This window comes from Rufibacter glacialis, assembly GCF_008271745.1.
GTDB classification, from domain to species: Bacteria; Bacteroidota; Bacteroidia; order Cytophagales; family Hymenobacteraceae; genus Nibribacter; species Nibribacter glacialis.
Genome location: NZ_VKKZ01000019.1, coordinates 173015 through 403700, shown reverse-complemented (window position 1 = coordinate 403700; position 230686 = coordinate 173015). Strand labels below are relative to the sequence as shown.

General features: G+C 53.5%; 169 protein-coding genes, 3 tRNA genes and 2 pseudogenes (1 of these 174 only partly in view). 96 read left to right on the top strand and 78 right to left on the bottom strand.

Annotated elements, in window-relative coordinates:
• Positions 1-302: 302 nt before the first annotated feature.
• Positions 303-1646 carry an MFS transporter gene (locus FOE74_RS06375; protein ID WP_149097756.1) on the bottom strand — a complete coding sequence of 448 codons (1344 nt, stop codon included), beginning with the start codon at positions 1644-1646 and terminating at the stop codon, positions 303-305.
• 422 nt (positions 1647-2068) lie between these two features.
• Between FOE74_RS06375 and FOE74_RS06370 the strand changes: the two genes are divergently transcribed.
• Positions 2069-3292 (top strand): SDR family oxidoreductase, encoded by a 1224-nt coding sequence (locus FOE74_RS06370; RefSeq protein ID WP_149097755.1) that lies wholly within the window; start codon positions 2069-2071, stop codon positions 3290-3292.
• A 227-nt stretch (positions 3293-3519) separates the two neighbouring features.
• A complete protein-coding gene (locus FOE74_RS06365; RefSeq protein ID WP_149097754.1) occupies positions 3520-4416 on the top strand; it encodes a cyanophycinase in 897 nt (298 codons plus the stop codon).
• 54 nt (positions 4417-4470) lie between these two features.
• Here FOE74_RS06365 and FOE74_RS06360 read toward each other — a convergent pair whose 3' ends face one another.
• Positions 4471-4779, bottom strand: a complete 309-nt coding sequence (locus FOE74_RS06360; RefSeq protein ID WP_149097753.1) for a DUF3817 domain-containing protein — start codon at positions 4777-4779, stop codon at positions 4471-4473.
• Positions 4780-5106: 327 nt separating this feature from the next.
• On the opposite strand from FOE74_RS06360, the gene dnaE reads away from it, so the two are divergent.
• The 3 genes from dnaE (at position 5107) to trxA (ending at position 10655) form a co-directional block, all read left to right on the top strand.
• Positions 5107-8742 carry a DNA polymerase III subunit alpha gene (gene dnaE, locus FOE74_RS06355; protein ID WP_149097752.1) on the top strand — a complete coding sequence of 1212 codons (3636 nt, stop codon included), beginning with the start codon at positions 5107-5109 and terminating at the stop codon, positions 8740-8742.
• Between the two features lie 77 nt (positions 8743-8819).
• Positions 8820-9683: an REP-associated tyrosine transposase gene (locus FOE74_RS21445; RefSeq protein WP_225840710.1), complete on the top strand. Its 864-nt coding sequence runs from the start codon at positions 8820-8822 to the stop codon at positions 9681-9683.
• Positions 9684-10328: 645 nt separating this feature from the next.
• A complete protein-coding gene (trxA, locus tag FOE74_RS06345; RefSeq protein WP_149097751.1) occupies positions 10329-10655 on the top strand; it encodes a thioredoxin in 327 nt (108 codons plus the stop codon).
• 148 nt (positions 10656-10803) lie between these two features.
• Here trxA and FOE74_RS06340 read toward each other — a convergent pair whose 3' ends face one another.
• Positions 10804-12732, bottom strand: a complete 1929-nt coding sequence (locus FOE74_RS06340) for a hypothetical protein (protein ID WP_149097750.1) — start codon at positions 12730-12732, stop codon at positions 10804-10806.
• Between the two features lie 161 nt (positions 12733-12893).
• Between FOE74_RS06340 and FOE74_RS06335 the strand changes: the two genes are divergently transcribed.
• The gene (locus FOE74_RS06335) at positions 12894-14522 is read left to right on the top strand and encodes a hypothetical protein (RefSeq protein WP_149097749.1); all 1629 of its coding nucleotides are present in this window, start codon (positions 12894-12896) and stop codon (positions 14520-14522) included.
• 285 nt (positions 14523-14807) lie between these two features.
• On the opposite strand, the gene FOE74_RS06330 is transcribed toward FOE74_RS06335, so the two are convergent.
• A complete protein-coding gene (locus tag FOE74_RS06330) occupies positions 14808-15851 on the bottom strand; it encodes an isoaspartyl peptidase/L-asparaginase family protein (RefSeq protein WP_149097748.1) in 1044 nt (347 codons plus the stop codon).
• A gap of 250 nt (positions 15852-16101) precedes the next feature.
• Positions 16102-16668, bottom strand: coding sequence for a hypothetical protein (locus tag FOE74_RS06325; RefSeq protein WP_149097747.1), 567 nt, complete (start codon positions 16666-16668; stop codon positions 16102-16104).
• 77 nt (positions 16669-16745) lie between these two features.
• Between FOE74_RS06325 and FOE74_RS06320 the strand changes: the two genes are divergently transcribed.
• Positions 16746-17276 carry a DUF4385 domain-containing protein gene (locus tag FOE74_RS06320; RefSeq protein ID WP_149097746.1) on the top strand — a complete coding sequence of 177 codons (531 nt, stop codon included), beginning with the start codon at positions 16746-16748 and terminating at the stop codon, positions 17274-17276.
• A gap of 281 nt (positions 17277-17557) precedes the next feature.
• Here the strand turns inward: FOE74_RS06320 and FOE74_RS06315 are convergent, their stop codons facing one another.
• A complete protein-coding gene (locus tag FOE74_RS06315) occupies positions 17558-19786 on the bottom strand; it encodes a protein-disulfide reductase DsbD family protein (RefSeq protein ID WP_225840709.1) in 2229 nt (742 codons plus the stop codon).
• A 220-nt stretch (positions 19787-20006) separates the two neighbouring features.
• Here FOE74_RS06315 and FOE74_RS06310 point away from each other — a divergent pair, with 220 nt between their 5' ends.
• From FOE74_RS06310 to FOE74_RS06260, 11 genes are all read left to right on the top strand, one after another.
• The gene (locus FOE74_RS06310; protein ID WP_149097745.1) at positions 20007-21317 is read left to right on the top strand and encodes a hemolysin family protein; all 1311 of its coding nucleotides are present in this window, start codon (positions 20007-20009) and stop codon (positions 21315-21317) included.
• Positions 21318-22544: 1227 nt separating this feature from the next.
• Positions 22545-23258 (top strand): SDR family oxidoreductase, encoded by a 714-nt coding sequence (locus tag FOE74_RS06305; RefSeq protein ID WP_149097744.1) that lies wholly within the window; start codon positions 22545-22547, stop codon positions 23256-23258.
• Between the two features lie 27 nt (positions 23259-23285).
• Positions 23286-24404, top strand: coding sequence for an NAD-dependent epimerase/dehydratase family protein (locus tag FOE74_RS06300; RefSeq protein WP_149097743.1), 1119 nt, complete (start codon positions 23286-23288; stop codon positions 24402-24404).
• A gap of 45 nt (positions 24405-24449) precedes the next feature.
• A complete protein-coding gene (locus FOE74_RS06295) occupies positions 24450-26519 on the top strand; it encodes a GDP-mannose 4,6-dehydratase (RefSeq protein ID WP_149097742.1) in 2070 nt (689 codons plus the stop codon).
• Between the two features lie 2 nt (positions 26520-26521).
• The gene (locus tag FOE74_RS06290) at positions 26522-27526 is read left to right on the top strand and encodes an MDR/zinc-dependent alcohol dehydrogenase-like family protein (protein WP_225840708.1); all 1005 of its coding nucleotides are present in this window, start codon (positions 26522-26524) and stop codon (positions 27524-27526) included.
• A 242-nt stretch (positions 27527-27768) separates the two neighbouring features.
• Positions 27769-28806 (top strand): Gfo/Idh/MocA family protein, encoded by a 1038-nt coding sequence (locus tag FOE74_RS06285; protein WP_149097741.1) that lies wholly within the window; start codon positions 27769-27771, stop codon positions 28804-28806.
• The gene (locus FOE74_RS06280) at positions 28796-29920 is read left to right on the top strand and encodes a glycosyltransferase family 4 protein (RefSeq protein ID WP_225840707.1); all 1125 of its coding nucleotides are present in this window, start codon (positions 28796-28798) and stop codon (positions 29918-29920) included. The genes FOE74_RS06285 and FOE74_RS06280 overlap by 11 nt, the downstream gene beginning before the upstream one ends.
• Positions 29921-30261: 341 nt before the next feature.
• A complete protein-coding gene (locus FOE74_RS06275; RefSeq protein WP_149097740.1) occupies positions 30262-31401 on the top strand; it encodes a CgeB family protein in 1140 nt (379 codons plus the stop codon).
• Positions 31391-32521 carry a CgeB family protein gene (locus FOE74_RS06270; RefSeq protein ID WP_149097739.1) on the top strand — a complete coding sequence of 377 codons (1131 nt, stop codon included), beginning with the start codon at positions 31391-31393 and terminating at the stop codon, positions 32519-32521. Before FOE74_RS06275 ends, FOE74_RS06270 begins: the two co-directional genes overlap by 11 nt.
• Before the next feature lie 575 nt (positions 32522-33096).
• Positions 33097-34224, top strand: a complete 1128-nt coding sequence (locus FOE74_RS06265) for a CgeB family protein (protein WP_149097738.1) — start codon at positions 33097-33099, stop codon at positions 34222-34224.
• 158 nt (positions 34225-34382) lie between these two features.
• Positions 34383-35261, top strand: coding sequence for a 3-keto-disaccharide hydrolase (locus FOE74_RS06260; RefSeq protein ID WP_149097737.1), 879 nt, complete (start codon positions 34383-34385; stop codon positions 35259-35261).
• A gap of 113 nt (positions 35262-35374) precedes the next feature.
• On the opposite strand, the gene FOE74_RS06255 is transcribed toward FOE74_RS06260, so the two are convergent.
• Complete coding sequence (locus FOE74_RS06255) at positions 35375-36169, bottom strand: polysaccharide deacetylase family protein (protein ID WP_149097736.1); 795 nt, start codon at positions 36167-36169, stop codon at positions 35375-35377.
• Positions 36170-36375: 206 nt separating this feature from the next.
• Here FOE74_RS06255 and FOE74_RS06250 point away from each other — a divergent pair, with 206 nt between their 5' ends.
• The 4 genes from FOE74_RS06250 (at position 36376) to FOE74_RS06235 (ending at position 40408) form a co-directional block, all read left to right on the top strand.
• Positions 36376-37191, top strand: coding sequence for a TIGR04290 family methyltransferase (locus FOE74_RS06250; protein WP_149097735.1), 816 nt, complete (start codon positions 36376-36378; stop codon positions 37189-37191).
• Between the two features lie 96 nt (positions 37192-37287).
• Positions 37288-37848 carry an NUDIX hydrolase gene (locus FOE74_RS06245; RefSeq protein ID WP_149097734.1) on the top strand — a complete coding sequence of 187 codons (561 nt, stop codon included), beginning with the start codon at positions 37288-37290 and terminating at the stop codon, positions 37846-37848.
• A gap of 245 nt (positions 37849-38093) precedes the next feature.
• On the top strand, positions 38094-38678 hold the full coding sequence (locus tag FOE74_RS06240; protein ID WP_149097733.1) for a Pycsar system effector family protein: 585 nt from the start codon (positions 38094-38096) through the stop codon (positions 38676-38678).
• Between the two features lie 305 nt (positions 38679-38983).
• On the top strand, positions 38984-40408 hold the full coding sequence (locus FOE74_RS06235) for a glycoside hydrolase 5 family protein (protein ID WP_188686453.1): 1425 nt from the start codon (positions 38984-38986) through the stop codon (positions 40406-40408).
• A 25-nt stretch (positions 40409-40433) separates the two neighbouring features.
• Here FOE74_RS06235 and FOE74_RS06230 read toward each other — a convergent pair whose 3' ends face one another.
• The 6 genes from FOE74_RS06230 to FOE74_RS06205 form a co-directional block, all read right to left on the bottom strand.
• Positions 40434-40718, bottom strand: a complete 285-nt coding sequence (locus FOE74_RS06230; protein ID WP_149097732.1) for a hypothetical protein — start codon at positions 40716-40718, stop codon at positions 40434-40436.
• A 131-nt stretch (positions 40719-40849) separates the two neighbouring features.
• Positions 40850-41647 (bottom strand): alpha/beta hydrolase, encoded by a 798-nt coding sequence (locus FOE74_RS06225; RefSeq protein ID WP_149097731.1) that lies wholly within the window; start codon positions 41645-41647, stop codon positions 40850-40852.
• Positions 41648-41690: 43 nt separating this feature from the next.
• Positions 41691-42215 (bottom strand): gamma carbonic anhydrase family protein, encoded by a 525-nt coding sequence (locus FOE74_RS06220; RefSeq protein WP_149097730.1) that lies wholly within the window; start codon positions 42213-42215, stop codon positions 41691-41693.
• 241 nt (positions 42216-42456) lie between these two features.
• Positions 42457-43437, bottom strand: a complete 981-nt coding sequence (locus FOE74_RS06215; protein WP_149097729.1) for a radical SAM protein — start codon at positions 43435-43437, stop codon at positions 42457-42459.
• A 518-nt stretch (positions 43438-43955) separates the two neighbouring features.
• Positions 43956-46403 carry a TonB-dependent receptor gene (locus tag FOE74_RS06210; RefSeq protein ID WP_149097728.1) on the bottom strand — a complete coding sequence of 816 codons (2448 nt, stop codon included), beginning with the start codon at positions 46401-46403 and terminating at the stop codon, positions 43956-43958.
• A gap of 538 nt (positions 46404-46941) precedes the next feature.
• Positions 46942-47601: an endonuclease III domain-containing protein gene (locus FOE74_RS06205; protein WP_225840706.1), complete on the bottom strand. Its 660-nt coding sequence runs from the start codon at positions 47599-47601 to the stop codon at positions 46942-46944.
• A 166-nt stretch (positions 47602-47767) separates the two neighbouring features.
• On the opposite strand from FOE74_RS06205, the gene FOE74_RS06200 reads away from it, so the two are divergent.
• Entirely contained in the window at positions 47768-48490 is a 723-nt protein-coding gene (locus tag FOE74_RS06200) for an MBL fold metallo-hydrolase (RefSeq protein WP_149097726.1), read from the top strand.
• Positions 48491-48587: 97 nt separating this feature from the next.
• Entirely contained in the window at positions 48588-49262 is a 675-nt protein-coding gene (locus tag FOE74_RS06195) for a DUF2238 domain-containing protein (protein WP_149097725.1), read from the top strand.
• A 41-nt stretch (positions 49263-49303) separates the two neighbouring features.
• On the opposite strand, the gene FOE74_RS06190 is transcribed toward FOE74_RS06195, so the two are convergent.
• From FOE74_RS06190 to accD, 3 genes are all read right to left on the bottom strand, one after another.
• Complete coding sequence (locus FOE74_RS06190) at positions 49304-49960, bottom strand: hypothetical protein (protein ID WP_149097724.1); 657 nt, start codon at positions 49958-49960, stop codon at positions 49304-49306.
• A 185-nt stretch (positions 49961-50145) separates the two neighbouring features.
• Positions 50146-50865 carry an OmpA family protein gene (locus FOE74_RS06185; protein ID WP_225840705.1) on the bottom strand — a complete coding sequence of 240 codons (720 nt, stop codon included), beginning with the start codon at positions 50863-50865 and terminating at the stop codon, positions 50146-50148.
• Positions 50866-51076: 211 nt separating this feature from the next.
• Positions 51077-51973: an acetyl-CoA carboxylase, carboxyltransferase subunit beta gene (gene accD, locus FOE74_RS06180; RefSeq protein ID WP_149097723.1), complete on the bottom strand. Its 897-nt coding sequence runs from the start codon at positions 51971-51973 to the stop codon at positions 51077-51079.
• A 643-nt stretch (positions 51974-52616) separates the two neighbouring features.
• Between accD and FOE74_RS06175 the strand changes: the two genes are divergently transcribed.
• From FOE74_RS06175 to namA, 4 genes are all read left to right on the top strand, one after another.
• The gene (locus FOE74_RS06175; RefSeq protein WP_149097722.1) at positions 52617-53327 is read left to right on the top strand and encodes an OmpA/MotB family protein; all 711 of its coding nucleotides are present in this window, start codon (positions 52617-52619) and stop codon (positions 53325-53327) included.
• Positions 53328-53613: 286 nt separating this feature from the next.
• Positions 53614-54609, top strand: coding sequence for an OmpA family protein (locus FOE74_RS06170; RefSeq protein WP_225840704.1), 996 nt, complete (start codon positions 53614-53616; stop codon positions 54607-54609).
• A gap of 608 nt (positions 54610-55217) precedes the next feature.
• Positions 55218-55685 carry a MaoC family dehydratase gene (locus FOE74_RS06165; RefSeq protein WP_149097721.1) on the top strand — a complete coding sequence of 156 codons (468 nt, stop codon included), beginning with the start codon at positions 55218-55220 and terminating at the stop codon, positions 55683-55685.
• 237 nt (positions 55686-55922) lie between these two features.
• Complete coding sequence (namA, locus tag FOE74_RS06160; protein ID WP_149097720.1) at positions 55923-56990, top strand: NADPH dehydrogenase NamA; 1068 nt, start codon at positions 55923-55925, stop codon at positions 56988-56990.
• 294 nt (positions 56991-57284) lie between these two features.
• On the opposite strand, the gene FOE74_RS06155 is transcribed toward namA, so the two are convergent.
• Positions 57285-60182 carry a triple tyrosine motif-containing protein gene (locus FOE74_RS06155; RefSeq protein WP_149097719.1) on the bottom strand — a complete coding sequence of 966 codons (2898 nt, stop codon included), beginning with the start codon at positions 60180-60182 and terminating at the stop codon, positions 57285-57287.
• Positions 60183-60434: 252 nt separating this feature from the next.
• Here FOE74_RS06155 and FOE74_RS06150 point away from each other — a divergent pair, with 252 nt between their 5' ends.
• From FOE74_RS06150 to FOE74_RS06130, 5 genes are all read left to right on the top strand, one after another.
• Positions 60435-63521: a SusC/RagA family TonB-linked outer membrane protein gene (locus tag FOE74_RS06150; RefSeq protein WP_149097718.1), complete on the top strand. Its 3087-nt coding sequence runs from the start codon at positions 60435-60437 to the stop codon at positions 63519-63521.
• An 11-nt stretch (positions 63522-63532) separates the two neighbouring features.
• Positions 63533-65116 carry a RagB/SusD family nutrient uptake outer membrane protein gene (locus tag FOE74_RS06145; protein ID WP_149097717.1) on the top strand — a complete coding sequence of 528 codons (1584 nt, stop codon included), beginning with the start codon at positions 63533-63535 and terminating at the stop codon, positions 65114-65116.
• A gap of 25 nt (positions 65117-65141) precedes the next feature.
• Positions 65142-66557: a PKD domain-containing protein gene (locus tag FOE74_RS06140; RefSeq protein ID WP_188686450.1), complete on the top strand. Its 1416-nt coding sequence runs from the start codon at positions 65142-65144 to the stop codon at positions 66555-66557.
• Between the two features lie 70 nt (positions 66558-66627).
• Entirely contained in the window at positions 66628-68733 is a 2106-nt protein-coding gene (locus FOE74_RS06135; RefSeq protein WP_149097715.1) for a family 16 glycosylhydrolase, read from the top strand.
• Between the two features lie 86 nt (positions 68734-68819).
• A complete protein-coding gene (locus FOE74_RS06130; protein ID WP_149097714.1) occupies positions 68820-71075 on the top strand; it encodes a glycoside hydrolase family 3 N-terminal domain-containing protein in 2256 nt (751 codons plus the stop codon).
• A 126-nt stretch (positions 71076-71201) separates the two neighbouring features.
• On the opposite strand, the gene FOE74_RS06125 is transcribed toward FOE74_RS06130, so the two are convergent.
• Entirely contained in the window at positions 71202-71645 is a 444-nt protein-coding gene (locus tag FOE74_RS06125) for a nuclear transport factor 2 family protein (RefSeq protein ID WP_149097713.1), read from the bottom strand.
• 176 nt (positions 71646-71821) lie between these two features.
• On the opposite strand from FOE74_RS06125, the gene FOE74_RS06120 reads away from it, so the two are divergent.
• On the top strand, positions 71822-72565 hold the full coding sequence (locus tag FOE74_RS06120) for an SIMPL domain-containing protein (RefSeq protein WP_149097712.1): 744 nt from the start codon (positions 71822-71824) through the stop codon (positions 72563-72565).
• 115 nt (positions 72566-72680) lie between these two features.
• Here FOE74_RS06120 and FOE74_RS06115 read toward each other — a convergent pair whose 3' ends face one another.
• Together FOE74_RS06115 and FOE74_RS06110 are read right to left on the bottom strand one after the other, a co-directional pair.
• Positions 72681-73361 carry an RtcB family protein gene (locus FOE74_RS06115; protein ID WP_149097711.1) on the bottom strand — a complete coding sequence of 227 codons (681 nt, stop codon included), beginning with the start codon at positions 73359-73361 and terminating at the stop codon, positions 72681-72683.
• Positions 73362-74121: 760 nt separating this feature from the next.
• Complete coding sequence (locus tag FOE74_RS06110) at positions 74122-75261, bottom strand: cystathionine gamma-synthase (protein WP_149097710.1); 1140 nt, start codon at positions 75259-75261, stop codon at positions 74122-74124.
• Between the two features lie 125 nt (positions 75262-75386).
• Between FOE74_RS06110 and FOE74_RS06105 the strand changes: the two genes are divergently transcribed.
• The 6 genes from FOE74_RS06105 to FOE74_RS06080 all read left to right on the top strand — a co-directional run bounded on the left by FOE74_RS06105 (position 75387) and on the right by FOE74_RS06080 (position 82613).
• Positions 75387-76079, top strand: coding sequence for a TVP38/TMEM64 family protein (locus FOE74_RS06105; RefSeq protein WP_149097709.1), 693 nt, complete (start codon positions 75387-75389; stop codon positions 76077-76079).
• Positions 76080-76220: 141 nt separating this feature from the next.
• Positions 76221-76294: transfer RNA gene (locus tag FOE74_RS06100), tRNA-Arg, on the top strand.
• A gap of 222 nt (positions 76295-76516) precedes the next feature.
• A complete protein-coding gene (locus FOE74_RS06095; protein WP_149097708.1) occupies positions 76517-78505 on the top strand; it encodes a tetratricopeptide repeat protein in 1989 nt (662 codons plus the stop codon).
• On the top strand, positions 78498-78827 hold the full coding sequence (locus FOE74_RS06090; RefSeq protein WP_149097707.1) for a nucleotide pyrophosphohydrolase: 330 nt from the start codon (positions 78498-78500) through the stop codon (positions 78825-78827). The genes FOE74_RS06095 and FOE74_RS06090 overlap by 8 nt, the downstream gene beginning before the upstream one ends.
• A 325-nt stretch (positions 78828-79152) precedes the next feature.
• Complete coding sequence (locus FOE74_RS06085; protein WP_225840702.1) at positions 79153-80715, top strand: DUF2075 domain-containing protein; 1563 nt, start codon at positions 79153-79155, stop codon at positions 80713-80715.
• Positions 80716-80735: 20 nt separating this feature from the next.
• The gene (locus FOE74_RS06080) at positions 80736-82613 is read left to right on the top strand and encodes a DUF2075 domain-containing protein (protein ID WP_149097705.1); all 1878 of its coding nucleotides are present in this window, start codon (positions 80736-80738) and stop codon (positions 82611-82613) included.
• Between the two features lie 152 nt (positions 82614-82765).
• On the opposite strand, the gene FOE74_RS06075 is transcribed toward FOE74_RS06080, so the two are convergent.
• The 4 genes from FOE74_RS06075 to FOE74_RS06060 all read right to left on the bottom strand — a co-directional run bounded on the left by FOE74_RS06075 (position 82766) and on the right by FOE74_RS06060 (position 85968).
• Positions 82766-83635 (bottom strand): DNA/RNA non-specific endonuclease, encoded by an 870-nt coding sequence (locus FOE74_RS06075; protein ID WP_149097704.1) that lies wholly within the window; start codon positions 83633-83635, stop codon positions 82766-82768.
• Between the two features lie 101 nt (positions 83636-83736).
• Positions 83737-85005: a Y-family DNA polymerase gene (locus tag FOE74_RS06070; RefSeq protein ID WP_149097703.1), complete on the bottom strand. Its 1269-nt coding sequence runs from the start codon at positions 85003-85005 to the stop codon at positions 83737-83739.
• A gap of 4 nt (positions 85006-85009) precedes the next feature.
• Positions 85010-85462: a LexA family protein gene (locus FOE74_RS06065; protein WP_149097702.1), complete on the bottom strand. Its 453-nt coding sequence runs from the start codon at positions 85460-85462 to the stop codon at positions 85010-85012.
• Between the two features lie 278 nt (positions 85463-85740).
• A complete protein-coding gene (locus FOE74_RS06060) occupies positions 85741-85968 on the bottom strand; it encodes a helix-turn-helix domain-containing protein (protein WP_225840700.1) in 228 nt (75 codons plus the stop codon).
• A 151-nt stretch (positions 85969-86119) separates the two neighbouring features.
• On the opposite strand from FOE74_RS06060, the gene FOE74_RS06055 reads away from it, so the two are divergent.
• Genes FOE74_RS06055 through FOE74_RS06045 form a run of 3 tightly spaced genes read left to right on the top strand, consistent with a single transcriptional unit; the run spans position 86120 to position 87226 of the window.
• Positions 86120-86650 (top strand): hypothetical protein, encoded by a 531-nt coding sequence (locus tag FOE74_RS06055; RefSeq protein WP_149097700.1) that lies wholly within the window; start codon positions 86120-86122, stop codon positions 86648-86650.
• A gap of 21 nt (positions 86651-86671) precedes the next feature.
• Positions 86672-86926, top strand: a complete 255-nt coding sequence (locus FOE74_RS06050) for a hypothetical protein (RefSeq protein WP_149097699.1) — start codon at positions 86672-86674, stop codon at positions 86924-86926.
• A gap of 39 nt (positions 86927-86965) precedes the next feature.
• The gene (locus FOE74_RS06045) at positions 86966-87226 is read left to right on the top strand and encodes a hypothetical protein (RefSeq protein WP_149097698.1); all 261 of its coding nucleotides are present in this window, start codon (positions 86966-86968) and stop codon (positions 87224-87226) included.
• A gap of 32 nt (positions 87227-87258) precedes the next feature.
• Here FOE74_RS06045 and FOE74_RS06040 read toward each other — a convergent pair whose 3' ends face one another.
• Positions 87259-87654 (bottom strand): hypothetical protein, encoded by a 396-nt coding sequence (locus FOE74_RS06040; RefSeq protein WP_149097697.1) that lies wholly within the window; start codon positions 87652-87654, stop codon positions 87259-87261.
• Positions 87655-87880: 226 nt separating this feature from the next.
• On the opposite strand from FOE74_RS06040, the gene FOE74_RS06035 reads away from it, so the two are divergent.
• Together FOE74_RS06035 and FOE74_RS21685 are read left to right on the top strand one after the other, a co-directional pair.
• A complete protein-coding gene (locus FOE74_RS06035; protein WP_149097696.1) occupies positions 87881-88822 on the top strand; it encodes a hypothetical protein in 942 nt (313 codons plus the stop codon).
• 259 nt (positions 88823-89081) lie between these two features.
• Positions 89082-89375, top strand: a pseudogene (locus tag FOE74_RS21685) (recombinase family protein); the annotation flags it as partial.
• A gap of 128 nt (positions 89376-89503) precedes the next feature.
• On the opposite strand, the gene FOE74_RS21680 reads toward FOE74_RS21685, so the two are convergent.
• On the bottom strand, positions 89504-89590 hold the full coding sequence (locus FOE74_RS21680) for a hypothetical protein (protein WP_225840737.1): 87 nt from the start codon (positions 89588-89590) through the stop codon (positions 89504-89506).
• 547 nt (positions 89591-90137) lie between these two features.
• Here FOE74_RS21680 and FOE74_RS06025 point away from each other — a divergent pair.
• From FOE74_RS06025 to FOE74_RS06010, 4 genes are all read left to right on the top strand, one after another.
• A complete protein-coding gene (locus FOE74_RS06025) occupies positions 90138-90968 on the top strand; it encodes a PD-(D/E)XK nuclease domain-containing protein (protein ID WP_149097694.1) in 831 nt (276 codons plus the stop codon).
• Positions 90969-91037: 69 nt separating this feature from the next.
• Positions 91038-91982 carry a hypothetical protein gene (locus tag FOE74_RS06020; protein ID WP_149097693.1) on the top strand — a complete coding sequence of 315 codons (945 nt, stop codon included), beginning with the start codon at positions 91038-91040 and terminating at the stop codon, positions 91980-91982.
• A 55-nt stretch (positions 91983-92037) separates the two neighbouring features.
• Positions 92038-92958, top strand: coding sequence for a HamA C-terminal domain-containing protein (locus FOE74_RS06015; RefSeq protein WP_149097692.1), 921 nt, complete (start codon positions 92038-92040; stop codon positions 92956-92958).
• Between the two features lie 2 nt (positions 92959-92960).
• Entirely contained in the window at positions 92961-95063 is a 2103-nt protein-coding gene (locus tag FOE74_RS06010; protein WP_149097691.1) for a DEAD/DEAH box helicase, read from the top strand.
• A 317-nt stretch (positions 95064-95380) separates the two neighbouring features.
• Here FOE74_RS06010 and FOE74_RS06005 read toward each other — a convergent pair whose 3' ends face one another.
• From FOE74_RS06005 to FOE74_RS05985, 6 genes and pseudogenes are all read right to left on the bottom strand, one after another.
• A complete protein-coding gene (locus tag FOE74_RS06005) occupies positions 95381-96079 on the bottom strand; it encodes a DUF6371 domain-containing protein (protein ID WP_188686448.1) in 699 nt (232 codons plus the stop codon).
• 48 nt (positions 96080-96127) lie between these two features.
• Positions 96128-96316: pseudogene (locus FOE74_RS21675) on the bottom strand (PG0870-related protein); the annotation flags it as partial.
• 100 nt (positions 96317-96416) lie between these two features.
• A complete protein-coding gene (locus FOE74_RS06000) occupies positions 96417-97769 on the bottom strand; it encodes a DUF3987 domain-containing protein (RefSeq protein ID WP_149097689.1) in 1353 nt (450 codons plus the stop codon).
• On the bottom strand, positions 97762-98088 hold the full coding sequence (locus FOE74_RS05995) for a helix-turn-helix domain-containing protein (RefSeq protein WP_149097688.1): 327 nt from the start codon (positions 98086-98088) through the stop codon (positions 97762-97764). Before FOE74_RS05995 ends, FOE74_RS06000 begins: the two co-directional genes overlap by 8 nt.
• 78 nt (positions 98089-98166) lie before the next feature.
• Complete coding sequence (locus tag FOE74_RS05990) at positions 98167-99255, bottom strand: hypothetical protein (protein WP_149097687.1); 1089 nt, start codon at positions 99253-99255, stop codon at positions 98167-98169.
• Between the two features lie 54 nt (positions 99256-99309).
• A complete protein-coding gene (locus FOE74_RS05985) occupies positions 99310-100602 on the bottom strand; it encodes a site-specific integrase (RefSeq protein ID WP_149097686.1) in 1293 nt (430 codons plus the stop codon).
• Between the two features lie 1128 nt (positions 100603-101730).
• Here FOE74_RS05985 and FOE74_RS05980 point away from each other — a divergent pair.
• Complete coding sequence (locus FOE74_RS05980) at positions 101731-102663, top strand: hypothetical protein (protein ID WP_149097685.1); 933 nt, start codon at positions 101731-101733, stop codon at positions 102661-102663.
• Positions 102664-102800: 137 nt separating this feature from the next.
• Here the strand turns inward: FOE74_RS05980 and FOE74_RS05975 are convergent, their stop codons facing one another.
• From FOE74_RS05975 to FOE74_RS05950, 6 genes are all read right to left on the bottom strand, one after another.
• On the bottom strand, positions 102801-103127 hold the full coding sequence (locus tag FOE74_RS05975; protein ID WP_225840698.1) for a DUF2200 domain-containing protein: 327 nt from the start codon (positions 103125-103127) through the stop codon (positions 102801-102803).
• A gap of 623 nt (positions 103128-103750) precedes the next feature.
• Positions 103751-104209: a HEAT repeat domain-containing protein gene (locus FOE74_RS05970; protein ID WP_149097683.1), complete on the bottom strand. Its 459-nt coding sequence runs from the start codon at positions 104207-104209 to the stop codon at positions 103751-103753.
• A gap of 17 nt (positions 104210-104226) precedes the next feature.
• A complete protein-coding gene (locus tag FOE74_RS05965; RefSeq protein ID WP_225840696.1) occupies positions 104227-105726 on the bottom strand; it encodes a hypothetical protein in 1500 nt (499 codons plus the stop codon).
• A 424-nt stretch (positions 105727-106150) separates the two neighbouring features.
• Positions 106151-108091 carry a PAS domain-containing sensor histidine kinase gene (locus FOE74_RS05960; protein WP_149097681.1) on the bottom strand — a complete coding sequence of 647 codons (1941 nt, stop codon included), beginning with the start codon at positions 108089-108091 and terminating at the stop codon, positions 106151-106153.
• 440 nt (positions 108092-108531) lie between these two features.
• Positions 108532-110682: a PAS domain-containing sensor histidine kinase gene (locus FOE74_RS05955; protein WP_149097680.1), complete on the bottom strand. Its 2151-nt coding sequence runs from the start codon at positions 110680-110682 to the stop codon at positions 108532-108534.
• A 552-nt stretch (positions 110683-111234) separates the two neighbouring features.
• Positions 111235-111672, bottom strand: coding sequence for a hypothetical protein (locus FOE74_RS05950; protein ID WP_149097679.1), 438 nt, complete (start codon positions 111670-111672; stop codon positions 111235-111237).
• A 560-nt stretch (positions 111673-112232) separates the two neighbouring features.
• Between FOE74_RS05950 and FOE74_RS05945 the strand changes: the two genes are divergently transcribed.
• From FOE74_RS05945 to phoU, 6 genes are all read left to right on the top strand, one after another.
• Positions 112233-113447, top strand: coding sequence for a porin (locus tag FOE74_RS05945; RefSeq protein ID WP_225840694.1), 1215 nt, complete (start codon positions 112233-112235; stop codon positions 113445-113447).
• Between the two features lie 34 nt (positions 113448-113481).
• Positions 113482-114474 (top strand): PstS family phosphate ABC transporter substrate-binding protein, encoded by a 993-nt coding sequence (locus tag FOE74_RS05940; RefSeq protein WP_149097677.1) that lies wholly within the window; start codon positions 113482-113484, stop codon positions 114472-114474.
• A gap of 268 nt (positions 114475-114742) precedes the next feature.
• Positions 114743-115618 (top strand): phosphate ABC transporter permease subunit PstC, encoded by an 876-nt coding sequence (pstC, locus tag FOE74_RS05935; RefSeq protein WP_149097676.1) that lies wholly within the window; start codon positions 114743-114745, stop codon positions 115616-115618.
• Positions 115611-116468 carry a phosphate ABC transporter permease PstA gene (pstA, locus tag FOE74_RS05930; protein ID WP_149097675.1) on the top strand — a complete coding sequence of 286 codons (858 nt, stop codon included), beginning with the start codon at positions 115611-115613 and terminating at the stop codon, positions 116466-116468. The genes pstC and pstA overlap by 8 nt, the downstream gene beginning before the upstream one ends.
• 25 nt (positions 116469-116493) lie before the next feature.
• Positions 116494-117243, top strand: coding sequence for a phosphate ABC transporter ATP-binding protein PstB (pstB, locus tag FOE74_RS05925; RefSeq protein ID WP_225840736.1), 750 nt, complete (start codon positions 116494-116496; stop codon positions 117241-117243).
• Between the two features lie 164 nt (positions 117244-117407).
• Positions 117408-118091, top strand: coding sequence for a phosphate signaling complex protein PhoU (gene phoU, locus FOE74_RS05920; RefSeq protein WP_149097673.1), 684 nt, complete (start codon positions 117408-117410; stop codon positions 118089-118091).
• A 234-nt stretch (positions 118092-118325) separates the two neighbouring features.
• On the opposite strand, the gene FOE74_RS05915 is transcribed toward phoU, so the two are convergent.
• On the bottom strand, positions 118326-118511 hold the full coding sequence (locus tag FOE74_RS05915; RefSeq protein ID WP_149097672.1) for a hypothetical protein: 186 nt from the start codon (positions 118509-118511) through the stop codon (positions 118326-118328).
• Between the two features lie 241 nt (positions 118512-118752).
• On the opposite strand from FOE74_RS05915, the gene FOE74_RS05910 reads away from it, so the two are divergent.
• The 6 genes from FOE74_RS05910 to FOE74_RS05885 all read left to right on the top strand — a co-directional run bounded on the left by FOE74_RS05910 (position 118753) and on the right by FOE74_RS05885 (position 129364).
• Complete coding sequence (locus FOE74_RS05910) at positions 118753-119715, top strand: YheT family hydrolase (RefSeq protein WP_149097671.1); 963 nt, start codon at positions 118753-118755, stop codon at positions 119713-119715.
• Positions 119716-119994: 279 nt separating this feature from the next.
• Complete coding sequence (locus FOE74_RS05905; RefSeq protein ID WP_225840692.1) at positions 119995-120651, top strand: C40 family peptidase; 657 nt, start codon at positions 119995-119997, stop codon at positions 120649-120651.
• A 243-nt stretch (positions 120652-120894) separates the two neighbouring features.
• On the top strand, positions 120895-124149 hold the full coding sequence (locus tag FOE74_RS05900) for a TonB-dependent receptor (RefSeq protein WP_225840690.1): 3255 nt from the start codon (positions 120895-120897) through the stop codon (positions 124147-124149).
• Between the two features lie 552 nt (positions 124150-124701).
• Positions 124702-127836 (top strand): TonB-dependent receptor, encoded by a 3135-nt coding sequence (locus tag FOE74_RS05895; RefSeq protein WP_149097670.1) that lies wholly within the window; start codon positions 124702-124704, stop codon positions 127834-127836.
• A gap of 246 nt (positions 127837-128082) precedes the next feature.
• A tRNA-Ala gene (locus tag FOE74_RS05890) sits at positions 128083-128156 on the top strand.
• A gap of 347 nt (positions 128157-128503) precedes the next feature.
• Positions 128504-129364, top strand: a complete 861-nt coding sequence (locus FOE74_RS05885; protein ID WP_225840689.1) for a DUF3575 domain-containing protein — start codon at positions 128504-128506, stop codon at positions 129362-129364.
• Between the two features lie 97 nt (positions 129365-129461).
• Here the strand turns inward: FOE74_RS05885 and cysK are convergent, their stop codons facing one another.
• Together cysK and FOE74_RS05875 are read right to left on the bottom strand one after the other, a co-directional pair.
• Positions 129462-130376 carry a cysteine synthase A gene (gene cysK, locus FOE74_RS05880; protein WP_149097669.1) on the bottom strand — a complete coding sequence of 305 codons (915 nt, stop codon included), beginning with the start codon at positions 130374-130376 and terminating at the stop codon, positions 129462-129464.
• Positions 130377-130481: 105 nt separating this feature from the next.
• Positions 130482-131315: a serine O-acetyltransferase gene (locus FOE74_RS05875; RefSeq protein ID WP_149097668.1), complete on the bottom strand. Its 834-nt coding sequence runs from the start codon at positions 131313-131315 to the stop codon at positions 130482-130484.
• 279 nt (positions 131316-131594) lie between these two features.
• On the opposite strand from FOE74_RS05875, the gene FOE74_RS05870 reads away from it, so the two are divergent.
• Complete coding sequence (locus FOE74_RS05870) at positions 131595-133448, top strand: ABC transporter ATP-binding protein (protein ID WP_149097667.1); 1854 nt, start codon at positions 131595-131597, stop codon at positions 133446-133448.
• Positions 133449-133872: 424 nt separating this feature from the next.
• Here FOE74_RS05870 and FOE74_RS05865 read toward each other — a convergent pair whose 3' ends face one another.
• Positions 133873-135063 (bottom strand): MFS transporter, encoded by a 1191-nt coding sequence (locus FOE74_RS05865; RefSeq protein ID WP_149097666.1) that lies wholly within the window; start codon positions 135061-135063, stop codon positions 133873-133875.
• A 148-nt stretch (positions 135064-135211) separates the two neighbouring features.
• On the opposite strand from FOE74_RS05865, the gene FOE74_RS05860 reads away from it, so the two are divergent.
• On the top strand, positions 135212-137158 hold the full coding sequence (locus tag FOE74_RS05860) for a peptidylprolyl isomerase (RefSeq protein WP_149097665.1): 1947 nt from the start codon (positions 135212-135214) through the stop codon (positions 137156-137158).
• Positions 137159-137478: 320 nt separating this feature from the next.
• Here FOE74_RS05860 and rsmG read toward each other — a convergent pair whose 3' ends face one another.
• The 3 genes from rsmG to FOE74_RS05845 form a co-directional block, all read right to left on the bottom strand.
• Positions 137479-138120, bottom strand: a complete 642-nt coding sequence (gene rsmG / locus FOE74_RS05855) for a 16S rRNA (guanine(527)-N(7))-methyltransferase RsmG (RefSeq protein WP_149097664.1) — start codon at positions 138118-138120, stop codon at positions 137479-137481.
• Positions 138121-138410: 290 nt separating this feature from the next.
• On the bottom strand, positions 138411-139019 hold the full coding sequence (locus tag FOE74_RS05850) for an RNA polymerase sigma factor (protein ID WP_062542709.1): 609 nt from the start codon (positions 139017-139019) through the stop codon (positions 138411-138413).
• Positions 139010-140140 carry a glycosyltransferase gene (locus tag FOE74_RS05845; protein WP_188686445.1) on the bottom strand — a complete coding sequence of 377 codons (1131 nt, stop codon included), beginning with the start codon at positions 140138-140140 and terminating at the stop codon, positions 139010-139012. Before FOE74_RS05845 ends, FOE74_RS05850 begins: the two co-directional genes overlap by 10 nt.
• Before the next feature lie 172 nt (positions 140141-140312).
• Here FOE74_RS05845 and tgt point away from each other — a divergent pair, with 172 nt between their 5' ends.
• The 3 genes from tgt (at position 140313) to FOE74_RS05830 (ending at position 143852) form a co-directional block, all read left to right on the top strand.
• Positions 140313-141443, top strand: coding sequence for a tRNA guanosine(34) transglycosylase Tgt (tgt, locus tag FOE74_RS05840; protein WP_149097662.1), 1131 nt, complete (start codon positions 140313-140315; stop codon positions 141441-141443).
• A 113-nt stretch (positions 141444-141556) separates the two neighbouring features.
• On the top strand, positions 141557-142633 hold the full coding sequence (locus tag FOE74_RS05835; protein ID WP_149098105.1) for an LptF/LptG family permease: 1077 nt from the start codon (positions 141557-141559) through the stop codon (positions 142631-142633).
• A 295-nt stretch (positions 142634-142928) separates the two neighbouring features.
• On the top strand, positions 142929-143852 hold the full coding sequence (locus FOE74_RS05830) for a DMT family transporter (RefSeq protein ID WP_149097661.1): 924 nt from the start codon (positions 142929-142931) through the stop codon (positions 143850-143852).
• Here FOE74_RS05830 and ispE read toward each other — a convergent pair.
• Positions 143829-144641, bottom strand: coding sequence for a 4-(cytidine 5'-diphospho)-2-C-methyl-D-erythritol kinase (gene ispE / locus FOE74_RS05825; RefSeq protein WP_149097660.1), 813 nt, complete (start codon positions 144639-144641; stop codon positions 143829-143831). The two genes, FOE74_RS05830 and ispE, sit on opposite strands and share 24 nt — an antisense overlap.
• Before the next feature lie 120 nt (positions 144642-144761).
• On the opposite strand from ispE, the gene FOE74_RS05820 reads away from it, so the two are divergent.
• The 3 genes from FOE74_RS05820 to FOE74_RS05810 are packed head-to-tail and all read left to right on the top strand — an operon-like array spanning position 144762 to position 147174.
• Complete coding sequence (locus tag FOE74_RS05820) at positions 144762-145385, top strand: sugar transferase (protein WP_149097659.1); 624 nt, start codon at positions 144762-144764, stop codon at positions 145383-145385.
• Positions 145386-145387: 2 nt separating this feature from the next.
• Positions 145388-146041, top strand: a complete 654-nt coding sequence (locus FOE74_RS05815) for an acetyltransferase (RefSeq protein WP_188686442.1) — start codon at positions 145388-145390, stop codon at positions 146039-146041.
• The gene (locus FOE74_RS05810) at positions 146038-147174 is read left to right on the top strand and encodes an aminotransferase class I/II-fold pyridoxal phosphate-dependent enzyme (RefSeq protein WP_149097657.1); all 1137 of its coding nucleotides are present in this window, start codon (positions 146038-146040) and stop codon (positions 147172-147174) included. Before FOE74_RS05815 ends, FOE74_RS05810 begins: the two co-directional genes overlap by 4 nt.
• Before the next feature lie 409 nt (positions 147175-147583).
• On the opposite strand, the gene FOE74_RS05805 is transcribed toward FOE74_RS05810, so the two are convergent.
• From FOE74_RS05805 to purL, 4 genes are all read right to left on the bottom strand, one after another.
• The gene (locus FOE74_RS05805) at positions 147584-148168 is read right to left on the bottom strand and encodes a 50S ribosomal protein L25/general stress protein Ctc (RefSeq protein WP_149097656.1); all 585 of its coding nucleotides are present in this window, start codon (positions 148166-148168) and stop codon (positions 147584-147586) included.
• A 181-nt stretch (positions 148169-148349) separates the two neighbouring features.
• A complete protein-coding gene (locus FOE74_RS05800; RefSeq protein ID WP_149097655.1) occupies positions 148350-149282 on the bottom strand; it encodes a ribose-phosphate pyrophosphokinase in 933 nt (310 codons plus the stop codon).
• Between the two features lie 467 nt (positions 149283-149749).
• Positions 149750-149822, bottom strand: a tRNA-Gln gene (locus FOE74_RS05795).
• Positions 149823-149917: 95 nt separating this feature from the next.
• Positions 149918-152137 carry a phosphoribosylformylglycinamidine synthase subunit PurL gene (purL, locus tag FOE74_RS05790; protein ID WP_149097654.1) on the bottom strand — a complete coding sequence of 740 codons (2220 nt, stop codon included), beginning with the start codon at positions 152135-152137 and terminating at the stop codon, positions 149918-149920.
• Between the two features lie 247 nt (positions 152138-152384).
• Between purL and FOE74_RS05785 the strand changes: the two genes are divergently transcribed.
• The 13 genes from FOE74_RS05785 (at position 152385) to FOE74_RS05730 (ending at position 165024) form a co-directional block, all read left to right on the top strand.
• Entirely contained in the window at positions 152385-152792 is a 408-nt protein-coding gene (locus FOE74_RS05785; protein WP_149097653.1) for a hypothetical protein, read from the top strand.
• A gap of 5 nt (positions 152793-152797) precedes the next feature.
• A complete protein-coding gene (locus FOE74_RS05780; protein ID WP_149097652.1) occupies positions 152798-153037 on the top strand; it encodes an RNA-binding protein in 240 nt (79 codons plus the stop codon).
• Positions 153038-153608: 571 nt separating this feature from the next.
• Positions 153609-155114 (top strand): F0F1 ATP synthase subunit beta, encoded by a 1506-nt coding sequence (gene atpD / locus FOE74_RS05775; protein ID WP_149097651.1) that lies wholly within the window; start codon positions 153609-153611, stop codon positions 155112-155114.
• A gap of 92 nt (positions 155115-155206) precedes the next feature.
• A complete protein-coding gene (gene atpC / locus FOE74_RS05770) occupies positions 155207-155455 on the top strand; it encodes an ATP synthase F1 subunit epsilon (RefSeq protein WP_149097650.1) in 249 nt (82 codons plus the stop codon).
• A 200-nt stretch (positions 155456-155655) separates the two neighbouring features.
• Positions 155656-156249 (top strand): glycosyl-4,4'-diaponeurosporenoate acyltransferase CrtO family protein, encoded by a 594-nt coding sequence (locus FOE74_RS05765; protein ID WP_149097649.1) that lies wholly within the window; start codon positions 155656-155658, stop codon positions 156247-156249.
• 73 nt (positions 156250-156322) lie between these two features.
• Complete coding sequence (locus tag FOE74_RS05760; protein WP_149097648.1) at positions 156323-157450, top strand: trans-sulfuration enzyme family protein; 1128 nt, start codon at positions 156323-156325, stop codon at positions 157448-157450.
• A 917-nt stretch (positions 157451-158367) separates the two neighbouring features.
• Positions 158368-158928: an aminoacyl-tRNA hydrolase gene (pth, locus tag FOE74_RS05755; protein WP_149097647.1), complete on the top strand. Its 561-nt coding sequence runs from the start codon at positions 158368-158370 to the stop codon at positions 158926-158928.
• Between the two features lie 224 nt (positions 158929-159152).
• Positions 159153-159275 carry a hypothetical protein gene (locus FOE74_RS21550; protein WP_262713742.1) on the top strand — a complete coding sequence of 41 codons (123 nt, stop codon included), beginning with the start codon at positions 159153-159155 and terminating at the stop codon, positions 159273-159275.
• Positions 159276-159387: 112 nt separating this feature from the next.
• The gene (locus FOE74_RS05750; RefSeq protein ID WP_149097646.1) at positions 159388-160608 is read left to right on the top strand and encodes an MFS transporter; all 1221 of its coding nucleotides are present in this window, start codon (positions 159388-159390) and stop codon (positions 160606-160608) included.
• Between the two features lie 170 nt (positions 160609-160778).
• On the top strand, positions 160779-161942 hold the full coding sequence (locus FOE74_RS05745) for a lactonase family protein (RefSeq protein ID WP_225840687.1): 1164 nt from the start codon (positions 160779-160781) through the stop codon (positions 161940-161942).
• Positions 161943-162151: 209 nt separating this feature from the next.
• Positions 162152-163126, top strand: a complete 975-nt coding sequence (locus FOE74_RS05740) for an NAD(P)H-quinone oxidoreductase (protein ID WP_149097645.1) — start codon at positions 162152-162154, stop codon at positions 163124-163126.
• Positions 163127-163219: 93 nt separating this feature from the next.
• Complete coding sequence (locus tag FOE74_RS05735) at positions 163220-164095, top strand: hypothetical protein (protein ID WP_149097644.1); 876 nt, start codon at positions 163220-163222, stop codon at positions 164093-164095.
• A 95-nt stretch (positions 164096-164190) separates the two neighbouring features.
• Complete coding sequence (locus FOE74_RS05730) at positions 164191-165024, top strand: energy transducer TonB (protein ID WP_149097643.1); 834 nt, start codon at positions 164191-164193, stop codon at positions 165022-165024.
• Positions 165025-165143: 119 nt separating this feature from the next.
• Here the strand turns inward: FOE74_RS05730 and metG are convergent, their stop codons facing one another.
• The 4 genes from metG to FOE74_RS05710 form a co-directional block, all read right to left on the bottom strand.
• Entirely contained in the window at positions 165144-167189 is a 2046-nt protein-coding gene (gene metG / locus FOE74_RS05725) for a methionine--tRNA ligase (protein ID WP_149097642.1), read from the bottom strand.
• 216 nt (positions 167190-167405) lie between these two features.
• Entirely contained in the window at positions 167406-167762 is a 357-nt protein-coding gene (locus tag FOE74_RS05720) for a hypothetical protein (RefSeq protein ID WP_149097641.1), read from the bottom strand.
• A 10-nt stretch (positions 167763-167772) separates the two neighbouring features.
• Entirely contained in the window at positions 167773-168078 is a 306-nt protein-coding gene (locus FOE74_RS05715) for a hypothetical protein (protein WP_149097640.1), read from the bottom strand.
• A 63-nt stretch (positions 168079-168141) separates the two neighbouring features.
• On the bottom strand, positions 168142-168966 hold the full coding sequence (locus FOE74_RS05710; protein WP_149097639.1) for a DUF3050 domain-containing protein: 825 nt from the start codon (positions 168964-168966) through the stop codon (positions 168142-168144).
• Between the two features lie 957 nt (positions 168967-169923).
• On the opposite strand from FOE74_RS05710, the gene FOE74_RS05705 reads away from it, so the two are divergent.
• Both FOE74_RS05705 and FOE74_RS05700 read left to right on the top strand, forming a co-directional pair.
• Positions 169924-181398: a T9SS type B sorting domain-containing protein gene (locus tag FOE74_RS05705; RefSeq protein WP_149097638.1), complete on the top strand. Its 11475-nt coding sequence runs from the start codon at positions 169924-169926 to the stop codon at positions 181396-181398.
• 28 nt (positions 181399-181426) lie between these two features.
• Positions 181427-182380, top strand: a complete 954-nt coding sequence (locus FOE74_RS05700; RefSeq protein ID WP_149097637.1) for a PorP/SprF family type IX secretion system membrane protein — start codon at positions 181427-181429, stop codon at positions 182378-182380.
• 473 nt (positions 182381-182853) lie between these two features.
• Here FOE74_RS05700 and msrB read toward each other — a convergent pair whose 3' ends face one another.
• The gene (gene msrB, locus FOE74_RS05695; RefSeq protein WP_225840685.1) at positions 182854-183402 is read right to left on the bottom strand and encodes a peptide-methionine (R)-S-oxide reductase MsrB; all 549 of its coding nucleotides are present in this window, start codon (positions 183400-183402) and stop codon (positions 182854-182856) included.
• 241 nt (positions 183403-183643) lie between these two features.
• Here msrB and typA point away from each other — a divergent pair, with 241 nt between their 5' ends.
• Positions 183644-185443 (top strand): translational GTPase TypA, encoded by a 1800-nt coding sequence (gene typA / locus FOE74_RS05690; RefSeq protein WP_149097636.1) that lies wholly within the window; start codon positions 183644-183646, stop codon positions 185441-185443.
• Between the two features lie 877 nt (positions 185444-186320).
• On the top strand, positions 186321-187586 hold the full coding sequence (locus FOE74_RS05685) for a zinc dependent phospholipase C family protein (RefSeq protein WP_149097635.1): 1266 nt from the start codon (positions 186321-186323) through the stop codon (positions 187584-187586).
• 119 nt (positions 187587-187705) lie between these two features.
• Here the strand turns inward: FOE74_RS05685 and FOE74_RS05680 are convergent, their stop codons facing one another.
• From FOE74_RS05680 to FOE74_RS05670, 3 genes are all read right to left on the bottom strand, one after another.
• Positions 187706-188059: a hypothetical protein gene (locus FOE74_RS05680; RefSeq protein WP_149097634.1), complete on the bottom strand. Its 354-nt coding sequence runs from the start codon at positions 188057-188059 to the stop codon at positions 187706-187708.
• A gap of 95 nt (positions 188060-188154) precedes the next feature.
• Positions 188155-188592 carry a hypothetical protein gene (locus tag FOE74_RS05675; RefSeq protein WP_149097633.1) on the bottom strand — a complete coding sequence of 146 codons (438 nt, stop codon included), beginning with the start codon at positions 188590-188592 and terminating at the stop codon, positions 188155-188157.
• Positions 188593-188666: 74 nt separating this feature from the next.
• On the bottom strand, positions 188667-189743 hold the full coding sequence (locus FOE74_RS05670; protein WP_225840683.1) for an oxidoreductase: 1077 nt from the start codon (positions 189741-189743) through the stop codon (positions 188667-188669).
• A gap of 417 nt (positions 189744-190160) precedes the next feature.
• Here FOE74_RS05670 and FOE74_RS05665 point away from each other — a divergent pair, with 417 nt between their 5' ends.
• Both FOE74_RS05665 and FOE74_RS05660 read left to right on the top strand, forming a co-directional pair.
• Positions 190161-190352 carry a cold-shock protein gene (locus FOE74_RS05665; RefSeq protein ID WP_062542753.1) on the top strand — a complete coding sequence of 64 codons (192 nt, stop codon included), beginning with the start codon at positions 190161-190163 and terminating at the stop codon, positions 190350-190352.
• Positions 190353-190671: 319 nt separating this feature from the next.
• A complete protein-coding gene (locus FOE74_RS05660; protein WP_149097632.1) occupies positions 190672-191589 on the top strand; it encodes a polysaccharide deacetylase family protein in 918 nt (305 codons plus the stop codon).
• Positions 191590-192138: 549 nt separating this feature from the next.
• On the opposite strand, the gene FOE74_RS05655 is transcribed toward FOE74_RS05660, so the two are convergent.
• Positions 192139-193308 (bottom strand): trans-sulfuration enzyme family protein, encoded by a 1170-nt coding sequence (locus FOE74_RS05655; RefSeq protein ID WP_149097631.1) that lies wholly within the window; start codon positions 193306-193308, stop codon positions 192139-192141.
• Between the two features lie 404 nt (positions 193309-193712).
• The gene (locus tag FOE74_RS05650) at positions 193713-194135 is read right to left on the bottom strand and encodes an OsmC family protein (protein ID WP_149097630.1); all 423 of its coding nucleotides are present in this window, start codon (positions 194133-194135) and stop codon (positions 193713-193715) included.
• A 56-nt stretch (positions 194136-194191) separates the two neighbouring features.
• Between FOE74_RS05650 and metX the strand changes: the two genes are divergently transcribed.
• A complete protein-coding gene (gene metX, locus FOE74_RS05645; protein ID WP_149097629.1) occupies positions 194192-195235 on the top strand; it encodes a homoserine O-acetyltransferase MetX in 1044 nt (347 codons plus the stop codon).
• A gap of 195 nt (positions 195236-195430) precedes the next feature.
• On the opposite strand, the gene FOE74_RS21615 is transcribed toward metX, so the two are convergent.
• From FOE74_RS21615 to FOE74_RS05610, 7 genes are all read right to left on the bottom strand, one after another.
• Positions 195431-196948, bottom strand: coding sequence for a TSUP family transporter (locus tag FOE74_RS21615; protein ID WP_308422680.1), 1518 nt, complete (start codon positions 196946-196948; stop codon positions 195431-195433).
• 312 nt (positions 196949-197260) lie between these two features.
• Positions 197261-198940, bottom strand: coding sequence for an NADPH-dependent assimilatory sulfite reductase hemoprotein subunit (locus FOE74_RS05635; protein WP_149097628.1), 1680 nt, complete (start codon positions 198938-198940; stop codon positions 197261-197263).
• 289 nt (positions 198941-199229) lie between these two features.
• Positions 199230-200927 carry a diflavin oxidoreductase gene (locus tag FOE74_RS05630; protein WP_149097627.1) on the bottom strand — a complete coding sequence of 566 codons (1698 nt, stop codon included), beginning with the start codon at positions 200925-200927 and terminating at the stop codon, positions 199230-199232.
• A gap of 10 nt (positions 200928-200937) precedes the next feature.
• Positions 200938-201750, bottom strand: coding sequence for a uroporphyrinogen-III C-methyltransferase (gene cobA, locus FOE74_RS05625; RefSeq protein WP_149097626.1), 813 nt, complete (start codon positions 201748-201750; stop codon positions 200938-200940).
• Between the two features lie 279 nt (positions 201751-202029).
• Positions 202030-203307 (bottom strand): sulfate adenylyltransferase subunit 1, encoded by a 1278-nt coding sequence (locus FOE74_RS05620; RefSeq protein WP_149097625.1) that lies wholly within the window; start codon positions 203305-203307, stop codon positions 202030-202032.
• A gap of 295 nt (positions 203308-203602) precedes the next feature.
• Complete coding sequence (gene cysD / locus FOE74_RS05615) at positions 203603-204511, bottom strand: sulfate adenylyltransferase subunit CysD (protein WP_149097624.1); 909 nt, start codon at positions 204509-204511, stop codon at positions 203603-203605.
• A gap of 20 nt (positions 204512-204531) precedes the next feature.
• Complete coding sequence (locus tag FOE74_RS05610) at positions 204532-205281, bottom strand: phosphoadenylyl-sulfate reductase (RefSeq protein ID WP_149097623.1); 750 nt, start codon at positions 205279-205281, stop codon at positions 204532-204534.
• A 517-nt stretch (positions 205282-205798) separates the two neighbouring features.
• Here FOE74_RS05610 and FOE74_RS05605 point away from each other — a divergent pair.
• A complete protein-coding gene (locus tag FOE74_RS05605; protein WP_149097622.1) occupies positions 205799-207130 on the top strand; it encodes a leucine-rich repeat-containing protein kinase family protein in 1332 nt (443 codons plus the stop codon).
• Between the two features lie 646 nt (positions 207131-207776).
• A complete protein-coding gene (locus FOE74_RS05600; protein ID WP_149097621.1) occupies positions 207777-209561 on the top strand; it encodes a glycoside hydrolase family 15 protein in 1785 nt (594 codons plus the stop codon).
• Between the two features lie 565 nt (positions 209562-210126).
• Here FOE74_RS05600 and FOE74_RS05595 read toward each other — a convergent pair.
• A complete protein-coding gene (locus FOE74_RS05595) occupies positions 210127-212301 on the bottom strand; it encodes a bifunctional alpha,alpha-trehalose-phosphate synthase (UDP-forming)/trehalose-phosphatase (protein ID WP_149097620.1) in 2175 nt (724 codons plus the stop codon).
• 261 nt (positions 212302-212562) lie between these two features.
• On the opposite strand from FOE74_RS05595, the gene FOE74_RS05590 reads away from it, so the two are divergent.
• From FOE74_RS05590 to FOE74_RS05580, 3 genes are all read left to right on the top strand, one after another.
• On the top strand, positions 212563-213657 hold the full coding sequence (locus tag FOE74_RS05590; protein WP_225840681.1) for a mechanosensitive ion channel family protein: 1095 nt from the start codon (positions 212563-212565) through the stop codon (positions 213655-213657).
• 90 nt (positions 213658-213747) lie between these two features.
• A complete protein-coding gene (locus FOE74_RS05585) occupies positions 213748-216060 on the top strand; it encodes a TonB-dependent receptor (protein WP_149097619.1) in 2313 nt (770 codons plus the stop codon).
• Positions 216061-216119: 59 nt separating this feature from the next.
• Entirely contained in the window at positions 216120-217235 is a 1116-nt protein-coding gene (locus tag FOE74_RS05580) for a PepSY-associated TM helix domain-containing protein (RefSeq protein WP_149097618.1), read from the top strand.
• A 294-nt stretch (positions 217236-217529) separates the two neighbouring features.
• Here FOE74_RS05580 and FOE74_RS05575 read toward each other — a convergent pair whose 3' ends face one another.
• The 3 genes from FOE74_RS05575 to FOE74_RS05565 all read right to left on the bottom strand — a co-directional run bounded on the left by FOE74_RS05575 (position 217530) and on the right by FOE74_RS05565 (position 220682).
• Positions 217530-218810, bottom strand: a complete 1281-nt coding sequence (locus tag FOE74_RS05575) for an RtcB family protein (RefSeq protein ID WP_225840679.1) — start codon at positions 218808-218810, stop codon at positions 217530-217532.
• Positions 218811-219414: 604 nt separating this feature from the next.
• On the bottom strand, positions 219415-220008 hold the full coding sequence (locus FOE74_RS05570) for a thymidine kinase (protein WP_149097616.1): 594 nt from the start codon (positions 220006-220008) through the stop codon (positions 219415-219417).
• A gap of 356 nt (positions 220009-220364) precedes the next feature.
• Positions 220365-220682, bottom strand: coding sequence for a 2Fe-2S iron-sulfur cluster-binding protein (locus FOE74_RS05565; protein ID WP_149097615.1), 318 nt, complete (start codon positions 220680-220682; stop codon positions 220365-220367).
• 34 nt (positions 220683-220716) lie between these two features.
• Here FOE74_RS05565 and FOE74_RS05560 point away from each other — a divergent pair, with 34 nt between their 5' ends.
• Positions 220717-221766, top strand: a complete 1050-nt coding sequence (locus FOE74_RS05560; RefSeq protein WP_149097614.1) for a hypothetical protein — start codon at positions 220717-220719, stop codon at positions 221764-221766.
• Positions 221767-222458: 692 nt separating this feature from the next.
• Here the strand turns inward: FOE74_RS05560 and rodA are convergent.
• The 7 genes from rodA to purN all read right to left on the bottom strand — a co-directional run.
• A complete protein-coding gene (gene rodA / locus FOE74_RS05555) occupies positions 222459-223739 on the bottom strand; it encodes a rod shape-determining protein RodA (RefSeq protein ID WP_308422679.1) in 1281 nt (426 codons plus the stop codon).
• Positions 223740-223746: 7 nt separating this feature from the next.
• The gene (gene mrdA, locus FOE74_RS05550; protein ID WP_149097613.1) at positions 223747-225582 is read right to left on the bottom strand and encodes a penicillin-binding protein 2; all 1836 of its coding nucleotides are present in this window, start codon (positions 225580-225582) and stop codon (positions 223747-223749) included.
• Positions 225579-226103, bottom strand: a complete 525-nt coding sequence (locus FOE74_RS05545) for a hypothetical protein (RefSeq protein WP_149097612.1) — start codon at positions 226101-226103, stop codon at positions 225579-225581. Before FOE74_RS05545 ends, mrdA begins: the two co-directional genes overlap by 4 nt.
• Positions 226096-226962: a rod shape-determining protein MreC gene (mreC, locus tag FOE74_RS05540; RefSeq protein ID WP_149097611.1), complete on the bottom strand. Its 867-nt coding sequence runs from the start codon at positions 226960-226962 to the stop codon at positions 226096-226098. Before mreC ends, FOE74_RS05545 begins: the two co-directional genes overlap by 8 nt.
• Before the next feature lie 12 nt (positions 226963-226974).
• The gene (locus FOE74_RS05535; RefSeq protein ID WP_149097610.1) at positions 226975-228003 is read right to left on the bottom strand and encodes a rod shape-determining protein; all 1029 of its coding nucleotides are present in this window, start codon (positions 228001-228003) and stop codon (positions 226975-226977) included.
• A 656-nt stretch (positions 228004-228659) separates the two neighbouring features.
• Positions 228660-230189 carry a bifunctional phosphoribosylaminoimidazolecarboxamide formyltransferase/IMP cyclohydrolase gene (purH, locus tag FOE74_RS05530; protein ID WP_149097609.1) on the bottom strand — a complete coding sequence of 510 codons (1530 nt, stop codon included), beginning with the start codon at positions 230187-230189 and terminating at the stop codon, positions 228660-228662.
• Between the two features lie 227 nt (positions 230190-230416).
• Positions 230417-230686 carry the 3' portion of a phosphoribosylglycinamide formyltransferase gene (gene purN, locus FOE74_RS05525; protein ID WP_149097608.1) on the bottom strand. The gene runs 342 nt beyond the window's last position, so only the last 270 of its 612 coding nucleotides appear in the window; its start codon lies off the right edge, out of view; the stop codon is at positions 230417-230419.

Here is a 230686-nt window from a genome sequence, read left to right as displayed (position 1 = left end):
CGCTAAATGCACTCGCTACGCCAGCAAGGACCAAATGCATGCACATAAGCATACCTTAAATGCAAAAAGCCGAAAGAAGAGCAGACGAAAATGCTAAAGTGCACCCCAGCTATGACGGTTCATCCAGAGGAAAAGGTTTTCCTCTGCGAACGTGAGACAAGGCAGTGCCTGGTCTCTACAGAAGACCCTAAAGGAGAAAAACCCATAAATGGCAATATAGATCTTACAGAAAATTTCCCATTGGCTGAATGGGCCAATACCTATTCCAAAACAAGAAGGCAAAAATCTCTCACTTCTCTTTCTTACATCTTTCCTCCCTCCGGCGGAGAAGAAAGCGTGGAAGCCGTCTGTAGCCCTTGGGCAATCTCGGGCAGAATGCCCAGCCGCTGGTAAATAGGAACCACCAAGGGTCGGGTGTGGGGCAGGTTCAGCACGAAGGGGATGATGCTCAGGAGGCAGATAAAACCGCAACCCAGCAAAGTGTACGTCACCCCCACTTGCTCTGCCACCCAACCCGCCAACAAGCTCCCAATGGGCGCCATGCCCATAAACGCCATGGAATAGAAACTCATGACGCGGCCCCGTTTGTCATCGTCTACAATGGTCTGGAGCAAGGTATTGGTGGAGGCCATCCGCAGGATCATGCCCAGCCCCGCCACAAAAATGCCCAGCAAAGAGAACACCATGGTTTGGGAAAGGGCAAAAGCCATGAGCCCCAGGCCAAACAGTACCGAGGCCACCACGATCACGCGCCCCAGGCCCAGCACCGACTTGCGAGAGGCCAGGTACAAGGCACCCAGAAGCGCCCCTACCCCGGAAGCCCCCATCAACAAACCCAGGGTACCGGCGTCGCCCCCCAGCACGTCACGGGCGAAGACCGGCATGAGCACCGTAAAGGGCATCCCGAACAGACTGAGGGTGGCAATCAGCAGGAGCAGGTCGCGGATGGGCGCAAACCCGAAGGCGTAGGTGAAGCCTTCGCCCAATGATTTAAGGACCTGCGTATCTTGTTTCTGCCGCTCCTGGCGGGGCAGGCGCATGAGAAGCAGTGAGGCCAGCACGGCAAAATAGCTGAGTGCGTTAAGCAGGAAACACAGGCCTTCGCCCACCGTGGCAATGATGGCACCCGCTACGGAGGGGCCCACCAAACGGGCCATGTTGAACATAGAGGAATTCAAAGCGATGGCGTTGCTCAGGTCTTCCCGCTTTTCCACCAGTTGCACCACAAAAGATTGCCGGGCGCTCATGTCAAACGCGTTTACTACCCCCGCAAACACCCCCAGCGCCATGATGTAGGGAACGGTGACGGTATGGGTCAGCACCAGAGCTGCCAGGGTACCCGCTTGCAGTAGTAGCAGGAACTGCGTGAACAGCAACACACGGTGCCGGTTGAACCGGTCAGAGATCACGCCTGCAAACGGGGCCAGCAGAAAAGACGGAATCTGGTTCGCGAAACTGACCATGCCCAGAAAAAACACCGAGTCGGTGAGGCGGTACACGAGCCAGCTCATGGCAATCTGCTGCATCCAGGTGCCAATGAGCGAAACACCCTGCCCCATAAAAAACAGGCGGTAGTTGCGGTACTGTAGTGCGCGGAACATTCCGCCCAGGCGGGAAGTCTTTTGGGTAAGGGAGGATTCTTCCATGGACATCAGGCCCTTGGAGGCCGGTCCTATGTACGCACACAATGCCCTGCTATGTTCTGGCAATTGTTCTGCTGCCTCTTCCCCACCCTGCCGTTTTCAGGCGCTCTTTCCATAAACGGCTGCCAAAACAAGGCCCAGGCCTAATCTCTTTTCTTCACGCAGGTTTATTTCCAGCCTATTTTTCGGATACCAGAATCAATCTACCCTCGGTCTCTTATCCCGCCAAAGGCTTGAGGAAAAAGGGCTTCTACCTGGCAGAGGGGTTGCTTCCTGGTAGCCAAGGGCCGCCCTGGCGACTGGCATTAGGGAGGAAGGAAGAGTTTTAGGCCGAGGCCTTTACGCCCTTCCCGCATCTTCTAAAAATTACCTTCGTAAGAAATCACTGAGAACTTTTTGAGAACCAATAACCTACAAAAAAAGGCATGAACTATTCTTTGAAACCCCTCCAAGAGCAAGTGATCGTGATTACAGGCGCCTCCAGCGGCATAGGGCTAGCCACCGCCCTGGCCGCGGCCAAGAAAGGCGCTACCGTGGTGCTGGCCGCCCGTAACCGGGAAGCCTTGCTAGAGATAGAACAGGAAATCAGAAGTCAGGGCGGAAAAGCCTTCCACTGCGTGGCCGATGTAGGCCGGAAAGAGGAGGTGCAGTGGATAGCCCAAGTGGCCCTGCAGGAATGCGGGGGCTTTGACACCTGGATCAATGACGCCGGAGTCTCTATCTACGGGCGATTAGACGAGGTGAGCGATGAAGACAACCGTCGCCTGTTTGACACCAATTTCTGGGGCGTGGTGTATGGCTCGCAGATAGCGGCTCAGCATTTGAGAAGCAAAGGCGGCGCCATCATCAACGTGGGCAGCGAGGTTTCTGACATCGCCATCCCGCTGCAAGGCATGTATTCAGCCAGCAAGCACGCGGTGAAAGCCTATACAGACGCGCTGCGCATAGAGCTCATGGAAGACAAAGCCCCGGTGTCTGTCACGCTGATCAAGCCCGCCGGAATTGATACGCCTTACCCAGAACACGCCAAAAACTACACCGACAAAGCCCTCACCCTCCCGGCCCCGGTGTACACGCCAGAGGAAGTAGCGGCCGCCATCCTGCACGCGGCCGTGCATCCGCACCGCGACATCATGGTAGGCGGCGGCGCCAAAGCCATGAGCGCCCTGAACAAACGGTTCCCAGGCGCCATGGACTGGATCAGCTCCAAGATCATGAGCAAAGAGCAATTACTAGACGAGCCGCCGGTGAACAAAGCCGGCTCTCTGCACCAGCCTTCCACCGCCGGCAACGTGCGCGGCAACCACAAAGGCTACGTGATGAAAACCAGCCTGTACACCCGCGCCGTGATGCACCCGGTAGCCACCAGTGCCATTCTTGCGGCGGCAGGCGCCACCGTTTATGCCCTGTTTAACAGAAAAGCCCTGAAAAACCTCAGCTTCCCAAAGGGCAACACGCCTAAAAAAGAGGACAGCTATGCCAGCACAGACACCACCATCACCCAAACTACCCTGCTGGAAAGCGAGCGGTATCCTAACTATGACCGTGACTTAGGTGATGATACCTATACTGGTCAGGATACGCATTTAGGAACCGGCCGAAGCTCTGGCCTGGTAGGTGATGGTGATGCAGAGGATACCAGATGGTAAGGCACCCGCAATAGAAACATGACCCACAGCCAGTGAAAGGGTGTTCCCAAGTAGAATAGGTACTTCGGGAACACCCTTTTCTATGCTGAATGAGTATTTTTTCTGGAACCATAAACGGTGTGGCTTGGTAGCACCGCTTCTCCTCCACCAAAGTCCCTCCCTTGCGTATATGGAACAACTTCACAGTTCTTTCCCAGAAGACCCACCTCTTGCTTAACCCCTTGGCTATGACAAAGAAAAAGGTACAAACAGCTATTACCCCGGCTAAATTAAACCGCATTATCCCCAAAGGAAAACTGTTGGCCATTGGTGGCAAAGAAGACAAAGGCGAAGGACAACCTGACGAGAAGCCAGAGAACATCAATTTCATCAGTGAGCAGGTCCTGAAACGGTTTGTGGCCGAGCTGCGGGGAGACAACCCCATGGTGCTGGTAATCCCCACCGCCTCTGAGATCCCTGAAGAATCATCCCAGGATTACGTCACCCTCTTCAAGGAACTGGGCGTCACCAATGTGCAGGTAGCGGATATCAGGAACCGGCCAGACGCCAATCTGCCAGAATACCTGGAGATGATCAAAAACGCGGCGGGCATCATGTTCACCGGCGGCGACCAATTGCGCCTTACCGCCATCTTCGGCGGCTCTGATGCCCTCCAGGCCATGAAAGAACGCTACATTTATTCCAACATCATCATTGCCGGCACCAGCGCCGGCGCCGCAGCCATGTCTACCCCCATGATCTATGAAGGGGAATCGCAGGGCGGCTATATCAAAGGAGATGTAAGAATGACCACCGGGTTGGAGTTCCTGAAGAATGTGGCCATAGACACGCACTTTCTCACCCGGGGTCGTATTGTGCGCATGACCCAGGCCATCTGCACCAACCCAGAATGCATTGGTATAGGGTTAGAGGAAGACACCGCCATTCTGGTGACCGATGGCGGAAAAATGGAGGTGGTGGGCAGCGGTTTGGTAACCGTGGTAGACGGCATGGGCATCACCGAGTCCAACATCTACGAGATAGAGAACGGGCAACCGTTCACGGCCAAAGGCCTGCGGGTACATTTACTGGGCAATGAGGATACCTACCTGATTCCCGCCTATGAAAGGCTCCAGCTCCAATAAAACAAAGAAGTGTTTCAGGCCCGTTTAGGGGTAAACAGGCTTGAAACATAAACGTTAGCGGTTGGGCTGGTCCCGGGCGATTTGCTTGTCAAAGTAGAAAGTCCCAAACGGCACCAGTGACCAGAAGAAGGCGGCGGCCGCTTTCTTGAAAGACCACCGGTACTCAATCCAGACCTGCAGCAACAGGAAAGCGAAAAGCACAAACAGCACCCCGTGCACCATGCCTGGGTACTTCACCGCTGTTTCCATACCGCCCAGATACTTCATGGGCATGGCAATGAACAACAGAACCAGGTAAGAAATGCCTTCTACAATGGCTACCAGCCGAAAACGGCCCAAGGAGTTATTTAAGGAGAGATTCATAAGAACAGAAGAGCGTTGAAAGGCCAAAGGTACCGCCTCAAGCCCTGAAACCCAAGGCTTTTCCCCTTCTCTGAGCCTGAAAAGCTGCTCCTGCCGCTATTTTCCCGGCCAAGTACCAAGGGTTCCTGTTTTTGCACCGCTTCCTGAAAAACAGGCCTGAAACCCCAGTTGTTTATCTCCTCATTTTCAAAAAACAAGCCTTTTTCGCCCTCCCCGTAGCGCAACTTTTCGGCCGGCTTCCGGTGTTTATTTTGTAACTTCGTAGTCCGTTTCGGGTTTCTTTTCAACTCAGGACGCAAGACTCAGAACTCTAGACTCTTTACCGCTGTGCCAGATTTTTCCCACCTCCACACCCACACCCAATATTCGCTCCTGGACGGGGCCGCCAGCATCAGCGGACTCATGAAAAAGGCCTCTGCTGATGGCATGAAAGCCGTGGCCATGACCGACCACGGCAACATGTTTGGGGCGTTCAACTTCGTGGCCGAGGCCAACAAGTACAACGTGAAACCCATTGTGGGCTGCGAGTTCTACCTGGTGAATGACCGGCACCAGAAAACCTTCACCAAAGAGCAGAAAGACGTGCGCCACCACCAGCTCCTGCTAGCCAAAGACCAGGAAGGCTACCAGAACTTGGCCAAGCTCTGCTCCTACTCCTACATTGACGGCTTGTACAGCAAATGGCCGCGCATTGACAAGGAACTGTTGGTGAAATACCACAAAGGCCTCATTGCCACTTCCTGCTGTATTGGCGCCGAACTGCCCCAAGCCATTCTCTGGAAAGGCGAGGAAGAGGCCGAGAAACTTCTGCAGTGGTGGCTGGATTTGTTCGGCGAGGATTTCTACATTGAGATTCAGCGCCACGGGCTCATGAACATTGACGGCACTGGCCTGAGCCAGGAAGACGTAAACCAGGTGCTGCTCAAATTTGCCATCAAGTACAACGTCAAGGTTATCTGTACCAATGACTCGCACTACGTAGAGCAGACCGACTGGAACGCGCACGACATCCTGTTGTGCGTGAACACCGGTGAGCAGGAAAGCGTACCCGTGGGTGATTTCCAGACGCAGTATTTCCGGATGATGTCGGGCAGCGGCGAGGTGATTTACGACACGCTCACCAACATCCGGAACACCTATGGCAACGACGAGAACGTGCGGCGCATGCTCTACCGCATTGAGGAAGAACAGCAGAAACCGCGCCCGCAAGACCGTTTCGGGTTCCCGAATGATCAGTTCTACTTCAAGAGCCAGGCCGAGATGAACCAACTGTTCTCGGATGTGCCCTTTGCCGTGGACAACACCAACGAGATAGTAGACAAGATTACGCCGCCCAAGCTGCAGCGCGATATCCTGTTGCCCAACTTCCCGCTTCCTCCGGAGCACCCCACCGCCGACTTGTTTTTGCGGCACTTAACGTTTGAGGGCGCCAAGAAACGTTACCATGAGATTACCCAGGAGGTGGAGGAGCGCCTGAACTACGAGCTGGGCATCATTGAGACCATGGGTTTTGCGGGTTACTTCCTCATCACCCAGGACTTCATCAACAAAGGCCGCAGCATGGGCGTGGCCGTGGGTCCGGGCCGGGGTTCGGCGGCGGGTTCTGCCGTGGCCTACTGCGTGGGTATCACCAACATTGACCCCATTAAGTACGCCCTCCTGTTTGAGCGTTTCCTCAACCCGGAGCGGGTGTCCATGCCCGATATTGATATTGACTTCGATGACGTGAACCGCCAGCGCGTGATTGACTACGTGGTAGACAAGTACGGCAAAACGCAGGTGGCCCAGATTATTACCTTCGGTACCATGGCTGCCAAGTCTTCTATCAAAGACGTGGCCCGCGCGATGGACTTGCCCTTGTCTGAGGCCAATGAACTGGCCAAGATGGTTCCTGAGGTGCCCGGCACTACGCTGGCCAAAGCCTTCATAGAATCACCGGAGCTGGCTTCTATCAGAGATGGCAGTGACCTGCGGGCGAAGGTTTTGAAGCTGGCCGAAAAGCTGGAAGGCTCGGTGCGTAACACCGGTATCCACGCGGCGGGCGTGATTATCGCGCCAGATGACATCACCAACTACATTCCGGTCTCCACCTCCAAGGACTCTGACCTCTTGGTGACGCAGTTTGACGGCAAGGTGATTGAAAGTGCCGGTATGCTGAAGATGGACTTTTTGGGCCTGAAAACCCTGTCCATCCTGAAGGATGCTATGGCACTCATCAAGCGGAACCACGGCGTAGAGATTGATATTGACAACATTCCGCTGGACGACGAGAAAACCTACGCCCTCTACCAGCGCGGCGACACCATCGGTACGTTTCAGTTTGAGAGTGAGGGCATGCGCATGTACCTCAAAGACCTCAAACCCACCAACATCGAGGATTTGATTGCCATGAACGCCCTGTACCGTCCGGGCCCGATGCAGTTCATTCCGAACTTCATTAACCGGAAACAAGGCCGCGAAGAAGTGGAATACCCGCACATCCTGCTGGAACCGCTCTTGAAAAACACCTATGGCATCATGGTGTACCAGGAGCAGATTATGCAAACGGCGCAGGTACTGGCGGGCTACTCCCTAGGTGGTGCGGATTTGCTCCGCCGTGCAATGGGTAAGAAGGACATGAAGAAGATGGCCCAGGAGCGCGAGAAATTCGTGGCCGGCGCCAAGGAGATTCATAATATTCCGGCCAAGCACGCCTCTGAGGTGTTTGACGTGATGGAGAAATTTGCGCAGTACGGTTTCAACCGCTCGCACTCCGCCGCCTACTCCGTTGTCGCTTACCAAACCGGTTACCTCAAGGCGCATTACCCCGCCGAGTACATGGCCGCCGTGCTCACCCACAACATGAACGACATCAAAAAGGTGACGTTCTTTATTGAGGAGGCGCGCAAGCAGCAGATTCAGGTACTGGGCCCCGACGTGAACGAATCCATCCACCAGTTCAACGTGAACCAGCAGGGGCAAATCCGCTTTGGCATGGGCGCCGTGAAAGGCACCGGTGAGGCTGCCGTGGAAGCCATTATTGAGGAGCGCGAGAAAACCGGTCCCTACACCGATGTCTTTGACTTCGCGAAGCGCGTGAACCTGCGTGCCGTGAACAAGAAAACGTTTGAAAGCCTGGCCCAGGCCGGGGCGTTTGACTCGTTTGAACGCTACCACCGCGCCCAGTACATAGAAACCCCTCCTGGCGAAACCATTAACCTGCTGGAAAAGGCCGTCCGCTTCGGGAACCAGTTCCAGGCCGAGAAAAGCGCCGCCCAGCAGTCGTTGTTCGGCGGGGGCGGGGCCGTAGACATGCCGTTGCCCAAAGTGCCAGACGTACAGCCCTGGTCGCTGACCGAGATGCTCCGCCGCGAGAAAGAGGTGATTGGCTTCTACCTGTCAGGCCACCCGCTGGACCAGTTCAAGCTGGAGATTGACTCGTACTGCACCTGTAGCCTGGACCGCATTGAGGAGTTCAAAGGCCGTGACGTGAACGTGGCCGGCATCATCAGCAACGTCGTCATGCGCACCGGTAAAAACGGCAACCCGTTCCTGCTCTTCTCTCTGGAAGACTATGACAACACCATGGGCCTGGCCTTGTTTGGGGAAGACTTCGTGAAGTTCTCGCCCTACGTAAAAGAAGGCATGTACCTGTTCATCCGGGCCAAAGTAACCTTGCGCTATAAGTCAGAAGACCAGTGGGAACTGAAGCCACTCTCTATGCAGCTTTTAAGTGACGTAGCCGAGAAAATGGCCAAAGGCGTACGCATGGACATTGACATCCGCAACATCAACGCCCTGCTCATTGACCGCCTGGAAGAGGCCGCCATTGCCAGCCCCGGTCAGAAAAAGCTGGAACTGGTGTTGACCGAGCCCGGGGAACGATTGGCGGTGGAGTTGTTCTCTAGAAAATATAGAATTGACCCGAAGACTTTTTTGCAGAACGTGAAGGAGTTGGAGGTGGCGACGTGTCAGTTGATATAGCTTCGCGGTAGCACGTAGCGCTTAGCAAGAAGGGAAAGCCCAGTTAAGAAGATGTTCTTAACTGGGCTTTCCCATATTTGGGCTATTCCGATGAAAAGAGGATTAAAACGAACACGCCGTCTGCTCTATCCGCTCTTCCGGATTTACCAATCCGGAATTTCTCTGTCGGGGATTTATCAATCCCCGTGCCCACGCTTTTTTCAATGGGCGGGCAACGGGGATCTGGAGATCCCCGACAGAGTGGTTCGGGATTGGTAAATCCCGAACAGCAGCAACAGCAGCGATTGATAAATCCCGAACAGCAATTGCAGCAATTGAATAAAACTAAAAGCACCTTACAGCAACTACAGCGGTCTGGGTACAACAGATTAAGTGGCAGCACCGTAGGTTTCTGCATGGGCATCAAAAACAAAATCCATGAGGGCTATCTCTACTATTTAACTTTGACAGTGGTGGATTGGGTAGATGTTTTTACGCGCCCAGTTTATCGGCATATCATAATTGATTCCCTTAAATTCTGCCAGGAAAAGAAAGGCTTGGAGATTTATGCGTGGGTTCTGATGAGCAACCACCTACACCTGATTGCTTCAGCCAAAGAAGGATTTCACTTGTCTAACATTCTCCGGGACTTCAAGAAATTTACCAGCAGAAGTTTGGTAGAAGCCATTCAAAAGGAAAACGAGAGCAGAAAGGAATGGATGCTACACCGGTTTCAATTTCCGGCCAACGTGAAAAGCAAAGTGACCAACCATCAATTCTGGCAGGAGGGGAACGAAGCAAAAGAAATTCACTCTAATGAATTTCTGCAGCAAAAACTCAATTACATCCACCAAAACCCGGTGAGGGCAGAATGGGTACTGGAACCCGAGCATTACCTCTACAGTTCTGCCCAAGACTATGCGGGCATGCCCGGCTTGCTAAAAGTACTACTACCAGACTAAGTTATTTAGGGCCTCCTCCTCCCTCCTCTTTGCGATTCTACCTCAAAACTTTGCGCTTCCGGATTTACCAATCCGGAAGCCTTCTGTCGGGTATTTTCTAATCCCCGTGCACCCGCTTACCTAACTGGCCAGCACCGGGATTGGTAAATCTCCACAGGTAAGTCCGGGATTGTAAATCCAGAACAGCGGTTTGCTAAATCTCGAACGGCGGTTTCTCTGTTTTTAGGCTAATTTCAAGGCAACAGGCCAAAACGCGTTGTACCATCCATCTAAAATCCTTATCTTTGTCTCAACCTTCGGGTTCTTGGCTTTTCCGGTTTAAAGTTGGCTTCCACCTCTTTCTACTAGAAAAGCCTTGTTTTTTTATGGGCCAACTCATTTCAAAGAGACGCACAAGTATCTCACGGGCAAGGGCAAGCGGTCATTCTGTCACGCCTGTTTCTTTGGGGCGCTGTCCCAACCTTTTCCCTGAGAAACAGTAGATATACTTACTTTTGGCTTTTCCGGGAACAGTTCCCGTTCCACGGTTTCCTCCAGGATATTGACAAACCTGACACAAAAGCGGTAGATTTACTTTATCATTGGGTTTGGTTCTAAATTTGAACCACCTCTTTTAACAAAATTGATACTTAACAACAGATAACTATGGCACATAAAGCAATCGAGATCACCGATGCCAACTTCGAGGAGATCATCAATTCAGATAAACCAGTTCTAGTAGACTTTTGGGCAGAGTGGTGCGGTCCTTGCCGCATGGTAGGCCCGGTAGTGGAAGAACTAGCCGGCGACTATGAAGGCCGCGTGGTTATTGGAAAAGTAGACGTGGATGCTAACCCTCAAACGTCTGCTAAATTCGGAATCCGCAGCATTCCTACCCTGTTGGTTTTCAAAAACGGACAAGTGGTAGACAAACAAGTGGGTGCCGTTCCTAAAAATGTTCTAGCTCAAAAATTAGACAGCCAGTTAGCGTAAGTTATCCTGTCAATTCCTTTATAAAGAAAGCCGCTCCTGTTCCAGGGGCGGCTTTCTTGTTTTAGGGCTGTTTCAGAAAAAAGAAGGCTGAAAGGGTAAGCGCTGGTATCAGGCTGTAGATCCCTGACAAGCCCAAGACTGCTAGTAATCAGGAGCAGCCGCACAGGTTTTTCTCGGCGGCACAGATATCGGCGTAGCCCTGGTCTAGCCTCCGTATGAAGCCGGAAAGCCGATGGTTGTGTTCGCGCAGGTTATCCAGTTTCATCTCTTTGGGCGGCGACTTGTACAGTTGGTCAAACTCCGCCACGTGTTTCCGGAGCTCCAGCTTTTTCTCATACAGCCGCTGCACGTAATCAGGCAGGGACTCCGTGGGATATTGCGTTTTGAAGGCGTTTTCCATGCAATCGTCCTGTTTCAGGTAGGCGATGATCTTGCGCTCCACCTGGCCGTTCAGTTCCTGTAGGCGGCTTTTCTCTTTTTCCAGTTGCTGTTCTTCCAGGCGTTGGTTGAACTGGCGGGCGGCCTGCTTCACTTCCTCGCGGCAGCTGCGGCACTTGGTGGCGTTGGCTTTTTCCAGGAGCGTGTTCCGGAAGGTGATGTTTTCCTCAGTAGGAGCCAGTTCGCGCAGGCGGATGACCTCCTTGGCGTACAGGTCATTGTACTGCGCCGATTCCAGGCGGTTCAGGTGCCGCGAGATGCCTTCCCCTTCCAGCGTGCTGGCCAAGAATTCCGGGTTGGGCAACTCCACCGCGTATAGCTTGTTCAGGAACTGCTCGCGTTGGGCCACGGTATACGACCGGGTAGTTTCCTGCTCTAAGTCCAGCAGGGTGTTGACCATGTCCTTGCCGTTTTTGAGGTTAAAATCAGAATCCAGGTAAGAATCAGCGCTGGCCAGAATGGTGTTGTACTCGGCCTTGAAGATACGCTGGTACGAGTGGTTGCGCGAGAACTCGCGATCCCGCTGATTGGCCAGCGTCCTGAGGCGTTTATAGTCCTGCAGCACCGCGAACAGCGTTTTGGCGTTCGCCTCCGGGCTGTTGTTCTTGTAGTTGAGGCGGAAGTTGTTCAGGTTCTGTTTCAGGTCGCTGAAGTTGCGCAGGAACTCCACAAACAGCTTTTCCTGCTTGTAGGCATCCTCGGTGACCAAGCCCGCTGTGAAGGCCTGCTCAATGCGCACGCGCCGGCGCTCAATGGTTTCAGAGGTGATGTCACTGCCCGACAAGGCATCCATCTTATACAACGACTTGTAGTTGGCCACCACCAGCACCGGGTAATCTTTGTAGTTAAGAGCCGCCTCCAGTTTCTGCCGCTCGATGCCCTGCGGACTGTTGCTCAGCAGCTCGGTGAGGCGGGGTGTGCGTAAAGCGGGCAGTTTGGCAAAAGAAGGCACAAAAACATACACCCGCACCGAGTGCAGCCGGGTGTCAAAGTTCTGCCCCTCATACAGCCGTATGGTAGAACTGAACTTGTACTCTTTTCGCTGCGCCGAGTTCCTGATCAGGTTCCCGAACTCGCCTACCAGGGAGAGCATGGCGGCCTGCGGCGACATCTGCTTGGCAATGTTGGTGAGCTGGTTGGCGATGATGTTGAAGAACACCTCGCGGCTGTCTGAGGTGAAGAGCCGGGCCTGCACCGTGGCGTCTATGTTGCGCTCATCAGAAGCCAGGGGCAGCTTGTCAATAATCCTGATGGCGTCTATGTTGTCTGAGATGCGTGAGGCGTAGTTCTTCTTGTCGGTGGCCGGTTCAAAGGCGAAGTTGTACAGTGGGTACACCACCGGTTCCTGGCCAAACAGTTTCGCGTTCTTCAGCTGCGCCGAGATAAAAAGGGACTCCAGGTTGATGTAATCGCGACGGCGGGCCTTGGTGGTACCCTGTTCCAGCTCATTGATTACCTTGGAAAACTGGCCGGCGTTGAGCAGGTACATGTCCGTGGTAAGGTACTGCCACTCATCGGTAAACTCAAATTTATCCAAATAGTGGTAACCCAGGCGGGTTTGGATCATGTCCTGGGCTTGGCCGGTGAAGGCGCACAGCACCAGAAAAAGCAGGAGGGAGCGGGTAATGCTTTTCTTCATGAATGCACGTATTTTGGTATCTGTTCTTAAGTAACGCGGTAATTCTTACACGCGTGTGCCTTCCCGCAAAGTTCGTTCCTAAATTCCCCATTGCCAAAGGAATAGGCATTGCTTTGTGAGAACTTTCTCCCGACCTTTCTTCTTTCAACATTTTCTTTCAGGTGCCCCAAATTCTCCTATTCCTGCAGCGGTTTCTTTCCTTGCCCCTTTTCTGGTTTCTGGCGGTCAGTGCCTTTACGCTCACCTATTTTTTTGCCGAGCACGAGGGTTTCTATTTTAGTGACGACCACTCCTACAGCCTGTATGCCCACCAACTGCTGCACGGCGGTTTCCACTTTGACGACTACTCGTTCTGCCACCGGTTCCTGGTGTTTGTGCCCACGGCCTTTTTCTACTGGCTCTGGGGCATGAACGTGTACACCACCACGCTCTGGCCCCTGCTCTGCACCCTGGGCACCCTGCTCCTGCTGTACCGCACCTTCCGGAAAGAGCACCCGGTAGCCACCTGCTGGGTTCTGGTGCTGCTGGGCCTGTACTACTTCCAGCTCAACACCTCCAATTACCTGTACCCCGACAATGTGCTGCTGTTCTTCACCACGGCCTGCCTGTTGGTGCTGTACAAGGCCCGAAACCCCTTGCCCACGGCCAAGGCGGAAATCTACTTGGGGGCAGGCTTCGCGGTTTTGAACCTGTTGGCGTTTCTCACGAAGGAAACCATTGTCTACACCGTCCCTTTCTACCTGACGCTGTTCCTCTACCACCTGTTGCGGCGCCAAAACCTGCGCTTCTGGGCCATGGCTGCGGGCACGGGTATTTTGTTGCTGGCGGGCTATTTTCTTCTTTACAAGGTGTTTTCAGGCAATGCCCTGCAAAGGCTCTATGATATACAGGCCACCAATACCGTTGAAACGAAGCAAGCCTACCTCAACACTCGGTCGGCTACCCTGCTGCCGCGCCTCACGTATGAACCGTTCCTTTTCTTTGTTGAGTCTGGCCTGGCTATACCGCTGGCCTTTGCTGGATTAGCAGGTCTAGGGAGAAAAACGCGGGATTTCTTGTCCCTAAGCTCACCCTTGGCTTTCTGGCTTACCGCCCTGGGAGGCATGCTGCTGCCTATCTGGTTTGGTACCGCTACCGTTGATTTCTATAAGCCCATGCCGTTGGTGCCCCGCATGTTTCACCCTCTGCTTCCGGCGTTTTGCCTGGTGGCAGGGCTTACGGTGGAAAGGATTTGGCCGCAACGCCTCCCCCTGCTCCTATTGGCGCTTCTCTGGGGAATTTGTGCTTTGCTGGCCAGCCCTAACATGGTGGTGATGTACCTGCCCCTGGCGGTTTTCTTTCTGGGGCTGTTTCTCTGGAACCGCCCTTGGCCGCATTGGCTGGGTTTATTGGCGGTGGCTGCGGTGCTGTGCATCAGGCCGGTTTATTTTATCCTGAAGCCTACCGTGTCTTATTATTTTGAGCAAAAGGAGATGGTAGACCAACACCTGCGGCACGGCCACGGAAAATACGTGGTGCTTATGGATTCCACGCTGTTGGGCAAGTTCGATTACTTCTATGGCTTTGAGGTGCCCCAGAACTACTCGTTCCTGGAATACGCTTCCTACCCTGGGCTAGCGGCGCACTCCGTTGACTCTGTGTTCCTGCTCATCAACAACGGGGTATTGGAGAATCATGAACTCATGATCAAGCTTCGGGAGAAAGACATCTTGCCCCGGTTCCCTTCGCCTCGGTTGATTGACCAGAAGGGCAAAGTCAAGCTGTTCCTGGTACCCACCCCTTCCAACTAAAAGAGGCCGAAGTACATCCGGCCTCTTTTTTGGAAAATTTCGCTTTAACAGTACAACTAAGCTTCTAAGTAGATGGACGGAAATAACTATGTTTCCTTCTCTCCTTATCATCCTGGAAGGGCCTCGGAGGCGAACAGCAATGGCTTTGAGTCACAGCTTTCTAGTTTACCCACAAGCTTCTTTCAGGATGACAAAATAGAGAGTTTATTTTGTCCTGGCACTTAGAAATAGGAGAAGTTTGAGTGCAGAAACCTATTCCTTACCCTATTCTAACCCTTTTTAAGGTTAATCTTTGTAGATCAGTACTTCGCTTTTCTTGTTGTTGATGTAGCCGCGGTACATGCCTTCTGAGTTGAACGGCATGGCGAAGTTGCCGTTTCTGTCCAGCGCGATCACTCCGCCCTCGCCCCCAAACTTCACCAGCTTGTCCATCACCACCTCATCGGCGGCTTTTTTCACAGTGGCGTTTTTGTATTTCATGATGGCGGCAATGTCATAGGCTACCACGGCCCGGATGAAGAACTCGCCGTGGCCGGTAGCTGAAACGGCGCAGGTGCTATTATCGGCGTAGGTACCAGACCCAATGATGGGGGCATCACCCACGCGGCCGTAACGCTTGTTCGTCATGCCGCCGGTAGAGGTAGCGGCCGCCAGGTTGCCGTACGCATCCAGAGCCACGGCGCCCACGGTCCCGAATTTACGGCCTTCGGTGAAGATGTTCTCGCCGTTGTGGATGCTGCTGGTAGTGTCTGCGTGGTCAAGCTTTACCTTGTCCTGCTGCAGCGCTTTCTGCAACTGCTGGTACCGGGTGTCCGTGCGGAAGTACGAGGGGTCTACCAGGGTCTGGCCCTGCTCCTTGGCGAATTTCTCGGCGCCCGCCCCGATCATCATGACGTGTTCCGACTTCTCCATTACGGCCCGGGCCGTGGAAATGGGGTTCCGGATGGTGGTGACGCTGGCAATGGCCCCGGCCTTGCGCGTTTTGCCGTCCATGATGGCGGCATCCAGTTCGTTTTTGCCTTCATTCGTGAAAACAGCCCCTTTTCCGGCGTTGAACAGCGGCGAGTCTTCCATGACCCGTACGGTGGCCTCTACGGCATCAAGGCTGGAACCGCCTTTCTTGAGCACGGCATACCCGGTCTGCAAGGCCTGGTTCAAAACCTCCTGATAAGCTTTCTCCCTTTCGGGGGTCATGTTTTTGCGGGTAATGGTGCCGGCCCCGCCGTGGATCACGAGGGTAATCTTGCTGAAGTCTTGTTTGGCTTGCTGGGCCCATCCCGCCAAAGCGAATCCCAGGCAGAAAAAGGCAAAGAGAAGGAATTTTTTCATCGGTCTAACGTGCTAATGTGCAACAGACGAATGTAGCTATTTTCTTCCCTTTTTAAGATAAGACGGCAAAATTAGATGAGGCACCACAAGAAGGGTTCCCGCCGAAGTCTGCCTTCTGAGGGTAGGTGGTATCGTTTCCTTTCTGGCGTGATTTTCCTAAAACTGCCTTAAAACAGAACCAAGCCTTACCTGAGTGAATATCCGGCGGCTGCAACCGGCCCAACCTCTTCCCTATGGAAATGCCAAAGCCTTATTGCCCGGACTGCTCTTTCTTGATGCGCTGGTAATCTTTGAGGTCGGCGCGGTTCTCCAGGGCCAGGTACTCCGCTTGCAGGGCTTTTATTTTGGTGGCGTGCCGCAGGATGATGTCTCCGTGTAGGGCTTTTTCGCGCTCATTGAGCTGCCGGTAAATGCCGTTGGCGTAATCCCAGTCTTCCATGGTCCAGACATCTTTGCGGCCCCGCACCTGTTGCAGGAAATAGGTATAGGCATCGCGCAGGCTGTCGGCGGAGACTTGGGACAGGTTGCGGTAATCGCCTAGTAGTTCTTGCTCCATCTGCTGCTGTTTGCCGGCTACCGGGCCCCGGGCTTTCCTGATCTTTTCTTCGGCTTTGCGCCGGGCCAGGGCCTCTTTGGCTTCTTTGGCTTCTTCTTTGGTTTTGTTGGCCAGCTGATCGGCGCGTTCGTCCAGCTTGTCTATCTCGCGGTTCGCGATCTCTTTGCGTTCATTGGGCGTGGTATTGCACGAAACAAGGGCAAGCAATAGGCCGGTCAGTAGCGTATACAGGGTTATAGAAAACAGGGAGGATCTTTTCATAATAAAGGTTAGTCTGGTAACACCCTGCATACGCAAAGAGACGTTGGTAGGGTGCTGTTTGGTTTTAGAGGCGAAATATGGCGAAAAACGGCTTCAATTATGCATTGGACTTCAAGCAAGTCAACTTCCGGGAGCAGCCTGAACTGTACCGGGTGGGCGTGGGCGAACAAGGGGTACTGCTGGTAGAGCCCTATAAAAGCGAGATTCTGCCCCACTGGCGGTTCAGGAACGTGGAGGTAGCCACCTCCTCGGCCCACAAGATCTTCACCTTGTTTGAAGCCTACCTGCAGCAGCATGATTTCGTAGGAGCCGACATGGCCCGTAAGTTCCTGCAGATGGGCTTCACCCGCGCCCGCCGCTATGCCAATCACAAAGGGGGCCGCAAATACCAAGCCTCTCCGGAAGATAACAACCAAGACCTACCTTACCCCTATTCCTCGGGCAGCGCCCACAAGGGCAACCAGATACTGCCGCAGGAAGAAGATGCCCTCACCAGCGAGAAAGCCCAGGCGGCGGCCATCTTCAAAGAGTACTGGTTCAGGGCCAAGGACCATCCAGAGTATCTTCGGCAGAAGCAGGAGTTCAAAGACTGCTATTATGAGAAGTAGCGTTTTAGGCTTCAATTCTGGAAATGAAGCCTAAAATTGAGAAGACCAAGCCCCTTCTCCCTGTAGGGGAAGGTTAGGATGAGGGCAAAACTCCATTCCTTTACTGTTGACGACATAAAACGAATCAACTCTAATAAAAACCCCCTCACCCTAGCCCTCTCCCAGAGGGAGAGGGAACTCTACCTTTCCGTTATCTGGCTTATTTCAAGGGAAAAGCCCGAAAACGGAAAAGCCCCAGACGAAATCTGAGGCTTTTCCTTAAAATCAAATCCAGGGTTATCTTATTTCGCAGCTAGTCTGGCTTTATACGCAGCCACGCCGGCATCCAGGAACTGGATGAATTTCTGCACGTCTTTCTCATACGCCACTGGGGTCACCAGAGGATTCTCGTTCTCATCCATGAGCACGTAGTACGGCTGGGCATTCACGTTGAACTTGGTGATCTGGTAGTCGGCGTACTTCTTGCCCAGGGTGGTTTTCTGCTTCTGGTCATAGCTGCTGGTGTACCATTCGCTCTGCGGCAGCTCGCTTTTGTCATCTACGTACAGGGCCAGCACCACAAAGTTCTCGCGGAGGCGCTTCAACACCTGCGGGTCTGACCACACGTTGGCCTCCATCTCACGGCAGTTCACGCAGCCATGTCCGGTAAAGTCCACAAAGATAGGCTTGCCTTGCTCCTGGGCGCACTTTTTGGCTTGTTCCAGGTCAAAGTACCCTTGCAGGTTATGGGGTAGTTTCAGGAAATCAGCGTATTTAGGGGGCTCACAGATGGTGCTTTCGGCCACGCCGCCCGCGGCACCACCCGTCACGTTGAAGTCTTGGGTTGCCTGCGGCGGCAGGTAGCCGGCCAGGGCTTTCAAAGGCGCGCCAAACAAACCAGGCACCATGTATACCACAAACGCGAAGGTGAGGATAGCCAGCAACAGCCGGGGCACGCCCAAATAAGGCAAGGCCGAATCATGCGAAAATCTGAGTTTGCCCAGCAGATACAAGCCCATCAAAAAGAAGATCACGATCCACAGGGCCAAATACACCTCGCGGTCCAACAGGCGCCAGTGGTAGACCTGGTCGGCCATGCTCAGGAATTTGAGGGCCAGCGCCAACTCAATAAAGCCCAGGCAGACCTTCACGGAATTGAGCCAGCCACCTGATTTAGGAAGCGAACCCAACCAATGAGGGAAAATAGCGAACAGCGTAAAAGGCAAGGCAAATGCCATGGAATAAGCGAACATGCCCGCAATGGGCTTGATGGTCTCGCCCCCCGCTGACATCACCAAGATAGACCCCACAATGGGCCCGGTGCAGGAAAAGGAAACCAACACCAGGGTGATGGCCATGAAAAACACGCCGTAGTACCCGCCTTTGTCGGCTTGGGCATCTGCTTTGTTCACGAGCCAGTGTGGCAAGGTGATCTCAAACATGCCCAGGAAAGACATGGCAAAAAACAGGAACACAGCAAAGAACAGCAGGTTGGGGAGCCAGTGCGTGCTCAGGAAATTGGCCACCTCAGGCCCGGCCAGTTTAGCCACCAAAGTCCCAATCAGGGTGTAAAACGCAATAATGGATACCCCATACACCAAAGCTTTCATGATGCCTTTGAACCGGCTGGGGCTGCCGCCGGTAAAGAACGTGACCGTCATAGGAATCATGGGAAACACGCAGGGTGTGAGCAACGCCAACATACCCGACAAGAAAGCGCCTACCATGAATTCCCACAGGCCAAGGGGCGCGGCAGGACTTGAAATAGTAGCTCCGGCCAACGTGGCCTGCGGGGTTGGGGAAGCAGCCAAAGCGGCACGCCCGCTGTCGGGGGCCTCAGGGAAAGCCGCCGGAGGGGTTCCAGCCGCGAGCAGGGAAGTATCTGACGCGCCCGCCACCGTAGCCGAGGCCGATGGGGTAACGGCCGTGGTAGCCGGGGTAGTAGCGCCGGTGGTGCCTGCTGGGGCAACGGCTCCTGGGGCCGCACCGCCGCCGGTAGTTGTGCCAGCCCCCTCAGCGGGTGCCGGCGCCGGGGCAGCGGTGCCAGGCACTACTTTGATCTGGTTGAAATGGAAGTCGCCCTCGCCGGGAATACACTGGCCGTTCACCTCTGAGCATACCTGGAACTCGTAGCTTCCTTTGATCACCAGCGTGGGTTGCAAGACCTTTACGCGCTGCCTGAACTGGGCCGTTTTGGTGAAATACGTGTACTCGCCGCCCCACATCTGGTCAAACTTCTTCTTGGGGTTCACGGGCTTTATCTTGCCCACCAGCGTGTAAGAGGGGTGTTTCTGAAAGGTGAAGGTGGTGACTATGGGCCCCAGATCAGGGTCAAAGTCTGAAGAATAGAGGTACCACTCCGGAATGATCTTCACGTTGAAGATCAGCTCTACTTCCTCTCCTACCTTTGCTTCTGTGGCGGAGACATCATAGCTCCAGGAAGAAGGCTTGAGCACCTGGGCCTGCGCCGCCAGCGTTAAAAAGAGCAAAGGCAGCAACACGCCCCACATGCGTTTCCAGACTATTGTCATTTGGTTTATTTCTTTCTACTGATAATGAAGAGGTAAAAATACGATAAATACCCCGTAAACCCGAACCTACCCCCAAAAGGCTCCCCAATTGGAAGCGGGCGGCTTACTTTCTGGCAGCATTCACGTACAGGAAACGAGCCCAGACACTTTGATAGTGCTAATAAACCCTTAAATTTGAAGCAAACGTTCCTTTGCCACCCCTAAAGGAGCGCCCACACCTATGATCCTCAATATCTTTTTGACCCTGTTTCTGGTGGCACTCAATGGTTTCTTCGTAGCCGCTGAGTTTGCCTTGGTAAAGGTCCGTTCCTCGCAGATTGAGCTTCGCGCTCAGGCAGGAAATAAATTAGCTAAGATTGCCCACCACATGATCGGGCACCTGGACGCCTATCTCTCCGCTACTCAGTTGGGTATTACCCTGGCCTCCCTGGGGCTGGGCTGGATTGGCGAGGGCGTGGTCTCTGAGATCGTCATTGAGATCATGCACGCCATGGGCTTTGTCCCAGACCCGGTGCTGGCCCATAAGATTGCTCTGCCTATTTCCTTTGCGGTGATCACCGTGTTGCACATCGTGTTTGGGGAACTGGCCCCAAAATCGTTGGCTATCCAGCGCCCCGAAGCCACGACCTTGGCCGTGGCCGTCCCGCTGCGGATTGTGTACTACGTGCTGCTGCCTTTTATCTGGGTGCTGAACGGCTTCTCCAACTTCATTCTGAAACAGATTGGCATCACGCCCATGCACGGCTCAGAAGTGCATACCGCTGAGGAACTCCGCCTACTGTTTGAACAGAGCGCCGAGAGCGGCGAGATTGGCGGCAGCCAGCAAGAACTCATTGAGAACGTGTTCGAGTTCAATGAGCGCATGGTCAAGCAAATCATGGTGCCCCGTACCAAGCTCATCGCCCTGGACCTGAATGCCAGCGAGGAGGAGATCTTCAACGTGGTCTTCAACGAAGGCTACACCCGCATGCCCATCTACCGCGACACCATTGACAACATTGTGGGCATTCTTTATGTGAAAGACCTGCTGGTAGTGCTGCGCGCGGGCGAACAGGTGAGCTTGGAAAGACTTATGCGCCAGGCCTACTTTGTGCCGGAAACAAAGAAAATCAGCCGCCTGCTCAAAGACTTCCAGCGTAACCGCATGCACATTGCCGTGGTGTCTGATGAATTTGGCGGTACCTCGGGTATTGTCACCATTGAAGACATCATTGAGGAACTGGTAGGCGAAATCCAGGACGAGTACGACGAGGAAGTTCCGTTGATTGAGAAAATAGGTGATTTTGAATACAAGGTCAGCACCGCCGTCTCCATCACCGATGCCAATGATGACCTCCCCTACCCGCTGCCGGAAGGCGAGGACTATGAAACCGTGGGCGGCTACCTGAACATGATCTACGGCCGCATCCCAGAGATCGGGGAGACCGTGGTCCACGGGGTATATGAGCTGAAAGTGCTGGAGAAAACCGACCGTAATGTGGAATCGGTGCTGCTCACCGTCACTGAAGACAAACGAGACGATATATTGTAAGCGTGCCTTTTCAGGCTGTTTTCTGAAAACGCCTCTAAAACTGCTCTGCTGTTTTAGAGGCGTTTTTTTTTGATGTTGCTTTTTGTCTGAGGTAGGCAGTTGCTCAGGCTATTCTGCCATTATGGATGATTGTAGAGACAAGGCACTGCCTTGTCTCACGTTTGCAGATTAGAACCCTTTACTGATATGTACCGCTGTTGTGATGTTCACTTCAAACCCTTCTCCTGCCTCTTTTCCGCTCAAAACGGTTTTATGCACGCATTACGTTATTCTCTTCGCTGTTCCGTTTCCAGCGTTGATCCAGGTACAGCTCTTTCCATAGCTGCCGCTAAGCGCTCACGGCCGCGGGGCCCCGTCTTCCCCTCTCGCACTGCCCTTTCGGCCTGATGGGTTCTTCTTTCTTAGTATTAGCCTTTCTAGGGCCAAAAGCGAGGCGCTCGAAGGAAAGACTGGAACAGGCAATGCGTGAGCAGGTTGTAATAGACCTCACAGGTTTTCAAAACCTGTGAGGTCTTGGCTCCCGTCTCTATGGCGCGGGTTTATTACCGTGCCTTTATCTTTTTACATCGTTAGCCACGAAAGGTACTCCGTGCCATAACGAGTTCTAGCTGGTCATATACCTTCTTCCCAACACTACCCTGGTTCAAGTTTTCAACTTGGACCTACCTTGACGGGCAGTTTGTAACTGCCTTACCATGGCTTATGATGGTGTGGATTTACTTCCGCGGCTTTCTTTACCTAAAAGACACCTGATAGAAATGTCGCAAGTTTCAACAGACCTGACAGGATCTCCAAGATTTCTAAGGCCTGTGCCAATTTTGTTTCTGGCCTGCTACACCAGCCTTTCCTCTGGGCCGCCATTACTACGGGTACAGGAGCTTGAGTTTTAATCTTGTTTTCCTGAAAAAGCAGGGGAAAGCTTGGCTAGCCATGGGTCTTTTCCTTCAGCCTGGGTTCCATTGAGAAAGATCTCGCGTCTACCGGAAGAACTTGCCGCCGCCTACCGTACCTGGTTCCCAGGATCTTCCCTTCCCATAGCTTTTATAATCTGAAGGTGAGGGGAATAGCCACTTAATATGAGGTTCTAACGCCTGGCAAAATAAGCGCCATGGTTCTGCGGTTAATACCCATAAAGCTCTTTCACAACAACCCAAGGCCGCTTTCCCTCGTTTCCAAGAACACTCAAAAGTAAAATAACTATATATTATTCCGCCAGCATCTTCTTCCATGACAGCAGCCCACCCTTCTTCAAACCCTCCCATTGCCGTGATCAGCGGCGGAGCGTCTGGAATAGGCAAAGCCGTGGCAGAAACGTTAGCCGCTGAGGGAATGCATGTTGTGGTGGCAGACGTCTCTCCCGGGTCCGGAAGTGCTACCGTTGACCACGTCCTCTGTGATGTCACCAATCCGCAGCACATAGACGCCCTGTATGCCCACGTGACCCAAACCTACGGCCACCCAGACCTGTTGGTGTGCTGCGCGGGACGTGGCATCCATGAGAAATTAACCGAGGGCGACCCGGCCAAGTGGCAGGCCGTACTGGACCTGAACCTCATGGGCCCCTTGCGGCTGATCAGGGCTTTTACCCCCGGCATGCTGCAGAAAGGCGCCGGCGACGTGGTCATCCTGAGCTCGGTCTCGGCCGGGCAGACCTATGCGTATGGCGGCATCTATGCGGCCAGCAAAACCGCGCTGAACACCATTGCCGAGACCCTGCGGCAGGAGACCGTTCCGGTGCTGCGCGTGCTCACGGTGGCGCCGGGGGTTACCGACACCCACTTTTTTGAGAACACCATTTCAGGTTATAACACAGTTGAATCCATCGGGTACGGAGCTTTGTCGGCAGACGAGGTGGCCCAGACGGTGCTGTTCGCGCTGAAGCAGCCGCGGCATGTCTCCCTGAACCACCTGACCATCCGCCCAACCCCGCAACCCTTCTAATTCCCCTTTCATTTCCCCTTTACCATTATGAAAAAGAAAGTCTTGATTACCGGCGGTGCTGGCTTTATTGGATCGCACCTGGCAGATGAGCTACTGCAATTTGGGTACGAGGTACGCGCCCTGGATAATCTTTCTGAGCAGGTGCACGGCAAGAACTGCGAGCGCCCAGAATACCTGAACCCGGCGGTAGAGCTGCAGGTAGGCGACGTGCGCGACAAAGCCGCCGTACTCAAAGCCCTGGAAGGCGTAGACGCCGTGTTCCACTTTGCCGCCATGGTGGGCGTGGGCCAGAGCATGTATGAGATCAAGGAATATACAGATGTGAACAACATCGGCACGGCCGTGCTGTTAGAGTGCCTTATTGAGAAACCAGTGAGTAAACTGGTGGTGGCCTCCAGCATGAGCATTTACGGCGAAGGCTTGTACCAATCCACTTCCGGTGAGATGGTGATGGCCGCCGAGCGGGGCCTGGAGCAGCTCAAAGCCGGCAACTGGGAACTGAGCGACGCCAAAGGCGGAACCTTAACCCCCGTGGCCACGCCAGAGTCCAAGATTCCGTGCCTTTCCTCCGTTTACGCGCTGTCTAAGTATGACCAGGAGCGCCTTTGCCTCATGGTGGGCCGCGCCTACAACATTCCTACGGTGGCCATGCGTTTCTTTAACGTGTACGGCACGCGGCAGGCGCTTTCTAACCCCTATACCGGTGTGCTGGCTATCTTCGCCTCGCGCTTCCTGAACAACAACGCGCCCATGATTTTTGAAGACGGTAACCAGCAGCGTGATTTCGTGCACGTCCGTGACGTGGCCCTGGCCTGCCGCCTGGCCATGGAGAAAGAAGAAGCCAACGGGCAGGTCTTCAACGTGGGCAGCGGCAACAACTACACCATCAGGGAAATAGGCGAGCGCCTGGCCGAGGTCATGGGCAAGAGCGATTTAATGCCAGAGATCACCGGCAAATACCGCGTAGGCGACATCCGGCATTGCTACGCTGACATCAGCCTGGCCCAAGAAGTACTGGGCTTCTATCCGCAGGTAGAGTTCAACAGCGGTTTAACAGAACTGGCCGACTGGCTGGAGGGACAGATTGCCTATGACCGCGTGAGCGAAGCAAGCGCTGAGTTAGCCTCCCGGGGCTTGACGGTATAAAGCCGCGTTTGTAACCTGTTTTCCCCAAAGAAGCTTAAAAACGCTATGAACCAAACCGCAAATTCACAACCTATCCATACTCCCCTCGCCGCCCCTACCATTGGGGTGGTAGAATGGTTCCAGGTGGGCGAACATGCCCGCGTGGAGCAAGTACTCTCAGAACTCAAGGAATTGGGTGTGACTGAACTGCGCACCGGCATCTCCTGGGCCGACTACTACACGCCTACCGGCAAAGCCTGGTATGACTGGTTGATCCCCACGCTGGCCCAGCAGGTAAAGATCCTGCCCTGCTTCCTGTACACGCCTCCCTCCTTGGGCGAAGTGGCCAAAACCTCCTCTCCCCCCCGTGACCTCAAGGCGTACGCCGATTTCCTGGACGTGATCATCACGGACCTGGGCGCGCATTTTGAGTGGGTGGAACTCTGGAACGAGCCCAACAACAAAGTTGAATACGACTACACCCTGGACCACAGCTGGCACAAGTTCGCGGAGATGATCGGCAATGCCGCCCACTGGGCCCAGCATCGCGGCAAAAAAACCGTGCTGGGGGGCATGAGCCCCATTGACCCCAACTGGCTCCAGGTCATGTTTGAACGCGGCGTGATGCAGTACATTGACGCCGTGGGCATTCACGGGTTCCCCGATGTCTTTGACCAGATGTGGGAAGGCTGGGAAACCAACATCGCCCGCGTGCGCGAGGTGCTGGACCGTCATGGATCCACCGCCCAGCTCTGGATCACCGAGGCCGGCTTCTCCACCTGGCAGCATGATGAGTTCAAGCAGCTCCAGGAGTTCCGCAACGTATGCCAGACGCCCGTAGACAAAGTCTACTGGTACAGCCTGCATGACCTGGACCTGGACCGCTCCACCGTGGGCGGGTTTCACGTGGATGACCGCGAATATTTCTTCGGTCTGAAACACACCGACGGCACTCCCAAGCTGCTTTACCGCCTCTGGGCCGAAAACGGCCTGGAAAACCTGCACAAGTTCTCCTTCATCCGCCGCAAGACGGACTTCTCAGAAGAGGAGCGTTATTCCATTGTCACCGGCGGGGCCGGATTTGTGGGCACCAACCTGGCCAAGCGTCTTCTGGACCAGGGCAAGCGCGTCCTGATCTTTGACAACCTCTCCCGCACCGGCGTGGAACGCAACCTGCAGTGGCTCCATGAAACCTACGGCGACAAGCTGGAGGTCTACGTGGGTGACATCCGGGACCTGCAATCGGTGAAGCGGGTGATGAAGTACGCCGATGAAGTGTACCATTTCGCGGCGCAGGTAGCCGTGACCACCTCGTTGACCGGCCCTATCCAGGACTTTGAGATCAACGCGCGCGGCGTGGTGAACGTGCTGGAAGCCATCAGGGCGCAGAAAACGCCGCCCCCGCTGGTCTTCACCTCCACCAACAAAGTGTACGGCGGCCTGGAAGACCTCCAGTTCCTGCCAGACAAAACCCGCTACAACCCCTCAGATAAGAACATTCTGGCCAGAGGCATCTCTGAGACCCGTCCGTTGGACTTTCATAGCCCGTACGGCTGCTCTAAAGGCGCCGCCGACCAGTACGTGATCGACTACGCCCGGACCTACGGCCTTCCGGCGGTGGTGTTCAGGATGAGCTGCATCTACGGTCCACACCAGTACGGCAACGAAGACCAGGGCTGGGTGGCGCACTTCGCCATCAGGGCCATTGAGAACAAAGCCATCAGTATTTACGGCGACGGCAAGCAGGTGCGCGACATCCTCTTTGTGGAGGACTTAGTGGATGCCTTCCTGCTGGCCCAGGAGAACATCCAGGAGCTGTCTGGCCAGGCCTTCAACATTGGCGGCGGCGTGAAAAACACCACCAGCCTGCTGGAATTACTGGACCTGATTGGCACTTACCGCGGTAAAAAAGTAAACTTGAGCTTTGGTGACTGGCGGCCCGGTGACCAGCATTACTATGTCTCTGACATTCAGAAGTTCCATGAGGCCACCGGCTGGTACCCTAAGAACAACGTGCCCGAAGGCGTGGCCAAACTGTACCAATGGCTCTGCGAGACCAGAGGCCTGGAGGTCTCCCTGGAAGTACCTTCCTCCTCTGCCGTGGAGCAAGAAACCGATAACGTAGCTGTAGCTTAACCATGCAAACTTCTCTTTTCCAAGACACCCCAGACACCGCGGTGGCCACCACCATGCCCGCCGCGGTACTGACGGCACCCCAGCAAGTAGAAATCCAGGAGGTGGCGCTGCCAGAACCATCTGCCACCCAGGTACGCATCAAACTGGAAGGCTGCGGCCTGTGCGCCTCCAACATTCCCGTGTGGGAAGGCCGCGAGTGGTTTACCTACCCGGTGGCCGCGGGCAATCCCGGCCATGAAGGCTGGGGAGTTATTGACGCCGTAGGCGCCGAGGTGAAAGACTTTCAGGAAGGCGACCGCGTGGCCGCGCTCTCCTACAATTCTTACGCCGCCTATGACCTGGCAGAGGCCACCGCCGTGGTGAAACTGCCAGCGGCCCTGGCCGGCAAACCGTTCCCCGGCGAGCCCCTGGGCTGCGCCCTGAACATCTTCAAACGATCAGACATCAAAGCCGGACAGACCGTGGCCATTCTGGGCATCGGGTTTTTAGGGGCTTTGTTGGTTCAATTGGCCAAAGAGGCGGGAGCCAGGGTTATTGCCATCTCCCAGCGCCCGTTCTCTTTGGACATTGCCCAACAGTGCGGCGCCCATGAAACCATAACCATGGATGACCACTACAAGATCATTGAGCAGGTGAAAGAACTCACTGGTGGTGTTTTCTGCGACCGCGTGATTGAGTGCACCGGCAAAGAATGGCCCCTGAACCTGGCGGGAGAGCTGACCAAAGAACGCGGCCGCCTTATCATTGCCGGTTTCCACCAGGACGGTATGCGCCAGGTGAACATCCAGCTCTGGAACTGGCGCGGCCTGGACGTGATCAACGCCCACGAACGCGACCCGCAGATGTACCTGGAAGGCATGAAGGAAGCCGTGGAAGCCGTAGAAAGCGGCCGCCTGAACCCAGACCTGCTCTACACCCACACCTTCCCGCTGGAGAAAATGGACGAGGCCTTCGCCGCCTTGGTGGAAAGACCAGACGGCTTCATGAAGGCCATTGTGACCATGTAATCACAAATGCGATGCGATGGTAGTACGGACAGGTCGCGACCTGTCCTAAACGTTCCCCACGCCACAGCCCAACAATCTTGGCAATAAGCAACCTGTATTGCTTTGAACTACCGCAAGGACAGGTCGCGACCTGTCCGTACAACAACAGCAATCCAAATCCGTTTTCCGCCTGCTTTTCATAAAACAGGCGGAAAACTTTTGCTTTTACCAACCCTACCACTGACCCTAAAACAGATAACCTTATGTCTGAAGATACTTTACTAGAACCAAGCACCACCCAAATAGAGGCCCCTACCGATACGCTGAAACTCGGCTTTCTCGGCATTGGCTGGATTGGCCGCAACCGCATGGAAGCCATTGCCAAAGCCGGCGCGGCCGAAGTAACCGCTGTGGTGGACCCTGTGCCGCAGAATGTGGAGGAAGTCCTCAGAACTGCCCCTGACGCTCGCGTGAATCAATCCCTGGAAGAGTTAGTAGCTGAGGATATAGACGGCGTGGTCATTGCCACCCCCAGCGCATTCCATGCCGAGCAATCCATCAAGGCTTTAGAGCGAGGCAAAGCCGTTTTCTGCCAGAAGCCCCTGGGCCGGTTTGCCGAGGAAACCAGACGCGTGGTAGCAGCCGCCCGTAAAGCGGATACCTTGTTGGGCGTGGACCTCTCTTACCGCAGCACCGTAGCCATGCGCAAGGTGTATGACCTGGTGAAATCCGGTGAACTGGGTGAGATCTATGGCGTGGAGCTGGTCTTCCACAACGCCTATGGCCCCGACAAAGCCTGGTTCTATGACCCTAAATTGTCAGGAGGGGGCTGCGTGATTGACCTGGGCGTACACCTGGTGGACCTGGCCCTCTGGACCCTGGATTTCCCGGAGGTGGAAACCGTGACCAGCAGCCTCTTCTCCAAAGGCAAGCGCCTGGCTTCTGCGGCAGATACCGTGGAAGATTATGCCACCGCCAGCATTCAATTGGCCACCGGTCCGCACGTGCAATTAAGCTGCTCCTGGAATTTGCCCGCCGGGCAGGAAGCCATCATCAGCGCTACGTTCTACGGCACCAACGGCGGCGCGGCGTTCAAGAACGTGAACGGCTCTTTCTATGACTTCGTGGCCGAGCGGTTCTGGGGCACCAAAACCGAAACCCTGGTTACCCCCCCAGATGAATGGGGCGGACGGGCCGGCGTGGAATGGGCGCAGCGCGTCGCCAAAGGCGAGAAATTCAATGAAGAGGCTGAGCAGTTTGTGAAAGTAGCAGAAGTGTTAGACCGTATCTATGGCAGATAAACCGCACCGGCGCGTGCTCATGACCACGGATACCGTGGGCGGCGTCTGGACTTACAGCCTAGAGCTCATCCGGGCCATGGCGCCGCACAACGTGCACTTTTACCTGGCCACCATGGGCGCGGCCATTACTCTGCGGCAACGGCAGGAACTGGTGGCCCTCACCAATGTCACAGTCTATGAGAGCACCTACCAGCTGGAGTGGATGGATTACCCCTGGGCCGAGGTGGACAAGGCCGGCGAGTGGCTTCTGGAACTGAACGAGCAGCTAGACCCCGACCTCATCCACCTCAACAACTTCTGCCACGGCCAATTGCCCTGGAACAAGCCCGTGCTCATGGTCATCCATTCGTGCGTGCAGACCTGGTGGCGCGCCGTGAAAGGCGAACCCGCCCCTACCGGTAGGGATTATTACCTGTCGCGCGTACGCGAAGGCCTGCGCGCCGCAGACCTGGTAGTGGCGCCCACGCAAGCCATGCTGCAGGAGGCCGAGGCCGTTTACGGTACCTTTTCGGAAAAGAAGGTCATTAACAACGGCCGCGATCCGCACCACTTCCACTTCGGGAGAAAAGAGCCCTTCATCTTCAGCATGGGCCGCGTATGGGACGAGGCCAAGAACATTGCCCTGCTCACCCAGGTGGCCGACCAGGTTTCCTGGCCCATCTACATTGCCGGCGATAGCACCCATCCGGCCACGGGCCAGAACAAGCTTTTCAAGAACGTGCATTTCCTGGGCAAGCTGTCGCCGCGTGAGATCGCTGATTGGCTTTCCCGGGCTTCGGTGTACGTATTGCCCGCCAAGTACGAGCCCTTCGGGTTATCGGTGCTGGAAGCCGCTTTTTCGGGCTGCGCCCTGGTGCTGGGCAAAATCAACAGCCTCCAAGAAGTCTGGGACCGGTCAGCTGAGTTTGTGGGTACGGATGACGCGGAGGCTTTGGCCACCACCCTCCAGAAGCTGGTACATGATGAGTTCCTTCGCAACATCATGGCCTGTCGGGCGGTGAAAAAAGCCCATGACTATACCTCCCAACTCATGGCCCAGGAATACCTGCAAGCCTACGCGGCCTTGCCAAAAAGCGAGAAGGCCATAGCGTCTGGCCCGGTGGAGGTTTTGTGAAAGTATTTGAACAAGTAGATTCTCCCCTTGAGGATTGCCCAAACGAGAGTTTGAGGCAGCGAGCGGAGTTCATAAAGAGGGGTGTTTACATCCGCGGAGACTATTCTAGATGAACAAATAGAATTTAGCAATGCGTGACTCAACTTGTGTAAACATCCCCCTGCGCCCCCTTCAAAGGGGGAATATCAACCAATGTTGTTTGAGGCTTACACCCTTACGGCAGTTACAAACTGCCCCCATTGTAGGTCCAAGTTGAAAACTTGAACCAGAGAAACAGAGAACAATGAAAAACTAAAAAGGCTGGTCTCTAACGTAGTTACCCGCCTCCAACCCACATACCTATGAAATTAGTCTTATTCTACCACTCCCTCCTCTCTGACTGGAACCACGGCAACGCCCACTTCCTGCGGGGCATTGTGCAGGAGCTCAAAAGCCGCGGCCATGAGGTGCAGGTCTATGAACCCAAAGACGGCTGGAGCCTCAGCAACCTCACATCGCAGTACGGCGAGGAAAAACTGGACGAACTGCAACAGTATTACCCGGGCCTCCAAACCAATTTCTATGACCTTGAAAGCCTTGATTTAGACCAGGTTTTGGCCGGCGCGGATCTAGTGCTCATGCACGAGTGGAACGACCATGATCTGGTGCGCCTGGTGGGCGAGCACCGCCGCCAAAACAACTACCGCCTTTTGTTCCATGACACCCACCACCGGGCCGTGACCGAGCGCGACAGCATGGCCGCCTATGACCTCACCCACTATGACGGGGTGCTGGCTTTCGGGAATGTGATCAAAGAACTATACCTGCGAGAAGGCTGGACCCAGAACGCCTGGACCTGGCACGAAGCCGCCGATACCCGGGTGTTCTTCCCGCGCACCAAAACTGAGACCGAAGGCGACCTGGTCTGGATTGGCAACTGGGGCGACGAGGAGCGCACCGCCGAACTGCATGAGTTCCTGTTGAACCCCGTGAAAGAGTTGGGTCTGAAAGCCAAGGTCTACGGCGTACGCTACCCAGACCATGCCATCAAATCACTGGCCGAGGCCGGCATTGAATACGGTGAGTGGCTGCCCAACTACATGGCCCCGGAGGTCTTCGCTAAATACAAGGTGACGGTGCACGTGCCCCGCCGTCCATACGTAGAGGCGTTGCCGGGTATTCCTACCATCCGGCCGTTTGAGGCGCTGGCCTGCGGTATTCCCTTGATCACGGCCCCCTGGGAAGACGCTGAGAACCTCTTCACGCCCGGCGTAGATTTCCTGGTCGCCCAAAACGGCGGGGAAATGAAAAAACACCTGCAAAACGTCTTGCAGAACACGCGCCGCACCCAAGAGATGGTAGCCAACGGCTTACGCACCATCAACCGCCGGCACTCGTGCTCGCACCGCGTGAATGAACTGGAAATCATTTGCGAAGAACTGGGCATTGCCCCTGAGAAAATCAAATCATCGTCTAAATCCGCCGCCGCATATGCAGAATAAAAAGCTCAACATCGCCTTCTTCGGCTCTAGTCTGGTCTCAGCGTACTGGAACGGGGCCGCCACCTATTACCGCGGCATTGTGCGGGCCCTGCACGCGCGCGGCCACCAGGTCACCTTCTATGAGCCTGATGCCTACCAACGCCAGGAAAACCGCGACATCCCAGACCCCGAGTACGCCAAAGTAGTGGTGTACCCCGCCACGGAGGAAGCGGTGTATGATGTACTGGAAGACGCGGCCACGGCCGATGTAGTGGTGAAAGCCAGCGGGGTGGGCGTGTTTGACGAACTGCTGGAGGCTGAGGTACTCAAGCTGCAAAGCGAGAACCGGCTGGTGATCTTCTGGGACGTAGATGCGCCCGCCACCTTGGACCGCGTGGAAAGCGATCCCGCTGATCCGTTTAGAGCCTGTATTCCGCAATATGACCTCATTCTGACCTACGGCGGCGGCGACCCGGTCATCAACGCATACGCCAAATTGGGCGCCAGAAAATGCGTTCCCATCTACAACGCCCTGGACACCGCCACCCACTTCCCGGTGGCCTCTGAGGAGCGTTTCCACTGTGACCTCGCTTTCCTGGGCAACCGCCTGCCAGACCGCGAAGCCCGCGTAGAGCAGTTCTTCCTAAACGTAGCCGCTAAATTACCTGAGCAGCAATTCATCATCGGGGGCAGCGGCTGGGGGGACAAACCCATGAGCGCGAACGTCAACTACATCGGGCACGTGTACACCAAAGAGCATAATGCTTTCAACTGCACGCCCAAAGCAGTTTTGAACATCAGCCGCGAGAGCATGGCCCGCTACGGTTTCTCGCCGGCCACCCGCGTGTTTGAGGCCGCCGGCGCCGGCGCCTGCATCATCACCGACTATTGGGAAGGCATTGACTTCTTCTTCGAACCGGACACTGAGATTCTGGTGGCCAAAGACGGTGAAGAGGTAGCGAAACTCATGCAAGGTTTAACCCCGGAACGCGCCAAAGCTATTGGCGAAGCCGCATACAAAAAAGTACTGGCCCAGCACACCTACAGCCACCGCGCCGATGAACTGGAGCAGCTGCTCTTGACCACGCCCCGCACCAAAACCAATATTGCGGCTACCGATACGAAGGAAGTAGTTTCCTAACTGAATTCATTTAGGGGCTGTTCTCAGAAAAACAGCCCCTAAACGGAAATATCTGTTGGGTATCGCTGGCGCGAGCCTCCGGCCTTTGTCAACAAGCATTGCAGAGAATGCCCCCTTCACTCCCTCCTGTCATCTTGGAAAGATCTTGTGAGCGAACTAGAAAAGCATTGGAGAAACGCTATTACCGCTTGCTCACAAGATCCTTTCAGGATGACAAGAAGGTTATTAGGCCTCGCACTTTTATAAATTTCTTTGCTGTTTGGGACCTATTGGTGTTCGGTTCTTTTTTGCTGTTGGGATTTATAAATCCCGAACCCTTCTGTCGCGGATTTATCAATCGCGACAGAACCATGCGCAAGAGTACCAGGCACGGGGATTAGGAAATCCCCGACAGAGTGCTTTCGGATTGATAAATCCGAAAGAGCGAAAGAGGGAAACTTAATTCTTTGATATGCAGGCGGACCCGAGCCGGAGGTTCGCGCCAACGGAAGGGTCCGTTGGGGAGCTGCCTTTGAGAAAACCGCCTATAAACGAAAAGTCTTGTGTCTTGAATCTTGCTACTTGTGTCTAAAAATATGCCTCAAAAACCGTTGAACATCGTCATATTGGGTTTGTCCATTACCTCTAGCTGGGGAAACGGGCACGCCACTACCTTTAGAGGCTTAGTGCGCGAGTTGCGCAACCGCGGCCACCATATCCTGTTCCTGGAGCGCGACGTGCCGTGGTACGCCTCTAGCCGCGATCTGCCTAACCCTGGCTATTGCCAGACGGAACTGTACCAATCTCTGGAAGATCTCCAGTCCCGCTTCACGGAGCAGGTGCGCGCCGCCGATTTTATGATGGTAGGCTCTTACGTACCCGAGGGCGTGGCCGTGGGCGAATGGGCCATTCAGACCGCGCAGGGCGTGACGGGTTTCTACGACATTGATACGCCCGTGACCTTGGCCAAGCTGGCCCGGGAAGACTACGAATACCTGCATCCCCGCCTTATTCCGCAGTACGACATGTACCTCTCTTTTACCGGCGGGCCTACGCTGGAGAAACTGGAGAAAGAGTATGGTTCGCCTATGGCGCGTCCGCTGTACTGCTCGTTTGACCCGGAGCTTTATTATCAGGAGCCGCACGAGGAGAAAGTATGGAATCTGGGTTACCTGGGCACGTATTCAGATGACCGTCAGCCGCCGCTGGAGAAACTCATGCTGGATGCAGCCCGCCAGTGGCCATTGGGTTCGTTTGTGGTGGCCGGTCCGCAGTACCCAGAGACGGTGCAGTGGCCAGAGAACTGTGAACATATCCACCACTTGCCGCCCGCCGAGCACCGCCAGTTCTACAACCGCCAGCGCTTCACCCAGAACATCACCCGCGCCGACATGATCAAGGCCGGTTACTCGCCCAGCGTGCGCCTCTTTGAAGCCGCCGCCTGCGGCACCCCCATCATCTCCGATTATTGGGACGGGCTGGATGAGATCTTTGAGTTCGGGAAGGAGATTCTGGTTTCTTACTCCGCCGAAGACACCCTGGGCTTCCTGAAGGATTTACCGGAAGAGGAACGCCTGGCCATTGGCGAACGCGCCCGCCAGAAAGTCCTGGCCCACCACACCGCCGCCCACCGCGCGCAGGAACTGGAAAGCTACGTTTATGAAGTCCTGAGTTCTGAGTCAGGAGTCCTGAGTCGGGAAGAGGAAATGGAGTTGGGGAGTTGAACCTTAGTGGAGATTATGGGAATGTGATTTCGGCCTGTTTTGAGAAAAACGGGCCGAAATTGTTTACAGGGTTGAGGTTTCTTCCTGAGCCTTTCACCAAGGCATTCAGATTCTGCTATCTTCATGGTTCCATGCGTATTCCATCTTATTGACACCCTATGAAAGCGATCTCCTTTATGGTCTGTAGCCTCTTCTTCTTCGCCTGCCTTTCTTTCACCTCCTTCCTGCCCAAACCAGAATGGACGCCGTTGCTGGACAAGAATCTCTCGCAATGGGATACCTATTTGAGTTACCGGCACAAAGTGGGCTACAATGGCAAGGTGCCCACAGATGCGCAGGGGAAAGAGATAGCGCCTATTGGCTATAATTCTAAGGGCCAGCAGGTGTTCACGGTGGTAGAGGAAAAAGGCGAGCCCCTGCTGAAGGTGAGCGGCGAGGTGTACGGCTGCGTGTATACCAAACAGGAGTACGAGAACTATCACCTCAAGCTCAAATACAAATGGGGCGAGCAGAAGTTTGATCCCCGGAAAAACCTTTTGAAGGACTCTGGGGTGCTGTACCATTCCAAGGGCGAGGCCGGGAAAGATTACTGGCGGGCCTGGATGCTCTCCCAGGAGTTCCAGATCATGGAGGGCCACACCGGTGATTACTGGAACATCGCCAACTCTGCCATGGACATACGGGCCTTTCTACCCGAAGGCATGATGAATGCAGTGGCTGGGCATGGGCAGCCGTTCCTGGCCATAGGCACCGGCTCTGGCCGCGATGGGTTTTGCCTCCGCAGCGAAGACCGCGAAAGCAAAAACAATGACTGGACCGAGGTGGAACTCATCTGCTTCCAGGACAAAAGCCTGCACATTGTGAACGGTCAGGTAGTGATGGTGCTGCAAAACTCCCGCTACGTAGAAAACGGGCAAGCCCGCCCGCTCACCAAAGGGAAAATCCAGATCCAAAGCGAAGCCGCCGAGGTGTACTACAAAGACATCCTGATCAAACCCCTGACTCAGCTGCCAAAACAATATGCGGCCTATTTCTAGATTGAACTTCCACACCAGGTTTCAGAGGAAATTAACCAACACCCCACTGTCTTCAGGCTCTTTTCTCAAAAACAGACGAAAATCATAAAAGCTTACCTCCAAAAAGAACCCAGCTATTTCTTAGCGGCAGGAGCATTTGCTTTCAGGTGTTTGGCGGCTTCCAGAAAGGTGGTGGTCCAGATGTCTTTCTCGTTCTTTTTCAGGAACTGGAGCAGTTTCCGGTGCGCTTCCAGGGAAACGTTCAAGGAGTGTTCGCCACCTACGCCGTGGAACAGGAACACAATCATGCTGTTGGTGTCCATGGCCTTTTTCACCAGGGCAATCAGTTCGTCGCCGGTCTGGCCGTTGATCATGTAAGAACCTAGGGTGTAGAGGTTGGTGGCCTTGATGGGCACCAGTTCACTCTGCACGCCCCGGGCTGCCACCAATTCGGCTTTGAGGCCATCCAGATACGGGACACCGTTGAGGTGGGTGTCACCGCAGGGGTAGGCGAAGGTGCGTTCTTTCTTGCCGTCCAGGGCTTGCAGGGTGGCATTGGTCATCCTGATCTCATCGGTCATGCGGCGCACCGAGTAGGTGGCCAGGTTATAGTCTGGGGTCACAAAGTTGCGCCCGGGTTTGCTGCCGTCGCAGGGGTGGAACAGGGTGTGGTTGGCCAGTTCATGCTGGTTGCCGGCCACCTTCTTCCATTCAAGCAGGCGTTTGGTGAAGGCCGGTGCGGCAGCCGTCAAAAAGAAGGTCCCCTTCAGTTTGACCGAATCCAGGGCGGGCACCACCTGGTCCAGGTGCACGTTCAGGGCATCGTCATAGGTGAGCACCACGGCACTGCGCTTTTTGTTCCAGTCCTGGCCCACCACGGTAAGGCTGACCAAGAAGAAAAAGAAGGGGAAAACTCTTTTAAGCAACATGGGAAAAGGCGTTAAGTAAAGGTCTGGCTATTTGAAGGGAAAAACGGAGGAGTTGCGGTCCCTTCTTCCTTGTAAGATAGCGATTTACCCGTAAAAGACCCAGCTTCCTTTTCCAGCCCCCAAACAAGTCTTCGGCTACATATAACTTTTACTATCCTGTTTTCCGTAGAACCGCTTGAAACGACCCTTTAACCCAGCACCCCTTCATGGACCTTACTCAGGAAATCGCCAATCTTGGCCCCTGGTTTCACAACCTGCACTTACCAGACGGTACCCAAACCGCCCCCGACCATACCTTAGGAGACTTCCCGGCCTTTAAATGGCAGCAGATTGAATCTTTCATTCCGCAGGACCTGACCGGCTGGCGCGTGTTAGACGTGGGCTGTAACGCCGGGTTCTACACCATGGAACTGGCCAAACGCGGCGCCACGGTGCTGGGCATTGACGTAGACCCGCACTACCTGAAACAAGCCGCCTGGGTAGCCCGGCAATGCGGACTGGAAGACAAGGTGGAGTTCCGGCAGATGCAGGTGTATGACGTGGCCCGGCTAGAGGAGAAGTTTGACCTGATCTGGTACATGGGCGTGCTCTACCACCTGCGCTACCCGCTGCTCTCCTTAGACATCCTCTCGCAGAAAGTGACCCGCCTCATGGTGTTCCAGACCCTGACCATGCCTGGCGAGGAGGTGACGGAACTGCCTGAGGATATCCATTTCCACGGCCGCGAGATCATGCTGGAGAACGGCTACCCCAAAATGGCCTTCATAGAAAAGAAGCTGGCCGGCGATGTCACCAACTGGTGGGCACCCAACCATGCCTGCATTGAGGCCATGCTGCGCTCCTGCGGCCTCCAGGTCACCCAGCGCCCCGGCCATGAGGTGTACCTGTGCCAACCTGATGCCAGCAACCAGAACAGCAGCCATCTTTGGAACAACTCAGAGCTGCTTTCGGCCACCGGCCAGGCCTGGCAGGAAGCCGTAGCCGCCAAGGTAGGCGATAAGAACCGTACCTTGACCCAATAGACTCAGGTAATTTTTGCAACTTGCGCCCGTTTTGGGCCTGTTTTCTAGAAAGAAGCCCAGGAACGGCTTATTTTCATTCGCTTACCCATCAAAAAAATGTCAACTCCCCGCCCCTGGCGCTTAGTACGCTCCCATATTGCTTTCAAACATAAGTGGTACACCCTGCGCCGCGATGAGGTGGAACTGCCCAACGGGCATATGGTAGATGATTTCTTTGTGAGTGAGCGGCCAGACGGCGCGTACGTATTTCCGGTAACCGAGCAGCAGGAAGTGCTGTTCGTGCGCCAATACAAACACGCCGCCCGCAAAGTGTTCCTGGAGCTGCCCGCCGGCTCTTTTTTCCCTGACCAGGAGCAGGCCCAGGACGCCGCCACCCGTGAGTTGCTGGAAGAAACAGGCGCCGTACTCACTCAGCCTCTTATCCCGTTGGGCGTGTTGCATGACAACCCCGCCAAAGACACCAACCGGCTGCACCTGTTCCTGGCCCAGAACGTGCGCATTGAGCAGGCCCAGCTGTTAGACGTCACCGAAGACATTGAAGTGGTACGGGTACCCATAGACCAGGTACTGCCTAAGATCATGGACGGCGAGATCTGCGTGTCGGGGTCGGTGGCCATCAGTTTTCTGGCGTTGAAGCACCTGCAGGCCTTGAAATAGCCTTTTGCCAGAGGGTGGGGCGCAGATTCCGGCCTGGGAAAGCCACGCCTCCGGCGGAAAACCGAGAGGTGAAAAAGAGCTTTGCTTTCCTGGCTTCGGCGTCAAAGAAATATAAGTTTCTTTCTCAACCACAACGCCAAAATTAAGTATAGCAGAGGGAACCGCGGGTAGCCTATTTCACCTTGCCCGCCCCTGGCAACCCCTGTTGCCTTGCTTACCTTACCTACGTACTAATTAACAGCGCAATGGCTGAAGTGAAGGAGGGCATTGGCCCTGAACAAACTAAGAAAGAGGGGAAACCTGATAAATCAAGAAGGGGCGTGGAGACCATGTTCCGGATTACGGCCGCCAACCAGATGCGTCTAAGCGACATGGCCGACAACAAAGCCCATATTCTGCTGACCATCAATTCCATCATTGTCTCTATCCTGCTATCGGTGCTGTTCAGGAAACTGGACTCAGAGCCCAAATTACTGGTCCCCAGCATCCTGTTCCTGTTCACCTCCCTGAGCACCATGGTACTGGCCATTCTGGTCACCATGCCCCGCATCAAGCGAAACGCGCCGGCCCGGCAAGACCCGGCCGCCGAGAAGGTCAACCTCATGTTCTTCGGTGACTACCACAGCATGAGCCTGTTGGAATACGAGACAGGCATCCTGGACATGATGCGCAATTCCAAGACCCTCTATTCTTCCATGATCAAAGACAACTACCACTTAGGCCTGGTGCTCCAGAAGAAATACACCAGCCTCCGGTTTGCCTATTTCTTCTTCATGGTAGGCTTTATCATCTCGGTGCTTTCCTTTGTGGTGACCCAGCTATTTTTCTAAGCGCTAACAGACACTTCTTATAAACCGCCCTTTTCCTTTTCAGGCCCGTTTCTTTGGAAACAGGCCGAAAAGGAAAAGGGTTTGTGTTTGCCCCAGCCTTTTCAGCCTCGCTTTTCCTACTAATTAGACCCCGTAGCATTTAATAGTATTTATTCGCCATCCCTGGCCGGGCGCTTTACGTTCAAAGGCCTTACACCGCCAAGCCCCGGCCGCCGTTGAGCAAGCCGTTTCTTGGTCTGTAATCACCTAAATACCCTGACGCCCGCAGTCGTTCTATTGTCTACTACCTGAACTTCCGTTTTTTAATGCAGTCCCCTGTTCCCCACCCGTCGCTCCCCTGGATACAAGTCGCACCTGATGCCCCCTATTTTATCACCGAAGATGGCCAGCCCTGGACCCCCATTGGGCAGAACGATGCCATCACCTGGCCCGAACTGGAAGGGCTGTTCCGCCGGAAGAACCTGCCCGCGGTAGAGGAATACCTGGCGTACCTGTCGGCCCACGGGGTGACCTGCCTGCGCCTGATGCTGGAGTACGCCCAAGGCGAGAACCGGTATTTTGAGAAGCCGGTGGGTAAATTCGCGCCCAACATGGTCCGGCTCTGGGATGACCTGTTCGCGCTCTGCGCCAAGTATGGCCTGCGCATCCTGCTCACGCCCTTTGACACCTTCTGGATGTGGCTCAGGTGGAAACACCACCCCTACAACAAAAACCTGGGCGGGCCTTGCGCCGGGCGAGGCCAATGGCTGCTCTGCCCCAACACCCTGGAAGCCATCAAAGCCCGCCTGACGTTTGTGGTGGAACGCTGGGGCGGCAGCGGCGTCTTGTTTGCCTGGGACTTATGGAACGAGATGCACCCCGCCCACATGGGCAACAGCTCGGCCCAGTTCGCGCCGGTGGCTACCCAACTGAGCCAGCACGTACGCGATCTGGAAATGCGCCTCTACGGCCGCTCGCACCCGCAGACGGTTTCTATCTTTGGGCCCATCCTGCACACGCACCCAGACGTGGCCGACACCATTTTCCGGCACCCCTTGCTTGATTTCTCCAGCACCCATTTCTATGACTCCAAAACCATAGATTATCCCAAAAACACGGTAGATTCAGCCATCAAGGTAGGCGAACTGGTGCGCGAGGCGCTGGAGCACACTCCCCAGAACCGGCCGTTCTTTGACAGCGAGCACGGCCCCATTCACCTGTTCAAAGACCGCAAGCACACCCTGGCCCCCGAGTTTGACGATGAGTATTTCCGGCACATCCAGTGGGCGCACATGGCCTCCGGGGCGGCGGGTGGCGGCATGCGCTGGCCTAACCGGCACCCGCATACCCTCACGCCCGGCATGCGGGTGGCCCAGAAGCACATGGCCCGTTTTCTGGAATTGATTCAGTGGTCTACCTTCCGGAGGAGAAACCTGAACCAGGAGATAAAGGTCTCAGAACCTTCGTTCGCCGTTTTCGGCTGCGCCGATGACCGGCAGGCGGTGGTGTGGCTTCTGCGCACCAATGCCCTCTACCAACGCAAACGCCTCATGAACCCCGCGGCCCCGGCCCTCACCGTAGAGGTGCAGGTGCCGGGCCTGCCAGACGGGCGCTACCGCGTGACCACTTTCCACACCCTGGCGGGCACCACGCTGGAGCAACTGGAGGCCCAGGCCCAAGGAACGGTTTGCACCTTCACCTTGGCCAACGTGCGGACCGATGTAGCCGTGGCTATTGTAAAGGTCTCCTGAGAGAAGTAGCGGGAAAGGAATGTGGTTACAGGAAGGCCAGCACCAACTGCTGCCATTCTTCCTGCCAAGAGACAGACGGCCTTTTCTGGTTGGCCCGGCGGTACCAATAGTCGGCGTTCCAGAGATCGCCTTCTTTGCGGTGCAGGTAAGCGTGGACCCAGGCGGCTTTCTGGTCTGGCAGGTCCTGGATCAACGCATGGGCTTCCTCCCATTTTCCCTGGGCCTCCAGCCACATGGCCTGCAGGTACACAGAGGCCTGGGCCGGAGGAGCGGCTTGGGTTAAACTTTCCTGAAACTTGGCAAAATCCATGAGCCTTTTACGGCGCGGCCAGGCCCCGATGTTGTTTTTAAGGTGGTTTTTGAAAAAAGCCTTGAAAATGGCCTATACCCCATGACTGCCTAAAGTGATTGCCTCTCCACCCGCCCAAGGGTGAAGGTGGTTTACCTAAGCACCCGGCGCAGGGCTTCCAGATAGGCGGGGTTGCTGCTCATGCCGTTATGGCTCTGCCCCTTCAAGGTGAACAATAGGTCGGTTTCCTTGAGTACCTCCTTAAGTTTAAGCGAGGACGCATACGGGATGATTTCATCTTGTTCCCCGTGAAAAAGGACCACGGGCACCGGGCAGTTCCTGAGGTACCGGTGCGTTTCAAACCTATATTTCAGAAGGAAGGCGGGAATCACCGGAAAGTATTTCCGCATCAAGTCACCCAGGCTGTAGTAAGGCGCTTGCAGGATCAATAGCCGGGGTTGGTTCACGGAGGCCAGATGGGCAGCGGGGCCAGTCCCGATGGAATAGCCCAGGATAACGATGTCACTTTCGGGGTACTTGGTCTTCAAAGCATCATAAGCGGTCTGTACATCCTGGTAGAATTGGGTTTGGCTTGTGATTTTCCCCTCGCTTTTGCCGTAGCCTCGGTAATCCAGGATCAGCACATCATACCCCAGGCTGGTGTAGATAGGCGCCACCTCGCCCCAGGAGCGCAAAGAGCCGGCGTTGCCGTGCAGGTACAGGATTACGCCCTGGGGTTTTTCTGCCTTGAACAGCAGGGTGTGGAGCTGCGTGTTGTCTGGCGTTTTCAGCCGTATTTCCTCAAAAGGGGCCGGAAACCGGAAGGTAAAATCCGGGTTCAGTTTTTCCGGGAAGAAAATAAGCTTCTCCTGGAAAAAATACACCAGTACGCAGACCGCCAGATACAACAAAAGAACTGTTTTGAGAATGCTCCACACCACTTCTGCCATTGGTTAAGGGTTACCTACCAGGGTACTACGTAAGCAACAGAGGTTAGGCGCCCTCCCCCTCCTGGAACCAGCTGGCGTACAACACATAGTTGTCGGCGGTTTGGGCCATGCCGATGATCTGCTCCTGGGTTAATGCTTTTACTTTCTTGGCTGGCACCCCGGCATAGATAAAGCCGCTCTCGCAGAGGCTGTTCTCTAACACCACCGCCCCGGCCGCAATAATGCAATGCTCCTGCACCACCGCGTTATCCATGACAATGGCACCCATGCCCACCAACACATTGTCAGCGATGGTGCAGCCGTGCACGATGGCATTGTGCCCAATGCTCACGTTGTTACCAATCACGGTGCCCGTTTTCCGGTAGGTGCAGTGGATAACTGCCCCATCCTGGATGTTGGTCTTGTTGCCGATGCGGATCAGGTTCACATCGCCGCGCACCACGGCATTGAACCACACCGTGCACTGGTCGCCCAGCACCACGTCTCCTACAAGGGTGGCATTAGGGGCAATAAAACAGTTGGCCCCCAAGGTAGGGCGAATTCCTTTGACGGGTAGAAGAATGGGCATAGCGGGTATAGTAAAATTGGGGTATAGAAATCTGTACCAGACGTTACTCAAAGATAAAAAGGCAACCATTAACTTTTGCGCCACACCCGCGTTTTCCTATTCTTTTCAGGATTATAGCCCTGAAACCTTACCATACAAGAGAGGGCACTGGACCCTTTTGTTGGTTGGTGCCTTTTCTAAAATAGCCGGTAAATCCAGTAGACTGGCTCCCCTCCTCTAGGCCTTGTTTGCCAGATGCTCCTTAAGACAGCATCTTCTTCCAGGTTCCTTTGCGGAGGCTGTATTTGAGGGTGCTGGGCAGGGCTTTCCACCAGTAGCGGTTCATCTCCACGGCAAAGCTGGGTTGCATGTAGCAGTTGATGGTGCAGCCTTCACAGGCGGGCAGTTTCCCTTCCAGGGCGATGAGTTGCTTTACCTCTTTAGAAGCATAGAGCGCGTGCAGGTTGCCTGCGATGGGAAACTTCTGGGTGCCCAGATGGTAGCACGGCAGCACCAATTCATTTTCCGGGGAGATGACCAGGGTAGAACTGGCGGCTTTACACACGGGTTTGTTTATGTGGTTGCCCCCATCCTTGCGCAGTTGCACGAAGGCCTCATTCAGATACACCCACTTCTGCTTGCTGAACTTCACCAGGTAATCCAGTTCAACTTCCGACAGTTGTTCCCCGGTTTCTACCTGGTTGTATTCAAAGGCGGGGTTCAGGAGCAGCATGAGGTTGTTGGGCAGGCAGATCTCCTGGTACACCCGCTCTATCTGGTCCAGGTTGTGCTTGAAGACCGTGAACAGGATATCGGGGCGTTCGCCCAGGCTTTTGGCCACTTTTATAGATTCCAGCACGAAATCAAAGCAAGCCACGCCCCGGCCGGTATCGTGTTCGGTTTTGTCAGCGGAGTCCAGGGAGAAGTGCAGCATGTCTACCTTTCCCTTCAGCCGCTCGGCCCACTTAGGGTAGAGTAGTCCGTTGGTGGTGAGGGTGGTGATAAAGCCCAATTTCTGCGCCTCTTCCAGAAACTGATCTATCTGGCGGTGCAGCAAGGGCTCCCCGCCGGTAAAGTCAATCACGTTCACCCCCAGTTTTTTGAGGTCGCGCAGGTTCTTCCGCACATCTTCCAGCTGAATATAAGGAGACGGTTTTTCCCAGATATCGCAGAACGAGCACTTGGCGTTGCAGCGGTACGTCACATAGTAATTACAGAGGACTGGATGGGGAATTAAACGCATACGCTTGGGGTCACGGCGGCCTTGCCAGGTGCAAGGTACGCATTGCATACGGGATTAAGACGCCGCCGGTGGCAAGCCCATGACCTGGCCTCCCCTAATGTTGGGCTGTTTTCTGAAAATCGGGAAAAAACCGCTTATATCATTTCATATACCAGGAGCTCCTGCGTCCCCCTTTGAAGGGGGGTAGGGGATGACAAGGGCGTGAATAATAGCAACGACAATAGCAGTAGCATGAAAAAGGTGCTAGGGCTGTTCGGGATTTACCAATCCCGAAACACTCTGTCGGGGATTTATCAATCCCCATTACTCGAGATACACTAAAAAGGGGATTGATAAATCCCCGACAGGCGACATTCGGATTTATAAATCCAAATGAGCAAAACATATGAAAGATGATACTCAGGAGCGCTATGATCACCAAGATTAATCATCCCCCTACCCCCTTCAAAGGGGGGACGAAATGCGTGGGTTCATTGCAGATTTAGCCTTTTTTTCTGAAAACAGCCTAAATACCCAACCTAAAACTCCAGCACGAAACCTATGGTGGGTAGGAACGTCACATCGTCTTCGTCTAGCAGAAGCGGGATACCGTTGGAACCATCTGGGCGCAAGGGCTGGCCGTCTGTGGTGGCGAAACCGGTGTTCTCGGCGGTACGCTGGAAGGTGTACTGGGGCAGCGACGGGCCTTTGAAACGCAGCACGTTCTGCACATCCACGTACAGGTCAAGGGTGGTCCTCCGGAAATTCCATTTCTTGTCAAGGCGCACATCCAGTTGGTTGAACGAGCGTAACCGTTGCGTGTTGAGGCGGTCATAGTCCAGCAGGCCGGTGCCCAAAGAGGCGTAGTTCCGTTGCGAGGCTTCCAGGTCAAAGGGCGTGTACGGGGCACCGCCAGCAAACCGGTACTTGCCGCCCAGTTCCCAGTTCTTCCCGAACTGCCAACCCAGCAACCCCGACACCAGATGCCGGTTATCCCAGGCCGAGGCCACGTAGTTGTCCTGATCCAGCCCTGTGAACTCGCTGCGCACCAGGGTATAGGAAAACAGGCCGTAAAGCCCCCGCGTCAGCTTCTGCTGGAAAAAGAACTCGGCGCCGTAGGCCCGGCCTTTGCCCAGGCTCACCACGTCTTCGTTCCCGATGGCGCCAAACTCAATGCCCTGGTTGGCCAGGGAAACCCCATCGCGCACCGAGACCGGGTATTGGCTGTATTTTTTGTAAAACCCTTCCACCGTGATCCGATTCGCGGTGGTGGGCAGAAACTCCAGCCCCGCCACGTAATGGGTAGACCGTATGTACTCGCTGTCTTGGTTCGCGTACCGGCCCGCCGCATCTTTATACCCCAGCACCGTGTAAATGGGCAAGCGGTAATAGGTGCCCACTGAGGCGTTCAGTTTCCAGCGGTCCGTTAAGGAGTAGGAACCGGAGAGCCGGGGCGAAAGCGTTTCCAGAGGGTTGTTCCCGCGGGTGGTGAAGGAATTCATATCAGAACGCACGCCCAGGGAGAGGCTGAGTTTGTCTTCCAGGAAGCTGCGGGAAGCCTGCCCGTACAAGCCGTACCGCAGGAAAGAGAGGTCGGTGTCAAAGGCGATGGTTTCCCGGGGCTGCACCACGTTGCCGTTGGCGTCTTTCACTTCCTGCCGAAGCTGGCTGAAAAAGCGGTTGTCATAGCTCACGTACTGCCCCAAGGCTCCGTAAGAGAATTTCCAGCCGCCCAGAAACTGGTTCACGTCTACCCGCAGCTTGTTTTCCCGTTCCTGCGACCGGGACTTAAGCAACCGCCTGGACTCATCACCATACTGCGCGTCTTCAAAGCGATCCAGCCGGTTCTCAAACACGTTCCGGCTCAAGGATACCTGCACTACCCCGTTTTCCAAGGACCGTTTCAGGCTGAACCCTACCGTGTAGTTCCACTGGTTGATGAGCGGGTTTGACCGCAGCGCGTACTCTTTCTCCGGGGAACTCTCTTTAGGCGTGGCAAAGCTAAACTCATCAATGGCCCCAATACCAAGCGCGGTCAGCGTGGTTTTAGAATTCAACTGATGGGTGACCTTGTACTGGAAATCCCAGTAATTAGGACGAATGGGTAGGTCGATGGCTTTGAAGAGCAATCGCAGATAAGACCTTCGGGCCGAGGCCAGAAACGTGGTTCTAGGCGCCAACGGACCTTCCAGGGTGCCCGCCAGCTCGGTGGCGCTCAGGCGCAGGTTGCCCTGGAGGCGGTCTGGGTTGCCGTCGCGCTGCCGGAACTGGAACACGCTGGAGAGGGCATTGTCATAGCGGGCGTCAAAGGCGCTGGTGCTCAGGGTCACGTCTTCAATAAACGACACGTTCAAAATGCCCTGCGGCCCGCCGCTGCTGCCCTGCGTGGAAAAGTGGTTGATAACCGGGATCTCAATGCCATCCAGGAAAAAGACGTTCTCGCTCGGCCCGCCGCCCCGTATCACAATGTCATTCCGGAAACCGGCGCCGGTGCTGCCCGCCCCAGCCACCCCCGGCAGCGTCTGAATCACCCGCGAGATGTCAAAATTACCGCCCGGGTTGCTCTTGATCTCCTCGCTGCTCAGGCTTTGCACCGAAAGCGGGGTCTCCACGGTAGCCACCCGGATAGACCGGTCCACGGTAATGTTCACTTCCTCTAACCGGTTCTGGCCCGGTGTCAGGTCCAGGTTCAGGGTGAGGGCATTGCCTGAGGTCACGGGCACGTTGTAGCGCGTGACGGGTTCATACCCCAAGTAAGAGGCTTTCAGGTTGTAGCTGCCCGTAGGGATGTTGTCCAGGCGGTAGCGGCCCTGGGCATCAGTGGCGGCGGCCAGAGTAGTTTCCTCCAGGCTCACGGTGACGCCAATGATGGGTTCCTGCGTGTTTTTATCGCGCACCACCCCGGTGATCCGGCCTATGGTCTGGGCATGGGTTTGGAGCATGGTTCCGGAAAAAAGCACGAAAAACAGCACGTAAAGTATTCTCATGGGAGTAGAGGAAAGCAACAAAGAATCTATGCTTGGCAACCGGAAAATAGCCATTTTGTTTAGCGCCATCACTAAATTGGCTTGCTGCTATTGGTTTGTTTTAGGCGTTTAATCTCAAAAAAAGCCAGAAAACTACCATGCATATGTTAGCTCTCTAAGCTAGACTTCCCGCTGGTTTGAACAGAGGCGCAATTTCCTAAAAACAGCCCTGAAACCGGCTAGAGAATCTCTCAGCTCAGGTTTCGGCTCGCCCTCTAAGATCTTCCCCCTGGGTTGTTTTTAGGCTGCTTTTTGTCTTTCTCCTAAACCTTTTCATGCTCCCTTCTTGCGCCTAAACAGGGCACCGTCAGCTAACTCAGAAAAACCTGATGCCTGCTTTAGGCTTCTTTTCTGGAAACGCGTCTTAAAAGAGATGGTGGAACTATCTATTCGGTTTGGCACGCTTTCTTGATCCAGTGTTCTCAAGCACGAGATCCGTTTTCTGGCAGTTTCTCCTAAAACAAGCCTGAATTGATTTGCTATAAAGTAGGCACCCTTTTCAACCTTTGTAAGGCAAATCAATGCCTTTGCTCCGTACGTCTGCGTAATAGTTACAGAGGTTCTGGAGCACGCAAACCTCACATTTAGGACTGTGCCAGGTACAGATCTTCTGGCCGTGTTTGAGCAGGTGGCGGTGCAGGTTGTACAGTACCAGGGCGTCTTTGGGCAGCATGTCCAGCAGAATCTGGTGGGCTTTGTCATGGGTGACCTTGGCGCCAATGAGCCCCACCCGCTGGCTGATGCGGTGCACGTGCGTGTCTACGGGAAACACCGGCTTCTGGAAATTAAACAAAAGCACCAGGGTAGCGGTTTTCAACCCAACGCCGGGCAGGACCATGAGCCAGGCCATGGCCTGGGGAACGTCCAGGTCGTGCAGGAAATCGAGTGAGAAATCAGGGTGCTCGACCTGGATAAGGCGCAGGGCCTTCTGGATGTTGAGGGCCTTGGCCCCCGGGAATTCGGCCGGCGCCAGGGCCTGGGTGAGTTCTTCCACGGGGGCGTCCATGACGGCTTGCCAGATAGGGAATTTCTCCAGCATCTGGAAGTAGGCCTTCTCCTCATTGGTGTGCGTGGTGCGGTGCGAGAGCATGGTGGAGATCAACTCCCGCATGGGGTCTCGGCGCGGATGGCCCGAAAGATGGCCGAAAACCTCGTTCAACCGTATATGAACTTGCCATATCTTTTCTGGAGGGGAAAGATGCTGCTGTGCCTGCGCCATAGCCATGCTTTTCACCTCCTAAACGAGCCCCCGATGGTAAAGTTTGCGTAACGGCCCCTCCTCCCGTGAGGGAACCCAAAATGGTATTACGTTTTACCGGAAGACTATGAAATTCAGATTCTTAGGAACAGGCGGAGCTTTTGACATTGCCTATGGAAACTCTGCTGCATTAGTGGAATTCAAGGGGCAGACCCTGCTCCTTGACTGCGGCTTTACCGTTTACCCCACCCTGCGGCAATTCCAGCTCACCCGGGGCATCACTTACATTCTGCTGACCCACCTGCACAATGACCACACGGGCAGCCTGGCCAACGTGCTGCTGCATTGCCACTACTTCAATCCCAATTGCCGGCCCTCCATTCTCTACCCAGATGATGATTTCAGGGATGAGCTGTATGAGTTCCTGCGGCTCCAGTTGCAGAAGCCAGAGACGTACGTAGACTTTGTGCCCCTTTCTGAGGTGCCGGGCATCACCGCTCTGGACACTTATGGCCTCCACGCCGAGAAGCTGCAGACCTATGCCTACATCTTTGAGGAGCCCGATGGCGACCGGTTTGTGTTTTCAGGGGATATTGGCAAGCCAGAGCCGCTTTTCGCTTTTCTGCGCGGCATGCCCCCCAAAGCCACCACCGTGTTCCATGACCTCACCTTCTCACAGGAGAACACGGCCCATACCTATTACAAGAAGCTCATTCCCCTGGCGCAGGACTATGTGCTCTACGGCTACCACTGTGATCCTACCCAGAACCCCGAGGACAATCCTTTGCCCTTGGTGTACCACCAACCAGAGCTGATGATCACTTCTCAGCTGGAAGAGGCCCATCGGTAGCCGTCCCTTCCGCTTACCCCAAAAGAACCCGCCATGGGCTTACCGGCCTCTCTGGCGTTTCTGGCCCCTTTCTTTGAAACAAAGCCCTCACCCCTGCATGGCCTTCACCTTTACCACTGATCAAGAAACTACCCATTTCCGCAGCAACCCGCTTTTGATTGCTTATGTGGTCATTTTCACGGCCTTCTGGGCGTATACCGGCTTTACCACCTCAGATTCAAAGAATTGGTGGCTGGAAAACACCCTCACCTTCACGGCCATCATCTTTCTGGTGGCCTTCTACAAGCATTTCAGGTTCTCAGACTTCAGCTACACCTGCATCTTTCTGTTTTTGATGCTGCACGCGTACGGCGCCCAGCACACCTACGCTCAGAACCCCTTCGGCTTTTGGGTTCAGGACCAGCTGCAACTGGAACGCAACCATTATGACCGGCTGGTGCACTTCGGGTTTGGGTTCTTTCTGGCGTACCCCATGAACGAGGTGTTCTGGCGACTCACCTCCATGCGGCCGTTTTTCACCTATGCCTTGCCCGTTGATTTGACCGTGAGCCTGGGCGCTTTCTATGAGTTGATGGAATGGTCAGTGGCTGATATTTTCTTCCCCGCCCAGGGCATGGCTTATTTAGGCACCCAAGGCGATATCTGGGACGCCCAGAAGGACATTGCCGTGGCCTTGCTGGGGGCTTTGCTCACCATGCTGGCGGTGGCTCTTTCCCGCAAAAAGAAGCGCGGGAAGCCTGTTTCAAGGCCGGTTCGGGTAAAACAGGCGTAAAACAGGATTCCCGCGCTAGGCTGGGCGAAAGAGCAGGAAGGCTAGTCGTATTTCACTTTGATGTCACTCCCTTCAATCTTCACTTTTCCGCGCGGCGTTTCTATCTTGGTTTCTTCCGGGGAGATCTTGATCTTGGTGTCACCGGCCACGTACTTCACTTCTTTAGAGGCGCGGCGGTAATAATGTTGCCGGGTAAGCCAGTAATTCTTGAGCTGGGGCAGATCCAGGCGGTTAGACCGGCGGGCGTCTGCGGCCAATGACCGTTGCAACTGCGCCCTGGAAGGCCGCACGTATTTTTTCCTGGCCGGAGCGGTTCCAGTGCTTTTAGCCGTTTCAGCGCTTTTACCCGAAGCGGTTGCTCCGGAGGCTACCACTGGGGTAGTGCTTCCGGCGGAAGACTGGGAGGTTCTGGTTTCTGCTGAGGCGTTTCCGGCGGAAGCCGTGGCAGATTCACTACCTGCTGCCGGCTCGCGGTAGTTTTCTTCCCCGTAGCGGGCAGCCTGGTCTTCCTGGCCGGGGCCGAAGTCCGTTTCTGTGAGGGTAGTGTCTATCTCAAGGGTATCTGGGGCAAGCACCAGGGTATCTTCCACGGAGGTCTTGGGCAGGTCGGCTACGGCTTCTTTGTCTTTTACCCGGTCACAGGCCCCCAGCAAAGACAGCGAAAGTAATAGAAAGAGTGATTTTGTGAAGTTCTCCATTCTCTTTTCCCCATTGGTTTCCTCCCTAAACGCGAAGAACCGCCTTAGGTTAGCCTCTGCCCCAGGCCGCTTTCCCGGCGTTTTCCCGAAAACAGGCCTCAATCAGCTTACCCCCAGGCATAAAAAAGGCATAAAAAAAAGGCTAGCCAAACGGCTAGCCTTTCAAAAAAGCAGAAGGTGCTTTCTTATTTGATCTCACCACGCTCAGCGGCTTTCTTCAGTTCTTCGCTGGCAAAGATGGCTACCTCTACGCGGCGGTTCTGCTGACGGCCGGCAGCGGTGGAGTTGTCAGCCACGGGCTGGGTAGAACCGTACCCGCGGGTCTGCATGCGGTTGGGCTCTACTCCCAATGAAATGGCGTAGTTGGCTACTGACTGGGCTCTGCGCTCAGACAACGGCTGGTTGATGGCGTCATTACCGGTGTTGTCAGCGTGGCCTTCAATGAGCACGTTGGTACCTGGGTATTTCTTCAGGGTCTCGGCTAGTTTCTGGATGTCAGCCTTGGAAGATGCCTGCAGGGTGGCAGAGTTGGTAGGGAACAGAAGACCGGCGTCAAATGTCACTTTGATACCCTCGCCTACGCGTTCTACCTGGGCGTTTTTCATTTCACGCTCCAGTTCCTCGGCTTGTTTGTCCATACGACGGCCAATCACCGCACCGGTGGCTCCCCCTACGGCAGCGCCAATGATGGCTCCGCGGGCGGTGTTGCCTGTGGCCTTGCCAATGATACCACCTAGCACGGCACCTCCACCGGCGCCCAGAATACCCCCTTTGGCGGTTTTGTTCATGCCTTTTTTCTGCGTGGTACTGGTATCAGTGGTGCCAGCCGTTTGGCTTGATTTGCAGGAAGAGAAAAGCAAGCTTCCTACTAACATGGCGGTGAATGTTCCTTTCAAGATTTTCATAGTGTTTGGTTTTTGGGTGAAAATAAAGCTTAAAGTGATGTTAATGGGTTTAGATCAACAACGGAGATACATACTGATTTATTCATAAAATGTTCAGATATATCATCTCGCGTCTATGGGCATCTCTATAATAATCGTGCCAGACAAAAACAGAAAAACCCGCCTTGGTAAGAGACAGGTCTTTCTTTGTGGTTGTAGCCGGAGAGCAAGATTATTTAACCGTAGCATTCTTGGCCAGGGCCTCTTCAGGGGCGGCGGCCTCTTGGGGGCGCAGAAGCGTGATCAGGTCAGCAATGCGCTTTTTCAGTTCTTTGCGGTGCACAATGAAATCCAGGAAACCGTGCTCTAACACAAACTCAGCGCTCTGGAAGCCTTTGGGCAGGTCTTTGCCAATGGTCTCTTTGATCACCCTTGGTCCGGCAAAGCCGATGAGGGCCCCTGGTTCTGAGATATTGAAATCGCCCAGCATGGCAAACGAGGCGGTCACGCCCCCGGTGGTGGGGTCTGTGAGCAAGGAGATATAAGGTACCTTCTCTTCTGACAGCAGCGCCAGTTTGGCAGAGGTCTTGGCCATCTGCATCAAAGAATAGCCAGCCTCCATCATGCGCGCCCCGCCAGACTTGGAGATCATCAGGAACGGGATCTTGTGTTGGCGGCTGTAGTCAATGGCCCGGGAGATTTTCTCCCCTACCACTGAGCCCATCGAGCCCCCAATAAAGTTGAAGTCCATACAGGCCACCACCAGGTCCAGGTCATGGATGGTGCCGTGGGCGCAACGCACGGCGTCTTTCAGGTTGGTTTTGCGTTGGGTGGCAAGAATGCGGTCTGGGTACGGTTTGGTGTCTACGAAATTAAGCGGATCTGAGGAACTCAGGTGCGCATCTAACTCCTGGAACTGGTTCTCATCAAACAGGATCTCAAAATACTCCTGAGAGTTGACGCGGTCATGGAAATCACATTTGGGGCAGGTATACAGTTGTTGCCGGTGCTCAGCCGTGCTGATAACGGTCTTACACTCGGGGCACTTGTGCCACAGACCGTCAGGCGTTTCTTTTTTCTGCTCCGTTGGGGTGACGATCCCTTTTTCTACTCTTTTAAACCAAGACATATGATGCTCTAAAGGTTTTTTCAACAATGAAGCCTCCAGTGGGGAAACCGCAAGCAGTAACTAATAAACGTGCAAAGATAAAAAAGAAAAGATAGCTCCCTAACCCCTGCGTAAAACGCGCCTTTTCTTCTCCAGTGTGTGCGTACTCTATTTAAAGGTCATTTGTTTTCCCTGGCGGGTAAACGCCGTTGAAGCCCTACGCCGGAAACGCTGGTTAGCGGCACTTCCCCATCGGGCTTGCCACTCTTTACCTTTAGATATTTTACTGATTTAAAGCCTGTTACGTTTTATCAACCTGCTTCTTTTCCATAAGAACGGCAGGCCGTTCCTTTTCAATGAAAGCTTCTGCTCCCCTACCCGACCGTCCCTGCTCCAAGGTTCGGCCTTAAAACCCGGAAAAGACCGGTGAAACCTGGAAAAGAGGCACCGCCGGTGCCGTGGTAGCTTTCCAAAAGATACCTATTGAATTAACCGTCAACTGCATAGCCACTTACCTAATGTGCAAAGTAAATTGGCTTTATAGAGGCAATTATTATTTCTTTGTGTCCGTTTGCAAGGCAAGGTCTGGCGGGGAGTCCCGGTTTTCCCGCCAGACTGATCACCTTTGTCACCATTCCTTACACTTATATAATTAATGCCACCTATGAAGAAAACACGTTTCGCCTCTTCCGCCGCCGCCTTGGTTTTAGGAGCAGCTGTCCTTGGGTCTTGTGTCTCATCTAAGAAGTACAAAGAACTGGAAGCAAGTAAAAATGCGCTGGAACAAGAGAAAACTGCGGCCCAGCGCAGCCTAGAACAAGCCAACGCTGATCTGCGTGACCGTGACGCCAAACTGGCGCAGTACCAACAACAAATCGCCCAGAAAGAAAGAATCCTGAATGAACTGCGCGCCTCTGTGAACGAGGCCCTGGCCAGCTTCAAGGAGCAAGGGCTCACCGTAGCCGTAAGAGATGGCAAAGTGTACGTGACCATGCCAGAGAAACTCCTTTTCGCCTCTGGTTCTACCAAAGTGAACCCCAACGGGCAGTCGGCTTTGGGCAAGTTGGCCAGCGCCATCAAGTCACAGCGCGACACGGAGATCATGATTGAAGGCCACACCGATGACGTAGCGGTAGCCTCTGCCAACGTCACCTACAAAGACAACTGGGACCTGAGCGTACTCAGAGCCACCGAGATCACCCGCTTGCTCATCAACAACGGGGTTCCGCCGCAAATGGTGGTTCCGGCCGGCCGCGGACAGTACACCCCGGTGGCCATGACCCGCACCCCGGAAGCCCGCCAAAGCAACCGCCGCACAGAGATCATCTTGGCACCTAACTTTGAGAAGATCCTGAAACTGATCCAGACAAACTAGTTTCACTGGTATTGTCCAATACTTCCTTTACAAGAGAGCATCTTGAAAGGAAACATCATTCATCAAAGAAGCCGGGCCAAACGTCCGGCTTCTTTGTTTTGGGCCTGTTTTCGGTCAATCGGCTTAAAAACATGCCGTTACGCTTTGGGAGAGAACGTTTAGCTTCTATCTTTGAACTCAGAGCCCCCTTGAACCCAACACCAAACCCACTGCTTTTTTACCAGCCCATTGGTAAGAAACCACTAAACCCCAAACATCTGCCTTATACTTTTTACCAAGCCCTGTCATGTTGAAACACACCTTTTACCAGTACGCCAGCGTGGCCCTGCTGAGCACCTTTCTGCTGGGTTCCTGCACCACCACCAATAAATACAACGCCCTGCTGGCCCAGAAAGTAAAGCTGGAGCGCGAAAAAGCCGATGCCCAGAGCGCCCTTTCCAGAACTACCAAAGAGCGCTCAGAACTCTCCCGGCAAGTGACGGACCTTACCGAGGCCCGCGCCCAGTTGGCCGCCGACACCACCCTGTTGGGCAACACGCTCCGCAAAACCCAGTCGGTGTACTCAGACCTGAGCACCACGTATGACAAGCTCATCAAAAACCATGACCGCCTCATGTCCAACAGCGCGCTGGAGTCTTCCAAGCTGTCTAAAGACCTGGCCCGCCGTGAAGAGGAACTCAAGAAACTGAACGAGACCCTGACCAGGAACCGCTCCCAGTTAGACCAGTTGAGCTCAGACCTGAAATCGCGCGAAGACCGCCTGAACGAGCTGGAGCGCATCCTGGCTGAGAAAGACAAAGCCGTGAACGCCCTGCGCACCAAGGTGAGCAACGCTCTGTTGGGCTTTAACAGCAAAGACCTCTCCGTGGACGTTAGAAACGGGAAAGTGTACGTGTCGCTTTCTGAGCAGCTGCTGTTCAAATCCGGTAGTACCAAGGTAGATGCCAAAGGTCAGGACGCCTTGCGCAAACTGGCCACCGCCCTTAAAGACCAGCAAGACGTGAACGTGGTGGTGGAAGGCCACACCGATGACGTACCCGTGGCCCGCGGCACCGTGGGCATGCAGGACAACTGGGACCTGAGCGTGCTAAGAGCAACTGAAATCACCCGTATCCTGACCAACGCCGGATTGGCGGGCACCAAAATCACGCCGTCGGGCCGCGCCCAGAACGTGCCCCTTGATGCCGCCAAAACCGCTGAGGCCCGCCAGAAAAACCGCCGCACCGAGATCATCCTCACGCCCAAGCTAGACGAGCTGTTCCAGATTCTGGAAGCGAATTAACAGAACATAGCCTCGCGTTCAGTCCCCCTTTGAAGGGGGTAGGGGGATGAGGAGGACAGTAGAAGAACCATCTGCCGGCCCTGGGCGAAGAGCAGGTCGATTCTCAGAATTCCTTGAGCAGCAGGAGTAATGATCGCCATAGGAGGTTGAAATGCTTCTTGGGAATGCCTGATCTGCAAGAGCACTCATCCCCCTACCCCCTTCAAAGGGGGACGAAGGAGTACCTGATGCTGTGGGTAGTGGGAGTTTCAAGTTGGAAGGAATGCTTTGCAACTGCTATTCTGCCCGTTCCCCTCCGTTCCGTAGGGGAACGGGAGAAATGGCCTTCTTTTTTAGGGAGGTCTAAGATGGGAAATGCTGTTTTTAAGCAGTATTCCAGAAAACACCGCCAGAACGCCGGCCTTTAAAGCTGGCGTTCTGGTTTTCTTCTTCCTGTGGTTTGGCGGGTGTTTACCAATTGAATAATGTGGGAGGCGCTTAGGCTTATGCGTTACTGTGGGTGGCCCTGCGGTGCCTGCTATTTCACAAACTCAGAAAAGAAAGTACCTTTAGCGTGGCATTGCCCGTTTTTCACCTGTTTTCACGATTCAAGACCAGAAGATACCTTCATGAGCAAAATTATCATCCGCAGTTTCGCCGACTTACAGCAGTATGAAGGAACTGAGATAGGGGTTTCAGACTACCACACCATCACCCAGGAGCAGATCAACCTCTTCGCCGAGGCCACCCTGGACCACCAATGGATTCACCTGGACGCCGAACGGGCCAAGACCGAGTCGCCTTTTGGGGGCACCATCGCCCACGGCTACCTGACCGTTTCGCTCCTGCCCTACCTGTGGGGTCAGATCATTTCCATTGAGAACCTGAAAATGCAGGTGAACTATGAGATTGAGAGCCTGCGGTTCAACCAGGCCGTCAACGTGAACAGTGCGCTGCGCCTGCGCGTAAAACTGCTTTCGGCCAAAGACCTGAGGGGCGTGATCAAAGCGCGCCTGGAAGTGACCATGGAGATTGAGAACAGCAGAAAACCCGCCTACACCGGCGTAATCACGTTTCTGTACCATTTCAACTCCTAGTACCGGTCCCACGGTCCCTGCCTTTCTGGATTTCCTTTCCCTGCAAAGCCACTTACTTGCCGTGAGTGGCTTTGCCTTTTCCAGAGGGTTGCTGGCTGCCTCTGTTTCCAGGCCACTTTACTTAAAGCAGGCAGCAAACAGATGCTTTGCTTTTGGCTGGTTTCTGGCAGGATACCTTCAAAACGAACCCTTCCGCCGCCGGGCCAGTATGCATTACTTTGCCAAACAGCTACTTCCATGAGCACTCTCTTCACGCCTCTGCAGATAAAAAGTATCCAGCTGAAAAACCGGATCGTGGTCTCGCCCATGTGCCAGTACTCCAGCCAAGACGGTTACGCGAACGACTGGCACCTGGTGCACCTGGGCAGCCGTGCCATAGGAGGCGCCGGCCTGATTCTGCTGGAAGCCACCGCGGTTTCGCCCGAGGGCCGCATTACCCCAGATGACCTGGGCCTCTGGCAAGACGGACACGTGCCCGAACTGAAACGGATTACCTCTTTCCTGGAGGCGCACGGCTCGGTGCCCGGCATCCAGTTGGCGCACGCGGGTCGGAAGGCCAGCCACCGCGCTCCCTGGAAAGACGGTACCGCTCTGCACCCCGGCGAAGAAGGCGCCTGGACCACCGTAGCTCCCAGTGCTCTTCCCTTCCAGGAAGGCGGCATTACCCCGGTAGCGCTGGACGAAGCGGGCATCCAGAAGGTAGTGGCTGATTTCAAAGCGGCCACGGTGCGCGCGCTGGCCGCCGGGTTCAAGGTGGTGGAGATCCATGGGGCGCACGGGTACCTGCTGCACCAGTTCTACTCCCCTCTGAGCAACCACCGCACCGATGCCTACGGCGGCTCTTTTGAGAACCGCGTGCGGCTACTGCTGGAAGTGGTGGACAGCGTGCAGGAAGTATGGCCGACAGACTACCCACTCCTCGTTCGACTCTCCGCCACCGACTGGACTCCAGACGGCTGGAACGAAGAAGACTCCGTTGCCCTGGCCCGTTTGCTGAAGGAAAAAGGCGTGGACTTGATTGATACCTCTACCGGCGGCAACGTGCCCAAAGTACGCATTCCCGTGGGGCCCGGCTACCAGGTGCCTTTTGCCCAGAAAATCAAAAAAGAGGCCGGAATCATTACCGGGGCGGTAGGTATGATCACCACGCCCCAAGAAGCAGAAGCCATTGTCTCCTCGGGCCAGGCCGATGTGGTGTTGCTGGCCCGGGAATTGTTACGGGATCCCTACTTCCCGTTGCACGCCGCCAAAGCCCTGGGTGTGGACCTGGAATGGCCAGAACAGTACCAACGGGCAAAGATTTAGCATTATTTCCTTGCGTGATTAACCACCTAAAAGCTATATACTAAGTTGTTTACAGCCTGTTTATCTAAAAACGGGCCCTAAAGACCTCGTAGCGTCCAGAGGACCTGCGAGTGTCTCTGGTCAGTTGTGGCCGATCATGGAAATAGCAAATGGCTCCTATATCACAAAGTGCCACCATGGTCTACTTTATGGGTGACTTCCACGGGTAGCGGCATTTCTCTTAGCCATTTCCCTTTCGGGGCTTTTTTCCAAAAAATAAGCCCAAAACAACCTTTCTCTTCTTTTAAATCCTCGCTAAAACTTCAGCATGAAATCAGTTAGGTTCTCGCTGCGGTCTAGGCAGAGGCGTTTGCGGAGGCGGTAGCGGCTTATCTCTACCCCGCGCACAGATATGTTCAAGAGTTGGGCAATGTCTTTGGTGGTGAGGTTCAGGCGCAGGTAGGTGCTGAGCTTGATTTCCTGCGGGGTAAGGTTGGGGAACCGGTCTTGCAATCTATGGATGAAATCGCCGTGAACGTGGTTGAAATGCAGCTCAAACTGTTTCCAGTCTACATCACTGGTGATGTTGTGGTCAATACTCCGGATGATCTTCTTTAATTCTTCCTGCGGGGCCACGCTGCCGCCATTCTTCAGGATTTCCTGCAGCTCCAACTTCACGCAGCTCAGCAGCTCATTCTTGTTGATCAGATGGATGGTGGAATAGGTGAGCTCGCGGTTCTTGTGGTCAAGCTCAGCCTGGAATTTCTCGTTGCGCAGGCGGTCAATCTCCTGCTCACTTTGGTTGGTGATATGCTTGATCTCTAACTCCTTCTGCCCCAGCTTGCGCTCTTTGTCCAGCAGAATACGTCGTTTCTCATTTCTGAAGCGCTTTTCTGCTTGCCAGAAGGTGGCCCCCAAGAGCAGGAGCCCCAGCAAGGTGTACACAAAGTAGGCCCCGGTGCTGCGGTAAAAAGGAGGGCGCACCACAAAAGCAAAGCTTTCGGCCTCACTTAAAACGCCGTAGATGTTGCGGGCCCGCACCTGGAACACATAAGTCCCTTCCGGCAGGTTGGTGTATTCCTTTTCGGTTTTGGTAGTCCACTCAGACCAACGGGTGTCAAAGTTCTTCAGGAAATACTGGAACTGGGTTTTCTCGGGCTTTTCGTAAAAAGAGGCGGCATACGCAAAACGCAGCGAATTCAAGGCGAAAGGGAGCTCGGTGTTGGAAGCCTTGCCCAGGCGCCGGCCCGACAGGAGCAGGGAATCTGCCTCGTTGGAAATGGTGAACACTTTGGCCAGCCGCGTGTGGAAAGGCACCATTTTCTTGGTTTTGGCGGCGTTGTAGTGGATGAACCCTTCCTTGGCCCCAAACAGCACGTTGTTGATGTCCAGTACCTGAATAAAGCTGAGGTCATCATTGAGTTGCTCGCGCAGGTTCTGGAACAGTTGGTCTTGCAAGGTGGGTTTCCCGAAGGAGTCAAAGGTGATCTTGCCCACCCGTTGGTTTGAAATGAAATAAATGGTGCCCTGCACGTCTTCCTCCATCTCAATCACGTGCTCGTCTGGCAGGAACAAGGCAGAATACTGCTGGTCCTGCACAAAACGATCCTTGGCTTTGTCAAACCGGTACACGCCGTAGAGGGCCGGGAAAATGAGCTCGTTCCTGATCTTCTCCATGTTCACCAGTTGGTCAGAGGGCAGGCCATGTCTGGAGTTGTAGAATTTAACCCAGGTGATGTTCTCACCCTTCTGGTCAAACCTCACCCGGAACAGTCCTTTGTACCCATGGGCTATCCAGAGGTCGCCGTCCTTGTCAAATTCCAGCACCCGAGACGATTCTTCCAGGCCCTGGTACTTTTTCAGGTAATGCAGAGCTTTCTCGGTGGCAGAGAGCAGGCTGATGCCTTTGTAGGTACCCATGATCACTTTATTGGGCTGATTCGGCACCAGAACAAACTCCCAGGCACCAAATTCTGGACTGATCAACGTGGCCATTCCTTCGCCTACCAGGTACGGGCCGTTGTGGTGCCCCATGAGAATATGGTTACCTAACTGGTTCAGGTGGTATACCTGGCCCGTACTGTTGGGCACCCCGGTAAAGTTCTTGCTAAGTGAGGAAACGTCTGAGACAAAAAGCCCGCTGTTAGTGCCCAGGTACAACAGATTGCCTTTCTGCAGGGCAGCATACCCGGTGCCGGACAAGCCCATGGTGCCATCTAACCGGCTGAAAGGCGAACTCAGCTCTACCATGGAGAGCCCGTTGTTCATGCCCAACCATAAGTTGTCCTGGGTATCCTGATAAATGGTATGGACGGTATTGTCCAGAAGCCCTTCCTGCAGGGTGATGTTCAGCAACAGGCGGCCTTTGGTATCTAACAGAAGTAGGCCTTTGTTCTGGGTGGCTAAGGCAAAATTACCGTCTCTGAGCAGCAGGGCCTGGTTGATAAGCAGGCCAGAGGTGGCCAGTTTCTGGTCTATGGGGAAAGGCGTGACTCCGTGCCCGTCATACAGATAAGCACCTTCTTTGATGGTAAAGACAATGAGACGGTTCTTGTCAAAGGGCAACACAGAGGCAATCTGCTTGTCGCGGAAGAACTCTCCCCCGGGCAACAACTTCAGGGAGTTGTTTTCCAGCAGTGACAGGCCTTTGCTCCATACCAGCGAATAAATCTCCTTGTTTACCTGAAAAGAGAACTCCAGGGCGCTGGCCGGGACAATCACTTCCAGTTTCCTGCCTGGTGTGTAAACGTAGATATTCTTGAACGTGAAGAAATAGATACTCCCCTCCTGGGCATAGATCCGCCATACCTCGTCAAAATTCCTGAACTTCTCCGGGAGGCTGTCTGCCAGGGAAACATAGCGCAGCGTACCCTGGGCATTGGGCAGGAAATACCCAAAGTCGGCCTGGCTGCCTACATAGATCCGGTTGTCTGCGCCAACGTGCACTGACCGCACTTTGGTACCGGTTTTGGGGGAATACAGATTCCAGGTAGCCCCGTCAAACTCCAGCAACCCGAAGTTATTGGCGATGTACAGCAGTTCCCGGTCATCCTGCACAATCCCCCAACTCTGAATGCCTCCCTTGAACTCCTCCGGCTTGTAGTTCCGGATCATGGGGTTCCCGAAGAAGTAGTGCTGGGCCTGGCCCATAGCGGCGGTTACCACCAGAAGGCAGAGCTGGAAAACCAACGTGAAAAACCGGGTGGCCCGCATAGCAAATATGACTTTGGAATATTCTATCTTAAATATAGTGATGTATTTAAAAATAATTAAACCACACCTTCTTTATTTTATAAAAACCGCATAAACAGGCTGAAAACAGATTTTCACCCTGCTTGATGTAGTACTGATGTAGTGCCTGCCACCCCCCTGATGTAGTATTGATGTATTCCCTTTTTAGGAGAGGCTCTTCCCTGCCCCTACATTTATGATAGCGCAATCACCAGATCTAAACGCACCTAAACCATGAAGAAAAAACTACTCGTAATCCTGCTGTTCCACCTTTGTGGAATAGCCTTCGCCCAGACCTCCATCACTGGGCGGGTCACTTCGGCTGGGGGCGGGGAACCATTGCCCGGCGTAAGTGTGGTGGTGAAAGGCACCACCGTGGGCTCCTCCACTGATACGGATGGCCGGTTTCAGATACAGGCTCCTGCCACTGGCACCACCCTCGTCTTTTCTTACATCGGGTTCACCTCTAAAGAAGAGCCTATCAACGGCAGAACCACGGTCAACGTCACGTTGCAGGAAGACCTGAGGGCCCTGGAAGAAGTAGTGGTAGTAGGCTACGGCACGCAGCTCCGCAGAGAAGTGACCACGGCCATTTCCTCGGTCTCTTCAGAGGAGATCACCCAAACCCCAGTCACCAGAATTGAGCAGGCCTTGCAAGGCCGGGTAGCCGGTGTGCAGGTGACCAACATCTCAGGTCAGCCCGGTGACGCGCCCACGGTACGCATCAGGGGCATTGGCTCTACCGGCAACGCCAGCCCTATCTATATAGTAGACGGCTTTCCGGTGGGCGGCATTGATTACCTGAACCCCGGCGACATTGCCTCTATAGACGTGTTGAAAGATGCGGCATCGGCGGCCATTTACGGCGCCCGGGGCGGCAACGGGGTAGTCATCATCACCACCAAGCAAGGCAAGAGAGACGGCACCATGAATGTCTCTTATGACGGCTACATGGGCATCCAGAACCCCTGGCGTAAACTGGAACTGCTGAACGCCCGGGAATACGCCACGCTCATGAATGAAGGAGCCGCCAATGCCAACATGGCCCCGCCTTACGCAGACCCCAGCCAGTTCAGCGAAGGCACCAATTGGCAGGACGCCATTTTTGAGAAGAACGCCCCCATCCAGAACCACCAGGTCTCCATCAACGGCGGAAACGAGAAATCAGGTTATTCAGCCGCTCTTTCCTACTTTGACCAGGACGGGATCGTAGGCGGCGACAAATCTAACTTCCAGCGCTACACCGCCCGGGTCAACGCTGACAACCAGGTGAAGAGCTTCCTGAAATTTGGGACGAACCTGGCCTACACCCACCTCAAAAGGAGATCCTTTGACCCTAACCAGGAGTTTGGCGGGATTTTGAGCAACGCCCTGAACATGGACCCCCTGACCCCGGTGTATGAGACAGATCCCGCAAAACTCGCCCAATCCACCTACACCCAGAACCCGGTGGTACGGGGCGCAGACGGACGCATCTTCGCCATCTCGCCCTACGTGTCACAGGAAGTGGTGAACCCCCTGGCCCGCCTGCAGGTCATGAACGGCCTCACCAACGTAGACAAATTCGTAGGCAACATCTACGGCGAGGTGAAATTACTGGAGGGCCTCACGTTCCGGTCTACCCTGGGGATAGACCTGGCCTACGTGGTGAGCACCAACTACAACCCCGTATTTTACCTGAACGCGGCCCAGCAGAATGCCACCGCCCTGGTTTCCAGGGGCACAGACCGGTACTACACCTGGCAGACGGAGAACTATTTCAACTACAACAAAAGCTTGGGCGAGCATAGCCTGGGGCTTACCGCCGGTACCTCTGCCCTTAAAACCAGAAACGAGGGATTGTTCGGTTCCAATACCGGGCTTGTCACGGCAGACCCTAACATGGCCTACCTGAACAATGCCGTGGGGGCAGGCACCGCCCGTGCCACGGGCGGAATTGGCGAACGGTCTATCCTCTCCTTTTTTGGGCGGGCCAACTACGGGTATAAGGGCAAGTATTTACTTTCTGCCACGCTAAGACGGGACGGGTCTTCCAGGTTTGGCCGCAACAACCAGTTTGCCACCTTCCCTTCTTTCTCGGCGGGCTGGGTGCTTTCTGATGAGGGCTTCTTCCCGCAGGGGAACCTGATAAGCCTGGCCAAGATCAGAGCGTCCTGGGGGCAAAACGGGAACGAGGAAATAGGGGGTAACTTCTATCCCTGGGCAGCCCAGATTGGAGTAGGCAGAGGGTATACCTTCTTCCGGGCAGACGGCTCTAAAGGCTATACCAGCGGCGCCGCCCCTGTAGATGCCCCCAACCCTGAACTGCAATGGGAAACCTCAGAGCAAACGAACGTGGGCTTAGACCTTTCCTTCTTCAACAACGCCCTTTCGCTTACCGCTGACTACTACATCAAAACCACCAAAGGGCTTCTGGTTCGCCCCCCCATTTTGGCCAGCACCGGCTACAATTCGCCCTTCGTGAATGGCGGGTCTGTCCGGAACACCGGGGTTGAACTGGCTCTCTCTTACCAGGGAGACATCAGCAACTTGGGGTATAACGTGAGCCTCAACAGCAGCTTCAACAAAAATGAGGTGACCAGCATTGAAAACAAAGAAGGCATCTTAACGGGCGCCTCGTTCACCACCTATGGCCTGGCCTCGCAAAGCAAGGTAGGGTTCCCCATTGGCTACTTCTACGGCTACAAAACCGCAGGCATTTTCCAGAACCAGCGTGAGGTGGAGGCCCAGAAGCTACAAATGAATGCCGTACCCGGCGATGTCAGGTTCGTGGACATCAACAATGACGGCAAGCTGGACGGCGCAGACCGCACCATGATTGGGAATCCTACCCCTAAAGTGGTACTTGGCCTGAACCTTGGGGTTGATTTCAAAGGATTTGACCTGAGCGCTTTCTTCAACAGCGCGTTCGGCCACCATATCTTCAACGGCATCCGGCGGTATGACATCGTGCGGGCGAACCAGCAGTCAAAATTCCTGAACCGGTGGACTGGCGAAGGCAGCACGAACGAATACCCAAGGTTCACCTGGAACGACACCAACGGCAACTACACCCGGCTGTCTGACCTGTACGTGGAAGATGGGGACTATGTCCGCCTCAAAACGCTGCAGTTAGGCTATAACCTGCCCGCAGGCCTGCTTTCCAGGATCCACCTGCAGAAGTTGCGCATCTACGTGTCTGCTGACAACCTGATCACCCTCACTGATTATTCTGGTTTTGACCCAGAGATCGGGGCCAGAGGCAGCTTAGACATCGGCTTTGACCGCGGGGTTTATCCGCAGTCCAGAACATTCAGACTTGGGTTTAACGCCACTTTCTAAAGATTCTCCAAATGAAAAATATAGGTAAGAAAACTTCGTCCTTTTTGCTCCTGGGGCTTTTGCTGGCCGCTACGCCCAGCTGCGATAACTTTCTGGAAAACAATCCCCTTGACACCAGAACAGAAGACAACTTTTACAAAACCCAGGCAGATGCCACTGAGGCCCTTATAGGGGTGTATGATGTTCTGCAATGGAACACGTTAAGCGGTTTCCACCCTACCCCTATGGTAACGGATATTCTGTCTGATGACGCGTATTCCGCTGGGCAGCCCAGTTCAGAACCTAGCCTCTTGCAAATGGACCGCCACCAGATCCTGACCACCAATGGCGAGGTGTACGGCCTGTGGCGCAAGCATTATATTGGCATCTCCCGGGCCAATACCCTATTGCAGCGCATCGGGGGCATTGACGCCCCAGATGACTTCAAAAAAAGAGTCATTGCCGAAGCCAAGTTCCTCAGGGCCCACTTCTACCTAGACCTGGTGCGGCTGTTTGAAAACGTTCCCTTGATTTTAGCGCCCCAGACGCCAAGTGAATACAACCAACCCCAGGCCACCCCAAAGGCAGTATACGACCAGATTGCCCTTGATTTAACAGAGGCAATGCCAGACCTTCCCGCCTCTAACCTGCGTGCCAGCACCGGCCGCGCCACCCGGTGGGCCGCCAAGGCCCAGCTGGCCAAGGCTTACCTGTTCTACAAAGGCGTGTACAACCAGGAACTGCAGGCCGGAAGTACCACCGTGAATGCCCAGGTGGCCCTGCAACATGTGAATGACATCATCTCCACTAGCGGCCATACGCTTCTCCCCAATTACGCGGATAATTTCACCCGCGCCAATGAGTACAGCATAGAGGCGGTGTGGGAAATCTCTTACTCAGATGAAAACCCCTGGTTTGACTGGGGCTACGTGCAGGGCGGTGAAGGCAACATGCAACCGCAACAGCAGGGCCCCCGGATCAAGAATACGGCCACCGAAAAATACCTGGCCGGTTGGAGCACCGCTACCCCTACCCAGGAATTGTATGAAGCCTTCACCGCCAATGATCCCCGCCGTGATGCCACCATTCTGGCCGAGACTGAATTGGCGGGCGGCAAGGCCAACCTCAACATCGGGTACCAGCACACCGGGTATTTCAGCCAGAAATACACCACCGCCAAAGAGTACGCCCCTTCTGGCGGACAGCTGGAGTTGAACTGGGGAAACAACTACCGCGCCATCCGGTTTTCAGATGTGTTGCTGATGGCTTCTGAACTCATGGTCATGACCGGCACCGGAGATGCCCAGGCGCCTTTGACCAGGGTAAGGGCCCGCGTGGGGCTGCCCCCCATTCCGGCTACCCTTGACAACATCTACAGAGAGCGCCGGTTAGAACTGGCCCTGGAAGGCCACCGCTACTGGGACTTGCTGCGCCGCGGAACCTCTGCCGCCGCCGCCGCCATCACGGTGAACAGAACTACCTTGCCCTCTACCTATGAAGGTGTCCTGAGTGATTTCAACCTTCAGTTCAACGCGGCCAGAAAAGGCTTCCTGCCCATTCCGCAAAGCGAGATAGACTTATCTGCCGGGGTACTGAAGCCAAATGCGGGTTATTAATCTCACCTTCTAAACAGACATGATCATGAAGAACTATATCTCCTATATCTGCCTCCTGTTTCTGGCCGCTTTTTCGTGGACTGGCTGCGAAGTGGAAGACCCGGAACTTGCTCCCGCGCCTACCGCGGAACAGGTTACCTTCACCATGAAACCCACCTCTAACCCGAACATTATCACCTTTACCTCCACCGCCCCCGGCTTCAAGGCCCTTTGGGACTTTGGCGACGGGGCCACCGGGGAAGGCACCGAGGTAACCCATGCCTATCCGGTGAAAGGAGAGTATACCGTCAAACTCACCATCTACACGGCCGGGGGCTCCACGTCCAGCACCCAGAAGGTGACCATTGCCAATACCAACCCCACCATGCTCAACCGCGAAGACTACAATTTTCTTACCGGAGGGGCCAACCAACTGGAAGGCAAAACCTGGGTGATTGACAAGCAGGCCGGCGGGCATTTAGGCATTGGCCCCATCACCGGCACCACCCCGGAATGGTACCAGGCCGCCCCTAATGAGAAAGCCAGCGAAGGGTATTATGATGATGAGATGACCTTCAAGTTGAGCAATACCCTGTCTTACACCTATAAAAACAACGGCACCACGTTCACGAACGGGGCCAACGCGGCAGGTATTGGCGGGGTAGCCAGCGCCAGTGACTATACCGTCAACTACGTGCCCCCTGCCAACCTGACCTGGAGCATCTCTGAGGAAGGAACCAAGAAATTCCTAATTATCTCCAATGGCGGGTTCATTGGGTATTACACCGGGGTATCTAAATATGAGATCCTGTCTCTCACAGAAAATGAGATGTACCTCCGGAGTGGCAGCGGGGCCAATGCAGAGCATGCCTGGTACCAGAAACTGGTGCGTAAAGGCTATACGGCACCGGTAGTACAGAAACCGTTCAAGGTGGTAGACCTCAATGACAATTTTGACACGCCCGGCAACTTTACCTGGTCCATAGAAAAAGCCCTGTTCAACGAGAGCTATGACAACCCCGCCCCCGTAGGCATCAACACCTCTGCCAAAGTAGCCCGGTATACCAAAGCACCCGGCAAAGACAATGAGTTCGCCAACGTGTTCATTGACTTAGGGTACCGCATTGATCTGTCTAAGCGCCACGTGATCAAACTCAAAGTATTCGTGCCTTCCTACAACGACTACGTGAGCATGGCCGGGGCCGAGGACTGGGCCGTAAAAACGCTGCAGAAACAGGTGTCTGTGAAACTCCAGAACTCCCTGTTAGGTGGCAATGCCTTCACCACGCAGGCAGAAGTGATTCAAAAGGTGACGCAGATGGACCAGTGGGTAGAACTCACCTTTGACTTCAGCGGGGTAAGCCAGCGCACTGATTTTGACAAGATTCTCGTGCAGGTGGGTGGCGAAGGGCACTTCAACCCAGGCATCTTCTTCCTAGACGATTTCCAACTCATGCCCTAATGTTTCACCGGAAAACAGGCTGGCTACGATCTCTCGTTTTTGGCCTGTTTTCCCTGAATCACCCCTAAAAATGCAGAAACTAAAATACCTAGCACTCCTTCTCTGCCTCACCCTCGGGTTTCAGGCAGCCGCCCAGACCGCTGCCTTTCAGGAATTGGTCTGGAGTGATGAGTTTGAGACCGAAGGCGCCCTTAACCCTACCTGGTGGAGCTACGACCTGGGCAACGGGGACAACGGCTGGGGCAACCGTGAATTGCAGTCCTACACGAACCAGCCGGCCAACGTGCGCCAGACGGGCGGCCACCTGGTGATAGAAGCCATCAAGCAGAATGGCAACTGGACTTCAGCCAGAGTCAAAACCCAGGGCAAGTTCCGGTTTACCTACGGCCGGGTAGAATGGCGGGCCAAACTAGCCCCCGGCGTAGGAACCTGGCCTGCGCTCTGGATGCTGGGCGAAAGCGTCACCACCAAAGGCTGGCCCGCCTCTGGGGAGATTGACGTGATGGAGTACATTGACCGGCTGCCGGGAAAGGTACAGGCGGCCCTGCACTCCCCCTCCAGTTTCGGGAACACGCAGCACGTGGGGTCTACCCAGGTGCCAGATGCCACCACCGCGTTCCACGTGTACGCCGCGGAATGGTCTGAGAATGACATCAAATTCTACGTAGACAACACGCTGTACTATACCTATGCCCCGGCTACCAAAGATGCCCGCACCTGGCCGTTCAATGAAGACTTCTTCCTGATCATGAACATTGCCGTGGGCGGCAACATGGGCAGCGAGCCCCGGCTGGAAACCAATGGCCTGAAGAACGGGATTGACCCGGCGCTCACCAGCACCCGCATGGAAGTGGACTATGTACGTGTGTATCAGCAGTTCAAGGAGCTTTCGCTTACCGGCCCCGCCGTGGTGAGGCCGCTGGCGCAGAGCATTACCTTTAAAACCAGCCGGTTGGCCGGGGCTACCTATACCTGGTCGCTCCCCAGCGGGGCCACCGTGGTGAGCGGCCATAATTCGCCGGAGGTGGTGGTCAACTGGGGAAACAGCTCAGGGCAGGTGCGGGTGCAAGTCCAGCACAATGGGCAGACCTTTACCAAGGCCATGAACGTTAAAACCAAGACCATCCCCGCCGGAAGCTCCTTTTTACTCGAAGGATTCACGCCATTCCCGGGCAGCAGGCTTACTTCTGCGGGCGGTACGTTTCAGTTGAGCCACCACCAGGATGCCCTCAAAATCAACTACCAGATTACTGCGCCCGCCAATCTGCCCAATGTGGTCTATGAATTGGAAAGCCCCGTTGACCTGACGGGATACCCGGTGCTGGCCGCTGCGGTCAAGACCCAGAACAAAAGCCGGACGGTCGTGTTGCGGCTAGACCTCATAGATGCCGCCGGTAAAGTCACCGGCGGTAATCAGGTGTTCAGCTTATCGCCGCTGATTGATGACGGGGAATACTACACCTATTACTTCAATTACCAACCCACCTTCGGCAGTTCCGAGGGACAGGTGAACCCAGAGGAAATCAGCAAGATAAGGATGCTGGTCAACTACGGGCTGCTGGGCAGTCCGGGCCAGGATTCCCTCTGGGTTGACCACCTCAGTGTTTTGCCTTCCCTGCCGGCAACCCCTAACCGCGCCTCCCACCTAGCCGCCGCCCTGGCGGCTTCGGGCGTTAAAATAGACTGGCAAGACAACGCGCCCAACGAGCAAGGCTTTAAGGTATTCAAGGCCACCCAAAGCACCGGAACCTATTCTGAACTTGCCACCCTGCCCGCCAATACCAGAACCTTCACAGATGCTTCCGGCACGCGGGACGCCTTTTATAAAGTCCAGAGTTTCAATGCCGCCGGGGCCGGGACTTTCTCCAACCTGGCCACGGTGGCAGGCGTGCTGAGCGTAAGGCAAGACCAGGAACTGGCCCGGCACATCACCCTGTACCCCAATCCGGCGCCGCAGCGGTTCCTTCTCTCTTTTCCGGTGAGTCTGAAGGTAAAGGCCGTACGGGTTTTTACCGCCAACGGCCAGGAAATACCGGTACAGGTGACGCTGTCCCCGGGCGTGAAGTCCTCAGCGGAAGTGCGGCCAGTTTCTGCCTTGCCTGACGGCCTGTACCTCTGCCAGATTGAGACGGACACTTCTGTGCTCACCAAACGCCTTCTGATCCAGCACCTCTAGCTTACCCCGCGTTTTACGCCCGTTTTTTCATTTCTCCTGCCGGAGAGCGGGCAAGCTATTTCCTTTCACCACCTAAAACAGATCCCATGAAAAGGCTTACCTCCTCTATTTTACTCTTTAGCCTCACTTTCTTTACCTCATTTTCGAACCCGCCCAAAAAAGAGCCCATAGAAAAACGCATTGAAGACCTTCTGGCCAAAATGACCCTGGAAGAGAAAGTAGGTCAGCTCAATTTTGTGGTAGGCGATCTGTTCAATACCGGGCCCACTGTGAGAACCGCCCCCTCTGACAAATTCAACGAGGGCATCAGGCAAGGCAAGATCACGGGCATCTTCAACATACACGGCGCAGCGTACATAGGCAAGCTGCAGAAACTGGCCGTCAAGGAATCGCGCCTGGGCATTCCGCTGTTGATCGGGGCCGACATCATCCATGGGTTCAAAACCATCTTCCCTATTCCGCTGGGCGAAGCGGCCAGTTGGGATCTGGCCGCCATTGAGAACGGCGCCCGGGTGGCCGCGCTGGAGTCTACGGCGGGGGGCATCAACCTCACCTTCGCGCCCATGGTAGACATTTCCCGCGACTCGCGCTGGGGCCGTACCGCTGAGGGGGCGGGCGAAGACCCTTACCTGGGTTCTTTGATTGCCGCCGCCCGCGTGAAAGGTTTCCAGGGGAAAGACCTAGCCGACCCGCGCACCATGGCCGCCTGTGTGAAGCACTTTGTGGCCTACGGCGCCGCGGAGGCGGGCCGCGACTATAACACCACCGACATGTCTGAGCACCTGCTGCGCGAGGTATACCTGCCCCCGTTCAAAGCGGCGTTAGAGGCAGGTTCTGCCACGTTGATGTCGGCGTTCAATGAATTGAACGGGGTGCCGGCCACGGGCAATATGTTCACCATGCAGCAAATCCTGCGGAAAGAGTGGGGTTTCAAAGGCGCGGTGATCTCAGACTGGCAGAACATCACCGAAATGGTGAACCATGGCTATTCCAAAGACCATGCCCAGGCCGCCGCCCAAGCCCTGAAAGCCGGCACTGACGTGGACATGATGGGCGAAGCCTACCTGAACTTTGTTCCGCAACTAGTAAAAAGCGGGCAACTGGAGCAAAGCATCCTGGATGAATCGGTTCGCCGGGTGCTATGGCTCAAGTTCAAGCTGGGCCTGTTTGACAAACCCTACCAGTACTCAGACACCAGGCGCGAGAAAAACGAGATCCGCTCCAGAGAGAACCTGGCCGCCGCGTTTGACATGGCCCGCAAATCCATGGTGCTTTTGAAAAACCAGGGCAATTTGCTGCCGCTCACGGCCAACGTGAAAAGGATTGCGGTCATCGGGCCACTGGGCAACAACAAAGCAGACATGAACGGCACCTGGTCTTTTTTTGGGGAAGAGCAGCACGCCGTGAGTTTCCTGGAAGGCATCAGGAAATACGCCAAAGGCGCTGAGGTAACCTACGCCCAGGGCTGTGACCTGTACTCCAACTCTACCGCCCTGTTCACGGAAGCGGTGGCTGCCGCCCAGAAAGCAGATGTGGTGATCATGGCCCTGGGCGAGAGTGCGGTCATGAACGGGGAAGGCGCCTCTCGCGCCGACATCGGGTTACCCGGCAATCAACTGGACTTGGTGAAGGAAATCCATAAAACCGGCAAACCCATGGTGGCCCTGGTCAGCAGTGGCCGGGCCTTGGAACTGACGTGGCTAGACCAGAACGTTCCCGCCATCCTGGCTACCTGGTCTTTGGGTTCTGAGGCCGGAAACGCGGTGGCAAGTGTGCTATACGGGGAATACAACCCGGCTGGCAAGCTGCCCCTCTCCTTCCCCAGGGCCGTGGGTCAGTTGCCGCTGTATTACAATTATAAAAGCACTGGCCGCATGTACGAGGGCAACCATTCTGAACCGGGCAGCGAGCGCGTGTACAAATCCCGCTACCGCGATGTACCCAATACCCCGCTCTACCCGTTTGGCTACGGATTAAGCTACACCACCTTCAGCTACGGCGCGCCCAGGTTAAGCAAAAACAGCATCTCAGGTAATGAAAGCTTAACGGTGACCGTAGAGGTGACCAATACAGGCAAACTGACCGGCGAGGAGGTAGTACAGCTCTACCTCCGTGACCTGGTGGGCAGCACCACCCGCCCCGTGCAGCAACTGAAGAAGTTCCAGAAGCTTTCCTTCGCCCCTGGCGAAAAGAAAACCGTCACCTTCACCCTGACCACCGATGACCTTTCCTTCTGGCGCCAAGACATGACCTTTGGGCCCGAACCCGGCCAATTCAAGGTGATGGTAGGCGGCAACTCCCGAGACGTGCAGGAACTGCCTTTCACGTTAACGTCTATCTAAACTTTTTCCTGAACGGCCTGTTTTCAGGCTGTTTTCCCATAAATAGGCCCTAACGCCAACCTGATGCGGTTGGTGCTTAGGGCTTTCTTGTGTTTAAGAATTACTTGTTAAAAGCGGGATCCTGCTTTACAATTTATACGCCTGGCGGGCCAAAAGCTTCCATTTATCGCCTTCTTTTGCCCACACCAACAACACACCTAGTTTCACGGTGCCGGGTTTGCCGCCATCATTGGTTTGCCCCGATAGTTGATGCCGCACAAGGGCTGTTTTACCGGTTACCTGAATAGTTTGGTTTGCCAGGTCAATGCTGACAAAATCAGATTGGCCGCTGGCAATGGCTTGCACGAAGGCCGCTTGGTCTTCCAGTTTTCCGCTGGAGTGCCCGTAACTGAGGTTATGGGAGGTAACCGCTTCCAACTCCTTCCGCTCCCCGGAAATCATGGCTTGTTTCAGCTTTTCTACGGCAGCGGCCACTTTCTTTTCATCTTTAGACTGCGCCTGGGCGGCGGAAAGAAAGCTGATCAGGAAAATAGGTAACAGACTCAGCCATCTGCTCAGGACACGTTTCATTACTCAAGGGTTAGTGGAATACACTTAAATGTAACCATTCTTCTTTTAGCGCCTCGAGCGTAGCCTGGAAATTACCTTTAAGGGCCGCCCACTCTTACATTTTTTTTCTGTTCTTTATGGAAAACTCTGCTGGCCGGAATCATGACATCTGACGCAACCCTTTCTCTTCCTACTATATGAAAAACCTTCTTCTCCGTCCATCTGCCTCGCTCATGGGGTGGTCTCTTCTGATGTTGGTTCTGCTGGCTTCCTGTACTCCGCAGGCTACGGCTCCACCCCGCCAGGTAAAGGTGCTTGGGGTCGGCAGCCTGACTTCTTACCCAGACTTAGCTGAGATTACCGTGGAATCTTCTTTCACCAAACCCCGCATGAGAGACGCCGTGCAGGAGATGAAGATGGTGACCGAGGAGGTGCTGGCCCTGTCAAGGCAATTCACGTCCAAGCCCGAGGACATCAGAATCAGCAGTGTCTCGGCCAACAAAGAGTACCAATACCTGCAGAACCAGCATAAATTCATGGGCTACAACACCGCGCAGTCCATCACCATCAAACTCACCAACCTCAAGCAGCTGGAGTCTTTCATGGAAGGTCTGTTGAAAACCCGCATCAACCGTATCCAGCACATCAGGTACTCCCACACCCAAGCCGACAGTCTGCAGCGCGAAGCTGATGTGCTGGCCCTCCAAGAAGCCTCCAAAACCGCCGACCAGTTGTGCCGCACCTCAAAGGTGAGCAAGGGCAAACTCCTGGAAATGGCCAACTACAACTCAAGAGGAGGTTCTATCATTGCAGATGCCGTGATGGCGCAGGAAACCAGTATGCGGCTAGAGGCCAAGGGCATTGGAACCGCAGGGCTGCGCATGACCCCAGACCTTATTATTTTCAGCAGCACGTGTCACGCCACCTATCAGCTAGACTGAGGTAATAGCTGCGTTTCTGGCGGAGCAGATGATTGCCAATAAAATTTCACCCCCTATTTCAGGGCCTTTTTCCGGAAAACAGGTTCTAAACAGGCTTCCGCCCTAGGCCATTTCTTTAACTTATAGGTGGTTCTGCGTCTGGGTTCCAGACCTGGGAAGAAAGCTCATTCAAGGCCAGGCGGGCGTACCGGAAACCATCGGCGAGTTGGTGGTAGATCTGGGCCAGTTCTAACTGGGAGGCTAGTTTATGGTGGGCGGCGGTCTTGAAGCTGGTGCGCCCTATCTCCTCATAAAAGGAGAAATCCGGAGCCCCACGTTGTTGCCGGCGCTCAATCCAAGCCCGGAACATGCCCGACAAAAACAAGGCGTAATTGCCCATGTGCACCCGGATGAGAAAGGCCTCGGCGGCCGACGCGGTAGCCAGGGCCTCCAGCATCTCCACGATGTAATGGAACTGGTGGGGCAGCTTCTCATGCGGGGAGTGCATGCGTTGCACGGTAGAGAACTGCCAAAGCAGCGCGCCCACGTAATCGGCTAGTTCCCGGTCTTCAATGCCCTGCCGGCGCAAGGCCATTCTGGTGAGCACGTAGAAATACAGCTGCTGTGACACCGCCACCTGCCCCTGCCTGGAGTAAAGCGCCTTGGCCAGTGCCTCATCGTCAAGCATTTCATCCCGGCACTCAGGGTCGCTTAGTAGTTCCACCAGGCTCACCTGGCTTCCCTTCTTAGACAGCACCTTGGCCACAAACTCAAAATCAGAAGCCGTGAACTGCGCCCGGCAATTGGCTAGCACCATAGCATACGCTCCTTTCCGTTGGGTAAAACAACATGTGTTCCAATATTGGATTTTGATAAGGACCGGAAGCCTTACCAGTACACCCTTTAAAAACGAACTAGTATTTTAGATTGTTGCCCTTCCTACCAATCACCGGATAGCGTTTCAAGTCTGTTTCAAGAAAAACGGCTCTTAAAGGCACCTTCGTCATTCCCTCTCCCCCGGGGAGAGGGCTAGGGTGAGGGCGGCGGGAATCCCCTAACGCAGACGTCCGCCGCCCTTCCGGATACTCCGTGGTCTTTGGAGCAGGCGGCAGAGCTTTGACCGAAATGGTTCCTTCCCTGTCAAGGGCAACCACCAGGGATTGCCCCTACCAATCTGGCCTTGTTTCAGGGTCAAGCTCTTCCGGATTTGAAATCTGGGAGCACCTGCCATGGGGATTGCAATCCCCATGGCAGGTGCTCCCAGTCTCCGGCGGATTTGTAATCCGCTTTCCCAAAGTTCCGGATGGCAAATCCAGCACAGCAAGTGAGAGGGCAGCGGCGGTTCCTGGGCAAATGTTTATCCAGCCTGTGACTCCCTAAAATAGGTAGGCCGCTTTTTCACAGATACGGTTTAATTGACTTGAAACTAATTCCCCCTCCTCCTAGCCTTCTCCCTCAGGGAGAAGGGACTGCGCTATCCCGTTTCTGACCTGTTCCCCAAAAACACCCTATAAACAAAAAGCCCTGCCAGACATTTCCAGGCAGGGCTTTCAGGTTGTATGCTGGTTTTTCGGGACTTACCCGATGGCTTGCTCCAGATCCGCGATCAAATCTTCTACGTCTTCAATACCCACGCTCAGGCGGATGAGCGAGTCTGAGAGGCCGCCTTTGAGGCGCTCTACCTGCGGAATGCTGGCGTGCGTCATGGTGGCCGGGTGCCCGCAGAGTGATTCTACCCCGCCCAGTGATTCAGCCAACGCGAAAAACTTCAGTTTCTCCAGTACCTGGATGGCGTCTTCCTGCCGGTCACCTTTGAGCACGAAAGAGATCATGCCCCCGAAATCCCGCATCTGGTCGCGGGCGATCTGGTGGTTGGGGTGGTTCTCAAACCCGGGCCAGAACACTTTCTCCACCTTGGGGTGCTGGCGCAGGTACTCAGCAATGGCTTTCCCGTTCTCGCAGTGGCGCTGCATTCTGATGTGCAGGGTCTTGATGCCGCGCAGTACCAGGAAACAGTCCTGCGGTCCGGGCGTGCCGCCGCAGGCATTCTGCAGGAACGCCAGGCGCTCGGCCAGTTCATCCTCTTTGACCACAATAGCGCCCATGACCACGTCTGAGTGACCGGCCATGTATTTGGTGAGCGAGTGCATCACAATATCAGCGCCCAGGTCCAGCGGGGTCTGCAGGTACGGCGTGGAGAAGGTGTTGTCTACCACCAGCAGCAGGTTGCGCCTCTTACAGATCTCGGCGGCCCCCTTGATGTCAATGATGTTCAGGAGCGGGTTGGTAGGGGTTTCCACCCACACCATTTTGGTGTTCTCCGTCACGTACTGCTCTATGCTGCTGATTTCGGCCATAGACACAAACTGGAACTTGATGCCGTACTCCTGGAACACCTTGGTGAAGATGCGGTAGGTGCCGCCGTACAGGTCATTGGTGGCAATGACCTCGTCACCGGGCTTGAGCATTTTGATGATGCAGTCAGTGGCGGCCATGCCCGAGGCGAAGCACAGGCCATGTTTCCCGTTCTCCAGCGCCGCCAGCGAGTTCTGTAAGGCGGTGCGGGTGGGGTTGTGCGTACGCGAGTATTCATAGCCCTGGTGGTCGCCGGGGGAACGCTGCACGTAGGTTGACGTTTGGTAGATAGGCGTCATGATGGCGCCGGTGGTAGGGTCTGGCTCTACCCCGGCGTGTATGGTTTTGGTTCCGAATTTCATAGGTTCTTATACGGTGGTATGGGCGCAAGTTAGAAAATTGGGGCCAAGTTTCTAAGTCAGGCAGATTCAGCGGTTGGGGCGTTTTTCCCGTACTTTGACAGAAATACCCGATATTGGACGCGCTTATGTGGAAGAAACTCCTGCAACAAAATACTGGCACCTTACTTTACTCTTTGTTATTGGTGGTGGTTCCGGTGGTGGCCAGTTCTGGTCTGGCCCTCTGGCTGTACCACAACACCACCCTGCTGGAAGCCTTGTCGCCCTGGCAGCAGGTGCTGTATTTTCTGGTGGTTTCGCTCACCATGGCCTTTGCTATTACCCCCACCACCTTTGTGGCCCTGGCCACCGGGTTCCTCTTCGGGTGGGCCGCTTTTGTGGGGGTGGTCATCTCTTATGGTGCCGCCGCATTGATAGGGTACACCGTGGCCCGGCTTATTGACCACGGCAAGATGACGGCCTTTCTGCACCAGTTCCCCAAAGCCGAGGGCGTTATGGACGAACTTCGGGAACACAGCTGGAGCCTGATCATTCTCACGCGTATCTCGCCGGTGCTGCCTTTTGCCTTCATGACCTTCGTGCTCTCGCTGGTGCAGGTGCCCCGGGGCCGTTTTCTGCTCGCCAGCATGGCCGGCATGCTGCCCCGCACGCTCTTCTTCTTCTGGGTAGGCACCCAGGCCCAAGATTTGCTGGCCCTCCTGAAAGACCCGAATGCGGGTACCTCGGGCAAGCTTCTGCTTGGGGCCTTGGTGGTGATTTCGCTGGGCGGACTGTATTTCCTCTTCAACCGGGCTCTCAAAAAAGCGTTGGCCAAGAAGTAATTGGTGTGATCCCGCCAGGGGCCGAACTTTAAACTGGTTGATTTCCAATGGCTATTCTGTTTTCAGCAGTTTTTTCTTTAAAATCTTTGCTCAGAACTTGCGTATAACGAAAGCAGCACCTACCTTTGCATCATCAAATCAGGTCACGTAGCTCAACTGGATAGAGCATCTGACTACGAATCAGAAGGTTAGGGGTTCGACTCCCTTCGCGACCACTTGACACTCAGCCACTTACGAGATAAAACTTGTGAGTGGCTTTTTTTTGTGCACACATTTTGCACACAAAGGCCCAGTTTCACATAAACCCTTCAAGACATTCGGCCTTTTCGCATATAAAATTCGATTGTTTTCTATCTGGCTTAAACCAACCCTATTCGATTGTTCAACTTGGGGAGTTTATGTTAGGCTAATCATGTTAAAGATTACTATTTTTGACTATGATCATAATTCACCCCATTGACGATTTTCTTTTTGAGTTGTTCCCTTTTGCCAAAGGTGCTGTAAACGCATCTGAGGTACTGAAGGAAGAAATGAGCAGGTACTACACAGTTGGACCCTATTCCCCCAGAGTAAAAGTCAAAGGCAATTTCATAGAGGTTTCCATCAATACCGATCTTATCGCCAGCCAGCAGAAGGTGTTCCAAGAGGTGTTGAACCTGAGTGAGCAAGGCAAATATGAACAGTCTAAAAACAAGCTGGTTCCTCTTATAGAAAAAGCACCACAGGTATCAGAGTACCACCGTATCCTAGGCCAGATTCTGTCTGAACAAGGAGACCAGGAAGGGGCAATTGACGCCTTGATCGATGCCTTGCGGTGGGACCCCAAGAACGGGTGGGCCCTTCTGATGATGGGCAATATCTTTGCCCGCTCCAAAAATGACTTCGATACCGCCTTCAAGTACTATGAGCAGGCTGTAAAGGCGAACCCCGAGGATAACATCACGGTCAACAACATCGCCGGAATCCTCATGCAGCAGGGTAAACTCCCCGAGGCCAAGGAGTACTTCTATAAAGCGATGGAAATAGACCGAAACTACCCCAATACCCATCTAGGGCTAGGGATAATCGCCGAGATGGAGGGTGACCTAGACTCTGCCTTCTATAGTATCATAGAGTCCATCAAGACCAATAAAACCAAGGATGCTGTCTACCAGAACTCCTTAAGGAAGGCATTCGAGGTAGCCAGAAAGATAGTGGAACAGGGTGATGGAATGGATACTGTCAAGGCCTTCCTCTACAGGCTGGAGGAAGAAGGAGGCCATGAGATCGAGTTGGCCCCAGCCCCAGAGATTCTGACGGCCGCAAAGATAGAGTTCGCGGAAAACTACGGCAGGGAGACCCATATCATCCGCTACAAGCCTGGCTACCCAGCCGTGGAGCATCTGATGATGCACGAGGCGTTGCACCTGCAGTTAGTGATAGAGGCCAGGAAGGAGGACTTGAACCAACTCTTCGTCACCAGCCAGCAGCAGAAGGGCGTCTTCGCCAAGGACCAGGCGGATACCCTGAGAAAACTCAGGAAGATGGGGCTCTCTGAAGAGTCCCTGGCGGGTTACACCTCCAGCCTATTTGAAGGCATAAACCTCCAGGTCTACAATGCCCCTATTGACCTGTTCATAGAGGACATCATCTACAAGGAATACAGCAACCTCAGGGCATACCAGTTCCTCTCCCTATATGGTTTGCTCCAAGAGGGGATAAAGGCAGTGACCGATAAAAAGATACTGGAACTTTCCCCCAAGGACATCGTGTCGAAAAGCAGGATATACAACCTGGTCAGCGCCATGCAGTTCAAGGAGTTGTATGGGGTCGACCTGCTGAAGGACTACAATGCCTTCCCCTTTGAGGTGAAGCAGGCGGAGGACTTCTACAAGGAGTTCGAGGAGTACCGGAAAGACCGGCAACCAGGGGAAGAGTACGAGGTGGTCCAGCATTGGGCGGAGGACATGCGCCTGGAGAACTACTTTGAGCTGATCAGCGAAAAGGAGTACCGGGAGAAACGCACTGACCTAGAGGGTATACTGGAGTCCATCGAACAAGACCCATACGGGCTTGAGTCGCCCCTGGACCCGTTCCAGCAAAGGGAGATGGAAAAATTCCAGGCCTCCCACGGAGGCGAGGAGACCAACATGGCGGTGGTCATGTTCATGGTAGACGCCCTGCAGTTCTTCAAAGGCATGCCAAAGGACAAGGTGAAGCAGATCGCCTTCGAGATCGCCACCATGGGCATCGCGGGCATCCACCCGGACAAGCAGAACTACATTGTTCCTAGCATCAAGGGGAAATCCTTCAGCGGCTACCATCTCATGGCCTACTATTATGTGAGTTGGGCCTTGGCGTTACCGGAGATGCTGAAGGACCTGCAGCTTCCCTTCGATAATGAGTACGCCCTGGCGAAACAGCTTAGCGGAAAACCCAATGAGTGATATAAAGAGCCTGACAGATGCCCTGCTCCGGTTTAGGGATGAGCGGGATTGGCAGCAGTTCCATAACTCCAAAGACTTAGCCCTGGCCATCTCCATCGAGTCGGCGGAGTTGCTGGAACTGTTCCTGTGGAAGGGGAACGAGGAGGCCGACCGACAGAGGATAAAGGAGGAATTAGCGGATATCATGTCCTACTGCCTGCTGCTGGCAGAAAAGCAGGGCTTGGATGTGAAAGATATAATATTAGATAAGATAGAGCATAACAAATCAAAATACCCCGTCTCAAAGGCAAAGGGGTCAGCTAAGAAATACGACGAACTATAGACACGTGATAGTATACCAGGCAACGAAAGGGACTTTCCAGGAAGACATCCTCACCAACGACATCGAGAACATTATCCTGGACTCCTTCAGGGAAAAGCAACTAAAAACCAGCACGAGCAAGGGGGAGATCAGTTCCTGGAAAAACTCCCTCATGTACATGAACACCATCCTGGCGGACCCTGGCATCCCCGTGGACTGCGGGGTGGCCATCGAGTACCACATCCCTCAGACCAGCAAGCGGATCGACTTCATCCTGACCGGTAAGGATGACCACGAAGTCGAGCATGCGGTTTTGATCGAACTGAAACAGTGGTCGACCGCTGAGTTGACCGACAAGGACGCGGTGGTGAAATCCTACGTGGGCGGCGGGAACAGGGAGTTGACCCACCCCTCCTACCAGGCGTGGTCTTATGCCGCCCTGTTGGAGGGCTTCAATGAGACGGTTTACCAGGAGAATATCCAACTCAAGCCCTGCGCCTACCTACATAACTACGCGGAGGATGGGGTGATAAACCATGCCTTCTACTCCGGCTATATCGACAAGGCACCGCTGTTCCTGAAGAGCGATGCCCGAAAGCTGAGGGACTTCATCAAGCAGTTCGTGAAATACGGGGACAGCTCTGACATCATGTACCGCATCGACTGCGGCAGGATAAAGCCTTCCAAGATGCTGGCCGACAGTCTGGCCTCCATGCTAAAGGGCAACCAGGAGTTCGTGATGATCGATGACCAGAAGGTGGTCTACGAGACCGCCTTATCGCTTGCCAAAACCTCCAATGATACCAATAAGAACGTGCTGATCGTCGAGGGCGGCCCAGGCACTGGGAAGTCGGTGGTTGCGATCAACCTGCTGGTTACACTGACCCATTTGGGGCTTCTGACGCATTACGTTTCCAAGAACGCGGCACCGCGCACCGTCTACGCCAGCAAACTCACTGGCTCCATGAAGAAAACCCATATCTCCAACCTTTTCAAGGGTTCAGGCTCCTTCCTCAGTTTTGAGGATAACTCGTTCGATGCGCTGATCGTGGACGAGGCGCACAGGCTCAACGAAAAATCCGGTCTCTACAGCAACCTGGGCGAAAACCAGGTAAAGGAGATCATTTCGGCTTCCCGCTTCTCCGTCTTCTTCGTGGATGAGAACCAACGGGTGACCTTGAACGACATCGGGGAGAAGAGTGAGATCAGGAAGTGGGCTACATTGGCTGGAGCCACGGTGAGCGAGATGGAACTATCCTCCCAGTTCCGCTGCAACGGCTCTGACGGGTATCTGGCGTGGCTGGACGATGTGCTTCAGATACGGGAGACCGCAAACCGTCAGCTGGACGGTCTGGAGTACGAGTTCAAGGTATTCGATGATCCCAATGCCCTGCGGGAGTTGGTTTTTGAGAAGAACAAGGCAAACAACAAGGCCCGTATGGTGGCAGGGTATTGCTGGAAATGGCTTAGCAAGAACGACCCGAGCCAATTTGACGTGGTCATTTCCGAGTTCAGCTTCAAGATGCGCTGGAACCTGACCAAGGACGGTAGCCTGTGGATGGTCAATGAGGAATCGGTATCGGAGATCGGGTGCATCCATACCTGCCAGGGCTTGGAGGTAGACTATATCGGGGTGGTCATTGGGCCTGACCTCATCGTGCGGGACGGTGAGGTAGTGACAGTGCCATCCGCCAGGGCGAGTTCAGACGCCTCGATCAGGGGCTATAAGAGGCTTCTGCAGGACGACCCAGTAAATACGCCATCCACGTTGGATAACATCATCAAGAACACCTACAGGACCCTGATGACCCGGGGTATGAAAGGCTGCTATATATACTGCACTGATAAGGAGACCGCTGATTACTTCAAGTCCAGAATAGCCTTACCCTTACCTATGGAAGCGAGATAATCTAATTACCAGAAACGGATATGAGGTTATACCAAGGCTCCTCGTTGGAGTTTATTAGGGACAACGCGCAGAACAGCATCGTCTCCAAACTGAAGGATGCTTTCTTCAGGTACTACCGTCAGGAACCGCAGCCCAATGAGGTGCAAAGCTGGTACAATTCACTCAAATCAATCAGCGATGTCTTTGACAAAGCCAAACTCCACGACCACGGGGTTTTGGTAGAGTACCAGCTGCCCCTTACCTCCAAGCGTTTGGATTGCCTGATCTGCGGAAAGGATTATCTAGGGGTAGAAAATGCAGTGATTATTGAGTTGAAGCAATGGTCTTCCACTGAGCCAGCCGCTGGGGAGCATGAAGTAACCACCTGGCTGGCAGGTAAGCATCGTGAGGTTTTGCATCCCTCTGCCCAAGTGGGTCAGTACCGCACCTACCTCGCAGATGTACACTCCGCTTTCACGGATGAGAGCAATTCAGTCCGGTTGCACGCCTGCTCTTACCTCCACAACTATACCTATCAGAAGGAGGAGGCTATCCTAGACCCCAAGTTCTCCACCCTCCTTATCCAAAGCCCAATCTTCTCCAAAGAGGAAAGCCAGACTCTGGAGCAATACCTTTTGGATAAACTTTCCCGTGGAGACGGCCTCCCTACCTTGGAAAGAATTGCAAAGGGCAATTACAGCCCCTCCAAGAAGCTGATGCAGGAGGTGGGCGAGGTGCTCAGGTCTAAATCCCCCTATACCCTCCTGGATGATCAGTTGATTGTATTCGACAAGGTGAAGAGCCTTGTGGAGCAGGCGCAAGGTTCAGGGAAGAAAACCGCTGTGATTGTAAAAGGTGGCCCAGGGACCGGGAAGTCCGTGATCGCGCTCCACCTAATGACACAGATGGCGAAAATGGCTTTCGTGGCCCACTACGCCACAGGCTCCAAGGCCTTCACAGAGACCCTCCGCAAAATCTTCGGCCGTAAGTCTGAGAAGGTCTTCAAGTACTTCAACAACTATCAGGACGCGGAAAAGGACAGCATAGATGTCTTGATCTGCGATGAGGCCCACAGGATCAGGGAGAACAGCAAATCCCGTTACGACTCCCCCAAGAACTCGCAGTCCCTTCCCCAATTATATGAGATACTGAGAGCCGGCAAGGTGGTGGTGTTCTTCATCGATGACAACCAGATCGTGCGGCCGGGTGAGATCGGCTCCATCGACTATGTAAGGCAATATGCCCGCTCCAAGAATGTGGAGGTGGTGGAGTATGAGTTAGAATCCCAGTTCCGGTGCAATGGCTCTGACGGCTTTATCAACTGGCTGAACAATACTTTAGGCATCAAAAGGACGGCCAACGTCATCTGGACCGAGGCTGAGACGGAGACCTATGACTTCCGCATTTTCAGCAGCCCGGAGGAGTTAGACCAAGCCATCAGGGCAAAAGAGCAGGAGGGGCTTTCGGCTAGACTCACAGCCGGTTTCTGCTGGCCTTGGTCTGAGGCAGACTCCCATGGGAATCTTATACCGGATGTGCGGATAGGCGATTTTCAAAGGCCGTGGAATGCTAAACCTACGGCAAGACACCTTTCCAAAGACACCCCCTCGGCCTCTCTTTGGGCATATGATCCAAGGGGAAGCGGACAGATAGGGTGCGTCTACACTGCCCAGGGATTTGAGTTCGACTATGTGGGGGTCATCGTGGGTGAGGACTTGCGATACGACCTGAGCAACTCAAAATGGATCGGTGATCCATCCAAATCCCATGACCGCACCGTGAAAAGCGACCGGCAAAGGTTTATAGATTATATTAAAAACACCTACAAAGTTCTTATGACTAGGGGCATGAAAGGTTGCTATGTGCATTTTATAGATAAGGAGACCGAAAAGTTCTTTAGATCAAGAATGGAAAGATAATTCTCCAACGGGATATATTAAAGGCTCTAATGTGCGGACGTTACCCAATAATCCCTGATAAAAAAGGCAGTAGCCAGGCAGAAAGCCAATCTAGTTCGGCCAATATTCGCTTTCTGCCTTTTCCTCCATTTTGGAATTAATCTTATAGGTACCTATAACGAGGTGGGACCATTGTCCACCCGTGCCTCCAGCACTTTCTGCAACTCCTGGGGAAGGGCAGATAGCAAGTCATAATTTGTTGCCTGCTCAATGGCATCTACAGTGGTGCGGTAGCCACCCCAATCGGGCCTTACTGTATTGCTGTTAGGGGTGTCAACGGCGATTATCCTGGTGGAGGAAGTGATGCGATTAAGGTCACCCTCTCCCAGTGGTAGGACAACCAGCACCTTCCAGACACGGTTTGGGACAGTGACCCGGCCGTTGTCAATGGTCTTTAAAGTACCGTTCGAACCGGTGCCTCCCTCCCCATAGCTGCCCATCACCACATACACCTCCATTCCCTGGCTTACCAAGTCCCGCGTGTAGTCTTCCAGTCTTGCCCAAGTCTCCCGGTTGTGGTTGGGGGCCTGCGGGATCATGTTCGTCATGAGGAAGGTGGAGGAGTTATCCTCTATTGTTCTGGTTCGGTCTGCCGAGGGAATGTTGTGGCCCCGGTCGAAGCCGCTTCCTGAGTAGCTGGAGGCGGTCACCCGGTACCAGCCCTGCGGCAGGGCGGAGTCTGCCCGGAAATCATCCTGCCGGTCAGCCGTCCCTAACCATTCAGGGCCCACGTGCCAGCTCACCCAATTGGGCGTCCCCCTTTCCCGGCTGTAGGAGAGCGCGTACTGCGGGCGCATGATCAGGTAGTTGCCCGGATTGCCGATATCAGGGGTAGCCCCGCTGGGGTTGCCCAGCAGCAGCTGTTGCTCGGCCAGGGTAAGCGGTTTGCTAGGCTCTACCTCCGTTTCCTGGCAGCTGAAAGCCAGCAGGAAAAGGGACAGAAGCGAGAGGAGGCGTAGATTTCGGGGTAAAGGTAGGTGCATCTGGAGTATTTTAGTCTTCTATCTCAGAACGAGAGGACAATGTGAATGTTTTAAGGGGCCTAATTGAAGGGTTGAGTCCAATGGGGGGAAGGCTTTTGCCTTCACCTTGCCTTGATCAGGTCATCCAACCGGGTCGTGTAGCAGGGGGATAGTTTGCCGCTCTGCATCTCCCACTTCCCTGCCGTTCCCTGCACTCCGTACTTCACCACGCTGTGGCCGAACCTCTTCCTGAGGGTGTCAAGTGAATCCATTAGGCCACTGTCTCTCTTCCTGTTGTCCGGCTCAAAGAGGCTCTGCTGCACCTGTCCCGCCGGGCAGATGCCGGTGACGATGATCCCCGTCCTCTTATAGCGGAAGCCACTACGGAAAATGGCCCTCAATGCCCCCAGGGCCTGGGGCATGATCACCAACTCGCTTGCGCTGGGGCTCTCCAGCTGGACGGTCCTGCTGCTGAAATACACCTGCCCGGGGGCGGCGAAACGGCTGGTCTCCAGGAAAACCGTCAAGGCGGAGGCGCAGCTTCCCTGCTTGCGGAGTTTCGTGGCGCAGCGCACCGCATGCGTGGCCAGGGCCTCCTCGATGTCAGAGAGGTCAATCAGCGGCTGCCCGAAGGACCGTGAGGTGCAGATGTTCTGCTTCGAGGGCGGCACCATCTCCAAGTCAATGCAGGGTTCACCCCTAAGTTCCTTCACCGTCCGGAGGCCTACGATGGTCATATGCCTCTTCACGAAGCTGTCGGTCTGCCGGGTGAGGTCATAGGCCGTGCGCACCCCGTATAGGGCCAGCTTCCTGGCGTATTGCCTGCCCACACCCCATACGTCACCTATCTCCGTGGCTTTCAGGGCCGCCTCCACATGCACCGGGTCGGTGAGCACGAGCACCCCGTTGGCCTTCCTGGATTTCTTGGCCAGCCGGTTGGCCAGCTTGGCCAGGGTCTTGGTGGCGGCCACGCCTACGGCCACGGGTATCCCAGTCGCTATGGGGACTCGTTCCCAGATCGCCCTGGCGTGGGCCTGAATGTCCACGTGCAGGAAGTTGCCCAGGTCCAGGAAACTCTCGTCGATGGAGTAGACCTCCACGTTGGGGGAATACTCCGAGAGGGTCAGCACCACGCGCCTGCTCATGTCCCCGTAGAGTTCGTAGTTGGAACTGAACACATGCACCCCGTCCCTTGCCAGCAGGTCCTTTATCTCGAACAGTGGCGCACCCATTTTGATGCCTAGGGCCTTGGCCTCGTTGCTGCGGGCAATGACGCAGCCGTCGTTGTTGGAGAGCACCACGATGGGTTTGCCTATCAGGTCAGGGTTGAAGAGCCGCTCGCAGCTGGCGTAGAAGTTGTTGCAGTCAACCAGGGCGAAGAGGGAGGTCATGCGCCTAGAACTTGCGGTGGATGCCTACGACCACGCCCCAGATGAGGCCGCCCTCCGGTGAATCGATCCTGAGGGCCGGGTACTTGGGGTTCTCCGACACCAGGTAGGCCGCGTCCTTCCTCACTTCCAGCCTTTTGATGGTATAGCCGCCGTCCACGAAGGCCAGCACCACCATGCCGCTCGTGGCCCTGATGTCCCGGTTCACGATAGCCAGGTCTCCGGGCATGATGTGCGCCCCGACCATGGAGTCACCCTCCACCTTCACCAGGAACGTGGAGGCCGGGTGGTTGCTCGCGTAGGTGTTCAGGTCAATGGGCTCAGCGGAATAGTCCGTGGCGGGGCTGGGGAATCCGGCCTGCACCGTGGTGGTGTAAAGGGGCAGTGAATTGCCTTGGTCAATTATTACAAGGAACCGCTGTTCCTCCAAGGGGTGTAAGGGGATGATCGCTGCTTCCATTCTGCCTCTGTTATATTGCTGCGGTTTACGAACAAATTTAGCAAAGCAGATGCATAAAACTAAAATAATTAGTATTTATAAAAAATTCTAACCCCTTTCAGGTACTTAATTCAAAGGAAGAAAACTAGCGCAAGGCGCCATTTTGTAATGCCTAGGAGAAAAAGGCGGGAGAACCTGTCATGCGATTTGTAGATCATGCAAAGGGTTCCCAGAATCCTGGTCTAGGGAGGTTATCATGGTGCACCCACAGGAGGATAGGGTTGATCAGAGATGACACTCTATTCATGGGGAGGGAAGTCAATCAGTTCCCGCAACGGGATTTGGAGCGCCTCGCTGAGGGAGATGAGTACATCCAGGGAAACCGTGAATTTGGCGTTCTCTATCCGCTGTACCGTGGTCTTGGCTATATTGGCCGTGTCCGCTAGTTCCTGCTGGCTCCAGTTCTTCTCCATCCTCAGCCTGCGGAGATGGGCACCAAAGGATTTTATTCCGGCAGGGTTCTTCACCCCGCAAATCTCCCATCCCCCTTAAATTTTCTGGATGTCTATATGCATCCAAATCAATATTCTTTTTACCTTTGCCCCGTCCAGTAATGAAAAATGTTCAACCCGTGGTTAAGGAAGAAAATTGAATCATAACCTATAAACGCTCATTATCATGCAAGGACAAGAACTAGAATACCAAAGGACTGAGAGGAGAATCAACGGGGTTCACTTCTACCCGGTGCACCTCACCAACAGGGAGCTGCACCTCATCCTCATGGAGGCCTTCGCCGAGACCATCGCCGCCAACCACTCCACCCTCAAGCTGTGGGTTAGGGCTGACCGCGGGAACAAAGGTATTGACTTCCGGCTGGAGGAGACCCTCAGGAAACCCCACCAAGTGGTGAGGCAGCGGATGTTCACCTTCGGGCTGAACGCCAACTGGCAGGCGGTAGACTTCTTCGAGCACTACACCCATGGCGCCGGGGGCCAGACCAAGGAAGTGGCCGGGAAGAAGTACCACTACCCCCGCTATGTGGCCCAGGAGTACATAGGACACGCCCTGCAGGAGCCGGACGCCATCTATGCGCGCCGGCAGGCCAACCAGGTAAAGCCGGAGCGCAACCCCCTCTTCCAAACCGAGGGCTGGTCTTGCCTCTACGAGCAGGACTGCCACCTGGAAACCCTGGAGATTCTCTCCCGGTAACCACCACCCAACCCATCCTCTATGTGGAAGTATTTCTCGCTCCTGGCCGTGCTGGCCGCGCTCCGTCTCTGGCATATCGACCACGGCCTGCTGGCCGGTCTCTCATTGCTGTCGGGCGGGCTGGTCTTCTGGTCTGCCGGGGTGATCGATAACCTAGTGCTCACCCGCCGGTTCTTCTCGGCGAAGGGGCTTTGGGCCCTGTGCCTGTCGGTAAACTTGGTGGGGTCCTTGGGCGCTGCGGCGTTTGCCGCGCTCGGATACGTGCTGAAGCCGTAGCCAGGCCAATCCAGATGCTCACTTAAACTATATAAGCCTATGGCAAGAATAATCGCCCTCTTTTCCATCTTCACGGGCGCAAGCCTCTGGCATTCCGGCGACTCCACCCTCGCCTGGCTGGCGGTTCTGGCCGGGGTGCTGGTGTTCTGGTCGCACTATGCCATGGGCAGGATCGCCCAGGCGACCGGCAATTTCGCCGGGGAGGCGACCTCCAACCTGGAGACCCTCGCCATAGCGCTCAACTTCGTCGCCACCGTGATCTCGTTGGGCTTCGCTGTGTTTGCCTTCTTCTTTAAGTAAAAGAGTCCCCGTCCCAAACCGGGGCGGGGGCCTTACCACAGCCTTCCCTTCACAACACCCCCCAGTACTTTTTCCTGGGCCTCTGATAGGAGAAACATCCGCTCCGCCGTCCTCATCACGAGACACTTTCCCCCGTAGGTGAGTTCATAGGACTCGGGCCGGAAGGGCTTCCCCGGCACCACCACCCTCAGGTAGCCTTTCCCCAGCAGCACCTTGAGGGAGTCATAGAGGCAAGGGAGGAAGTAGGCCCCCTGCAGGAAGGCATCCACCTTGGCGGCGGTGAAGGGATAGCTGGCAAGGGAGAGCCGTTGGCAGGCGCACAGCACCTCCCAGTCCCGTTGCCGCAGCCCGGTCTTCTTCTTCAAGTCCTTCAGTACGCGGTGCTGGGCGGCCATAATGCCCGGTAGGTCAGAGAGGGGGATGTTCATGCGTTATATCGGGTGTAAAAGGAAGGGATGGGAAGGTACCTGGAACAGACACGTGCATGGCTCTCAGGATTTACAATTCCTGTGTACTTCTGCGCTGTCCATACTTGAATATACGAAATAAAGAGGAGACTTACGGCTGATACCCTGGGGCAGCAGGGCTATAGTAAGCTGGAACATACCCTGCCTCTACTCTTGGCAGACCATTAAAAATCACTAACTTAACGGTATGAGATATAGGCTGCTCTTCCTTCTCATTCTGGCAATCACCTTTGGCTGCTCAGACAAGGAGGAACAGGAGGACCCGGCGCCCACCCAGAAGCCCTTCCAACCCGTGCTGCCCAAGCTGGAGAGGCCGGAGGTCATCCTCAATGAGCTGGCCAAAGGCGAGTTCCACAACGGCACCATCTCCGCCATCCACCTGAGGATACCGGGCAGCCCACCCCGCCAGTGGGTCTTCGAGCCGGACGCGGACCGGTCCAAGATGAGGAAGGTGACCCGGATAAACCCCTACTACACCTGCGAGGAGACCCAATACACCTACAGATACCACCCAGGCGGCCTTATCGACGAGATCGTCTCGGTGAGGGATGACTGCAAGCAGTACACGGTCACGTGGGTCTACAAATACAACTACGAGCAGGGGCTGCTGGTCAGCATAACGGGCAAGTCCTTCTACAACAGCGCCACGGCCAAGGACGAGACCTACTACGTGGTTGATAATTTCTTCTCCTACTACCCCAACGGCAAGGTCAAGGACATCTACTCCAGCTTCCGGTCGGCGTACCACACGTGGGAGTACGGGTTCCAGAGGAGGACTTTCGCCTACGACGAAAGGGGCAACATCACGGAGGTCTGGGTACAGGAGCAGACCCAGGCCGACTACCACGACAAGTACACCCTGGAGTACGACGGGAACCCCAACCCGCTGAAGGGCTTCTTTATCGTCAGCAGCGTGCAGAGCGAGATTCCCGGGGTGGGCTTCGCTCCCGCCCTGGGGCCCAGGGCCCTGTCCAACAACTGCGTGGTCTCCATCAAGACCGAGAAGGTGAACAACTCCCGCCCGCCCTTCACCGAGTACCTGGAGCATAACGCCTCAGGGGGCAGGGTGGTGGACTTCGGCAACGCGGAGGATACCGCCCGCGGCTACCGCTACCTCATATTCTATTAAATGGCAATGGGTGCAATCCTTCCCGGGGATTACCTCTTCCCTTGGTAGGCACTTTGTTAATCCGTGGCACACTTCCGGGGTAGCGCCCTATCGGCTTTGCCTCACCTGAAGTGTGTCAAAAAAAGTACCGCCCAATCATACTGCCCTCAATAGCGCTAAAGACACATGGGAGTGACCTTTAGCAGTATCACGGTAAGCTATAGCTTTACATGACACAAATACTTTATTTGAACTGAAGCATCAAAAGCAACCATAGTTTATGAAAGCAGCACTATACCTACGCGTCTCAACTACCAAGCAGAACACTGACCCCCAGCTTAGTGAACTTTCGCGCTTAGGCAGGGACAGCATGGATGTAAGTAATATCATCTTAGAACTGGGTGAGCTAGGCGTCTGCACCCAGGTAGTGAATAAGAACCTGCGCTCTCTGAACAGGCAAAGGAGGAAGAACAGTGTCACCATGATGATTTTGGGCATCTTAGCGCACCTTGCGGAGATGGAGCAGGAAATTATCGTGGAGAGGATTATTTTGGGCCAGCAGGAGGCCCAGTGCCAAGGCAAGCATATATCAAGGCCTGAGGGGTCAGTGAAGGGCGTAGAACAATTCCTTAAAGAGAATAGGAAGGTGGTCGAGTTCTTGCGGCATGGAGGGTTCTCCATCAGGGAGATAGCAACCCTGTGCTACGTCTCCGCCAAAACGGTTATGAATGCTAAGCACGCCATAAGTGCAGAGAGTGCGGTAAGTGCAACAGCAGTGAGACCTGGAATAGGTTGAGCAAGCCCTTATCGCCCTTGCATGTGTAATAAAGATTTAGATCCTAGGCCATGGTTTCACTTTCCATTACCACAATCCACAGGGCAGGCCAACGTGTTCGCAAACAAAAAAATCCTCCGCAAAAATGAACCCACCCGGTCTGACCCAGGGCGTTCCAAACCATGAAACACCCCCCACCCCATCTGGATAAGGCACAGTTGACTGTTTACCTCGGCCTGTCACTCCTTTGCACTAATCTGTTAGAGCAGGGAACTAACTTACGCTACATCCAGACAATGCTGAGTCCCTGAAGCAGTAAGGCCACTTAGAAAAACACCAATCTCACCACAAACGCCCGGAGGACATCCCAAGCCTGCTTGACAGCCTTTAAAATATAGTTATATTAGAGGTAATTTATAATCAAGGAAGTAGGTAAATGCTATCTACTAAAGAAAAAGGCAATAAACAGGAGTGCGAACTGCTACCAAAGTACTAATAACTGTTTGTCTTTTTATAAAGTATTATCTAAATTTTAAATCAAACCCATTCACGTATTAACACATGCTCCTACCTGATGAAATTAAATATATAGAAAAAGAAATAAAGAAAACAATTTCTTCAATATCACACGAACACTTTCAATACATTATGAACAGTTCATTCTCAGGCTACGAGGAAGAGCATCAAGGTTGGACTAACTATCGGCTTCGTACAAGGTTAAGAGATTTATATTATTTAATATTAACTTACTTAGAAGCCAAAGGAATGCCACTGCTACTTCAAACCTACAGAGAGAAGTTTTCTAAAGTAATAGAGGATGACGGATTAATTTTAGAATCAGAAATGGCTCACCCTGAAGGAGATCATGAACTGAAATTAATTATAGGCTTTAAGCAATTCCTAGACCCATTTAAATATTTTGATTACAACCAATCCAAAGAAGATGAAACTAAAAAACTAATTTCTATTTTAAAAAATTCAGGTTTCATCATAAAAAATACAAAATCAAAAGTTGCTAATGAAGCAGATATATACAACGAAGTAAAGTGGGTAATAGGGTTGTATTACCCAACATGTAGGAGAAAAAACAAATCATCTTTCATTCAGGAGTTTAAAACATACAATCCTGACATCTTAATCCCTGAATTAAAAACTGCAATTGAATTTAAATATATCAAGAATAAAACAGACAATTTCGACAATTTCATTGACCAAATAAAAGTAGATTCTGCAAATTATACAGATGATTATAGATATGAAAAATTTATCGCTGTTTTCTATATTAGTGATATCGGATTAGCCACACCAGAAAGCATTGAAGTTGCTTGGAAAGCGAAAAAAATCCCAAATAATTGGGAACTCGTTATAACAGGTGATAATATCACAAAATAGAAACAGTATGCAATATTGAATTAATACGATGAAGTCATCTATACGAAACTGATATAAGCAAACAGAAAGATGAGAGAAATAGTCATAGATAAAATTCAATATTTCTACAAAGATAGGATTGATTATATAGAATCTTGTCTTAAAGAATTACTTTATATCGAATTTAATATTGGAATGATTGGTGTTTCTAAGACCTTGAACAAACCAGATGAAAATGGAGTAATTTTTCTTAATAAGTCTATCGGCTATAATTCAAGGTTAATCATTCTGGAAATATTTGAGGATTTAAACTGTTCTTTAGACTTATTGAAGTCGGCATATTTCAAACAATCAAAGCAAATTTTACGAAATACACTTGAGTTGACAACTCAATTGTTGTACACAGAATCACTCATTAAAGAAAGCCTAGAACTTAGCCCTTGGACAAATGGCAAAAGAGGCACGGACAAGTTATTTCAAATGACTGCATTTTTAAGAAAAAAGGTTGCTCATGAAATCAAACCTAAAATTAAAGAAATTGAAAAGTTCTATAATTTATTAAATCAATCTACTCATTCTCATAAGGCTCAACTAAATTCCAAGCAACTTGGGAAGTTTGATGGTATAGGTGTATTTGGATTTGAACACACCGAGTTTCAGAATGCATTTGTAATACTATTATGCTGCATAAATATTACCATTCATTTAATAAAACACTTTTATGAGAAACTACCAAAAGAACCTCTAAAAGATGAACTAATAAATAAATTAATAAGTATTGACCAAAAATTAGAAATCTTTTCAAGTGAAGTGAAGAATTACAAAAAAGGTGATTATGAGAATGGAGAAGGATATTTAATATACAAGAAACACATGCAAATAAAAGGCACATCAATATTGTATTCCTACTTAGCAAATTATAGAATACATTGGCCATCTAAAGTTAAAGGAAAACAGGTTGACCATAAATTAATATCAGATGCTATTGACAATGAGATGATAAAAAAGAAAATACCTAAATATAACAACAGCTAAGAAGTTTCAAAAATATTTTAAGCCAAACAGGTGAGCATCATTAAATAAATTAAGAATGAAATTTGAAATCATAGTCAATGATATATTTGATAACATTAAGTTAGATGACTCTTTAAGTCCGACTTCCAACAAATCTGTTCTTGGCATAATCAACGACTTTGAAAACGGAAAATGGAGATATGAAAAGTTTCAAAATTTTGTTTGGGATAATATTACAGAAACAGCTTTAAGCCATGGTGAGAGAAAAGCGTTGCTGAGTGATGGTGCAGGTTCAATTCTAGCAGAGTCTGCAAAAAAATTAAGGTTAGTAGAATCTGTTGATGCAATAGGAAGAGGTAGTGAAATAGCTGAAATTGTACTTTATGGAATTATGAAAAACCATTACTCTGCACTTCCAATTGTGCCAAAGATTTTTTACAAGCAAAATACAGGAGATGAAGCTAAAGGTTCTGACAGCGTTCACATTGTCATAGAATCTGAAGATTCATTTTCGCTTTGGTTTGGAGAATCTAAATTTTACAACAATATTGAAAATACTCGATTAGACACCATTGTTGCCTCGGTCAAAGACTCTATTAGCTTAGAAAAGATTAAAAAAGAAAATAGTATAATCACCAATTTAAGTGACATAAACGATTATGACCAGATTTCTGATGATTTAAGAATAAAAATTAAAGCAAGTCTTTCACAAGGAATATCAATCGATAAAGTAAAACCAATTTTAAATATTCCAATTTTGCTTTTATACGAATGCGAACAAACAAAATCAGGAACTGATTTAACATCAGAATACAAGCAAAGTATTATTGATTATCATCAAGACAGAGCAACACAATACTTTAAAAAACAAATTCAAAAATGCACAGATGTTCATTTATATGATAAAATAAATTTCCATATTATTCTGTTTCCAATTGCAGATAAAAATAAAATTGTTGATAAATTCATTCAAATAGCAAAAGCCTATAGAGATTAAACATGCAAGAACAAATTTTTAACCAGTGCCATGTAATTAACGGGCTTCTAATTAACAACCAAGAAAATCGAGCCAGACAAGAACTAATTAAGCTATTGGATTATCATAGCATTAATAATTTATCCTACAATCCTTTAATAAATCATTTAATTAGAGAAACAGGACTTTTCCCCTATTTAGAACCAGAAACTTCAAATTGGGAAGAGAGATTCGTTTATAATGCCTTTAAGGTTGACGTAGGTGAAGACAAACCGTTAACTCTCCACAGAGAACAATCCTTTTTACTTAAAAACCTTTTAGAAGGTAAAAGTATTGCTGTAAGCGCACCAACAAGTTTTGGAAAAAGCTTTGTGATTGATGCTTATATCAAAATCAAAAAACCAAAAAATGTTTTAATAATAGTTCCAACATTAGCATTAACTGATGAAACCAGAAGGAGAATATATAAAAAGTTCGCAAATGATTATAAAATAATCACAACATCAGATGAAAAATTGGAAGATAAGAACATATTTATTTTTCCTCAAGAAAGAGCTATAAGTTACATCAATAATGTTGAATCGTTTGACATTATGATAATTGATGAATTTTATAAAGCTAGTAGCAAGTATGATAAAGAACGTTCTCCTAGTTTGATTCGGGCTATGATTAAATTTGGCGCAAAATCTAATCAGAAATATTATTTAGCACCAAATATCACGTCTTTGGATAGCAATCCTTTTACTGATGACATGGAGTTTATAAGATTGGATTTTAATACTGTTTTTTTAGAGAAGCACGAATTATACAATCAAATAAGTGGCAATGAAGAAAAAAGCAAAAAACTTTTAGAAATATTATCTCAAAATAAAGGAAAGTCTTTAATATATGCTGGAACATATTCTAATATAGATAGTTTAACAAATTTATTTCTTGACAATTACGAGCCTGCAAAAAATAAACTTCTTGAAATGTTCGCAGATTGGCTTTCTAAAAATTATGATGTCAATTGGAGTTTAACAAAATTAGTCAGACGTGAAATTGGCGTTCATAATGGGAGATTACACCGTTCACTAAGTCAAATCCAGGTAAAACTATTTGAAGAAGCAACTGGTATTAGAAACTTGATTTCAACCTCCTCAATTATAGAAGGAGTCAATACTTCGGCTGAAAATGTAATAATCTGGAGAAATAGAAAAGGAAGTGTAAAATTAGATGATTTTACCTATAAAAATATTATTGGTAGAGGCGGTAGAATGTTTAAGCATTTTATTGGTAAAATATATATTCTAGAAAAGCCACCAGAAGAAGGTCACACTCAATTAGAAATCCTTTTTCCAGAAGAGCTACTGGGAGATTTAGACGAAAATAAATATGAAGGCTTGTTATCAAAAGAACAAGTTGCAAAATTAAAAATTTATAATAACGAAATGGCTGAACTCATAGGAGTTCAGGTATATGAAGAATTAAAATCTGAATCTGCTTTCCAATCAAGCAATTCTGAATTAATTAAAGCGATTGCTATTGACTTAACAAAGAATCCGAACGAATGGAATGGATTGTATTATTTGAATGAGTTTAATCCAAAAAACTGGGATAGACTTTTATATAAGATTATAAAATTACAACCTGGAAACTGGGATACAGGTTATAAAACCTTTGTTGAGTTCATTAAGATTATAGCATATAACTGGACTAAATCTATACCCGAATTATTGAAAGAACTTGAAGATTGCGACGTAGGTATCGATAAGTTCTTTCTTTTAGAAAGAAATGTAACCTATAAGTTTTCAACTCTTTTAAATGACTTAAACACCTTACAAAAAAGAATATTAAAGAATAAGCAGTATGACATTTCTAAATTCATAAGGTGGTGCTCCCACGCATTTCTACCCAGAGTTGTATTTCAACTAGAAGAATATGGTTTACCTAGAATGATTTCAAAAAAAATTCACGAATCCAAAGTTATTGATTTCTATGATAGCGAATTGACAATTCATAGTGTAGTTGAACAACTTAAAGAAATTGGAAAAGAAATGACCATAGAAAGGACAAATAATTTAGACGAATTTGATAAATACATTTTGGACTATTTCTTTGACGGAATTAAAATAACGAACTCTTAACTAGCTGTATAAGTGATAGAGGGTTTGATAGTAGTTCGAAAGCCAGAACTTTTATGGCACTGTGACAAATGGAATGTTAATCAGCCGACCCCGCTACTACTCATGCAAAAGGTCACTAGAGGCACAAGAAGCTACTTAGTAAAGCTGTCCATTCCTTGAAGATGGCTAATCAACCCCAGATTTAATGGTCTGTGAACCTCGCACTTTCTGTAACTCCTACAGGACATAGCTATCTGCTTCCTGTTCATCGGACAGCGCCTCATTCAATTCATCTATGTTCTTATTAAAGGGTTTATTAAAATTTTTATTACTTTGTTTTAAATATTCAATAAACCCTTTAATTTTTTCTTCAGCAGGAAGTCGGCAATGTCCCAACCTTCCCCTCGCTCGGTTTCAGTGGCTATGTCCTCCAAGGCCCTGGAAACTTTTACCCTTTGCTCGAGGTCTTTTTCCAAAATCCGTGCCTTCTCTTGCCATGCCAGGAATGCATCGGCGTCAGGAATGAGCGTTATGTTCCGCCCTTTTAGGGACAGGCACTTCTCCATGTTCAGTTGGGATATACCTCCGCTGGCGAGCCAAACATACTCGTGGTAGTAGGCGCTGGCGATAAGGGCGGACTTCTCGCTCTCCACGATAACCACCGGTTTGCCGGGATATTCTCTCAGGAGGTGCTCCCCGAATAAGCATTGACTTAGCCGGAAGTGGGGGTCATTTACAAGGCAATGTGCCCAGTGTATCCTGCTGCAGGGTTCCTTTACACGTTTTCCCGTCTGGAGGTCATAAAGCATGACCTTGCCAGTGCGTACCCTATTTTCGCAGTCCACCTGCCAAAAGACCGTGGCTCCGGGCCAGTATTTGGAGGTTCCTATAAGGTAAAGGTCAGCTAACTCCTTAGCGACATCCGCCCCAAAAATGTTAGTCAGGAAAATAAAGAAGTGGTTCCTTTGGAAAGCCTTCCTACTCGCCTTCACCAAAGAATGCTTTATGTAAGAAGGTGACTTTGGTTTGTGCTGCATTGCCCTCGGGGCTGGGGCCGAACTGAAGGAAATCCCGTTTCTCCGCAGATACTCACTGGGGCTTAGGTGGTACCCGCAGCTCCCCTTTCTATCACACAGCCCGACCGACGGATGTAGGGTCTCCCCTGTTTCTCTATCTACGTACCGGGTGAAGCGCTTCCTCTTTCTGCACTCCGGGCAGTCATAACGGCTACCCGGCCCGCTGTAGCGCTGGAGGTTATATTGGTATGTATTCATCCCTTTTTCTTGTGATGGCCCGCATTATCCGCACTATCCGCATTTTGCCCAGGTGTGAAGAAACCCAAAGTGCAGATAGTGCGGGAAATGCAGAGGTGCCTTAGATAAGTTTTATGTATTTGCCATGCCCTGTGTTCCGGAAGAGGGTTGCCTTATTGAGGAAGTCTGCCAGTGTGCGAGGCTTAATCCCATGGTCCAACGCCAAGTTCAGGGCCTCTGCTTTGGAGAACTCGTTGGGCAGAGATTCATAGTACCTCCTCCTGTCCTCAGGCAGGCTGTCAAGAGGGCTATAGTTGGTGATGATGTCGTTGACCTCGGTGCCCGTGCGGCGAAAATACTCCGTGAGCATAATAGCCCCCTGCACGGCCTGAGTACCTACCCGGTCTAAATCCCCCTCGCAGGTGGCCCAGATGGCAGCTTGAAGGACAAGCGACAGTCTGATGCATTGGGTCTCCATCTTTACGTACATTCCCGCCAGTGAATCCGTGGGGGCGGAGTTCACCAGGTCGGTATTGTATCTCTGCCATTCCGAGAGAAGGGCATGGCCCGCAGGTGAGTAAAGGAGGACTTTCGGGCTCGGGCTCCCTTCCTCGTTCAGTTCCATGGGTATTTCGAAAAGGTTATCCATATACTTCTCCCACTCCTCCTCCACGGAGGAATCTATCTCAACCTGGGACCAGTATGCCTTCTCCAGATTCTTAGGCTTTGCGAAAAGGAAACGGTCTAGGAAGCCGTTGACGCTGCGCCCTCCTTTGGCCATGCTTTCCAGCATGCCATCCTGGATGGTGCCTACGACGGCCACAAAGGGACTGGGGATATTGATGGGCTCTCCGGACTTGCGGTCCTGGATAAGGTGCTTCTGGCTCCAGATGGTTAGCCACATCTCCTGCTCGCTCCCTTGGCTGTAGCGGTTGAAGTTGTTGAGGTACCCCATCAATTCGTCCATGTAAAGGACCAGGCCCCTGGGGTTGTTCTGTAGCACCTCCAGCAGCGCCTCGGGTGTGCTGTCCTGGATGACGCTCTTGCTGACAATCGGCTTGTCAGGCGGCGGCATCCCACCTTTATCCTTTTTATGCTGGGCCAGTTCCCGTTTGTATTCTTTCATCTCCTCCCTGTGCGTAAGGTACAACCCCCTGTCGCGCTTATGCAGGGGACTGAGGGCGAACGAAAGCGGATGGCTTTTGGCTGTGCCGGGCCTACCCACTAAGGCCATATAAAGCAAGGTGCTTTCCAGCCAACCCTTCTTCACCTGTACTTTAAGGGCATTACCTACGGCAACACCCATGGCCATGAGCAGGGAGCTGCCCGTGAAGTCCACCGGATAAAGGAGATAATCCCAAAGGTCTTTAATAATCTTTTGGAGGGGCGCTGGGAAGGCCTCCACCGGAAACTCCACGTGGGCTTTTACTGCCGTGGCGGACAGAAACTGTTGCAGGTTGAAGGAGCTATGCACGGCGCACCCCCTTCCTTGCGGCTGACTGGATTTGGGCGGCGGTCTCCTGCCGACCTTCCATGACCCAGTCCCACAGGTCCTTCCTGCGGAACTTCAGGTGCTTCCCTGCTTTGAAACAAAGTATCTCCCTGCGGCTGGTCATCCCGTAGAGGGTGTTCTTGGGAATGCCGAGAAACTCCGCCGCCTCGGTTACGCCCATAGGTCTGTCATCCGCGGGGGAAGAGGTAAGTAATTGCATGAGCCTTTGCTCAAGCGACTCCATCTTGTGGAGCATGGTTGCTACCGCGTTGGGTAGCTGGTCAAATGTTAATCCTGTCATCACGTATCGTTTAATTATATTAACGACACAAGATTAGGCTTTAATCAGGCGGCAAGAAATAGGTAAGAAGTTCTTACCTTACTTACCTATCTTACCCCATTTGTCCACGTCAACTCCGTAAAATGGCGGGCTCTTTGAAAATCCCTCAAGTATGATTGACCTTTCCGCTTTTTCATCATTGAAATGGTTCGGGAACACCTCAAATAAGAAATCAATGAAATATGGCCTTTTTGGCCTTATCCCATAAAGTTCTTTGTGAATCAGGTAATATGTGCGCAGGATATGGCGTTGGGAGACATCGACATTGGTTATTGGGTTAAGGCCATCAGGCAAGCCTCCCTCCTTTACCATCCGCAAGGTATATTCCACCAATCTATGGTAGTCCTCCTGGTCCATGATTTTCCTGCCAACCGCTATGTACCCCGAAAGGAATCCCAGCCTCTTTAGAACAATGGCTTTTTCAGCATCAAATTTATAGTCAGGGTTTTCATTTAGATTATGCGGGACTAGTTCCTTTTCATCTGGAACGAACTCAATTTGGGACTTCATCTTCTCTTGAATCAGAATCTCTAATTCTCTGCCTGACCTTTCTTTGAAGCCATAGCTGAGGCTTACCCAAGCCCTTAGCCTTTGGTTGAATGAATCAATGTACCCGGGATGGGACCTAATCCATTTTCCCATAGCCTTTAACCTTTCGTAATCCCCCTCATCCCATCTGTTATGGGTGCTGGTTGGGTCATTATAGGTCTGGACAGTGGAGATGAGGTAATCCAAGAAAGCGGTTGGGTCTCCCTTTGGGGTTGCCCGGGCTATGTAACCTCCATACTGGAAATCAAGGAAGGCCTCCACCTCACCCGGGGGGTGCCGCTGAATCCAATGGCACAACCCTACCTGGATGGACTTCTCATTAAAATCCTCAGGGGTGATACAATTGAAAGAGTACTTGTCATGGTGGGTGTACTTAGGAATCAAGTAAGGGTAAATCTCGGAAAAAGCAGGTTTAATGGTGAACTGCTCAGGTGGCTCAGGGACATAGGAAAAGTAGGGGTGTCTATAGACAATAGTGGAGTAGAAATTATAGTAATACTCTTTGTCCCGGGTGATACCGTCGTCAAAGGGGAGCCATTCCTCTGAATGCTCAAGTCCGTCTTCCATTATATCTGCCATATATCATTATGAGTTTATTCAGGCTTCACTAAGAAAGAACGTAATACGGTTTTTTCAGAAATCAGTTAAATGTGAGGCAATTTGGCGCTTAGCATCGTCCTCAAAGCTGTCGAGGTAACTCTGCGTAGTCTTCTCTGAGGAGTGGCCTAGAGACTCAGAAATCATGGCCGTAGACACCCCTGCCCTTTTCAGCACTGTAGAGAATGAATGCCTTGCTGAGTAGGTGGTGACATTCATCTCAATCCCCACCTCCGCTGCTATCCTCTTCATGTACCTATTGATGCTTTTAATTGCCTGTGTCACTGCAGCCATCTCCCTATCGGGAGTATGCCCCTCCTGCAGTATAGGGAAAACATAGGAATTTGCTAAGGCCGGCTTGTTGCCCCACCTTTCAATTATTTTGGCAGACTCTGCCAACAGTGGCACCTTTATTACCTTCTGGTCATGCCGGGTAGTACGTTCGGTTTTAGCCCTTATAAAGGAAATCGTTTCCTCGGTAACTTGTCGATATCTTAGGCGAGCGACGTCCTTTAAGTTGATACCGTTACAGAGATAAGAAAAGCACCAGTAGTCACGGGCTTTAGCCTCGCTGTCGTGCCTCGGTTCATAGGCGAAAATTTTGGCAATCTCCTGCTTGGTGAGGGCTTTTTTGGTGTTACGCCCCGCAGGTATCTGGTATTTTCTTTTCCCAAACGGATAGATTTCTGCTGGAATATCTCCTGATGCCATTGCTTCGTTAAATAAGGCCCTTAGATTTCTTAAATATATTCCAATAGTAGTACTTGATTTGCCGGATTGAATCATCCATCGTTCATAATCTTTGAGAAATGCAGGAGTGATTGCAGCAAATGGAAGAGGTTTCTTCTTTTTCAGCAAGTTCTCTTTTTTAGCTGTTGCCTCTTTCAGTGTTAACCCTTTGTTCTGAGTGGTAGGCTCCTTAAGGATAAATGAAAGCAAGGAAACTTGAGCATTCTCATAGGTTTTCGCTGTGCCAACCTGTCCATTTTCAACTAACCGATTTACCGCTTGAGAAAAAGAATCAAACACATCGTTATAAGTATCCACCTTGGAATATGCTCTTTCAAAGGCATCAAATGAGAATACAGGCAATTTTTTTATCACCTCGGTGGCATGGGCTTCCATTGCCCGCAACGCAATTTGAATTTCTTTAAACTCTCCCCTCGCCCGCTCAGCCTGTGTCTTTGCAAAATCTTCAGCTGTTAAGAAGTAAGCTGTGGGAAAGTATTTTCTTTCTCTAAGATGGGTAAGCCTTAACTTAACTGGATAGGTGCCATCTTTTCTTGGCCTTCTAGTATCCAAAAATATAGTAGTTAATACTCCTGCCATGGGTTTGTTTCTGATTTATTTTCACACAATTTGCACACAAATCAGAGAAAAAACAACAAACACCCATAAACAACTAACCAACAAGAGCACTAAAATCTGCTAAAACAAACTAAAAACAAACATTAATATATATCAACAACAACCGAGGTGGTGACTACGAATCAGAAGGTTTGGGGTTCGACTCCCTACGCGACCACAGAAAAGCCCTTTAGCATCACGCTGAAGGGTTTTTCGTTTTTAGGGGTAAAACTTAGTAAAACAATTAAATTTAAGCTGAATCTATATCATACTCACGCCTAATAGGTTATCATTTCTTCACTCTTCCCTAAAGTAATACATCTGACACTCTAGCATGTTGTTTGTCTGACTTTTATACCTATTGATTATAGTTCGCTGACGAGTTAGAAGGTATATTGGAAGATAAGACTGATAGTGGCCCTACTCAATGTTTGTCTTGGTATATTTGCTTTGTAAATAATCATCAGTTCCTATGAGGAAATACCTGTTAATTTTTCTGTCTGCACTCCTGGTTTTGAGCTGCAAAGAGGAAGAGCTAGAGCCAGACCCAAGACAACTGAAGAATTGATCCAGGGTGATTGGTTTGTAGTAAATGAAAAGTACGAACACTATAACTCATCCAACCAGAAGATTCACGAAAGAGGTGGTATCACTAACCATGGGGAAGCATTCATAACAAATAGGCACTTCAGGCAAAACCATTCTACAGGGACATTGAATTCAGGATTCTACTCAATCTCTGACATCGCTGGCACCAAGTATATCTACATTGACCACGACGATGACTCATCTTCTTCAACGTTCTTGCTCCATATTGTAAATGAAACTGAGATGGTGTGGATGAGGGAATCATATAATCAGTATTATTATAATGGGTCTGGCATGGTGCCTTCAGCTAAGATGTTGTTCTATATAACCTTCAAAAGGAAATCAACACACAAGCCATAACACCATCAATATGTCATGTATTCTGGAACAACGATAGCAGGCATCAATGGGCCTCTTAATGATGATACTTCACATTTGATAGCAGAAACCACCCCGCCCTACGTGTATCTACAACCAAACTTCGTAGCTTTATTCAAGCAACCCAACCGTACTCGTTGATTGATGCCGCCTAAGAAGCTTTTCAGGAACAAATCCCTCTTATCCGTTTGCCTTTTCCTGTTGGGTGGAGGTTGGCTGTCGCTCGGGTTTCCAGGGCCTGCAAAAGAATCAGCGGCCACCGTATCTCCTTCCAACCCCACCATTGCTCCCGCCCCAGAGGCAACGGACAATACCGCCATCACCACTCGGGACAGATCGTTGTTTGAGCAGAATCTGCCCTCTGGGTTTCCTTTGCCGGAAGCAAGCGACTGGGTGGCGCAGAGGCTTTTAAAGGAACACGGGGCGGTTTTCGTGGCGCAGGACAGCGTGGTGCACATGCCTTCGGTGATTTTCGCCCATGCTGAGGACTGCGCCCATTGGCAGGCCCAGGTAAGCACCCGGCGGGAGAAGATCGGTAACATTCCCGTGGAGCTGCAGACGGAGGCGATGAAGGCCCTGCTCGCGGCCCGCCAGGAGGCCGCCCAGAAGAACCTACGCATTACCCCGCGCGGCACCTGGGCGGCCCGGCGCAGCTACCGGGACACGGAAAAGATATGGAGCCGCCGCGTGCTCCCGGGTCTTGCCCACTGGCAGCAGCGCGGAAAGCTGAGCGCTCAGGAGGCTGCCCGAATCCGAGGGCTGGAGACAAGCAGCCAAATAAAGGAAATCCTGCTATTAGAAGCCCAGGGGCTGTATTTCAGCAAGCACTTCTCTAAGTCAGTCCTTTCTTCGGCTTCGCCGCCTGGGGCTTCGCAGCATATTGCCATGCTGGCCCTTGATATAAACGAGCACAGCCAGCCGACGGTGCGCGCTATCCTGGCCCGGCACGGCTGGTTCCAGACGGTTATCTCAGATTTGCCGCACTTTACCTATCTGGGCACAACCCAAGAAAGGTTGCCCGCGTTGGGCTTGAAGAAGACGGTGAAACACGACCGGGTTTATTGGACGCCTGCTTAAGGGCCAGTAACTGATGCCCTGCAAAGAGTTCGCTAGTCCTTCTCAGGGAATAGAGAGGTAACGGAAGAGATAATCCCTGGTAGGAATTTCATGCTTTTAGACCTTTATCTGTGGTATGGGCCAAAGAGCAAGACCTTTTATTTCCGCATGATCTTTTCCAGGGTCTTTCCTTTGGCCAGTTCGTCAATCAGCTTATCCAGGTAACGGATCTTCTGCATGAGCGGGTCTTCTATTTCTTCTACCCGGTACCCACAAATCACCCCTGTGATCTTTGCCGCATTGGGGTGTAAGTGGGGGGCCTGCGCGAAAAAGGTTTTAAAGTCTGTCTTCTGGTCAATTTGTTCCTGCAAGGCTTGTTGGTCGTATCCTGTCAACCAACAGATGATGTCATCTACCTCTGCCTTGGTGCGGCCTTTTTTCTCGGCTTTTGAAACATAGTGCGGGTAAACACTGGCAAAGGCCATTCTATATATCCGGTGCTCTTCCATTTAATTTAATGACACGCTTCTGGTCTTTGTTCAATAGGTTTGGTAAAAATTAACTCCGGATGGGCTCAACGTACTTAATTCACCGTTGGCAAGTTCACCCACTATAGCTAGCACATACCCCAGTCTGCCCATTATAAATATTAAACCTGTTTTTACCTACTATGATCCTTCTAACGGAAAGGGTTAATGGTAGCAATAATGGGGACTTTAAGGGATTTACCAAATAGAAGAATTCTTACCAGCCTTTACCTGGTAGAATACCATTAACTGATATATTCTCAGAAGGGGCAAGTTCTCAACATTAGCAGGCATACTTAAACGCGCGGTAAAATGGTCACAGTAACTGTATAAAGCTATTTAAAAGAAACAAAAGCAAAGCTATGAAAAGCCCGAAGACAGAAGCCTTCGGGCTTTTCATAGCTTTGCTTTGACAGACAATAAGCTTGATATAAGGCACAAAGGGTAATTAAAACAGATCCCGACTCCGTTTACTATCTGACAACACCCCTCCTGGTGCCCTGGTGAGGCGGCCAGGGGAACCCTGGAGCAACCCCTTCAGAGCAGGGGGCGTTAATCAAGTAAGGCCGGTCCCTTATTAATTACCGTAATCTTTGCAACACCTGCTGGGAAAGGGTTTTCAGAGAAGGGTTGACCTCCCGCTCGTTCATCACCCGCACTTTTTCCTTCAACTGCGAGATATTGCCGGCCTCCACGGTTTTCAGCGCGAACTTCCTAACTCCAATGTCATTATCATCTAAAAGCCTTTCTAACAGTTGCACGCTCCCTTGCACGTTTGCCATGTTCTGCAGGGAATTAGCCGCTGCCACGCGCCGTACCGGGTCTTGATGGTCCACGGCTTCCCGTAGCCCTGCCAGGGCACGCTCATTTCCCATATGGCCCAGGCAACTGATCGCCTTGGTGGCAATGGCAAGGTCCGGCTCCTTTGACAGCTCCACCAGCGTGGGGATATCCTCTGCCGACAACCTACTAACAAGGGCTTCATACTCTGGCTCATCCAGGTTGATCATCCTTTTGAGCTCCTCTTTATTGATGGGCATAACCGTACGTTTAGGTTCTATACAGAAAGATTACTTGCAAGCATGGTGGTTACCTCAGATGCAACCAGATCAGGCGGAGGATTGGTGATATTATACGTTCCGTTGCTCGTCATGAGGCGGTTGTTGTCATTCACGTGGGAGAGCCCCAGCACGTGCCCTACCTCATGGGCCAGGGTGTAGCGCGAGGCATAGGAAGCCACCACCGCCATGGGCCGGTTGGTGGGGAACGAGGCACAGCCGTTCAGGGAGCCGCTGTCGCTGGAAACCGACCGGCACATGTAAACCACCACATGGTTGGCCGCGGCATTATTGCGGTTGTTGCTCAAGGCAATCTGCTCAGCCGATGGGTTGCCGCGGGTGCAGCTAGCAGTATCAATATCGTTCAGGGGGGCAATGGCAGGCAAGGCGACATTGAGAATCTCCGTGGAGCCGCGTACTACCTCTATTCCAGCAACTGCGAATATGTTCCGCATCTGGGTGAACATCTCGTCTACCGTGAAGTTGGTGGGGTTAGCAAGGATTTTGATATGGACCGTAAGAGTTTGGTTCGCGACTCCTGGCCCCCAGGCCGACCCGTTCCACCACTTATGGAACATCGCGTTGTTGGTACCCCTCACAAAGAGGTCGAGCCGGTTCGGCGCCCAGGAGGTAACCGATACCTCGCTGGTGATCACCCCGCCCAGTGTTTCCCAGCCTCCCCAGGAACTGCCGTTCCACCACCGGTGCCAGACGGCGCCGTCTGTGCCTTTCGCGAACACATCTAGCCGGTTACCTGACCAACTCACCACCGACGGGTCGCTGGTGATGACACCTCCCAGGCTTTCCCATCCGCCCCAGGAGCTGCCGTTCCACCATTTGTGGTAGAGTCCGTTGTCGGTTCCCCGCACAAAGCAGTCAATGCGGTTGGCACCCCAGCAATCAGCGGCTATGTTACTGGTGAGAATGCCTCCTAAAGATTCCCAGCCTCCCCAAGAACTCCCGTTCCACCACCGGTGGTGCATGGCATTGTCTGTTCCCCTGACAAAAATATCTAACCGGTTGCCGCCCCAGCTAACCGCCACCGGATCGCCTACAAATGCGCCTCCCAGGCTTTCCCAGCCGCCCCAGGCGCTGCCGTTCCACCACTTGTGGTACAGGGCATTATCAGTGCCTTTTGCAAACAGGTCAATTCTGTTAGGTCCCCAGCAGACGGCACTTATGTTGCTGGTGATGATACCTCCCAGACTTTCCCAACCACCCCAGGAACTCCCGTTCCACCAGCGGTGATGTACGGCATTGTCAGTGCCTTTCGCAAAAACGTCCAGGCGATTGGCTCCCCAACTCACGGCAACTGGCTCACTAGTGATAAAGCCTCCCAGACTTTCCCAACCGCCCCAAGAACTGCCGTTCCACCATCGGTGGTACAAGGCATTGTCTGTTCCCCGGGCAAAATTGTCTATTCTGTTTGCAGACCAACTAACCGAAGAGATGTTTGTGGTAATGACACCACCCAAAGACTCCCAATTAAGATGTGGCATTTTGATTGGTTTTAAAAGATAAGTAAACCAGAGCCTACCGCTTCCGGGAAAATCCATTCCCCCTTCAGACAAGATGTGGTGCCTACCATAATCAGCTTTGGCTTCGTTGAGTTAGCTTCGGGGAGAAGCTTGCCAAATACCGGTTATTGTCTACTGCTATCCAATTTTAATGGCAACTACCTTCTGGATCTTGTGCCAACTACCTATAGGTACAAGTTGCAAATACCCCCAGGCGATGTCAATACCCTCTTTTAAGTATTTAATCCAATAAAATAGCTTGAAAATGAAACACTGTGGCAAAGGCATGCAAACCTGTTCCTGTTGTACAATGAAGGTGGTGGAGCCTGCCTCTTGGCGTACCAGGGCAAAGTTCTTCACCTGAGGTCAATTCCTGGCAAAGAAGCGCATCAACCGGGTTCTTTGATTAAGCGGGGTTTTCCCCGAAAAGGATGGTGAAGGTGGTGCCCACGTTTACCTCACTGGCTACTGAAATGCTTCCGCCCATGGCCCGTAGTTGCTCCTGGACCATGAAAAGCCCGATTCCTTTACTGCCTTCCTTGGCCTGGAAACGCTGGTAAAGAAACATTCTACCGCCGTAACGCCCCAAATCAATCCCTACCCCGTTGTCTGAAAAAGTCAATTGGCGTCTACCCCCTAATGTCTCGGTCTGGAGTTTGATCACCAGGTTTCGGGCTGGTGAACGGAATTTAACCGAGTTTGTGAGTAGGTTCAGAAAGATGTTCCGCAGGTATTCCGGCGAGAAATACACGCTGTCGCCGCCAGAGAAATCTGCCTCTATGGTGGCACCGGCTTCGGTTAGAAGCTCTTGCTCGGCTTGGCAGACTCCTTCAAAAGCCACCCGAAGGCTGATGCATTCGGCCCCCTCCTGCTGGCTGCCTCTCACCACCAGAATCTCAGACAGGTCTTCTACAATGCTATTGAGCTGTTGGGCAGATTCTTTGATCTTAGAGACAATGAAGTGAGTCTGGGCCTGGTCTGTAGCCTCTGGGTCCAGGAGGTGGGCCAGCCCGATCAGATTGGAGATAGGAGCCCGCAGGTTATGGGAGGTGATGAAGGAAAATTGCTCCAGCTCCGTGTTGCGCTGGGTAAGGTGGGAAATCAGCAGTTCCCGCTCGGCCTCATGCTCCTTGCGCGTGGTCAGGTCCTGGATGGCGCCCACTACCCGCAGGAGCTTTCCATCAGTGTCCCGTACGGCGAAGGCTTGGTCGGCCACGTAGGCATACGATCCATCGGCCCGCCGAAACCGGTAGTCAAACTCCCATTGCTCCTGCCCGTCATTTCCCAGAAAATGGTCCAGCGACCGGTGCACCGCCGCCCGATCTTCGGGATGAAGGTAATTATCCCAGAAATGGAGGCCGTCGGCGGTGCTGGGGGCATCAAAACCGAACAGCTTCGCGAAGCCCTCGCCCAGGTGGAAATCACCGGTGACCACGTTCCAGTCATAGATGGCGTCTCTGGTGGCCTTGGTGGCGTATTCATAGCGCTCGTTGCTGACCTTGAGGTCTTTCTCGGCGGCCCGGATATCGGTGATGTCGGTCACGGTTCCCAACAGGCTGGTGCAGATCTGGTGTTCATCATAAAGGGGTGTCACCGAGACCAGGCCGGTTTTCACGCCCGTGGGGTAAGGCGTCACCTCTTCCCACCTGACCGTTTGTCCCGTCTCAATTGCCTGGGCGTATTTAGCCCGAACAAGGGTCAAGGAGGGCTCCGGAATCACCTCTTCTACGTACCGGCCTACCACCTGCTCTTTCCGTAGCCCTGTCACCCGCAGGAACGCGCTGTTAACGGACTCAAACCGGAACGAGGTGTTGTGGATCACCTCATACAGGTAGATAACTTCGGTGAGGTTGTCATAAATCCGGGTCAGTTTCAGGGCGTTCAGTTGGTCCTGGGCTTCCGGCGGCTGGCCAGGCGAAGGTGGCGTTGAAAAGGCAGAAACCTCGGGTGCCCCGTCTTCCGCTACCCCTGCTCCTTTTGCCGAAGATGCCGTTTGCTGCGCATGGGGTAAAATAGTACAGATTAGTCCCTTTCCAGTTCCGGCTTCCAACGGAGCCACAGAGAGCGTGCAGTGGAAACGTTCCCCATTTTTCTTTACCCCTATATGAGGCAACCGCATACTGTCCTTCGCCAGTGCTTCCTTTGTGATTTCCTCTGGCCGTAAACCGGATGCTTCTGTTAGGGCAAGCCATTCCTTCCCTGCCAATTCCACTTCCGTAAATCCGTACAGGAGCCGTGCCGCGCGGTTCGCGTCAATGACAAGGTAATCCGGGGCAATCAGGAGAGTGGGCTCGGGGGAGTGTTCAAAGGAATTCCGGTAGAGGTCTGTGGGGTGGCTGGTAGACATTTTCCTGATAGGCACTTTTGAGGGCTATATAAAAATCTTAAATACCTGAATAGGCTTTGATCGCAGCGTTTTCGTAACAGATGAAGGTAGTATGACTTGGCCTTTTACAGGATAAGAATACTTTTTCTTTTAAAAGGACTAACGTAAATAAAGTAATCTTGATATGGATTATTCTATATTTCAATTCATCAAAGCTAGATCGTACTTCCAAGAGAGGGGGCGCCACGTGGGAGCTTGGGGTAAAAAGTGGATTTGAAAAAAGCCAAATCACGTAGGCTATTCTCAACAGAGCAGGTACAGGTTTAGCAATGGTTTACTTAAAAGGCCGGAGAAACCCCATTCTATTTGCTGCCAGCTTCCTTAGCGGACATGCTAAGACACAGGGTAGTGCCTCGGTTTTAACAAGCCCGTGATTCCATCCTTTTTTTCACTTTCTGCCTTTATTTCAAGGATAAGAACAACATGAATTTGGTGCCTTCGCCTACCCGGCTGGTGACTTCCACATGACCGTCCATGGCGTCTAAGTGACTTTTGATCAGGAACAATCCCATACCCCGCCCCTCCTGTTCCGTGTGGAACCGCTTGTATAGTTTAAAGATGTTGTCTTTCGCCTTGTCCATATCAAAACCGGTCCCGTTGTCTGAAAAGGAGATGACCATCCTGTTCTCGGCATATTCAAAGCATTTAACCCGAATCTCCAGGCTTCGCTCTTCTGACCGGTATTTAATGGAGTTTGACAGCAGATTATAAAAAATACTGTGTAAATACGCTTTGTTGGCCCTCACGCGCATGTCTTCCTCCACGTCTATGATCACCTTTGCCCCGGTGGAAGAGAGGGGTTCTTTAAACGAAGACAGGGCCTGCTCTAACACATTGAGGATATCTACCTGCTCTACCTCCAGGTTGCCTTTGCTGTCCCGTACCCCCAGAATGGTGTTCACATCCATGAGCACCGCATCTAACTTCTTGACGCTCTGCTGCAGGAATCGCAATGACTTGCTGAAGACCACGGTATCGCTGGGCACTTCCATGAGGAGGTCTGTCAGGCCCAGGGCATTGGCCACAGGTCCTCTCAGGTTGTGGGAGATGATGTAGGAGAATTGCTGCAGATCGCTTTTCTGCCGGTAAAGGTCATTGGCCAATTTCGTGAGTTCCTGCTCAGACTGCTTCAGGGCAGAGATGTCTGTCTGCACCACTACAAATTGGGTGATGTTCCCGGCCTCGTCAAAGACCGGGCTGATCTCTACGCTCACCCAAAGGCCTTCCCCTGATTTAGTGCGGTTCAGAATCTCAAAAGACACAGATTCTCCCTGGCCCAGCTTCTCATTGAGGCTTTTATAAAGGGAGACATCTACGGTGGGGTGGTGCAACAGGTCAAAGGGCCGCTTGCCTACTGCCTCTTCCAGGCCATAGCCGTGCAACCTTGAGAACCCTTCATTCACCCACTCAATGACCCCGTCTTTGTCAATGATCAACATGCCGTTGTTAGACTTGCTGGCCACCAAAGAGAGCTTCTCTAACTCCCCCTGCGTGTTCACTTTCTCGGTGACGTCATCAAAATAGATGGAAAGGCCCTCTCCAGAAGGGTATGCTTTGACTTGGAACCACTTGTTGTGGGCCACCAGGAAGGTGGTGAACACGGTGGTCTTCCCGGTTGCTATGGCCTGGTGGTACAGCAAATACGCCGGACCTCCTACCTCCTCGGGGAAAAGATCCCAAATGTTCACGCCCAGGTGCTTGGCCCGGTCAAATGGAAGCAACTGCTCTGCCTCTTTGTTGAAATAGGTAATGCGCCAGTCTTTGTCCAGGGTAAGGAAGGCATCTGTGATGCTCTCCAGGATGTTATTCAGCTTCATGGCCTGGCTCTGGATGGTCTGGTAGGCTAAGACCGTGGACGTGATGTCTCTGGCGATGGTTTGGGCCCCTATCACCTCTCCATTGACCATGACCGGGTATTGGATGGTATGGAATACCAGCTTTTTGTTTCCTTTGACCATCTCCAGGTCCTCCCGGATGGTGTTGCCCCGCAGCACCTGTTGCAGGGCCTCTTCAGCGGAGGAAACCGCCTCTGCTGGCAGGAAAGACACCGAGGGTTGGTGGATGGCCTCTTCCGCGGAGATCCCCCACATGTCACAAAAGCCCTTGTTCACCTCCAGAAGCAATCCTTCGCAGTTTTCCAGGTAGACAATGTCTGGGTTGTTCTCAAACAAGGCTCTGTACCGGTGCTCACTCTCCTCTAACCTGCGTCTGCCCGCTTCCAGCTCGGTGATGTCCCGCACCACACAGTAAATAGTGCCATCCTCCTCAGACAGCGCAGATGACCACAGAACAGGCACCAGGTTGCCCTGCTTGTGCACCAACCGGTTCTCAAAGTCCTTACTTTTAGCACCATGCAGAACGGTTTGGAAAGCACTGTTGGTTTTTTCTAAGTCATCGGGGTGCAGCAAGGCAGTAAAATGCCGACCTACCAGTTCTGCACTCTCATATCCCAGCATGCCCATGCTGGCCTCACTCGCATAGGTGTAGAACCCATCTCTATCAAAGGTGCAGATCATGTCCAATGACAGCTGCGCCAACTTCTCCCACTTCATGGAGCTTTGCCGGTTTTGAACGGCAGAACTTGAATTATCAGCCACTTTCTTCGTTTAATATCCTAAATCTATAAAATTAAGGCCAACTACACAGGATGGTTCTAACCATTGGCGCTCTTGCCACAAGTAAACAGGGCGGTCTGTAGAAGGTTGGGAAGAATTTTCGCTGCCCTTGCCTACGCAAGAACCGCCGGGTGGGAGACCGCGTTTAGGCCATATTTTCTGTAAAACAGGATAAAAACCGATCTCCTCCTTTGGGCCTCTGCACAGCTGTTTATCTATTCACTATTTGAAGGATCTGTGCCCGGGTAAAAAGTGGTAAACAAAAGTAATCTCTGGGCAAGGCCCTCCTGGGCGGAACAAGGCCACAAGGCGCAAAGTAGCCATCAGGCTTTTGGCTAAGGCTTGGTTCAGGCAGCACCCGGTCCATGTCTGCAGGGATTTTTCATAATCTGCCCCCCTTCCTCGGTGGCCAGGCTCCTCACCGCTGCCCGGTCTGCTGGACCAGAATATGAAGGACCGCCGCCAACCTGGTTTTTCCGGGATGGCTGCTCAGGCTGCCTCCTCTACGGCTTCCTCTTTCTGCGGGAGGTTTTGCTGTACTGAAAGCAGCCACCGCTCGGCGGCTAACTGGCTATCAAATATTTTCACCTGTACTTTTCGGGTATCCAGGCGGGCCACATAGTCAGATGACAGGTTGCTTTGAGGAGGTTTGACCCAGGCAAAATAAGCGCACGTGGTCTTGTCCAGTTCCAGGAAACCGATGGTGGCGGCCCAGATAGCGGTAGCCTTCCAATGGGAGGTAACGTTGGCGTTGTTGTTGATGATCATGTTGCAGGTCTCTTTCTCCAGCATGCTTAGCAGCAGCCGGCACCCGTCTAACACATTCTCTTTGGTGATGGCTCCCCACCAGTCCACGTACAGGATATTGGTTTTGGTGTCTACCCAGATAGACATGTAAGGCTCAATCAGTAGGATCGTCTTCCCCATAAGAATATAGTTTCAGCGCAAGCTATTTCATGAAAAAAGCGTGATTAAATATAAGATAATTAACCTCATACCCCAAAATGGCTTTCCCGGTTTCCCCCGGCCCGCACTTTATTTTCCATCCCTCACCAATCGCCTGTTTAGGCGGCATTTTCTTAAAAAGCCTGCTAAACCCACCCTGCGGGGTAAACTTGCCCATGAACTTAACCGAAAAATAGGCCCTGCCTTTTTCTTTCGTTGCCCGCACCTGGTGACTTCCGTTTTCTTAACAATTAGGTAACATAGCAGTAATATTGGGGCAATACTATGCCTCTACTTTTGCACCATGTTATTGGGAACGCTTTACACCTGCTGACTACAGGCGTCTACAAAGGGAAAACCAGGCCTGAAAAACGTTCAGACTTCTTTCCCGCCCAAGGCTACGGCATTTCAGCTACTTAAGGTCGTGACTACCCTTGAGCAGCGGCCGGCCAAGACCATTTTTAATTTTGCTTATGTTCTCACCCATAAACAAAAGAATACCCGGGCACCGGTATGCGTTAGGCCTTATTCTTAGTATTGCATTGACACTTCCGCAAAGCGTAGCTACGGCCCAAACCATTCCGGCCAAAGACTCAGTAGTGACCACTGATGCCGCTGCGGCGCCAGTGGCCCCTAAACAGGCCGAATCAAAGTGGTATGACAAAATCTCCCTCAGGGGGTATGTGCAGTTCCGCTACAACCGCCTGCTGGAAACCAACCCCTCCTTTAAAACCGAATACGACAAATCGGTGGGCGAAGGCGGCGGCTTCCTGATCCGGAGAGCCCGTTTGGTGTTCAGCGGCAACGTCCATGACCGGGTGTATCTGTATATCCAGCCAGATCTGGCCTCTACGCCTTCCGGTAGTTCCAGCCTCCACTTCGTGCAACTCAGAGACGCCTATTTTGACCTTTCCTTAGACAAGGAAAAGGAATTCAGGCTGCGGGTGGGGCAAAGCAAGATCCCCTACGGGTTTGAGAACCTGCAGTCCAGCCAGAACCGCCTTACCCAAGACCGGAATGACGCCCTCAACAGCGCCTTGCCCAATGAGCGTGACCTGGGCGTGATGTTCTACTGGGCCCCGGCCCACATCAGAAAAAGATTCAGTGAACTGGCCAACAGCCGCCTCAAAGGCTCAGGTGACTACGGCGTGTTTGGGCTGGGGATCTACAACGGCCAGACGGCCAACCGCGCAGAGGCCAACAACAGCCAGCACGTGGTAGCCCGGGTTACCTACCCCTTCGCCCTGAAAAACGGGCAGATCATAGAGCCCAGCCTGCAGGCCTACACCGGCACCTACACGGTCACGGCAGACCAGTTGAGCAGCACCGCCATCAAAGGCGGCGACTTCAAAGACCAACGCGTGGCCGCCAGCCTTGTGATGTACCCCCAGCCGTTCGGGTTCCAGGCCGAATACAACGTAGGCGAAGGCCCTGAGTTTGACCCGGCCACCAACACCATCCAAACCAAAGACCTGCACGGGGGCTATGCCCAGGCCATGTACCTGGTCAGCATAGGAAAGCACCATCTCGTTCCTTTCGTCAAGGCGCAGTTCTATGAAGGCGGCAAGAAAACCGAGACGGATGCCCGCTTCAGCAAGGTGTACGAAACCGAGATTGGGGTGGAATGGCAGCCCTTGCCCAACTTTGAGCTCGCAACTCAGTACACTATCTCTGACCGGACCAACCGAGACGGCAAAGCGCTGAACAACCGGCAGAACGGCCAGATGCTCAGGATCCAGGCTCAGTTCAATTTCTAACGTTCCATTGACTTAAACAGAACACGTATACACCATGAAAAAAATGAACCTGAACCTTTCTACCCTCAAAGCAGCCTTGCTGGTGACCGGCACCCTGTTTTTAGGAGCCTGCGGCGGAAACTCCAAAGAATCAAACGGCACCGACGACAATCTCACTGGCAGCATCCAGATTGATGGCTCCTCTACCGTGTACCCTATCACGGAGGCCGTGGCCGAGGAATTCCGGACCGAGGCACCAGACGTGAAAGTGACCGTGGGGGTGTCTGGCACCGGCGGCGGGTTCAAGAAATTCGTGCGCGGCGAGACGGACATCAACAACTCCTCGCGCTCTATCTCAGAGAGCGAAGCCAAAATGGCGCAGGAAAACAACATCACCTACCTGGAACTGCCGGTAACCTATGACGGCCTCACCGTGGTGGTGCACCCAGAGAACACCTGGGCTTCTACCATGACCGTAGCCGAACTGAAGAAAATCTGGGAGCCTGCCGCCCAAGGCAAGATCACCAGATGGAACCAGATCCGTCCGGAATGGCCTGACCAGGAGATTCACTTGTTTGGCGCCGGCGTAGAGTCTGGCACCTATGACTATTTCACAGAGGCCGTGGTAGGCAAGAGCCACGCCAGCCGCGGCGACTTTACCGCCTCTGAAGACGACAACGTGCTGGTGCAGGGCGTGTCTACAGATAAGTTCGCCCTGGGTTTCTTTGGGTACGCGTACTACGTGGAGAACAAAGCAAAACTGAAAGCCGTAGCCATAGATGACCAGAATGACACGAACGGGAAAGGCGCTATCCTGCCTTCCCCAGAGACGGTGAAAAACGGCACGTATGCCCCGCTTTCCAGACCTCTGTTCATCTACGTGAACTCCAAAGCCGCCAGCCGACCAGAGGTGGTGGAGTTCGTGGAATTCTACCTGGACAATGCCAATGCCTTGAGCACTGAGGTGGGCTACATTGCCATGCCAGAAGAAGAGATCAAGAAGCAGAAACAGAAGTTCCAAGAGTTCGTTTCTGGGCTGAAGAAGTAAGCGGACCTTTCACAGAGGAAAAGCGGTTTAAGGGTCATTTTTCTTAAAACACCCCTTAAACCGCTTTTCCCCGGCAGGCCCACAAGCCAAGGAGGAAGCCTTCCTAGGTAAGTCCACCTTCATTTTGGGCCTGTTTCTGTGAAAAGAGGTCTAAAACCCGGCTCACCCTTCCTGCCTGCGGAGTACGCGGCAGGACAAGCTAGTACTAAATGTCAACCAAACCGGCTAGGCCCCTTTTGCGGCCCAGCCGAAACTAAACTCCCAAGGTTTGAAACTATCGGAGAAAATCATAGAGGGCCTTTTGTGGCTGGCGGCTACCATCACCATCCTGGTCACCATTGGGATTATCTGGGTGCTGCTCTCAGGTTCCATCCCCTTCTTCCAGAAGGTGTCCATCATTGAATTCATCACCGGAACGGAATGGACGCCGCTTTTCGCCAAAAAGGAATTCGGGATTCTGCCGCTGGTGGCAGGCACATTCCTGACCACAGCCATTGCCATTGCGGTGGCCTTGCCCCTGGGCCTCACCATTGCCATATACCTTAATGAGTACGCGCCGGCGCGGCTGAAGAGCACCATCAAGCCCGTGCTGGAGGTGCTGGCCACCATCCCTACGGTGGTGTACGGGTTCTTCGCCCTTACCGTGGTCACGCCGTTCCTGCAAGGCTTCATTCCTAACCTGGCGGGCTTCAACGCCCTTTCCGCGGGTATCGTGATGGGCATCATGATCATTCCCATGATCTCCTCCTTGAGCGAAGACGCCATTAGCGCGGTGCCAAAATCCCTGCGCGAGGCGGCCTATGGCATGGGCTCTACCCGCCTGCAGACCGCCTTCAAGGTAATGGTGCCGGCCGCATCCTCCGGGATCATCGTCTCGGTGATCCTGGCTATCTCAAGGGCGGTGGGCGAAACCATGTTGGTGGCCATTGCCGCCGGCCAGCAGCCCCGGTTCACGCTCAACCCGCTGGTGCCCATTGAGACCATCACCACCTACATTGTGCAGGTAAGCCTGGGCGACGTGCCGCACGGCTCACTGGAATACCGCACCATCTTCGCGGCGGGCCTGGTGCTGTTCGTGTTCACCTTCGCGCTGAACAACCTCAGCTTCTGGATCAAAAAGAAATATCAGGAGAAGTATGACTAACTCAACCCGCAACCGAATCAAAGACAAGGCCTTCCAGGTCTTCGGCATCTTCTGCATGCTGATTGGGCTGGTGTTCCTGGCGGCGCTCCTGATCAACATCCTCTCTGAGGGCCTGGCCCGCATTGACTGGGACTTCCTCACCAGCCTGCCCTCCAGAAGGGCCAGCCGCTCTGGTATTCTCACGGCCTGGGCCGGTACCCTCTGGATCCTGGTACTCACCAGCCTCATCGCCTTCCCGCTGGGCATTTCCGCCGGGGTCTACCTGGAGGAATACACCAAGAAAACCAAGATGGCCTCTTTTCTGGAGATCAACATCGCCAACCTGGCGGGGGTGCCTTCCATCATCTACGGTCTGCTGGGTCTGGAGATCTTTGTGCGGCAGATGGGCATGGGCAGTAGCCTGCTGGCCGGCGCCATGACCCTTTCGCTCCTGGTACTACCCATTGTGATCGTGACCACGCGTGAGTCGCTCAAAGCGGTGCCGCAGACGGTGCGCCAGGGTTCTTTTGCCCTGGGCGCCACCAAATGGCAGACCACGTGGCTGCAGGTGCTGCCCGCCGCGTTTGGCGGAATCCTGACGGGCGTGATCATGTCCCTCTCCCGGGCCGTAGGGGAAGCCGCGCCGCTGGTGGTGGTGGGTGCGCTGGCCTATGTGCCGTTCGTGCCTTCCTCGCCCAATGATGAGTTCACCGTGTTGCCTATCCAGATCTTCAACTGGACCTCCCGGCCCCAGGCCGAGTTCCTGGTGAATGCGGCGGCGGCCATCATCATGTTATTATTGATCACCTTCCTGCTCAATGGCATTGCCGTATACCTACGGAACAAACAGCAGAAAAAAATAAAGTGGTAAGCACACAAGCATGAGCAAAAAACAGATAAAGTTAGAAGCCAGGGATATCAACGCCTACTACGGTGACTTCCATGCGCTCAAAGGCATCAACGTTGCCATGGAGGAAAAGACCGTGACAGCCTTCATTGGGCCTTCCGGCTGCGGAAAGTCTACCTTCCTGCGCATCTTCAACCGCATGAATGATTATATAGATGGCTTCAAGACCGAAGGCGAGATCCTGCTGGACGGGGAGAACATCTACGCCAAGAACGTGCTGGTAGATGAATTGCGCAAGCGGGTGGGCATGGTGTTCCAGAAACCCAACCCGTTCCCTAAGAGCATCTATGAAAACGTGGTCTACGGGCTCAAGATCCAGGGCATGTCTAACAAGGCCGCCTTGGCAGAGGCCGCCGAGAAAGCCCTGCACCAGGCGGCCCTATGGAACGAGGTGAAGGACAACCTGAACAAGTCTGCCCTGGCGTTGTCTGGGGGGCAGCAACAGCGTCTGTGCATTGCCCGGGCCCTGGCCATCTCCCCCTCGGTGCTGCTCATGGATGAACCCGCCTCGGCGCTGGACCCCATCTCCACGGCTAAGATTGAGGAGCTGATCCACCAACTGAAGGAGCAGTACACCATTGTGATTGTAACCCACAACATGCAGCAGGCCGGTCGGGTAAGTGATACCACCGCTTTTTTCTACATGGGTGAACTGGTGGAGCATGCCAAAACCAAGACCATCTTCACCAACCCCAAAGACAAACGCACCGAGGACTACATCACCGGCCGCTTTGGGTAAGCCCGGGGCCACTGGCCCGGAATGAAAGCCTGTTTAAGGCCTCGTTTTGCAGAAACAGGCCTTAAACAGGCCTCGGCGCCTCTTTGGCCAAGGAGTATCCCGTTGTTCTGACGAAAGTTGTTTATATTATCCTCTATTTAACACCCAGAAAAGCTTCTAGACCCATGAATCATTTAGATAAAGAGCTCCTCGCTATCAAAGACAAGGTAAACGAAATGTGGAGCCTGGTGGAGTTTCAGATGTTGGCCGGGAAAGACGCTCTGCTGAATGGGGATGAGGAGCTGCTCCGGAAGATCATCAAACGCGGAAAGAAGGTGAACGCCTATGACATCAAGATTGACCGCATGTGCGAGAACATCTTCGCGCTCTACAACCCGGTGGCCGTGGACCTGCGCTGGCTCATGGCCATCCTGAAAATCAACGCCAACATTGAACGCATCGGTGATTCCTCTGAAGGAATCGCGCAGCTCATCAGGGAAGCCAATTTTCCCGTGGACCCCGAACTGCTGGAAACCACCCGGGTACTGGAGATGTATGATGCCGCTGAATCTATGCTGGCTGATGTGCAACGGGCTTTCTACGAGGAAAACACCGAGCTGGCCCGCGACCTCATCAAGCGCGACAAGCTGCTCAACAAGATCCACGTGAAAACCGACAAGGTGATCATCCGGTACATCCAGGCGCACCCAGACAACATCAACCAGAGCCTCAAGGTCTCGGGCATCATCCGGAAGCTGGAGCGCATTGGGGACCAGATCACCAACATTGCCGAGGAGATTATCTTCTACGTGGATGCCAAGGTGGTCAAGCACAAACAGAAAAAGAAGCGCGGTAAAGATCCTCAGTAATTCGTCTGCCTGGCAGGCGAGGGTTGCGCTTGAAACCCCAAGGCGGTTATCTCTGGCTACCACAGCAGAGATAACCGCCTTCTTTTTTGAAAACGTGGCAGAAAAGGCTACTAACGCCCTGCCCGGTGGCCTTTTTCAAACCCAGGAAGGGAAGCGTTGTAAATGGTTGTTGGATAGGAGTTATGGTTTAGGGCTCTTTTGAAAGAAATGGACAGGAAACCCAGGCAGGGCTGACTACCTCCTCTTCTGCGTATATTCTTCCCCCTCAAAGCCTAGCTGTTTTCTGTAAAGGGCTTTCAGGTAGGCCAATCTGGCATAGGCCAACTGGATCATTTGCTCGGGCGTGAGGAAGCTCTTCAGAACTTCTCCCGGAAGCTGCCTTTGAGGAGTTATATTTTCTACTGCATCAAGATACTGCATTCTTGTAGAGAATTAGGGGGAGAAACTTTTCTATAAACCAATAATACCTCAAAAGTAAAGGCTTCATCCTTTCCTTTTTTATTTTTTAGCTCTACCTCCTGCTCTTCACGGTGAATACAACCAAAGTGCCGATGAATAAATATAGTCCAATTACTATAGCTTCCTCTCATAGAGTTGCGGCACCCCGTTCAAAGGCGTAATTTTGCGTTTCCGGTCTTCTTTTGCCCCGGAACCCTACCTTATGCCGCTTCTCCCCTCCCGTTTTGGCCAAAGCCGGTCTTATCTGCTCAAAGGGCATCTCCAGACCATTCTACCCAGCGTGCTGCGGCGCCTACCTCCGGTGACGTACCGGCGGGAAAGGATCACTACCCCGGATCAGGATTTCCTGGACCTGGACTGGTCACAGGTGGGGGCAGGCACCTTGGTGGTCTTGTCACATGGCCTGGAGGGCGACACCCACCGGCCCTACATGAAAGGCATGGTACGCGCTATGAACAAGGCCGGCTGGGACGCCCTGGCCTGGAATTTCAGGAGCTGCAGCGGCGAGCCCAACCACCTGCTCCGGTCGTACCACATGGGGGCCGTAGAAGACCTGGACCTGGTGGTGCGCCATGCGCTGGCCACCGGCAATTACCAAACTATTTACCTGGTGGGCTTCAGCATGGGCGGCAACCTCACCCTCAATTACCTGGGGCAATGGACGGACAAGGTACCCGAACAGGTGGCCCGGGCCGCGGTCTTCTCTGTTCCCTGCCACATGCACAGCGCGTGCCTGCAACTGGCCAAACCCGCCAACCGCATCTACATGCGGCGGTTCCTGAAGTCGCTCCATGAAAAACTGAAGGAGAAGGCGCAACGGTTTGAGGTGGACTTAACGGATTATGAGCGCATTCTCACCTTTGAGCAGTTTGATGACCGGTATACGGCTCCTATGCACGGCTTTGAAAGCGCCCATGACTACTATGAACGGTGCAGTTCGGTGGCGCACCTGCACAAGATCAAGGTTCCCACGCTGCTGGTGAACGCCCAGAATGACCCTTTTCTCTCGCAGGAGTGCTTCCCCGTAGACCAAGCCCTACAGAACCCAGATTTTTACCTGGAAATGCCCAAAGAAGGAGGCCACGTAGGCTTTTCTGAGGATTTCCTCAAGGGCCTCTACTATTCTGAGCGCCGGGCCGTGGAATTCCTGCAAGGCAGGGGGTAAATTCTTTTTGGCTCTTTTTCTGAAAAACAGCAGGGAAACATCTCTGTTACATAACCCATTAATTCTCTGTTAGTAACAAAACAAACCCTTCCTTTTAGCCTGGTGCAAAGGCCCCAGAACAGCTTCTTTTAGCACCTGTTTCAGCCGGCGAAGCACAGCGGCCCTACAATTCCCGACTTGCCTTATCGTTTACAAAAGCAAAGCCTGAAATTACTTTTCAGAAAAAAGGGAATGGTTTATCTTTGTCGTTCCCTAGTACAAGCCGCTTAAGAGATAGCTTTGAACCACGTATCTAAAACTTCTTCTCTCCTTCTGTTGAGTCTGGCTTTGCTGCTGGGCTCCTGCGGTAAGTCTTCTTACTCCACGTTTAGCAAGCCTAATGACAAGTACCGGTCGGCCAGCGAGATTGCGGAGCTGAAGAGAAAAGAACGATTGGAACGCCGCCGCACAGGAGTTACCCGCAAACCTACCAAGGAAATCAGGATCTCCAGCAAGAGCAAAAAGCCATCGCGCTCTATCCGGCTTTCCAGCAACCGGGCCGTGAGCCGTGAGATACAGACAGTCATTTCCACCGCCCGCTCCTTCCGGGGCACTCCGTACAAATTTGGGGGCACCACCCGCGTGGGCATGGATTGCTCGGGCCTTCTGTGTACCTCTTTCCAGGCCATTGACATCCAGCTTCCGCGCACCTCTTCTGAGCAAAGCCAGTTTGGGCCGTCTGTCTCTACCCATGAGCTCAAGGCCGGTGACCTGGTTTTCTTCAGCTCCTCTAACAGCCTTTCCAACATTACCCACGTGGGCATGGTGACTGAAGTAGTAAACCCAGAAGAAATATGGTTTATCCATGCCTCCACTTCTTTGGGTGTCACAGAAGACAACCTATTCTCGCCTTATTATCAAAAAATATTTGTAAAAGCGGTGCGTCCCGGCATCTAAGAATTATCCTTCTAAAAATTTCTGCTTTTGATAAAACCACAGCAGACCGCTGGTATTATTACTAATCCTCCAACGAACAAACGCTTGCCTTAAGCCTTGGTTAACAATTTAAAAATGCGTTAACAAATCGTAAATGGCCTCTCTTGGGGTTCATCTGAAACTTAAAATTAAGTTTCACAAATGCTTGTCAGACAAACCAATTTCCTCTCTATCTTTGTGATGTCAAATTACTGACCACAACAGATGTCCTCTTACCACAGGGATTTTTCTATTTCCTCTCTTTGCCGTTCTGTTAACATTCTTAATGTTAATTTAACAATATCCTTACCTTCTTTTCTTTTCACCTTTTATACTTTTGCCCAAAAAAAACCCTTTATGAAAAACCTGTTTACCCGATTGATGCTCATCGTGGTGATGTGTTTGCCTGTGCACCTGTCTTGGGGTCAAGGCACAACAACCGCCTCCATGAATGGCGTACTATCAGAAGCTAGTGGCGCCGGTTTGGCTGGAGCAACCATTTTGGCAGTACACACTCCTTCCAACACCCAATACGCAGCCAGTGCTGATGCCAATGGCCGGTACAACCTACAGAACATGCGCGTAGGCGGCCCGTACACTATCACTGCCACTTATGTAGGGTACCAAGAACAGCGCAAAGAGAATATATTTCTTGCCCTGGGTCAGAATCTGAGATTAGACTTCAATCTTTCTCAAGGTGCCATAGGGCTTTCTGAAGTACAGGTAGTTGCTGAACGCGGTGCTGTTATCAATGCAGACCGCACCGGAGCCGCCACTAACGTATCTCGCGAACAGATTCAAAACTTACCTACCCTTAACCGCTCTTTACAAGACTTCACCCGCCTTACGCCTCAGGCTTCAGGTAACTCAATTGGTGGCGCCAACAACCGGTACAACAACATCACCATTGACGGTGCCGTGAACAATGACGTGTTTGGTTTAGCTGGTAGTGGTACTCCTGGTGGTCAGGCTGGTACTCAGCCTATCTCATTGGACGCTATTGACCAGATCCAGGTGGTATTAGCTCCTTATGACGTGAAATTCGGTAACTTCACGGGTGGTGGTATCAATGCCGTTACCCGCTCAGGAACAAACAACTGGGAAGGTTCTGTGTATGGTTTCATGCGTAATGAGAAAACTATCGGGAAAGACCCCGTGACAGAAGCTAAACCAGCTGACTTTCAGGATTACCAGACTGGTTTCCGTATTGGCGGTCCGGTGATTAAAGATAAATTGTTCTTCTTCCTGAATGGTGAAATCACACGTCGGTCTGAGCCTCTTTTAAACAATCTGGGTGATGCCGGTTCTACAGTACCAAGAGATAGTGTGGAGATGTTATACAACTACCTCAACACCAACTACGGCTATGATGCAGGTTCTTTTGGTCCTCTTGATCGCCGTACAGAAAGTAATAAGATATTTGCCCGCCTAGACTGGAACATCACAGACCGTCACCAATTAACGCTTCGGCACAACTTTGTTGACGCTTTTGATGACAACATCTCTCGCTTTACCAATGGTTTCCGTTTTGCCAACAACGCTTACGAATTTGCCAGCACTACTAACAGTACAGTAGCTGAATTAAGAAGCCGCTTCTCAGAAAGCATTTCTAACAATTTAATTGTGGGATACTCAAGAATTCGTGATAAACGTGATACGCCTGGTGGTCTCTTCCCAATGATCAGAATCAATTACTCTAACGGTGGTACAGGTAACGTTGATGCTGGTACTGAGCGTAGCTCTGCTTTCAATGAGTTGGATCAGGACATCTTTGAAGTAACTGATAACCTGATTGCCTTCTTAGGTCGCCATACATTGACTTTAGGTACGCACAATGAGTTCTTCAGCTTCCGCAACCTGTTCGTGAACAATGGTAATGGATACTACCAGTTCAACAGCTTCAGAGACTTCTTCAGAACTGATGCAAATGGTAACCCAGCTCCAAGACCTTTCCGTATAGAGCAAACATATTCTGCTGATGCCAACAATCCACGTCCAGCGGCAGAATTTGATGCCATGCAATTAGGTTTCTACGTTCAGGACGAGATTTCAGTAACCGACAATTTCAGGTTAACCCTTGGTTTACGTTTAGATATCCCGGTAATGCCAGATACTCCTGACCGTAACTACGCATTGGAGAAAGCTTATTTCCCATACAACGGGTTAAGAGACTTACGTACCGATGAAACTCCTAGTGGCCAGTTATTGTGGGCACCTCGCTTAGGATTCAACTGGGATGTGAAAGGCGACAAAACCTTCCAAGTTCGTGGTGGTACTGGTATCTTCACCGGCCGTGTTCCATTTGTTTGGTTGTCTAACCAATTCACCAACAATGGTATTACATTTAATACCCTGTTCCGCAACAACCCGCCTCGTTTTGAGCCAAACATTGATAAAATCCGTGATTTAGGTACCGCCGGAACCACTGCTGAGATCAACTTGGTTACCAATGATTTCAAAATCCCGCAAACGTTCCGTACCAACTTGGGTATTGACTATACGCTTCCATTAGGCATCATTGCTACACTTGAGGGTATTTATTCTAAAACCCTTAATGACATTGTATACCAAGATGTGAACCTGAGACAGCCTACTGGTACTCTCGTAGGTGCCGATAACCGTCCTACCTACCCAACACAAAGAGGAGTCCACTCTGGCTTTACCAACACAATCTTGTTGAGCAACGCTAACAGAGGTTACTCTTACAGCTTAACCGGCCAGTTACAAAAGAACTTTGAGAACGGCCTGAACACTATGGTTGCCTATACTTACGGCGAGTCTAAAGACTTGAACAGTGGCACAAGCAGCACCGCCCGTTCTAACTGGCAGTTTAACCAGATCGTTTGGAACCCAAATGACCCAGAGCTTTCTTATTCTCGTTTTGATGTTCGTCACCGTATCATTGCCACTGGTGGTTATACCTTCAACTACGCGGGCAACTTTGGTACTTCCATTGCACTCTTCTACGAAGGCCAGTCTGGCACTCCTTTCACCTACCTTTACAGAGGTGACCTCAACGGAGATGGTAACACTGGTAACGACTTGATGTATGTGCCTAGAGACAGAAGTGAAATCAACATTGTAGATGACAAGCAGTGGGCTGATTTAGATGCCTACATCTCAGGAGATTCTTACCTAAGCACTCGTCGTGGACAATACACAGAGCGTAACGGTGCCCGCACGCCATGGACCCACCAGGTTGATTTACGTTTAACACAAGATTTCCTCTTTGCTGCTGGTGGCAAAAACCATAAGTTCCAATTAAGCTTTGATGTCTTCAATGTTGGCAACTTGATCAACAAGGACTGGGGCCATCAGTACTTTATCCAGAACTCTGCTGTTGAATTAGTAAGTGCTAGCCGTAACGCTACAACTAATATACCAACTTATACGTTCAGCAAGCCAGCTAAAAAAGTTTGGGGAAATACCTTCTCTTCAAGATGGCAAGGACAAGTTGGTCTTCGTTACATCTTCCAATAAAGATTCAACAAAACCAATTAGAGAAAGGGCGAACCAATGGTTCGCCCTTTTTTTGTGCCTTCCTTTTTCTCTTCTTACAGAGGCTTATCCTAAAGGGTAGGCTTTTTTGGCTCTTTTAAAAAAAACAGGCTCAAAACGACTTTTCCCTGAGGTGACATAACCTAAGTTTCCAATGCTGTCTCTGGAGGAAATACGACCAGCTATATACAGCATGGTATCGCTGAAGAACAAAAGACAACCTCTATGGCAATTCCAATAACATTTTTATTTCCTGCCTATTTTAATTAAAATAGATAACAAATAAGTTACACCATCTGGCTAACCTGAACGGAAAGGCACCGTAAAGGGAAGCAGCTAACTAAATGATACCCTATCAGTTAGTATTAAAGATCTCCTATATACTGACGTTCCCCTCCCAGTCCATCCCGGCTGGTCGCCTCCACCCTGTTTTCTACCGGAGGAGCCTTTCTGACTTAAGTGCTAAAACACTGCCTCTATTGCTATTTCTGCTACTTATCAGTTCATCCTCAAGCTTTGATTAAAGGAATTTTTATGAAAAAACTTTGTACCAGGGTACTTTTCTTTTTGGTGATGTGGTTACCGGTCCAACTTAGTTGGGGCCAGGGGACAACCACGGCCTCTATGACCGGTGAGGTAACAGATGCCCGGGGCGAAGGTCTGCCCGGCGCCACCGTGGTGGCTGTGCACACGCCGTCTAACACCCAATATGCCGCCAGCACCAATGAAGCTGGCCGCTTCAACCTCCAGAACATGCGGGTGGGAGGGCCTTACACCATCACCACCACCTATATTGGTTACCAAGACCAGAGGCGCGAAAACATATTCCTGTCTTTGGGCCAGACCCTTCGGTTAGACGTCAGCCTCTCTGAGAATGCGGTGGGCTTGAATGAAGTGCAGGTGGTCTCTGAGCGCGGATCCGTGATTAACGCGGACCGCACAGGGGCCGCCACCAACGTGTCCCGCGAACAGATAGAACGGTTGCCTACCTTGAACCGCTCTTTGCAGGATTTTACCAGGCTCACTCCCCAAGCGTCAGGCAACTCTCTGGGCGGGGCCAATAACCGGTACAACAACATCACTATTGACGGTGCCGTGAACAACGATGTGTTTGGTCTCGCGGGCACCGGCACCCCCGGAGGGCAAGCCGGCACGCAGCCCATTTCACTGGATGCCATTGACCAGATTCAGGTGGTGCTGGCGCCGTATGACGTAAAATTCGGGAACTTCACGGGTGGCGGGATCAACGCAGTCACCCGCTCGGGCACCAACAACTGGGAAGGCTCTGTCTATGGGTTCGGCCGCAACCAGAACACCGTGGGTGATGATCCGGTGACCGGACGGGAAACCGCTGAATTCAAAGACTACCAGACCGGTTTCAGGGTAGGCGGACCAGTGGTCAAAGACAAGCTGTTCTTCTTCCTGAATGGGGAGATTACCCGGCGCACCGAGCCTCTGCTGTTCAACCTGGGAGAATCTACCTCCATTGTGCCTGCCGAAGACGTTAGAAGGATAGCAGATACCCTACGCGTCCGGTACGGGTATGACCCGGGCACTTTTGGGCCGGTAAACCGCCGTACAGAGAGCAACAAGCTGTTCGGGCGCCTGGACTGGAACATCACCGACCGGCACCAGCTTACCCTGCGCCACAACTTTGTGGATGCCTTTGATGACAACATCACCCGTACCAACACCACCTTCCGGTTTGGCAACAATGCGTACCAGTTCAACAGCATTACCAACAGCACGGTAGCTGAGTTAAGGAGCCGTTTTTCTGAAAGCCTGTCCAACAGCTTGATTGTGGGTTACTCCAGAATCAGGGACAAGCGGGACACGCCTGGCGCCTTGTTCCCGCAGGTCACCATCCGGTTCCTGAACAGCGGCAGTAATACCATCTCTGCCGGTACTGAGCGTAGTTCGGCCTTCAATGAACTGGACCAGGACATTTTTGAATTCACCGACAACTTCACCATCTTCCGGGGGAACCACACCATCACCCTGGGTACCCACAATGAGTTCTTCAAATTCAGGAACCTGTTCATCAACAACTACAACGGGTACTACCAGTTCAATAACGTACAGGACTTCTACGCCAGAAGGCCCTTCCAGATTGAACAGAACTATTCTACTGACCCTAACAACCCCACCCCGGCCGCTGAATTCAACGCCATGCAGCTAGGGTTCTATGCCCAGGATGAAATAGACCTGTTCCCTACCTTCCGGTTAACCCTGGGGGTACGCCTGGATGTACCGGTGATCCCTGATGCGCCGGCCCGCAACCAGGCCGTGGAAGCTGCTTTTGAGAACATTCCCCAGTACACCAACCTGAGAACAGACGAGACCCCCAGTGGTTTACTGCTGTGGGCACCCCGCCTGGGTTTCAACTGGGACGTAAAAGGCGACAAGACCATACAGGTGCGTGGGGGTACGGGCATCTTTACTGGTCGGGTGCCGTTTGTGTGGCAGTCGAACCAGTTTGTCAACAATGGGCTCAACTATAATACTCTCCGGTTGCTAAATCAGACGGCGCCTAACCGGTTTATTTCTGATGTCAACCAGATCCGCACTCTGGGGCCCACTACCTCTACGGAGATTAACCTGATCACGGAAGACTTCAAGATCCCCCAGACGTTCCGGAGCAACCTGGCCGTTGATTATACCCTCCCCCTTGGCATCATTGCCACCTTGGAAGGTATTTACTCCAAGACCTTGAATGACATTGTGTACCGTGACATTAATCTTCTGGAACCCACCAGTACGCTGACCGGACCTGACAACCGCCCACTGTATTCTAACGCCCGCGTTTCCAACAGCTTTACCAACGTGATCTTGCTTGACAACACGAGTAAGGGCTATACCTATTCTTTAACGGGCCAATTGCAGAAAAACTTCAATAACGGGATTAACACTATGGTGGCGTACACCTACGGCCGGTCAGAAGACGTAAACAGTGGCGCCAGCAGTACCGCTCTGTCTAACTGGCAGTTCAACCAGATTATCCGGAACCCAAATGACCCAGAACTTTCCTACTCCCGCTTTGACATTCGCCACCGGATCATCTCTTCCGGCGGCTACACGTTCAAATGGCTGAACAACTTCTCTACCTCCATTTCCCTCTTTTATGAAGGGCAGTCGGGCTTGCCCTTCACCTACCTGTATGCTCGTGATGTAAACAATGATGGCAACACGGCGAACGATCTGCTGTACGTGCCGCGCACCATTGAAGAAAGCGGATTGGTAGACCTGGTTTCTTCTGGGGTGGTTACCCGTACTGCCGCGCAGCAATGGGCAGACTTGAATTCCTTTATTGAGAATGACGAGTATCTGAGAACCCGCCGCGGCCAATACTCTGAAAGGAACGGCGCCAGAACCCCCTGGACGCATCGGGTAGACCTTCGCCTGGCGCAGGACATCTTCACCACCATTGGCGCTAAGCAACATACCTTGCAGCTTACTTTTGACGTGTTCAACGTGGGTAACCTATTCAATGAGGATTGGGGGCGTAGTTATAGCGTGAACAATGCGGCCGTGGAACTGGTCCGGTTTGTGAACCGAAACCAACAGAACCGCCCTACATTCACCTTCAACCAACCCACCTCAACGGTCTGGACCACCAACTTCTCTTCCAGATGGCAAGGGCAATTAGGCCTCCGCTATATCTTTGAGTAAGGTTTAGGGCGCATTTTTTACAAAAGGGGCGGAAAATAAACGTCCGCCCCTTACTTTTTTTCAAGGATTGAAAAGCTTACCTCAACTAATTCATACCCCATTAAACAAAACAGTATCAGCCCCTTACCGCACAACCAATGGTTAATACCGGTTAGAAGCAGAAAAAAGAAGCACCCGGGAAAGCAGAAATGCGCAGAAAAGATTTTGTAGTTATCAGAAAGCCTGTTACTTTTGTAACATCAAAACGGGGGATTAGCTCAGCTGGCTAGAGCGCTTGCATGGCATGCAAGAGGTCATCGGTTCGACTCCGATATTCTCCACAGTTTTTTAAAAGCCCTTCCAAGGAAATTGGAAGGGCTTTTTTTTGTCTCTTCTTTTGCCATTATTGCCAAAACAACGCATAAACAGGTTCTGACTTTCTCACTACTCCCTTCCTCTTTTTCTACGGAAGATCCCTCATGAGCGGCCTCATTCCATCGTTTCCCAATTTCCTCACTCTCAACTTGCCTTTAGCATTACCGGAATAGCCTTACCTACCCTTTGTATAATTGCTGACCACCTGACCTGCTCAAGAAACAGGCAAAAACTCCTGAAGAAATACCTATTTAGCAGTATTGTTAATCAAAGTTAAAATATAAACATTGCCAGGTATTAAACAGACAGACCTATGAAAAACGTTTTTACCTTTCTTCTTGTGGCCGTTTCTGCTTTTCCCTGCGTGGCCCAGACGTCTTCTATGATGGCGCTTGCCCCACCGGAAAAGCCTAGAAGCCAAACCATCCTAGCCCTTCCTCGGCCTACCCTGCTCCAGGACAATACCAAAGAGGAGGTTTTCCGGAAGAACATCCTCAAAATAAACCTTTCGTCGCTGGCTTTTGATAATTACAGCCTCAGCTATGAACGGTCCATCTCCCGGAAAACTACCCTGGTAGCGGGTTACCGGTTCATGCCGGAAACTAACGTGGGGTCGCTGCCCTTGGTGGAAAAGGTGGTGGAACAGTTAGAAGAGGAAGAAGACGGCTTGGTGGAGGACCTGAATCGTTCCACGGCCGCCAACAAGACCTACACCGGCGAGATCAGGTTCTATTCTGGCAAGAAACCAGGGGCCAGAGGGCTGTACCTCTCCTTGTATGGCAGGTACATGGACCTGGACGCCACCTATTCCCATGAATATGACACAGACACCCGTACGTATGTCATTCCGATAGATGGAAACGTGAAGGGGTTAGGAGGCGGTTTAATGGTGGGGGCTCAGTGGCTCATAGCCAAGCGAATCGCCTTTGACTGGTTTATCATGGGCGGCCACTACGGCAAAATGAAAGTAGACATGAACGGCCGGACCGACCTAAGCACCATGACCGCCGAAGAAAAAAGGGAACTGGAGGAGGACATTGAGTCCATTGTGGATGATTTACCCGGCAACTCTGAGGTAGAGGCCACCGTCACCAACAACGGCGTCACCGTGAAAGGGAACGCCCCTTTCCTGGGCATCAGAGGACTAGGCTTTAGCCTGGGCATCGCTTTCTAGAAACCGTTTGCCGGCATATTTCCTAAAAACTGCCATAAAACAGAGGCCACCCCTGTCCAAACAAGGGCGGCCTCTGTTTTTACTGGCTTGGTGTCTCTTACACAAATAAACCTTCTACCGACAAATACCGCTCTCCGGTGTCATAGCAGAAGGTAAGGATGCGGGCACCTGGTTCTAACTCAGTCAGTTTCTGGGCCACGGCAGCCAAAGAACCGCCAGACGAGATGCCTATGAAGATACCTTCTTCCTGGGCGGCACGGCGGGCGTATTCAAATGCGTCTTTGGGTTCTACTTGAATTACCCCATCTAAGACGGACATGTCCATGATCTTGGGGATAAAGCCTGCGCCCACTCCCTGAATGGGGTGTGGACCTGGGGCACCGCCGCTCAACACCGGTGACAGCGAAGGCTCTACAGCCAGCACTTTCAGGTTAGGGAACTTCTCTTTGAGCACTTGGCCCACGCCCGTGATGTGTCCTCCGGTTCCTACGCCAGTGATCAGGTAATCAAACCCGTCAGGAAAATCCTGTATGACTTCCTGCGCGGTGGTCTCAATGTGCACGCGGGTATTGGCTTCGTTGTCAAACTGCATGGGAATCCAGGCATTCTCGTTCTCAGAGGCCAGTTCATGGGCACGTTCAATGGCGCCCTTCATGCCTTTTTCCCGAGGGGTCAGCTCCAGTTTAGCACCGTAGGCGGCCATGAGCCGGCGGCGCTCAATAGACATGGACTCTGGCATGACCAGTGTGATCGCATACCCTTTCACGGCCGCTACCATGGCAAGACCTACCCCGGTGTTGCCGGAGGTGGGTTCAATGATGTGGCTGTTGGGGTTGAGCAGCCCCCGCTGCTCCGCGTCTTCAATCATAGACAGGGCAATGCGGTCTTTGATGCTTCCGCCGGGGTTGGCGCGTTCCAGCTTCATCCACACGTGGGCCTCTGGGCCAAACAATTTATTGATGCGCACCACCGGCGTGTTGCCGATGGTTTGTAAAATGCTTTCTGCTTTCATATCGTAGGGTATACGGTTGAATAAAAAGAAAAGGAAGGCTATTAGGGCCGCCTTGGGGCCAGTGCAAATGTAAAACTATTTCACTAACTCTATAAAGTCAGTAGACTAAATGGAAAAATCAAGGATATTCTCCGGCGACTCTGAACGGCTCACTTTTATCTGGGCACGGTGGTACAGCCTGGAATAAGGCGGTACGCTCTCTGTGAGCCATACGTTTCCGCCAATGATGCTGTGCGCCCCAATCACCGTGCTGCCGCCCAAAATGGTGGCCCCGGCGTAAATGATCACGTTGTCTTCCAGGGTGGGGTGGCGTTTCAGATCGGTCATGTACTTGGCCACGCTCAGGGCCCCCAAGGTCACGCCCTGGTACAACTTTACGTTCTTGCCAATCACGGTGGTCTCGCCTATCACAATACCGGTGCCATGGTCCATGCAGAACGGAAAATCAATACGGGCTCCGGGATGGATGTCGATGCCGGTGCGGCTATGGGCGTACTCAGAGAGAATGCGCGGCAGCAAGGGCACACCATCCTGGTATAGCACATTGGCGATGCGGTACACGGCAATGGCGTAAAAACCCGGGTAAGACCGCATCACTTCTTCCACGTGCCGGGCCGCCGGGTCTTCCTGCAAGATAAAGTGGGCGTCAGAGAGCAACTGCTCGTGCAGGTAAGGCAACTGCTGCATGAAACGGTCTACGGTTTCAACCGCCGGAAACGCGCTGATGTGCTGCACCCCTTCCAGCAGCGATTCCAGTTCCTGCTCCAGGAACGTAGCCTCCTGTGCCAGGGCCTGCGCATCCCTGAAAGGTTGTTCCGCCAGCGGCGGAAACAGCATCTGGAGCAACCGGTTCAGGAACTGACACAGCAAGCCCGTGGGTATGCGGAGCTGGTTCTGCTGATGCAAGCCCCACAGCCGCTGTAAAAATGACTCTTCCATAAAAGTAACCTACGAAAATAACGCGCGAAGGAAAGGAAAAACCGCTCCTTTTCGCCAAGGCAAAGGTAAAGCTGCCTGGGTTACCACTGCCCATGCCTCTGGTTTCTAAAAGGATAGTACCTCTTTTGGGCCTGTTTCTGTGAAAACGAAACAAAAACGCGGCTAAGGCTTATTTCCTTTTTTATAGGAAGCATTCCTGCGCCTTGCTCAACCAAGCGGCAAGGCACTCGTTTGTAGCCAGGGTGGCTATACGCAGGCTTTTCCCTAACTTCACCGCTTATGGCATTTTGGGATAATTTACTTGGCAGGAAAACGCCACCCCCCGGCAAACCACAGTTGTCGGTCAAAGAGCGGGTAAGTGCCCTCAAGCATTTACCGCCTTTCTTGAAAATGGTCTGGAAAACGAGCCCGCGCATGGCCTTCATGAACGTGGTGCTGCGCCTGTTCAGGGCGGCGGTACCGGTGGTGATGCTGTACGTGGGCCAGTTGATCATTGACGAGGTGGTGCGCCTGACCCGTACCAACGACCAGCTACTGGGTTACCTGCTCACGCTGGTGGCCATCGAGTTCGGCCTGGCCGTGCTTTCTGATTTCCTGAACCGGGGCATCGCGCTGCTAGACGGGCTGTTGGGCGACCTGTTCGCCAACCAGTCGTCGGTGCGGCTCATGGAACACGCCGCCGAGCTGGACTTGGATCAGTTTGAGGACTCAGCTTTCTATGACAAACTGGAGCGGGCCCGCCGCCAAACCCTGAGCCGAACCGTTCTCATGAGCCAGGTGCTGGGCCAGATGCAAGACCTGCTCACCATGGTGTTCCTGGCGGCCGGTTTGGTCGCCTTCTATCCCTGGCTCCTGCTCTTGTTACTGGTGGCGGTGCTGCCGGCTTTCTTAGGTGAGTCGCACTTCAATGAGCGCAGCTACTCCCTGGTGCACGGCTGGACGCCGGAACGCCGGGAACTGGATTATCTGCGCCAGACCGGCGCCAGCGACGACACGGCCAAAGAAGTGAAGATCTTCGGGCTGTCTGGTTTCCTCATTGACCGTTTCAAGGTGCTTTCTGACCAGTTTTACAAAGACAACCGGAAACTGGCCTCCCGCCGGGCCGGCTGGGGCAGCGTGTTCGCCGCGCTGGGCAGCGCCGGATATTACGGGGCCTATGTGTATCTGCTCCTGCAAACGGTACAGGGGCAGGTCTCCCTAGGGCAGCTCACCTTCCTATCGGGCTCCTTCATGCGCTTGCGGGGACTGTTGGAAGCAGTGCTGAACCGGTTCACCAGCGTGGCCGAAGGAGCCTTATATCTCCAGGATTTCTTTGACTTTTTTGAGCTCCAGCCGCGCATTAAACGTACCACCCAGGCCCCACCTTTCCCCCACCCTATCCGCATTGGGTTCACGTTTGAGAACGTAGGCTTCCAGTACCGCAACTCAGAGAAATGGGCCATCAGAAACCTCAGCTTCACGCTGCACGCCGGCGAGAAACTGGCCCTGGTAGGCGAAAACGGGGCCGGAAAAACCACCATGGTCAAGCTGCTCTCCCGCCTCTATGACCCCACCGAAGGCCGTATTCTGCTGGACGGCGTAGACCTGCGGGAATATGACCCGGCGGATCTGCGCCGCGAAATAGGCGTTATTTTCCAGGATTTCGTGCGGTTCCAGATGAGCGCCGGCACCAACATCGCCATTGGCCGCATTGAGGAAAAAGAAAACCATTCGCGCATCGAGTCCTCGGCGCAGCAAAGCCTGGCAGACACGGTCATCGCCAAACTGCCAGAGGGCTACAATCAGGTCATCGGGCGGCGGTTCAACAAAGGGGTGGATCTGTCGGGTGGTGAGTGGCAGAAGATCGCCCTGGGCCGGGCCTACATGCGCGACGCCCAGCTCCTGATCCTGGATGAGCCCACCGCCGCCCTGGACGCCCGCGCAGAGCATGAGGTCTTCCAGCGCTTCGCGGAACTGACCCAGGGCAAAACCGCCGTCCTGATCTCGCACCGCTTCTCCACCGTGCGCATGGCCGACCGGATCCTGGTCATTGAGAACGGCCAATACGTAGAAATGGGCTCCCATGAAGACCTCATCGCCAAAGGCGGAAGATACGCCGAGCTGTTCCGCCTCCAGGCGAAGGGGTATTTGTAGGGAGGGAGTCCTGAGTCTTAGGAATAGTCCTGAGTTCTGAGTCTTGAGTCCTGAGTCTTTAGTTGGAATGTTGAAAGGGTTTAACTCAGACACCGTTGTTGGTGTTATCACCAACAACCACAAATGCGCTTCCAACGCCTTTCACCAAAAACAGGCTAAAATCCTCTGTAGGGGCAATCCCTTGTGGTTGCCCTTGCGCAGGCCCACGCAATAAAAGTTGTTGGTGATAACACCAACCACGGCACCTGAAAAGGCACCCGATATGCAGAGCTGTTCCGCCTCCAGGCGAAGGGGTACTTGTAATGGGAGTCTTGAGTTCTGAGTTGGAATTAGGAAGTTTAGGCTGGCGGGAGTCTGAAGACTCGTGCCAAGTGCAATAAAACTCCCGACCCCCAACTCAGGACTCTGGACTCAGAACTCAGGACTATTCCTCGGACTCAGAACTAAACTCTGTTTTCTTCGGAAACTTGCCCACGGAAACATACAGGAACGCCAGGAGGCAAAGGAAAGCCGCTCCCCAGAAAACGTACGGGATGGCGCTGACCTCATTGTCATAGATCCAGCCGGAGGCGAAGGCGCCCAGCCCGATACCGGCTTCCAAGGCCATGTATACCGTGGCCATGGCCCGGCCTCTGCGGTCAGAATGGCTCAGGTCAATGGCCCAGGCGTAGAGCGTGGGGGAATTCATGCCCGTCCCGAACCCGTACAGCACGGCGGCTCCCAGGAACATGGCCTTGCTCTGGGCCAGGCCTAACACCACCATGGAAACAGCCATCAGGAGCGTGGAAACCCGCAGAATAGGAACGCGGCCGTACCGGTCAGAGGCCCTTCCGGCCAGGAAACGCACTCCAATAGAAGCCACGGTATAGAAAGTAAAGAAAAGGCCTTTGTTCTGGATGCCCAGGTGCTCACTGAAATCAGGGGTGACGGTGAGCACCGCGCCGTAGCAGAACAGCGTGAGCAGCATCACCACGAACGCAGGCATTACGCGGGGTTCAAAAATCTCATTCCTCCTGATGCGCAGCAAGCCCAGCTTGAATTTCTGCGGATGGGGCAACGTCTCCTTCAGGTTGGCCAGCACCAGAATAGACAACAGGGCCATGCCCGAAGACGAATAAAACAGCGCATCCAAAGAGAAATGGCGGCTGAACTCCCCGCCAATGGCTGGCCCAGCGGCCAAACCCAAGCTGCCGGCCAACCCGAAAATCCCGATGGCCGCTCCCCGGCGTTCCAGCGGCACAATGTCAGCAATATAGGCGGCCTCGCCCGTGGGCGTGAAGCCCGTGGAAAAGCCGTGCAGGAGGCGCAGCATGAGAAACGCAGCCACGGTGGTGAGCAAAGGATAGAGCAGACTGCACAAGATGCAAACGGCCACCCCGAAGTACATGACCGGCAAGCGCCCTACTGTATCCGTGAGTTTTCCGCTGAAAGGGCGGGAAAGGCCCGCGGTCAAAGTGAACAAGCCAATGATGAAGCCTTTGTAATCAGCCCCGCCCAGTTGGGTCAGGAAGTTAGGCAACTCCGGGATGATCATGTTGAAACTAGCTGAGAAAAGGAACGAGCTCAGGCACAGCATCCAGAAGCGGAACGAATAAGCAGGGGCAACAGTACTCATAACGGCGGCAAAGGTCAGCAAATTTCCCCCAATCCTACTACCGTTTAGGTGCCCTTTTCTGAAGAATAGGCTAAAAACACGGCTCACGTGATTCTTAAGGCAACGCAGACTCAGGACTCTTTTGTATCTTCCGTGCCCAAGCCCATTTATGAAAAAGCAACTCAGAAATACTGCCTTCCTTCTGCTGCTGGCCGCTGCCTGCCGCCAACCCGCCCAGCAAAGCCAGAGCGCCGGCACCGTGAACAAATTCAGTGACGCCACCCTCCGCCGGATCTACACCCTGCAGGATGAACGCAAAACCACCGACCTGCTTCCGTTCCTGCAGCGCCCAGAAACCATGTACCGCCGTGAGGCAGCCCTGGCTTTTGGCTCTGTGCAGGACAGCACCGCCATTCCGGCCCTCGCCACGCTGTTGCAAGACCCTGAACCCGAGGTAAGGAAGGCAGCGGCCTATGCCCTGGGGCAAATGAACAGCACCTTATCTGAACCCGCCCTCCAGGCAGCGTATGACCGGGAACAGAACGTGCCCGCCCGCGCGGAGATTCTGGAGGCCTGGGGAAAAAGCGCCACCCAGGACGGGCTTGAAATGATTTCCCGCTATACTGCCCCCGCAGATCTGCAAGCCGCCCAAGCCTGGGCCTTGTACCGGTCGGGCCAACGGAAGTTGAGCTATGAGGCCGCCGTGAAAAAGGCGGCCGCCCTGCTGGAAGCCCCCGCTGAAGACGCCCGACTGGGGGCCTCGCAGTTTCTGGCCCGTACTCCTAAACTAGATGCTAGTCTGGCCAAAGCGCAATTGTTCCAGGTGGTGCAGCAAGACCCCAGCGCAAATGTCCGCATGGGCGCTGCTCAGGCGCTGGGCAAAATGACCGATACCGTAGGCGTGGCCGCTGTTTTGGGCACCGTTTTGCAAAAAGACCCCGATTACCGCGTGCGCCTGAACGCCGTGCGGCCCCTGTACCAACTGCCGTACGCAGGGGTGCAAGCGGCCGCCTGGAACGCCCTCTCAGATGCCCATGCCCTGGTAGCCCTGAGTGCCGCCGAGTATCTGGTCGCCAAGGCCCCACCAGCGGAATCTGCCCGGCTTCTGGAAGCTACCCAGAAGCAACAGGACTGGCGGGTGCGCGCCACCTTGCTGGGAGCGGCACTTTCTTCGGCCCCGGCCGACCAAAAGAAAGTGATAGGCCAGCAGATTCAGGAACGTTTTACGAAGGCAAAGAGCCCTTATGAGCAAGCGGCCTTGCTTACCGCGCTGAGCAAGGACCCTACCCAGTACCCGTTCCTGGAGCAGCAGACGTTTCAGGCAAAACATCCGGCCATCAGTACGGCGGGCATGGAGGCCTTGGTAGCCATGAGAGCCCGCAAAGAGTTTGACGTGGCGGCCGCTCCTGCGTTTAACCAACTGTTTCAGCGGGCCATCCAGTCCGGGGATGTGGCGCTGGTGGGCATAGCCGCGGGCGCCATCCGGAACCCGGAACTGAACCTGAAGAACGCCTATCCAGACCGCTCTTTCCTGACCCAAGCCAAAGATAAACTCACCCTGCCCCGCGACATAGAGACGTACCTGGAACTGCAGAAAACCCTGGATTACCTGGATGGCAAGACCGCCGCCCCTACCCCGGCCACGCCCTTCAGCCATCCTATCAACTGGGCCGCGGTGAACCAGCTGCAGAAAAACCAGAAGGCCCGCCTAAAGACGTCAAAAGGCGAGATCACCTTTGAATTGCTGGTGGAGGATGCGCCCGGCTCGGTGGCCAACTTTGTGGAACTGCTGGAGAAAGGCTTCTACAACGGCAAGAACTTCCACCGGGTGGTGCCCAATTTCGTGGCCCAGGGTGGCTGTCCCCGCGGCGACGGCTGGGGCTCCACCGACTACGCCATCCGCTCTGAGTTCGCGGATTTGAATTACTTGGAAGGCTACGTGGGCATGGCCAGTGCCGGCAAAGACACCGAAAGCTGCCAATGGTTCATCACCCATTCCCCCACCCCGCACCTGGACGGCCGCTACACCATCTTCGCCCGCGTGGTCAAAGGCATGGAGGTAGTGCACCAGCTGAACATTGGGGATAGAATTGAGAAGGTGGAGTTGGTGCGGTAATAGTTAGTAATTAGTGGTTAGTTGCTAGTAATTAGAGACACAGTAAAAGATGAGTAATACCATCTATCCCTCTTTGTTATCCTGCTTTCTCTCTTTGTCATCCTGGAAGGATCTTGTGGGAGAACTAGAAAGACATCTAAGAAATGCTACTACCGTTCGCCCACAAGATCTTTCCAAGATGACAAATAATATGAATCTGGGTACTCCCCTATTCTTACTGATTCCTATAAAATACAGAAAGCCACTCTCATAGAAGTGGCTTTCTGTATTTTATACCTTTATTTAAATCTTGTATTGAGTCTGCTTACCTCTAAAACAACTTACGCAGTTGGGTGCACTGGCACGTACACTACTTTCTTCGTCTCAAAGAACTCTTCCTGGAAATAAGTACTTAGCTCAAACACCTCGTGCAGCAGGCCAGACTCAGCCAGTTCCTCGGTTAAATCGCCGCCTTTGAGGTAGTACAGCCCTTGGGTGGGCACTGATTCTTTCTTGTAGCTGAACTGAATCCAGTGGTAGAAAGTAGCCAACCGGGCCACGGCGCGACTCACAATGAAGTCATATTTCTCGTGCACCTGCTCGGCACGGGTGTGGGTGGCTTTCACGTTGTGGAGCCGCAGTTCCTGGGCAATCTCCTGCACCACATGGATCTTCTTGCCAATGGAGTCCACCAAGTGGAACCTTACCTCAGGGAACAGAATAGCCAAGGGCAAACCAGGCAAACCACCGCCAGTGCCTACGTCCATCACCGAGGTGCCCGCCGGAAACTGCACCACCTTGGCAATGCCCAACGAGTGCAGGAGATGGTTCACCATCAGGTTCTCCATGTCTTTGCGGGAAATCACGTTGATTTTCTCGTTCCATTCCACGTACAGCTCTGCCAGACGGGAAAACTGCTGTTGCTGCTCTGGGGTGAGGTCAGGGAAATAATGGGTCAGGATATTCACAGAGGCTGCGTTCATAGCCTCAAAGATAAGAAAAGGAGTTCTTAAAAGGAGTTCTGAGTCCGGAGTTATAAGTCCAGGGTTTTGTCTGAATGCCGCTGCTTTAGGTTTGTTTTTAAGAAAGGGCCCTCAAAACATTCCAGAAATGTACGGACAGGTCGCGACCTGTCCGTACAGAAAAGGGAAATGCGTTTTATGCCTCTATTTTCAGAAAACTGGCCTGAAACAAAGGAAGCAGCCTTAGGGCTGCTTCCTTCAATATCTCAACAGGAGAAAATCTTATGTCTTGTATCCTGTGTCTTATATCCTTAGATAAGGTGTTTCTTGTTCTTTACCATGTCATAGAGCAACTCGCGGGCGCGGTGAAGTTGGGCTTTCACGGTTCCCAGGGGGGCACTGAGTTCGGTGGCGATCTCTTCGTATGACAATTCGTCAAAGTAACGGAGGGTCACCAGGCGCTGGTACTTGTCGGGCAGTTTGCTCACGATGTACTGCATGATCTCAATCTTCTGGTTCTTGATGGCAGACTCCTGCGGGTTCAGGTTGTTGTCTTTGAAATCAATGGTGATCTCATCGCCGTTGTCGATCTTGATGGCTGAGTCAATGCTCATGGTCTTGATCTTGTTCTTCCGGATGAAGTCAATGCAGTTGTTGGTGGCGATACGGAAAAGCCACGTACTGAACGCATACTCCGGGTTGAACTTGTGCAGGTTACGGAAGGCTTTGGCGAAGGCTTCAATGGTGAGGTCCTCGGCATCATCAGCGTTGCGCACCATCTTGAGGACTACGTGGTAAACTGGCTTCTTGTATATCTGCATCAGTTCTGCGTAGGCCTTCTCATCTCCGTCTTCTACCGCTGACTGAATCAGTTTAAAATCATGTTTCGCTTTCGCGGAGAATTGCTTATTTACTTCCATCTTACCTTTTTAACCGTTAAAACAGAGATCCCGATCCCTATGTAATTGAGGTAATACCCCAGTTCCAAAATAGGCAGGAGCCACCATTTGAGGGATACTTGCAGGCGGCGGGCCACCGGTAAGTATGCTCCGTAGAGAGCAACGTATCTTCCTCCAATAATGAGGCCAACCCATAGTGGTTGGTACTGCAAACCTAAAAGAACAGGTGATATTACGTAAAATAACACGTTTGACAGGACAAAAAGTCCGAGTCTGAGCTGTTTATTTTTATGGTACTGCCGCCCTGCCGCCAAATGCCTTCGTTTCTGCCGCCACCAGTCGCGCCATCGGGTTTCCGGGGCACTGCTTGTCTGGGCGGCAGGCTCAATCACAATCTGGACGGCAGAGTGTTGGGCAGCTTCCTGCACAAATAAATCATCATCACCCCCCAAAGACCTGATGTGGGAGGAAAAGCCTTTGTTCCTTGAAAACGTGGATTTAGTATAGGCCAGGTTACGGCCCACTCCCATGTATGCTTGCCCCCTCTTGGCAAACGACAGATACTGCATTGCAGTCAAGAAGGTTTCATAGCGGATCAAATGATTTAAGAATCCATATATCTGCATATACGGGGAAACCCCTAAAACGATATCCTTTTCGCCGGAAAAACCACTGGCCATTTCCTGCGCCCACCGCGCAGAGAGCGGCCGGCAATCTGCGTCTGTGAGCAGTAAGTGCTCATGCTGAGCGGCTTTGATGCCCAGGAACAGCGCGTATTTCTTAGGGCTCATATGGGGCGGCGTTTCTTTGACGCGCACCAGTTTTATGTTGGGGTACTCTAATTTGTACTCGCCCACCAGCAGGTGAGACCCATCATGGGAACGGTCATCTATGATGATGATCTCCACCGGTTGCGGATACTCCTGTTGCACCAGCAGGGGCAACAGTTCCTGCAGGTTCTCTGCCTCATTGTGGGCGGCCACCAGAATTGATAGGGAAGGCAGCTCTGCCGGGGCAATCTCTTCTGGTTTTTTGTGAAACGCCAGCGGCAGGAAATAATAAAGGGCATAAAACAACTGCACCAGCACACAGGCGCCCAGCAGGTAGAACAGCGAAGTAGACAGTAAAAAAAGTGGGTCCAAAGCGAATGAAAACTGAATCCAAAAATAGCACAAAAATTCTGGAGCAGCCTACCCGCGGGGCGGTGGAACAAAAGGTTGTTTGTATCTTTGCCGTTTGGAGAAACTCGGGCAAGTTGAGAATCAATTTGTTCCTTGCCTACAGAAGGTTTCCCCAGCATTTTACCCCTTGCCCATGACCTTTGATTTAGTAGCGAACGATCCCGCTTCAAAAGCCCGTGCCGGTGTCTTGACTACCGCCCACGGCACCATACAAACCCCTATTTTCATGCCGGTGGGTACCGCCGGCACCGTGAAGGCCGTGCACCAACGCGAGCTCAAAGAAGACGTAAAAGCCCAGATCATTCTGGGCAATACCTACCACCTGTACCTTCGGCCGGGACTCAACGTGCTGGAGAAGGCCGGCGGGCTGCATAAATTCAACGGCTGGGACAAACCTATTCTCACGGACAGCGGCGGGTACCAGGTGTTCTCTTTGTCAGGCACCCGCAAGATCATTGAAGACGGCGTGAAGTTCCGGTCGCACATTGACGGTTCCAGCCACCTGTTCACCCCAGAGAACGTGATGGATACGCAGCGCACCATTGGCGCCGACATCATCATGGCCTTTGACGAGTGTACGCCCTACCCTTGTGATTACAACTATGCCCGCAACTCCATGGAGCGCACGCACCGCTGGCTCCAGCGCTGCATTGACCGCTTTGACTCCACAGAAAGCAAGTACGGCTATGAGCAAACGCTTTTCCCAATTGTGCAGGGCAGCACTTACAAAGATTTGCGCATTCAATCTGCCGAGACCATTGCCTCCAAGAACCGTCCGGGCAACGCCATCGGTGGCTTGTCTGTAGGGGAACCCGCGGAGATGATGTACGAGATGACCGAGCTGGTCTGCGACATACTGCCCACCGACAAACCGCGTTACCTCATGGGCGTGGGCACGCCGGCTAACATTTTGGAGAACATCGCCCTGGGCGTAGACATGTTTGATTGTGTGCTACCTACCCGTAATGCCCGTAACGGCATGCTGTTCACCACGCAAGGCATCATCAACATCAGGAACGAGCGCTGGAAAGAAGATTACTCGCCCATTGACGCGGAATTGGGTGGCTACGCGAGCACCTTCTATTCCAAAGCCTATTTGCGTCACCTCATGCACGCCACTGAGATGCTGGGCGCCCAGATTGCCAGCGTGCACAACCTCACCTTCTACCTGTGGCTGGTGGGTCAGGCGCGTGAGCAGATTTTGGCGGGTACGTTCAGGGCCTGGAAGGACGTAATGGTGAAGAAACTAATGACGAGACTTTAATTAAGAATTAAGAATTAGGAATTAAGAATCATTGGAGAAGGTACTTCCTCCTATTCTACTTAAGAGCCATTCCTAATTCTTAATTCCTAATTCCTAATTGATACAAGGTGAAACTGAAGCTATTAGACAATTACATTCTCAAGAAGTTCCTGACCACGTTTGTGTTTGTGGTGATCATCTTGATTGCGGTGATCTGCGTGATTGACTTTGTGGAGAAGAATGATGACTTCATTCAGCATAACCTCTCTGTGAAGATCATTCTGGTAGATTACTACATGAACATGATTCCGCATTACATCAACATGCTCAGTCCCATTACCGTTTTCATTGCCACGGTGTTCGTGACGGCCAAGCTGGCCTCGCATACAGAGATTGTGGCGATCCTGAGCAGTGGGGTATCGTTCAAGCGGATGCTGGTTCCTTATATCATCGGGTCCGTTATTATAGGAATCTTTATCTTTTTTTTCGCCTCATACGTGATCCCTACCGCCAACAAGACGCGGGTGGCCTTTGAGATCAAGTACGTGAAAAACCCCTATACCTTTGAGGGCCGCAACGTGCACTTCCGCATTGGGCCAGACACCTACGCCTACCTGGAAAGCTATAACAACCACGCCGACGTGGGCTACAAATTCACCCTGGAAACCATCCGGAAGCAGGAACTGGTCCAGAAACTCTCCTCTGAGTCTATCCGCTGGGACAGCACCAAGCAGAAGTGGCACCTGGATTCGTATACCCTGCGCACCTTCAACGGCGACCAGGAAACGGTGGTGCATGGCGGCGCCATAGACACCACCCTCAACCTGCTGCCCAAAGACTTTGCCAGCACCTACCGCCTCAAAGAAACCCTCACCAACGCCGAGTTGAACGCCCTCATTGATGAAAAGCAACTGCGGGGCGCCACAGACGTGGAGATGTACATGACGGAGAAGTACGAGCGCATGAGCTATCCCTTCGCTATTATCGTCCTCACCATTATTGGGGTAATCCTGAGTTCGCGCAAAGTACGCGGCGGCGTGGGTCTGCAGATTGCGCTGGGCTTTGTGCTGGCCTTTATCTTCATCATCTTCGTGATGATGAGCCGAAGCCTGGCCTCAGTGGGTGGTATTCCGCCGCAGGTGGCGGCCTTTGTACCCTTGGCCGTGTTCACCGTCATTGGCATCGTGCTCTACCGAACGGTACCCCGATAGAATGTAGTTGTTGGTTGTTAGTGATTAGTTGCTAGTGGTAGTAGGGTTCTGGCGCGAGACTGCAGTCTCGTGACCAAGGAGGATGCGAGTCTGGAGACTCGCGCCAGAAGTGAATAAAGGACAAGCCGTTGTTTTCATTTACCTGCCCTTTTAAAAAAATAGCCCTTAAACTCGCGCCAGCATTAGAAAGCCATAGACAAATACAAGACTGCTGCTCCTGTTTCATGGCCATTTGGCAGAAATCAGCCCTGAAACGACCCAACCATTCCTAATTCCCAATTCTTAATTATTCAAAGTGCAGACCCCTCGCTTCAAAGATTTCCTGGAACTCCACTTCATTATCTTGCTATGGGGTTTCACGGCTATTTTAGGGAAATTCATCTCTATTCCGGCGGTGGAACTGGTATTGTACCGCACCCTTCTGGCGGCGGCGGCCCTGGCGCTGGTGATCAGGTTCAGGGGTGGGTCTTTCCGGATTGGCCGGCAGAACATTGTAAAGATTGTGGCCGTGGGATTCATGATCGCTGCCCACTGGATCCTGTTCTTCGCCTCAGCCCGAGTGTCCTCGGTGTCTATCTGCCTGGCGGGCATGTCTACGGCCAGCCTTTGGACCTCTCTCCTGGAACCCATGTTCACCAAGAAGAAGATAAAACCGCACGAGGTAGGGCTGGCCGTGCTCATCATCATCGGGCTGTACATCATTTTTCGGTTTGAGTTTGACCACGTGGTGGGCATCAGCATGGCGTTGGGCTCTGCGTTTCTGGCAGCCTGCTTCACCATCATCAACAGCAACCTGACCAAAACCCATGCACCCGCCACCATCACCTGCTATGAGATGGCCGGCGCCTTTTTAGCCACCGCCCTGTTCCTGCCTTTCTACCGCACCTGGCTGACTGAAACGGGTACCCTGCAACTAGCCATTACCTGGTCTGATGTGCTTTGGATTGGCATCTTGGCACTGGTCTGCACCGTGTACGCCTACACCGGCGCGGTGCGCCTGATGCAGAAGTTCAGTGCCTACACCATGAACCTGACCGTGAACATGGAGCCGGTGTATGGCATCATCCTGGCGTGGTTCATTTTCAAGGAAGGCGAGCAGATGTCGGCGGGGTTTTATTACGGGGCCAGCATTATCCTGTTCAGCGTGTTCCTGCACCCTATTTTGGAGGCGATGAAAAACCGCCGGCAACGCAAACTACAGGATTCCCTGCCAAACTGAGTACTCCGCCGGGAACGGCAGCGGCTGCGGAGGCGCGGCCTTGAACAGCCCGTACATGGTGGACCCCGAGCCCGACATGGAAGCATAGACCGCCCCCATCTCATACAACTGCGCCTTCACCTGCCCCAGCACCGGATACTTGGGGAACAGGCTGTGCTCAAAGTCATTCACCACCCGATCCCTCCAGGTTGCCACCTCCTGCGCTAACATCGTTTTCAGGTCGTTTTCCGGGAACCGGGGCGAAACGCCGGCGTAGGCTTCTGCCGTGCTGATGACCAGGTTGGGATAGACCAGCACCAGGTGCCAACCCACCAAATCAAGCGGAACCGTTTCAAACACATCGCCTTTCTCTACCGCCAGCACCGGTTGGTTCCTGATGAAGAAGGCACAGTCGCTGCCCAATTGGCGGGCATAGTCTTCCAGGGCCTCCTCCGTCAGCTGCAAGGCAAAGAGCTGGTTCAGGATCTTGAGGGTGAAAGCGGCATCGGCAGAGCCGCCGCCCAAGCCCGCACCCATGGGAATGACTTTGTGCAGGTGCATCTGAATGGCCGGCAAGGCAAAGTCGCGGCGCAGCAACTGGTACGCTTTCCAGCACAGGTTAGCGGTTGGCGCACCGGGCACCGGCAACCCCGACAGCGTAAACGAAGCTTCTCCTTCCGTGGGCAGAATCTCCAGCGCATCGGTCCAGCCCACGGGGTAAAAACAGGACAGCAGGTTATGGAACCCGTCTGGTCGTTTCTCCACCAGTTGCAGACCCAGGTTTATCTTCGCGTTCGGGAATTGAATCATGCCCGCAAATTACTAGAATCTGCGCAGAGAATCGTACTTTCGTTTCAAGGCTGCTTTCCCGGAAAAGGGGCAGAAACCGCGCGGTAACCCCTACCTGCGCGTACACCCAAGTTGAGTTGTATGCCATACCTTCCTTACGGAAAACGCTTTCTGGATCTTTTGCTGGCTACCAGTGCCCTGTTGCTGCTCTGGCCGGTCATGCTTCTGGTGGCGGCGGTCCTGTGGCTAGGGTTTGGTGGGCACGTCTTGTTCCGGCAACAGCGCCCGGGTCTGCACGGCAAACCGTTCACATTCTGCAAGTTTGTGACCATGACCCAGGCGCGCGACCAACACGGCCAGCTTTTACCAGATGCCCAGCGGCTCACGCCCCTGGGAAAATTTATCAGGAAGACCTCCTTAGACGAACTACCGCAGTTGCTTCACGTGTTACGGGGGCAGATGAGCGTGGTAGGCCCCCGGCCCCTGCTCATGGAGTACCTCCCACTGTACACCCCGGAACAGGCGCGCCGACACCAGGTAAAGCCCGGCATTACCGGCTGGGCCCAGGTCAACGGCCGCAACCTGCTGCGCTGGGAAGAGAAATTCAGGTATGACCTATGGTACGTAGAGCACGTGTCTCTGCGGGTAGATGCGCTTATTCTGTGGCGCACCGTCAAGCATTTATTTAGGCCCGAAGGCATCTCTGCCCCAGGCACAGCCACCATGGAGCGCTTTACGGGCTCCTCCAACACTTCCTCTTCATGAGCGTGGAAAAACATAGAATTGCGATTGTAGGTGCCGGCGGATTAGGCAGGGAGGTGCTGATGCTCCTCCACCAGATCAACCACGTCACGCCCAGATGGGACATCATTGGGTTTTATGACGATGTTCCTCCTGCCCACCCTGACATCTGCGGCTACCCGTACCTGGGCCAGGTGGAAGAACTCAACACCACAGAAAGCCCCCTGGATGTCACCATTGCCATAGGCAATTGCCAGGCCAAGACCGATGTGGCCGACCGGCTGCTGAACCCTATGCTGCGCTTCCCGGTACTGGTGCACCCTTCGGTGCTGCATACTCCTGAACAGAAGCTTTGCCTGGGCGAAGGCACCATTGTCTGCCAGAACAGCGTGCTCACCCATAACGTCACGCTGGGCCGGCACGTTCTCCTGAACCTGGCCTGCACCATTGGCCATGACGCGGTGATCGGGGATTTCTGCTCGCTCATGCCCCAGGTAACCATCAGCGGCTGCGTACAGTTGGGTACCGGCGTGTACGGAGGCACCAACAGCACCGTGTTACAGAACCAGAAAGTAGGGGCTTTCACTACCATTGGCGCCGGGGCCGTGGTCACCAAAGACTTGCCCAGTTACTGCACCGCCGTAGGGGTGCCAGCCCGGGTTATTGAACAGATTGCATGAGCCAACCCTCCCCTTTTATTTACCTTTCTCCCCCGCACATGGGAGGACAGGAACAGCAGTATGTGCAACAGGCGTTTGACCAGAACTGGATTACCACGGCCGGAGCCAACGTAGACGGGTTTGAGCAGGAACTGGCTGCCTATACGGCCGTGCCAGCCGCTGCCGCTCTTTCCTCCGGTACCGCCGCCCTGCATCTGGCCTTACTGGCCCTGGGCGTAGGCCCCGGTGATGAGGTTTTCTGCTCCACGTTCACCTTTGTGGCCAGCACCAACCCTATCCGGTACGTAGGGGCCACGCCCGTATTGATTGACAGCGAACCTGGCACCTGGAACCTCTGCCCCACCGCCCTGGAAGACGCCCTGCGCGACCGCCAAAGGAAAGGCAGACTCCCCAAAGCCCTGCTGCTGGTGCACCTGTACGGCATGCCCGCCCGCCTGCGGGAAATCCAGGAAGTAACCCAACGTTACGGGGTGCCGCTCCTGGAAGACGCGGCCGAGGCTTTGGGCTCCCGCTACCAGGACCAATTGCTGGGGACTTTTGGCCAGGTGGGCGTCTACTCCTTCAACGGGAACAAGATTATCACTACTTCCGGCGGCGGCGCGTTGGTATCTGCTGACCCGAAATTAGTGGAGCAGGCCCGGTGGCTGGCCACCCAGGCCAAAGACGACCTGCCCTACTACCACCACACGGCCATGGGCTACAATTACCGCATGAGCAACATCTCTGCGGGCATTGGGCGCGGACAACTGGAAGTGCTGGAAGAACGGGTACGGCAAAAGAGAAAGGTGTTTGACACCTACCGCCACCTGCTGCAGGACGTGGAAGAAATAGAATGGCAGCCAGAGCCGGAAGGGTTCTACTCTAACCGCTGGCTCAGTTGCCTCACCCTCAAGAAAGGCTGCCGCCTAAATCCAGAGGCCTTGCGCCTCAGACTGCTGGAAGCACAGATTGAAAGCCGCCCTCTCTGGTACCCCATGCACCGGCAGCCGCTCTACCAACGCTGTGACTATTTCGGCGACGGCACCAGCGATGATCTGTTCTCCCGCGGCCTGTGCCTTCCTTCCGGCACCAACCTTACCCCCGCTGACCAGGAACGTGTGGCAGAAGTGATCAAAACGACGTTCAGAGGCTGATTTCAGGAAACCGGCTCCTAAATGGCCTTGGTTCTCGCGCATGGGCAACCAGGGAGTACCCTACTCTTACACCCGCTCTTCTGTAAAAGTATCTTCACCTGACCTTACAGCACCCGGCTGATGGTTCCCGGCGAGTCTGGAGACTCGCCTCATCCTCAGTCACGAGTTTAAAGACTCGCGCCAGCAAGAACTCAGAACCCAAGACCCAGAACTTTGAATGACCTCGTAGTGTGCGCAGCTCCTACGAGTGTCTCTGCCAATACCTTTTAGGGCCCGTCTTTGATAAAGCAGGCTTTAAACACTAAATGCAGATGGTTGCCGACTTCTTCTTCTAAAATGGCCTAAAAACAGAAAACCCTGCCCTGCCAAAGGCAGAACAGGGTTTTCAAAGACTGGAAAAAGATCAGGCTTATTTCTTGCCTTTTTTCTCTTCTGTCTGAGCGCTTTTCAGAGCTCTTGGTACCGTTACCGTAGCCACCGGTGAAAGTGGGTTGGTCAGGATCTGGTAGTTCTCAGGCGTGATTTTGTTCACTTTGATAGACTTACCTAACTCCAGTTCAGAGATATCAACCGCGATAGAATCTGGCAGGTTGGCAGGAAGTGCTTTCACGCGCAGCTTGCGCAGTTTGGTCACCAATTTACCACCGGCCATTACTCCTGGAGAAGTACCCACGAAACGTACAGGCACGTCAACTTTCACTTCTTTCTCGTCTTGCAGTAACAGGAAGTCCACGTGCAGCAACATTTCGTTCACTGGGTGGAACTGAAGGTCTTGCATGATGGCCGTGTAGTGCGTGCCTTCAATGTTCAAATCAACCTGGTAAACCTCAGGAGAGTACACCAAGTCACGGAACAGGATAGCCGGGGCAGAGAAGTGAACTTGCTCAGCACCGCCGTACAACACGCATGGAACTTGAGCTTCCTCACGAAGCGCTTTGGCTTCGGATTTACCGAGATTTGCTCTTTTAAACCCTATAATCTCTAAGCTTTGCATAAAAATGGATATAAATAAAAAATGGAAAAACTCTTTTGAGAGACACATGTATCAAGATGCAAGACACATGACCTCTTTTTTATTGCTCCTGCCTTTCTACTTGTTGGTGATAACACCAACAAGGGCACCAGCATTCCTATTTCAGACTAACAACTAATCACTGACAATTAGCAACTAACCGCTAGATAAACAGCGAGCTGATGGAATCATGGGTTACCACGTTGCTGATGGCGCGGGCAAACAAATCAGAGAACGTCAGCACTTTGATTTTAGAGCTCTGGCGGGTCAACGGAATGGTGTCTGAAATCACCAACTCCTCTAACACTGATTTCTCTATCCGGTCAATGGCAGGTCCAGACAATACCCCGTGGGTAGCAATGGCCCTTACGCTTTTGGCGCCTTTGTCTTTGAGCAACTCGGCGGCCTTGGTGATGGTTCCGGCGGTATCCACCAAGTCATCCACCAATACCACATCCATGCCTTCCACGTCCCCAATCACCTGCATTGAGGCAATCTCGTTGGCGCGTTTCCGGTGCTTGTCGCAGACCACCATTTCAACCCCGAATACCTTGGCGAAGCTTCTGGTTCTTACCACCCCTCCCACATCCGGGGAAGCGAAGATCAGATCCTGCCCCAACTCCAGGCTGCGCAGGTAGGGTACAAAGATGGCAGAGCCGTCTAAGTGATCCACCGGAATATCGAAGAAGCCCTGGATCTGGCCGGCGTGCAGGTCGCAGGTCATCAGGCGATCCGCCCCCACGCACTGGATGGCATTGGCCATCACTTTGGCGCCGATGGAAACCCGGGGCTTGTCTTTTCGGTCCTGGCGGGCGTAGCCGTAATAAGGCATCACCACAATCACCTTGTGCGCAGAGGCACGCTTGGCCGCATCTACCAGCAGCATGAGCTCCATGAGGTTATCTGCCGGCGGAAAGGTGGACTGGATCAGGAATACCTCACAGCCACGTACTGATTCATTGAAATGGACAGAGATCTCTCCGTCTGAGAAACGCTGAACCGTAATATCACCTAGGGGTAAACCATAGGAACTTGCTACTTTTTCTGCGAAGTATCTAGACGAAGTGCCGGAGAAAATCTTAACCGTCGGGGTCATGAGGAGAAGGTGGTTACCAAATGAAGTCGCAAAATTACTTCTAATTTTTATAGGCTCAAACGATGTAGCCAAAAATTACAAGGTACTATTCCATGAACTTTCTGGTATAACTACGGAAAATCGGATTTATTATGGATTTGTGAAAGATTGAAAATCAGACACATACCTTTTTACGCCATACCCGGTTATACTAAAGGGATAGCCATTGACTCCCCAAACCGGTACCCCACGGAGAAAATCGGCTACAAGAATCCTTACGTCCCTTTCTCCAGTGAGGCGGGAGCTATTTGTCAAAACTCCTGTCCTGAGAGCGGCAAACCTACGCCTTTAAAATCTCTTCTTCCTCTCTTCAAGTTACCTTGGGCTAGCCTTACGATTAGTTCTATCGGGCATTCCTAATTCTTCCTCAGCGCCAAATCAAAGGGCATAAAAAAAGCCTCTCAGATTTCTCTAAGAGGCTTTCTAGGTTGTCCGACCAGGTTTCGAACCTGGACTCTTCTGAACCAAAATCAGACGTGTTGCCAGTTACACCATCGGACAATTTCCCGCTGACAACCTATCGTTGTCGTTTGGTGTTGCAAAGGTAGAAAAGAATTCATTCAGCGCAAACACTCCGCGAAAAATTTTCAAAAAATTTATTCCATAATCCGCTCCAGCGCGGTGTCATAGCTGTTTTTAATGACCTGAATGGCATGAAACACCTCGCCGTCTACCTCGCAGTAGCGGGCGGTTACCGCACCAATTTTTTTGAAAGTCAGGCCGTTACCAGAAACTGATTTCTCAAAAGCCTCCTGCTGGGCAGCGGAAACGCTCACCACAACGCGGCCCTGGCTCTCGCCGAATAAATAGGCGTCTTTTCTGAAATCAGCATCCGTGGAGATAGAGAAACCCAGTTCATTGGGCATGGCAGACTCCAGCAAGGTGATGTACAAACCTCCATCGGCGCAGTCATGGGCCGACTGGATCTGGCCTCCCTGGATGAGGCTGGCCACGGTTTTCTGCAGCAGCAACTCTTTTTCCATATCAAAAGCCGGGGCCGGTGACAGCTTCACGCCGTGGTACGAATACAGGTACTCACTGGAGGCAATGTCATTGGCCGGATCACCCAGCAGGTAGATCGCATCTCCTTCGTTCTGGAAGGCCAGCGTCATGGTCTTGGATTTGTCTTCCACAATCCCCAACATGCCAATGGTAGGCGTAGGGAATACCGGACCTTCATCTGAGGATTGGTTATAGAAACTCACGTTACCGCCGGTCACGGGCGTACCGAACGCGGTACAGGCTTTGCCCATGCCTTTGATGGCGCCTACAAACTGCCAATACACCTCAGGTACGTACGGGTTCCCGAAGTTGAGGCAGTTGGTGATGGCCACAGGCTCACCGCCGGCGCAGACAATGTTACGGGCCGCTTCGGCTACGGCAATGGCGGTACCTTCCTCTGGGTCAGCGTTCACGTAGCGGCTGTTGCAGTCTACGGTGATGGCAATGGCCTTGTCAGACCCTTTCACCTTCACAATGCCGGCATCAGCGGGGCGATTGGTGGTCAAGGTGGCCGTCCCAATCATGGAGTCATACTGCTTGTATACCCAGCGCTTGGAGGCGATATTGGGGTGCGTGGCCAAAAACTCGGCTACTTCTTTATAATCAGTGGGCTCTTGTACGCTGTCAATGGAGAACTTCTTGGCTTCCTGGAAATAAGCGGGCTCCCGGTACTCGCGGTGGTACACCGGAGCGCCGCCACCCAATACCAGGTCATCGGCAGGCACGTCCGCTACCAATTCGCCTTTCACGTAGTAGCGCAGACGCTTAGAATCAGTTACCTCGCCAATCTGAGCGCAGGACATGTCCCACTTGTCGCAGATCTGATGGATCAGGTCCTCGGCCCCTTTCTCCATCACCACCAGCATACGTTCCTGGCTTTCAGAGAGCAGGATCTCAAACGGCTGCATGTTGGCCTGGCGGGTAGGCACTTTGTCCAGCCAGATCTCCATGCCATGTTCGCCCTTGGCACTCATCTCTGAGGTAGAGCAGGTGATACCGGCGGCACCCATGTCCTGCATCCCGATCACGCGGTTGGTGGCCAGAACCTCCAAAGTAGCCTCTAAAAGCAATTTCTCCTGGAAGGGGTCACCCACCTGTACAGAGGGAAGATCGTTCACGGAGTCTTCGGTGAGGTCTTTAGACGCGAAGGCCGCGCCGTGGATTCCGTCTTTGCCCGTGGCGGCCCCAATGATGAACACCGGGTTACCTACCCCATGCGAGGTGGCGCTGGCGGTTTTGCCCACTTCCACAATACCCGCGGAGAAAGCGTTCACCAGCGGGTTCACGTTGTAGCAGTCATCAAAGAATAGCTCGCCGCCCACGGTAGGAATCCCGAAGGCGTTGCCATAGTCCCCGATGCCTTTCACTACGCCGCGCAACAGGCGCTTGGTTTTATCTGAGTTGGGGTTCCCGAACCGCAGCGAGTTCAGCTGCGCGATGGGCCGGGCCCCCATGGTGAAGATATCGCGGTTGATGCCGCCCACGCCGGTGGCTGCGCCTTGGTAAGGCTCCAGGGCAGACGGGTGGTTGTGTGATTCTATCTTGAAAGAGCAGGCCAGCCCGCCGCCGATGTCTACCAACCCGGCATTCTCCTCACCGGCTTTCGCCAGCATGCGCGGAGAGTCTTTGGGAAGGGTTTTAAGCCAAACGATTGAGTTCTTATAAGAGCAGTGCTCAGACCACATCACAGAGAAAATGCTGAGCTCAGTGAAATTAGGCGTGCGGCCCAGGATTTCTTTGATGCGGTCAAACTCTTCGGGCAAGAGGCCCAATTTCTGGGCGGTATCTACGGTAGTCAGGGTCTGGGTTTCCAAGACGGATATTGGTTTGGTGATAAGACGGGGCAAAAATAAAGATTTCTTTTAGATGGAGCGCCCCTATTTTCAGCTTCCTTTTGGGGCCATTTTTCAGAAAACGCGCTCTAAATGAAGAAATTGTTACCCGCAGGTTAGCGCGCCGTGGTCCCGGGGTTATGTTTTGGTTAAGCTTCACGGCGGCGCTGGTCAAGCTGGAAGGGAGTGCGTAGACTTACCCAGGTTCCCCTAAAACAGGTACCCTGCCATGCAAAACGAAGCCCTACCCACCATCACCCTGGTTGTCTATTACAGGTCAACGCAACCCATTGCCACTTTGCCAGCAAGGAGCCATGACCCTGCCCTGGCCCGCCTCAGAGAGTGCCTGGAAGTGATTCCCTGCGGGCAGTATTATTGCCTCCGGCTCCTGGACGCCCGGGAGTTCAGGCAGGCGCGGGTCCTCTTTCCGGCTATTGGCAACGCCAGCCGGCACCACCGGTTTAGGGGCCGTTTGCGCAAAAAGGCTGCTAAACGCCCAACCACGGCTCCCGCGCAGGCATTTCCGCTGGAGACGTATGCTCCCGCGCCGCCGCTTGCCGCCAGAACCCCTTCCGGCACCAGTTTCCGGTTGGACTGGATCAAAGCCATCTTTCAAGTAACCCTGAACGGACTATAATAATTATGGAAGCCTCCACCATCACCCTCTCCTTTTACCTCAAGTCTGCCACGCCTATCCATACCTACACCTTGCCCGCCCAAGATCCCCGGTTGCCGCAGGTGCTGGAAGATGTGCGCATGGTAAAGCACGGGAATTATGTGTTTGTGCACCTGCGCAGCGAATTTGAATGGGAACGGGCCTTGCATTTCCTGAACCAGCAGGAGCAGGAAAAAGCCCGCCGTACCTGCCCATCAGCTGCATAGCTCCTTTTACCCGGCGCAGAAACGGCCAAACCGTTTAGGGAAACCCAGGATATCTTCCCGTTACCCTTCTTGTAGGGCTACCCTCTCTTGCAGGTAATAATAAGTTCGTTCTACCATTTCTGTGGTTTAAGTTCTCAAGTTGGCCCCAGCATGAGTTGGAATACCCAACTACTGTAAGACAATCGCCTCATAATAGGCATGGCTGAACCTGAAACTACCCCGCAGCTCTATAGAAAAGAGCGTCTTCCCCTTGAAAAGCCCTGCGCCTACAGGAGATGAAGTCTTTCCTTGGCCCAGTAGAGGAGGCTTGAAAACGGCTCTCCCCAAAAAGCCAATGGCATTCTTCCTATCAGCTTCTGAGGCCAACCTGGCTTTGCCATGCCCAGCATACCCGCGTTTCTGGCCGGTTTCCAGCAAATCAGGCCAGAAACAGCAACTTTTTCCCCTTGGCAACGCCTGAAATTCCGGTGACAAAACTTTTTACCTACTTCTATGGAATTGCAGAGATAAACCCCTATTTTTGCAGCCTGAAAGAAGTGAGTATCTATCTAAATAATTATAAACCAACCTAATGGCGAATATTGGCAGAATTACCCAGGTGATCGGTCCCGTGGTGGACGTAAGCTTCTCGGGTGAGAATTCTAAGTTGCCCAAAATCATGGATGCCCTGGTAGTGGTGAAGGAGAACGGTGCCCGCGTGGTACTGGAGACCCAACAGCACTTAGGCGAGGATCGGGTACGTACCATTGCAATGGATGCGACCGAGGGCCTTACCCGCGGCATGGAAGTGACTGACCTTGCGGCTCCTATCTCAATGCCTACCGGCGACAACGTGCTAGGCCGTCTGTTCAACGTGATTGGCGATGCCATTGACGGTATTCCGCAGCCTGCCAGCTTGGTAGACCTGCCTATTCACCGCAATGCTCCTCGTTTTGAGGACCTTTCTACTTCTTCTGAAGTACTTTACACCGGGATCAAGGTAATTGACCTAATTGAGCCTTACTCCAAAGGGGGTAAAATCGGTTTGTTCGGGGGTGCCGGGGTAGGTAAAACCGTATTGATCCAGGAACTCATCAACAACATCGCCAAAGGCCACGGTGGTCTTTCTGTGTTTGCCGGGGTGGGTGAGCGTACCCGTGAGGGAAATGACTTGCTGCGTGAGATGATTGAATCTGGTATCGTACGTTACGGTGACGAGTTCATGGAATCTATGGAGCACGGCGGATGGGATCTATCCAAAGTAGACCAGGAAGCCCTGAAAGAGTCTAAAGCTACCTTCGTGTTCGGTCAGATGAACGAGCCTCCTGGGGCCCGTGCCCGTGTGGCCCTTTCTGGTCTGACCATTGCGGAATCTTTCCGTGACGGTGACGGAACCGGTGCCGGTCGTGACATTCTTTTCTTCATTGACAACATCTTCCGTTTCACCCAGGCAGGTTCTGAGGTATCGGCCCTTCTAGGTCGTATGCCTTCTGCGGTAGGGTACCAGCCAACGCTGGCCACGGAGATGGGTGCCATGCAAGAGCGTATCACGTCTACTAAGCGTGGTTCTATCACGTCTGTACAGGCCGTTTACGTACCTGCGGATGACTTGACTGACCCTGCTCCAGCAACCACCTTCGCTCACTTGGATGCTACCACTGTACTTTCCCGTAAAATCTCTGAGCTTGGTATCTACCCTGCGGTAGACCCTCTGGATTCTACATCCCGTATCTTGACCGCTGACGTGGTAGGTGCTGAGCACTACAACACTGCCCAGCGTGTGAAAGAGATCTTACAGCGTTACAAAGAATTGCAAGACATCATCGCCATCTTGGGTATGGACGAATTATCTGAGGAAGATAAATTAGTCGTACACAGAGCGCGTCGGGTACAGCGTTTCTTGTCTCAGCCCTTCCACGTGGCCGAGCAGTTCACTGGCTTGAAAGGCGTGTTGGTTGACATCAAAGACACCATCCGTGGTTTCAACGAGATCATGGACGGCCTGCACGACAACCTGCCTGAGGCTGCCTTCAACTTGGTAGGTACCATTGAGGATGCCGTTGCCAAGGGTCAGAAAATGATGGCCGAAGCAAAGTAATATTCATTAGTTCTGAGTCTTGAGTTCTGAGTCCTGAGTCTGGAAAGATTTAGACTCAGAACTCAAGACTCAAGACTCAGAACTCCTAAGAAATGTATTTAGAAATCATCACCCCAGATAAAAGAGTCTTTGAAGGCGACGTGACGTCGGTGAAGTTCCCAGGCATCAACGGTGGGTTTGAAGTGTTGAATAACCACGCCGCCCTCATCAGTGCCCTGGCCAACGGACCAGTAAGAATCACGCCCGCTACCGGTGCTCCAGTGGTGTTCCAGATTGACGGGGGAGTTGTAGAGGTTCTGGACAACAAGATCATTGTCCTGGCCGAAGCCGTAACCGCCTAAATCCTTTCCTGTTTTCCATTTGAAAGCCCGTTCTTCTACCCAGAAGGCGGGCTTTTTCGTTTCCAATCGCTTATTGTGAAACGATGCTTAAAACGGAAATTTGTTTATTGCCTCCCTGAAATTGTAAAGAATGGGGCACCTACTTCTGCATAAATCACTTACATTGTCTTCTCAAATTTGGTGATTGCCTTATATAAAGCATGCAGAAAAACCCTTTTCTGAAGATAGGCCTATCGAGCCTTTTGGCTACTGGCAGCACAGCTCTTGTCTGCTATGGGGTGGGTAGGTTCCTGGGGTACGGAAGCTTTGCCTTTGCGTGGGTCCTGAATTTTATGCTGATGGCGTGGTTCACGTTTCTGGTGAATCAGATGAGTCCGAACTTGCAAGCCGGTTATTTTCTACCCAAGCCGTTTGAGAAAGAAGGCAAACTCTACCAATATGCCGGCATTCATGCCTTCCGTAAGATGTTGGTGTGGATAGGCTGGGAAAAGTTGATGCGGAAAGAGCATGGTCTTAAAATAAATGCGACCTCGCTACGGCAACTTGAATACAATACCAGAATCTCAGAAACAGGCCATCTTTTCATTTTCCTGATTGTGCTTTTGGTCACATTCTTAGTGACGATGCATAATACTGGCACCCTATGGCTCTGGCTGACAAACATCCTTCTAAATGTGTACCCAGTCTTTTTGCAACGCTTCAACCGCCCCAGATACCTCAAGATTTTGCAGAAGCACAATTATCTAGAACCTGACAGAAAAACACAGTCTACTAAGAGTATAGCAACCACGTAGGTTTGCTAACTTAGTCTCAGGAAAGTGTCTTGTCCCTTGACATTCTTAATTTCTAATTCTTAATTTCCATCCTGTGTCTATCTCGCCCAAAGTAACGCCCATCTACCAAACCTCGGTCTTTACCTTTGAAGACCTAAATGCCTTGGAAGCCTATTTTCAGGAGCCTGGCCAGCACTACATGTACACCCGCTACGGCAACCCCAACAGTGAGGAACTGGCGCAGGAGATAAACAAACTGGAGCGGGGCGCCGGGGCGGTGGTGACCTCTTCTGGCATGTCGGCGATTCTGACGGCGGTGCTGGTGTACGCGCAGGCCGGCGACCACGTGCTGTGCGCTGAGGAAATCTATGGCGGTTCGTCTTCCCTGCTGTCCAATGAACTCACCCGCCTGGGAATAGAGGTAACCTACGTGCCTACGGCCGATATCTTCTCCTTGGAAGGCCATGTGCGGGAAAATACGAAGCTGCTGCTCGCAGAGACCATCAGCAACCCCATGATGACGGTGATGGACCTTGCCCAACTGGCGCAGGTGTGCCAACGCAAGGGCCTCAAACTGGTAGTGGACAATACCTTCGCCTCGCCCATCCTCACCCGTCCGCTGGAATTAGGGGCTGATCTGGTCATCCACAGCGTGACCAAATACCTGTCAGGGCACAGTGATGTGACGGCCGGGGTGGTCATTTCTAAAGCCGAGGCCGACAGCACCCGCGCCGCCCAGATCATGCGCACCTGGGGCTTGAACCTTAGTCCGTTTGAGAGTTGGTTGGGCGCCCGCGGCCTGAAAACCCTGAAACTGAGAATGCGCGAACACTCCAGCAACGCCCAGGCAGTAGCCGAGTTTCTGGAACAACACCCCAAAGTGCAGGCTGTCTTCTACCCGGGCTTATTCAACCACCCGCAGCACGCCATGGCCAAACAGCAGGGGAACGGCCTTTGCGGGGGTATGCTGTCCTTCAGAATAGCCGACGATGCCGAGGCGGTGAACCGGTTCATGCACGCATTGACGCATATTCCCTTCGCCCCTTCCCTGGCCGGCGTGACCACCTCCCTCTCTTATCCGCTGGGCACCTCGCACCGCGGCCTCACCAAAGAGCAACAGGAGAAAATGGGCATCACCGTGGGACTCATCCGTTTATCCGTAGGCATTGAGGAAGCCGAGGAGTTGATCGCTGACTTGGGGAAAGCGTTAGAAGCTATTTAACCAAGGGGCATTTTAGGGCTGTTTTGCCAAAACCAGCCTTAAAAGAGACCACCCTACCTCCCCCTTCCTGGAGCGAGAGAGAAGTGACATGGGATAAGGCGAGTTTCCAGACTTGCCAGGAACCAAGATAAATATCATTAAGGCCTCCAGAGTAAAATATAGCTGCAATATTAATGGCCGTGAAAGGAATTGGCATAGACACTCGCAGGTCCTTCGGACACTACGAGGTCTTTTGAGCCAGCGGTTAGGCCAGGGGCTAGCGGAATTTCCTTCTGCCTTGGATAAACAGAAGAAAGCGGTTAAGGAAGTAACAGCCGGTAGAGGCGGTAGAAACTGTTTCGCTGCTTTGCAGCGATTTTTCCATTTTAGAGTTGTTTTTACGGAAAGAGTGCTGAAACCAAAGCACTCCTCACACATCAGGAAACACTTTCAATGCATCCTATCCCAGAACCTAGCACAAGCAGAGAAAGCATCACCAAAAGCTACAGAGTAGCCATATATAGCTACTCCATCCCTTTTGCAATATTTCTGCTCTACATCGTAGATGCTTATACTTTTGCCTCACTAGGATGTTTTTATTGGCTTTGGCATTGTTCTCTTTGCACCTAGCGACCATTACTGGACTTATTTTTAGCTACAAAGGATACAAACACTCAACCTTAAACAGAGATAGAGAAAAGAAGGACGTTGGGTATGCTAACATTGTAATGGGGATCATTTTGACTATTGTTAGCTTCCTAGGATTCGGATTTGCATTACTGATGGTAAGCTAACGAGCGGTAAAGTTCTTTCAGCCCGGTTTCTAAAAATTAGCCTCAAAACCCAGAAGACCTTACCTTTGCGGCATGTTTACACGTTTCGTCAACTGGTTGGGCAGAAAAGAGACTTCTGCGGCAACAGATGACACTCCTCCTGATATGAAATACTTACTCGTGGGCCTGGGCAACATTGGTCCGGAATACGCTGACACGCGCCATAACATCGGGTTCATGGTGCTGGACCACCTGGCCAAAAAACATGATGTTTCCTTTGACACCGGCCGCCACTCGTTTGTGACCGAATTCAAGACCAAGGGCAAGCACTTCACGTTGGTGAAACCCACCACGTACATGAATCTGAGCGGAAAAGCGGTGGCCCATTGGCTGAGCGTGCTCAAGATTCCGGCGGAGCAGATGCTGGTGATCACCGATGACCTGGCCCTGCCCTACGGCAAACTCCGCATGCGGGCCAAAGGCAGCGCCGGCGGGCACAACGGCCTCAAGCACATTGAGGAAACCCTGGGTAACAATGAATATCCGAGACTTCGGTTTGGGGTAGATTCGCAGTTCTCCAAAGGCCGCCAGGTAGATTACGTGCTCAGCCCCTTCTCTGAGGACGAAAAAATAGACCTGTCTACCCACATTGAGAAAGCCGCGGAGATGAGCCTTTCCTTTGGCACCATTGGCTTGGAGCGCACCATGAACTTCTTCAACAAATAAGAATCCTATTGAGCCTGTTGTGCGGGTTTAGGGGCGGTTTGGATAAAACAGCCCCTAAACCCGCACAACAGGTTTTCCTGGCATCTTCTAAGCAGAAATCAGAGACCTCTTCTTGCGGACCTAGCCCGACAACTGGATTACCGCATTTGCAGGTTGGCCCCTCTGGGATAGTTCTTACGCTGGGGCTTTATTCGTTATTACCCTTTATAACCTGGGCTGCTTGCTTGGCAACTTTAGCAAGCACCGCCTCTACCCCTGCTGCCAAAGCAGCTTTTCTGGGCCGACAGCTGTTTCTCCTGCTTTTATCCTTCAATGATTTCAACTACCGCGGTGCCTTAATGAGCTAATGGGGGTGCCTTCTCATCTCTTCCTGGGCGGTTTCGTTTTTCGGGTTTGCGATAGGAAGAAAAGGGAGAGAATTCAGGCATTTGCCTACTTTTGTGCCGCCAACCCCGCTCCATGACCCGTATCTTGTCCTTGTACCGCAATGCCTTTGGCGGCCTCTCCAGAGAAGCCTGGCTTCTGGCCGCCGTGATGTTCATTAACCGCAGCGGGGCTATGGTGGTGCCGTTCCTGAGCGTGTACCTCACGGAGGCATTAGGTTTCACTCTGCAACAGGTGGGCTTGCTTTTAAGCCTGTTTGGCGTGGGCTCCATGTGCGGCACCTTCCTGGGTGGTTGGCTGACCGATAAGGTGGGGCATTTCAAGGTGCAGTTCCTGAGCCTGGTGCTGGGCGGCAGCTGGTTCTTTGTGATGCTCACGCTGGAACGGTTTGAGTTTTTCGCGGGGGGTATTTTCCTGCTCAGCCTGCTGACCGAGTGTCTTCGTCCGGCCAATGCCTCCTCGGTGAGTTCCTACGCCCGGCCGGAGAATGTGACCCGGGCTTTCTCCCTTAACCGCATGGCCATCAACCTGGGTTTCTCCATTGGCCCGGCCCTGGGTGGTTTGCTGGCCACGGTCTCCTACCAATGGCTCTTCATGGCTGATGGTATCACCTGCCTCACCGCCGGGGTGCTTTTCTTTTTTTATTTCCGGCACCGCCAGGGGCATGCCCCTACACCTACGCCCCCGGCCCAGGCAGAACTACCCTCTACAGAGCCTGTCAGGCGCTCCCCTTACCAGGACGGGCTGTTTCTGGTGTTTACCGTGCTGTGCTGCTGCTACGCGGTGGCTTTTTTCCAGTTCTTCTCAACCATGCCCCTATACTTCCGGCAGGTATACCAATTGTCTGAACTGCAGATTGGCGGCCTGCTGGCTTTCAACGGACTTATGGTGTTTCTGCTGGAGATGATCATTGTCTACCTGCTTGGGGAAAGACATGCGGTCTGGAAAATGATTGTGTTGGGCCTGCTGTTGCTGGCCATGGCGTTTGTCCTCCTCAACGTGGCCCAAGGGTTCCCGGTGCTGGTACTGTCAGTGCTGCTCATGAGCCTTTCTGAGATGCTGGCCATGCCCTTTATGAGCACCCTTACCGTACAGCGCTCGGGCCCGCACAACCGCGGCTCTTACATGGGCTTGTATAGCTTATCTTACTCGGGAGCGCACATCATAGGGCCGTATGTAGGCACCAGCACCATTGCCTCTTATGGGTTTGACACCCTGTGGTGGGGCGCCAGTATCCTATGCGTGGTGGCGGCCCTGGGGTTCTACGTGGTGGTGAAACGGTTGCAGAAGAGCTAGGCATTATCAGGCTTGCCTTCATATAAGCACTATATTCCTTCTCCCGGGGAAGGCCCTGTGAAAAATTGCCTCCTGTTTCTGTTCCGTTTTTCTGGAAACAGGCGTCAATCCTATGGCTGTTTCCGTATCTTTTGGGCATCTTTCACAAAATCCACCGCATAATCCAATCTATGAAACTCCAAACCGCGTTCCTGGCGCTGCTGGGCATAACCTTGGCTGCCTGTACCTCCGTTAAACAGGTTATATCCAAGAAAGAATACATGGTCTACGTAGGAACTTATGCCAAACCAGACGCCGAAGGTATTTTGGCCTACCGCCTGAACGAGGAAACCGGCACCCTGACCAAGGTCTTCGGGGTGAAAGCCGGGGAGAACCCGTCTTTCCTCACCTTGAGCCAGGACCGGAAAAACCTGTATGCGGTAAGTGAAACCGCCGCGTACGAGGGCCAGAAAAGCGGCGCCGTGAGTGCCTTCGCCGTTGACCAGAAAACGGGTCACCTCACCTTCCTGAACCGGCAGCCCTCTTTGGGCGGTGCTCCCTGTTACATCAGCCTGGACCACCAAAACAAGGTAGCCCTGGTGGCCAACTATGTGGGGGGCAATGTGGCCGCGTTCCAGATACAGCCCAACGGCCACCTGAGCGCCCCAACTGACATGGAGCAACACGTAGGCAAAGGCCCCAAGCCCCAGCAGAACGCCGCCCACGCCCACTGCATCCTGCCTGACCCCAAAAACAGATTCGCCCTGGCCGTGGACCTGGGAATTGACCAGATCATCAGTTATAGACTAGACCCGGCGGGCAAACTGGAACGGCAGGCGCAACCAGCCTTTACTACCGCTCCTGGGGCCGGCCCGCGCCACCTCACGTTCCACCCCAACCTGCGTTTTGCCTACGTGATCAATGAGCTTAACTCCACCCTCACCGCCTTCACCTATAACCCGGAGACGGGGGCGCTGACCGAGGTAGCCACCGTATCAACCCTTCCGGCAGGATATACCGGAGAGAGCTTCTGCGCCGATGTGCACGTCTCCCAGGACGGACGGTTCCTGTACGGTTCCAACCGCGGGCACAACAGCATCGCCGTTTTCCAGATTGACTCTAATACAAACCAACTGACCCTGGTGGAGCACGTGTCCACGCAAGGCAACTGGCCCCGCAACTTCGCCCTGAGTCCGTCTGGCAAGACTATGCTGGTGGCCAACCAACGCTCCAACAACATCACCACCTACAAGGTAGACACCCGGACCGGCCAACTGACCTATACGGGTCAATCCACGGAGGTAGCCGCGCCGGTGTGCCTGCAGGTAGTACCGGATTTCCCGGAAACCAAGTAACCGCTCCGCCTTTCCGCCAGGCTGTTTAGCGGCTGTTTCCCAAAAGAGAGCCGCTAAACGGCCTGGCGGAAGGAAACTAACCCGTTTCTTCCCCAGCCGGCTCCCTTGGGTGAACCCGTCCTTTCTTCCCGGAAGCGGCAACCTCCTGGCACCGGGAAAGTATAGCTTGGAACCCCCAGTTCCCCCTCTTCCACCAAAACTAAAGACCTATGAAAGCAGTGGTGATCACGGCCCCCGGCGCCCCAGAGGTACTCCAGGTGCAGGAACGGCCTACCCCTTCCCCCGCCCCACATCAGGTACTGGTGCGGGTACACGCCGCGGGCATCAACAGACCAGACGTGGCCCAGCGCAAAGGCCAATACCCGCCCCCCGCCGGCGCACCCGTTGACATTCCCGGGTTAGAGATCGCGGGCACGGTGGAGGCCTGCGGCAGCCAGGTAGACCGCTGGCAACCCGGTGATGCCGTCTGTGCCCTGTTGCCCGGCGGCGGCTACGCCGAATATGCCGTAGTGGATGCCCGGCACTGCCTGCCCCTGCCTAACGGCTGTAGTTTTGCCGAGGCGGCCTCACTCCCGGAAACCTTGTTCACCGTGTGGCACAACGTCTTCCAGCGGGGGCAACTGCAGCCCCAGGAGAACTTTCTGGTACACGGCGGAAGCAGCGGCATCGGGATTACGGCCATTCAGTTGGCCAAAGCCTGGGACGCCCAGGTCTTCGCCACGGCGGGCAGCCCCGAGAAGTGCCAGGCCTGTGAAGACCTGGGCGCTGACCGCTGCCTCAACTACAAAACCCAGGATTTTGAGGAGGAACTCACCGCCGAAGGCGTAGACGTGGTGCTGGACATGGTAGGCGGCACCTATATTGCAAAGAACCTGAACCTGCTGAAACCAGATGGTCGGTTGGTCTTCATCAACGCCATGCAGGGAGCCAACGGAGCCTTTGATGAGCGGCAGGTCATGCAGAAACGCCTTTCCATCACGGGCAGCACCCTGCGCCCCCGCGATGCTGATTTCAAAGCCGCCCTTACCGCCGCCGTGGAGCAACACGTGTGGCCTCTGCTGGAAGCCGGAAAGTTCAAGCCCGTTATCTACCAGACGTTTAGCCTAGAGCAGGCGGCCCAGGCCCATGCGCTCATGGAAAGCAGCACCCACATTGGCAAGATGGTGTTGCTGGTGCAGCCATGAGCGCCTACTCAGGCAGATAACCAGAACCGGCGTCTTCCCGTCTAAAGCTTTGACGTGCACCGGTCACTTTTCCTCTCTATTCCTGAATACTGCATGAATCTGTTGCTCCTCACCGTAGGCCCCCACCTGAACACCTATAGCCAGGCGAACTTCGCGATCCTGTCTTTTCTGCCTTACCTGCAGCCGGGGCAGCACACGGTGTACGTATGCACAGATCATCCGCAGTACTACCAGCACCTGGCCCAGGAGGTACAACTTCTTCCGGTGACGCAGGAACAACTCACGCAATGGCAAGGCCCGCACCGGTTCTTCTGGCGCATCAAGATCAAGGCCATAGAGCACCTCATGAGCCAGGCGCCTGATCAGCCGGTAGTATATGTAGACTCTGACGTTTTCCTGTTCCAGCCGCCGCAGGCGTGGTGGGCGCAACTACAAAGCGGTACGGCGTTCATGCACCAGATGGAAGGCCAACTCTCGGCCTTGAAAAGCAAGACGGAGAAAAAGATGTGGCAGCAGGTGCAGGGCATGGACTTCGGGGCTTTCCAGATCAACTCCCGGCACCAGATGTGGAACGCGGGCGTGGTGGCGGTACCGGCCCAGCAGAACCTGGCTGCCATTGCCCTGGCCCTGCGCATCTGTGACCAGATGTGCGCCCAACAGGTCACGCCGCGGCTTATTGAGCAGTTTGCCCTCTCGGTGGCCCTGCAGGAAACCTACGGCTTGCAGGAGGCCAAACCCTGGCTCGCGCATTACTGGGGCAACAAGGAGGAGTGGAATGAGCGCATTGCGCAGTTCTTCCTGGCTGCCCGGCTGGAAGGCTGTACCGTGGCCCAGGAGGTGGTCCGCCTGCAACTTTTTGATTTCACGTCACTGGCCCTGGTGAGCCGCAACAAGCGCACCCGCGCCCGCTTACTCCACGTGGTAGACCGTCTGTTTCCGCTGAAGGCCCAGGTCTTCATTGAAAAATAGAGCATCAGAGCAGAAACGGGGCACTGCTACTTCCGTCTTCTCCTTTCCCTTATTTATTATATTTACGCTTCTTTCAATGAGTGGCTGTACCTCCTATGCGTTTTGCCGTTTGCCTTTTTCTTTCCCTGCTTTCTGTGTCTGCCTATGCACAGGATTTTAGATACTTTTCCAAGAGCTTTCAATCCAGACAGAACGAAGAGACCCGCTTTGAAAGGCACTACTTCTTAGAGGAGAACAAAGTACGCGTAGAGGATTACGCAGATAAAAAGCTGAAACAGAAAAGCACTGTAGAAGGCACCTTGGTGGCAGATGAGGTGGATGCTTACCTGTGGTATATCAAGAATCCCCTGGAACATACTCTCAGACCGTTCTTTTCTACTCTAAAAGCCTCCACCACTGTTTTCTTTGATGACGGTAAACCCGCGCATGAAAAGTACGCCAAGGGGACCAAGCTCACCTTCGGGCAGGTCTGGACCAAAGAAAATGTGCCTTTGCTGGTAAAAGGCTCCGGGCATGATAAGGTCACTACCAAAGACAAAACTGAGGAAGCACATTACGTCTACCAGGATTCCCTTTTGGTTTCTGCTTTCATTTACCGCACCGGGCCAAAGGACACCCTGTATCTGAGCTATGATAAAACGGCCGCTCCCAAGGCCGGGCTCACGGCCTTTACATCTAAACTGGCCCAGACCATCCAATACCCCGAAGACGCGATATACCACGACCGGGAAGCGACGGTGTATATCCAGTTTACCGTGGATGAGCAAGGCCGCCTGAAAGACTTCGTGGCGCTGAACCAGGAAGATTTTGGGTTTGACAAGAAAGCCATTGAAAAACTGAAAGCCTATCCTACCTGGAAACCAGCCCTTCTGAAAGGAAGGCCTGTTAAAACCAGGTATACGCTTCCCATCGTGTTCAGATTAGAGTAATCAGACTGATCCTTCAAGTAAAAAGCCTCCCTGGAAGAACCAGCGAGGCTTTTTACTTGGAGGATCGTTTTCAGTCTGTTTTCTCAGAAATAAGTGGAGAACAGGGCCTTGAAAGCTTACTAACTTACTCCTCCGCCGTTCACCACGGGCTTAGATGGTTGCATGAAGGCCAGGGAACCGTCGGCGTTCTCGGCCATGAGCAGCATACCCTGGCTCACAATGCCTTTGATCTCCCGCGGGGCCAGGTTCACCAGTACGCTCACCTGCTGCCCAATGATTTCCTCGGGGCTGAAGTGCTCGGCAATACCGCTCACGATGGTGCGCTGGTCCAGGCCGGTGTCTACTTTCAGCTTGAGCAGCTTCTTGGTCTTGGCTACTTTCTCAGCCTCCAGAATGGTGCCTATACGGATGTCTATTTTAGAGAAATCCTCAAAGGTGATGTCTTCTTTGGCGGGTGCGGCCACGGCATTGGCCAACTCGTTCTCTTTCTTGGTGTCCAGGAGTTTCTGCACCTGGGCCTCTATCACGGCGTCTTCAATCTTCTCAAACAAGAGTGCGCCTTCACCGATGGTATGCCCCGCCGGAAGCAGCTCAGAAGAGCCGGCCTGGTCCCATTTACCCGGGGTGTAGTTGAGCATGGTCGCCAGTTTCTGGGCTGTTTCCGGCAAAAAGGGCTCCGAAAGGATGGTGAGGCTCGCCGAGATCTGCAGCGCGATGTTCATGATGGTCTCCACCCGCGCGGCATCGGTCTTGATCAGTTTCCAGGGCTCGGTGTCCGCCAGGTATTTGTTGCCCAAACGGGCCAGGTTCATGAGTTCTCCCAGGGCTTCTTTGAAACGGTATTGCTCCAGAGAGGCCGCGATCTTCTCCGGGAAACCAGCCAGTTGGGCCAGCACTTCCTGGTCAAAATCAGTTAATTCACCGCGCTGCGGAACGGCGCCCTGGTAGTATTTGTGGGTGAGCACCACCGCGCGGTTGATGAAGTTCCCGAAGATGGCCAGCAGCTCATTGTTGTTTCTAGCCTGGAAATCTTTCCAGGTGAAGTCGTTGTCCTTGGTCTCGGGGGCATTGGCGCAGAGCACATAACGCAGCACATCGGCTTTGCCGGGAAGTGCCTCTAAATATTCATGCAGCCACACGGCCCAGTTGCGCGAGGTGGAGATTTTGTTGCCTTCCAGGTTCAGGAACTCGTTGGCCGGCACGTTGTCGGGGAGCACGTAATCACCGTGGGCCTTGAGCATGGCCGGGAAGATGATGCAGTGGAACACGATGTTATCTTTGCCGATGAAGTGTACCAGTTTGGAGCCCTGGTCTTTCCAGTACAGTTCCCAGTCGGGGGTGAGGTCTTTGGTGGCCGAGATATAGCCGATGGGCGCGTCAAACCAAACGTAGAGCACCTTGCCTTCAGCGCCTTCCACGGGCACGGGCACGCCCCAGTCCAGGTCACGGGTCACGGCGCGGGGTTGCAGGCCCTGGTCAATCCAGCTTTTGCACTGGCCGTACACGTTCGTTTTCCAGTCGTTTTTATGGCCGTCTACAATCCATTCGCGCAGCCAGGCCTCATACTGGTCCAGCGGCAGGTACCAATGCTTGGTCTCGCGCAGCATGGGCGGCTCCCCGCTGAGGGTACTTTTGGGGTTGATGAGGTCGGTGGCGTTCAGAGACGTGCCGCAGCTTTCGCACTGGTCGCCGTAGGCGCCGTCATTGCCGCACTTGGGGCAGGTGCCCACAATGTAGCGGTCGGCCAGGAACTGTTGGGCTTTCTCGTCAAAGTACTGCTGGGTGGTCTGCTCTATGAACTTGCCCTCCTGATACAGCTTCTGGAAGAACCCAGAGGCGGTCTCCGCGTGCGTCTTGGACGAGGTGCGGGAATAGATGTCAAAGGAGATGTTGAAATCAGCGAAGCTCTGCTTGATGAGCTCATGGTATTTGTCCACGGCCTGCTGCGGCGTGATGCCTTCCTTCTTGGCCCGGATGGTGATGGGAACGCCGTGCTCGTCTGAGCCGCAGACGAATTTCACGTCGCGCCCGCGCGAACGCAGGTAACGGGCGTAGATATCTGCCGGGATGTACACGCCGGCCAGGTGCCCAATGTGCACAGGGCCGTTGGCGTACGGCAGCGCGGCGGTAAGGGTATATCGTTGAGGGTAGGTTGTTTCAGCCATGTTTTTTCTTTGAGAAGGCAAATATAGCGAAAATGCAGGCACCTCCTCGCTAGCCGCCCAGGCGCGTTTCAGGCTTCCTTTTCAGAAAACAGCCCGAAAAAGAACCTTGGCACTTGTCCATACCGAAGGCTTTTACCAAAAACGCCGCCACCTCTTTTCAGGGTGGCGGCGTTTTTGGTGCGTTTTGGGAAAACCCGCCTTAAAACGGATTGCTGTTTACCCGCCGGTAGTGGTGCCTATGGTAGGCGGCATGGGCGGACGCCGGATGGTGTCTGGCGCTACCGGTTGCCGCGCTGGCAGGATTTTCTGGCTACGCACGGCCGGCGGCTGGTTACCCGGTGCGTTAGGCCGGCGGTCCTCTATGTTCTTTTTCTGGTTTACCTGGCTGGCCTGTTCGTTCATCTCCCGCACTGAGGGCGTGGCCCGATAGGCGCGCTGCGGCTCCGTTGTCTCCAGGGCGGGGCTGTCTCGGGAAGAGGTACACGCCGCGGCGCAGGCCCCTACCCAGAAGCAAAAACCTATGACAGCCGTTTTTCGCCCCTTCTTCTCAAAACTCCTCCAAAACGTCTGCATGGTCATTGGTTTATCTGGCGTTGCTCTGGCTTAATTCCTGGTCATCCAACTCCTGCACCGCTTTGTAGCCTACGGGGGTTAACCGCAGGCCCGCGGGGTCTGGCGTTGCGTAGCCTTGGTTGCGTAAATGCTCCTCGGCCTGTTTCTGCACGTCCTGGTAATGGAGTTTCTCGTCTTCCTGGTGCAGGAAAGGATAAATCTCACTCCAGCCCAGTACCTCTTCGGCCTGGGTGCCTTTGGCTTTGAAGGCCTTTAAAATAAGATAGCCGGTATTCTCAATGTTCTCGCTATTGGAGGAAAGGTTCTCTAAGTCCATAGTTTGCGGGTTAAGGTCTGTGCCTTTGGTTTACGCAACCTGCGGGCAAAGGATTTAACCCACCTAGTACCGTCTGAGGTTGGCCAGGATGCCGTCCCACAGATGCAGGCGCAGTTTCTGGCAGGTGATGGCCTCCGTGAGGCATTCCTCCCACTTGTGCTCGTCCTGTCCGCACAGCTCGGCCACCATGCGCATGGCCAGCGGTGAATGCACCGCATCATCTAGCTGGATGTGGCGGTCCATGTAATACTGGAAGGTGTCTAAGGTACCAGGGTAGCGGCGGTTCATGTCCCCGATGAGGGCCCGGAACATGTCTGGGATCACGTCTTCCCGCCCGAAGGTGAAGGCTGCGGCAATGCGGTGCGCCTGCCCCGCCTGGATGGTCTTGAACGTATGGGAAACAAAGGACTTGGTGTTGGCCAGCACCGGCAAGGCCTCCATTTCAGAGAGTACTTCCTTGCCCTGCTGTACCCCTACCATAAGTTCATGGATAAGCCGGGTGTCTGCCCCGCATTCTTCCATGGCCCTGATGTAGAGTTCAAAGTGGCTGATGGGTTGCCCTGCCGGGTCCACGTCTGTCTCTTCTTCCAGCACGATCTCATTGATGAGCCGCCGGTTGGCCGGGTTGCCATGGGGGGTCCAGGGCACGTCTACGCAGGTAAGGTGGCGTTGCAGGCTCTTGAGCAGGCTCATGAAATCCCAGACGGCAAAGATGTGGTTCTCCATGAACACCCGCAGGTCTGCCAGGTCATAGATAGACTCATAAAGGGGGTGCTGCATGAGCGCCTGGCGGTAAGGGCGTAACTCCTGCTGCAGCCAATTCAGCTTTTCCTGGTAAAAAGGCAGAAGCGGGGGCAAATATGCGGTTTTCTCCAAGGTGACGGGCATAGGTATGGTATAGGTGTAGAGTATAGACTGAACTGCTGATTTCACTGCACAAGCCTCCGAACCCCACTTTTCTAGCAGAAGGTCTACTTTTAGGTAAAGGTACGTCTGGAACCGGAGATTACGAAAATAACAGACGTTCGTTTTAATCCTGGTTTTTCTGGCAAAATACAACACCTGCCTAACCTGACCCAGGTTAGGAGAAACTATATCATAAGAAGTAAAAAACAAGGCTCAGGTTACGGAAATCGCCATTGCAACCCAGGCAATCGTTTCCTTTTCCAGAAGTCTACTTGTTCACCACGTGCCTTTCTCCTGGGGAAGCTTTTAGGTTCCCGCCAAGGGTTCTCGCCTTTCTCATAAAGGAAAAATACGCTGCAGCAAGATCCTTCTGCGGCAGCCCCTGCGATTAATACTATCTCACGGGTTTTTGACCTTTATGCTACGTTTTGCCCTCAAAATAGAATTATGGCCTACTTTATAAGATTTGCCTAAAATTTATATTTTGACATTGTTATAAAACTATATACATTCTTAATTTAGCAGGATCAATATATAAACCCCCATTTATATAATTTTTTAAACATCATATTTACTTAAAGAAGCATTCATTTACTTACCCTTAGTTGCACTAATCAGACACCCTACTTCTTTAATAAAACCTATTAGAAAACCAAACCGGTCCATCAAAAGTGAAAGTACCTCACTTTGCCGCCAACTTATATACGCCAACCTATACTACCACCTTCTTAATGCGCTTATAGAGAACAGCAGCCCAGCAGGGGCATGAGGGAGACACCAAAGGCAAATTGCCTTTTGAGTCCCTTCCTCTCAGGCCCGCTTTCAGGTCAACGTCTTGTTCTAAGGCTATTTATCTACCTCCTTCATCACCATTGCCTTGCACCGCTATTCCCCTGGCGGGAAAGGACTATATCAAAAGAGCAACCCAACAATTACTAGATGGAAAGAACTTCTACTCAAACCTTACCCTTTTTCGCTGTTTTGTGTTTCTTCTGGCTGTTGCAGGTGACTTCCTTGCAGGCTGCCTTTGCCCAGGGAAATACCTTACCGGTCTTTGAAGTAAATCTGACAGGCCAACCCAATGGAGTCTGGGACTCTGGGGAAATAGACAGGAACGGGAAAGCCTGTGGAGCCACAGGAAACGAGAACTGCGTCCAGTTCAACATCATCCTGGACAAAAACTCCGCTGGCCTGGAGTTTAGTATCACGGGCGGCCCGGTTCCTTCAGGAGCGATGGCGTATCAGGTGAACTGTGGCCCGCCGGTGCCGGTGGGCCAGCCCATCTGCGTCTCCGGTACTGGCCCGCATAAGCTCACCATCTGCATGCCCGGGAACGCCAAAAACAAGTTCCAGATCAAATCCATTGCCGCCTTCACCCCCATGCCTGATATCTCTGTCTCCGGGGGATGCTCTACTACCCTTCAGGCACCTATTGCCTTTGAGGAACCCTCCATCACCTGGACCGACATCACCGGAGGAGGCATCTATAACAAATACCTCAGTTGCACAACTGGTTGCGCCACCCCCACCATCACGCCAGATGACAACCCTCCGCCTTATGTAGACTATGTGGTATGTGGGCAATCTGTGGCCTCTCCCTGCTCTGATCTGCCTTACTGTGACACCGTGCGGGTGTATTTCTATCCGCCTCCGGTGGTCTCCATCACTCCCAACCCCGCCATTATCTGCCCGGGTTCAGCAGGTGTGGAACTCACCGGTACCGTGACGGGCGGCAGTGGCAATTTCCGCTATCTCTGGACTGATAAGAACGGAAATCTGGTAGGAACGAACCGGACTTACTTAGCCCCCACTACGGGGGAATACTCCCTGGAAGTGAGAACGGAGAATTATCCTGCCTGCAAGAAATTCTCTGCCTCTGTGACCGTGGTCACCAACCTGACGGCGAATGCCGGCCCAGACCAACGGGTCTGTGCCTCTAGCCCGGTCCCTTTGTCTGGAAGTGTCACCGCGGCCCTGGGAGGGCGCTGGAGCGGTGGGGCCGGCACCTTCTCGCCCAGCAACACTGCTTTGAATGCCGTCTACACCCCTACTCCTGCAGAATTGAAAACCGGTTCCGTACGGCTTACGCTCACCTCTACCGGCAATGGCTCCTGTGCCCCGGTGAGTGATGAGGTGGAGATCTCCTTCTACAACATGGAGGTGACCCTGACGGGCCCGCCCCTTATCTGCGTGGGCACCACGGTCACGATCACGGCGGCTGTCTCTGGGGCCGAAGGCCCGGTTACTTATGTCTGGGACTCGGGTGAAACCACTGCTTCCATCTCCAACAAACCGGCCGGCACGTATACGGTGACCGTCACAGATGGCAATTCCTGCGCCCTCCGGAAATCCTTTACGGTGACCCAGGCGGCAGGCCCCTCTGATCTGGCCTTCACCCTGACGCCTTCCACCTGCGGATCTGCCAACGGAGAAGTGTTGGTTTCTGGTGTGACCGGCGGCACAGGCCCCTATACGTACAGCCTGAACAGCGCTGCTTTTCAACCATCTGGTAAATACACGGCCTTACTGAAAGGTACCTATAACCTGCAGGTGAAAGACGCCAACGGCTGCGTGTACAATGAATCTTTCACTCTAGAGGACGTAGCCGGTCCCTCCGCTTTAACGGCAGTTATCCAGTCGTCTTCCTGCGGCAACCCCAACGGCAGTATCACCATCACCAACGTCACCAACGGAACGGCTCCCTACGCTTATAGCCTGAACCAGGCTGGTTTCCAGGCTTCCGCTACTTTTTCTGCTTTGGTGGCCGGCACTTATTCCGTGACAGTGAAAGATGCCAATGGCTGTATCTTCACAGAAGCACTGGCGGTGGAAAACGTGGCAGGGCCTTCCGCCTTTGCGGCCCTCACCTCTTCCACCACCTGCGGGGCCAGCAACGGCTCCATCTCCATCACCTCTGTCACCCAAGGCACGGCTCCTTATGTCTACAGTAAAGATGGGGTGAACTTCCAGGGATCGCCGCAGTTCTCCGGGTTAGCGGCTGGCCTGCACACCATCACCGTAAAGGATGCGAAGGGATGTACCACTTCCCGTCAGGTAGAGGTGACCAACGTGGCTGGCCCTACTAACCTGGTGGCCTCTGCCAGGGCATCTACCTGCGGCAACAGCAACGGGGAACTGATAGTCACCGACGTTACCGGAGGCACCGCTCCCTTTACGTACCGTCTGAACAACGGGGCTTTCCAGGCGTCTGCCTCCTTTGCAGCCCTGGCTGCCGGCAACCATACCCTTACGGTGAAAGATGCCAACGGCTGTACTTTCAGCAAGACGTTCAGCCTTTCCAATACGGCCGGGCCTTCTGATTTCCTTACCACGGTGAAGTCCACCACCTGCGGCGCTTCCAACGGGGAACTCACCATCACCAGTACTACCGGCGGCACGGCACCTTACACCTACAGCAAAGACGGCACCACCTACGGGACAAGTGCTACTTTCTCTGCGCTGGCCGCCGGCACTTATACCCTTTGGGTGAAGGATACCAACGGCTGTGTCTTCTCAAAATCTTTTTCATTGGAGGATCTGGCCGGTCCCACCAATTTCAGCCTGCACACCACTCCATCCACCTGCGGGGGAACCAACGGCAGCATTACCGTAGAGAACGTGACCGGAGGCACCGCGCCCTTCAGTTACAGCCGTAACGGCACCTCTTTCCAGGGCTCGCCTACCTTTACGGGGGTTACCGCCGGTACCTACACGGTGCTTATCAAAGACGCCAACGGATGTACCTTCAGCAAGAACGTGATGGTAGAAGATGTGGCGGGGCCCTCAGGCTTCACCATCACCGCCAACCCCTCTACCTGCGGGGCCAGCAACGGGGAATTGAGCATCACCAACCTGACCGGCGGCACCGGACCCTATACTTATAGTAAAGACGGTTCCACCTTCCAGACCTCGGCCACTTTCACAGCCTTAGCGGCGGGTAATTTCACCCTCACGGTGAGAGATGCCAACGGCTGTACGGTTGCCAAGCAGGTATCTCTCTCCAACACCGCCGGCCCTACGGCAGTGACGGCTTCCTCCCAGGCGGCCTCCTGCGCCAACAATGATGGCCGCCTTTTGGTGGGCCCGGTAAGTGGTGGCACAGCCCCTTACACCTATTCCATCAACGGCACCACTTTCCAGACCAGTACTACCTTTGCGGCCCTTGCGGCCGGGTCGTACACGGTCACTGCCAAAGATGCCAATGGCTGCTTGACCACCACGCAGGTCTCCGTAGCACAGGACATTCCTACGGCCTTTGCTAGTGCCACGAATTCTTCTACCTGCGGCTTTCACAACGGGAGCATCACGGTTTCCTCCATTACAGGAGGTACTGCCCCTTACACGTACAGCAAAGACGGCGTCACCTTCCAGACTTCGGCCACGTTCACGGCCTTGGCGGCAGGTACCTACACCCTCACCGTAAAAGACGCGAACGGTTGTACCTTCTCCCGGCAGGTGCCCCTGGCCAATATAGCGGGACCCTCAGACCTGGCGGCTTCCCTTACCCCTTCCACCTGCGGTCAGCCAAATGGAGCAGTAACCATTACCGGGGTGACCGGCGGAACCGCCCCGTATACCTACAGCCAGGATGGCACCACCTTCCAGGCTTCTGCTAACTTTACGGCATTGGCCGCTGGTTCCTACACCCTCACGGTGAAAGACGCCAATGGCTGTACGTTTGCCAAACAGGTCACCCTTACTAATATTGCTGGTCCTACGGCGGTTGCCACCTTCCTGCAGACCTCCAGCTGCGGCCGCGCCAATGGCAGCATCACCGTGACTGGGGTAACCAGCGGTACCGCGCCGTACACTTACAGCAGAGATGGCAGTACTTTCCAGGCTAGCGCAACGTTCGCGGGGGTTCCAGCTGGCACCTATACCCTCACGGCCAAGGATGCCAACGGCTGTACAGTCAGCAGAAACATTGAGGTGAAGGACGTGGCCGGGCCAACGGCGGTAGAGGTGAGAAGTATTGCCTCTACCTGCGGCAACAGCAATGGGTCCCTGCAGATAAGCGGGGTAACCGGAGGAACTGCACCCTACACCTATGCCTTGAACAGCGGTTCCTTCCAAAGTGGCACTACTTTTGGCGGAGTGCCAGCCGGTGAACACACCCTTACGGTGAAGGACGCCAATGGCTGTACTTTCAGCAGGAGCGTGACCATTACCAATGTGGCAGGCCCTGCCAACCTGGCGGCGACCACGGTTTCTTCAACCTGCGGAGCCAGCAACGGGGAAATCCGGGTCACCCATGTCACGGGTGGCACCAGCCCCTACCTGTATAGTGCCGATGGAGTGAACTTCCAGTCGGCCGCTGCCTTCCCTGCTTTGAAAGCGGGTCAGCATACGCTTACCGTGAAAGATGCCAACGGCTGTACGTTCGCCAAATCCTTCACCGTAAGTGACATCCCCGGTCCTTCTGCCATCACTTCCACTTCTCTGCCTGCCAGCTGCCAGAACAACGACGGGAGCATCGCTATTGCGGAAGTTACCGGTGGCACAGCGCCCTATACTTATTCCCTGAATGGAGGTGCCTATCAGGCACAAACTTCTTTCATGGGGCTTGCCGCGGGCACCCATACTCTCACGGCCAAAGACGCCAACGGCTGTGTAGTTTCAGCTGCCGTGGTGGTACAAGAGAACGTGCCTACTGGTTTTGCCAGTTCTACCATCGCCTCTACCTGTGGGCGCAACGATGGCCAATTAACCATCAACCAGGTAACCGGCGGCACTGCTCCCTACACCTACAGCAAAGACGGCGGCACGTTCCAGACCTCTGCTTCCTTCGCTAACCTGCTGGCGGGCACCTACACCATCACGGTAAAAGACGCCAAAGGCTGTCTGTTCAGCCAGTCGGTGGGGGTCAGCAACCTGTCTGGTCCGGCCTTCACCGTCTCAGCGGCTTCAACTACCTGCGGCGCCAGTAATGGAAGCATAGTCGTGCAAGGCACCACGGGGGGAATAGCGCCTTACACCTACAGCAAAGACGGCATCACCTTCCAGACTTCTCCTACTTTTGGTAACCTGTTAGCTGGTACCTACACCCTCACGGCCAAGGATGCCAACGGCTGCTTAAGTTCGGAGACGGTGGTCGTAAGGGATATAGCCGGGCCCTCTGGCATAGCCATGACGACCGCTGCTTCTACCTGCGGGGCCAAAAATGGCCAAATCATGATGGGCAACATTACCGGCGGAACGGCCCCTTTTACCTATAGCCTCAACGGAGGGGCCTTCCAAACGGCAGCTTCCTTCTCTTCGCTGCTAGCCGGTACCTATGCCGTTACCATCAAAGACGCCAATGGCTGCACGTACACCGAAAGGGTAGAAATCAAAGACATTGCCGGACCAACCCAACTGATCCTGGCCACCACGGCTTCTACCTGTGGCCACAGCAATGGCTCCGTTTCTATCAGTGGGGTAAGCGGCGGCACTGCCCCGTTCACTTTCTCTCTTGACGGCGCCGCCTTTCAAAGTGCCCCCGCCTTTGCCGCCGTGCAGGCGGGAGAGCGTACGCTTACCGTGAAAGATGCCAATGGTTGCACATTCACCCAGAAAATAACCGTTGAAAACGTGGCCGGCCCTTCTGATTTGACCGCTGCCACTAAGCCCTCTACCTGCGGAAACAGCAATGGGGAACTGACTGTCTCCGCGGTGACCGGTGGGGTAGCCCCTTACACGTACAGCAGAGACGGGGTGAACTTCCAGGCCTCCACTACCTTTACGGCCATAGCTTCCGGTTCTTACACCATTTTCGTAAAAGACGCCAATAACTGTACGTTCAGCAAAACTGTTCAGGTCTCTGATATTGCCGGGCCAACTGCGGTACGCACTACCTTTACCGCTGCCAGCTGCCAGAACAACGACGGCAGTCTGACTATTACCGGCATCACGGGTGGAACGGAACCGTATACCTACTCCCTGAATAGCGGCGCCTTCCAGTCAACTTCTGTTTTTGGAGCGCTAGCGGCGGGTACCTATACGGTGAAAGCCAAAGACGCCAACGGGTGCGAGGCGGTGACTACCGTGGTTATCAACGCAAACGTCCCAACTGCCTTTAGCACAAGCACCGTAGCCTCTACCTGCGGAAGCAGCAACGGCAGCATCTCTATTGGCACCGTCACCGGCGGAACCGCCCCTTACACCTTTAGCCGGGACGGGGGGAACTTCCAGGCAGGCACTGCTTTCACTGGTCTGGCCGCGGGCACCTACACCATCACCGTAAAAGATGCCAAGGGATGTACGTTTGCGCGGGTAATTACCCTCAGCAACCTCAATGGCCCCACAGAGCTGGTGGCCTCTACCCAATCGTCTACCTGCGGCAACAGCAACGGTGTTCTCACCATCTCAGGAGTTACCGGCGGCACCGCCCCTTACCTCTACAGCATGGATGGGGTGACGTTCCAAACCTCCGCCACCTTTACCGGGTTACAGGCGGGCGCCTATACCCTCACGGTGAAGGATGCCAACGGGTGTACCTATGCCCAGGAAGCGTCTTTGAGTGATGTCTCTGGACCTTCGTTCATGGCAGTAGCCCAGGCTTCCACCTGTGGGGCCAGCAACGGCCAGATCAACGTGCAGCAGGTGACAGGAGGCACCGGTCCATATTCCTACAGCAGAGATGGGAACACCTTCCAGGCTTCACCTACTTTCACCGGTTTATTGGCCGGAGTTTACACCATCACCATCAGAGATGCCAACGGCTGTAAATATGCCCGCTCCATTCAGGTCACCGATGTGGAGGGGCCAAGTCAGCTCATGATCGCCTCCACCGCCTCTACCTGCGGAAGCAGCAATGGTTCGGTTTCCGTGAACGGTGTTACCGGGGGCACTGCCCCTTACTCCTTCTCCTTAGACGGGTCCGCTTTCCAGACGGCGGTAACCTTTGTCTCAGTAAGAGCTGGAGAGCACACCCTCACGGTCAGAGACGCCAATGGGTGTGTGTTCAGCCAGAAGCTGGTGGTAGCGGATGTAGCCGGTCCTTCTGATGTGACGGCAGCCTCCACCTCCTCCACTTGTGGCGCCCCCAACGGAGGCCTTACCATTACCCAAATAACAGGAGGCACCGCCCCATACACCTACAGCCAAGACGGGATCACCTTCCAGGCTTCGTCTTCTTTCACGGCCTTGAAAGCTGGGCAGTATGCCATCACGGTGAAAGATGCCAACGGCTGTACCTTTACCAAAACTGTCACCGTGCAAGACATTGCCGGACCTACTGCGGTAACGGCCAGCACCTTGCCCGCCAGTTGCTTAAACAATGACGGCAGCCTCACCATCACTGGGATCACCGGAGGCACGGCTCCTTACGCCTATTCCATCAACGGCAGCGGGTTTAGCACCAATACCACTTTTACGGCCCTGGCCTCCGGCACCCATACCGTGGTGGTCAGAGATGCCAATGGTTGTGAGGTGACCGCCTCGGTAAAAATTGATCAGAATGTTCCTACAGCCTTCACCAGTTCTACTACCGCCTCTACCTGCGGCCGCGCCGATGGCGCCCTTACCGTAAGCACGGTAACCGGCGGAACCGCCCCGTACACCTACAGCAAAGACGGCCAAACCTTCCAGCCAGGCACTTCTTTCGCTGGCCTGGCCGCCGGTAACCATACCATCACGGTGAAAGATGCCAACGGCTGCATGTTCAGCGCTGTGGTAGCTGTGAGCAACACCGCCGGCCCTACGTTCAGCGCCGTAGCCACCGCCAGCACCTGTGGAAGCAGCAACGGAGCTATCACCGTAAATGCCGTCACCGGAGGGGTTTTCCCTTACACGTACAGCAGGAACGGGCAGGACTTCCAAGCGAGCAGTACCTTCCAAAACCTACCTGCCGGCACCTACACCATCACCGCCAAAGACGCCAATGGCTGCTTATCCGCGGAGACAGTGGTAGTGGATGACAAAACCGGCCCGAGCGCTTTCCAGCTGACCCCGATCGCGTCTACCTGCGGCGATGCAAACGGTCAACTGAGGGTGCAGGACGTGGTAGGCGGAACAGCTCCTTTCTTGTACAGCAAGGACGGGGTCACCTTCCAGTCTGCTGCGGCTTTTGCGGACCTGGCCGCCGGATCTTACACCATCACGGTCAAAGATGCCAATGGCTGCCAGAAAACCAGCACGGTGCAGGTAGGCAACATTACCGGACCAAGCGACCTCCAGCTGGCTTCCGTCACTGCTACCTGCGGGGCGGCCAACGGCCAGATTTCGGTTACCGGGGTAACCGGCGGACAGGCGCCTTATTCCTTCTCTTTGAACGGGGGCACCTTCCAAAGCACCGCCCTCTTCGGGCAGATGATGGCCGGAGAGCATACCCTGACCGTGAGGGATGCCAATGGCTGTGTGACCAGCAAGAAAGTAGTAGTGACCAATATAGCCGGTCCTACAGACCTGGTTTCTTCCGTCAGAGCCTCCACTTGTGGCAACCGCAATGGCGCCCTGGTGATCACCGGCGTGACTGGAGGCACGGCTCCGTACACCTACAGCAAAGACGGGGTGAATTTTCAAGCCTCCTCATCTTTTGAGACCCTGGCCGCCGGCTCCTACACCCTGGTGGTGAAAGACGCCAACGGCTGTACCTTCACCAAAGAAGTGGCGGTAACTGATATAGCAGGGCCTGTTTCGGTAGCCACCCGGTCTGGAGTGGCCAGCTGCCAGGACAATGACGGCAGTATTCTGGTGACCGGCGTGACGGGGGGAACTGCTCCTTTCACCTACTCCCTCAACGAAGGAGCCTTTGGTGCCAGTACCCAGTTCAACGGCCTGTCGGCCGGCATCTACACGGTGGTGGCCCGTGATGCGAACGGCTGTGAGGCCACGGCCTCGGTGACGGTCACCAAAGAAGTGCCTACCGGCCTTTCCAGCACCAGCACCGCTTCTACCTGTGGCCAAAGCAACGGGGCCATCACCCTGGGTGCGGTCTCAGGGGGCACAGCGCCGTACAGCTACTCCATCAATGGGACGGCTTTCCAGAGTGCGGCCAGCTTTAGCAACTTAGCGGCGGGCATGTACACCGTCACCGTCCAGGATGCCAAAGGCTGCCATTTCTCCAAGCAGGTGCAGGTAACAGATGTAGCCGGACCCAGCGGTCTAACCACCATGGCAGAGGCCACTTCCTGCGGAGACCGCAACGGAAAGATCACGGTAAGCGCCGTGACTGGCGGAACCGCTCCTTACACTTACCAGTTGAACAGTTCTGCGTTCCAAACTGAGGCCACCTTCGCCTCTCTGGCAGCGGGCACTTTTACACTTACCGTGAAAGATGCCAACGGCTGCACCTTCTCACAGGAGGCGGTAGTGGGCGGTTCTTCTGCCCCTGGTGATTTCAGAGTGACCGTGCAACCTTCTACCTGCGGTGAGGCGAACGGTACCGTGACCGTAGCGGATGTGATAGGCGGGGTACACCCGTATTCCTACAGCAAAGACGGGATCGTGTTCCAAGCCTCGGCCACCCTTGCTGACTTGCGCGCCGGGCGTTACAACATCGTGGTGAAAGATGCCATGGGCTGTACTTTCACCAAATCTGTGGAGGTTGGAAACACGGCCGGTCCGCAGGAATTTACCTTGACCAGCACGGCTTCCACCTGTGGACAGCGCAACGGTACCATCCTCCTCAGCAACGTGGCAGGTGGCACCGCCCCTTACCAGTACAAGCTGGAGGGCGGCACCTGGCAGGCTTCGGCCACCTTTGGCGCTGTGGCGGCGGGTACCTACACCGTAACCGTGCAAGATGCCAACGGCTGCACCCTGGCCAAGCAGGTAACCGTGACGGACCAGGCGGCCATGACGGCCCTGGGCTCGTCTACCACGCCAGCTACATGCGGTAACAACGGGGCTATCGCTATCCAGTCTACCACCGGAGGCACCGCACCTTACATGTATTCACTGGATGGCATCACTTTCCAGGCGGCCACCACCTTTACCGGCCTGGCTCCTAAAGAGTACCAGATCCAGGTGAAAGACGCCAATAACTGTCTGGCTACGTTTACGGTGCAAGTGGGCGAAAACAGGCTGAAAACGGCGGAGATAACCTCTGCTCCGGCGGCATGCGGGCAGAACAATGGCTCCATTACGGTGGCTTCAGTCACGGGCGGGATCAAACCACTGGCCTACAGCCTCAACGGAACCAGCTTCCAGGCTTCACCGGTATTCGGCAACCTAGCGACAGGCACCTATACCATCACTATCCGGGATGCGGAAGGCTGTGTCATGACCAAGAGCCAGGAAGTAAAAAGCAGCGGCGGCCCTGAGTCGTTCACCTTGACCAGCACCCTGGCCAGTTGCGGCAATGCCAACGGCAAGATCAGCATTGGCGGGGTCACAGGCGGCCAAAGCCCTTACACCTACAGCATCAACGGCACTTCCTTCCAGAATACCCCGGAGTTTTCCGGGCTGGCAGAAGGAACCTACCAGATTTCTGTGAAAGACGCCACAGGCTGTGTGCAGGTGAAAGCGACCAAGGTAGAGAGCAGCCTTCCTATTACCCACCTCACGTTCTCGGTGACCCCGGCGGGTTGCGGCCAGACCACCGGCCAGGTGACGGTGACCCAAGTAACGGGCGGCACCGCGCCTTACTCCTACTCATTGAACGGCGGGGCCTTCTCCGGTGCCGCTACCCTGCTGGGAGTGGCTCCTGGAAACCATGTCCTTTCGGTAAAAGACGCCCAAAACTGCACCTTCTCCCTTCCTGTGACGGTGCCGGCGGTAGAAAGCAAGGTGACGCTTGTGACGCATGTGCTCTGCGCGGGCGGCAAAGAAGGAGTTATCACTCTTTCAGCCACGGGCGCTGACAATCAGACCGAGTTCAGCATTGACAACGGACGCACCTTCCAGAAGAGCCCTGAGTTCAGAAACCTGCCGGCGGGTAGCTACCAGGTAGTGACCAGGTTCTCAGCTAGCTGTGAACTGGCGCTGGGTACGGTGGAGATCAAGGAACCAATACCACTGCAAGCCTCGGTGAAGCCGCTCACGCCCACCAGCGTGGTGGTCACTGGTCTCAGTGGCGGCACGGCCCCTTACACCTTCCAGCTGGACAACGGCAAAGTGACCTCTGACTCTGTGTTCACGGGTCTGGCCGAGGGAACGCATACGCTTCTTGTGCAGGACAAGAATGGGTGCCGCACCCAGGTGACCTTTACGGCTGGCGAAACGGGTGGCATAGAGATCCCAACGGGCTTCACCCCTAACGGAGACGGCATCAATGACCACTGGATTCTTAAGAACGTGGCGGTGCTCTACCCTAACTGTAAGGTGACCGTGTACAACCGCTGGGGCAGCCCGGTCTTTGAGTCCAGGGGATACAAACAGGCCTGGGACGGCACCCATAAAGGAAAAGACCTGCCGGTGGGCACCTACTACACGGTCATTGAGCTGGGCAATGGCCAGGCTCCTATCAGAAAATCACTGACCATCATGCGGTAAGCCGCCCTTAGCCTTTCATCAGCGTTTTATGAAAAAGAACCTCCTACTATTCTTCTTTCTGTTGGGCGCCACGGCAGCGGTGGCCCAGCAGAAAGCATTGTCCAGTCAGTACATGACCAACTATTTCCTCTTGAACCCGGCGGTGGCCGGGTTTGAGAAAACCATGAATTTCAAGGCCGGTTTCAGAAACCAATGGGTAGGCTTTGAAGGGGCGCCCACTACGTTCTACGTGAGCGGCGAGACCGCCTTGTTTCAGGGCAAGGGGAGACGGGCCCGAAAAAGGACCCAGGGCTACCATGGGGCGGGCGGGTACGCTTATACCGACAGAACGGGCCCTACCTCTCATACTGCCGTGCTGGCCTCATACGCCTACCACGTGCCCCTTGACCGGGACCTGTTCCTTTCTTCCGGTATTTTTGCCGGGTTCCAGCAGTTCAAGTTTGATCCCGCCAAAGTCAAGATGGCCGACAACTCCACCCACCTGGACCCGGTAACCAACGGGGGAACCATTAACTCGTTCATGCCTGATGTGAGCATTGGCACCTACCTCCACAAGGAAGAATTTTTCTTCGGGGTTTCCCTGCTGCAGGCGCTGGGGAACAAATTCTTTGACGTGGAGAACACAGATGCATCCAGCAAGTTGTACCGGCATTTGTTTGTCTCGGGTGGGTACAATTTTGAACTCAAGAAAAACATCACCCTGGCTCCTTCTTTCCTGCTGAAGTACGCCGGCCCCGCCCCCTTGCAGGCCGACCTGAACCTGAAAGGCGTTTACAGTTTCAGCAAGCGGCGCAAAACCAAGTTTGATGACGAAGTATGGGCAGGCCTCTCTTACCGCACCCAAGATGCCTTGGTGGGCCTGGTGGGCGCTCAGTTCCTGCAGAAGTACCAGGTGTCGTACTCGTACGATATCACGGTCTCTCCCCTCAGGTACTACTCCGCCGGCTCGCATGAAATCATGGTCGGGTTCAGGGTGAAATAAGGCACCTTCCGCGCAAGAGGTTTCACGCTGGATTGGTTTACCGCCCGCTTTTCCAAAAAGGAGGTGATTCCTCTCTCGCCCACGGGCGGATTGGGAACACCTCCTTTCTGTTTAGAATGATGTCAGGTGCCCCACTACCCAGCGCAGGTTCTTGGCAAACGCTGCCTAAAATTCAGATGATCTGGAAGAAACAGGGCCTAAACACCTGGGCTAGGTGTAGTGTGGGCCATATCCATTCGCTTGTTTACTTGCAGGGGCGTCAGCTAAAGCTGAAGTAAAGCGATTACTTCACGGAAGTTGTGAGCCTTAGAATACGTTAGGTCTAAGTTGAACACTTGAACCAGGTCTTGGATGACGTCTTGAATCTTATTTCTAGATCAAGGAAATAGCCCAGTGTTTAGGGGTCCCTTTTATAAAAACAGGTCTGAAATACTCGTGCGTTGCCAGACCTCCCAGGGTGATCCGGCAGGAGATTAGTTTTCCTTGGTGAACTTCAATGCCACGGAGTTTAGGCAGTACCGCAAACCGGTGGGCTTGGGGCCGTCGTCAAACACGTGGCCCAGGTGGCCACCGCACCGGCTACACAAGACTTCGGTGCGCAGCATGCCCATCTCTACATCTGGTTCTTCCAGCACGGCCTGGGCATTAAGAGGCTGGTAGAAACTGGGCCACCCCGTGCCGGACTCAAACTTGGTGTCTGAGCTGAACATGGGATTGCCACAGGCGGCACAGGAGTAGGTTCCTTTCTGCTTGTTTTTGTTCAATTCTCCTGAGAAGGCCCGTTCAGTGCCTTTCTCCCGCAACACGTAGTACTGTTCTGAGTCCAGGATCTTTTTCCATTCCTCCTCGGTCTTGACCACGGTGAACTGGGGTTGAACCTGATCCAGGGCTTTGGTTTGCTGCGCGGAGAACGGCTCCTGGCCCGAAGCCGCCGTAGTGGTGCGGGAGGCGTCTTTTTGGGCGCAGCCCATGGCCAAACAGGTGATCAGGGCAAGGCCGAGCGATGCGGAAAAAGCGTTCATGGTAGTACAGCGGTAAGAGGGAGATACTTAGTTAACTACGAAACCAGCAGGCCTTCCGGATGTTGCCGCGCCGGGTATTTATACGCCCTGAAGGGGGCTTCTTAGGAACTTACTATCCGGCCCCTCTGTTGCTCCATACACTCAAATAGCTGTAAGTGGTTGGGCAAAAGGGCTTTTTCATAAAAAGTATAGAAAAAACTAAGAAATCCCCTACCTTTGCGGACTGAAAATAACCTCCTGAATGCAAAGTATCCGCAACATCGCGATTATTGCCCACGTGGACCACGGTAAGACCACGCTGGTAGACAAAATTATCCACGCCTCAAAAATTTTTGACGCCCACCAACACTTCGACGACCTCATTCTGGACAACAACGACCTGGAGCGGGAACGCGGTATCACCATCGTTTCCAAGAACGTGTCGGTGCGGTACAAAGATGTTAAGATCAACATCATTGACACGCCTGGTCACGCCGACTTCGGTGGTGAAGTGGAGCGCGTCTTGAAAATGGCCGACGGTGTTCTTTTGTTGGTTGATGCCTTTGAAGGCCCTATGCCCCAGACCCGTTTCGTGCTAGGCAAAGCCGTACAGTTAGGCCTTAAGCCGATTGTGGTGGTGAACAAGGTAGACAAAGAGAACTGCCGTCCAGACGAAGTACATGAAATGGTATTTGACCTGATGTTCAACCTGGATGCCTCTGAAGACCAATTGGACTTCGTGACCATCTACGGTTCCAGCAAAAACGGCTGGATGAGCACTGACTGGCAGAAACCAACTGACAACATCACACCTCTGTTAGACGCTATCATTGAGGTGATTCCTCCGGCCCCTTCAGAAGAAGGCACGCCGCAGATGCAGATCACCTCTTTGGACTATTCTTCCTTTGTGGGCCGTATCGCCATTGGGCGCGTGAAACGCGGCACGTTGATGGAAGGTGCCAACATGAGCCTTTGCAAGCGTGACGGTTCTATCAAGAAAGTAAAAATCAAAGAACTTCAGGTATTTGAAGGCCTGGGCCGCGTAAGAGTGGAGTCTGTCTCTGCCGGCGAAATCTGCGCCGTGACCGGTATTGAAGGCTTCGAGATTGGCGATACCCTTGCTGATTTTGAGAACCCAGAGCCGTTGGAGCGCATCGCTATTGATGAGCCTACCATGAACATGTTGTTCACCATCAACAACTCTCCTTTCTTCGGGAAAGAGGGCAAGTTTGTTACTTCGCGCCACTTACGTGACCGTCTGTACAAAGAGATGGAGAAAAACCTGGCCCTGCGCGTAGACGAGACCGACAAAGAAGATACCTTCCTGGTATACGGCCGCGGTATCCTTCACTTGTCTGTTCTGATTGAAACCATGCGCCGCGAAGGCTATGAGTTACAGGTAGGCCAGCCACAGGTTATCTTCAAAGAAGTGGATGGCCAGAAAATGGAGCCAATGGAGCACTTAGTTGTGGACGTTCCTGAGGAGTCAGCCGGTAAAGTGATTGAATTGGTAACCCAGCGTAAAGGTGACCTGTTGATCATGGAGCCAAAAGGCGACTTGCAACACCTGGAATTCAACATTCCTTCCCGCGGTTTGATTGGTCTGCGTAACAACGTATTGACTGCCACAGCCGGTGAGGCCATCATGAACCACCGTTTTGTAGCCTACGAGCCTTTCAAAGGTGCTATCCCGGGCCGTATCAACGGTTCTTTGATCGCTATGGAAACTGGTCCAGGAACGGCTTACTCCATTGACAAACTGCAAGACAGAGGCGTGTTCTTTGTGGAGCCAGGTGAAGAGGTGTACATGGGCATGGTAATTGGCGAGCACTCCCGTCAGAATGACCTGACCGTGAACATCCAGAAAGGAAAGCAGCTGACCAACATGCGGGCCTCTGGTTCTGACAACAACGTGAAGATTGTTCCTAAGAAACAATTCTCGCTGGAAGAAGCCATGGAATACATCCAGAAAGATGAGCTGTTGGAGATCACCCCTAAGAGCATCAGAATGCGGAAAATCTACTTAGACGAGAACGAGCGCAAGCGCTACGGGAACAACTAAGCAGCTGATTTTATAGATAAAAGAAGAAGCCCGGCCAATTTGGCCGGGCTTCTTCTTTTAAGGGTGCTTCTTAAAATCTTACTGTGCTTTCAGAAGGACCTTGCGATATTTAAAGCGGCGTGTCATTGAGGCTGATCCTACCGGCTGGAGCAACTAGTGAACTTTTTTTGTGCGGGTAAAATGCGAGCTCTTGCTGATTTGATGAAACGCACACAAACCCTACACCTCATCCAACCCTCTTGCTGTTGATGCAATCTTTACTCAGGACTTCCATGGAGGTAGGTTTTGGGAAATGACTTCGCCCCCGTTTTACACCTTGCTCCCATGGAAGCTCTCTACTACTAACCAGGTTCTAAAAAAATCAGCTGCTTTGGGCTTGCTTTCATAAAAACAGGCCCAAAGCAGCTGATTCTATATATAGTAAAAACTGTATAAACCTCAAGGGCAGGAGTACGTATTTACCTATATACATCACCCCTTTCCTATGATCCAGGTAATTCCCGCTAAAGGTACCTCTGGTTATTTGCCAGGAAGAATTGGAGGATGTGCTGTATATAGAATGTTAATGCCACTGTGTACTTCTGTCATTTAAAAAACGGCAAAGAAATAGACTTCGACACCTTCCCTATCTGGCAGGAGTTCCTGTACCTGACTTCCGGGGAATGGCTTGTGAACGGGCTCCAGGTTCAGGAAAATGATAAGCTCTAATTTGCAGACATAGATGCCGTGCGAATCAAAATGCCTGCAGACAGCACCTGTATTTCAATAGATTTACCCGGCGTTGAGGCTATTTACTAAACTAAAAGTCGAGTCTAAGACATGCCCTTTAGTCTAAAACCTTCCCAGCCTTCTTTATGTTTTTTCTCTCTTGATCTTTATGCGTTACGTCCGCCATTACTGTCTACTTGCTTTACTGTGGGGCCTTTGCCTGCTACCCACCACCGGGTTTGGGTACGGGGTACTGACGCACCAGGCCATCATAGATGTCTGCTGGAAGCCCTCCCTCATGCCCCTCATCCTCAAGAAATTCCCCAACGCCTCTCCGGAAGCCCTTAAAAAAGCCCATGCCTTCGCGTATGGGGGCGCCATCATCCAGGATATGGGCTATTATCCCTTGGGGAATGTTTTCTTCACAGACTTGACCCACTATGTACGGACCGGGGATTTCCTGAACGCGCTTCTGCAGGAATCCAAAACCTTGGAAGAGTATTCCTTCGCCCTGGGAGCCATTGCCCATTATTACGCCGATAACTTTGGGCACCCCATTGGCACGAACCGGGCTGTGCCGATGGTGTATCCGGAGGTGGGAAAGAAATTCGGCCCCGTGGTCACGTATGAGGAAGACCCGTTGGCGCATGTGAAGATGGAGTTCGGATTTGACGTGTTGCAGGTAGCCCGCGGCAACTATGCCCCGGAGGCGTACCATGATTTTATCGGGTTTGAGGTGAGCAAGGACCTCCTGGAGAGGGCTTTCCTGAAAACGTATGGCCTTGAGCTAGGCAGCTTGTTCTTTAGTTACAACTTGACGGTAGGCACGTTCCGGCGTTCGGTGAGCAACCTGATACCCAGTCTAACGAAAGCCGCCTGGCACTTCAAAGCAGATGAAATAAAGGCGGCCAAACCCAGTGTTACCCGGCGTAAATTCATGTACCGGATCAGCAAAACCGATTACCACAAGAAATGGGGCAGGGAATACAACAAGCCTAACCTATTCCAACGGTTTATCAGTTTTATCATGCGGCTTCTGCCCAAAGTAGGGCCTCAAGAAGTGCTGTCCTTCAAAGCACCCACGCCTGCCGCCGAAAAGGTTTTCATGGAGAGCTTTAATGTGACGGTAGAAAAATACAGCGCGGAGTTGAACGCCCTGAGCGAAGGGAAAACTGAGTTCAAGAACACAGGGTTAGATACCGGCGAGAGCACGGAAAGGGGAAGTTACCTCATGGTGGACAAAACCTATGCGTACCTATTGGAGGACCTGGCAAAGCAGGACTTCAAATATGTGACCATGCCTTTGAAACAAGATATACTAAGGTTTTACAGCAAAGCCACGCCACCCAATACCCAGAACGAAGAGAGACTAAAGAAATGGCAGGAAGTGCAGGAGAATTTAGCCAAGCTGAAAAAGATTAACCCTTCTCAATAAATTGAACGGAAGTAAACTCAGCAGATGGGCAGCTAAACGACGGGTAATGCCGTCGGCCGAAGGCTGGCGTTTTGGTGTTGTTGGCAGACGTGGTTTTTATTTTATGTTTAACAATTCAATCACATCACATTCCCTACTTTTTTGTTTCCTTCCATAAAGTAGCCATGAGTACCAATTTTTATTTTTCCTCTATGGTAGTCGATAAATTTATTATTTAAAATCCACATTCTTGCCATTCCATATTTTGGGATCGGTAGCTCCGAATCGGTGATTAGCTTGCCATTTGAATCTTCAAATTCAGGATGAATTATAAAAAGTGCACCTTTATTATGGTCTGGGTGCTCATAGAAGAAATCCCATCTTATTCCTTGTAGTGGCCAGTAATATCTTCCACCCTCTTCTTGAGAAAAGATATTATAGGTTACTCTGAAGTCGGGCTTTCTACCAAAGCTTTCTTCGTAAGATTGATGCATGATTTTTATTTATGACTGCCAACGATCTGGTGTAAACGACGGCAGAAGGCTGCCGGCCGAGGCTGACGTTTACAGAATGTTAGCCAAGGTTGTTTTTATACATCCCCTAAAATTCTAAGGTAGAACGTTGCTGTTAACAATCCACTTATCACTACCGCTAATAGATTGCTTATCCTTTTCCGATTTATTTTTTCAGTAACTGAAACAGTTGTGAAAGCATACACTAACATGGAAGATGTAATAAGAACGAAACCGATAAATGTGAAAAGAGAAATCCATGCTTTGCCTACTTGGTCGTGAGTTCCACCAGCATACATTCTAATCAATAAGTCATTTAGGAGAAGTATTCCGTATCCATATAGAACGGCAGCAAGAAAGTTGATTTTATAAAGTCGATAGTTAACCCCTGCAACAATGATAAATGGCAAAACTGCTGTAGCTAGAATCGAGAAAGGGCCTCTGTAATAGCCAATAATGTTGCTGGAAATTACTAGAGTAAGCCCAATGATTATAGCGATAATGAATTTTACCATTTATATTAATTTTGGCTAACCACCCCACCCTACTTCTAGCTTACTTTTCAAAAAACAATTCAGAAATCCAATCGCTACTCAAAAGCTACCCGCTTTTTCTCCGTACTGCTCTGTTCAATCAACTCCACTACCTTGATCACATCTCGGGCTTGCTCTGGGGTGACGGCCAGCGGCGCTTCCCCTATGAGGGCCTGGTAGACGTTTTCATAGAAGGCGCGGTAATGCCCTGACTCGCTTTCTATCCTGCCTGTGAAGTGAAGGCCCTGGTGGGTGGTGTTCAGGTGACCCCAGATCTCTTCGGGCTCTACGCCCCAGTTCGGCGTCTCGTGCGGCAGCAACCCGTCGTTCAAGGCTTTTTCCTGTACATCCAGGCCATACTTGAGAAAGGAACCCTGGTCGCCGTGCAGAGTGTAACGGGGGCTTGGTTCCCGCACCAGCAAACCCGCCGACAGGGTCACCAATAGATTCTCATAATAGAGCATGGCTTCAAACTTATCGGGCACCGGGCTTTGGGGGCGCTGAATCCGGACATCCGCAGAGATTTCCTGCGGAGGGCCAAACAGCACCAGCGCCTGGTCTATCAGGTGGGAGCCCAGGTCATAGACAATGCCTGCCCCGGGGGCTTCCTCCTCTTTCCAGGTGTTTCCCTTGAGCGCTGGCCGGAACCGGTCAAAATGGGCCTTGTACTCTACTACCTTGCCCAGCACCCCGCTCTGCAGCACCTTCTGTACCGTCTTGAAGTCACTGTCCCAACGCCGGTTGTGGTACACGGTGAGCAGCCGCTGGTGTTTGAGGGCCAACTGGATTAATTCTTCGGCCTGGGCCGAGGTGGGCGTGAACGGCTTTTCCACCACCACGTGCTTGCCCGCCTCCAGGGCCTGTTTGGCCAGCGTGAAATGCGAACTATTAGGCGTGGCCACCACCACCAGGTCTATGGTTGGGTTCTGGAAGATCTCCTCTGCCTGATGGGTGATCTGGGCCTGGGGATAGCGGCTGTTGGCTATTTGAATGTTTTCTGGCCGGGTTTCCCGAATCATGGCCAATTCCAGACCTTCCACCAGATGAAGAAAAGGACCATGGAAGATGCGGCCCGCCATTCCAAACCCAATGAGCCCTACTTGTATGCTTTTCTGTACCTCTCTGGCCATCATCTTTTCTTTTGGTTATATGTGTCCGCTCTTACTATGGACCTGGGCTATAGATTTGCCCTTGTTACCTCTTGATCCGGTGAATATACAATTCCTCTCGCTTGCTCCTGCTACTCTTGCCTGTACCGGTACAGCCTACATCTGAGGCTGATCCTGTTGCGCTCTTCGGGCCATCTTCTGCCGCCGAAGGGAAAGCCCGCTCTGCCAGAAGCACCTGTTGATGGGCTAGATGGGGCACTGGCCCAGGTTGCCTGGAGCGCGAAAAATGGAAGCCTAAGCCTTCTTCGTCTCAGTTCCTTCGGCTTGTAGCGTATTTCTTCAGGAACTCAGTCCGTGAAAATCCGTAATTATACTTTGCAAAAAAAGGCGGGAGTGTAGATTTTAATCTCTACATTTGTTTATTATTATTATATCACATTGATGAAAAACGGTAAAGTAAAATTCTTCAATGATTCCAAAGGTTTTGGTTTCATTAAAGACGCAGACTCCAATGAGGAGTATTTCGTGCACGTGTCTAACCTGGTGGACGAAATCAGAGAAAATGATGAAGTAACTTTTGAGCTGAAAGAAGGCCGCAAAGGTTTAAACGCTGTAAATGTAAAACTTGCTTAAGTTTTAATATACATCAGTCCTCTAAAAGGGCCTCACACAGAGTGAGGCCCTTTTTTATGGCCCCTATCCCACAGAATCAGCCATTGCCTATTTCCAGTTCTGGCCTTTTCTACGCAAGCACTTTGTTGCTACCCTCAGGCACCTTACACCCTCCTACCCAAAGGTGAGCTTTTTAGGTATGTTTTACAGAAAACCTGCCTAAAGCAGATGCAGAGTTGGGTAAGTTTGAGTAGATTACAAAGGAAATGGCCGTTGGAAACATCGGTCATCAGAAGCCTTGTAGGGCATCATTAACACAAGACCCAATTCAAATCCTAATATGTCTTTTTCCTTTTTCAGTAGCCGTTATGGGCTCCTCGCCGGTTGTAGCCTGGCCTTTTTTTCGTGCGCTTCCCCAGACAAACCAGAAACCCAGCAGACCCCGCCCAGTGCCACGCCGGTAGTCACCGCCTCTGGAAAAACCCAGGAGTCTGCCACCGCCCCAGAGGCGCCCAACACTACCCCAGCCCCTGCTGCGCAGCCTGCGGGTGAACCCGCCACTGCCGCCGCCATTCTGGCCCGTCCGCAAGTGCCTATTCTGTGCTACCACCAGATACGCGAGTGGAAGGCCAGCGACGGCAAAGTGGGCAAAGACTACATTGTAAAGGTGGCCGAGTTCAAAGCCCAGATGAAGATGCTCGCCGACAGTGGCTACCAAACCATCTTACCCGACCAGTTACAGGCCTACCTCACCAAAGGCACGCCGCTGCCGGCCAAGCCCATCATGCTCACGTTTGATGACACCAAGCTGGACCAATATACCGTGGCCAAGCCAGAGCTGGAAAAGTACGGCTTCAAAGGCGTGTTCTTCATCATGACCGTCTCTATTGGCCGACCCAACTACATGACCAAAGAGCAGATCAAGGAACTGTCAGATGCCGGGCACGTGATCGGGTCGCACACCTATGACCACCACAACGTGAAGAAATACCAAGGCCAGGACTGGGTGACCCAGATTGAGAAACCTACGAAGCAACTGGAAGCCATCACCGGCAAACCCATCAAGTACTTCGCCTACCCCTTCGGGCTCTGGAACCCCGAAGCCATTCCTGAACTGAAGAAACGCGGGTTTGACGCCGCCTATATCCTAGCCACCAAGCGCGATCCCAACGACCCGTTATATACCATCCGGCGCATTATTGCCAGCGGCTACTGGAGCACCAAAGGCCTGCATAACAGCATTGTGAATAGTTTTTAAGCAGAAGTAGAATCTCTAAACGTAGGGGCAATCCCTGGTGGTTGCCCCTGCGTTTGGGCAACTACCAGGGATTGCCCTACTTTTTGCTTAATACCTTGATGACAAACTATTTTCCTTCTGACGCGCCTCTCCAGAATCGTGACATGAGATAAAGGATAGTCTCTGACTAGCTTCGCTGCAAAGCAGCCGAAACATGGAATTTCCGGAAGCTTCCAGCAGCCCCCATGAACTGCTCTTTTAACCTCCTTTGAGCAAGAGGCATTAGTACAGGTACCCATGGCTCTATCGTCTACTCAAAAGACCTCGCAGTGTCCGAAGGTCCTGCGAGTGTCTGTGCCACGGACAGGGATTCACGGCAAGTCTGGAGAAGCGCACCATCACAAGTCTGAAGAATCGCGCCAGCAGCAGTAAAGGGAAGATTTTAAGCCATAGAAAAACCAACCAACCTAAAAAGCCTTTCGGGCCTGTTTCCACAGAAACAGGCCCGAAAGGCTTTTACTAATTACTAACAACTAATTACTATCAACTAATCACTAAAACACCCACCGCCTAGCACTGCTCCAAGGCCTGCAAAATGTCGTTCAGGATATCATCCGCGTACTCCAGGCCTACGGAGATCCTGATGAGGCCGGGCGTGATGCCTACGGCTTGGCGCTCGTCTTCGGTGAGTTTGGCGTGGGTGGTGCTGGCTGGGTGCGAGGCGATGCTACGGGTGTCTCCTAGGTTGGCGGTGAGCGACATGAGCTGCAGGCTGTCCAGGAATTTCCGGCCGCTCTCCAGGCCGCCTTTCAGCTCAAAGCAGAACAGGCCGCCGCCGTTTCTCATCTGTTTTCTGGCAATTTCATAGTTCGGGTGCGTGGGAAGGAACGGGTATTTGACCCAGTTCAGTTGCGGGTGGTTCTGTAATTGGGTAGCGATGGAAAGTGCATTGCCCGCGTGACGTTCCATGCGCACATCCAGCGTTTCCAGGCTCTTGCTTAAAATCCAGGCGTTAAACGGCGAAAGGGCGGGGCCTGAGCTGCGGCAGAACAGGTAGATGTCTTTGATGAGCTCTTTCTTGCCCACCACTACGCCGCCCAGCACGCGCCCTTGCCCGTCTATCCACTTGGTGGCCGAGTGCACGATCAGGTCTGCCCCGAATTCAACGGGCCGTTGGTTCACCGGAGTAGCGAAGCAGTTGTCTACGTTGAAAATAAGGTTGTGCTCTTTGCAGAGTTTGCCGGCGGCTTCCAGGTCAATGATGTCCAGGCCCGGGTTGGTAGGCGTTTCCAGGTACAGCATCTTGGTGTTGGGTCTGATGGCAGCGGCCCATTCCTCGGGCTTGTCGGCGGACACGTAGCTGTATTCAATACCGTACTTGGGCAGGTACTTGGTGATGATGGTATGCGTGCTCCCGAAGATGGAGTTACAGGCCAGCAGGTGATCCCCGGCCTTGAGCAAGGCCATGAACGAGGCGAACACCGCACTCATGCCCGAAGCCGTGGCATAGCCGGCCTCAGCCCCTTCCAGGGCGCACATCTTGTCTGTGAACTCCTGCACGCCGGGGTTGCTGAACCGGCTGTAGATGTTGTCGTCGGTCTCGTCGGCGAAGGCGGCGCGCATGTCCTCGGCGTTCTCAAACTGGAAGCTGCTGGTAAGGAACATGGGCGTGGAGTGCTCCATCTCATGGGTGCGCTCGGTCTGTATTCTGATGGCTTTGGTAAGCGGATGGTATTCCATGGTGAATGTGCTAATTTTTCAATGTGCTGATGTGCTACGGGGTTGGCGCCCGGTAGGAAAGAGGTGAAACGCTTTGGCAGAAGACACTCGTAGGACCTCCGGACACTACGAGGTCTTGGGAGCAGGTGGGTTGCCGTTAAAGGCCTGTCTTCAGAAAAAGAGGCCTTAACCGTAGCGGCGTAACACGGTTACGCCGTGTCACCATGAAACGGGCCGCCTCCCCCTGGAATAGCCGTCCTGCAAAACAGCAAGAATTGTTGCAAAGGCAGTCTACGGGGTGGTTGAGACGGTACTTGCGGCTGGAGCCCCGGCGTAACCGTGTTACGCCGCTACGTGGCGTTTAGGAGCCGTTTTCTGGAAAACAACTCCTAACTCAGGACTCAGAACTCAAGACTCAGAACTCGTTACGCAGTAACCCTTACTTCCCAGGTGATGTGGGCCCCGGCCAGGCGCAGCGTCTCGGCTACGGAGCAGTATTTCACCATGGAGAGTTCACAGGCCCGCTCGGCTTTGGTCACGTCCAGGTTGCCTTGCAGTTCAAACACCACGTGCACCTTTTTCCAGAGTGAGGGTTCTTTGCCGGCCTCGCGCTCCCCCGAAATTTCCATTCTAAGCCCCTGTAGCTCTTGGCGTTGCTTTTTCAGGATCATGACCACGTCAATGCCGCTGCACCCGCCCAGGGCCATCAATAACATCTGCATGGGGCGGACCCCTGCGTTCAGGCCGCCATTCTCGGGGCTGGTATCGGTGGTGAGGAGGTGGCCGTTGGCGTCTTTCGCCTCAAAACCATAGTCGCCGGTTACCCGGTTCATCTCAATTCTTATCATTTTTATTACGGTTTTACGCCTGTAGGCCTTTACTTTGTAAGAGTTAAAGGTACTACATGAATTATTTTCAATATAACCAACCTTTTGAATTAGAAGGAGGGCAAACACTTCCAGAAATCACAGTGGCGTACCACACCTTTGGTACCCTGAACGCAAATAAAAGCAATGTGGTCTGGATTTGCCATGCTCTTACCGCTAATTCCAACGTGTTGGATTGGTGGGACGGCATAGTAGGGGAAAGTAAGGTCATTGACCCTGAACAACATTTTATTGTCTGCGCCAACATTCTGGGCTCCTGCTACGGCAGCACCGGCCCGCTGAGCAACAATCCCCAGACCGGGGCACCCTATTACAGCACGTTCCCGCAGGTCACCATCCGCGACATGGTACGGGCCCACATCCTGCTGCGCGAACACCTGGGCCTGGAGAAAATCCATATTCTGGGAGGGGGCAGCTGTGGTGGCTTTCAAGTCCTGGAATGGGCGCTAGCAGAGCCTGAGGTCATTGATAACCTGTTCCTTTTGGCTACTGCCGCTGCTGAAAGCACTTGGAGTATAGGCATTCATACCACGCAGCGTCTCATGCTGGAAGCCGACGGTACCTGGGGAGAACCCAGCCCAACCGCCGGTAGCAAAGGCCTGAAAGCGGCCCGCGCCCTGGGCACGCTCACTTACCGCAATTACCAGATCCTGGCCCAAAATCAGACCGACCCAGACCCTGAGAAACTGGATAATTACCGCGTGTCTTCCTACCTCCAGTACCAAGGCGACAAGCTGGTGAACCGCTTCAATGCCTACTCTTACTGGATCCTGACCAAAGCCCTGGACAGCCACCACCTGGCCCGCGGACGGGGCGGCCGGTTAGAACCTGTTTTAGAGAAAATACCCCAGAAAACGCTGATCATTGGCATCAGCAGCGATATCCTGTGCCCCGTGCAGGAGCAGCAGTTCCTGGCCCGGCACCTGCCCCAGGCCACCTACGTGGAGATTGACTCCAATTATGGCCATGATGGGTTTATCATTGAGGGGCAGAAGATCTCCCAGCATTTCACCGCCTGGCTCCAGGAAATAGAAAAGCCGATCTCTGACGTGATCGCGTAGAGACCAGGCATTGCCTTGTCTCCGGCGGTAGTCCCCGTAAAAAAGGTATTACCGGCAAGAAACCTTGCGGTGAACGAGGGTGCGTTCCTTGGGAAATTGGCAATGTGGGAAATAAGACCTGCAATGCGTCAGAGACAAGGCAGTGCCTGGTCTCTACGGTGGGAAATAGGAAACCTGCGTTTTTTGAAAAAAGACCTAGAAAACCCCTACTGCTTTCAGCAGAATCCTGAGGCTCCAGATAATCACCAGGGAGCCTACGGCGATGAACATGGTCTTCATGGGCAGGCGGCCAGCCAAACGGGCGGCAAGGGGGGCGGCAATCAGGCCGCCTAAGATCAAGCCCAGAATGATATGCAGGTGGCTTAGCCCCAGCATGAAAAAGAAGGTGAGGGAACTGGCCAGGGCCACAAAGAACTCGGTGATGCTCACCGAACCGATCACGAACCGGGGGGTACGGCCTTTAGAGATCAGGGTGCTGGTTACCAAAGGTCCCCAACCGCCGCCGCCAAACGAGTCCAGGAACCCGCCGGCGCCCGCCAGCCAACCCGCCTTCTTGATCTTCTTGCGCTCCTTGTTCTTCCGGAAGGCCGTGTAGATGATCCTGGCCCCCAGAATAAGCGTGTACGTGGCCAGAATAGGCCGCACGTAATTGGCATACTCCTCCCCTACCACAGACAGCAGGTAAGCGCCTAAAATGGCCCCCAGCACTCCTGGTATCAGCAGCACCTTGAAGAGCTTCATGTTCACGTTGCCGAACTTGTAGTGGCTGTACCCAGAGGCGCCGCTGGAGAAGATCTCGGCGGTATGGATACTCCCGCTGATGGCCGGCAGGTTCACCCCCAGTGACATGAGAATGGTGGTACAGGTAACGCCGTAGCCCATGCCCAAAGCCCCGTCTACCATCTGGGCCACAAAGCCCGCCACAATCATCCAGTAAAAGAGCGAGTCAATGTTTTGCAGGAACTGCCCGGTCTGGCCTACCATCTCCTGCACCGGAATATAGGCAGAGAGCAGCAAGCCCAGCACCGTGAACAACAGGGCTATGATTCCGCCGGAGGCCAAGGCGATAACCCAGGAACCGGACTTGCGTTTCTTCGGCTTGCCGGGCGTGGTTGCCATGACTTTGGTGATGTCATTGAGCTGTGTCACCTTGGCGGCAAAGTCGCCTTTGAGGCGGTACCTGATCTGCTGGAGGTTGTCCAACACCTGGTCCAGTTCCTCGGGCAGGGTTTCCTGGAACGTCTCTTTCAGGCGCTTGGCCATGGTAGGCGATTTGCCGTTGGTGGAGATGGCGATCTTCAGGTTTCCCTTGCGCACAATGGAGCCCAGGTAGAAATCGCACAGGTCAGGCGTATCGGCTACGTTCACTAATTTGCCCTGGCGCTTGGCCTCCCGGCAAATCTGGTGGCTGGCTTCCCGGTCATTCACGGCCACAATCACAATATCGGCTCCAATGACATCTTCGGCACTGAAGGCTTTGGGCACCAGGGCTATGTTGTGGTGTTCCTGGGCTAGTTGCAGCAAGGCCTCATTGAACTGGATAGCCACTACTTTGATGGTGGTGCGCGGGGAATTCTGCAGCAGCGCGGTCAGTTTCTCCAGCCCCACATTGCCCCCGCCTACTACCAACACCGTCAGATGCTCCAGTTTCAGAAAAACCGGGAACAACTCATTTTGCTCTTTGATGGTGGTAGTGGTCATATTCAAATTCAAGGGTTTATGATGGAAGCTCTGGCTTGGAACCGGGCCTTACCAGAGGAAGAAGGCACTTCGCCCGGCAAACCAGACAACAGAAGCAGACGAGGCTGGGGAAGGCGTATCTACAGCGATATAAATTAGAGAATTCTTTACAAATTACCCAATAAAAATACAATATAATTAGCAATAAGACATATAAAGCATCTATATCTTGCAACTTATACTATTATCCTTTTTGGTTGGCAGAGAAATGATAATGGTCAAAAGGCTGCATTTCAGGGTCTTTTTCTTCAAAAGAACCCTGAAACGCTTCTTCTTTCACGGGGCTTAATTGACCAGCGTGCGGTACGCGAAATCACCGAAGCGCTCTCCAGTGGTTCTGTTCTGTTTGAAGCTAAAGAAAACAGTATCCAGTTCCTGTAGAATAGCGGCCTCATCCAGGTTCTCGCGGTAGACCTTGTTCAGGCGCTGGCCTTGCTCATCGCCGCCCAGGTGCAGGTTGTAGCGGCCTGGGGCCGTGCCTACAAAGCCAATCTCCGCCAGTACGGATCTGCCGCACCCGTTAGGGCAACCGGTCATCCTGATGATGATTTCCTCATCCAGCAGGCCATGGGTTTCCAGTACGCCGTCTATCTTGGTGACCAATTCCGGCAGATACCGCTGGGCCTCGGCCAGGGCCAACGGACAGGTAGGCAAGGCCACGCAGGCCATGGCGTTCTTGCGCAGCAGTGAGGCCGCCTGGGTATGCGGGATTACATTGTGTTTTACCAGAATCTCCTCAATAGCGGCTTGGTTCTCCCGCGTGATGTCGCTCAGGATCACGTTCTGGTTACAGGTAAACCGGAAGTTGGCTTTACCGGTCTGGGCTACCTCTAACATAGCCGTTTTGAGGGCCACGTTGTCCAGGTCTGTGACGCGGCCGTTTTCCACGAACACGGTGTAATGCAACAGGCCATTGTAGCTCTGAGCCCAGCCGTAGTGGTCTACCCGCGTTTTCAGTTCATAGGAGCGAGCAGTTTCCAACGCGAATCCGGTCCGTTTTTCTACTTCCGCCCGGAAAACACCAAGGCCCATGTTGTCTACCGTGTACTTGAGGCGGGCCAGTTTGCGGTCGGCCCGGTTCCCGAAGTCCCGCTGAACGGTTAATACTTCATAAACCACCTTGAACAGCTTCTCATCAGATTCCTCGGTGCTCACAAATCCGATCTCCGTGGCCAGCCGCGGATAGGTTTCCTGGTTGCCATGGGTGAACGACAGACCGCCGCCCACCGCCAGGTTAAAGCCCTGCAGTTCCCCGTTCTCAATGATCGCGATCAAGCCTAGGTCCTGCGCGAACACGTCTGAGTCATTGTTAGGCGGAATGACAAGCCCGATCTTGAACTTGCGGGGCAGATACCGGTCCTGGTACAGCGGGTCTTCTTCCTCTACCTTGTCGTAGATCTTCTCCTCGTCCAGCCACACGTCATAATACGACCGGGTTTTGGGCAACAGGTACTCACTGATGCGGTCAGCGTACTGGAAGATGCGCTCGTGCAGGGGTGACTCCAGCGGGTTCGCGCTGGACACCACGTTCCGGTTCACATCGCCGCAGGCGGCAATGGAATCCAGCCCGGCCTGGTTGAAGGCTTTGATGGTGGGCTTGGTCTTGGCCTTGACAATGCCGTGCAGCTGCAACGTCTGGCGCGTGGTGATCTTGATCACGCCCGTGGAGTTCTCGCCGGCAATGTTGTGCGTGGCAATGTACTGCTCCGGGGTCATGAAACCACCGGGCAAACGCAACCGGATCATGAACGAGTACAGGCGCTCCAGTTTCTTGGCGGCGCGGTCTTCGCGGCGGTCGCGGTCATCTTGCATGTACATGCCGTGGAACTTCACCAACGCCGTGTCATCTTCCCGGATGGCCCCGGTGATCTCGTCTTTCAGGCTTTCCTTAAGCGTGCCGCGCAAGCCCTGGCTCACCTCTTTTATTTTCTCTATGGGCGATAGATTCTTTTTCTCAGTTGACATGGTAACTGGTCTATGTAATGACAGGAAAGCTCCCGCCATTGATTTTTTTATTTCTGTTTAGGACCTATTTTCAGGAAAACAGACCCTAAAACCGCAGTCCTGAATTACTTCTTCGTCCCCGGAGTTATTGTCATCCTGAAAGGATCTTGTGGGCGAACTAGAAAAGCTCTACTCAAACGTGACTGCCGTTCGCTACCAAGATCTTTTCAAGATGACAAATTGAGGAGGATCATTCCGGAAGGCGTTCGGACACGAGCTGTAAGCTCGCGCCAGCCTTAGCAAATGATTACTAATACACGTCTTTCAGGTAGCGGCCTTCTTCTTTCAGTTGCTCCAGGTACACGGCGGCTTCCTCTGGGGAAGAACCGGCACCCAGCCCGATGATCTGCAAAAGGGTGTTTTCCACGTCTACGCTCATGGGCTCTTTGGCCCCGCACACGTACACGTAGGCCCCGGAGGTCAACCACTCGTAGAAAGCGGTGGCGTTCTCCTGCATTTTGTGCTGCACGTACACTTTCTCTTGCTGGTCGCGGGAGAAGGCGCCGTTGAACTTGGTCAGGGTACCGGTCTCAAACCAGCTCTGGATCTCGGTCTGGTACAGAAAATCAGTGGCGAAATGCTGGTCCCCGAAGAAAAGCCAGTTGCGGCCTTCGGCACCGGTGGCATCGCGCTCTGCCAGGAAAGACCGGAATGGCGCTACGCCCGTGCCTGGCCCGATCATGATCACGTCTTTGTCAGGTGCGGGCAGTTTGAACTGGCTGTTTTTGTGGATGTAGAACTCCAGCGGCTGGCCTTCTTTCTGCTCAGAAAGGTAATCTGAGCAATGGCCGCACAGCAGCTCTTCGTTGATCCGGAATTCGTCACGGGCCACCGTCACGTGCACTTCCCCGGTGTGGGCCTCCAGCGACGAAGAGATGGAATACAGCCGGGGCGCGATGGGCTCCAGAATCTGCAACACCTCTTTGAATTGCTCGGCGTCTTTTACCGGGTAAATCCTTAAAAGATCGAGTAAATCGATGCGGGTAGCCGGTATGTCCTGCTCCACCGCCTCGGCATATTTTTTGACCACGCGCTCCGGCAGGAACGTGATGTTCAGTTTGTCGTGTAGCAGCTCCCGCACGGTAGATTCGCTGTTACGGTGCGTCACTTTCTCTTCCGGCGAGATACCGGTGATTCTTAGAATGGCCTCTACCGTGAACGGACGGTTCTTGGGTACCACGCCCAACGCATCACCGGGCTCATAGGCTAGATCCTCGGCCTCAATCTCAATGTGGTGGGTGAACTTGTTAGAACCCACGTCATTTAAGATGATGTTGGAGAGAATGGTGCCGTTGTAGATTTTCTTGCCTCCTTTTTTGGCGGGAGCAGGTGCCGGGGCCGAAGCCGGAGTAGCCGTCTGGTTCAACGTCTGCAAGACACTCTGGAACCAGGCATTGGCTTCGTCTTCATAATCCACGTCGCACTTCTGGATGGGCACCAGCGGGCGGCCGCCTAAGCGCTGCAACTGGGCATCCACGTCTTCGCCGGCTTTGCAGAACAGCGGGTACGAGGTGTCACCCAAAGCCAGCACGCTGTACTTGAGCTTGGGCAACTTTTTATCGGTTTGGTGCACGTAATCATAGAACTTCTGGGCCCCGGCCGGCGGGTCTCCCTCGCCCTGCGTGCTGATCACGGTCAGGAAGTATTCTTCCTTCTCCAGGTCGTTGACACGGTATTGGTCCAGGCTGACCACGCGGGCGTTGATGCCGCTTTTCTTGGCCTTGCCGGCCAGGTCAGTGGCCACGCGCTTGGAGTTGCCGGTCTCCGTGCCGTACGCAATGGTGACCTTGCCTACCGCTGGCGGGGCTGCCTGGGGCGCCGGCGCTGCGGCGGGAACGGCAGAGGAAGAAGTATGCCCCGCCAGGTAGCCGCTCATCCAGAGCAGTTCCTCTTTAGACGATTGCTGGACCAGTTCCAGGAAGGTTTTTAATTTGGCTTCTGCTAACATGACAGATAAATTATTGAAGTACCAAGCCCACCTGTTCTGAGACCGGCTTGAAGTAATGTTCTCTACTTGGGTTGTTGGTGAACCACTTGAACTCCTGGTGCAGGTTCACCACTTTGCCTATGATCACGAGCGACGGCGACACAAAGGATTTGCCGCCCAGTTTCTGCTCATAGGCATACAGGCTGCTGGTTTGCACGTGCTGTAACGGTGTGGTAGCCTGTTCCACCACGGCCAGCTGTTTCTCTTCTGAGATCCCGTGGCGCGTGAGTTTCTCCACCACCTCGGCCAGCCGCTCACTGCTCATGTAAAAGACCAGCGTGTCCTCGGTCTGGGCCAGCTCCTGCCAGTATTCCTCGGTGAGTTTGCTGTAGGTGTAATAAGTGAGAAAGCGCACCGCGGTGGCATGCTGCCGGGCCGTCAAGGGAATGCCGGCGTAGGCCGCCGCTCCCAGGGCCGCCGTGATGCCGGGGATGATCTCGTATTCAATCTCATGCACTACCAAGCTTTGCAGTTCGTCCAGCACGTTGGAGAAAATAGACACGTCACCGCCTTTCAGCCGTAGCACCTTCTTGCCCAGCAACGCGTACTCTACCAGCAGTTCATTGATGGTGGCCTGCGGGGTGGTATTATGGCTGCGGCACTGCTTGCCCACGTACACGATCTCCGCCGAAGGCGAGGCATACAGGTGCAGGATCTCTTCGCTCACCAAACGGTCTACCAGAATCACCTCTGCCTGCCGCAAGGCCTTTACCGTCTTCACCGTGATCAGCTCAGGGTCACCGGGGCCGGCTCCTGCTATGATCACGTTCCCTTTCTTTTGCATGGTTTCTGTTTGTCTGTTCCTGGCCCTCCGGGGAATGCAGGGCCAAGGTTTGGTCTGGTAGTTTCTGGTTTACGGCCTGTTTTTACCAAACAGTCCGTATACCAGGTGTAAGTCGGTCTTTGGCGCGAGTATGTTGACTCGTGACATAAGATGAGGGGAGTCTCCAGACGCCCTGCTTCACCTCTGATGGTGGTTCCCGGCGAGTCTGGAGACTCGCTTCATCCTGTGGCACGAGTCTTTAGACCCGCGCCAGCTGTCTTTGTGTTTTAAGCCCGTTTTCTAGATTTCAGGCCAGAAAGGTTTCTCTGTGGCTTCGGTGGAGATCATGCAGGCCCCTACCGTTACGTTACTGGTTTCATCTATCAAGACAGCCCCGCCGTTGGCCCTGAGTTTGCGGTACGCATCAAACGCGATGGGCGAGGCGGTTTTGATGGTGGCTTTCACCACGTCGTTCAAGCCCGCCGACACCGGTGACAGTTCCTTCTCCAGGGTGTTCACGTTGAGTTTGTATTCCAGTTCCTTCACCACACAGCGCACGGTGCGGCTGTTGATCTGCAGCAGGTATTTGTTGCGGGGCACCAACGGGGTGTTGCTCATCCAGCACAGGACTACCTCAAATTCCTGGGCCACCTGTACCGGGGCATCCTGCTTCACAATCATGTCGCCGCGGCTGATGTCCACGTCGTCTTTCAGGTGCAGCACGGCGCTCTGCGGTGCGAAAGCTTCTTCTACTTCCTCGCCGCCAATCTCCACGGCTGAAATGGTACTTTCCACGCCGGAAGGCTGCACCACCACTTTATCTCCTTTGCGGTAGATGCCGCTGATGATCTTGCCGGCGTAGCCCCGGTAATCGTGCAACTCATCGGTCTGCGGCCGGATCACGTACTGTACCGGAAAACGGCCTTCGGTGAGGTTGATGTCTTCATGTACTTCCACGGTTTCCAGCAAGCCTAACAGCGATTCGCCTTCGTACCACGGCATGGTCTGGGCTTTCTCCACAATGTTGTCGCCGTTGAGCGCACTGATGGGAATGTAAGACACGTTTTTCAGGCCCAGGGATTTGGCTACCTGCGCATAGTCAATCACGATGTCATTGTACACATCCTGCGAGTACTTCACCAGGTCCATCTTGTTGATGGCCACCACCACGTGCGGCAGGTTCAGCAAAGACACAATGATGGAGTGCCGGCGGGTCTGCTCTACCACGCCGTGGCGGGCATCAATGAGAATGATGGCCAGGTCTGAGTTAGACGCCCCGGTCACCATGTTGCGGGTGTACTGGATGTGGCCCGGCGTATCTGCGATGATGAACTTACGCTTGGGCGTGGAGAAGTACTTGTAGGCTACGTCAATGGTGATGCCCTGCTCCCGCTCGGCCCGTAAACCGTCGGTCAACAGAGCCAGGTCTACCTGACCTTCCTCACGGTTCTTGGTGCTCCGCTCAATGGCTTCCAGTTGATCTACCATGATGGACTTGCTGTCATACAACAGGCGACCGATCAGGGTACTTTTGCCATCGTCTACGCTACCGGCGGTTAAAAATCTTAAGATGTCCATTCTTGTGTGAGTTCTGAGTCTTGAGTTCTGAGTCTGTTTGGAAGCTGTTTTTAGAAAATCGGCTATCAAACATTCCGCGGGTTCATCACCAATGCTCTCTTTTATATTTTCTTGAGGTCAGATCCTTTCCCTTCCTCTTTTCTATATCCTTTTCTTTCTCCCCTTATTGTCATCTTGGAAAGATCTTGTGGGCAAACTAGAACAGCCTGTAGTAAATGCCACTACCGTTCGCTCACAAGATCCTTTCAGGATGACAAAGAGAAAAGTCCTGTGTCTTATATCTTGTGTCTTGCGTCTAGAAGTAGCCGTTTTTCTTGCGGTCCTCCATGGCGGCTTCAGACACGCGGTCATCTATGCGGGTCTGGCCGCGCTCGCTGGTGTTGGTGGCGATGATCTCGTTGATGATATCATCCAGGGTGGAAGCGCTGGATTCTACGGCGGCGGTACAGGTCATGTCGCCCACGGTGCGGTAACGGACAACTTTGCGGGTGATCACGTCATCATCATGCAATTGCACGAATTCGTTGGTGGCCACCAGGCGGCCTTCAAATTCCAGCACCTCGCGCTCATGGGCGAAGTAGATAGACGGCAGCTCAATTTTCTCGCGGCGGATGTAGTTCCAGATGTCCAGCTCGGTCCAGTTACTGATGGGGAACACGCGCACATTCTCGCCTTTGTTGATTTTGCCGTTGTAGGTGTTCCACAACTCAGGGCGCTGCAACTTAGGGTCCCAGGAGCCGAACTCGTCACGCACCGAGAAGATGCGTTCTTTGGCGCGGGCTTTCTCCTCGTCACGGCGGGCACCACCGATGCAGGCGTCAAACTCGAACTCCTCAATGGTGTCTAGCAGGGTGTAGGTCTGCAGGCCATTGCGGCTAGGCAGTTTGCCTTTCTGCTCCGTGAGGCCTTTGGCTTTGATGGTGTCTTCCACGTGGCGCACAATCAGCTTCTCGCCAATCTTGTCAGCCAGGTAATCTCTGAAGTCTAAGGCTTCTTCAAAATTGTGGCCGGTGTCAATGTGCACCAACGGGAAAGGGAATTTGCCGGGGCGGAAGGCTTTTAACGCCAGGTGCACCAACACAATAGAGTCTTTGCCACCGGAAAACAAAAGGGCCGGGCGCTCAAACTGACCTGCTACTTCTCTGAAGATATGGATCGCTTCTGACTCCAGCTGATCCAGGTAATCTAATGTATACGAACTCATAGGTACTGTTTCTATCTTATCTACTTGGCCAGTTCCGGGGCTACCGGAGCCGGTGACTCTGATACGTGTAATCCGCATTCTTTTTTGCTGGCGTCTTCCCACCACCAACGGCCGGCCCTGAAATCCTCGCCCGGCTGAATGGCCCGGGTACACGGGGCGCAGCCAATGGAGATGAAGCCTTTGTCATGCAGTTTGTTGTAGGGAATGTTGTGCTGCCTGATGAACGCCATCACTTCCTCCGTAGTCCAATACAACAGCGGGTGGAACTTGATGAGCTGGTTTCCCTCGTCCCACTCAAACTTGGGCAGGTCACTGCGGCCCTGGGAATGCTCGGCCCGCAGGCCGGTAATCCAGATGGCGTTACCTGCCAGCGCCCGCTTCAAGGGCTCCACCTTTCTGATGTGGCAACAGTCTTTGCGGTTCTGGGTGGACTCATAAAAGGAGTTGGGCCCGGTAGAAGCCACAAAGTCCTCCAGCTGCTCATTGTTAGGGTAATACGGCTTGATGCGGGTATTGTACGCCTCATTGGTCCGGCTCCAGACGGAGTACGTCTCCGGGAAAAGGCGGCCGGTATCTAACGTGAAGATGCGGATGGGGAACTGGTTTTCCAGGATCTGGTGCGAGATCACCTGGTCCTCAAAGCTGAAGCTGGAAGAGAACGTTACCTTATTGGGGTAACGGCTCACCAGCAGCGCAAAGGTCTGGTCTATGGTAAAGCCTTCTGTCTCTTGTATGAGTTGAGACACCTGCTCTTGTTTAGAAGAGGCCATGGCAAGAAAATACGGGTGAAAAAAGAATTTGAAGTTGGGTGCCGTATAGGCAATAAAATTCTGTTGCTCTCTGAGGGTTAGAGACAACAGCAGCAGGTGCTGCAACAGCAGAAGCGCATTCGCTTGATATAAGATGTATAGACCATGTAGTCTTTATCTGGCTGTTTGAAAGATGTTGCAAAGATAGGGACCCAATTTTATAAATCAAGTTTTCCTATCAGTTTAGTAGAGATTCTTTATAAAAATTTAGCAGGCTCTACTGCTTTCTAATGAACTTCTACTAAAGAAAATTTAAAAGCGTTAACGTAATCTCAATAAACGAGTTTCTTTCCAGTGTGTTTTCCTAAGAAAAGAGTACAAACGATGGCGCTCGCCTTGTAAACTACTGTACCTACATGAAAGTTTCTGTTTCTGTGATTTTTTATCGCCACCCGCCCAATGAACCAGAAATCAAGATCTGAAACGCGGGCACATCCGGAGGCAATGGTTACCTTCGCCGCCGTATTCTTCCGCTTCCATGCAGACATTAGCACAACTACAGACCGGTGAACTGGCCGGCGCCACCCGCGTGAAACTTTCCTGCGGTCTTACCCAGGTACCTTCTGAGATCTTTGACCTGGCGGATACCCTGGAAATCCTGGACCTCTCCAGCAATCACCTCACGCACTTGCCGGCTGATTTCGCCCGGCTCCGGAACCTCAGGATCGCTTTCTTCTCTGACAATGACTTTGAGGAGTTTCCCCGGGTGCTGGGCCAGCTTCCGCGCCTGGAGATGATTGGGTTCAAGGCCTGCCAGATCAGGCACATGGCTGAAGACGCCCTGCCCCCCACCACCCGTTGGCTTATCTTGACGGACAACCAGCTCACGGCCTTGCCGGCTTCTATTGGTGCCTGCACCCGCATGCAGAAGCTCATGCTGGCCGGGAACCACCTTACCCAGCTCCCCCAGGAACTAGCCCACTGCCAGAACCTGGAACTGCTGCGGATTTCGGCCAATCAACTCACGCACGTGCCTGAGTGGCTGTTCACGCTTCCCCGCCTTTCCTGGCTGGCCATCTCCGGCAACCCCTGCCATCACCCCCCGGCCGCTACAACAGATTTACCCCAAATTGCGTGGCCAGACCTTACCCTGGAAGAACAGCTGGGCGAAGGAGCCTCGGGTATTATTTCACGGGCGTTTTGGCAAAAACAGGCAGAATCTGGCCAGGAGGTGGCGGTGAAGGTGTTCAAAGGCGAAGTCACCAGTGACGGCTTGCCCCAAGACGAGATGCAGGCCTGCCTGCGGGCCGGGGCGCACCCGAACCTGGTACAGGTGCTGGGGAAACTGGACCAGCACCCGGCGCAGAAACAAGGGCTGGTCTTTGAACTGATCCCGGCCGGGTACCGCAACCTGGGCGGCTCCCCCAGCTTTGACTCCTGCACCCGCGACGTGTACGCCCCTGGCACTACCTTCACCCTGGCAGAAGCCCTTTCTATCTCCGGCGGCGTGGCCTCGGCCGTGGCCCACCTGCACGCCCAAGGCATCTCGCACGGAGACCTGTACGCGCACAATACCCTGGTGAACGCCGCCGGGCATGCTCTGTTCGGGGACTTCGGTGCTGCCACGGTGTATGACAGAGCCAACACCGCACTGGCCCAAGCGCTGGAACAACTGGAGGTACGGGCCTTTGGCTGTTTGCTGGAGGATTTGCTGAACCACCTGGCCCCGGAAGATTGCGCGCAGGAATCTGCCCAACAGCTGCTACACCTGAAAAACGACTGCCTGCAGCCCGACGTGAAGAACCGGCCAACCTTTGCCGCTATCACAGAGAGGATAGCGGCGGTGGCCCGCACGGTTGTTTCTCAATGAGAAAAAGCCTGGTCAGAGCCGAGGGCGGAAAACCAGCTCTCCTTGCCACTTAAATTATGGGTAGGACGTTCCTCTCTGCTGGACGTAGGGCCGTTAAATTCTAAAAAAATAGCTGGTTCAAGTTTCTAACTTGGACCTAAAATGAACTGAAGTTTGCAAATCAGTGAGGCGAAAGCCTCAAACTATGCAAGGATGGTATTGAACTTCACCCCAGTTTAAGCCTTCAAAGTAGAACTTAACGGCCCTACTCTGCTGGACGGGTTGATCCGTAATCCAATACTTATAGCGTGGCCCCCTTCAGCCAAAACTGAGATAAGACTTATGGCTTCTGGAAGTTTTAAACTTCCGAAAATAGGAGGTCCAAGTTGAAAGCTTGAACCAGGCCTATGGAGGAGGCGCACCTGCCTGAAAGACCCTGCCCTATCCTGCAAAGAGGAACGGGTAACTCCCGATCCTCCTCCTGCTTTCTGTGCGGTGGTACAAGGCGGGGAAAGGCAGGGGCGTTTAGTTCTTGTTTTCCTAAAAACAGGCTAAAAAGGAGGAGTCTGCGGAAGGTGGTTAAAAATATGGAAACCTCTATACGGGTAATCCGGTACACGTACTTTCAGACATCCACTCTGGCAATCCACCTATCTGAAGATACCGTATGGCAAAACATACCTATGACATGGGCTTGATTGGCAACTGCGCCTACCTTGCCTTGATCCACAAAGACACCAACATTGAATGGCTCTGTTGGCCCCGTTTTGACAGCAGCTTCGTATTCGGTCCTATGATGGACCGCCAAAAAGGCGGCGAATTCTCCCTGAAGCCCGATGCGGAAGATTTTTCCTCTCACCAGTACTACGTAGAGAACACCAACATCCTTTGCACTGAGATCACCTGCCAGGAAGGGTCTTACCGGGTCACAGACTTCGCCCCCCGTTTCCGGCAGCACCAGCGCTACTACAAGCCCCTGATGCTCATCAGGAAAGTGGAGCCGCTGTCAGGGTCGCCGCGCATCAAAGCCACGTGCAACCCGGTGGGCAACTACGGCCAACTGGAGCTCAAGCGCCGCCGCAGCAGCAACCACATCGCGTTCCTGGGCCTGGACGAGGAAGTTCGCCTGACCACCAATGCCTCTTTGAGCTACATTCTGGAAGATCAGCCTTTTGTCCTGAACGAGACGCTTTACTTTGTGCTCACGTATGGGGCTCCGCTGGAGGCCAACCTGGAAAGCACCTCAGAGGAGTTCCTGCGGCAGACCACCCGTTACTGGCGCATGTGGGTGAAGAACACCAGCATCAGCAACTTCTTCCAGGAGCAGGTTATCCGCTCGGCCTTGGCCCTGAAGATCCACCAGTACGAAGACACCGGGGCCATCATCGCCTCGCCTACCACCAGCTTACCGGAGCACCCCGGCAGCGGCCGCAACTGGGATTACCGCTTCTGTTGGATGCGCGACACCTACTACATCCTCAACGCCTTCAACAACATTGGGCACTTTGAGGAGATGGAGCGCTATTTCCACTTCATTGCCAACATCACAGCCAAAGACACGCAGCGCTACCAGCCGCTCTACTCCATCAGTGCCCAAAGCAAACTCACCGAGATTGAGCTGGAGCTGGATGGGTACCTGGGCAACAAACCAGTGCGCATTGGCAATGACGCCTACACCCACATCCAGAACGATGTGTACGGCCAGATCCTGGTGGCTTTGCTGCCGCTCTACGTAGACCGCCGCTTCAACGACGCCGAACGCATAGAATCGCAGAAGCTGATTTACAAGACGCTGTACAAGATTCGGGATACCATGAATGAGCCAGATGCCGGCTTATGGGAGTTCCGGGATTTCGCGCAGTACCATTGCTACACCTACCTCTTCCATTGGGCCGGGGCCTCTGCCGCCGCCAGCGCCGCCCGCTACATGGGCGATGCTGAGTTAGGCCAACTGGCCACCAAGCTCATGGACGAAGCCGCCGCCAAGATTGAGGAGTGCTTTGATCCGGCGCAGGGCGTGTACACCCAGGCCATCGGGAAAAACCACATGGACGCCAGTACGCTGCAGCTCATCATGATGCACTACCTGGACCCCGCCTCTGAGCGCGCCAAGACCCACCTGGAGGCCATGGAGAAAGAACTCAAAACCCCCGAAGGCCTCTTCTACCGCTACAAACACGCCGATGACTTTGGGGTGCCGCAGAGCACGTTCCTCATCTGCGCCTTCTGGTACATTGAGGCCCTGGCCTGCGTGGGCCGCATAGAAGACGCAACCCGCGAATTTGAGAGCATTCTGCAGTACACGAACCACCTGGGCTTGCTCAGCGAAGACGTAGACTCCAAAGACGGCAGCCAGTGGGGGAACTTCCCACAAGCCTACAGCCACGTGGGCTTGCTGAACGCCGCCTACCGTATCTCTAAACGCCTGGACAAACCATCGTTCCTGCTGTAGCCGTTGATCTCTTTCAAAAGCAGAAAGGCTCACCAAGTTGGTGAGCCTTTCTGCTTTTTAGGGTTTTAGGCTTCTTTTCCTGGAAATAATATTGATAGTTGCAGGTTATCAGTTGTTAGTATTTAGTTTTAGCTGTTTGGCATTGGATCAGAATTAGGCGCTTTAGTAGCAATACCAACAGCGGCGGGCTTTGATTAGGCACAGGTCTTTCCGCAAGCACGAGTCTCCGGATTTGCTCCAGTTAATGGTAGCAAGGGTTGGAACCTCCTTAGGTTAATCTGCGGCATAGGGTTTTAGACCCTCGTAGGACCTCCGGACACTACGAGGTCTTTCGAGCAGACTGGATGGAGAAAGCAGCAGCCTTAATAAAAAAAACCTCACAGGTTTTGAAAACCTGTGAGGTTTGGTACTTACTATCCGTTTCCAGACCTCGTAGTGTCCGAAGGTCCTACGAGTGTCTTACCACAATAACCTTAAAGCATAACAAATCCTCTCTCGCTGATCAGGCTGGTTTCAAGCCTGTTTTTTAAGAAAGCCAACCAGAAACAAGGATTCACCCACTCCCTCAGGAGCACAAAGACTTCAGCAGTTTACGCACTTGTTTGGAGTTATCCAGGTTGAAACGGGCCAGGGAGCGTTCGCTGCCTACTTTGATGGTGAAGGCCTCCTCAGGCATGACCCGGAACATGTCTTCGTCGGTGCGGTCATCGCCTATGCAGAGGATGAAGTCATGGGGGTGCTGTTCCAGCCAGCGGGTAGTGCCAATGCCTTTGTTCACCTCCACATTTTTCACCTCCACAATCTTATCGCCTTCCATGACCTGCAGGTTGATGTTAGCGGCAATGAACAGCAGGTAGTTGCTCAACTCCCGGGCTCGGAGCTCGGCTAAGGTGGGGTCTACCCGGCGGTAGTGCCATACCAGGCTGAAATCCTTTTCCTCAATGAAGGAACCCGGCGTGCGGCTCACGTGCAGTTCCAGCACCGGCCGAACCTCTTTTTTCCAGGCATCAGACAGGTTCTGGAACATGTCCCATTCGCCACTGCGTTCCCGGTACCAGACCCCATGCTCGGCAATGAAATCCACGGGCAAATGCCCCAGCCATTTCTGCAGGGTGTTGCGGTCACGGCCGCTCACAATGACCACCCGGTTTTTGGGGTCTTGCGTGAGGCATTCCAGGGTAGCTAACAATTCCTCGTCTGGGAAGGCCTGGGTAGGGTCTTTGGTGAAGGACGTGAGCGTGCCGTCATAGTCCAGGAACAACAGCCGCTGCTGCGCCTGTCGGAAACTGGAAGCCAGCTGCTCCCGCTCCTCAGAAGACAGATATTCCGTGGCCATAGACATTTGCTTCAGTTTTATATAATCCAGTCGGTTCATGAAAATCTCTACCCAGTGGTGAATGTTGTACCGGCGCACCGTGTCCTGCATGTTCTTCATACGGGTGGTCTGCTCCTCTTCTGGCATGGTGAGGGCTTGCCGCAGCGCCTGCACCAGCTGGCCCATGTCGTTGGGGTTGATGAGCACGGCATCGGCGAGTTCGCGCGAGGCGCCTGCCATCTCGCTCAGCACCAGCACGCCTTTCTGGTCTAGCTTGCTGGCGATGTACTCTTTGCAGACCAGGTTCATACCATCGCGCATGGGCGTGACCAGGGCCACGTGGGCCATGGAATACAGCGCCGAGAGTTCCTCAATGGGGAACGAGCGGTAGAAGTACTGGATGGGGTTCCAGGTGATGGTGCGGTAAGAGCTGTTGATGCGGCCCACCAACTCATCTATGGTCTCCTTCAACTGGCGGTAGCGCTCCACCTGGTCGCGCGAGGGCACCACCAGCATGAACAGGGTCACCTTGCCGTGGAACTCGGGGTTCTCCTTCAGGAAGAGCTCATAGGCCTGCAACCGCTGCGGAATGCCCTTGGAATAGTCAAGCCGGTCAATGGAGAGGATAATCTGCTGGTCTTGCAGTGCCTCCTGGTATTCCTGCTTTTTCGCCTTGGTTTCCTCAGAGGCCGCCAGCGTGGCGTACTTCTCCTCGTCAATGCCCATGGGGAAGGCATCTACCATGATGCTGCGGTGACCGTTGTCAATCAGCCCCTGCGAGGTGTTGAACCCTACAATGCGGCTCACCGAGGAAAGGAAGTGGCGGGCATCATCATAGGTATGGAACCCGATCAGGTCGGCACCCAGCATGCCCTGCAGGATCTGCTCGCGCCAGGGCAGCAACCTGAAAATCTCATAAGACGGAAACGGGATGTGTTGGAAGAACCCAATGGTGCTTTCCAGCATTTCGCTCCTGAGAAGCGCTGGCAGTAGCAGCAACTGGTAGTCATGCACCCAAATGGTGTCACCGGGCTCCGCATGCTCCATCACGGCCTTGCAGAATTTCCGATTCACCTGCTGGTAGGCTTCCCAGAAGGTGTCATCATACACAGAATACTGGCTGAAGTAGTGGAAGGTGGGCCACAGCGTCTCGTTGCTGAATCCTTCATAGAAGTCCCGGATCTCGCTCTCCGTGAGGAAAACCGGGCGCATGCTTTGCTCGGCCAGGTCTTTGGCCACCTGCTGCTGCTCGGCTTCGTCTGAGAAAAAGGTACCGGGCCAGCCAATCCAGATATTGTCGTCTTGTTTATAGATAGAACCTAAACCGGTGGCCAGGCCGCCTTCGCTGGTTTCGTATGCCAGGCCGTCTTCGGTGCGTTGTACTTTGATAGGAAGCCGGTTTGAAATGATAATGGTTTTAGGCATAGAATTGATTTTTTAAAGCAAAAACAGAACGTGCGTCTCTTTGCCCCTGTACCGCGCAGGCTCCGTAAAAACACGTACAAGCCAGGCAACAAGGGTCTTTGCCAGAGCGCACTCTTGTTTATTTACTCTTTTTTACCTCTGTGGGTTGATTTATATGCCAATAGTACCAAAAGGCAGAAAGCCGGGCCAAGGCCTTATAAAAGCTCGCCGGTAACCTTTTGCCCGGTAACCGGGTAGTTTAGAACTTGCTTTTGCGTTTTTATGATGGAAGTGCTGGATACCTTGACCCACTTTGTGGAAGACCACTTGCCTTTGTTTCTGCAGGGCCTGGCGGTCATAGTGGGGGCCCTTGTCTTAGGCCACTTGATCAAATGGTTGGTTATCAGATCGGTCACCATCTACAACAACCGATTCCCCCAGTATTGGCTGCAAGGCTTCCTGCAGCATCTTCCCCAGCCCCTTGGTTATTTGTTCCCGCTGCTGCTCTTGTCTGGCATGCTGCCGCTGGTGCCGCTGCGCGCAGAATTCTTTGAGGTTTTCAGGAGGATAGTGGAAATAGCGCTTACCTGTGCCTTTGCCTGGATGCTCATTGGTTGGGTGTACGTGGTGCAGTACAGAATCAGACATAAGTACCAATTAGACAAAGCCGACAATTTCAGGGAAAGGAAACTGTTCACCCAGCTGCAGTTCGTGAAGAAAATAGTCATCATCCTGATCGTTTTCTTCACCATCTCGCTTATTCTCATGAGTTTCCCTACGGTGCGCAAGATTGGCACCGGCTTGGTGACCTCGGCGGGTATTGCGGGGGTGATCCTGGGCTTCGCTGCCCAGAAGTCGCTGGCTAACCTGTTGGCGGGCATGCAGATCGCGTTTACCCAACCCATCCGGATCGATGACGTGCTGGTGGTGGAGAATGAATGGGGCCGCGTGGAGGAAATAACGCTCACCTATGTGGTGCTGCGTATCTGGGACCAGCGCCGCTTAATTCTTCCTTTGAACTACTTTATTGAAAAACCCTTCCAAAACTGGACCCGCACCACCACCGAACTCCTGGGCAGCGTCTTCCTGTTTCTGGACTATACCGCTCCTTTAGACAAACTGCGGGCTGAATTGAACCGCATCTTGCCTGAGAACCACCTCTGGGACGGGCGGGTGGCCGTTTTGCAAGTCACCGATGCGAAAGAACGCACCCTGGAAATCAGGATTCTGGTAAGTGCCGCCGATTCTTCCAGCGCCTTTGACCTTCGGTGCTGGGTGCGGGAAAGACTCATCTCTTACGTGCAGGAACATTACCCGCATTGCTTGCCTATAACCCGTACTACCATGCCGGGCACAGATACTGCCCCAGCTATTTAGAAACCCTCTAAATAACCTTTGTTTCTTACCTGCAACTTATTAGCTTTGCGCCTCTTTTGATTTAGTCTAAATAAAGTAGGCACCCAAGGCATGCAGAAAACCATTACGCTCTTTTTCTTATTTCTCTTTTTACCGTGCCTGCTCCTGGCCCAAACCAATGGCCGGCTGGAAGGCCGTATCCAATCCCTCAAGGGAGAAGCGCTTCCTGGCATCAGCGTAGGGCTGGAAGGAACCACGTTGGGAAGCACTACTGATGATGAAGGCAAATTCCTCATCCGGAACATTCCCGCCGGCGACTACACCCTGCAGGCTTCTGGTATTGGCTACGCTTCCTTGCGCCAACCTGTGACCGTGCAGGCAGGCCAGGCCACTCCTTTGTACATTCGGCTCAACACCTCAGATTTCAACCTGGCCCAGGTAGAGGTAACGGGCACCCGCAGCGGCAACTACCTGGAGCGGGAAGGCACCACGGCTACTAAAATGGAGGCGGCGCTACGCACCGTGCCCCAGTCAGTGCAGGTGATTTCGCGGCGGGCGCTAGACCAGTTGCAGGTGGTGAAGATTGAAGACGCCATGCGCAACGTGAGCGGCGTCTCTGTGGAGACCGGCTTTGGCAGCCGCACCGACATCTTCCAGATAAGAGGCTTTCGTACTGATCAGAACAGCATTTTCAAGAACGGCTTCCGCAACCCGGCCCGCACCTACCGCGAGAGCGCCAACGTGCAGCAGATTGAAGTCATGAAAGGGCCGGCCTCGGTGCTCTATGGCGTAAGCGACCCGGGCGGGCTCATCAACATCACCACCAAGAAACCCACCGCCTACACGTTCCAATCGGTGCAGCTGACGGCCAACAACTTTGGCATGATACGCCCGGCCGTGGATTTGGGCGGTACCATTGGGGAAAGCAAAGCCCTCAAATACCGCTTCAACGGCGTGTACGAGCGCAACGAGAGCTTCCGGGATTTCATGAAGACCAAGCGTTACTTTGTGGCCCCGTCCATCACCTATGATTTCTCGCCCAACACCACTTTAAGCGTAGAGGCCGAATTGTTGAACCACAACATGCCTTCTGACCGCGGTATCTTTGCGGTAAACGGCAAGATTGCCGACGTGCCCCGCAGCCGCAGCCTGGGCGAACCAGACAACTATTCCTTCTATCAGAACCGGTTTGTGCAGTACAACCTGTTGCACAAACTCAATGACACCTGGAGCCTGCGCCACGCCGCCAACTTCAACTACGGCACCGAGACCCGTAAACTGGTAGAGCAGAACACCCTGGTCAGAAACTCTGACCGCCTCATCAACCGCCGCTACCAAGACCAATACTACTTTGAGCGCTACTTTGCTACCCAGAACGAAATCTACGGCCGTTTTGCTACCGGAAGCCAAATCCAGCACCGCACCGTGGCTGGTTTTGAATACAGCTCTTTCCTGCTGGACTTGAACGTGAAGCGGGCCGCCTATGACGTATTGGACATCTACAACCCCGTGTACAGCAGCAAACCCAAGCCGGTTGACAAACTGGCCACTTCCCAGGATTACCAGGACGTGACCCGCAACTACGGCTTCTACGTGCAGGATTTCATCACCATCAACCAGCGGTTGAACGTGTTGCTGGGCGCCCGCTATGACCTGTTTGACTACCGCTCTGAGAATTACTTCGGCAAAGACACCGTGGAGCAGAAAAACCGCTCCTTCAACCCACGCATAGGTGTTCTGTATGAGCTGTACGGGCCACTGTCTGTATTCGCGAATTACTCTACCGGGTTCCAGACCGAGATTGGCCGCACCCTGGAGGGCGACACGTTTGACCCGCTTACCACCCAGCAGATGGAAGGCGGTATCAAGCTGGGACTGTTCCAAGACCGCCTGAACCTGACCAGCAGCTACTTCAAAATCAAGAAAAGCAACATCTCGGCAGTTGATGCCCGAGACAACAACTTCCGGGTACAGATTGGCGAAGTCATCAGCGAAGGCATGGAGGTGGACGTGACCGGCGAGGTACTGCCCGGCCTTAATCTGATTGCCACCTACAGCTACATCAACGCCAAGGTGAGCTCAGACGGCTCCACGGCCAAAGGCACCCGTTTCCAGAACGTATCACCGCATAACTTCACCTTCTGGAGCACCTATGAGCTGCAGCAAGGGTTCCTGAAAGGCCTGGGCTTCGGGGGTGGATTCACCTCGGTGCAGTCCCGCCCCGGCGATGCCACCGACAGCTTCCGGTTACCGGGCTACACCAAAGTAGACGCCACCGTTTTCTACCGCATCAAGCGCTTCCACGTGAGCGTGAACGGCAAGAACCTCACGGATGAGCACTACTATGACGGCGCCCAGTCGGCCACGGCCATTATGCCGGGTGCCCCGCGTACCATCATTGGCACCGTGGGCGTGAACTTCTAGAAATTACTTCCATTCCCTTTTCCGCGCCGGCCTGTTGAAAGGCTGGCGCTTTGGTTTGTATGAGATTAAGAAAACTACTGATTTGGGTGCATTTATGGGTGGGGCTGGTGAGCGGCGCCGTGCTGTCGGTGGTGGGCATTTCAGGCTCTTTATACGTGTTCCAGCCCGAACTCACGGCCCTGCTGTACGCAGACCAGTTCCAAACCAAGCATACCGGCCCAGTATTCCCGCCGCTGGAGGTGGTAAAAAAAGCCGAGGCCCAGTTCCAGAGCCCTTTGGCTACGCTCAATTTCCCTACCCGCGAGCTGGAGAACTACCAGATTAAGCTCAAAGACAAGAAGGAGTGGCTGTTCTATGACGTGCACACGGGCCAGTTCCTGGGCGAGATGAAAAACCGCCGGGGCGTGTTTGAGGGCATTCTGGAACTGCACCGCCAACTCACCATGGGCGAGACCGGTTCGCTCATTACCGGCACCTGCGCGCTGCTCATGGCGTTGGTGCTGTTCTCCACGGGCCTGTACCTGTGGTTCCCGCGTAAAAAGCGGTTCCTGCGCGACGGCCTCCGCTACAAACCAAACGCCGGCCCCAAACGCCGGGCCTATGATTTGCATAACGTGACCGGTTTTTACGTGGCCCTGCCGCTGTTTTTCATCGCCATCACGGGCGCCTATTTCGCCTTCCCCGAGGAAACCCAGACCGCCGTAAACCAACTCACCGCTACCAAAGAGCGCCTGCCCGAGGGGAAAAAGCTGAAGTCGGTGTACGCGATGGATGCCCCGCCGCTGACCGTGGCCCAGGCTTTGGCCCAAATGGATACCTTTTACCCCACCCTGCCCAAACGCAGCCTGGCCATGCCCAAAGACAGCGTGGGCACCGTCTTCTTCACCTTTGTGGAAGACGCCACCGTAGGCGCTGGCCCTGAGCTCCGCCCCATGGTCTACCTGGACCAGTACTCCGGCCAGGTGATTTTCCAGTTTGACCCGCACACTTCTCCGCTGGGCGCCAGAATCTTACGGAACTGGTTTATCCCATTCCACTTCGGGGAAATAGGCGGCTATGTGACCAGGGTGCTCTGGTTTCTACTGGGTTTCCTGCCCGCGTTCCTGTGGGTGTCGGGGTTTGTCATCTGGCGGAATAAGCAGAAAAAGAAAAGCCTCCAGCTCAGGATGGCCTAACCGTCGTTTCAGGGCTGTATTTAGAAAAGCAGGCTCAGAGCGGCATGGATAGGCAGGAAGATATGTTTTCGGTACTTTTTCTGAAAATCACCCCAGAAACGGTTGACTGTAATCGGTCACCAAATATGTAGAGACAAGGCACTGCCTTGTCTCCTGCGCATTCCTTTCTTCTGCTGATAACCTCATCAGCCATCGTCCTCTCATTTGCCGTTTAAAAGACTATTTCGAAAGGCTGTTGGTTTGTTACGGGGAGGAGACAAGGCAGTGCCTTGTCTCTACAGGTGGATTGGTTGCTCAATCCTTGTACGGGTCATACACATCCTCACCGGCCATGGCCACGCCCAGGGGCCGAAGCGTGTGCAGCACCTTGATGGTATTGCCCTGGTACTTCAAGACGTCTTCCAGTTTCTTATAGGCCTCGGGGGCTTCATCGGCGCCTGCGCCGCGCAGTTCAATACCTTTGGCCTTCATGCGCTGCTGCACCGCGTCAAAATCCACCAGTCCCGGTGAGACCACGGTTTTGCGTTTTACGCCGTTCTTGTCGCGCATCCATTTTGTCTTGCCGGCAGCGGCCCGGCGGCTGAGCAGGCGGCCCGCGCCGTGCACCGTGGAGTAGAGCCCGCGCACGGATAGCTCGCTTTCCACCCCCTCAATAATCACGGAGTTGTCATACATGTTGGCCCCGATAAAGCCTTTCTGCCCGGGGAACGCCGGCGTGCAGCCCTTGCGCACCACCCAGTAGTCCTCGCCCTGGTGCCGCTCAAACCACGCGAAGTTGTGGTGGTTGTGCACCACCTCGGTGGCCTTGGCGCCCAAGATGTTCAGTACCTTTTCCACCACCACGTCGCGGCCCGCGTAGGCGTACTCGCCGGCCAAGGACATGGCAGCAATGTAGTCCTGGCCCAGCTGCGACTGGATGTCAAACAGGATGGGCGGTCCGTCCATGCGGCCTTCCTTGGCCTTGTCAAAGAAACCCAGGCCCTGTGACATGGCGATAAAGCCGGTGGCGGTGCGGTGCCCGAAGCCCCTAGACCCGAAGTGCACGCCCACCCAGAGATAGCCTTCCTCGTCGGCAAACAAATCTATGAAGTGGTTTCCGCTGCCTACTGTGCCCAGCTGCTCGGCGGCCAGTTTGCGTAGTTCCCGTTGTGGTTTGAAGGCGGCTTTGCCGATGTGGTCCAGCACGGGATGGTCTATGGGCTTGGGGTTGGGCCGCCCCACGCCAAACCCGATGCTGCGCACCACCTGGTTCATGACCCGGGCAATATCCACGTCCTGGGCCAGGACATCGGTGCGGACGGCCTTGTTGCCGCAGCCAATGTCAAAGCCTACCCCTGAGAGCGAGACGTGGTTTTTGTAGGCCACCGCGCCACCGATAGGGTGCGCGTAGCCATAGTGCGCATCAGCGGTGAGCACGCCCAGGTCTTCTTCGCCCACGCAGCGTTTTATTTGGTCAATGGCGCTTTGGTCAATGATTTCCTCCCCAAATACGGTGATGTTGTTGAGCACGATAGCCATGGCGGTACAAAAGTTGGTGGTACAGGCTATACGGGAAAACCGTTCCGCGTTTTTCACCTGTTTTTAGTGAAATGAGCAGAAAACAGGAATTTGGGAAAGACACTCGTAGGAGCTGCGCACACTACGAGGTCTTATGTATAGGAAAGTAAATAGCACCTTTTATCTTCCTTGTCATCCTGAAAGGACCTCATGGGCAAGCTTATGAGAATCAGGTATCCGTGCGGACACGAGCTGGAAGCTCGCGCCAGCGAGTAAAGTTGGGCACGGTGGAATGGGATTGATTACTGCTGTAAGGTCCTGTCCATGGGGGACAGATTAGGGTACCAATAATCTTTGTTGTTTCTTCCTATTTTGGGCCTATTTTCTAAAAAACAAACCCAAAATAGAAACAGTAAAATTCCCTCTCCCGCGGAGAGGGGCTAGGGTGAGGGGCAGCGGTGGCTCTAGGATTAGGGCTTTTCTGGTTTGAAACAAGTCCTCACTTAATAAATCTTTGTTCCATGGGGAAAGCTTCTCTTCCTTGCAACTTCTCCCCCCTCATCCTAGCCTTCTCCCTCAGGGAGAAGGAACAAGGCCGTTGCGAATTAAGGCAGTTTTTCCAAAAGGAGGCATAAATCGTATTTGGAAATCCTAACTCAGGACTATAGACTCAGAACTGTTTCTAGAAGTTTCCTTTCAGGCCTTCCTGGAAGCAGTGGCGGCAGCGGGCCTCGTAGGAATCTGTTTCGCCAAGGAGCACTTTCTCCTGGGAGGCGGTTTTGCGGAAAGAATAGGAGGCAATGTCGCCGCATTGCACGCAGATGGCGTGTACCTTGGTCACGTACTCGGCCACGCCCATGAGAGCTGGCATGGGTCCGAAGGGTTTGCCCAGGTAATCCATGTCCAGGCCGGCCACAATCACGCGCACCCCGCTGTTGGCCAGCTGCACGCAGACCTCGGTGATGGCCTCGTCAAAGAATTGGGCCTCGTCTATGCCCAGCACATCACAGCCGCTACCCAGCAGCAGCATGTCGTTGGCGAATTGGATGGGCGTGGACCGGATGGCGGTGGCGTTGTGTGATACCACGTCCAGCTCATGGTAACGGGTGTCAATGGCCGGTTTGAAAATCTCTACGCACTGTTTGGCTATCTTGGCCCGGTTGAGCCGCCTGATCAATTCTTCGGTCTTCCCTGAGAACATAGACCCGCAAATCACTTCTATCCAACCGCGCTTATGGGTTTGTTGGCGGTTTCCCACCCGGGGTTCTATGAACATATCTATTGAATGATTGAGAGATTGAATGAATGAGAGAATGAAATTCCCTTTCCCTTACTCAACGAAGGTACAAGCCACGGCCCCTCTCCTAATGCACAATTTTTCCACACAGTTATCCATTGCGGTGACTCTCAATCTATTGATTGATGGAGAGATTGAATGAATGGGAGAATAGGTTGATTGGAAGATTTGGAGAGGGAGAAATTTCAAAAATATTGATTAATCCAAAGAGCCTTTCTACAGCAGCACGCCTAAAAATGCCTCACTCCCTCCAATTCCCAATTCCCAATCATTCAATCTCTCAATCATTCACTCCTTCAATCTCCCACTCATTCAATCTCTCACTCATTCAATACCTAAGTATAAGAAATGTGCGGCAGTTTCGTTTGTTGGGGAACACGGCAGGTGACCGGACCAGTGAGGGTAGCCTGGCAGGTGAGGCGCTCATTGGGTTTCAGGCGGCCGTTGTTGCGGAAGCGGGTTTCTGGTGCGGTGTCGGGGGCAATATTCTCGGTCCCGGCCAGCACGATCATGCGGCACGACGTACAGCGGCCCTTGCCCCCGCAGGCGTGCATCCAGTCAATGCCGGCGGCTTGCAGACCGGCCAGAACCGTCTGCCCCGGGGCCACGTTAACCACTAGTTCCCCTAGATTCTGCACCGTTAATTCGCCCATATTTCTCTATATTTACGAGCGTATGCTCCCGCCAATGAAAGACAAATATAATCAAATACGCCTGGCGCAGTACAGCCAGGCCCTTGCCCAACGCCTCAGCGAAGAGCACTTTGCTCACCATGAGAACGTTACTGCCCAACAACTGATTTCCTTCACTCCTATAAAGCAGGTGAACCTGTACATGATCAGAGAGCTGCTCACGCTCTGGAACCATGAGATGGCCAACCTGCGTAGCCCATACTTTGATTTTGAGCACCCTGAGGTGAAGGATGCCCTGGTGCAGTTCATGAACGTGCTGTCACGCAAGATCTCCATCAAGCGCCCGCATTTTGAACCTCTTCTGCTCAAAGCCATCCAAGACACGTTGCGCTGCGTGCTGGAACCAGTGGCGGTGTTTGAGGAGAAGTTCATGCGCATGGATGACCTCACCGTGCCAAAGCTGCAGGACAGCCTTAAGTACCAGGACCTCGACAAAGACGTGTACCGCCAGTTCCTGGACCACCTGGCCTCTGACAGCAGCTTTGACCGTCACCAGGTGATTCCCAAGCTAAACCGCTTCCTGGCCGAACACGAGACCGAACGCATATCAGTGGATGAACTGGTGGGCCGGTTCAATGAATTGCAGCCGCTGCGGGTAGAGGATCTGTTCCCGGTGGTGGCCGCCCCGGCCCCGGCGCCAATGCCAGCGGTGAGTACCCATGTGGCTTCCCCGCAGCCTAGCTTCCGGCCCACGCTGCACGCCGAGCCTAAGCTGAACGAGCGCTACACCATAGAGCAGAAACCCACCCTGAACGAGCGCCTGAAACAGCCGGCCAATACCAATTTTGTAGATCGCAACCAAGAGCAGAAAATTGGCTCACTGAAAGAGGCGATCTCCATCAACCAACGGTTCTCTTTCATCAATGAACTGTTTGAGGGCGACAACATGGCCTACCACGCTGTGATCAAGCAACTGGATGAGTACCAAAGCCCAGACCAGGCCAAGCAATACCTGGTGCAAGAAGTAGGCAGCAAGTACAACTGGAGCAAGAAGGAAGACCATGTACAGAAACTGACCCGGCTCATAGAGCGCAAATTCGCGTAAGCTTATTAAGTGTCTTTCTCTCAAAACAAATGCAAAACGCCCGCCTCTAAAGAAGAGGCGGGCGTTTTGCATTTAAGGCTTTGGCAGCAAAGTTTCTCAGTTGATAGAAAAGACCTCGTAGCGTTGAGAGAACCTGTGAGCGCCGATCTTATAATTGCTCCTCTTTTTTCTTTAGCCTATCGCCTTCTATGGCGCGGATTTACTTCTGGGCCTTGCCTTTCCTATGCCCTTAGCCACGGATCCAACTCCCCGCTATAGTGCGCTTTGGCAAGTAAACTTTTCTGCTGGTAAACCTTGATTGCTCAGTTGGCTGAGTTGTTTCAGGGCTATTTTTGAGAAAATGGGACCGAAAAGATGGTAACTGGGGTAGACACTCGTAGGACCTCCGGACACTACGAGGTCTTTGATGTACTTGATATGGTTGTAGGGCCTGGAACCACTACGATGTCTTGGATTAGCTGCTTTGGTTTAGTCGACGAGTATACGAATAAGCAAAGCCAAGCTGAAGCGAAGGTTAGCGGCAAGGTAGACCTTTAATAACTCGGCAGACCTCGTAGTGTCCGGAGGTCCTACGAGTGTCTATCCATGCCTTTCGTTTTCAACCTGTTTTCCTTAAAACTGCCTCCAAAAAGACTTCATCTTGCTACCTGATACTTGCTACTAGCTACTAGCTACTAGCTACCTGATACGCCTTACCCCCGGCCCAGGTCCAGTTTGCGGTGGGCGTCAATGGCCAGCAGGATGAACAGCAGAATGGTGAATGACCACAGCGAGGAACCTCCGTAGCTGAAGAATGGCAGCGGAATACCCACCACCGGGGCCAGCCCGATGGTCATGCCCACGTTCACCAGGAAATGGAAGAAAATGATGGAGGCCACGCAGTAGCCGTAGGTGCGGCCAAAGACGGAGCGTTGCCGTTCGGCCACGAAAACAATGCGCAGCAAGAGCGCCATGAAGAGCGCCACAATGATCACACTGCCAATCCAGCCGTGTTCCTCGCCCACGGTACAGAAGATAAAGTCGGTGCTTTGCTCCGGCACGAAGTCGAACTTGGTTTGGGTGCCTTCCAGAAACCCTTTGCCCAACAGCCCGCCCGACCCGATAGCGATCTTGGATTGGGTCACGTTCCAGCCTACGCCCAGCGGGTCAATCTCAGGGTCTACCAACACCTTGATCCGGTTCTGCTGGTGCGGCTGCAACACGTTATCCACGAAGTAGCTCACGCTGAACACCACCACCAGTATCGCGGCCCATACGCCCACATACGTGGGCAAATACCGCTTGATCCGATGGAAGTTAAACCAAAGGTAAGCCCCCATGAGCACCGTGAGAATACCCACCAGGTACCACTGCGGAATCAGGAGCGTAAGAATGAACACAAAGACCGCCACCGCCCCAATGATCAGGATCAACGGTGACATGCCCTCCCGGAAAAAAGCCAGGGTAAAGGCCGCAAACACCAATGCTGAGCCCGTCTCGTTCTGCAGGATGATGATAATGGGCGGCAACAACGCCAGCCCCGCCAGCTTGGCCTGGTCTTTCCAGTTCTGTTGCCGCAGGTTGATGTTGCTCATAAACCTGGAAACCGCCAGCGCCGTGGCGAACTTGGCGAACTCAGCGGGCTGCAACCGCACGGTCTCCGTGATCACGAGCCAGGAACGGGAGCCTTTGATCGGCGAAGCCAACAGCAGGGTGCCCAGCAAGACCAGGATCACAAACCAGTAAATACCGTACGCCAAAGAGTCATAGGCCTTGTAGTCAATGGCAAACAGCATGATGATGATGACAATGGAGGTACCAATCCAGGCCAGCTGCTTCCCGGAGTTGAGGCTAAAGTCAAAGATGCTGGTCACGTGCTCTGGGTTGTACACGGCGGCGTAGATGTTCATCCAGCCCAGGGTGACCATGAGCCCGTAAAGTCCAATGGTGACCCAGTCAATGTTTCGGGTGATTTTATAGGAAGTCCGCATCATAAATCCACTATTTCCCCCATTTGTAGAAGGCCCCAGTAATCATGTCATTTTCCCAGCGCTTGCGGCCGGCTGTCTTGATGGTATCAGTAAGGTATTTCTCTACCATGAGGCTGGCCATGGGCGCTGCCGCCACCGCCCCGCCGCCCGCGTTCTCCACGTACACCGCAATGGCGATCTTAGGATTTTCTTTGGGCGCGAAGGCGATGAACACCGAGTGGTCCTTGCCGTGCGGGTTCTGCACCGTGCCCGTCTTGCCGCAGATGGTGACCCCAATGTGGCTCAGGCTGGCGTAACGGGCCGTACCCGACTCCACCACACGCTGCATGCCCTCTACCACCGCCGGAAAGTGCCGCGGGTGCACCGAGGTATAGCGCTTCACGGAGTACTCGGGCAGCGGTTTTCCCTTCTCGCCTACCGAACGCACAATGTGGGGCGTGTAGAAGAACCCGCGGTTGGCCACAATGGCCGCAAAATTGGCCATCTGTAGAGGTGTCACCCCGGTTTCGCCCTGCCCTAAACTCACCGAATAGATAGTAGGGTATTTCCAGCCCTTGGGGCCGTATATTTTGTCATAGAACTGGGAATTAGGCATCATGCCCTTCTTCTCATTAGGCAGATCCACTCCCAGCTGCGTCGCAAACCCAAAGGTCTGGATGTGCTTCTTCCAGATATCCAGGCCCAGGTGGGCATCTTCATAGACGTTCGCCGACCGGCCTTTGTTCACCACGGAACGGAACACCTGGTAAAAATAGGGGTTGCACGACTGCTCAATGGCAATGCCCAGGTTGGCCGGGTACGCGTGCCGGTGCGAACACTTCACCATGGACCAGTTACAGGGGTAACCAGTGTCAGCGGTGAGTACACCTTCCTGCATGGCAATAAGCGCCTGGGCCAGTTTGAAGATAGACCCAGGCGGGTAGGTAGCCATGAGCGGCCGGTTAAACAAAGGCTTGACCGGGTCCCGCAGCAGCTTCATGTAGTTGTTGCCCAGTTCCTTTCCGGTGAGCTGGGAAGGATCATAGTACGGGGCCGAGACAAGCGACAGAATTTCACCGGTACTGGGCTCAATGGCCACCACGCTTCCTATCTTCCCCTCCATGAGCTTCTCTGCGTACTGCTGCAGTTTCAGGTCTATGGTGGTGACCAGGTTCTGACCGGCCACCGAGAGGGTGTCATAGGCGCCGTCTTTGAAGGAGCCCTTCTCAATGCCCCGCACGTTCACCATGGTGTACTTCACCCCGCGCTTGCCCATCAGGTACTGCTCATACTCCCGCTCCAACCCGCTGATCCCCAGATAATCGCCCTGGCGGTACCCGCGGTAGGTGGTGTCTTCCAGCTGTCTGGGGTTGATCTCGCCAATGTAGCCCAACGCGTGGGCCAGACTGCTGTGCGGGTAACTGCGCACGGTACGGGCATTGATGTAGAACCCCGGAAAATCTACCAGGTTGTCTTGGATGGCGGCGAACTCTGTGTTGGTAAGCCGTTGCAGGAACGGCGAGGGCTTCACGTAGGAGTATTTCTTGGCGGCGGTGATCTTCTCCCGGTACTCGGGCAGGGAAAGGCCTACCAGTTGGCAGAATTTGAGGGTGTCAATGGCTTTGGCCTCTTTGGGCACCACCATCAAGTCATACACGGGCGTGTTTTCTACCAGCAGCGCCCCGTGCCGGTCATAGACCAGGCCCCTGAACGGATACTGCACCACCCGGCGCATGGCATTGCTTTCAGCAGCCGTCTTGTAGCTGTCGTCCAGGACCTGGATATAGAAAAGCTTGATGAGATAAACCGCACCTATCGCTAAGAAAATTGCTTGTATTACGTATTTGCGGCCTTCTAAATACTTCATCTAAAACCTCTTGCCCTTCGCTCAAAAAATAACATTTGAAAGATCACCAGCACGGTTCCGGTGAACAGGGTACTGGCGACTATCTTGGCTAACGTAAAACCAATCAGTTTAAATCCGTTGAGCTCCAGAAAAAACATGGTGAAATGGTGCACAAAGATAAGCACCAGGCCATAGGTGAGAAACCATTGCCACCCCATAGAGGGCAGACTGGCATGGTCAGACACCTCATACCCGTCACGGGGCGTGAGCAGTTTGAGCATGGAGGGGCGCAGGTAAGCCATGAGCACCGTGGCGGCGGCATGCACCCCAGAGGTGTCATAGAACAGGTCAATGGTAAACCCGCAGATAAAGCCCAGCAGCAGCAGCAGCACCTTGTCCATCTCAATGGGCAGGAACAGGATGAACCCGATGTAGACAAAGCAGAACCCGGTCTCAAACAGCACCAGGTTGCGCATGAGCAGCACCTGCAGGCTCATCAACACCACAAACTGCACTAAGTGTATGAACCTAAAATTATTCATTCGCTTCGGTTATGCCAGACCTGATCAGTAGGCTGTCCAGCTCAGGCTTGCGTTTGTTTTCTACCACGTACACGTAGGAAAGCTTCTCAAAGTCAACGGCCAGGCGTACCAAGATCGTGTAAAAACTCTTGTCCAGTTCCTTGCGCACGCTGATCACGCGGCCCACCAGGATACCCGGCGGGTAAATGCCCCCGGCACCCGAGGTCACCACCGAATCGCCTTTGAAGATCTTCTCGCTCAGCGGAATATAATGCAGGCTGGCCGTCTCAGGGTTCTCCGTGTCCCAGCGGATGGAGCCCAGGCTCTGGTTCCGCTTCAGTTTCACGGAGATAAGGGTCTGGGAATGCAGCAGCGAGGTCACGGTGGCGTAATGCTTTGACACGGCCTTGACCCGGCCTACAATGCCGTTGGCGGTCAAAACGCCCATGCCCGCCCGTATACCCGCATCTGACCCCACATTAAGGGCCAGGTGGTTGTTCAGCCCCCGCACAGAATTACTGGTGACGCGGGCCGGACGGTACGTGAACACCGCTGGTCCCAGCGAGTCAACCCCAGCAAACAGCGAGTCTTTCACGGTGCCCAGGCTGTCGTTCAGCTGCTGTTCCTGGATCTGCGTGAGCTGGGCCCGCAACAGGGCGTTTTCCTGGGCCAGCCCCTGGTTGATCTCCGTGAGCCGGAAATAATCAGACACCTGGCTCTGGAGCTCCAGTACCCGCCCCACGTAATAGTTAGACGATTGGTAGAACGCCGCATTGTGGTAGGCGTTGCTTCGGTACAGCAGGTACAGAGACACGCCTTCCAGCAGCAGAAACACCAAGAAAGCCCTTATCCGGAAGATGAAAATTAATAGTTTCCGCATGGGCGCCGGTGCTTAGCTCAACAGCACGTTGCGGAACGCCTCAATATTTTTCACGGCTGCGCCGGTACCCCGCACCACCGCTCTGAGTGGATCTTCCGCAATGTGGATGGGAAGTTTGGTTTTAGCGGCCAAACGCTTGTCCAGGCCTCTCAGCAGCGCGCCGCCGCCAATCAGGTGAATCCCGTTGTCGTAGATATCGGCGGAAAGCTCTGGGGGAGCGATCTCCAGGGCCTTGAGCACGGCTTCCTCAATCTTGGACACGGATTTGTCCAGGGCAATCGCGATTTCCTGGTAGGTCACCTTGATCACCTTCGGGATACCCGTCATCAAGTCACGGCCCCTGATCTCAAAGTCAGCGGGAGGGTTATCCAGCTCAGTGAGCACGGCCCCAACCTCAATTTTGATTTTCTCCGCGGAACGCTCGCCAATCAGCAGGTTGTGCTGGCGGCGCATGTGGTCCAGAATGTCTTTGTTGAACGTGTCTCCGGCTACCCGAATGGACTGGTCGCACACAATACCAGACAAGGCGATCACGGCGATCTCTGTGGTACCGCCTCCTATGTCTACCACCATGGTGCCCACAGGCTGCTCCACGTCAATGCCAATACCTATGGCCGCGGCCATGGGCTCCTGGATCATCCAGACCTCACGGGCATCTGCGTGCTCGCAAGAGTCTTTCACGGCGCGTTTCTCCACCTCGGTAATACCCGACGGAATGCACACGACCATGCGGTAAGAAGGTTGGAACAGGCGTCTCTTGCCTTTGTCAATCATTTTGATCAACCCCCTGATCATCATCTCCGCGGCAGTGAAATCGGCGATCACGCCATCTTTGAGCGGACGGATGGTTTTGATGTTTTCGTGGGTTTTCTCGTGCATTTGCTGCGCCTCCCGCCCCACCGCCAACACTTTGTTGGTTCTGCGGTCAAGGGCTATGATGGAAGGTTCGTCTACTACAATTTTATCGTTATAGATGATCAGGGTGTTGGCCGTCCCCAAGTCAATCGCTATATCGGAAGTGAAAAAATTAAATAATCCCATTATTTGTCCGTGGTGCATTCACAGTTAGAATGCTATATATGAAATCTATTTTTCTCTACAAGGTACTACAATAGGGCAAAATTACGTATTTCCCGCCAATAATTTCGCTTGAGCGTGAGACAGTTCAGATTTAGGCCTTTTTCCTGGAAAACGGCCTAAAAACGCGCCCTTGTCCCCCGTGCTTCTGCCTGCTTCCTTATACCGAATAATCAGAAGAACCGCTGAAACAGACCCGAAAAAATTAGCCCACCGCCGCTGCCGTTACCTAGGGACACCTCCCCCAACGAACCCACAACCCGCTATCTTACAACAGTTTACCCTATCTAACACCCTCAAAGCCCGGACATACTCACCAAAACTGCGGCGGCCACGCTACCCAAAGACGAATGTCTGGCTTGCTTATTGCCCCTTGGGCCGCAAAATAATGCCGGGCACTCCCCTACCCTTGGTGGCTTGCTTGGCCTTTTCTCAGAAGGGCTTCCACTTTTCTGGGCTACGCCACCTGCTGCCCAGGTGGACCAAAATTAGATTTATACCAGCAGAGGGAGCCATGGCAAGCACCCATTTTTCCGCTGATTTTCTCAAAAAAGGAGAAAAACAGAAAGCCCGGCTCCTCAGTGGGGGCCGGGCTTTCTGATCAAGCGGTAGTGGTAGGCTTAGTGTTTGAAGTGGCGCACGCCGGTCATGACCATGGCCATGTTACGTGCATCGCAGGCCTGAATAGAATCCTGGTCTTTGATGGAACCGCCCGGCTGTACCACGGCAGTGATGCCGGCTTCGGCGGCAATCTCCACGCAGTCTGGGAACGGGAAGAAAGCGTCTGAGGCCATCACGGCACCCTGCAGGTCAAACCCAAACCCTCTGGCTTTCTCAATGGCCTGCCTCAACGCGTCTACGCGCGAGGTCTGGCCCACGCCGCTGGCCAGCAATTGGTTGCCACGCGCCAGCACAATGGTATTGGACTTGGTGTGCTTGCACACTTTCAAGGCAAACTCCAGCCCCTGCACCTCTTCTTCAGAGGGCGAACGCTGGGTTACCGGCTTGAAATCAGCGGCCGTCTCAGTGGCCAAATCTTTGTCTTGCTCAATCACCCCGTTAAGCAGGGTTTTGAATAACTTGGCAGGCAAAGCAACAGGTTTCTGACGCAGCAGGATCCGGTTTTTCTTGCCTTTCAGCAAGTCCAGCGCATCCTGGTCATATTCCGGGGCAATGAGTACCTCAAAGAACAGCTTGTTCAGTTCCTCGGCGGTAGCCAGGTCTATGGTTTTATTGGTGATGATCACGCCCCCAAACGCCGACACCGGGTCACAGGCCAGGGCGTTCAGGTACGCCTGGTGCAGCGAATCGGCTACGGCCACGCCGCAGGCATTGGTGTGTTTCAGGATAGCCACGGCCGGCTGGTCAGCGAACTCCGCCATCAGCAGCACGGCGGCGTCTACGTCTACCAGGTTGTTGTACGACAGTTCTTTTCCGTTCAGTTTGTCAAAAAGAGCCTCTAAATCACCGTAGAACGTGCCGTTTTGGTGCGGGTTCTCGCCGTAGCGCAGGGTCTGGCTTTGGCGCTCGCTCTGCTTGAAAGCCGGGGCTAAGTCCTGCTCCTGGCTCAGGTAGTTGAAAATGTGCGTGTCATAGTGCGAAGAGATATCAAAGGCTTTGGCCGCGAAACGCTTTCGGTCAGCCAGCTCTGTGCTGCCTTCCTTGGCTTGCAGCAACTCCACCACCTCGCCGTACTGCTCGCGCGAAGACACAATCAACACATCCTGGAAGTTCTTGGCCGCCGCCCGGATCAGGGAAATACCGCCAATGTCAATTTTCTCGATCACGTCTTCCTCGGGCGCGCCCGAAGCCACGGTTTCCTCAAAGGGGTACAGGTCCACGATCACCAGGTCCAGGGCTGGGATCTCAAACTGTTGCACCTCCTGCTGGTCTTGCTCGTGGTTGCGGCGGTGCAGAATCCCCCCGAAGATCTTGGGGTGCAGGGTTTTCACGCGTCCGCCAAAGATAGACGGGTAGTCGGTGACGCTGTCAACGGCCACCACCTCAGCGCCCAGGCCTTCCAGGAACGTTTGGGTACCGCCGGTAGAATAAAAGGTCACGCCTTGTTTCTGCAACTCGCGCACCAACGGCTCCAGGCCATCTTTGTAGTACACCGAGATAAGGGCAGATTTGATTTTAACGGAATTCATATAGTTTGCGAAAAATGTAGGTTAAATGGAAAGCCCATCCCCCGCTGGGAATGCGTAAACGGCCAGGCACAGAGGTACCGGGCCCATGTCAGGCAAAGGATCTGGGGCCAAAAACAGAAAGCAGCGGAAACGGCAAAAGGCAGGAAAGCCGGCCGCAGAAGACACGCGCGGGACTGCAGGAGCAAATCATAGGGCCGTGTCAGGTGCTTCATCTCTTTTCCGGAGGGTTAGGCGGCGGGCGTTTGGGGGCTGTCTTTGTCTGCCGAGAGCAATTCCTCTACCACGCGGGGCAGGTGCTGGTGCTCCAGGGTGAGCACGCGGGCGGCCAGGGTCTCACAGGTGTCGTGCGGTTGCACGGGGCAGAACTCCTGGAAGATAGGCGCCCCCTCATCATAATGCTCGTTCACATAATGGATGGTGATGCCCGTCTGGGTTTCCTGCGCCTCAATCACCGCCTGGTGCACGTGCTGGCCGTGCATGCCTTTCCCGCCAAACTT

What these genes read in the sequence shown, in the direction of transcription:
- FOE74_RS06375 (WP_149097756.1), bottom strand. Translation starts at nt 1,646, where the DNA reads ATGGAAGAATCCTCCCTTACCCAAAAGACTTCCCGCCTGGGCGGAATG.
- FOE74_RS06370 (WP_149097755.1), top strand. Translation starts at nt 2,069, where the DNA reads ATGAACTATTCTTTGAAACCCCTCCAAGAGCAAGTGATCGTGATTACA.
- FOE74_RS06365 (WP_149097754.1), top strand. Translation starts at nt 3,520, where the DNA reads ATGACAAAGAAAAAGGTACAAACAGCTATTACCCCGGCTAAATTAAAC.
- FOE74_RS06360 (WP_149097753.1), bottom strand. Translation starts at nt 4,779, where the DNA reads ATGAATCTCTCCTTAAATAACTCCTTGGGCCGTTTTCGGCTGGTAGCC.
- trxA (WP_149097751.1), top strand. Translation starts at nt 10,329, where the DNA reads ATGGCACATAAAGCAATCGAGATCACCGATGCCAACTTCGAGGAGATC.
- FOE74_RS06340 (WP_149097750.1), bottom strand. Translation starts at nt 12,732, where the DNA reads ATGAAGAAAAGCATTACCCGCTCCCTCCTGCTTTTTCTGGTGCTGTGC.
- FOE74_RS06330 (WP_149097748.1), bottom strand. Translation starts at nt 15,851, where the DNA reads ATGAAAAAATTCCTTCTCTTTGCCTTTTTCTGCCTGGGATTCGCTTTG.
- FOE74_RS06325 (WP_149097747.1), bottom strand. Translation starts at nt 16,668, where the DNA reads ATGAAAAGATCCTCCCTGTTTTCTATAACCCTGTATACGCTACTGACC.
- FOE74_RS06320 (WP_149097746.1), top strand. Translation starts at nt 16,746, where the DNA reads ATGGCGAAAAACGGCTTCAATTATGCATTGGACTTCAAGCAAGTCAAC.
- FOE74_RS06315 (WP_225840709.1), bottom strand. Translation starts at nt 19,786, where the DNA reads ATGACAATAGTCTGGAAACGCATGTGGGGCGTGTTGCTGCCTTTGCTC.
- FOE74_RS06310 (WP_149097745.1), top strand. Translation starts at nt 20,007, where the DNA reads ATGATCCTCAATATCTTTTTGACCCTGTTTCTGGTGGCACTCAATGGT.
- FOE74_RS06305 (WP_149097744.1), top strand. Translation starts at nt 22,545, where the DNA reads ATGACAGCAGCCCACCCTTCTTCAAACCCTCCCATTGCCGTGATCAGC.
- FOE74_RS06300 (WP_149097743.1), top strand. Translation starts at nt 23,286, where the DNA reads ATGAAAAAGAAAGTCTTGATTACCGGCGGTGCTGGCTTTATTGGATCG.
- FOE74_RS06295 (WP_149097742.1), top strand. Translation starts at nt 24,450, where the DNA reads ATGAACCAAACCGCAAATTCACAACCTATCCATACTCCCCTCGCCGCC.
- FOE74_RS06290 (WP_225840708.1), top strand. Translation starts at nt 26,522, where the DNA reads ATGCAAACTTCTCTTTTCCAAGACACCCCAGACACCGCGGTGGCCACC.
- FOE74_RS06285 (WP_149097741.1), top strand. Translation starts at nt 27,769, where the DNA reads ATGTCTGAAGATACTTTACTAGAACCAAGCACCACCCAAATAGAGGCC.
- FOE74_RS06280 (WP_225840707.1), top strand. Translation starts at nt 28,796, where the DNA reads ATGGCAGATAAACCGCACCGGCGCGTGCTCATGACCACGGATACCGTG.
- FOE74_RS06275 (WP_149097740.1), top strand. Translation starts at nt 30,262, where the DNA reads ATGAAATTAGTCTTATTCTACCACTCCCTCCTCTCTGACTGGAACCAC.
- FOE74_RS06270 (WP_149097739.1), top strand. Translation starts at nt 31,391, where the DNA reads ATGCAGAATAAAAAGCTCAACATCGCCTTCTTCGGCTCTAGTCTGGTC.
- FOE74_RS06265 (WP_149097738.1), top strand. Translation starts at nt 33,097, where the DNA reads ATGCCTCAAAAACCGTTGAACATCGTCATATTGGGTTTGTCCATTACC.
- FOE74_RS06260 (WP_149097737.1), top strand. Translation starts at nt 34,383, where the DNA reads ATGAAAGCGATCTCCTTTATGGTCTGTAGCCTCTTCTTCTTCGCCTGC.
- FOE74_RS06255 (WP_149097736.1), bottom strand. Translation starts at nt 36,169, where the DNA reads ATGTTGCTTAAAAGAGTTTTCCCCTTCTTTTTCTTCTTGGTCAGCCTT.
- FOE74_RS06250 (WP_149097735.1), top strand. Translation starts at nt 36,376, where the DNA reads ATGGACCTTACTCAGGAAATCGCCAATCTTGGCCCCTGGTTTCACAAC.
- FOE74_RS06245 (WP_149097734.1), top strand. Translation starts at nt 37,288, where the DNA reads ATGTCAACTCCCCGCCCCTGGCGCTTAGTACGCTCCCATATTGCTTTC.
- FOE74_RS06240 (WP_149097733.1), top strand. Translation starts at nt 38,094, where the DNA reads ATGGCTGAAGTGAAGGAGGGCATTGGCCCTGAACAAACTAAGAAAGAG.
- FOE74_RS06235 (WP_188686453.1), top strand. Translation starts at nt 38,984, where the DNA reads ATGCAGTCCCCTGTTCCCCACCCGTCGCTCCCCTGGATACAAGTCGCA.
- FOE74_RS06230 (WP_149097732.1), bottom strand. Translation starts at nt 40,718, where the DNA reads ATGGATTTTGCCAAGTTTCAGGAAAGTTTAACCCAAGCCGCTCCTCCG.
- FOE74_RS06225 (WP_149097731.1), bottom strand. Translation starts at nt 41,647, where the DNA reads ATGGCAGAAGTGGTGTGGAGCATTCTCAAAACAGTTCTTTTGTTGTAT.
- FOE74_RS06220 (WP_149097730.1), bottom strand. Translation starts at nt 42,215, where the DNA reads ATGCCCATTCTTCTACCCGTCAAAGGAATTCGCCCTACCTTGGGGGCC.
- FOE74_RS06215 (WP_149097729.1), bottom strand. Translation starts at nt 43,437, where the DNA reads ATGCGTTTAATTCCCCATCCAGTCCTCTGTAATTACTATGTGACGTAC.
- FOE74_RS06210 (WP_149097728.1), bottom strand. Translation starts at nt 46,403, where the DNA reads ATGAGAATACTTTACGTGCTGTTTTTCGTGCTTTTTTCCGGAACCATG.
- FOE74_RS06200 (WP_149097726.1), top strand. Translation starts at nt 47,768, where the DNA reads ATGAAATTCAGATTCTTAGGAACAGGCGGAGCTTTTGACATTGCCTAT.
- FOE74_RS06195 (WP_149097725.1), top strand. Translation starts at nt 48,588, where the DNA reads ATGGCCTTCACCTTTACCACTGATCAAGAAACTACCCATTTCCGCAGC.
- FOE74_RS06190 (WP_149097724.1), bottom strand. Translation starts at nt 49,960, where the DNA reads ATGGAGAACTTCACAAAATCACTCTTTCTATTACTTTCGCTGTCTTTG.
- FOE74_RS06185 (WP_225840705.1), bottom strand. Translation starts at nt 50,865, where the DNA reads ATGAAAATCTTGAAAGGAACATTCACCGCCATGTTAGTAGGAAGCTTG.
- accD (WP_149097723.1), bottom strand. Translation starts at nt 51,973, where the DNA reads ATGTCTTGGTTTAAAAGAGTAGAAAAAGGGATCGTCACCCCAACGGAG.
- FOE74_RS06175 (WP_149097722.1), top strand. Translation starts at nt 52,617, where the DNA reads ATGAAGAAAACACGTTTCGCCTCTTCCGCCGCCGCCTTGGTTTTAGGA.
- FOE74_RS06170 (WP_225840704.1), top strand. Translation starts at nt 53,614, where the DNA reads ATGTTGAAACACACCTTTTACCAGTACGCCAGCGTGGCCCTGCTGAGC.
- FOE74_RS06165 (WP_149097721.1), top strand. Translation starts at nt 55,218, where the DNA reads ATGAGCAAAATTATCATCCGCAGTTTCGCCGACTTACAGCAGTATGAA.
- namA (WP_149097720.1), top strand. Translation starts at nt 55,923, where the DNA reads ATGAGCACTCTCTTCACGCCTCTGCAGATAAAAAGTATCCAGCTGAAA.
- FOE74_RS06155 (WP_149097719.1), bottom strand. Translation starts at nt 60,182, where the DNA reads ATGCGGGCCACCCGGTTTTTCACGTTGGTTTTCCAGCTCTGCCTTCTG.
- FOE74_RS06150 (WP_149097718.1), top strand. Translation starts at nt 60,435, where the DNA reads ATGAAGAAAAAACTACTCGTAATCCTGCTGTTCCACCTTTGTGGAATA.
- FOE74_RS06145 (WP_149097717.1), top strand. Translation starts at nt 63,533, where the DNA reads ATGAAAAATATAGGTAAGAAAACTTCGTCCTTTTTGCTCCTGGGGCTT.
- FOE74_RS06140 (WP_188686450.1), top strand. Translation starts at nt 65,142, where the DNA reads ATGAAGAACTATATCTCCTATATCTGCCTCCTGTTTCTGGCCGCTTTT.
- FOE74_RS06135 (WP_149097715.1), top strand. Translation starts at nt 66,628, where the DNA reads ATGCAGAAACTAAAATACCTAGCACTCCTTCTCTGCCTCACCCTCGGG.
- FOE74_RS06130 (WP_149097714.1), top strand. Translation starts at nt 68,820, where the DNA reads ATGAAAAGGCTTACCTCCTCTATTTTACTCTTTAGCCTCACTTTCTTT.
- FOE74_RS06125 (WP_149097713.1), bottom strand. Translation starts at nt 71,645, where the DNA reads ATGAAACGTGTCCTGAGCAGATGGCTGAGTCTGTTACCTATTTTCCTG.
- FOE74_RS06120 (WP_149097712.1), top strand. Translation starts at nt 71,822, where the DNA reads ATGAAAAACCTTCTTCTCCGTCCATCTGCCTCGCTCATGGGGTGGTCT.
- FOE74_RS06115 (WP_149097711.1), bottom strand. Translation starts at nt 73,361, where the DNA reads ATGGTGCTAGCCAATTGCCGGGCGCAGTTCACGGCTTCTGATTTTGAG.
- FOE74_RS06110 (WP_149097710.1), bottom strand. Translation starts at nt 75,261, where the DNA reads ATGAAATTCGGAACCAAAACCATACACGCCGGGGTAGAGCCAGACCCT.
- FOE74_RS06105 (WP_149097709.1), top strand. Translation starts at nt 75,387, where the DNA reads ATGTGGAAGAAACTCCTGCAACAAAATACTGGCACCTTACTTTACTCT.
- FOE74_RS06095 (WP_149097708.1), top strand. Translation starts at nt 76,517, where the DNA reads ATGATCATAATTCACCCCATTGACGATTTTCTTTTTGAGTTGTTCCCT.
- FOE74_RS06090 (WP_149097707.1), top strand. Translation starts at nt 78,498, where the DNA reads ATGAGTGATATAAAGAGCCTGACAGATGCCCTGCTCCGGTTTAGGGAT.
- FOE74_RS06080 (WP_149097705.1), top strand. Translation starts at nt 80,736, where the DNA reads ATGAGGTTATACCAAGGCTCCTCGTTGGAGTTTATTAGGGACAACGCG.
- FOE74_RS06075 (WP_149097704.1), bottom strand. Translation starts at nt 83,635, where the DNA reads ATGCACCTACCTTTACCCCGAAATCTACGCCTCCTCTCGCTTCTGTCC.
- FOE74_RS06070 (WP_149097703.1), bottom strand. Translation starts at nt 85,005, where the DNA reads ATGACCTCCCTCTTCGCCCTGGTTGACTGCAACAACTTCTACGCCAGC.
- FOE74_RS06065 (WP_149097702.1), bottom strand. Translation starts at nt 85,462, where the DNA reads ATGGAAGCAGCGATCATCCCCTTACACCCCTTGGAGGAACAGCGGTTC.
- FOE74_RS06055 (WP_149097700.1), top strand. Translation starts at nt 86,120, where the DNA reads ATGCAAGGACAAGAACTAGAATACCAAAGGACTGAGAGGAGAATCAAC.
- FOE74_RS06050 (WP_149097699.1), top strand. Translation starts at nt 86,672, where the DNA reads ATGTGGAAGTATTTCTCGCTCCTGGCCGTGCTGGCCGCGCTCCGTCTC.
- FOE74_RS06045 (WP_149097698.1), top strand. Translation starts at nt 86,966, where the DNA reads ATGGCAAGAATAATCGCCCTCTTTTCCATCTTCACGGGCGCAAGCCTC.
- FOE74_RS06040 (WP_149097697.1), bottom strand. Translation starts at nt 87,654, where the DNA reads ATGAACATCCCCCTCTCTGACCTACCGGGCATTATGGCCGCCCAGCAC.
- FOE74_RS06035 (WP_149097696.1), top strand. Translation starts at nt 87,881, where the DNA reads ATGAGATATAGGCTGCTCTTCCTTCTCATTCTGGCAATCACCTTTGGC.
- FOE74_RS06025 (WP_149097694.1), top strand. Translation starts at nt 90,138, where the DNA reads ATGCTCCTACCTGATGAAATTAAATATATAGAAAAAGAAATAAAGAAA.
- FOE74_RS06020 (WP_149097693.1), top strand. Translation starts at nt 91,038, where the DNA reads ATGAGAGAAATAGTCATAGATAAAATTCAATATTTCTACAAAGATAGG.
- FOE74_RS06015 (WP_149097692.1), top strand. Translation starts at nt 92,038, where the DNA reads ATGAAATTTGAAATCATAGTCAATGATATATTTGATAACATTAAGTTA.
- FOE74_RS06010 (WP_149097691.1), top strand. Translation starts at nt 92,961, where the DNA reads ATGCAAGAACAAATTTTTAACCAGTGCCATGTAATTAACGGGCTTCTA.
- FOE74_RS06005 (WP_188686448.1), bottom strand. Translation starts at nt 96,079, where the DNA reads ATGCAGCACAAACCAAAGTCACCTTCTTACATAAAGCATTCTTTGGTG.
- FOE74_RS05995 (WP_149097688.1), bottom strand. Translation starts at nt 98,088, where the DNA reads ATGACAGGATTAACATTTGACCAGCTACCCAACGCGGTAGCAACCATG.
- FOE74_RS05990 (WP_149097687.1), bottom strand. Translation starts at nt 99,255, where the DNA reads ATGGCAGATATAATGGAAGACGGACTTGAGCATTCAGAGGAATGGCTC.
- FOE74_RS05985 (WP_149097686.1), bottom strand. Translation starts at nt 100,602, where the DNA reads ATGGCAGGAGTATTAACTACTATATTTTTGGATACTAGAAGGCCAAGA.
- FOE74_RS05980 (WP_149097685.1), top strand. Translation starts at nt 101,731, where the DNA reads ATGCCGCCTAAGAAGCTTTTCAGGAACAAATCCCTCTTATCCGTTTGC.
- FOE74_RS05975 (WP_225840698.1), bottom strand. Translation starts at nt 103,127, where the DNA reads ATGGCCTTTGCCAGTGTTTACCCGCACTATGTTTCAAAAGCCGAGAAA.
- FOE74_RS05970 (WP_149097683.1), bottom strand. Translation starts at nt 104,209, where the DNA reads ATGCCCATCAATAAAGAGGAGCTCAAAAGGATGATCAACCTGGATGAG.
- FOE74_RS05965 (WP_225840696.1), bottom strand. Translation starts at nt 105,726, where the DNA reads ATGCCACATCTTAATTGGGAGTCTTTGGGTGGTGTCATTACCACAAAC.
- FOE74_RS05960 (WP_149097681.1), bottom strand. Translation starts at nt 108,091, where the DNA reads ATGTCTACCAGCCACCCCACAGACCTCTACCGGAATTCCTTTGAACAC.
- FOE74_RS05955 (WP_149097680.1), bottom strand. Translation starts at nt 110,682, where the DNA reads ATGAAGTGGGAGAAGTTGGCGCAGCTGTCATTGGACATGATCTGCACC.
- FOE74_RS05950 (WP_149097679.1), bottom strand. Translation starts at nt 111,672, where the DNA reads ATGGGGAAGACGATCCTACTGATTGAGCCTTACATGTCTATCTGGGTA.
- FOE74_RS05940 (WP_149097677.1), top strand. Translation starts at nt 113,482, where the DNA reads ATGAAAAAAATGAACCTGAACCTTTCTACCCTCAAAGCAGCCTTGCTG.
- pstA (WP_149097675.1), top strand. Translation starts at nt 115,611, where the DNA reads ATGACTAACTCAACCCGCAACCGAATCAAAGACAAGGCCTTCCAGGTC.
- phoU (WP_149097673.1), top strand. Translation starts at nt 117,408, where the DNA reads ATGAATCATTTAGATAAAGAGCTCCTCGCTATCAAAGACAAGGTAAAC.
- FOE74_RS05915 (WP_149097672.1), bottom strand. Translation starts at nt 118,511, where the DNA reads ATGCAGTATCTTGATGCAGTAGAAAATATAACTCCTCAAAGGCAGCTT.
- FOE74_RS05910 (WP_149097671.1), top strand. Translation starts at nt 118,753, where the DNA reads ATGCCGCTTCTCCCCTCCCGTTTTGGCCAAAGCCGGTCTTATCTGCTC.
- FOE74_RS05900 (WP_225840690.1), top strand. Translation starts at nt 120,895, where the DNA reads ATGTCCTCTTACCACAGGGATTTTTCTATTTCCTCTCTTTGCCGTTCT.
- FOE74_RS05895 (WP_149097670.1), top strand. Translation starts at nt 124,702, where the DNA reads ATGAAAAAACTTTGTACCAGGGTACTTTTCTTTTTGGTGATGTGGTTA.
- FOE74_RS05885 (WP_225840689.1), top strand. Translation starts at nt 128,504, where the DNA reads ATGAAAAACGTTTTTACCTTTCTTCTTGTGGCCGTTTCTGCTTTTCCC.
- cysK (WP_149097669.1), bottom strand. Translation starts at nt 130,376, where the DNA reads ATGAAAGCAGAAAGCATTTTACAAACCATCGGCAACACGCCGGTGGTG.
- FOE74_RS05875 (WP_149097668.1), bottom strand. Translation starts at nt 131,315, where the DNA reads ATGGAAGAGTCATTTTTACAGCGGCTGTGGGGCTTGCATCAGCAGAAC.
- FOE74_RS05870 (WP_149097667.1), top strand. Translation starts at nt 131,595, where the DNA reads ATGGCATTTTGGGATAATTTACTTGGCAGGAAAACGCCACCCCCCGGC.
- FOE74_RS05865 (WP_149097666.1), bottom strand. Translation starts at nt 135,063, where the DNA reads ATGAGTACTGTTGCCCCTGCTTATTCGTTCCGCTTCTGGATGCTGTGC.
- FOE74_RS05860 (WP_149097665.1), top strand. Translation starts at nt 135,212, where the DNA reads ATGAAAAAGCAACTCAGAAATACTGCCTTCCTTCTGCTGCTGGCCGCT.
- rsmG (WP_149097664.1), bottom strand. Translation starts at nt 138,120, where the DNA reads ATGAACGCAGCCTCTGTGAATATCCTGACCCATTATTTCCCTGACCTC.
- FOE74_RS05850 (WP_062542709.1), bottom strand. Translation starts at nt 139,019, where the DNA reads ATGGAAGTAAATAAGCAATTCTCCGCGAAAGCGAAACATGATTTTAAA.
- tgt (WP_149097662.1), top strand. Translation starts at nt 140,313, where the DNA reads ATGACCTTTGATTTAGTAGCGAACGATCCCGCTTCAAAAGCCCGTGCC.
- ispE (WP_149097660.1), bottom strand. Translation starts at nt 144,641, where the DNA reads ATGATTCAATTCCCGAACGCGAAGATAAACCTGGGTCTGCAACTGGTG.
- FOE74_RS05820 (WP_149097659.1), top strand. Translation starts at nt 144,762, where the DNA reads ATGCCATACCTTCCTTACGGAAAACGCTTTCTGGATCTTTTGCTGGCT.
- FOE74_RS05810 (WP_149097657.1), top strand. Translation starts at nt 146,038, where the DNA reads ATGAGCCAACCCTCCCCTTTTATTTACCTTTCTCCCCCGCACATGGGA.
- FOE74_RS05805 (WP_149097656.1), bottom strand. Translation starts at nt 148,168, where the DNA reads ATGCAAAGCTTAGAGATTATAGGGTTTAAAAGAGCAAATCTCGGTAAA.
- FOE74_RS05800 (WP_149097655.1), bottom strand. Translation starts at nt 149,282, where the DNA reads ATGACCCCGACGGTTAAGATTTTCTCCGGCACTTCGTCTAGATACTTC.
- FOE74_RS05785 (WP_149097653.1), top strand. Translation starts at nt 152,385, where the DNA reads ATGCAAAACGAAGCCCTACCCACCATCACCCTGGTTGTCTATTACAGG.
- FOE74_RS05780 (WP_149097652.1), top strand. Translation starts at nt 152,798, where the DNA reads ATGGAAGCCTCCACCATCACCCTCTCCTTTTACCTCAAGTCTGCCACG.
- atpD (WP_149097651.1), top strand. Translation starts at nt 153,609, where the DNA reads ATGGCGAATATTGGCAGAATTACCCAGGTGATCGGTCCCGTGGTGGAC.
- atpC (WP_149097650.1), top strand. Translation starts at nt 155,207, where the DNA reads ATGTATTTAGAAATCATCACCCCAGATAAAAGAGTCTTTGAAGGCGAC.
- FOE74_RS05765 (WP_149097649.1), top strand. Translation starts at nt 155,656, where the DNA reads ATGCAGAAAAACCCTTTTCTGAAGATAGGCCTATCGAGCCTTTTGGCT.
- pth (WP_149097647.1), top strand. Translation starts at nt 158,368, where the DNA reads ATGAAATACTTACTCGTGGGCCTGGGCAACATTGGTCCGGAATACGCT.
- FOE74_RS05750 (WP_149097646.1), top strand. Translation starts at nt 159,388, where the DNA reads ATGACCCGTATCTTGTCCTTGTACCGCAATGCCTTTGGCGGCCTCTCC.
- FOE74_RS05745 (WP_225840687.1), top strand. Translation starts at nt 160,779, where the DNA reads ATGAAACTCCAAACCGCGTTCCTGGCGCTGCTGGGCATAACCTTGGCT.
- FOE74_RS05740 (WP_149097645.1), top strand. Translation starts at nt 162,152, where the DNA reads ATGAAAGCAGTGGTGATCACGGCCCCCGGCGCCCCAGAGGTACTCCAG.
- FOE74_RS05735 (WP_149097644.1), top strand. Translation starts at nt 163,220, where the DNA reads ATGAATCTGTTGCTCCTCACCGTAGGCCCCCACCTGAACACCTATAGC.
- FOE74_RS05730 (WP_149097643.1), top strand. Translation starts at nt 164,191, where the DNA reads ATGCGTTTTGCCGTTTGCCTTTTTCTTTCCCTGCTTTCTGTGTCTGCC.
- metG (WP_149097642.1), bottom strand. Translation starts at nt 167,189, where the DNA reads ATGGCTGAAACAACCTACCCTCAACGATATACCCTTACCGCCGCGCTG.
- FOE74_RS05720 (WP_149097641.1), bottom strand. Translation starts at nt 167,762, where the DNA reads ATGCAGACGTTTTGGAGGAGTTTTGAGAAGAAGGGGCGAAAAACGGCT.
- FOE74_RS05715 (WP_149097640.1), bottom strand. Translation starts at nt 168,078, where the DNA reads ATGGACTTAGAGAACCTTTCCTCCAATAGCGAGAACATTGAGAATACC.
- FOE74_RS05710 (WP_149097639.1), bottom strand. Translation starts at nt 168,966, where the DNA reads ATGCCCGTCACCTTGGAGAAAACCGCATATTTGCCCCCGCTTCTGCCT.
- FOE74_RS05705 (WP_149097638.1), top strand. Translation starts at nt 169,924, where the DNA reads ATGGAAAGAACTTCTACTCAAACCTTACCCTTTTTCGCTGTTTTGTGT.
- FOE74_RS05700 (WP_149097637.1), top strand. Translation starts at nt 181,427, where the DNA reads ATGAAAAAGAACCTCCTACTATTCTTCTTTCTGTTGGGCGCCACGGCA.
- msrB (WP_225840685.1), bottom strand. Translation starts at nt 183,402, where the DNA reads ATGAACGCTTTTTCCGCATCGCTCGGCCTTGCCCTGATCACCTGTTTG.
- typA (WP_149097636.1), top strand. Translation starts at nt 183,644, where the DNA reads ATGCAAAGTATCCGCAACATCGCGATTATTGCCCACGTGGACCACGGT.
- FOE74_RS05685 (WP_149097635.1), top strand. Translation starts at nt 186,321, where the DNA reads ATGCGTTACGTCCGCCATTACTGTCTACTTGCTTTACTGTGGGGCCTT.
- FOE74_RS05680 (WP_149097634.1), bottom strand. Translation starts at nt 188,059, where the DNA reads ATGCATCAATCTTACGAAGAAAGCTTTGGTAGAAAGCCCGACTTCAGA.
- FOE74_RS05675 (WP_149097633.1), bottom strand. Translation starts at nt 188,592, where the DNA reads ATGGTAAAATTCATTATCGCTATAATCATTGGGCTTACTCTAGTAATT.
- FOE74_RS05670 (WP_225840683.1), bottom strand. Translation starts at nt 189,743, where the DNA reads ATGATGGCCAGAGAGGTACAGAAAAGCATACAAGTAGGGCTCATTGGG.
- FOE74_RS05665 (WP_062542753.1), top strand. Translation starts at nt 190,161, where the DNA reads ATGAAAAACGGTAAAGTAAAATTCTTCAATGATTCCAAAGGTTTTGGT.
- FOE74_RS05660 (WP_149097632.1), top strand. Translation starts at nt 190,672, where the DNA reads ATGTCTTTTTCCTTTTTCAGTAGCCGTTATGGGCTCCTCGCCGGTTGT.
- FOE74_RS05655 (WP_149097631.1), bottom strand. Translation starts at nt 193,308, where the DNA reads ATGGAATACCATCCGCTTACCAAAGCCATCAGAATACAGACCGAGCGC.
- FOE74_RS05650 (WP_149097630.1), bottom strand. Translation starts at nt 194,135, where the DNA reads ATGATAAGAATTGAGATGAACCGGGTAACCGGCGACTATGGTTTTGAG.
- metX (WP_149097629.1), top strand. Translation starts at nt 194,192, where the DNA reads ATGAATTATTTTCAATATAACCAACCTTTTGAATTAGAAGGAGGGCAA.
- FOE74_RS05635 (WP_149097628.1), bottom strand. Translation starts at nt 198,940, where the DNA reads ATGTCAACTGAGAAAAAGAATCTATCGCCCATAGAGAAAATAAAAGAG.
- FOE74_RS05630 (WP_149097627.1), bottom strand. Translation starts at nt 200,927, where the DNA reads ATGTTAGCAGAAGCCAAATTAAAAACCTTCCTGGAACTGGTCCAGCAA.
- cobA (WP_149097626.1), bottom strand. Translation starts at nt 201,750, where the DNA reads ATGCAAAAGAAAGGGAACGTGATCATAGCAGGAGCCGGCCCCGGTGAC.
- FOE74_RS05620 (WP_149097625.1), bottom strand. Translation starts at nt 203,307, where the DNA reads ATGGACATCTTAAGATTTTTAACCGCCGGTAGCGTAGACGATGGCAAA.
- cysD (WP_149097624.1), bottom strand. Translation starts at nt 204,511, where the DNA reads ATGAGTTCGTATACATTAGATTACCTGGATCAGCTGGAGTCAGAAGCG.
- FOE74_RS05610 (WP_149097623.1), bottom strand. Translation starts at nt 205,281, where the DNA reads ATGGCCTCTTCTAAACAAGAGCAGGTGTCTCAACTCATACAAGAGACA.
- FOE74_RS05605 (WP_149097622.1), top strand. Translation starts at nt 205,799, where the DNA reads ATGCAGACATTAGCACAACTACAGACCGGTGAACTGGCCGGCGCCACC.
- FOE74_RS05600 (WP_149097621.1), top strand. Translation starts at nt 207,777, where the DNA reads ATGGCAAAACATACCTATGACATGGGCTTGATTGGCAACTGCGCCTAC.
- FOE74_RS05595 (WP_149097620.1), bottom strand. Translation starts at nt 212,301, where the DNA reads ATGCCTAAAACCATTATCATTTCAAACCGGCTTCCTATCAAAGTACAA.
- FOE74_RS05590 (WP_225840681.1), top strand. Translation starts at nt 212,563, where the DNA reads ATGATGGAAGTGCTGGATACCTTGACCCACTTTGTGGAAGACCACTTG.
- FOE74_RS05585 (WP_149097619.1), top strand. Translation starts at nt 213,748, where the DNA reads ATGCAGAAAACCATTACGCTCTTTTTCTTATTTCTCTTTTTACCGTGC.
- FOE74_RS05580 (WP_149097618.1), top strand. Translation starts at nt 216,120, where the DNA reads ATGAGATTAAGAAAACTACTGATTTGGGTGCATTTATGGGTGGGGCTG.
- FOE74_RS05570 (WP_149097616.1), bottom strand. Translation starts at nt 220,008, where the DNA reads ATGTTCATAGAACCCCGGGTGGGAAACCGCCAACAAACCCATAAGCGC.
- FOE74_RS05565 (WP_149097615.1), bottom strand. Translation starts at nt 220,682, where the DNA reads ATGGGCGAATTAACGGTGCAGAATCTAGGGGAACTAGTGGTTAACGTG.
- FOE74_RS05560 (WP_149097614.1), top strand. Translation starts at nt 220,717, where the DNA reads ATGAAAGACAAATATAATCAAATACGCCTGGCGCAGTACAGCCAGGCC.
- rodA (WP_308422679.1), bottom strand. Translation starts at nt 223,739, where the DNA reads ATGATGCGGACTTCCTATAAAATCACCCGAAACATTGACTGGGTCACC.
- mrdA (WP_149097613.1), bottom strand. Translation starts at nt 225,582, where the DNA reads ATGAAGTATTTAGAAGGCCGCAAATACGTAATACAAGCAATTTTCTTA.
- FOE74_RS05545 (WP_149097612.1), bottom strand. Translation starts at nt 226,103, where the DNA reads ATGAATAATTTTAGGTTCATACACTTAGTGCAGTTTGTGGTGTTGATG.
- mreC (WP_149097611.1), bottom strand. Translation starts at nt 226,962, where the DNA reads ATGCGGAAACTATTAATTTTCATCTTCCGGATAAGGGCTTTCTTGGTG.
- FOE74_RS05535 (WP_149097610.1), bottom strand. Translation starts at nt 228,003, where the DNA reads ATGGGATTATTTAATTTTTTCACTTCCGATATAGCGATTGACTTGGGG.
- purH (WP_149097609.1), bottom strand. Translation starts at nt 230,189, where the DNA reads ATGAATTCCGTTAAAATCAAATCTGCCCTTATCTCGGTGTACTACAAA.